This is a genomic window from Polaromonas sp. Polasp52 (assembly GCF_059491565.1).
Window position 1 is genome coordinate 2,786,769 of sequence record NZ_CP168513.1, and the last position, 221,793, is coordinate 3,008,561.

212 protein-coding genes and 1 tRNA gene (2 of these 213 running past the window's edge) are annotated in these 221,793 nt (G+C 64.7%); 112 read left to right on the top strand and 101 right to left on the bottom strand.

From position 1 onward, the window contains the following. Window positions 1-43: the start of a zinc-binding metallopeptidase family protein gene (locus ACEN9P_RS13010; protein ID WP_495619483.1), read on the bottom strand. It extends 1,295 nt beyond the left edge of the window; 43 of the gene's 1,338 nt are visible here — the first part of the coding sequence; the start codon lies at window positions 41-43; its stop codon lies off the left edge, out of view. A 260-nt stretch (window positions 44-303) separates the two neighbouring features. Here ACEN9P_RS13010 and ACEN9P_RS13015 point away from each other — a divergent pair, with 260 nt between their 5' ends. The 4 genes from ACEN9P_RS13015 (at window position 304) to ACEN9P_RS13030 (ending at window position 3,638) form a co-directional block, all read left to right on the top strand. Then, entirely contained in the window at window positions 304-942 is a 639-nt protein-coding gene (locus ACEN9P_RS13015; RefSeq protein ID WP_477662860.1) for a hypothetical protein, read from the top strand. Between the two features lie 212 nt (window positions 943-1,154). Further along, window positions 1,155-1,346 carry a 4-oxalocrotonate tautomerase gene (locus ACEN9P_RS13020; RefSeq protein ID WP_092132274.1) on the top strand — a complete coding sequence of 64 codons (192 nt, stop codon included), beginning with the start codon at window positions 1,155-1,157 and terminating at the stop codon, window positions 1,344-1,346. 16 nt (window positions 1,347-1,362) lie between these two features. Beyond that, complete coding sequence (locus tag ACEN9P_RS13025; RefSeq protein ID WP_495619484.1) at window positions 1,363-2,841, top strand: MFS transporter; 1,479 nt, start codon at window positions 1,363-1,365, stop codon at window positions 2,839-2,841. 2 nt (window positions 2,842-2,843) lie between these two features. After that, window positions 2,844-3,638 (top strand): class II glutamine amidotransferase, encoded by a 795-nt coding sequence (locus ACEN9P_RS13030; RefSeq protein WP_007872781.1) that lies wholly within the window; start codon window positions 2,844-2,846, stop codon window positions 3,636-3,638. Window positions 3,639-3,644: 6 nt separating this feature from the next. Here the strand turns inward: ACEN9P_RS13030 and ACEN9P_RS13035 are convergent, their stop codons facing one another. From ACEN9P_RS13035 to ACEN9P_RS13065, 7 genes are all read right to left on the bottom strand, one after another. Further along, complete coding sequence (locus ACEN9P_RS13035; RefSeq protein ID WP_495619485.1) at window positions 3,645-4,277, bottom strand: histidine phosphatase family protein; 633 nt, start codon at window positions 4,275-4,277, stop codon at window positions 3,645-3,647. Window positions 4,278-4,329: 52 nt separating this feature from the next. Then, window positions 4,330-5,286, bottom strand: coding sequence for a glutathione synthase (gene gshB / locus ACEN9P_RS13040; RefSeq protein WP_495619486.1), 957 nt, complete (start codon window positions 5,284-5,286; stop codon window positions 4,330-4,332). Further along, the gene (locus tag ACEN9P_RS13045; protein WP_495619487.1) at window positions 5,283-6,530 is read right to left on the bottom strand and encodes a benzoate/H(+) symporter BenE family transporter; all 1,248 of its coding nucleotides are present in this window, start codon (window positions 6,528-6,530) and stop codon (window positions 5,283-5,285) included. Before ACEN9P_RS13045 ends, gshB begins: the two co-directional genes overlap by 4 nt. A gap of 729 nt (window positions 6,531-7,259) precedes the next feature. Further along, window positions 7,260-7,625 (bottom strand): SPW repeat protein, encoded by a 366-nt coding sequence (locus ACEN9P_RS13050; protein ID WP_495619488.1) that lies wholly within the window; start codon window positions 7,623-7,625, stop codon window positions 7,260-7,262. A 112-nt stretch (window positions 7,626-7,737) separates the two neighbouring features. Next, on the bottom strand, window positions 7,738-9,846 hold the full coding sequence (gene fusA, locus ACEN9P_RS13055; protein ID WP_495619489.1) for an elongation factor G: 2,109 nt from the start codon (window positions 9,844-9,846) through the stop codon (window positions 7,738-7,740). Between the two features lie 130 nt (window positions 9,847-9,976). Further along, the gene (locus tag ACEN9P_RS13060; RefSeq protein ID WP_495619490.1) at window positions 9,977-10,687 is read right to left on the bottom strand and encodes a glutathione S-transferase family protein; all 711 of its coding nucleotides are present in this window, start codon (window positions 10,685-10,687) and stop codon (window positions 9,977-9,979) included. 32 nt (window positions 10,688-10,719) lie between these two features. Continuing rightward, a complete protein-coding gene (locus ACEN9P_RS13065) occupies window positions 10,720-11,310 on the bottom strand; it encodes a methylated-DNA--[protein]-cysteine S-methyltransferase (RefSeq protein ID WP_495619491.1) in 591 nt (196 codons plus the stop codon). Window positions 11,311-11,442: 132 nt separating this feature from the next. On the opposite strand from ACEN9P_RS13065, the gene ACEN9P_RS13070 reads away from it, so the two are divergent. Then, window positions 11,443-11,994 carry a bactofilin family protein gene (locus tag ACEN9P_RS13070; RefSeq protein ID WP_074579217.1) on the top strand — a complete coding sequence of 184 codons (552 nt, stop codon included), beginning with the start codon at window positions 11,443-11,445 and terminating at the stop codon, window positions 11,992-11,994. A 106-nt stretch (window positions 11,995-12,100) separates the two neighbouring features. Here the strand turns inward: ACEN9P_RS13070 and ACEN9P_RS13075 are convergent, their stop codons facing one another. From ACEN9P_RS13075 to purU, 8 genes are all read right to left on the bottom strand, one after another. After that, window positions 12,101-12,826: an LrgB family protein gene (locus tag ACEN9P_RS13075; RefSeq protein ID WP_495619492.1), complete on the bottom strand. Its 726-nt coding sequence runs from the start codon at window positions 12,824-12,826 to the stop codon at window positions 12,101-12,103. Beyond that, the gene (locus tag ACEN9P_RS13080) at window positions 12,819-13,190 is read right to left on the bottom strand and encodes a CidA/LrgA family protein (RefSeq protein WP_495619493.1); all 372 of its coding nucleotides are present in this window, start codon (window positions 13,188-13,190) and stop codon (window positions 12,819-12,821) included. Before ACEN9P_RS13080 ends, ACEN9P_RS13075 begins: the two co-directional genes overlap by 8 nt. Before the next feature lie 12 nt (window positions 13,191-13,202). Continuing rightward, window positions 13,203-14,366: a serine hydrolase domain-containing protein gene (locus tag ACEN9P_RS13085; RefSeq protein ID WP_495619494.1), complete on the bottom strand. Its 1,164-nt coding sequence runs from the start codon at window positions 14,364-14,366 to the stop codon at window positions 13,203-13,205. Between the two features lie 191 nt (window positions 14,367-14,557). Next, window positions 14,558-16,060 (bottom strand): FAD-linked oxidase C-terminal domain-containing protein, encoded by a 1,503-nt coding sequence (locus ACEN9P_RS13090; protein WP_495619495.1) that lies wholly within the window; start codon window positions 16,058-16,060, stop codon window positions 14,558-14,560. Between the two features lie 94 nt (window positions 16,061-16,154). Then, a complete protein-coding gene (locus ACEN9P_RS13095; protein ID WP_495619496.1) occupies window positions 16,155-16,937 on the bottom strand; it encodes a carbonic anhydrase family protein in 783 nt (260 codons plus the stop codon). Between the two features lie 282 nt (window positions 16,938-17,219). Further along, window positions 17,220-18,110 carry a LysR substrate-binding domain-containing protein gene (locus ACEN9P_RS13100; RefSeq protein ID WP_477661483.1) on the bottom strand — a complete coding sequence of 297 codons (891 nt, stop codon included), beginning with the start codon at window positions 18,108-18,110 and terminating at the stop codon, window positions 17,220-17,222. Window positions 18,111-18,121: 11 nt separating this feature from the next. Beyond that, entirely contained in the window at window positions 18,122-19,231 is a 1,110-nt protein-coding gene (locus ACEN9P_RS13105; protein WP_495619497.1) for a tetratricopeptide repeat protein, read from the bottom strand. An 18-nt stretch (window positions 19,232-19,249) separates the two neighbouring features. Next, window positions 19,250-20,098, bottom strand: coding sequence for a formyltetrahydrofolate deformylase (gene purU / locus ACEN9P_RS13110; RefSeq protein ID WP_477661485.1), 849 nt, complete (start codon window positions 20,096-20,098; stop codon window positions 19,250-19,252). 89 nt (window positions 20,099-20,187) lie between these two features. On the opposite strand from purU, the gene aptA reads away from it, so the two are divergent. Continuing rightward, entirely contained in the window at window positions 20,188-21,528 is a 1,341-nt protein-coding gene (gene aptA, locus ACEN9P_RS13115; protein ID WP_477661486.1) for an omega-aminotransferase AptA, read from the top strand. A gap of 9 nt (window positions 21,529-21,537) precedes the next feature. Here aptA and ACEN9P_RS13120 read toward each other — a convergent pair whose 3' ends face one another. Further along, window positions 21,538-22,401 carry a ChaN family lipoprotein gene (locus ACEN9P_RS13120; protein WP_495619498.1) on the bottom strand — a complete coding sequence of 288 codons (864 nt, stop codon included), beginning with the start codon at window positions 22,399-22,401 and terminating at the stop codon, window positions 21,538-21,540. 50 nt (window positions 22,402-22,451) lie between these two features. Here ACEN9P_RS13120 and ACEN9P_RS13125 point away from each other — a divergent pair, with 50 nt between their 5' ends. Next, entirely contained in the window at window positions 22,452-23,564 is a 1,113-nt protein-coding gene (locus tag ACEN9P_RS13125; RefSeq protein ID WP_477661488.1) for an AbrB family transcriptional regulator, read from the top strand. Window positions 23,565-23,576: 12 nt separating this feature from the next. Here ACEN9P_RS13125 and ACEN9P_RS13130 read toward each other — a convergent pair whose 3' ends face one another. The 3 genes from ACEN9P_RS13130 to ACEN9P_RS13140 all read right to left on the bottom strand — a co-directional run bounded on the left by ACEN9P_RS13130 (window position 23,577) and on the right by ACEN9P_RS13140 (window position 25,953). Then, the gene (locus tag ACEN9P_RS13130) at window positions 23,577-23,858 is read right to left on the bottom strand and encodes a BTH_I0359 family protein (protein ID WP_495619499.1); all 282 of its coding nucleotides are present in this window, start codon (window positions 23,856-23,858) and stop codon (window positions 23,577-23,579) included. A 179-nt stretch (window positions 23,859-24,037) separates the two neighbouring features. After that, on the bottom strand, window positions 24,038-25,105 hold the full coding sequence (locus tag ACEN9P_RS13135; RefSeq protein WP_495619500.1) for a DUF3108 domain-containing protein: 1,068 nt from the start codon (window positions 25,103-25,105) through the stop codon (window positions 24,038-24,040). Continuing rightward, entirely contained in the window at window positions 25,102-25,953 is an 852-nt protein-coding gene (locus tag ACEN9P_RS13140) for an IclR family transcriptional regulator (protein WP_477661491.1), read from the bottom strand. Before ACEN9P_RS13140 ends, ACEN9P_RS13135 begins: the two co-directional genes overlap by 4 nt. Before the next feature lie 141 nt (window positions 25,954-26,094). Between ACEN9P_RS13140 and ACEN9P_RS13145 the strand changes: the two genes are divergently transcribed. Then, the gene (locus ACEN9P_RS13145) at window positions 26,095-27,078 is read left to right on the top strand and encodes a fumarylacetoacetate hydrolase family protein (protein WP_477661492.1); all 984 of its coding nucleotides are present in this window, start codon (window positions 26,095-26,097) and stop codon (window positions 27,076-27,078) included. Window positions 27,079-27,095: 17 nt separating this feature from the next. Here the strand turns inward: ACEN9P_RS13145 and ACEN9P_RS13150 are convergent, their stop codons facing one another. Beyond that, the gene (locus ACEN9P_RS13150; RefSeq protein WP_495619501.1) at window positions 27,096-28,271 is read right to left on the bottom strand and encodes a toxin-antitoxin system YwqK family antitoxin; all 1,176 of its coding nucleotides are present in this window, start codon (window positions 28,269-28,271) and stop codon (window positions 27,096-27,098) included. After that, window positions 28,268-28,873: a MarC family protein gene (locus ACEN9P_RS13155; RefSeq protein WP_074579245.1), complete on the bottom strand. Its 606-nt coding sequence runs from the start codon at window positions 28,871-28,873 to the stop codon at window positions 28,268-28,270. Before ACEN9P_RS13155 ends, ACEN9P_RS13150 begins: the two co-directional genes overlap by 4 nt. A gap of 155 nt (window positions 28,874-29,028) precedes the next feature. Between ACEN9P_RS13155 and ACEN9P_RS13160 the strand changes: the two genes are divergently transcribed. After that, on the top strand, window positions 29,029-29,889 hold the full coding sequence (locus ACEN9P_RS13160; protein WP_495619502.1) for a PhaM family polyhydroxyalkanoate granule multifunctional regulatory protein: 861 nt from the start codon (window positions 29,029-29,031) through the stop codon (window positions 29,887-29,889). Between the two features lie 54 nt (window positions 29,890-29,943). After that, window positions 29,944-31,236, top strand: coding sequence for an FIST signal transduction protein (locus ACEN9P_RS13165; protein ID WP_477661495.1), 1,293 nt, complete (start codon window positions 29,944-29,946; stop codon window positions 31,234-31,236). On the opposite strand, the gene ACEN9P_RS13170 is transcribed toward ACEN9P_RS13165, so the two are convergent. After that, a complete protein-coding gene (locus ACEN9P_RS13170) occupies window positions 31,233-32,390 on the bottom strand; it encodes a hypothetical protein (RefSeq protein ID WP_477661496.1) in 1,158 nt (385 codons plus the stop codon). The genes ACEN9P_RS13165 and ACEN9P_RS13170 overlap by 4 nt on opposite strands. Before the next feature lie 223 nt (window positions 32,391-32,613). After that, on the bottom strand, window positions 32,614-33,345 hold the full coding sequence (locus ACEN9P_RS13175) for a helix-turn-helix domain-containing protein (protein ID WP_477700894.1): 732 nt from the start codon (window positions 33,343-33,345) through the stop codon (window positions 32,614-32,616). 120 nt (window positions 33,346-33,465) lie between these two features. Between ACEN9P_RS13175 and ACEN9P_RS13180 the strand changes: the two genes are divergently transcribed. The 7 genes from ACEN9P_RS13180 (at window position 33,466) to ACEN9P_RS13210 (ending at window position 40,786) form a co-directional block, all read left to right on the top strand. After that, window positions 33,466-34,377: a hypothetical protein gene (locus ACEN9P_RS13180; RefSeq protein WP_495619503.1), complete on the top strand. Its 912-nt coding sequence runs from the start codon at window positions 33,466-33,468 to the stop codon at window positions 34,375-34,377. Continuing rightward, on the top strand, window positions 34,374-36,323 hold the full coding sequence (locus ACEN9P_RS13185) for an MFS transporter (protein WP_495619504.1): 1,950 nt from the start codon (window positions 34,374-34,376) through the stop codon (window positions 36,321-36,323). Before ACEN9P_RS13180 ends, ACEN9P_RS13185 begins: the two co-directional genes overlap by 4 nt. A gap of 123 nt (window positions 36,324-36,446) precedes the next feature. Further along, entirely contained in the window at window positions 36,447-36,911 is a 465-nt protein-coding gene (locus ACEN9P_RS13190; protein WP_495619505.1) for a YiaA/YiaB family inner membrane protein, read from the top strand. Window positions 36,912-36,938: 27 nt separating this feature from the next. Continuing rightward, window positions 36,939-37,394: a hypothetical protein gene (locus ACEN9P_RS13195; protein WP_477700895.1), complete on the top strand. Its 456-nt coding sequence runs from the start codon at window positions 36,939-36,941 to the stop codon at window positions 37,392-37,394. A gap of 14 nt (window positions 37,395-37,408) precedes the next feature. After that, window positions 37,409-38,218 (top strand): DUF2145 domain-containing protein, encoded by an 810-nt coding sequence (locus ACEN9P_RS13200; RefSeq protein ID WP_495619506.1) that lies wholly within the window; start codon window positions 37,409-37,411, stop codon window positions 38,216-38,218. Window positions 38,219-38,255: 37 nt separating this feature from the next. After that, window positions 38,256-39,317 (top strand): serine endopeptidase, encoded by a 1,062-nt coding sequence (locus ACEN9P_RS13205; RefSeq protein ID WP_495619507.1) that lies wholly within the window; start codon window positions 38,256-38,258, stop codon window positions 39,315-39,317. Between the two features lie 122 nt (window positions 39,318-39,439). After that, window positions 39,440-40,786, top strand: a complete 1,347-nt coding sequence (locus tag ACEN9P_RS13210) for a hypothetical protein (RefSeq protein WP_495619508.1) — start codon at window positions 39,440-39,442, stop codon at window positions 40,784-40,786. A 94-nt stretch (window positions 40,787-40,880) separates the two neighbouring features. Here ACEN9P_RS13210 and ACEN9P_RS13215 read toward each other — a convergent pair whose 3' ends face one another. Next, window positions 40,881-41,882 (bottom strand): aldo/keto reductase, encoded by a 1,002-nt coding sequence (locus tag ACEN9P_RS13215; RefSeq protein WP_495619509.1) that lies wholly within the window; start codon window positions 41,880-41,882, stop codon window positions 40,881-40,883. Window positions 41,883-42,118: 236 nt separating this feature from the next. Here ACEN9P_RS13215 and ACEN9P_RS13220 point away from each other — a divergent pair, with 236 nt between their 5' ends. After that, window positions 42,119-42,610 carry a hypothetical protein gene (locus ACEN9P_RS13220; RefSeq protein ID WP_477661506.1) on the top strand — a complete coding sequence of 164 codons (492 nt, stop codon included), beginning with the start codon at window positions 42,119-42,121 and terminating at the stop codon, window positions 42,608-42,610. Between the two features lie 18 nt (window positions 42,611-42,628). Here ACEN9P_RS13220 and ACEN9P_RS13225 read toward each other — a convergent pair whose 3' ends face one another. Genes ACEN9P_RS13225 through queA form a run of 6 tightly spaced genes read right to left on the bottom strand, consistent with a single transcriptional unit; the run spans window position 42,629 to window position 49,278 of the window. Further along, window positions 42,629-43,417 (bottom strand): C40 family peptidase, encoded by a 789-nt coding sequence (locus ACEN9P_RS13225; RefSeq protein ID WP_477661507.1) that lies wholly within the window; start codon window positions 43,415-43,417, stop codon window positions 42,629-42,631. A gap of 47 nt (window positions 43,418-43,464) precedes the next feature. After that, window positions 43,465-45,228, bottom strand: a complete 1,764-nt coding sequence (locus ACEN9P_RS13230) for an ArnT family glycosyltransferase (RefSeq protein ID WP_495619510.1) — start codon at window positions 45,226-45,228, stop codon at window positions 43,465-43,467. Beyond that, the gene (locus tag ACEN9P_RS13235; RefSeq protein ID WP_477661509.1) at window positions 45,215-45,748 is read right to left on the bottom strand and encodes a GtrA family protein; all 534 of its coding nucleotides are present in this window, start codon (window positions 45,746-45,748) and stop codon (window positions 45,215-45,217) included. The genes ACEN9P_RS13230 and ACEN9P_RS13235 overlap by 14 nt, the downstream gene beginning before the upstream one ends. A 14-nt stretch (window positions 45,749-45,762) precedes the next feature. Further along, entirely contained in the window at window positions 45,763-47,001 is a 1,239-nt protein-coding gene (locus tag ACEN9P_RS13240) for a glycosyltransferase family 9 protein (protein ID WP_495619511.1), read from the bottom strand. Next, window positions 47,001-48,164 (bottom strand): tRNA guanosine(34) transglycosylase Tgt, encoded by a 1,164-nt coding sequence (gene tgt, locus ACEN9P_RS13245; protein WP_495619512.1) that lies wholly within the window; start codon window positions 48,162-48,164, stop codon window positions 47,001-47,003. The genes ACEN9P_RS13240 and tgt overlap by 1 nt, the downstream gene beginning before the upstream one ends. A gap of 52 nt (window positions 48,165-48,216) precedes the next feature. Continuing rightward, window positions 48,217-49,278 carry a tRNA preQ1(34) S-adenosylmethionine ribosyltransferase-isomerase QueA gene (gene queA, locus ACEN9P_RS13250; RefSeq protein WP_495619513.1) on the bottom strand — a complete coding sequence of 354 codons (1,062 nt, stop codon included), beginning with the start codon at window positions 49,276-49,278 and terminating at the stop codon, window positions 48,217-48,219. A 17-nt stretch (window positions 49,279-49,295) separates the two neighbouring features. On the opposite strand from queA, the gene recG reads away from it, so the two are divergent. The 4 genes from recG (at window position 49,296) to ubiA (ending at window position 53,937) form a co-directional block, all read left to right on the top strand. Next, the gene (gene recG / locus ACEN9P_RS13255) at window positions 49,296-51,440 is read left to right on the top strand and encodes an ATP-dependent DNA helicase RecG (protein WP_495619514.1); all 2,145 of its coding nucleotides are present in this window, start codon (window positions 49,296-49,298) and stop codon (window positions 51,438-51,440) included. A 42-nt stretch (window positions 51,441-51,482) separates the two neighbouring features. Further along, entirely contained in the window at window positions 51,483-52,481 is a 999-nt protein-coding gene (locus tag ACEN9P_RS13260; RefSeq protein WP_495619515.1) for a LysR substrate-binding domain-containing protein, read from the top strand. A gap of 93 nt (window positions 52,482-52,574) precedes the next feature. Further along, window positions 52,575-53,087: a Dps family protein gene (locus ACEN9P_RS13265; protein WP_074579285.1), complete on the top strand. Its 513-nt coding sequence runs from the start codon at window positions 52,575-52,577 to the stop codon at window positions 53,085-53,087. Then, a complete protein-coding gene (gene ubiA / locus ACEN9P_RS13270) occupies window positions 53,044-53,937 on the top strand; it encodes a 4-hydroxybenzoate octaprenyltransferase (protein ID WP_477661515.1) in 894 nt (297 codons plus the stop codon). Before ACEN9P_RS13265 ends, ubiA begins: the two co-directional genes overlap by 44 nt. A gap of 72 nt (window positions 53,938-54,009) precedes the next feature. Here the strand turns inward: ubiA and ACEN9P_RS13275 are convergent, their stop codons facing one another. From ACEN9P_RS13275 to ACEN9P_RS13295, 5 genes are all read right to left on the bottom strand, one after another. Then, window positions 54,010-54,228: a hypothetical protein gene (locus ACEN9P_RS13275; protein WP_477661516.1), complete on the bottom strand. Its 219-nt coding sequence runs from the start codon at window positions 54,226-54,228 to the stop codon at window positions 54,010-54,012. Window positions 54,229-54,358: 130 nt separating this feature from the next. Further along, the gene (gene proC / locus ACEN9P_RS13280; RefSeq protein WP_495619516.1) at window positions 54,359-55,195 is read right to left on the bottom strand and encodes a pyrroline-5-carboxylate reductase; all 837 of its coding nucleotides are present in this window, start codon (window positions 55,193-55,195) and stop codon (window positions 54,359-54,361) included. Window positions 55,196-55,201: 6 nt separating this feature from the next. Next, window positions 55,202-56,374, bottom strand: a complete 1,173-nt coding sequence (locus ACEN9P_RS13285) for an esterase-like activity of phytase family protein (RefSeq protein ID WP_495619517.1) — start codon at window positions 56,372-56,374, stop codon at window positions 55,202-55,204. A 55-nt stretch (window positions 56,375-56,429) separates the two neighbouring features. Beyond that, a complete protein-coding gene (glpK, locus tag ACEN9P_RS13290; RefSeq protein WP_495619518.1) occupies window positions 56,430-57,923 on the bottom strand; it encodes a glycerol kinase GlpK in 1,494 nt (497 codons plus the stop codon). 36 nt (window positions 57,924-57,959) lie between these two features. Continuing rightward, window positions 57,960-58,727, bottom strand: a complete 768-nt coding sequence (locus ACEN9P_RS13295; RefSeq protein WP_477661520.1) for a DeoR/GlpR family DNA-binding transcription regulator — start codon at window positions 58,725-58,727, stop codon at window positions 57,960-57,962. 300 nt (window positions 58,728-59,027) lie between these two features. On the opposite strand from ACEN9P_RS13295, the gene ACEN9P_RS13300 reads away from it, so the two are divergent. The 26 genes from ACEN9P_RS13300 (at window position 59,028) to ACEN9P_RS13425 (ending at window position 76,187) form a co-directional block, all read left to right on the top strand. After that, window positions 59,028-60,113 carry an ABC transporter ATP-binding protein gene (locus tag ACEN9P_RS13300; RefSeq protein ID WP_495619519.1) on the top strand — a complete coding sequence of 362 codons (1,086 nt, stop codon included), beginning with the start codon at window positions 59,028-59,030 and terminating at the stop codon, window positions 60,111-60,113. After that, entirely contained in the window at window positions 60,100-61,179 is a 1,080-nt protein-coding gene (locus tag ACEN9P_RS13305) for an ABC transporter ATP-binding protein (protein WP_495619520.1), read from the top strand. The genes ACEN9P_RS13300 and ACEN9P_RS13305 overlap by 14 nt, the downstream gene beginning before the upstream one ends. Continuing rightward, on the top strand, window positions 61,176-62,066 hold the full coding sequence (locus tag ACEN9P_RS13310) for a carbohydrate ABC transporter permease (protein ID WP_477661523.1): 891 nt from the start codon (window positions 61,176-61,178) through the stop codon (window positions 62,064-62,066). The genes ACEN9P_RS13305 and ACEN9P_RS13310 overlap by 4 nt, the downstream gene beginning before the upstream one ends. Continuing rightward, the gene (locus ACEN9P_RS13315) at window positions 62,063-62,875 is read left to right on the top strand and encodes a carbohydrate ABC transporter permease (protein WP_074579302.1); all 813 of its coding nucleotides are present in this window, start codon (window positions 62,063-62,065) and stop codon (window positions 62,873-62,875) included. The genes ACEN9P_RS13310 and ACEN9P_RS13315 overlap by 4 nt, the downstream gene beginning before the upstream one ends. Window positions 62,876-62,888: 13 nt before the next feature. Then, window positions 62,889-63,197 (top strand): DUF2160 domain-containing protein, encoded by a 309-nt coding sequence (locus ACEN9P_RS13320; RefSeq protein WP_477661524.1) that lies wholly within the window; start codon window positions 62,889-62,891, stop codon window positions 63,195-63,197. A gap of 108 nt (window positions 63,198-63,305) precedes the next feature. Next, on the top strand, window positions 63,306-65,036 hold the full coding sequence (locus ACEN9P_RS13325) for an ABC transporter substrate-binding protein (RefSeq protein ID WP_413326977.1): 1,731 nt from the start codon (window positions 63,306-63,308) through the stop codon (window positions 65,034-65,036). Window positions 65,037-65,172: 136 nt separating this feature from the next. Continuing rightward, window positions 65,173-66,762, top strand: a complete 1,590-nt coding sequence (locus tag ACEN9P_RS13330) for a glycerol-3-phosphate dehydrogenase/oxidase (protein ID WP_477661525.1) — start codon at window positions 65,173-65,175, stop codon at window positions 66,760-66,762. Window positions 66,763-67,114: 352 nt separating this feature from the next. Next, window positions 67,115-67,483 carry a 50S ribosomal protein L14 gene (rplN, locus tag ACEN9P_RS13335; RefSeq protein WP_007869247.1) on the top strand — a complete coding sequence of 123 codons (369 nt, stop codon included), beginning with the start codon at window positions 67,115-67,117 and terminating at the stop codon, window positions 67,481-67,483. A 9-nt stretch (window positions 67,484-67,492) separates the two neighbouring features. Continuing rightward, on the top strand, window positions 67,493-67,813 hold the full coding sequence (gene rplX / locus ACEN9P_RS13340; RefSeq protein ID WP_495619521.1) for a 50S ribosomal protein L24: 321 nt from the start codon (window positions 67,493-67,495) through the stop codon (window positions 67,811-67,813). A gap of 1 nt (window position 67,814) precedes the next feature. Beyond that, window positions 67,815-68,390: a 50S ribosomal protein L5 gene (rplE, locus tag ACEN9P_RS13345; RefSeq protein ID WP_413326983.1), complete on the top strand. Its 576-nt coding sequence runs from the start codon at window positions 67,815-67,817 to the stop codon at window positions 68,388-68,390. A gap of 8 nt (window positions 68,391-68,398) precedes the next feature. After that, the gene (gene rpsN / locus ACEN9P_RS13350) at window positions 68,399-68,704 is read left to right on the top strand and encodes a 30S ribosomal protein S14 (RefSeq protein ID WP_007869264.1); all 306 of its coding nucleotides are present in this window, start codon (window positions 68,399-68,401) and stop codon (window positions 68,702-68,704) included. 18 nt (window positions 68,705-68,722) lie between these two features. Continuing rightward, window positions 68,723-69,118 (top strand): 30S ribosomal protein S8, encoded by a 396-nt coding sequence (rpsH, locus tag ACEN9P_RS13355; RefSeq protein ID WP_477661526.1) that lies wholly within the window; start codon window positions 68,723-68,725, stop codon window positions 69,116-69,118. A gap of 24 nt (window positions 69,119-69,142) precedes the next feature. Beyond that, window positions 69,143-69,676 (top strand): 50S ribosomal protein L6, encoded by a 534-nt coding sequence (gene rplF, locus ACEN9P_RS13360; protein WP_007869269.1) that lies wholly within the window; start codon window positions 69,143-69,145, stop codon window positions 69,674-69,676. An 11-nt stretch (window positions 69,677-69,687) separates the two neighbouring features. Continuing rightward, window positions 69,688-70,053 carry a 50S ribosomal protein L18 gene (gene rplR, locus ACEN9P_RS13365; RefSeq protein WP_007869273.1) on the top strand — a complete coding sequence of 122 codons (366 nt, stop codon included), beginning with the start codon at window positions 69,688-69,690 and terminating at the stop codon, window positions 70,051-70,053. Window positions 70,054-70,070: 17 nt separating this feature from the next. Next, the gene (rpsE, locus tag ACEN9P_RS13370) at window positions 70,071-70,589 is read left to right on the top strand and encodes a 30S ribosomal protein S5 (RefSeq protein ID WP_036838811.1); all 519 of its coding nucleotides are present in this window, start codon (window positions 70,071-70,073) and stop codon (window positions 70,587-70,589) included. 12 nt (window positions 70,590-70,601) lie between these two features. Next, on the top strand, window positions 70,602-70,784 hold the full coding sequence (gene rpmD / locus ACEN9P_RS13375; RefSeq protein ID WP_007869277.1) for a 50S ribosomal protein L30: 183 nt from the start codon (window positions 70,602-70,604) through the stop codon (window positions 70,782-70,784). Between the two features lie 13 nt (window positions 70,785-70,797). Next, complete coding sequence (rplO, locus tag ACEN9P_RS13380; RefSeq protein ID WP_007869279.1) at window positions 70,798-71,229, top strand: 50S ribosomal protein L15; 432 nt, start codon at window positions 70,798-70,800, stop codon at window positions 71,227-71,229. 20 nt (window positions 71,230-71,249) lie between these two features. Continuing rightward, window positions 71,250-72,569: a preprotein translocase subunit SecY gene (gene secY / locus ACEN9P_RS13385; RefSeq protein WP_495619522.1), complete on the top strand. Its 1,320-nt coding sequence runs from the start codon at window positions 71,250-71,252 to the stop codon at window positions 72,567-72,569. Window positions 72,570-72,587: 18 nt separating this feature from the next. Then, window positions 72,588-72,806 carry a translation initiation factor IF-1 gene (infA, locus tag ACEN9P_RS13390; protein ID WP_007869286.1) on the top strand — a complete coding sequence of 73 codons (219 nt, stop codon included), beginning with the start codon at window positions 72,588-72,590 and terminating at the stop codon, window positions 72,804-72,806. Window positions 72,807-72,836: 30 nt separating this feature from the next. Further along, complete coding sequence (rpmJ, locus tag ACEN9P_RS13395; RefSeq protein WP_028820150.1) at window positions 72,837-72,950, top strand: 50S ribosomal protein L36; 114 nt, start codon at window positions 72,837-72,839, stop codon at window positions 72,948-72,950. 24 nt (window positions 72,951-72,974) lie between these two features. Further along, the gene (gene rpsM / locus ACEN9P_RS13400; RefSeq protein WP_074579313.1) at window positions 72,975-73,340 is read left to right on the top strand and encodes a 30S ribosomal protein S13; all 366 of its coding nucleotides are present in this window, start codon (window positions 72,975-72,977) and stop codon (window positions 73,338-73,340) included. A 13-nt stretch (window positions 73,341-73,353) separates the two neighbouring features. Next, a complete protein-coding gene (gene rpsK, locus ACEN9P_RS13405; RefSeq protein WP_007869288.1) occupies window positions 73,354-73,758 on the top strand; it encodes a 30S ribosomal protein S11 in 405 nt (134 codons plus the stop codon). Window positions 73,759-73,890: 132 nt separating this feature from the next. Then, window positions 73,891-74,514 carry a 30S ribosomal protein S4 gene (gene rpsD / locus ACEN9P_RS13410; protein ID WP_007869291.1) on the top strand — a complete coding sequence of 208 codons (624 nt, stop codon included), beginning with the start codon at window positions 73,891-73,893 and terminating at the stop codon, window positions 74,512-74,514. Between the two features lie 94 nt (window positions 74,515-74,608). Continuing rightward, a complete protein-coding gene (locus ACEN9P_RS13415) occupies window positions 74,609-75,598 on the top strand; it encodes a DNA-directed RNA polymerase subunit alpha (RefSeq protein ID WP_007869294.1) in 990 nt (329 codons plus the stop codon). A gap of 92 nt (window positions 75,599-75,690) precedes the next feature. Further along, entirely contained in the window at window positions 75,691-76,092 is a 402-nt protein-coding gene (gene rplQ, locus ACEN9P_RS13420) for a 50S ribosomal protein L17 (RefSeq protein ID WP_007869297.1), read from the top strand. Window positions 76,093-76,110: 18 nt separating this feature from the next. Next, window positions 76,111-76,187: transfer RNA gene (locus ACEN9P_RS13425), tRNA-Met, on the top strand. 80 nt (window positions 76,188-76,267) lie between these two features. Here the strand turns inward: ACEN9P_RS13425 and ACEN9P_RS13430 are convergent. From ACEN9P_RS13430 to ACEN9P_RS13465, 8 genes are all read right to left on the bottom strand, one after another. Beyond that, window positions 76,268-76,663, bottom strand: a complete 396-nt coding sequence (locus ACEN9P_RS13430; RefSeq protein WP_074579335.1) for a RidA family protein — start codon at window positions 76,661-76,663, stop codon at window positions 76,268-76,270. Then, window positions 76,638-77,087: an acyl-CoA thioesterase gene (locus ACEN9P_RS13435; RefSeq protein ID WP_495619523.1), complete on the bottom strand. Its 450-nt coding sequence runs from the start codon at window positions 77,085-77,087 to the stop codon at window positions 76,638-76,640. The genes ACEN9P_RS13430 and ACEN9P_RS13435 overlap by 26 nt, the downstream gene beginning before the upstream one ends. Beyond that, window positions 77,084-78,748 (bottom strand): benzoate-CoA ligase family protein, encoded by a 1,665-nt coding sequence (locus ACEN9P_RS13440; RefSeq protein WP_495619524.1) that lies wholly within the window; start codon window positions 78,746-78,748, stop codon window positions 77,084-77,086. The genes ACEN9P_RS13435 and ACEN9P_RS13440 overlap by 4 nt, the downstream gene beginning before the upstream one ends. Further along, complete coding sequence (locus ACEN9P_RS13445) at window positions 78,745-79,926, bottom strand: acyl-CoA dehydrogenase family protein (protein WP_495619525.1); 1,182 nt, start codon at window positions 79,924-79,926, stop codon at window positions 78,745-78,747. The genes ACEN9P_RS13440 and ACEN9P_RS13445 overlap by 4 nt, the downstream gene beginning before the upstream one ends. Before the next feature lie 24 nt (window positions 79,927-79,950). Further along, on the bottom strand, window positions 79,951-80,805 hold the full coding sequence (locus ACEN9P_RS13450; RefSeq protein WP_495619526.1) for an enoyl-CoA hydratase family protein: 855 nt from the start codon (window positions 80,803-80,805) through the stop codon (window positions 79,951-79,953). After that, window positions 80,802-81,287, bottom strand: a complete 486-nt coding sequence (locus ACEN9P_RS13455) for a MarR family winged helix-turn-helix transcriptional regulator (protein ID WP_495619527.1) — start codon at window positions 81,285-81,287, stop codon at window positions 80,802-80,804. Before ACEN9P_RS13455 ends, ACEN9P_RS13450 begins: the two co-directional genes overlap by 4 nt. Before the next feature lie 33 nt (window positions 81,288-81,320). Then, window positions 81,321-83,645, bottom strand: coding sequence for a bifunctional salicylyl-CoA 5-hydroxylase/oxidoreductase (locus ACEN9P_RS13460; RefSeq protein WP_495619528.1), 2,325 nt, complete (start codon window positions 83,643-83,645; stop codon window positions 81,321-81,323). A 126-nt stretch (window positions 83,646-83,771) separates the two neighbouring features. After that, window positions 83,772-84,518: a 2OG-Fe dioxygenase family protein gene (locus tag ACEN9P_RS13465; RefSeq protein ID WP_495619529.1), complete on the bottom strand. Its 747-nt coding sequence runs from the start codon at window positions 84,516-84,518 to the stop codon at window positions 83,772-83,774. A 145-nt stretch (window positions 84,519-84,663) separates the two neighbouring features. Between ACEN9P_RS13465 and ACEN9P_RS13470 the strand changes: the two genes are divergently transcribed. Then, window positions 84,664-84,966, top strand: coding sequence for a DUF1840 domain-containing protein (locus ACEN9P_RS13470; RefSeq protein WP_074579319.1), 303 nt, complete (start codon window positions 84,664-84,666; stop codon window positions 84,964-84,966). Window positions 84,967-85,185: 219 nt separating this feature from the next. Here ACEN9P_RS13470 and ACEN9P_RS13475 read toward each other — a convergent pair whose 3' ends face one another. From ACEN9P_RS13475 to ACEN9P_RS13540, 14 genes are all read right to left on the bottom strand, one after another. After that, entirely contained in the window at window positions 85,186-85,959 is a 774-nt protein-coding gene (locus ACEN9P_RS13475; RefSeq protein ID WP_495619530.1) for a hypothetical protein, read from the bottom strand. A 263-nt stretch (window positions 85,960-86,222) separates the two neighbouring features. Continuing rightward, complete coding sequence (locus ACEN9P_RS13480; RefSeq protein WP_495619531.1) at window positions 86,223-87,293, bottom strand: DUF262 domain-containing protein; 1,071 nt, start codon at window positions 87,291-87,293, stop codon at window positions 86,223-86,225. A gap of 2 nt (window positions 87,294-87,295) precedes the next feature. After that, window positions 87,296-88,111 (bottom strand): FRG domain-containing protein, encoded by an 816-nt coding sequence (locus tag ACEN9P_RS13485; RefSeq protein WP_495619532.1) that lies wholly within the window; start codon window positions 88,109-88,111, stop codon window positions 87,296-87,298. A gap of 360 nt (window positions 88,112-88,471) precedes the next feature. Further along, window positions 88,472-89,122, bottom strand: coding sequence for a DUF6988 family protein (locus tag ACEN9P_RS13490; protein ID WP_495619533.1), 651 nt, complete (start codon window positions 89,120-89,122; stop codon window positions 88,472-88,474). A 79-nt stretch (window positions 89,123-89,201) separates the two neighbouring features. Continuing rightward, window positions 89,202-90,155: a Bug family tripartite tricarboxylate transporter substrate binding protein gene (locus tag ACEN9P_RS13495; protein ID WP_495622177.1), complete on the bottom strand. Its 954-nt coding sequence runs from the start codon at window positions 90,153-90,155 to the stop codon at window positions 89,202-89,204. Between the two features lie 235 nt (window positions 90,156-90,390). Then, a complete protein-coding gene (locus ACEN9P_RS13500; RefSeq protein WP_477661540.1) occupies window positions 90,391-91,386 on the bottom strand; it encodes a tripartite tricarboxylate transporter substrate-binding protein in 996 nt (331 codons plus the stop codon). Window positions 91,387-91,780: 394 nt separating this feature from the next. Beyond that, window positions 91,781-93,034 (bottom strand): phenylacetate--CoA ligase family protein, encoded by a 1,254-nt coding sequence (locus tag ACEN9P_RS13505; protein WP_495619534.1) that lies wholly within the window; start codon window positions 93,032-93,034, stop codon window positions 91,781-91,783. Between the two features lie 10 nt (window positions 93,035-93,044). Continuing rightward, window positions 93,045-93,854, bottom strand: coding sequence for an ABC transporter ATP-binding protein (locus ACEN9P_RS13510; RefSeq protein ID WP_495619535.1), 810 nt, complete (start codon window positions 93,852-93,854; stop codon window positions 93,045-93,047). Between the two features lie 151 nt (window positions 93,855-94,005). Next, on the bottom strand, window positions 94,006-95,340 hold the full coding sequence (locus tag ACEN9P_RS13515) for an ABC transporter substrate-binding protein (protein WP_477712743.1): 1,335 nt from the start codon (window positions 95,338-95,340) through the stop codon (window positions 94,006-94,008). 126 nt (window positions 95,341-95,466) lie between these two features. After that, window positions 95,467-96,543: a branched-chain amino acid ABC transporter permease gene (locus ACEN9P_RS13520; RefSeq protein WP_495619536.1), complete on the bottom strand. Its 1,077-nt coding sequence runs from the start codon at window positions 96,541-96,543 to the stop codon at window positions 95,467-95,469. A gap of 25 nt (window positions 96,544-96,568) precedes the next feature. Continuing rightward, window positions 96,569-97,498, bottom strand: coding sequence for a branched-chain amino acid ABC transporter permease (locus tag ACEN9P_RS13525; RefSeq protein WP_007872990.1), 930 nt, complete (start codon window positions 97,496-97,498; stop codon window positions 96,569-96,571). A 148-nt stretch (window positions 97,499-97,646) separates the two neighbouring features. Beyond that, a complete protein-coding gene (locus ACEN9P_RS13530; RefSeq protein WP_477712741.1) occupies window positions 97,647-98,429 on the bottom strand; it encodes an ABC transporter ATP-binding protein in 783 nt (260 codons plus the stop codon). Continuing rightward, a complete protein-coding gene (locus ACEN9P_RS13535; RefSeq protein ID WP_495619537.1) occupies window positions 98,426-100,372 on the bottom strand; it encodes an AMP-dependent synthetase/ligase in 1,947 nt (648 codons plus the stop codon). The genes ACEN9P_RS13530 and ACEN9P_RS13535 overlap by 4 nt, the downstream gene beginning before the upstream one ends. Window positions 100,373-100,515: 143 nt before the next feature. Further along, window positions 100,516-101,700: an ABC transporter substrate-binding protein gene (locus ACEN9P_RS13540; protein WP_495619538.1), complete on the bottom strand. Its 1,185-nt coding sequence runs from the start codon at window positions 101,698-101,700 to the stop codon at window positions 100,516-100,518. A gap of 178 nt (window positions 101,701-101,878) precedes the next feature. Here ACEN9P_RS13540 and ACEN9P_RS13545 point away from each other — a divergent pair, with 178 nt between their 5' ends. Further along, window positions 101,879-102,631 (top strand): Crp/Fnr family transcriptional regulator, encoded by a 753-nt coding sequence (locus tag ACEN9P_RS13545; RefSeq protein ID WP_477661548.1) that lies wholly within the window; start codon window positions 101,879-101,881, stop codon window positions 102,629-102,631. 15 nt (window positions 102,632-102,646) lie between these two features. Here ACEN9P_RS13545 and ACEN9P_RS13550 read toward each other — a convergent pair whose 3' ends face one another. From ACEN9P_RS13550 to ACEN9P_RS13560, 3 genes are read right to left on the bottom strand one after another with little or no spacing between them, the layout of a single operon-like run. Next, entirely contained in the window at window positions 102,647-103,294 is a 648-nt protein-coding gene (locus tag ACEN9P_RS13550) for an HD domain-containing protein (protein ID WP_477661549.1), read from the bottom strand. After that, a complete protein-coding gene (locus tag ACEN9P_RS13555) occupies window positions 103,294-103,920 on the bottom strand; it encodes a pyridoxamine 5'-phosphate oxidase family protein (protein WP_495619539.1) in 627 nt (208 codons plus the stop codon). The genes ACEN9P_RS13550 and ACEN9P_RS13555 overlap by 1 nt, the downstream gene beginning before the upstream one ends. 9 nt (window positions 103,921-103,929) lie before the next feature. Next, on the bottom strand, window positions 103,930-104,829 hold the full coding sequence (locus ACEN9P_RS13560; protein WP_495622178.1) for a LysR substrate-binding domain-containing protein: 900 nt from the start codon (window positions 104,827-104,829) through the stop codon (window positions 103,930-103,932). A 110-nt stretch (window positions 104,830-104,939) separates the two neighbouring features. Between ACEN9P_RS13560 and ACEN9P_RS13565 the strand changes: the two genes are divergently transcribed. The 11 genes from ACEN9P_RS13565 (at window position 104,940) to ACEN9P_RS13615 (ending at window position 118,251) form a co-directional block, all read left to right on the top strand. Further along, a complete protein-coding gene (locus ACEN9P_RS13565; protein ID WP_495619540.1) occupies window positions 104,940-105,734 on the top strand; it encodes a sulfite exporter TauE/SafE family protein in 795 nt (264 codons plus the stop codon). Between the two features lie 238 nt (window positions 105,735-105,972). After that, window positions 105,973-106,071, top strand: a complete 99-nt coding sequence (locus ACEN9P_RS13570; protein WP_413329491.1) for a potassium-transporting ATPase subunit F — start codon at window positions 105,973-105,975, stop codon at window positions 106,069-106,071. Next, the gene (kdpA, locus tag ACEN9P_RS13575) at window positions 106,071-107,870 is read left to right on the top strand and encodes a potassium-transporting ATPase subunit KdpA (protein ID WP_495619541.1); all 1,800 of its coding nucleotides are present in this window, start codon (window positions 106,071-106,073) and stop codon (window positions 107,868-107,870) included. Before ACEN9P_RS13570 ends, kdpA begins: the two co-directional genes overlap by 1 nt. Before the next feature lie 23 nt (window positions 107,871-107,893). Next, a complete protein-coding gene (gene kdpB, locus ACEN9P_RS13580) occupies window positions 107,894-109,981 on the top strand; it encodes a potassium-transporting ATPase subunit KdpB (RefSeq protein ID WP_495619542.1) in 2,088 nt (695 codons plus the stop codon). A gap of 9 nt (window positions 109,982-109,990) precedes the next feature. Further along, on the top strand, window positions 109,991-110,563 hold the full coding sequence (kdpC, locus tag ACEN9P_RS13585) for a potassium-transporting ATPase subunit KdpC (RefSeq protein ID WP_477661554.1): 573 nt from the start codon (window positions 109,991-109,993) through the stop codon (window positions 110,561-110,563). Window positions 110,564-110,594: 31 nt separating this feature from the next. Continuing rightward, window positions 110,595-113,312 (top strand): DUF4118 domain-containing protein, encoded by a 2,718-nt coding sequence (locus tag ACEN9P_RS13590; RefSeq protein ID WP_495619543.1) that lies wholly within the window; start codon window positions 110,595-110,597, stop codon window positions 113,310-113,312. A 7-nt stretch (window positions 113,313-113,319) separates the two neighbouring features. Further along, window positions 113,320-114,024, top strand: a complete 705-nt coding sequence (kdpE, locus tag ACEN9P_RS13595) for a two-component system response regulator KdpE (protein WP_495619544.1) — start codon at window positions 113,320-113,322, stop codon at window positions 114,022-114,024. 63 nt (window positions 114,025-114,087) lie between these two features. Continuing rightward, the gene (locus ACEN9P_RS13600; protein ID WP_495619545.1) at window positions 114,088-114,933 is read left to right on the top strand and encodes a pseudouridine synthase; all 846 of its coding nucleotides are present in this window, start codon (window positions 114,088-114,090) and stop codon (window positions 114,931-114,933) included. A gap of 110 nt (window positions 114,934-115,043) precedes the next feature. Next, window positions 115,044-115,517: a response regulator gene (locus ACEN9P_RS13605; protein WP_495619546.1), complete on the top strand. Its 474-nt coding sequence runs from the start codon at window positions 115,044-115,046 to the stop codon at window positions 115,515-115,517. Window positions 115,518-115,613: 96 nt separating this feature from the next. Beyond that, window positions 115,614-116,852 carry a serine hydrolase domain-containing protein gene (locus tag ACEN9P_RS13610; protein WP_495619547.1) on the top strand — a complete coding sequence of 413 codons (1,239 nt, stop codon included), beginning with the start codon at window positions 115,614-115,616 and terminating at the stop codon, window positions 116,850-116,852. Window positions 116,853-116,904: 52 nt separating this feature from the next. Beyond that, the gene (locus tag ACEN9P_RS13615) at window positions 116,905-118,251 is read left to right on the top strand and encodes an esterase/lipase family protein (RefSeq protein ID WP_495619548.1); all 1,347 of its coding nucleotides are present in this window, start codon (window positions 116,905-116,907) and stop codon (window positions 118,249-118,251) included. Between the two features lie 48 nt (window positions 118,252-118,299). On the opposite strand, the gene ACEN9P_RS13620 is transcribed toward ACEN9P_RS13615, so the two are convergent. The 7 genes from ACEN9P_RS13620 to ACEN9P_RS13650 form a co-directional block, all read right to left on the bottom strand. Next, window positions 118,300-118,671, bottom strand: coding sequence for a hypothetical protein (locus ACEN9P_RS13620; RefSeq protein ID WP_495619549.1), 372 nt, complete (start codon window positions 118,669-118,671; stop codon window positions 118,300-118,302). A 277-nt stretch (window positions 118,672-118,948) separates the two neighbouring features. Beyond that, complete coding sequence (locus tag ACEN9P_RS13625; RefSeq protein ID WP_495619550.1) at window positions 118,949-119,848, bottom strand: spore coat protein U domain-containing protein; 900 nt, start codon at window positions 119,846-119,848, stop codon at window positions 118,949-118,951. Between the two features lie 205 nt (window positions 119,849-120,053). Continuing rightward, entirely contained in the window at window positions 120,054-120,920 is an 867-nt protein-coding gene (locus ACEN9P_RS13630) for a spore coat protein U domain-containing protein (protein WP_495622179.1), read from the bottom strand. Window positions 120,921-120,925: 5 nt separating this feature from the next. Beyond that, window positions 120,926-123,325 (bottom strand): fimbria/pilus outer membrane usher protein, encoded by a 2,400-nt coding sequence (locus ACEN9P_RS13635; RefSeq protein ID WP_495619551.1) that lies wholly within the window; start codon window positions 123,323-123,325, stop codon window positions 120,926-120,928. A gap of 15 nt (window positions 123,326-123,340) precedes the next feature. Then, window positions 123,341-123,955 (bottom strand): fimbrial biogenesis chaperone, encoded by a 615-nt coding sequence (locus ACEN9P_RS13640; protein ID WP_495619552.1) that lies wholly within the window; start codon window positions 123,953-123,955, stop codon window positions 123,341-123,343. Between the two features lie 119 nt (window positions 123,956-124,074). Next, complete coding sequence (locus ACEN9P_RS13645; RefSeq protein WP_495619553.1) at window positions 124,075-124,641, bottom strand: hypothetical protein; 567 nt, start codon at window positions 124,639-124,641, stop codon at window positions 124,075-124,077. Window positions 124,642-124,675: 34 nt separating this feature from the next. Next, window positions 124,676-125,128: a spore coat protein U domain-containing protein gene (locus ACEN9P_RS13650; protein WP_495619554.1), complete on the bottom strand. Its 453-nt coding sequence runs from the start codon at window positions 125,126-125,128 to the stop codon at window positions 124,676-124,678. Between the two features lie 274 nt (window positions 125,129-125,402). Here ACEN9P_RS13650 and htpG point away from each other — a divergent pair, with 274 nt between their 5' ends. Continuing rightward, complete coding sequence (gene htpG / locus ACEN9P_RS13655; RefSeq protein ID WP_495622180.1) at window positions 125,403-127,283, top strand: molecular chaperone HtpG; 1,881 nt, start codon at window positions 125,403-125,405, stop codon at window positions 127,281-127,283. Between the two features lie 22 nt (window positions 127,284-127,305). On the opposite strand, the gene ACEN9P_RS13660 is transcribed toward htpG, so the two are convergent. The 5 genes from ACEN9P_RS13660 to rbp form a co-directional block, all read right to left on the bottom strand. After that, entirely contained in the window at window positions 127,306-128,376 is a 1,071-nt protein-coding gene (locus ACEN9P_RS13660) for a serine/threonine protein kinase (RefSeq protein WP_477661567.1), read from the bottom strand. A gap of 73 nt (window positions 128,377-128,449) precedes the next feature. Then, window positions 128,450-129,547 carry a DUF2855 family protein gene (locus ACEN9P_RS13665; RefSeq protein WP_495619555.1) on the bottom strand — a complete coding sequence of 366 codons (1,098 nt, stop codon included), beginning with the start codon at window positions 129,545-129,547 and terminating at the stop codon, window positions 128,450-128,452. A 70-nt stretch (window positions 129,548-129,617) separates the two neighbouring features. Next, a complete protein-coding gene (locus ACEN9P_RS13670) occupies window positions 129,618-130,034 on the bottom strand; it encodes an organic hydroperoxide resistance protein (RefSeq protein WP_007865659.1) in 417 nt (138 codons plus the stop codon). Between the two features lie 65 nt (window positions 130,035-130,099). Beyond that, window positions 130,100-130,549 (bottom strand): MarR family winged helix-turn-helix transcriptional regulator, encoded by a 450-nt coding sequence (locus ACEN9P_RS13675; RefSeq protein WP_477661569.1) that lies wholly within the window; start codon window positions 130,547-130,549, stop codon window positions 130,100-130,102. 171 nt (window positions 130,550-130,720) lie between these two features. Next, entirely contained in the window at window positions 130,721-131,125 is a 405-nt protein-coding gene (rbp, locus tag ACEN9P_RS13680) for an RNA-binding regulator (protein WP_477661570.1), read from the bottom strand. A 276-nt stretch (window positions 131,126-131,401) separates the two neighbouring features. Here rbp and ACEN9P_RS13685 point away from each other — a divergent pair, with 276 nt between their 5' ends. Further along, window positions 131,402-132,331, top strand: a complete 930-nt coding sequence (locus tag ACEN9P_RS13685) for a class I SAM-dependent methyltransferase (protein ID WP_495619556.1) — start codon at window positions 131,402-131,404, stop codon at window positions 132,329-132,331. On the opposite strand, the gene pcaQ is transcribed toward ACEN9P_RS13685, so the two are convergent. Next, on the bottom strand, window positions 132,328-133,284 hold the full coding sequence (gene pcaQ, locus ACEN9P_RS13690) for a pca operon transcription factor PcaQ (protein WP_495619557.1): 957 nt from the start codon (window positions 133,282-133,284) through the stop codon (window positions 132,328-132,330). The two genes, ACEN9P_RS13685 and pcaQ, sit on opposite strands and share 4 nt — an antisense overlap. Before the next feature lie 154 nt (window positions 133,285-133,438). Between pcaQ and pcaH the strand changes: the two genes are divergently transcribed. From pcaH to ACEN9P_RS13705, 3 genes are all read left to right on the top strand, one after another. Beyond that, on the top strand, window positions 133,439-134,152 hold the full coding sequence (gene pcaH / locus ACEN9P_RS13695; protein ID WP_495619558.1) for a protocatechuate 3,4-dioxygenase subunit beta: 714 nt from the start codon (window positions 133,439-133,441) through the stop codon (window positions 134,150-134,152). Between the two features lie 18 nt (window positions 134,153-134,170). Beyond that, the gene (pcaG, locus tag ACEN9P_RS13700; protein ID WP_495619559.1) at window positions 134,171-134,761 is read left to right on the top strand and encodes a protocatechuate 3,4-dioxygenase subunit alpha; all 591 of its coding nucleotides are present in this window, start codon (window positions 134,171-134,173) and stop codon (window positions 134,759-134,761) included. A gap of 83 nt (window positions 134,762-134,844) precedes the next feature. Next, a complete protein-coding gene (locus ACEN9P_RS13705) occupies window positions 134,845-135,228 on the top strand; it encodes a VOC family protein (RefSeq protein WP_477661575.1) in 384 nt (127 codons plus the stop codon). Window positions 135,229-135,234: 6 nt separating this feature from the next. Here ACEN9P_RS13705 and ACEN9P_RS13710 read toward each other — a convergent pair whose 3' ends face one another. Next, the gene (locus ACEN9P_RS13710; RefSeq protein ID WP_495619560.1) at window positions 135,235-136,044 is read right to left on the bottom strand and encodes a siderophore-interacting protein; all 810 of its coding nucleotides are present in this window, start codon (window positions 136,042-136,044) and stop codon (window positions 135,235-135,237) included. Between the two features lie 228 nt (window positions 136,045-136,272). On the opposite strand from ACEN9P_RS13710, the gene purT reads away from it, so the two are divergent. Both purT and ACEN9P_RS13720 read left to right on the top strand, forming a co-directional pair. Further along, complete coding sequence (purT, locus tag ACEN9P_RS13715; protein WP_495619561.1) at window positions 136,273-137,478, top strand: formate-dependent phosphoribosylglycinamide formyltransferase; 1,206 nt, start codon at window positions 136,273-136,275, stop codon at window positions 137,476-137,478. 13 nt (window positions 137,479-137,491) lie between these two features. After that, a complete protein-coding gene (locus tag ACEN9P_RS13720) occupies window positions 137,492-138,595 on the top strand; it encodes a mechanosensitive ion channel family protein (RefSeq protein ID WP_495619562.1) in 1,104 nt (367 codons plus the stop codon). Between the two features lie 77 nt (window positions 138,596-138,672). Here the strand turns inward: ACEN9P_RS13720 and ACEN9P_RS13725 are convergent, their stop codons facing one another. Both ACEN9P_RS13725 and ddpX read right to left on the bottom strand, forming a co-directional pair. Beyond that, window positions 138,673-139,164, bottom strand: coding sequence for a hypothetical protein (locus ACEN9P_RS13725; protein ID WP_477661579.1), 492 nt, complete (start codon window positions 139,162-139,164; stop codon window positions 138,673-138,675). Between the two features lie 18 nt (window positions 139,165-139,182). Further along, window positions 139,183-139,755, bottom strand: a complete 573-nt coding sequence (gene ddpX / locus ACEN9P_RS13730; RefSeq protein WP_477661580.1) for a D-alanyl-D-alanine dipeptidase — start codon at window positions 139,753-139,755, stop codon at window positions 139,183-139,185. Window positions 139,756-139,919: 164 nt separating this feature from the next. Between ddpX and ACEN9P_RS13735 the strand changes: the two genes are divergently transcribed. Next, the gene (locus ACEN9P_RS13735; RefSeq protein ID WP_495619563.1) at window positions 139,920-140,801 is read left to right on the top strand and encodes a hypothetical protein; all 882 of its coding nucleotides are present in this window, start codon (window positions 139,920-139,922) and stop codon (window positions 140,799-140,801) included. Window positions 140,802-140,812: 11 nt separating this feature from the next. Continuing rightward, the gene (locus ACEN9P_RS13740) at window positions 140,813-141,472 is read left to right on the top strand and encodes a hypothetical protein (protein ID WP_495619564.1); all 660 of its coding nucleotides are present in this window, start codon (window positions 140,813-140,815) and stop codon (window positions 141,470-141,472) included. A 6-nt stretch (window positions 141,473-141,478) separates the two neighbouring features. Here ACEN9P_RS13740 and ACEN9P_RS13745 read toward each other — a convergent pair whose 3' ends face one another. Then, complete coding sequence (locus tag ACEN9P_RS13745; RefSeq protein WP_477661583.1) at window positions 141,479-142,978, bottom strand: AMP nucleosidase; 1,500 nt, start codon at window positions 142,976-142,978, stop codon at window positions 141,479-141,481. 177 nt (window positions 142,979-143,155) lie between these two features. Between ACEN9P_RS13745 and ACEN9P_RS13750 the strand changes: the two genes are divergently transcribed. Further along, entirely contained in the window at window positions 143,156-144,433 is a 1,278-nt protein-coding gene (locus ACEN9P_RS13750; protein WP_495619565.1) for a S1 family peptidase, read from the top strand. Then, the gene (locus tag ACEN9P_RS13755; RefSeq protein WP_477661585.1) at window positions 144,430-145,431 is read left to right on the top strand and encodes an FHA domain-containing protein; all 1,002 of its coding nucleotides are present in this window, start codon (window positions 144,430-144,432) and stop codon (window positions 145,429-145,431) included. The genes ACEN9P_RS13750 and ACEN9P_RS13755 overlap by 4 nt, the downstream gene beginning before the upstream one ends. On the opposite strand, the gene gorA is transcribed toward ACEN9P_RS13755, so the two are convergent. Together gorA and ACEN9P_RS13765 are read right to left on the bottom strand one after the other, a co-directional pair. Beyond that, on the bottom strand, window positions 145,428-146,798 hold the full coding sequence (gene gorA, locus ACEN9P_RS13760; protein WP_495619566.1) for a glutathione-disulfide reductase: 1,371 nt from the start codon (window positions 146,796-146,798) through the stop codon (window positions 145,428-145,430). The genes ACEN9P_RS13755 and gorA overlap by 4 nt on opposite strands. Before the next feature lie 53 nt (window positions 146,799-146,851). After that, window positions 146,852-147,742: a LysR family transcriptional regulator gene (locus ACEN9P_RS13765; RefSeq protein ID WP_495619567.1), complete on the bottom strand. Its 891-nt coding sequence runs from the start codon at window positions 147,740-147,742 to the stop codon at window positions 146,852-146,854. Window positions 147,743-147,881: 139 nt separating this feature from the next. On the opposite strand from ACEN9P_RS13765, the gene ACEN9P_RS13770 reads away from it, so the two are divergent. Both ACEN9P_RS13770 and ACEN9P_RS13775 read left to right on the top strand, forming a co-directional pair. After that, window positions 147,882-148,535, top strand: a complete 654-nt coding sequence (locus ACEN9P_RS13770; RefSeq protein WP_495619568.1) for a glutathione S-transferase family protein — start codon at window positions 147,882-147,884, stop codon at window positions 148,533-148,535. Further along, complete coding sequence (locus ACEN9P_RS13775; RefSeq protein ID WP_495619569.1) at window positions 148,532-149,500, top strand: pyridoxamine 5'-phosphate oxidase family protein; 969 nt, start codon at window positions 148,532-148,534, stop codon at window positions 149,498-149,500. The genes ACEN9P_RS13770 and ACEN9P_RS13775 overlap by 4 nt, the downstream gene beginning before the upstream one ends. On the opposite strand, the gene ACEN9P_RS13780 is transcribed toward ACEN9P_RS13775, so the two are convergent. Then, window positions 149,497-150,417: a LysR substrate-binding domain-containing protein gene (locus tag ACEN9P_RS13780; RefSeq protein WP_477661590.1), complete on the bottom strand. Its 921-nt coding sequence runs from the start codon at window positions 150,415-150,417 to the stop codon at window positions 149,497-149,499. The genes ACEN9P_RS13775 and ACEN9P_RS13780 overlap by 4 nt on opposite strands. A 104-nt stretch (window positions 150,418-150,521) precedes the next feature. On the opposite strand from ACEN9P_RS13780, the gene ACEN9P_RS13785 reads away from it, so the two are divergent. Together ACEN9P_RS13785 and ACEN9P_RS13790 are read left to right on the top strand one after the other, a co-directional pair. Next, window positions 150,522-150,794 carry a DUF2917 domain-containing protein gene (locus tag ACEN9P_RS13785; protein ID WP_495619570.1) on the top strand — a complete coding sequence of 91 codons (273 nt, stop codon included), beginning with the start codon at window positions 150,522-150,524 and terminating at the stop codon, window positions 150,792-150,794. Continuing rightward, window positions 150,788-151,573, top strand: a complete 786-nt coding sequence (locus ACEN9P_RS13790; RefSeq protein ID WP_477661592.1) for a crotonase/enoyl-CoA hydratase family protein — start codon at window positions 150,788-150,790, stop codon at window positions 151,571-151,573. The genes ACEN9P_RS13785 and ACEN9P_RS13790 overlap by 7 nt, the downstream gene beginning before the upstream one ends. Before the next feature lie 10 nt (window positions 151,574-151,583). Here the strand turns inward: ACEN9P_RS13790 and ACEN9P_RS13795 are convergent, their stop codons facing one another. Then, on the bottom strand, window positions 151,584-152,504 hold the full coding sequence (locus ACEN9P_RS13795; protein ID WP_477661593.1) for a LysR family transcriptional regulator: 921 nt from the start codon (window positions 152,502-152,504) through the stop codon (window positions 151,584-151,586). A gap of 187 nt (window positions 152,505-152,691) precedes the next feature. Here ACEN9P_RS13795 and ACEN9P_RS13800 point away from each other — a divergent pair, with 187 nt between their 5' ends. The 6 genes from ACEN9P_RS13800 (at window position 152,692) to ACEN9P_RS13825 (ending at window position 164,753) form a co-directional block, all read left to right on the top strand. Then, the gene (locus tag ACEN9P_RS13800) at window positions 152,692-153,699 is read left to right on the top strand and encodes a porin (RefSeq protein ID WP_477661594.1); all 1,008 of its coding nucleotides are present in this window, start codon (window positions 152,692-152,694) and stop codon (window positions 153,697-153,699) included. Window positions 153,700-153,767: 68 nt separating this feature from the next. Continuing rightward, on the top strand, window positions 153,768-154,739 hold the full coding sequence (locus ACEN9P_RS13805) for a Bug family tripartite tricarboxylate transporter substrate binding protein (protein WP_495619571.1): 972 nt from the start codon (window positions 153,768-153,770) through the stop codon (window positions 154,737-154,739). Between the two features lie 15 nt (window positions 154,740-154,754). Then, window positions 154,755-156,656 carry a CocE/NonD family hydrolase gene (locus tag ACEN9P_RS13810; RefSeq protein ID WP_495619572.1) on the top strand — a complete coding sequence of 634 codons (1,902 nt, stop codon included), beginning with the start codon at window positions 154,755-154,757 and terminating at the stop codon, window positions 156,654-156,656. Between the two features lie 34 nt (window positions 156,657-156,690). After that, on the top strand, window positions 156,691-158,121 hold the full coding sequence (dbpA, locus tag ACEN9P_RS13815; RefSeq protein ID WP_495619573.1) for an ATP-dependent RNA helicase DbpA: 1,431 nt from the start codon (window positions 156,691-156,693) through the stop codon (window positions 158,119-158,121). Between the two features lie 659 nt (window positions 158,122-158,780). Further along, window positions 158,781-158,963, top strand: a complete 183-nt coding sequence (locus tag ACEN9P_RS13820; RefSeq protein WP_495619574.1) for a hypothetical protein — start codon at window positions 158,781-158,783, stop codon at window positions 158,961-158,963. Window positions 158,964-159,767: 804 nt separating this feature from the next. Beyond that, window positions 159,768-164,753 (top strand): SPM autocatalytic domain-containing protein, encoded by a 4,986-nt coding sequence (locus ACEN9P_RS13825; RefSeq protein WP_495619575.1) that lies wholly within the window; start codon window positions 159,768-159,770, stop codon window positions 164,751-164,753. A 2-nt stretch (window positions 164,754-164,755) separates the two neighbouring features. On the opposite strand, the gene ACEN9P_RS13830 is transcribed toward ACEN9P_RS13825, so the two are convergent. Then, on the bottom strand, window positions 164,756-165,397 hold the full coding sequence (locus ACEN9P_RS13830) for a cysteine hydrolase family protein (protein ID WP_495619576.1): 642 nt from the start codon (window positions 165,395-165,397) through the stop codon (window positions 164,756-164,758). Between the two features lie 103 nt (window positions 165,398-165,500). On the opposite strand from ACEN9P_RS13830, the gene ACEN9P_RS13835 reads away from it, so the two are divergent. Next, complete coding sequence (locus ACEN9P_RS13835; RefSeq protein WP_495619577.1) at window positions 165,501-166,514, top strand: GlxA family transcriptional regulator; 1,014 nt, start codon at window positions 165,501-165,503, stop codon at window positions 166,512-166,514. A gap of 185 nt (window positions 166,515-166,699) precedes the next feature. After that, on the top strand, window positions 166,700-167,566 hold the full coding sequence (locus ACEN9P_RS13840) for a transglutaminase-like domain-containing protein (RefSeq protein WP_477661599.1): 867 nt from the start codon (window positions 166,700-166,702) through the stop codon (window positions 167,564-167,566). Window positions 167,567-167,639: 73 nt separating this feature from the next. Here the strand turns inward: ACEN9P_RS13840 and ACEN9P_RS13845 are convergent, their stop codons facing one another. From ACEN9P_RS13845 to ACEN9P_RS13870, 6 genes are all read right to left on the bottom strand, one after another. Next, window positions 167,640-168,620: a branched-chain amino acid ABC transporter permease gene (locus ACEN9P_RS13845; protein ID WP_477661600.1), complete on the bottom strand. Its 981-nt coding sequence runs from the start codon at window positions 168,618-168,620 to the stop codon at window positions 167,640-167,642. A gap of 2 nt (window positions 168,621-168,622) precedes the next feature. After that, window positions 168,623-169,507, bottom strand: a complete 885-nt coding sequence (locus ACEN9P_RS13850) for a branched-chain amino acid ABC transporter permease (protein WP_477661601.1) — start codon at window positions 169,505-169,507, stop codon at window positions 168,623-168,625. Window positions 169,508-169,661: 154 nt separating this feature from the next. Beyond that, window positions 169,662-170,855, bottom strand: a complete 1,194-nt coding sequence (locus ACEN9P_RS13855; RefSeq protein WP_477661602.1) for an ABC transporter substrate-binding protein — start codon at window positions 170,853-170,855, stop codon at window positions 169,662-169,664. Between the two features lie 68 nt (window positions 170,856-170,923). Continuing rightward, entirely contained in the window at window positions 170,924-171,628 is a 705-nt protein-coding gene (locus ACEN9P_RS13860) for an ABC transporter ATP-binding protein (RefSeq protein ID WP_477661603.1), read from the bottom strand. After that, entirely contained in the window at window positions 171,629-172,402 is a 774-nt protein-coding gene (locus ACEN9P_RS13865; protein WP_074575888.1) for an ABC transporter ATP-binding protein, read from the bottom strand. Between the two features lie 410 nt (window positions 172,403-172,812). Then, window positions 172,813-175,143, bottom strand: coding sequence for a DUF6600 domain-containing protein (locus ACEN9P_RS13870; RefSeq protein WP_495619578.1), 2,331 nt, complete (start codon window positions 175,141-175,143; stop codon window positions 172,813-172,815). A gap of 226 nt (window positions 175,144-175,369) precedes the next feature. Here ACEN9P_RS13870 and ACEN9P_RS13875 point away from each other — a divergent pair, with 226 nt between their 5' ends. Then, complete coding sequence (locus ACEN9P_RS13875; RefSeq protein ID WP_495622181.1) at window positions 175,370-176,452, top strand: DUF6352 family protein; 1,083 nt, start codon at window positions 175,370-175,372, stop codon at window positions 176,450-176,452. A 127-nt stretch (window positions 176,453-176,579) separates the two neighbouring features. Here the strand turns inward: ACEN9P_RS13875 and ACEN9P_RS13880 are convergent, their stop codons facing one another. After that, on the bottom strand, window positions 176,580-176,891 hold the full coding sequence (locus ACEN9P_RS13880; protein ID WP_074575890.1) for a cupin domain-containing protein: 312 nt from the start codon (window positions 176,889-176,891) through the stop codon (window positions 176,580-176,582). A gap of 144 nt (window positions 176,892-177,035) precedes the next feature. On the opposite strand from ACEN9P_RS13880, the gene ACEN9P_RS13885 reads away from it, so the two are divergent. Next, window positions 177,036-177,869: an aldo/keto reductase gene (locus ACEN9P_RS13885; protein ID WP_495619579.1), complete on the top strand. Its 834-nt coding sequence runs from the start codon at window positions 177,036-177,038 to the stop codon at window positions 177,867-177,869. Window positions 177,870-177,901: 32 nt separating this feature from the next. Here the strand turns inward: ACEN9P_RS13885 and ACEN9P_RS13890 are convergent, their stop codons facing one another. Next, complete coding sequence (locus tag ACEN9P_RS13890; protein ID WP_495619580.1) at window positions 177,902-178,411, bottom strand: DinB family protein; 510 nt, start codon at window positions 178,409-178,411, stop codon at window positions 177,902-177,904. A 102-nt stretch (window positions 178,412-178,513) separates the two neighbouring features. On the opposite strand from ACEN9P_RS13890, the gene ACEN9P_RS13895 reads away from it, so the two are divergent. The 8 genes from ACEN9P_RS13895 (at window position 178,514) to ACEN9P_RS13930 (ending at window position 185,496) form a co-directional block, all read left to right on the top strand. Further along, window positions 178,514-179,104, top strand: coding sequence for a TetR/AcrR family transcriptional regulator (locus ACEN9P_RS13895; protein WP_477661608.1), 591 nt, complete (start codon window positions 178,514-178,516; stop codon window positions 179,102-179,104). A gap of 193 nt (window positions 179,105-179,297) precedes the next feature. After that, window positions 179,298-180,260 (top strand): Bug family tripartite tricarboxylate transporter substrate binding protein, encoded by a 963-nt coding sequence (locus tag ACEN9P_RS13900; protein ID WP_477661609.1) that lies wholly within the window; start codon window positions 179,298-179,300, stop codon window positions 180,258-180,260. A gap of 152 nt (window positions 180,261-180,412) precedes the next feature. Continuing rightward, complete coding sequence (locus ACEN9P_RS13905; protein ID WP_477661610.1) at window positions 180,413-181,153, top strand: GntR family transcriptional regulator; 741 nt, start codon at window positions 180,413-180,415, stop codon at window positions 181,151-181,153. Between the two features lie 46 nt (window positions 181,154-181,199). Beyond that, complete coding sequence (locus tag ACEN9P_RS13910) at window positions 181,200-182,228, top strand: tripartite tricarboxylate transporter substrate binding protein (RefSeq protein WP_495619581.1); 1,029 nt, start codon at window positions 181,200-181,202, stop codon at window positions 182,226-182,228. Between the two features lie 3 nt (window positions 182,229-182,231). Further along, the gene (locus ACEN9P_RS13915; protein ID WP_495619582.1) at window positions 182,232-183,065 is read left to right on the top strand and encodes an amidohydrolase family protein; all 834 of its coding nucleotides are present in this window, start codon (window positions 182,232-182,234) and stop codon (window positions 183,063-183,065) included. A gap of 74 nt (window positions 183,066-183,139) precedes the next feature. After that, complete coding sequence (locus ACEN9P_RS13920; RefSeq protein ID WP_007863796.1) at window positions 183,140-183,301, top strand: hypothetical protein; 162 nt, start codon at window positions 183,140-183,142, stop codon at window positions 183,299-183,301. A gap of 180 nt (window positions 183,302-183,481) precedes the next feature. Further along, window positions 183,482-184,477 (top strand): hypothetical protein, encoded by a 996-nt coding sequence (locus ACEN9P_RS13925; protein ID WP_495619583.1) that lies wholly within the window; start codon window positions 183,482-183,484, stop codon window positions 184,475-184,477. Continuing rightward, complete coding sequence (locus tag ACEN9P_RS13930) at window positions 184,474-185,496, top strand: hypothetical protein (RefSeq protein ID WP_495619584.1); 1,023 nt, start codon at window positions 184,474-184,476, stop codon at window positions 185,494-185,496. The genes ACEN9P_RS13925 and ACEN9P_RS13930 overlap by 4 nt, the downstream gene beginning before the upstream one ends. A gap of 26 nt (window positions 185,497-185,522) precedes the next feature. Here ACEN9P_RS13930 and ACEN9P_RS13935 read toward each other — a convergent pair whose 3' ends face one another. Then, window positions 185,523-186,551 (bottom strand): LacI family DNA-binding transcriptional regulator, encoded by a 1,029-nt coding sequence (locus ACEN9P_RS13935; RefSeq protein WP_495619585.1) that lies wholly within the window; start codon window positions 186,549-186,551, stop codon window positions 185,523-185,525. A 397-nt stretch (window positions 186,552-186,948) separates the two neighbouring features. On the opposite strand from ACEN9P_RS13935, the gene ACEN9P_RS13940 reads away from it, so the two are divergent. From ACEN9P_RS13940 to ACEN9P_RS13960, 5 genes are all read left to right on the top strand, one after another. Continuing rightward, window positions 186,949-188,244 (top strand): ABC transporter substrate-binding protein, encoded by a 1,296-nt coding sequence (locus ACEN9P_RS13940; protein WP_477661616.1) that lies wholly within the window; start codon window positions 186,949-186,951, stop codon window positions 188,242-188,244. A 144-nt stretch (window positions 188,245-188,388) separates the two neighbouring features. After that, on the top strand, window positions 188,389-189,378 hold the full coding sequence (locus tag ACEN9P_RS13945; protein WP_477661617.1) for a carbohydrate ABC transporter permease: 990 nt from the start codon (window positions 188,389-188,391) through the stop codon (window positions 189,376-189,378). A gap of 21 nt (window positions 189,379-189,399) precedes the next feature. After that, window positions 189,400-190,455, top strand: coding sequence for a carbohydrate ABC transporter permease (locus tag ACEN9P_RS13950; protein WP_495619586.1), 1,056 nt, complete (start codon window positions 189,400-189,402; stop codon window positions 190,453-190,455). Window positions 190,456-190,470: 15 nt separating this feature from the next. Next, window positions 190,471-191,472, top strand: coding sequence for an ABC transporter ATP-binding protein (locus ACEN9P_RS13955; RefSeq protein ID WP_477664683.1), 1,002 nt, complete (start codon window positions 190,471-190,473; stop codon window positions 191,470-191,472). 32 nt (window positions 191,473-191,504) lie between these two features. Continuing rightward, entirely contained in the window at window positions 191,505-193,934 is a 2,430-nt protein-coding gene (locus ACEN9P_RS13960; protein WP_495622182.1) for a glycoside hydrolase family 31 protein, read from the top strand. Here ACEN9P_RS13960 and ACEN9P_RS13965 read toward each other — a convergent pair. The 3 genes from ACEN9P_RS13965 to ACEN9P_RS13975 all read right to left on the bottom strand — a co-directional run bounded on the left by ACEN9P_RS13965 (window position 193,931) and on the right by ACEN9P_RS13975 (window position 196,133). Then, on the bottom strand, window positions 193,931-194,665 hold the full coding sequence (locus tag ACEN9P_RS13965) for an ABC transporter substrate-binding protein (RefSeq protein ID WP_495619587.1): 735 nt from the start codon (window positions 194,663-194,665) through the stop codon (window positions 193,931-193,933). The two genes, ACEN9P_RS13960 and ACEN9P_RS13965, sit on opposite strands and share 4 nt — an antisense overlap. Window positions 194,666-194,777: 112 nt before the next feature. Further along, window positions 194,778-195,119 carry a hypothetical protein gene (locus ACEN9P_RS13970; RefSeq protein ID WP_477664685.1) on the bottom strand — a complete coding sequence of 114 codons (342 nt, stop codon included), beginning with the start codon at window positions 195,117-195,119 and terminating at the stop codon, window positions 194,778-194,780. A 135-nt stretch (window positions 195,120-195,254) separates the two neighbouring features. Continuing rightward, window positions 195,255-196,133: a LysR family transcriptional regulator gene (locus ACEN9P_RS13975; protein WP_477664686.1), complete on the bottom strand. Its 879-nt coding sequence runs from the start codon at window positions 196,131-196,133 to the stop codon at window positions 195,255-195,257. A 133-nt stretch (window positions 196,134-196,266) separates the two neighbouring features. Between ACEN9P_RS13975 and speB the strand changes: the two genes are divergently transcribed. The 7 genes from speB to ACEN9P_RS14010 all read left to right on the top strand — a co-directional run bounded on the left by speB (window position 196,267) and on the right by ACEN9P_RS14010 (window position 203,492). Then, window positions 196,267-197,220, top strand: a complete 954-nt coding sequence (speB, locus tag ACEN9P_RS13980) for an agmatinase (protein ID WP_477664687.1) — start codon at window positions 196,267-196,269, stop codon at window positions 197,218-197,220. Window positions 197,221-197,233: 13 nt separating this feature from the next. Further along, window positions 197,234-198,133 carry a sugar phosphate isomerase/epimerase family protein gene (locus tag ACEN9P_RS13985; RefSeq protein ID WP_495619588.1) on the top strand — a complete coding sequence of 300 codons (900 nt, stop codon included), beginning with the start codon at window positions 197,234-197,236 and terminating at the stop codon, window positions 198,131-198,133. Continuing rightward, a complete protein-coding gene (locus tag ACEN9P_RS13990; protein ID WP_477664689.1) occupies window positions 198,114-199,178 on the top strand; it encodes an isopenicillin N synthase family dioxygenase in 1,065 nt (354 codons plus the stop codon). The genes ACEN9P_RS13985 and ACEN9P_RS13990 overlap by 20 nt, the downstream gene beginning before the upstream one ends. Window positions 199,179-199,228: 50 nt before the next feature. Then, window positions 199,229-200,038 (top strand): transporter substrate-binding domain-containing protein, encoded by an 810-nt coding sequence (locus tag ACEN9P_RS13995; RefSeq protein ID WP_495619589.1) that lies wholly within the window; start codon window positions 199,229-199,231, stop codon window positions 200,036-200,038. 210 nt (window positions 200,039-200,248) lie between these two features. Then, window positions 200,249-201,778 (top strand): amino acid ABC transporter permease/ATP-binding protein, encoded by a 1,530-nt coding sequence (locus tag ACEN9P_RS14000; RefSeq protein ID WP_495619590.1) that lies wholly within the window; start codon window positions 200,249-200,251, stop codon window positions 201,776-201,778. Between the two features lies 1 nt (window position 201,779). Then, window positions 201,780-202,535 carry a class II aldolase/adducin family protein gene (locus ACEN9P_RS14005; protein WP_495619591.1) on the top strand — a complete coding sequence of 252 codons (756 nt, stop codon included), beginning with the start codon at window positions 201,780-201,782 and terminating at the stop codon, window positions 202,533-202,535. Between the two features lie 12 nt (window positions 202,536-202,547). Then, entirely contained in the window at window positions 202,548-203,492 is a 945-nt protein-coding gene (locus ACEN9P_RS14010) for a 2-hydroxyacid dehydrogenase (protein ID WP_495619592.1), read from the top strand. 91 nt (window positions 203,493-203,583) lie between these two features. On the opposite strand, the gene prpF is transcribed toward ACEN9P_RS14010, so the two are convergent. From prpF to acnA, 3 genes are read right to left on the bottom strand one after another with little or no spacing between them, the layout of a single operon-like run. Beyond that, entirely contained in the window at window positions 203,584-204,768 is a 1,185-nt protein-coding gene (gene prpF / locus ACEN9P_RS14015) for a 2-methylaconitate cis-trans isomerase PrpF (protein WP_495619593.1), read from the bottom strand. Then, window positions 204,765-205,838 carry a lactonase family protein gene (locus ACEN9P_RS14020; RefSeq protein WP_495619594.1) on the bottom strand — a complete coding sequence of 358 codons (1,074 nt, stop codon included), beginning with the start codon at window positions 205,836-205,838 and terminating at the stop codon, window positions 204,765-204,767. Before ACEN9P_RS14020 ends, prpF begins: the two co-directional genes overlap by 4 nt. Continuing rightward, window positions 205,838-208,453: an aconitate hydratase AcnA gene (acnA, locus tag ACEN9P_RS14025; RefSeq protein ID WP_495619595.1), complete on the bottom strand. Its 2,616-nt coding sequence runs from the start codon at window positions 208,451-208,453 to the stop codon at window positions 205,838-205,840. Before acnA ends, ACEN9P_RS14020 begins: the two co-directional genes overlap by 1 nt. A gap of 98 nt (window positions 208,454-208,551) precedes the next feature. On the opposite strand from acnA, the gene ACEN9P_RS14030 reads away from it, so the two are divergent. From ACEN9P_RS14030 to ACEN9P_RS14040, 3 genes are all read left to right on the top strand, one after another. Further along, window positions 208,552-209,547 carry a Bug family tripartite tricarboxylate transporter substrate binding protein gene (locus ACEN9P_RS14030; protein WP_495619596.1) on the top strand — a complete coding sequence of 332 codons (996 nt, stop codon included), beginning with the start codon at window positions 208,552-208,554 and terminating at the stop codon, window positions 209,545-209,547. 36 nt (window positions 209,548-209,583) lie between these two features. Further along, window positions 209,584-210,495: a GntR family transcriptional regulator gene (locus ACEN9P_RS14035; protein WP_495619597.1), complete on the top strand. Its 912-nt coding sequence runs from the start codon at window positions 209,584-209,586 to the stop codon at window positions 210,493-210,495. A gap of 128 nt (window positions 210,496-210,623) precedes the next feature. Continuing rightward, the gene (locus ACEN9P_RS14040) at window positions 210,624-211,691 is read left to right on the top strand and encodes a tripartite tricarboxylate transporter substrate binding protein (protein ID WP_495619598.1); all 1,068 of its coding nucleotides are present in this window, start codon (window positions 210,624-210,626) and stop codon (window positions 211,689-211,691) included. Window positions 211,692-211,837: 146 nt separating this feature from the next. On the opposite strand, the gene ACEN9P_RS14045 is transcribed toward ACEN9P_RS14040, so the two are convergent. Then, the gene (locus ACEN9P_RS14045) at window positions 211,838-212,743 is read right to left on the bottom strand and encodes a LysR substrate-binding domain-containing protein (RefSeq protein WP_495619599.1); all 906 of its coding nucleotides are present in this window, start codon (window positions 212,741-212,743) and stop codon (window positions 211,838-211,840) included. A gap of 175 nt (window positions 212,744-212,918) precedes the next feature. Here ACEN9P_RS14045 and ACEN9P_RS14050 point away from each other — a divergent pair, with 175 nt between their 5' ends. From ACEN9P_RS14050 to ACEN9P_RS14060, 3 genes are all read left to right on the top strand, one after another. Further along, window positions 212,919-213,893, top strand: coding sequence for a Bug family tripartite tricarboxylate transporter substrate binding protein (locus tag ACEN9P_RS14050; protein WP_495619600.1), 975 nt, complete (start codon window positions 212,919-212,921; stop codon window positions 213,891-213,893). A 107-nt stretch (window positions 213,894-214,000) separates the two neighbouring features. Next, window positions 214,001-215,428, top strand: coding sequence for an MmgE/PrpD family protein (locus ACEN9P_RS14055; RefSeq protein WP_495619601.1), 1,428 nt, complete (start codon window positions 214,001-214,003; stop codon window positions 215,426-215,428). 78 nt (window positions 215,429-215,506) lie between these two features. Beyond that, complete coding sequence (locus ACEN9P_RS14060; protein WP_495619602.1) at window positions 215,507-216,655, top strand: ABC transporter substrate-binding protein; 1,149 nt, start codon at window positions 215,507-215,509, stop codon at window positions 216,653-216,655. A 48-nt stretch (window positions 216,656-216,703) separates the two neighbouring features. Here ACEN9P_RS14060 and icmF read toward each other — a convergent pair whose 3' ends face one another. Together icmF and ACEN9P_RS14070 are read right to left on the bottom strand one after the other, a co-directional pair. Further along, window positions 216,704-220,027, bottom strand: a complete 3,324-nt coding sequence (gene icmF, locus ACEN9P_RS14065; RefSeq protein WP_495619603.1) for a fused isobutyryl-CoA mutase/GTPase IcmF — start codon at window positions 220,025-220,027, stop codon at window positions 216,704-216,706. A 149-nt stretch (window positions 220,028-220,176) separates the two neighbouring features. Beyond that, window positions 220,177-221,793, bottom strand: the 3' portion of a protein-coding gene (locus ACEN9P_RS14070) for a TRAP transporter large permease (protein ID WP_477700902.1). 327 nt of this gene lie beyond the right edge of the window; the window shows 1,617 of its 1,944 coding nt (coding positions 328-1,944); the start codon falls outside the window, past its right edge; it ends in the stop codon at window positions 220,177-220,179.

Consider the following 221,793-nt stretch of genomic DNA (forward strand, 5'->3'; position numbering starts at 1 on the left):
GAAGAGGGGGGTCGGTGGAAGGGGCGGAGGTGGTGAGAAACAAGTAGCTTGCCCGGATAGGTTATGGGCCTGCACAGCTGGAAAGCGCAAGCACTCGACGGGAAATCTAAGGCGAAGGTACAGGATATCGCCGGCAAGGCGTTCCGGGGCCCGGCGGCAACGCCTGTCATGCTGTCAGTGCAGGCCGACAAAACAACGCGGGCCGCTTGCTTTTATCATCGGGTGTCAGACGTGTGTGCGGGCCTGCCCGCCGAACACCCGTAGTGACTTAAATTACAGCGACACAATGGCCAGGGAGGCCCGATGAAGTTGAATTCGCGCGGAATACTCGTCGCGGCAATCGGTGCCGCTTGGTCTTTTTCAGTGATGGGCGCTGCACCGTACACCGTCACCGGCTCGCTCGATGCGCCTGGAAGCGCCGAATTGATCATGATCGACGGTCGCCCTCCCGCCGGCCAGTTGGCACGCAAGGTCGTCACGCCCCAAGGCGAAGCCGAGCGGCTGGAAGACAGCGCTTTTGAACAGATGCCGATCGAAGCACTCAGAGGTGCGTTGGCTGAACAACTGGACGAGCAATTGCGGGTAAAGCTCAGCGGGCAGTTGCGGTTGACCGCTCTGAACGTCGCAGTTGGCGAACGGCTGGGCCGACCCGCCACCCGTGCCGAATACGCGCCCTTTGCCATCGGCGGCTTGATTGGCGGTCTCATCGCTTCCCGAGCTGTGCCCGCCATGGTCAGTCACGACGGTCCTCTCCCGCTCTACGTCGATTTGACCCTGGACCACCAGGGTCGCCCCATCGCCTGCAAGGCGATGGCCACCTTCTACGGCGACAGTATCGGCAGCGCCTGGCAGGCGGCCCTTCGAGAGGCGGTCGTGCACTGCGCCCACCAGCTGGGCGTGCCCAAGATGCTCGAAGAGGCGGGGCCCAATCGGGTTCGATAACCTTGCCGTCGGGTCGGCGTTGTGCCAACCAGCCGGTCCGCAGGCCAAATGAAAGGTCATCGGCCCAGTCGACTCGGCAATCGACGTTACCGCCCGTACTTCATCGCCGTCCCCGCAGGCCGACAAAACCGCCCGCGGCGCTTGCTTTTATCATCGGGTATTCACACGCCCCGCGGCAATCCCGCCGCAGGCACTTCATTCCAGAGGAAACCATGCCCACTTACCACGTCGAAATGATGGAAGGCCGCACCATCGAGCAGAAGAAAAAGCTCGTTGAAGCCATTACCCGCGTCAGCGTTGAAATCCTGGGCGGCCAGCCCGAGTCGGTGGACATCCTGATCACCGACATCAAGCGCGAGAACTGGGCCACCGGCGGCAAGCTCTGGTCCGAACCCAGGGATTAAAGACCAGGCCAGCCGCATGTCCGCTTCACTCGCCGACCTGCAGGCGCGCCACGGCCCGCGTTACCGCTGGCTGCTCCTGCTGTCGGTCATGATAGGCACGATGGCCTCCATCATGTCGTCGACCATCGTCAACGTGGCGATCCCCGACATGAGCCAGCACTTCACGCTGGGGCAGGAGCGCGCGCAATGGGTCAGTTCGGGTTTTATGGTGGCCATGACGGTCTCCATGCTGACCACGCCCTGGCTGCTGGCGCGCTACGGCTACCGCCGCACTTATGCGGGCACCATGCTGCTGCTCATGGCCGGCGGCATCGTCGGCGGCCTGTCCAACCATTTCAGCCTGGTGCTGGGCGCGCGCGTGGCCGAGGGCCTGGCGGCCGGCGTGGTGCAGCCGATTCCCGCCATCATCATCATGCGCGCCTTCGGCCCGCACGAGCAGGGCCGTGCCAGCGGCCTCTTCGGCATGGGCGTGGTGCTGGCGCCGGCGGTCGGGCCCAGCATAGGCGGCGTGCTGGTGGATTTGTTCGGCTGGCGTTCGATTTTTTTCATGGTCATCCCGCTGTGCCTGGTCTCGCTGTGGATGGCCTACCGCTATGTGCCCGACACCGCGCCCGGCGGCGTGGCGGCCAATCGCAACACGGCCATGATCGACTGGCGCGGCCTGCTGCTGGGCGCGCTGGGCACGCTGTGCCTGCTCAACGGCATGGTCCAGCTGCATGGCGCGGGCGGCGGCGCTCAGGCTTTTGTGTTGCTCGGCGGCGCGGCGGCCGCGCTCGCGGCTTTTGTCTGGTGGCAGCGCCGCCTGGCCGCCAACGGCGGCGCACCGCTGATGAACCTGGCGCTTTTCGGCTACCGGCCTTTCGCCATGGGCAGCATCGTCGCCTTTATTTACGGCACGGCCCTGTTCGGCTCGACCTACCTGCTGCCGGTCTATTTGCAGCTGGGCCTGAAGCTCTCGGCCTCGCATGTGGGCACCATCCTGCTGCCGGCCGGGCTGGTGCTGGCCGCCACGATTGCCGGCGTGGGCCGCCTGGCCGACAAGCACCCGACCTGGCTGCTGGTCAGCACAGGCCTGGCGCTGCTGGCCGCCTCCTTCGCCTTGATGCTCACGGTGAGCCTGGCCTCCGGCCTGTGGATGCTGGTGGCCTGGGCCACGCTGGGCCGCATAGGCCTGGGCTTTATCCTGCCTTCGCTGAACCTCGGGTCGCTGCGGCCGCTGCACGAGCATTTGATCTCGCAGGGGGCGAGCGCGATCAACTTTTTGCGCATGCTGGGCGGCGCCATCGGCGTGAGCCTGTGCGGCATCGTGCTCGAATGGCGGCTGGCCGCCCATGGCGACTCTTTGGCCAACAGCACCAGCAGCCCGGCGCGCCTGGCCGCCTTCAACGAAGCGTTTTTGATGCTGGCCGCGCTGTGCCTGCTGGCCATGGTGGCGGCCTGGCAGCTCCGCGCGCCGGTGGCCGGCCTTCCCAACGACCCACAGAAAGCAGGCTGACCATGTGCCAACTCCTGGGCATGAACTGCAACGCCCCTACCGACGTGACCTTCAGCTTTCGCGGTTTCGCGCAGCGCGGCGGCCATACCGACCACCATGCCGACGGCTGGGGCATCGCATTTTTTGAAGGCGATGACAGCGTGGCCGGCGCCGGCGACAAGGGCCTGCGCCATTTCGTCGACCACCAGCCGGCCAGCAGTTCGCCGGTGGCCGAGCTGATCAGCCGCTACCCCATCAAAAGCCGCAACGTGATTTCGCACATCCGCAAGGCCACGCAAGGCCGCGTGGCGCTGGAGAACTGCCACCCCTTTGTGCGCGAGCTCTGGGGCCGCTACTGGGTGTTCGCGCACAACGGCGACCTGAAGGATTTTTCGCCGCGCCTGCACGGCAGCTTCCGGCCCGTGGGCAGCACCGACAGCGAGCGCGCCTTTTGCTGGATCATGCAGGAGATGGCCAAATCGCACGCCGGTGTGCCCAGCGTGCGGGAGCTCAGCATCACGCTGCGCGAACTCGCGGCGCAGATCGCCGGCCACGGCACCTTCAATTTTTTGCTCAGCAACGGCCAGGCGCTGTGGGCCCATGCCTCCACGAACCTGTATTACGTGGAGCGCAAGCATCCCTTTGCCCATGCCACGCTGAGCGATGAGGACGTGAGCGTGAACTTCGCCGAGCACACCCGGCCCACCGACAAGGTGGCCGTGGTCGTCACGGCGCCGCTGACCACCAACGAGCAGTGGACGGCCTTCGCGCCGGGCGAACTCAAGGTGTTTGAGGACGGCGCGCTGGCAGCCGCCTAGCTTTCCCTAAGGTTTGGGGCAGGCCGCGGCCTGCCCATCCAGCTGCTGCTGCTCATGGCGAAAGCTCGCGACGGTCTTGCCCCCGTCGCGCTGCACGGTCAGCACATAAATGCTGTCGAAGTCGCTGCCCTTCCAGTGCGGCACGGCGTCGGGCTGGCCGCCCATGCCCGCCAGCATGGCCTTGACCATGTCCTCGAGCTTTTTATGCTCCCAGGCGACCAGCACCACCGCGTTCTGGTAGCGCGGCGCCGCCAGCTCCCGCTGCAGTCCCTTGATGTCCTCGAAGCCGAAAGAGGTGTTGATCGGCAAGCCGGCCTGCACGGCCGTGGGCGCGACGGTCAGCAGCGGCCGCACATAGTTGTACAGCTGGCCGCCGTCGGGTTTTTTCTCGTGCGGGTCGGACGCGAACACAAAATCCGGTTTGCCGAATTTCGCCAGCAGCACGGCCGGCAGGGCCAGCGCGCGGTTCAGGCCCTGGCAGTTGAGCTGGCCCAGGCCCGGGTCGGGCTTTTCCGCGTGGCGGATGAAAATGATTTTTTGCTCGGCCGCCTGCGCCAGCAGCGGCAGTGCGGTGCAGGCGATCAGGGCAAGCGGGCGCAGCGCGCGGCGCAATGAAGGGAATCGGCGGGCGGGTTTCATGGCTTAGGCCTCGTGGACGGGGCCTGCCAGCTTAACCGGCGCGCCGGCGGCGTCAAGCCTTCAGCGCCGCCTCCAGCGCATCGATGAACATGGCCGCCACGTCAAAACCGGCCTGGTCGTGGATTTCCTGGAAACAGGTCGGGCTGGTGACGTTGATCTCGGTCACGTAGTCGCCGATCACGTCGACGCCGGCCAGCAGCAGGCCGCGCGCGGCCAGCACCGGGCCCAGCGCCTCGGCGATTTCAAAGTCGCGTTTGGACAGCGGCTGCGCCACGCCCAGGCCGCCGGCCGCCAGGTTGCCGCGCACCTCGCTGCCTTGGGGGATCCGCGCCAGGCTGAAAGGCACGGGTTTGCCGCCTATGACCAGCACGCGCTTGTCGCCCTTGGCGATCTCGGGCAGGAACTTCTGCACCATCACGCTTTGCGCGCCGTCACGGTTCAGCGTCTCGGTGATGCTGCCCAGGTTCAGGCCGTCTTCCTTCACGCGGAAGATGCCCATGCCGCCCATGCCGTCCAGCGGCTTGAGGATGATGTCCTTGTGCTCGGCATGGAAACGTTTGATGTCGGCCGCGCTGCGCGTGACCAGCGTCGGGCCGCTGAATTGCGCGAATTCGAGGATGGCGAGCTTTTCCGGGTGGTCGCGCAGCGCGCGCGGCTTGTTGAAGACCTTGGCGCCCTCGCGCTCGGCCTGCTCCAGCAGGTGGGTGCTGTAGAAATACTCGCTGTCGAAGGGCGGGTCCTTGCGCATCACCACCGCGTCAAAACCGGCGACGGTTTCGCGCGCATCGGGGCGTGAGGTGTCCGCCGTGAACCAGGTGTCGGCGTCACCCGTCAGCCGGATGTGGCGCACCTGGGCCGTGACTTTGGCGCCGGTCTGCCAGTTCATGTCGGCCGGCAGGCAGGCGCTGATGCGGTGGCCGCGCCTTTGCGCCTCGCGCATCATCGCGAAGGTGGTGTCCTTGTAGATCTTGAAGGATTCAAGCGGATCGGCGACAAAAAGAAGGTTCATGGTTTGGAAATGGTTCGGGCGTCCGGCGCCGGGGCGGACAGGGATTCACGGCCTTGCTGGCCGTATTGTTGTACAAACAGCGCCAGCGCGCCCGCGACCACTCCCCAAAAGGCCGAACCCACACCGGCTATTACCACGCCCGACAAGGTGACAAGAAACGTGATAAGTGCGGCTTCCCGGTGCGATTCGTCCTTCACCGCCGCCGCCAGCCCGCTGCCTATGGAGCCCAGCAGCGCCAGCCCCGCGATGGCCACCACCAGCTCCTTGGGGAAGGCCGTGAGCAGGCCGGTGATGGCCGCGCCGAAAATGCCGATCACGATGTACATTGCGCCGCAGGATACCGCCGCCGTGTAGCGCCTGGCCGGGTCCTCATGCGCTTCCCGGCCCATGCAGATGGCGGCCGTGATGGCGCCCAGGTTGAGCGCGAAGGCGCCGAAGGGCGCCAGCACCAGCGTGGCAATACCGCTCAGCGTGATGACTTTGGAGATCGGAATGCCGCCGTCCGCGCTGTCCGGCCCGTAGCCCGCCGCGTAAATGGCCGCCACACCCGGCAGGTTTTGCGAGGCCATGGTCACCACAAACAGCGGAATCGCCAGGCTCACGACGGCCGCGAAGCTGAACTTGGGCATCACGAACACCGGCATGGCGAAAGAAAACGCCATTTCCGACCAGGCCAGCTGCCCGCGCGCAGCCACAAACACCACTGCGCCGACCAGCGTCAGCACCACGGCATAACGTGGCAACAGGCGTTTGCCGAGCAGATAGATGGCCAGCATCAGCAGCACCAGCGGCAGGGCCGTCTGCGCCGCCGAAAAAGCCTGGATGCCGAAACGCGCCAGCACGCCGGCCAGCAGCGCCGACGCAATCGCCACGGGAATCCGGTTCATGGCTTTTTCAAACCAGCCGGTGATACCGAACAGCGTGATCAGTGCGGCGCTGACCATAAAAGCCGCCACCGCCTCCCCCATCGAAAACCCGCCGGCCAGCCCGGCCGTGGCCAGCACCGCGGCACCCGGCGTGGACCAGGCCACCATCACCGGCTTTTTGAGCCACAGCGAGGGAATCACCGAGCACAGCCCCATGCCCATGCCCAGCGCCCACATCCACGAGGCGATTTCAGCCGGCGTGGCATGGAAGGCCTGCGCGGCCTGGAACACGATGGCGACCGAACTGGTAAAGCCGACCAGTACGGCCACAAAGCCGGCGGTGAAGGCGGAGAGGTTAAGGTCTTTGAAGAATTGCATTTGGGGGATTTTGGCAGGGGTTGGAGGGCCGGGTCTTGCTCCGGCTGGGCGCGCTCTTCCCCTTCTCTCCGTCTCCTCTCTTCGTCTTTTTGCTTTCTCTGCTGAGGCTTGCTGGCCGGGGTTGCCCGGCGGCAACTCACTTTTCTTTGCTTCGCCAAAGAAAAGTAAGCAAAAGAAAGGCGACCCTGGTTGCTGCGTCCCTACGCTTCGCTACGGGCAACCTGCGGTGCTCGGTCCAGACGGGGTCAAAAACAACTCGCCTTCGGCTCAAACAAGTTTTTGCCCTGACCCGTCTGGCCCTGCGCTCCTCGGCGCATCCACAAGGGGGTGGGGACAGGAATACCAAACAGCCGAAGACAAAACCCGAATACCGAAAACCAAAAGGACACGCCAAGGCGTGTCCTTGTTTGTATTTGTCTTCCTGGTCTTCGGTATTTGGTTCCCGCTCCCGCTTGCCCCGTCCTGGCTGGGCCGAGGAGCGCAGAGACAAGCGGATCAGGGCCGGCGTTGTCTGAGCGAAGCGAGTTTAGCCGGACCCCGCTTGGCTCGAGCACCGCAGGTTGCCCGTAGCGAAGCGTAGGGACCCAGACTGCGGGTCGCCTTTCTTTTGCTTACTTTTCTTTGGCGAAGCAAAGAAAAGTAAGTCGCCCGCCGGGGCGAGACCCGGCCAGCAGCCCTCAGCAGAGAGAGCAGAAGAAGAGCCCGCGCCCGCCGGCGCAAGACCCGGCCTCAATGCGCGTGATGATGTTCTCTCCAGACCTTGAACTTGTCATAAAGCACCCGCTCCAGGGCCCAGCCCGAAGTCAGTGCCACCACCAAGCCCATGAGCAGCGCATTGAGCAGGGCGTTGTCGTGCCCGCTGTAGCCCCAGACCCAGGGCGAGATCATCAGGCCCACGCCCAGCAGGACATTGGCCCAGTCGTCCATGTGGTTGGGCAGGAAAAGGTCTTGTGATGCGAGGACGATGACTGAAACGCCCACGACCACCGAGCACCATGCGGCCGCCGCGGGCAGCGCCAGCGCCCATGGCGCGATGCACAGCCAGAGTCCCGCGAAAATCTCCAGCCTGTCTTGCCAACGATTGAGGGTATCCATGACAACCTCCGTGTATAGCCAAGGGAATTTCAGTGTAGAACTCCGGTGGAAATACGCAACGAAGGCCGGCAGACCCTGAGGGCGTAGATGTCTTTAGGCTTCGGGCGCTTCCTCAGCCGCCCTTGCCGCGCATGATGGCCGCGGCCACGTCGGACGTGGTCTCGGCATAACGCTTGAACTCCATGGTGTAGGTCGCGCGGCCCTGGGTCAGCGAGCGCAGGGTGGTGGAATAGCCGAACATCTCCGACAGCGGAACCTCGGCGCGCACCAGTTTGCCGCCGCCGCCCGCGATGTCCTCCATGCCCTGCACCATGCCGCGCCGCGACGAGAGGTCGCCCATCACATTGCCCATGAAGTCCTCGGGCGTTTCCACTTCCACCGCCATCACCGGCTCCAGCAGCACAGGCTTGGCGCGGCGCATGGCTTCCTTGAAGGCCAGCGAGCCGGCCATGCGGAAGGCGTTTTCGTTAGAGTCCACGTCATGGTAGGAGCCGAACACCAGCGTGGCCTTCACGTCGACCACCGGGTAGCCCGCGAGCACGCCGGCCTTGAGCGTCTCCAGGATGCCCTTGTTGACGGCGGGAATGTACTCGCGCGGGATCACGCCGCCCTTGATGGCGTCGACGAACTCATAGCCCTTGCCTGAAGGCTGCGGCTCCAGGTTGAGCACCGCGTGGCCGTACTGCCCGCGCCCGCCCGACTGCTTGATGAACTTGCCCTCGACGTCGTTCACCGCCTGCCTGATGGTTTCGCGGTAAGCCACCTGCGGCTTGCCGACATTGGCCTCGACACTGAACTCGCGCTTCATGCGGTCCACCAGGATTTCCAGGTGCAGCTCGCCCATGCCCGAGATGATGGTCTGGCCCGACTCCTCGTCCGTGTGCACACGGAAGGACGGGTCCTCCTGCGCGAGGCGGTTCAGCGCGATGCCCATTTTTTCCTGGTCGGCCTGGGTCTTGGGTTCCACCGCCTGCGAGATCACCGGTTCGGGGAACACCATCTTCTCAAGGATGATCACATGGGCCGGGTCGCACAGGGTGTCGCCGGTGGTCGCGTCTTTGAGGCCCACGGCCGCGGCGATGTCACCGGCGCGCACTTCCTTGACCTCGTTGCGTTCATTGGCGTGCATCTGCAGGATGCGGCCCAGCCGTTCGCGCTTGCCCTTGACGGGGTTGTAGACCGTATCGCCGGCTTTGACCACGCCCGAATACACGCGAAAGAAAATCAGCTGGCCGACGTAGGGGTCGGTCATGATCTTGAAGGCCAGCGCCGAGAAGGGCTCGTCGTCGTTCGGGTGGCGCTCGGCCTCGCCCACGTCATCCTCGGTGTGGCCCAGGATGGCGGGCACGTCGGCTGGCGAGGGCATGTAGTCGATCACCGCGTCCAGCATGGCCTGCACGCCCTTGTTCTTGAAGGCGCTGCCGCAGAGCATGGGCACGATCTCGTTGGCGATGGTGCGCTGGCGCAGGCCTTGTTTGATCTCGTCCTCGCTCAGGGGCTCGCCCGCCAGGTATTTGTTCAGGAGCTCGTCGTTGGCCTCGGCGGCCGCCTCAATCATTTTGGTACGCCATTCATTGGCGGTTTCCAGCAGCTCCGCCGGGATGTCGCCGTACTCGAAGTGCACGCCCTGGCTGGTGTCGTCCCAGATGATGGCTTTCATCTTGACGAGGTCCACCACGCCCTGGAAATGCTCTTCCGCGCCCACCGGAATCTGCACCGGCACGGCCACGCCCTTGAGGCGCTCGCTGATCTGGCGCTGCACACGGAAAAAGTCGGCGCCCACGCGGTCCATCTTGTTGACGAAGGCCAGGCGCGGCACCTTGTACTTGTTGGCCTGGCGCCAGACGGTCTCCGACTGCGGCTGCACGCCGCCCACGGCGTCGTACACCATCACGGCGCCGTCGAGCACGCGCATGGAGCGCTCCACCTCGATGGTGAAGTCCACGTGGCCGGGCGTGTCGATGATGTTGATGCGGTGCTCGGGGTAGTTGCCCGCCATGCCTTTCCAGAAGGCCGTGGTCGCGGCCGAGGTGATGGTGATGCCGCGCTCCTGCTCCTGCTCCATCCAGTCCATGGTGGCCGTGCCCTCATGGACCTCGCCGATCTTGTAGTTCACACCGGTGTAAAACAGGATGCGCTCGGTCGTGGTGGTCTTGCCGGCGTCGATGTGCGCGCTGATGCCGATATTGCGGTAGCGCTCTATGGGGGTATGGCGGGGCATGCTGAACTCCTTTATGACCCGGCCTGCGCTTCTTGGAGTTGTTGGCGTGGCCGGGCCCGCCAGTTTGCGCCAAAGCGGCGCTTTTTGCATGGCTCATTTGCAGCAGCCATGCTGGTGGCAGGCCTGAAACTCAGTCGCCTTGCAGCATTGCCGCCATAAAGGCAGGCAAAGGCCGGCCATGGCCGTCGTGCAGCAGGTATTCGGCCATGGGCCGCAGCACCTGCCGCACCGAGGCGCGCGCGCTCATCCTGCCCCGCCAGGCCAGCAGCCGCGGCGTTTCGGCGGTGAGAGGGGCGCTCATGCGCTCGCCGAACACCATGGCCATGTAGAGGGCGATGTCGGCATTGGAAAACTCCCCGAGCATGTAGTCCTGCGTGCCCAGCAGCGCTTCAAGGTAGCGGTAAAAATCCCGCGCGCCCTGCAGCGCCGCGACGGCCTGCGGGTCGTCCAGTCTGTCCTGCAGGCCCATGAGTTTGATGACGTGCGGAAAGTAGACCTCGTCCGAGCGGTGCTCCAGCTGGCGGGCCAGTGCGCGCTTGTGGATGCCGGTGAGCCACAGTGCCGGCTCGGGCTTGAGGTCTTCAAGGTATTCCAGGATCTGCGTCGAGTCGAAGACCTCCACGTCGCCGTGCACCAGCACCGGCACCTGCTTCTTGGGGTTGATGCGCACCACCTCGGGGTCTTTGGGCGAATAGCCTTGGGCCTGCGAGAAAGGCACCATGACGACCTCCAGGTTTATGCCTTTTTCGATGGCGGCGATCTGCACCTTGGCGCCGAACATGCTGAGGCGGGCCGAGTACAGGCGTAGGGATGGCGATGCGGAATTGGGTGTGGAGGCCATGGGTGTGGGTGTTTCGTATGAAGCCAAAAAATTCAATGTGAGGAAGGCGGCGGCTCACGGTCAAACAGGCCGGGCGCGCCGCCTATCTCGGCGCCCTCGATCAGCAGCATGCGCAGCTTGGTCGACACGCCGCCGGGCGCCGAAAAGCCGCCCGAGCGCGCGCCCGAAGCCAGCACGCGGTGGCAGGGCACGATGACCGGAAAAGGGTTGTGGCCCAGCGCCTGGCCCACGGCGCGCGACGCACCGGGCTCGCCCAGCAGGGTGGCGATCTCGCCATAGGTCTTGGTCTTGCCCGACGGGATGTCCTGCGCGGCCGCATAAACGCGCCGGTGGAAGGGCGTCTCGTGGCGCAGGTCCAGCGCGCAAAAGCGCAGGTCGCGGGCCTGGCCTTCGAACAGGGCCACCATGGCGTCTATGGCTTGCTGCATGGCGGGCGGCGGCGCGGCGGCCTCCAGCAGCGGGAATCGCCGGTGCAGTCGCGACAGCATGCGGCCTTCGGTTTGCTCGGGCAGGCGCACGGCGGCGATGCCGTGTTCGTTCCACACCAGCGCGCACTGCCCTATGGCGGTGGCAAAAAGCGTGAAGCCGTGAGGTTCGCTGTCGGCAATCATGGTGCGCCACATGCTACACGCGTAGGCTGTTCCCAGGACATCTGAGGGGGAATGTAAGAATTAATTTCGTTACCTCTCTTGCATGCTGCTCAAGCTTTTAATTTTTCGCAGACGTACCATGCCTTCTTTTTTGAAGGAACTCACATGGCAACACCGTTCTTTGGCAAGCGAGAAAACGAGACACCGACGGGCCTGCGCAACAGCCCCGGAAACGGCTACAGCAATACCGGCTCCGCCAGCACGCTGCATTCGGCCCCGCTGTCCGGCCAGCAGAACAATGCCGCCAAAGCCGTGAACGAAGCCTCGCCTTCCACCACCGCGACCAAGGAAGGCGGCAGCAAGCTCACGGTGGGGCCCAACATCAAGCTCAAGGGCGTGGAGATCACCGACTGCGACACCCTGGTCGTCGAAGGCCTGGTGGAAGCCACCATGGATTCGCGCGTGATCCAGATCTCCGAGCAGGGTGCCTTCAAGGGCTCGGCGGAAATCGACGTGGCGGAAATTCGCGGCGAGTTCAACGGCAACCTCACGGTGCGCCAGAAGCTGGTGATTTACTCGACCGGCAAGGTCACGGGCATCATCCGCTACGGCAAGCTGGTGATTGAAGAAGGCGGCCAGCTTTCGGGCGAGATCCTGTTTGGCGCGCTGGCCGCTGCCAAGCCGGCCGCTGTGAAACCAGGACTGCAGGCGGTGTAGGAGACTTAAAGCAAAAAAAGGGCGCGGTCCAGCCGCCCCAACGAACAAGCCACATCACTTCCCCGCCGTTCGTGGCAGGAAGGTGATGCGGCGTCTTCGCGTTTGCCTACAGGAAGCGAAAGACTAGCGGTATCAGCGCGGAGGCCAACACCACCTGAAGGCCCAGCGCGAGTCCGGCGTAGGCGCCCGCGTCGGCGTTGACCTGGAGCGCGCGCGCCGCGCCCAATCCGTGTGACACCGTGCCCAATGCGAAGCCGCGCGCGGCCCAACCAGAAGCGTCGCGCGGGATACGAAGGGCGTCAAACAGGTATTTGCCGCTGAGCGCACCCACCAGGCCGGTGATCACCGCGAACACCGCCGCCAGCGCGGGGATTCCGCCTATTTTTTCGGCAATGCCCATGGCCACGGGCGCGGTGACCGATTTGGGGGCCAGCGACAAAGTCACTTCCGAAGGCAGGCCCAGCGCCCAGCCCATCAGCAGCGCCGAGCCGCCGGCCGCGATGCCGCCGGCCAGCGCGGCCAGCAAGAGCCGGCCCCAGCGCCGCCGCAGTTCCTCGCGGCGCAGCCACAGCGGCCAGGCCAGCGCCACCACCGCGGGGCCCAGCAGGAAATGGATGAACTGCGCGCCCGCGAAGTAGGTGGGATAAGGCACGCCGGTGGCCAGCAGCGCGCCGGCCAGGCACACCACGGTCCAGAGCACCGGGTTGGCCCAGGGCGCCTGCCCCAGGCGGGCATACACCGCTTGCGCCAGCACATAAACCACCAGCGTGGCCGTCAGGCCGAACAGCGGCGTGGCCGACAGGTAGACCCAGAGTTCGACAAATTTAGGCATGCGGCGGCTCCTGCGGCTTCGCTTCGCCGCGGTCCCGCAGCAGGTGCAAGGTCAGCACGGTGACGAACAAACCCGCCAAGGTGGACACCACCACGGCCAGCAAAATGCGCGCGCCGTACTGGCTGACCAGCGAAAGATGGGTCATGACCCCCACGCCGACGGGTACAAAGAGTAACGAAAGGTGCGAGAGCAGAAAGTCTGCGCACACTGACACAGGGCTTCGCACCAGCTCTGAACGCAGGCCCATCAGCAGCAAAACCATGCCTATCACCGGCCCCGGAAACGGCAGGGAAAAGCCGCGCGAAAGCAGTTCCCCCATGGATTGAAAAACCAGTAACCAGGCCAATCCGCGCAGCGCTGTCATCGCGTCAAGCCTTTAGGGGTTGTTGGCAAACAGGTCTCCTTGCGGCCATTCCTTGACCGCATTGGCCGCGCCCCACAGCGCCTGGTCTATGTCCTTGAAGAAGGCGCGGCGCTCGGCATGCTCGGGCCTGGAATTGAAGGCCACCACCCAGGCATAACCCTGCCGGGTCCTGAGTGCCAGGGTTTGCAGGCCCGGCTGGCTGCCGGTGTGCCACCAGTTGTCGCCCTTGTCGCTTCTGACCACATGGATGCCCGCCCCGTAGAAGGCGCGCGGGTTGCCTTCTTTGGCCAGCACAGGCTCGCTGCGCATGGCCCGCAACGATTCCTCGTTGAGCAGGCGCTTTCCGCGGGTGCCGTCTATTGCCAGGAAAAATTTCAGGACCTCCGTCGGCGTCGCAATCCAGGCACCCAGCGCATCCATGTTTTCGACCGAATAGGAGCCATAGGGGCTGGGCACGTTCGCGTTCGAGACGCCGGGCGCGCCTCGCTGCAGCGGCTCGCCGGGAAATGGGTAGTACTTGGTTTCGCCGGGCCGGCTTTCGGTGCTGCTGGCGGCCTGAAAGCCTTTGCCGATGACGGGCTGCAGAAACTCCCGGCTGCTGAAGGCCCGGTAGGATTCGCCGCTGACGATCTCCACCACCCGCCCCAGCATGCAGTAGCCGGTGTTCGAATAGGCGAAACGCTCGCCGGGCGTGAAGTCCAGTTTCTCCTGCAGCGAATCGCGGATGATGGCGTCGCAGCTGACGGGCGACACGCCTTGCCGGCGGGCAACGTCCCTGAGCCGCGGCTGGAAGAAGGGGTCACCCGAACGCTCCCGGTCAAAGCCGCCCGAGTGCTGCAACAGGTGGCGTATGCGGATGTCCTTCGCGCGCGGGTCGGCGGGCGAAGCGGGGGCTATCCCGGCTTTCTCGAACAGGGGCAGCACCGGGTCGTCCAGTTTCAGTTTCCCGTCCTCCGCAAGCTTGAGCACCATGACCGCCGTCAAGGTCTTGTTGATGCTGCCCATGCGGGTGAGGGTTTGCGGCGTCATGGCCTCCTGTTTGTCCTTGTCGGCATAACCATAGCCCTTGGCAAGCAGCAGCCTGCCGTCCTTGGCCACGGCCAGGCTGGCGCCGGGGATGTCGTGTTTCTTCATGACCTCCAGCACGGCCTTGTCGAAGGGCTCGAGCTTGGGCAATGAAGAGCCTTGTTGGCAGAGCCCCGATTGCGGAAGCCATGCGAGCAAGACGCCTGCGAGGGCGCAAAGAAGCCGTCCAGGTGTGGTGAGGGAAGTGCTGGCGCCGCTGGACCGTGTTGTGTGCATGACCTTGCCTCGGGTTTTTTTGCGCAGTCTACGTGATCCCGATCCGGCCGTGCCCCGGCCTTTGTTTAGAACCGCGGCAAGTCAGGATGTTTGATCTGCCCGGCCCGCACCAGCATTTTTCCGTACTCGGCGCAGCGGTTCAAGGTGGGGATCACCTTGCCGGGGTTGAGCAGGCCCTTGCTGTCAAAGGCGCGTTTGACGCCGAACATCTGCTCGTTTTCCTCGGCCGAAAACTGCACGCACATGGAGTTGAGTTTTTCCACGCCCACACCGTGCTCGCCCGTCACCGTGCCGCCCATGGCGACGCTGGTCTCCAGGATGTCGGCGCCGAAGAGTTCGCAGCGGTGCAACTGGTCGGGGTCGTTGGCGTCGAACAAAATCAGCGGGTGCAGGTTGCCGTCGCCCGCGTGGAACACATTGGCGCAGCGCAACTGGTACTTCTTTTCCATCCCGGCGATCGCCAGCAGGATGTCGGCCAGGCGCTTGCGCGGGATCGTGGAGTCCATACACATGTAGTCGGGGCTGATGCGGCCCGAGGCCGGGAAGGCGTTCTTGCGGCCGCTCCAGAAGCGCAGGCGTTCGGCTTCGTCGCGGCTCACCGCGATGGCGGTCGCGCCGCAGCGGCGCAGCACTTCGCTCATGCGGCCGACTTCTTCTTCGACCTCCTCGGGCGTGCCGTCGCTTTCGCACAGCAAGATCGCTTCGGCGTTGAGGTCGTAGCCGGCATGCACAAAATCCTCCACGGCAGCCGTCATGGGCTTGTCCATCATTTCCAGCCCGGCCGGGATGATGCCGGCGGCGATCACCGCGGCCACGGCGTCGCCGGCCTTGCGCAGGTCGTCAAAGCTGGCCATGATGCAGCGCGCCAGCCGGGGTTTGGGCACCAGCTTCACGGTGACTTCGGTGGTCACGGCCAGCATGCCTTCGCTGCCGATGATGATGCTCAGCAGGTCGAAGCCGGGGGCGTCGAGCGCCTCGCCGCCGAACTCGACCTCCTCGCCTTCAATCGTGAAGCCCTTGACCTTGAGCACGTTGTGCACCGTCAGGCCGTACTTGAGGCAGTGCACGCCGCCCGAGTTCTCGGCGACGTTGCCGCCTATGGTGCAGGCGATCTGGCTGGAAGGGTCGGGCGCGTAATACAGGCCCAGCGGCGCGGCCGCCTCGGAGATTGCAAGGTTGCGCACGCCGCCCTGCACCACGGCCGTCCGGCTGGCGGCATCGAGTTTGAGGATTTTGTTGAATTTGGCCAGCGAGAGCGTGACACCCAGCTTGTGCGGCATGGCGCCGCCGGAAAGCCCGGTGCCGGCGCCGCGCGCGACCACCGGCACGTCCAGCGCATGGCAGGCCCTGAGCACGGCTTGCACCTGCGCATAGGTTTCAGGCAGGGCCACCACCAGCGGCCGCTGGCGGTAGGCGGTCAGGCCGTCGCATTCGTAAGGTGTGGTGTCTTCGTTGTTCCAGAGCAGGGCATGCGCGGGCAGCGCGGCCTGCAGCGCGCGCACCACCTGCGACTGCCGCTCTGATCTTTCAAGCAGGCTGTGTTGTTCAGGCGAGGCGGGGGCGTTCATGGTCTGGCTCCAAAGATGAAATCAGACTGTAGGCCAATCGGCCCCCGCCGGGTTGAAGAAATTTAAAGCCGTGCGTGAAATGCCACCCGGGGCTTCAGGACTTCGTGCCCGGTGCCTTGCTGGCGCCCGGCGTGTCGTAGAACTTCACCTTGCCGGTCTTCACGTCGTACATGGCGCCCACGATCATGATCTCGCCCTTTTGCTCCATCTCGCGCAGGATGGGGCTCTTTTCTCGGATGGTCTCGACCGTGAGGCGTACATTGCTCTCGGCCACCATCTCGACAAAGGCGTAGTTTTTGGAGGTGCGGTCCTTGATGTCGGCGGAGACCAGGTTGGCGGCCGGCTTGATCTTGCCGATCAGGCCGGTCAGGTTGCCCAGCTGGGCATCGTCACACGCGCCCTTGATGGCGCCGCAACTGGTGTGGCCCATCACCACCAGCAGTTTGGCGCCCACGACCTTGTGCGCGAATTCCAGGCTGCCCAGGATGTCTTCGTTGACGATGTTGCCGGCCACGCGCGCATTGAAAAGGTCGCCTATGCCCTGGTCGAACACGATTTCGGCCGGTGCGCGCGAGTCTATGCAGGACACCACGCTGGCCAGCGGGAACTGGCCGTCCGCCGTGGCCTTCATTTCCTTGAGGTAGTTCTGGTGGCGCGGCTTGCCCGAGACAAAGCGCGTATTGCCGGCCTTGAAGCGCGACAGGATTTGCGCGGGCGTGACCGCGTCCTGGCAGGCCTTGGCGTCCTGGATGGTGCAGAAGGTGCCGGGTTTGACGGATTTGCCGGCCGCTTTGCCCTCGGCGTGAGCCAGGGGTGAAATGGCCAGCATGGAGAGCAGGATGCCGGCCAGACCGGCGGCTAATTGATTTTTTCTCATGAGAATTCCCCTCGTTGAAGAAGTTGATTTTTTGACCATGCGCCGCTGGCCGGGTCCTCGTAGGGTGCCACGGCCAGCCCATCATAGGCATGATGGCGGTATGAGCGCAAAACCACTTGTCGGACGCATGGGATGCGTTAACGCTATCGGCGTACGCAAAATGCGCTACAAGTCAAAAAGGCCTTGAACAGGATGCAAAGCCCCGGCAGGGTGAGCGCTCGTTAAGGCTTTGCACGCCGGGTAGAGGCGTTCCCATTCACGCGCTTGGGGGCCCTAGTACTGCTAGCCCAGGCTTTTCCGCAGCCAGTCGGCAAAAGCGGCGCATTCCCAGCGGTCCATGGTGCCGGTGCGCCAGCACAGGTAGTGCGCATGCGGGCTGGGGACATTGCCGGCAAACACCGCGTTGCTGCCCAGGCGCACCAGCGAGCCGTTTTCCAGCCAGGGCGCGCCCAGCTTGAGGCGTATCAGCGCGATGCCCATGCCGGCCGCGGCGGCGTCGCACATCAGGCCTATGTCGTTGAACTGGGAGCCGTCGGCGGGCTCGGGCCAATCGAGTTTATGGGCGGCAAACCAGGTGCGCCAGGGCTCCAGCGGCGAACGCAGCAGGCTTTCGCCCTCCAGGTCTTCGGCCGCTTCAAAAGGGCCGTGCTCGCGCACAAAGGCGGGCGAGGCCAGCGGCGCGACTTCGTCCTTGCTCAGGCAGACGTGTTCGAGGTCCGCATAGCGGCCGGTGCCGAAGCGCACGATCAGGTCGGCATCCTCGGCCACCACGTCCAGCAGCGGAATCGACACCTGCAGGGTCAGGTCGATTTCGGGATAGGCGTCGGTGAACTGGCGCAGGCGCGGAATCAGGATGGAGCGCGCAAAGGTCGGCGTGACCGCCAGGCGCAGCTTGCGCTTGCCGGGCGCGCTGCTCTGGCCGGCCGCGCCCGGGAATTTCTGCAAGGTGGCCAGGCCTTCGCGCACATGGGCCAGGTATTCGCTGCCTTCGGTGGTCAGTGAAAAATCGGCGCGCCCGAAGAGCTTGGTGCCAATGATCTGCTCGAGCTGCTTGACCCGGTGGCTGACCGCGCTGGGCGTGACGCACAACTCCTCGGCCGCCTGCGTCACGCTGCGCAGGCGTGCCAGCGCTTCAAACGTCAGAAGGCATTGAATGGGCGGAATTCTGCTCATGATTCAGCCTCCTATTGCGACGGGGAGGTCTGGGCGATCTCCGGCTCAATGCGTGGGGGACACAGGGTGAGTTCAAGCCTGCGCAGCTCGGTTTTTTTCATGGTGCTGTACGACGGAGCCGCCCGGGTGTACCACGTACAGGCAGCTTGCGGGTCTCTCTCCACGCCTGTTCCGCGAGCCAGGGTCAGGCCCCACATGATCTGCGCAGGGGCATACCCTTGCTCAGCCGTTCGCTTGAACCATTGCGCGGCCAGGGACGTGTCTTTGGCAACGATGGTTCCCTGCAGGTAGGCCCGGCCGACAAAAAGGCCAATTTGCTGCCGGGCAGTGTCCATATGCGTGCCGCTGGCTTTGCCTGAGCGTTTGATGATGGTGGGGATGTCGCCTTGACCCGAGGCGAAGGCTTCCATTTCCTTGAAGATGGCGAGGGTAAAGGCCGCTGCCTTCTTTTGCGCGTCCTCTGGCGGCAGGCCGAGATCGGCTTGCCGCGCCACCGCTTCGCTGAGCACCGCCAATGCCTCAAAGGGAGTGGCCTCACGTGGCATTGCCGGGGAGTACCACGCGGCCAGCATCAGTTTGTCCAGATCCATCAAGGTGTCGCGGCGGTAGGGAAAATAGCTCAAGACGGTTTTGCCGGATGGATGGCCTGGTATGCCCATGGCATGCATGACTTCATGAAAGGTGCAGCCCCATGTGGACCGGGATCGCATTCTGATCTGCACTTTGCTGAAGATACGATTCGTCCACTGGAGAGGGCGCATAAAGCACGCTTGATGGTCCGGCAGGCCTGGGTCGTTGTCATCGGCCACTTCAATCTGCAATGCGGCGGTTTTTTCTCCATCGGCATCGTCCGAAACATTGATCATTCGCAAGCGCGTTGCCTGGCCGGCGGCTTCCAGGGCGCGAATGATGTGTTCCCGGTGTCGGGGCGCGTCGGCGCCAAAGATGCGATACCGGACCTGGTGCTCCCAGCGCATCAGCTGCCACGGCGTGCCTCGCTCGTCCCACAAGCTTTCCCAAACCGTTTGCAAGTCATCGTCGAGTTTGTCGGCGTGCGCCGTGCTCAGGCAAAGGCACAGCAGCACGCTGCTGAACACGAGACGCCGCAATCGCGTTGTCATGGGGCGTGAGCTGTGGGCTTACTTGAAGATGACGGTCTTGTGGCCGTTCAGCAGCACCCGGTGCTCGCTGTGCCATTTGACGGCGCGGGCCAGCACCTGGCTTTCGGTGTCGCGGCCCATGGCGGTGAGGTCTTCCACGGTCTTGCTGTGGTCGGCGCGCGCCACGTCTTGCTCGATGATGGGGCCTTCGTCGAGGTCGGCCGTCACATAGTGCGCTGTCGCGCCTATCAGCTTCACGCCGCGGTCATGCGCCTGGTAGTAGGGCTTGGCGCCCTTGAAGCTGGGCAGGAAGGAGTGGTGGATGTTGATGGCGCGGCCCGAGAGCTTCTGGCACAGCTCGTTGGAGAGCACCTGCATGTAGCGCGCCAGCACCACGAGTTCAGCGCCTTCGGACTCGATGATTTCCAGCTGCTTTGCCTCGGCCTGGGCCTTGGTGGCCGCCGTGACGGGGATGTGGTGAAAAGGAATGTTGTAGCTGGCCGCCAGCTGGTAGAACTCGCGGTGGTTGGAGACGATGGCGCGCACGTCGACCGGCAAGAGGCCCGACTTGCAGCGAAACAGCAGGTCGTTGAGGCAGTGGCCTTCCTTGCTGACCATGATGACGGTGCGCATGGGCTGGGTGGTGGCATGCAGCTTCCAGCTCATGCCGAAGGGCTGGGCAAAGGCCTTGAGCTGGCCGGAGAGCTCCTCATGGCTCAGCCTGTCGCAGGCGAACTGCACCCGCATGAAAAACAGGCCCGTGTCGTGGTCGTTGTACTGCGCGGCTTCTTCGATATTGCCGCCGTTGTCCAGCAGGAAGCCGGACACGGCATGAACAATGCCCATACGGTCCGGGCAGGACAGGGTGAGGATATAAGCGTGATTCATAGGGGATGAATTGTCGCAGGTGAGGCCGGTACCCGCCCGGAAGTGCCAGAATGCCGGAACACCCCCTTTTCAGACGCAGGAAACACGCCATGGCCTATCAGGACTTCAACATGGAGCACCACTGGCTCCCTTTCACGCCCAACCGCAGCTTCAAGAAGGACCCGCGTGTGTTCGTGGCCGCCGACGGCATGCACTTCACCACGCACGACGGCCGCCAGGTCATAGACGGGATCTCCAGCCTGTGGTGCGTCGGCGCCGGCCACAACCGCAAACCCATCAACGACGCCATCAAGAAGCAGCTGGACACGCTGGACTACGCGACCGCCTTCCAGGCCAGCAACGACCAGGCCTTCAAGGCTGCCGAAGTCATCGCGGGCATGGCGCCCGGCGACCTCAACAAGGTGCTGTTCTGCAACTCGGGCTCGGAGGCGGCCGACACCTCGCTCAAGGTCGCGCTGGCCTACCACCGCGCGCGCGGCGAAGGCCACCGCAACATCTTCATAGGCCGTGAAAAGGGCTACCACGGCGTCGGCTTTGGCGGCATGAGCGTGGGCGGCATTCCGGCCAACCGCAAGGTCTACGGCGCCGCCCTGCTGCCACGCGTGGACCACATGCGCTTCATCCACGACCCGGTCAAGCACGCCTATATCAACGGAGCCGAACCCGTGTGGGAAGAAGACCTGCTGCTGGAACTCGAAAACCGCATCCTGCCGCTGCACGACCCCAGCAATGTGGCCGCCGTCATCGTGGAGCCGGTGGCCGGCAGCGCCGGCTGGTATCTGCCGCCCAAGGGCTACCTCAAGCGCCTGCGCGAGATCTGCGACAAGCACGGCATCTTGCTGATTTTTGATGAGGTCATCACCGGCTTCGGCCGCCTGGGCACGGGCTTCGGTGCCGACTACTACGGCGTGGTGCCCGACATGCTGAATTTCGCCAAGTGCGTGACCAACGGCGTGATCCCGCTGGGCGGCGTGATCTGCTCGGACCGCATTTACGACGGCATGATGAACGCCAACAGCGGTGCGCCCGAGCATGCCATCGAGTTTTTCCACGGCTACACCTATTCGGGCCACCCGGTGGCCTGCGCGGCGGCGATCGCGACGCTCAACCTGTTCAAGGAAGAAAAGCTCTATGAGCGCGCCGGGCAAATGGGCAAGGTGCTGGGCGATGCCATGCACAGCGGCCTCAAGGGCCTGCCCAATGTGATCGGCATCCGCGCCCTGGGCCTGGCCGGCGCGGTGGAACTGGCGCCCGTGGCCGGCGCGCCCGGCAAGCGCGCTTATGACGTCTTCATGGAGTGCTTTCACCACGGCGTGCTGGTGCGGCCGGCGGCCGACAACATCGTGGTCTGCCCGCCCTATATCGTCGAGAAAGCGCACATAGACCGTATCGTCAACGTGGTGGCCGACGCGATCCGCAAACACGCCTGAGGCAGGTGCTCAGGGTTGCGGTACTAGCTGCTTGTCCAGTCCCGCGCAGTAGTCTTTTTCGGGCAGCGCGGGCGTTTCCCACACCGCATCGAAGGCCTCTGCCTTGTCACTGGCCGCGGCGCCGCCGGCGCGCAGGCGGACGGCTTTGGCCTTCACATCGGCAGGCAGGTGCTGCGGTACGCCCAGCTGGCGGTCCGCGTGGCCGCTGCCGGCCAGCAGCAGCACGGTTTTTCCCGGCAAGGCGGCCTGGGCCAGGGTGTTGGCCATGGTGACGTCCTTGGCGATCTGCAGGCGCGCCATGGGCGTGACCTGGCTCTCGGGCAGCAGGTTGCAGTGGCCGCTGCGCATCAATTGCTGCTGCGCCTTCAGGGCCGGGCCGGGCAGCTGCAGGTCGAGCCGGCTGTCGGCCATGCGGGCCGGCATCAGCGCACGCGGCAGGTTGGCGCCCAGCACCGGCACGCCGGCGCGCACGGCCGTCATCACGGCGGGGCCGTAGGCGGCCCAAGGCCAGCCCTTGTCGTTCCAGGCCAGGGCGTTGCGCACCTGCTGCTCGGTGGCGCTGGGCTTGAGCGCCGAGGTGCTGGCGCCGGTATCGGCCATTTCCAGCGCCAGCGCGGCCAATGTGCCGCGCGCCGCCAGCAGGGCGACGACCTGCTGCTGGATCTGCTGGTGTTCGGCCGCATCGTGCTGTTCGCCGAGGATAAGAATCTCCGCCGGAAGCACGGCTTCCAGGCGAGCCGAGGTTTGCGCGCTGTCGCCGCCGGGCGCCTGCAGCATGGGCGCCTCGGGCCGGCCCGCGCAGCCGGCGGCCAGGGCCATCGCGGCGGTGCACAGCAGCCATGCCAAAGGACGAGGGGCGGCAAAATAAGGCATCGATGGATACTACTGCCTCCAGCCGGTTTTTGTCGGCCACGCCCTAAGCCATGCCGTCCTTTTCGCTCCCTGCCCGCGCTTTTCCCGTGCGCGTTGTCCTGACGCTGCTCATGGCCTGGGCCGCCGCCTCCCTGTGCGTCTGGCTGCGCACGCCTTTACCGTGGATGATTGGCCCGCTGCTGGCGACCGCCGTGGCCTCCATGCTGGGCGGCCCGACGGCCAGCTGGACGCCGCTGCGCAACACCGGGCAATGGGTGATCGGCTGCGCGCTGGGGCTGTACTTCACGCCGCAGGTCGTCACCCTGCTCGCCGGCCTGTGGTGGGCGATTGCGCTGAACATTGTCTGGGCATTGGCCCTGGGGCTGGCTTTTGGGGCCTGGCTTTACCGGGTGCACCATGGGCCGGGGCCGCTGCAGGTCAAAGGGCTTTCTCGCATCACAACCTACTTTGCCGCGCCCATAGGCGCGGCCTCGGAAATGACGCTGATGGCCGAGCGCCACGGCGCGCAGACCGACCTGGTGGCCTCGGCGCACAGCCTGCGCGTGCTGCTGGTCACGCTGGTCATTCCCTTCGGTTTCCAGTGGGCGGGCCTGCACGGGCTGGACGCCACCCTGCCGGGCGCGCGCGTGGTGCAGTGGCCGGGCTTGGCCCTGCTGGCCGTGCTGACCGGCGCAGGCTGCTGGGTCATGCTCAAGCTGGAGCGCACCAACCCCTGGTTTATAGGTGCCTTGGTGGTGTCGCTGCTGCTGACGGCCTTTGGTTTCACGCTCTCAGCCCTGCCGCAGTGGATGACCAATGCCGCGCAGCTGGTCATAGGCATCAGCCTGGGTGTGCGTTTTACCAGCGGCTTTGTGCACATGGCACCGCGCTGGCTGGGTTCGGTGGCGCTGGCCACGGTGGGAATGATCGCGCTGTGCGCGGGGTTTGCGTGGTCGCTGGCGCAGTTCACCAGCCTGCACTGGGCCACGCTGCTGCTGGGCACCTCACCGGGCGGCATCGCCGAAATGGCCATCACGGCCAAGGTCCTGCAACTGGGGGTGCCGGTGGTCACGGCCTTTCACGTCACCAGGCTGGCGGCCGTGCTGCTGCTGGCCGAACCCATGTACCGGTGGATCTACGAGAAGCGCTCAGCAGCGCAAGCCGAAATCCCGCCGGCGGAATGAGCAACCGTGGGCTCAGTGCATCGACATGGGCGTGTTTGCCAGCCCGCTATAACCTTCCAGCGTGTCTTCGATTTCTTCCTGCGTGGGCGTGTTCTGTGCCCATGCGCTCAAACGTTGCTGGAACATTTCGGCCCAGGAGCCGTCCAGGTAGACCTCTTTGCCCGAGCGCTTGTCCACGATTTCAAAGCCGTGGCGGGCCAGCTGGGGAATGGCGGGAGCGGGCGCGGATTCTTCCGACGCGTTCGCGTGAATCTGCAGCACGGCAAAGGAGTCGGAGTCGTAAAGCATGTGCATGGTGAAGTCCTTTCTCGTCAGATAGCTACGATGAGGCCAAGTTCAAGAGTCCGCACCATCCGGTATGCAAGTGTTCGGTAAAGACGCGCGACATCGTGTGAAACCGCACATAAAGCGGGCGCCAGCGTGCGGCATTCGCAACGCGGCTTAGCGCGGCCCAGCGCGGGATAAAGGGGCCCTCAACCTTTGCTAAGGGCGCTAAGCTGCTGGTCGATGAAATCCCCATTGGACTGGGTGATCTTGTTGCGCACGGGCAGATAACCCAGCGAGGGCGCGTACCAGATCTCCACCTTCTGGTCGAATTCGCGCCGCGGCTGGCGCGTGAGCTTGACCGCGGCCAGTTCGCCGAAGGGCAGGGAGATTTTTTCCTCGGCTTCCACCAGGAAGGTCCAGGTTTCGGCATCGCGCGGGCCCACGGTATAGATCGAGATCGTCGACCCCGCCGGGAAGCCGGCCGGGTTGCCCGCCAGCATGCCGCCCAGCTGCATGAACACGCTGACCCGGTCCTGTGCGCCCTTGACCCAGGGCAGCGTGGGCGTGTTGGCGCTGAAGCTAATCTGGTTTTTCTCGGGCTCAAAATGCGCGGCCACTTCGGTTCGGGATTTGTCGGAAAAACGCGCGGGTGCCAGGCCCTCGGGGCTGAGCTGTCCGGTGCTGGCCATGCTGCGCGAACCGAGGAACAGGGCGCTGACGCGCATCAGGACGTCGTAGGCGTCGCCGCTGTTCTGCCAGCGCAGCTCGGCGTTCGCGTGGTAGTTCAAGCCCTTGGCGCTGCCAGTCATTTTGTAGTCGAGCACCATGCTGGCGGGCAAGGCGATGGCGGCCACCGGTGCCTCGACGGGGATGGCGGGCGCCGCTTCGGATGCGCTCGCGGCGGGGGCTTCGGCCCTGGCGGCTGCTTCCGCGAGCAGGTCTGAGGGCGTGGGCGCATCGGGCACGTAGTCGGCCGGCCGCTGCTTGGGCACCCGGACCGGCTCGGCCTCGTTGTCCTCCTGCGCGGGTTCTGCCCTGGCCGCCACCGGCGTTTTCCTCGCGGGCGCGGCCTCGGGCTGCGGGGCCGGTGGCGGCGGCGCAATGCTGCGCGTCTCAAAGGGCCGCGCGGGCAGCGGCGCGCTGTCCCGCCCCAGGCCGAAGTGCGCCGGCACAAAGGTCAGCACCAGCGTGTGCACGATCAGCACCAGCACGGCCAGCAAGGCCAGCGCGCGCCGGGGCGGCGCGGGATAGGAAGAGGCGGCCAGCGTGCTCATGCCGCTTTGAAGCCCAGGTCGCGGGAAAGTTGCCGGGCCGCCGCCGCCAGGGGCCGGGCCACTACGCCGTCCCAGTCGGCGTCAAAGGTGGCCAGCGAGCCCAGCGCCACCATGCCCAGGGCCAGGTGGCCGTCGGCGTCGAAGACCGGCGCGCAAAAGCCGGCCACGCCCGGCAGCAATGTATTGACGGCGCGCGCCATGCCGCGGCGGCGCACGTCCTCCAGCACCTCGGCCAGGCCGGCCATGGTGGTGGGGACGTCCTGGCGCGCCAGCTTCTGGTTGCGCGCCAGCTCCTCCTTGACCAGCAGCGCCAGCCGGCCCTGCGGCTTGCCGGCGGCCAGCAGGCGCGGCGATGAAAACGCGGTAAAGCACAGGCCGGTGGCCGAAGACAGCAGCGGCATCACGTCGCCCAGCCGCAGGTTGACCGTCACCGCCCGCGGCGATTCTTCCCAGTGCACCAGCGTGGGTCCCTGGTTGCCCCAGACGGCCAGGGCCAGGGTCTGGCCGGTCTGCGCCATCAGGGGCTGCAGGCGCTGCCGGGCCAGTTTCACGCTGTCCAGCCTGGAAAGGGAAGCCAGCCCCAGCTTGAGCGCCGCCGGGCCCAGGTCGTACAGCGTGGTGGCCGGGTCCTGGACCACCAGTCCCAGCCGCTGGAAGCTCACCAGGTAGCGGTGGGCCTTGGCTGCGCTCATGCCGGCCGCCGCCGCCAGGTCGCGCAGCATCAGGGCGCCGGGCGAGGTGGAGAGCACTTCCAGCAGGGCAAACCCGACCTCGAGCGACTGTATGCCCGCGCGCTGCGGCGCCGTGCTGCGGCGTGCGGGGGCGGTGGCGCCGGGGCTTGCTTTCATGGGCTTGACTAGAATTTCAGGTTGCCGTGGGGCTGTGGATGCATGGATCGTAACGCGGGTCCGGACCCCACCGCCGGCCGCGGCATACACGGCACAATCAAGGCCTGCGGCGAAAGCCGGCAGCCACCCACCAGGATATCGATGAAACTCGCCACTTACAAAGACTCTTCACGCGACGGCCAGCTCGTCGTGGTGTCGCGCGATCTCTCCACGGCCCATTATGCGACCGGCATTGCGGGCAAACTGCAGCAGGTGCTGGACGACTGGAACTTCATGTCGCCGCAGCTGCAGGACCTCTATGAAACGCTGAACAACGGCAAGGCGCGCCATGCCTTTCCCTTCGAACCCTCGCGCTGCATGGCGCCGCTGCCGCGCGCCTACCAGTGGGCCGACGGCTCGGCCTACATCAACCATGTGGAGCTGGTGCGCAAGGCCCGCAACGCCGAAGTGCCCGAAAGCTTTTACAGCGACCCGCTGATGTACCAGGGCGGCAGCGACGACTTCATAGGCCCCTGCGATGACGTGGTGGTGGCCAGCGAGGATTTCGGCATCGACTTCGAGGCCGAGGTCGCCGTGATCACGGGCGACGTGCCCATGGGCGCCACGCCGGCCCAGGCGCTCGAGGGCGTGCGCCTCCTGATGCTGGCCAATGACGTTTCGCTGCGCAACCTGATCCCCAACGAGCTGGCCAAGGGCTTTGGCTTCTTCCAGAGCAAGCCGGCCACGGCCTTCAGCCCGGTGGCGGTGACGCCCGACGAGGTGGGCGATGCCTGGGACAAGGGCCGTTTGCACCTGACCCTGCAAAGCACCTGGAACGGCCGCAAGGTCGGCATGTGCGAGGCCGGCCCCGAAATGACCTTCCACTTCGGCCAGCTGATTGCTCACATCTGCAAGACCCGCAATGTGCGCGCCGGCAGCATCGTGGGCTCGGGCACCGTCAGCAACAAGGACTGGAGCCACGGCTACAGCTGCATCGCCGAAAAACGCGCGATTGAGACCATAGAAGACGGCAAGCCCAAGACCGAGTTCATGAAATACGGCGACACGATTCGCATCGAGGCCAAAGGCAAGGATGGGCAATCGGTCTTCGGTGCCATCGACCAAAAAGTGGTCGAGGCTGTCTGAGCCACCCTGTGTGAGGGCTATTTAGCGTAAGTTTTCCGCGAGCCGTCTTCAAAGACCGCATCGTCGCTCAGCAATTTGCCTTCGTTGTCCCAGGTTTTTTCGCGCGTGATGCGGCCGCGGTCGTCGTAGCTTGATTCGGCCACCAGCTTTCCGGCCTCGTTGAAGCGCTGGTGTGTGCCCAGCGGCAATTGCCGGTAGCGGCTGGAATTGCTGTAGCGGCCTGTCCTGGCGATTTTCCCGTTGTCGAAAAAATCGGTGGCTTGCAGCCAGGCGCTGTCGCCATCGCCGCCGAATTCGGTTTTGCTGCGCGGCTGGCCGTTGAGGTAATAAGACTGGTCGCTCACCAGTTTGCCTTCGGACCATTTCCTGTCGCGTGTCAGGGTGCCGCTGTCGGCAAACTCTTGCTCCCGCTCCTTGAGCGAATTCCTGGGCGTTTCACTGTCCAGCTTCCACTGGATTTCGCGCCGCTTGACACCGGCGTTGTTGAAATGGCGCTCAATGCGGGTGCTGCCCGATACCTCGTCCAGGTAATCGGGCTTGCCGCCCTCGCCCAGTGTTTCATGGCGTATGCGTTTTCCGGCCAGGTAACTGCTGCTGCCGTTCAGCACGCCCTTGCTGCCGAACAGTTCGACCTTGGAGGCGCCGCCCGAAAAACCGCACCAGCGGGTGTCGTCGGCCGGCGCCGCCAGCAGCGGCTTGTCGCCGCAGCGCAAGGCCTGGAGCTGGCCGCGATCGTTGAATTCGGCATAGGCCTGCTCGACGCTGCCGCCCGCGCGCGGCCCGTAAAACACAATGCGCCGCAGTTGCCCATTGGCGTGAAAGCTGCGCGCCAGGCCGGCCTCGGTGCCGTTGTCGTACACGGCGTCGCGCAGCACCTGGCCGTCGGCTGCGAATTCGCGCGCGCGGCCGTGCCGGTTGCCGCGCTCGTTTTCGCTGTATTCGCGCTGCAGCTTGCCGTTCTGGTAGAAGCGCACCAGGCCCATGAACTTGCCGCCCTGCAGTTCCTGCTCACGCATCAGCTGGCCCGAGTCCCGGTCCTTGCAGCGCATGATGCCGGTCTTGCCGGCGGTGGTGTTTCCGTTGTTGGGGTTGACGCTTTCGCCGTTGATTTCACAGTCCTGCACGGCATGCGCCCAGGGCGAGGCCAGTGCGCACGCAGCAAGAAGGACCAGGCGTTGCAAGGATGTTTTCATGCGGCGGCCCCGGTCTGGGTGATGAACAGGCGTATGCCGCGCAGGAACATCTCGACCGAAATCGCCACCAGGATCAGGCCCATGAGCCGCTCGAACGCCATCATGACGCGGTCGCCGGCCACGCGCTGTATGCGCTCGGACAGCACCAGCACCACGGCGCAGACGGCCATGGTGACGCAGAGCGCGGCAACCCATTCAAGCCGGCGCTCCGGCGCCTGCGACACCAGCAGCATCACGGTGGCCAGCGCCGAGGGGCCGGCCAGCGCGGGAATGGCCAGCGGCACGATCAGCGGCTCGCCCAGCAGGGGCGCGGCCTCGGGCTGGTCCGAGGGGAAAATCATGCGCAGCGCGATCAAAAACATCACGACGGCGCCGGCGATCTGCAGCGACAGGTCGCTGAGGTTCATGAGGCGCAGAAAACCGTCGCCGACGAACATGAAGGCCAGCAGCAGCAAAAAGGCGATCAGCACCTCGCGCAGGATGACGAACATGCGCCGTTCCGGCGCCACGCCTTTGAGGGCATTGGCAAAAATCGGGATGTTGCCGAAAGGGTCGGTGATCAGCAGCAGGAGCACCGTGGCGGAGGCGAAGGTATAGGCCATGGCGCAAGCTTATCAGGCCGTGCCCGCGGGCGAGGGCCAAAAACCGGTTGACGTCCCGCCACGGCGCTGCACAATGAAGACAAGGGCGCGAGCCGGGATGCCCTGCCGCCCCGCCCTTCAATGCCATCATGCACAACATGCCAGGAGACACATTCATGAGTGACGCAGACAACCCTTCTTTCCCCGGTTTCGGCAAGCTGGTGCCCGGCTTTGATTTTCTGCAGAACCTGGCCAAACAGGCGGCCGGCAGCGCCACGCAAAGCATCCCGCAGCTGCCCAACCTCGGGAACTGGGTGGCGCCCACGCTCAACGTCGAGGAGCTCGACAAGCGCATCGAGGAGCTCAAGGCCGTGCAGTTCTGGCTGGACCAGAACGCCACGGCGCTCAAGGCCACCATCCAGGCGCTGGAAGTGCAGAAGATGACGCTGGCCACGCTCAAGGGCATGAACTTCAACATGGGCGATGTGGCGAACGCCTTCAAGCTCAAGGTCGCCGACAGCGTGGCCGGCGGCGTGCAGCGCGTGGCCGACAAGGCCAGGACGTTTTCGGGGCTGGAAGTGCCTCCCTCGAGTTTTGGGACGGGCAAGCCCGCCGCAAAGGCCAAAGCCCCTGCCGCGGGCAAGGCCGCCGCCGCGCCGGCCGGGGTGGTCGACCCCATGCAGTGGTGGGGCGCGCTGACCCAGCAGTTCCAGGCGATCGCGACCGACGCCATGAAGGATGCGGCCAAAAAAGCCGCGGTGGACACGACCAAGAACCTGGCCGCGGGCCTGGCCAAGGACGCGGTGAAAACCGCCACCGGCATGGCCACGGGCATGGCCCGCAACATGGCCGAAACGGCGGGCAAAACCATGGCGGGCGGCGCGCGCGCGGCCATGAACACCGCGCTGCGCAGCAGCCAGGGCTGGCCCACGCCGGCCGCCGGCAAGGCGCCTGCAAAAACTGCCGGGAACGCCGCCGCCAAAACCAGGGCCAAGGCGCCGGCGCGCAAGGCGGCTGCGCGCAAAACCGCACGCTGAACCGCGCCGGATTCACCCCCGACTTCCATCTCCACTGAATTTCACCAGGACCCCATGAAGCTTTTCCCCTACGGCCACGCCACCCATCCGCAATGGCAGATGGCGGCCGGCCTGGTGCTGGCGCAGCTGCGCGCCTACCAGGCGCTGCCCGGCTACGCCAAGTCGCCCACGCTGGCGTTGCTTTACATCACCGACCATTACGCGGCCCATGCGCAGGACATCCTCGACCACCTGAGCGCCGAGCTGCCCGACATCACCGACTGGAGCGGCACGGTGGGCGTGGGCATCGCCTCCAACAATGTCGAGTACTTCGACGAGCCGGCCCTCACGGTGATGCTGTGCGAGCTGCCGCACGACCAGTACCGGGTGTTTTCCGGCGTGTCGCCGCTGCCGCCGGCCAGCAGCGGCCGCTTCAAGGCGCATACCGCGCTGGTGCACGCCGATGCTGGCACGCCCGATGTGGCCGAACTGATCGCCGAAATGGCCGAGCGCACCGACAGCGGTTATGTGTTCGGCGGCCTGGCGTCCAGCCGCTCAGGCACGGTGCAGTTCGCGCTCAGCGGGCATGGCAACGTCAAGGGGCAGGGGGCCGCCGGCGGCGTGTTCAGCGGTGGCCTGAGCGGCGTGGCTTTCGGCCGGGGCGCGGCGCTGATGTCGCGCATCACCCAGGGCTGCCGGCCGGTGTCGGCCGACCATGAAATCACCGCCTGTGAGTCCAATGTGGTGACGGAGCTTGACGGCAAGCCCGCGCTGGACGTCATGCTGGCGGACCTGGCCGTGTCGCTGGACCAGCCGCGCGAGGCGCTGGCCAAGGTGCGCACCACCCTGGTCGGCCTGAGCCGGCCGGCCGACATTCCCGATGACGGCGCGGCCCATGCCGCGGGCCGGCGCGCGGGGCAGTTTGGTGCCGAGGTGCGGGTGCGCCACCTGATAGGGCTGGACCCGTCGCGCCGGGGCATCGCGATTGCCGAGGTGCCGGCCGTGGGCATGAAGCTGGCCTTTTGCGAACGCAATATGGAAGCCGCGCGCGCCGACCTGATCCGCGTTTGCGCTGAAATCCGCGAAGAGCTGGAGCCCGAGGAAGTCACGCTGGAAGTCGCCAGCGCCCTGAGCGCATCGGAAGCCGAATCGGCACCGCATGCCGCGCGGCGCATTGCCGGCGCGGTTTATGTGAGCTGCTCAGGCCGGGGCGGGCCGCACTTCGGCGCGCCCAGCGCCGAGATGCAGATCGTGCGGCGCGCGCTGGGCGATGTGCCGCTGGTGGGTTTTTTTGCCGGCGGCGAAATCGCTCGCCATCACCTCTACGGTTACACCGGCGTGCTGACCGTATTTACGGCGCCCGCTTAGAGCACCTGCGCTTCCAGCAACTCCACAGGGTCGCCGTAACGCGCGGCCAGCGCTACCACGGCCGGGTCGCGCAGTGCGCACAAAAAGCCGTCCTTGATCAAGGTGTTGCCGCCCGCGGTCACCGTCGCATCCAGCGTGATCAGGTCCATGTGCACCGGCGGCTCTTCCCAGTCGGGCATGACGCGGCGTATGTAGTCGCTGGGCTGGGCCAGGTCTATGCCGAAGTGCAGCGCGCCCGGCGCGTTGGAGCCGGCCGGGTAGACCGTGTGGCGCGGCGCCTTGGGGTTGAAGCCGCAGCCGCCGCCTTCGATCATGCGGCCGCCCACCAGCATTTCGCGCAGGATGACCGCCTCTTCCGAAATGCCCTCGACCGCGGCAATCGTGTCGCCCTCAAAATGCACGGCGATTTTTTCCTCAAAGGGTTTGGCAAAACCGACGGCCCACTGCGGGTACAGCACGCCGGCCATGGGCACCACGGCCTTGAAGTCGTTTTTGACCGAGTTGTGGTCCCAGAGGTTGGGGCCGTGCGTCGGCAGGTAGTGCACATAACAGCCGTCCTCCTCGGCCGTCATCTGGCCGCGCCAGCGGTTGGTGGCCAGCTGGTTGGCGCGCATTTCCTGCGTGAAGCTGATGCGGAAGTCGCTGCCGCGCGGGTCGGTAAAGCGCAGGTCGAAGCCGCCTTCGGTCGGATAGCGGGCGGCTGTGCCGCGGATGATCTCGCCGATCAGGTCGACCGGAAAGCGCGCCTGCGGCGTGTGCAGCAAATCGAGGTTGCGAAAGTAGGTGATCTTGACCCAGCGCTGGCCGGCGCGGCGCAGCTTGATGCAAAGCGGATCCAGGATGGAGCAGAACCAGGTCGACACCACAAAAGTGGCTTTCTGGAGCATGGCATGCACTTCTTCCGGCACCGCCGTCACCTGGGTGCTGGGCTCCATGTAGATGCGCACCTCGGCCCCGCGCGATTTGGCGATGCCGATCACCGCGTCGATCACCCGCGGATCCAGCAGCGGGTCGGCCAGCATCAACACCCTGTCCCCCGGGCGTATCGCCATCACGCGTGAAAAATTGTCCAGCGCCTGGAAAAAGTATTTGGTGTCGGTCAGGTTGGCCGCCACGGGGATGGGCAGGCCGACGTAGGTGGAGCTTGGGGTCATCGCGGTTCCGTTAAGAATTGCATGCACAAAATTCGTGTTTTCGGCTTAAAACGGCTGAATATTACCAGCAAGCGCGATATTTTATTAGTTGACTAATATAATTGCATGCAATTTACGTCACGCCTAACCAACCAGCGGGGGCCAAGGGTCCGGCTTCGCCGGCCCAAGGCGCCGCCCCCTTGAGGGGGGAACAGGCTACACGCAGTGAGCCTGGACGGGGGTGTTACCTCCTCAATGCGGCGAAAGCCTCAAACTCCCAGCTCCGCATGGCCAGCAGCAGCGTAAAACCCTCGCGGTCCTTGTCGCCCAGCTTCTGGTCCGTCTGGTGCTGCTGGGCAAAATCCTGGGCCACGCGCTGCATGCGCTCCAGGAAGGAGGGTGCCAGGCCGCGGCTGATGGCGCCGTGCACCAGCAGCAGGCCCTCGCCGTTGCCGTCGAAGCCGCCTGAAAAATAGTCGAGCAGGGCGTTTTCACGGAAGTAATCCATCACCGGCCCATGCGGGCGCCAGCGAAAGGTCTTGGCGAGTTTGAGCCGGTAGCGGTTCAGGGGCTTGAGTTCGATGATGCCTATGCGGTCCAGCTGCGCCAGGTATTTGATGCACTCGGCCTCCGAGAGCCGGTAGCTGCTGGTGATCTGCTCCAGTGTCCATTGCGAGAGCACACAAATCGCGGTCAGCAGCAGCTTTTTATCGGCGACCACGGCTTTCTCCTGCGCCTCGGTCAGTTCGGCCAGCAGCGGCTGGGTGTCGGCGATGCGCCTGGCGAGGTCGGCAAAGTCCAGCTTGAGCGCGCGGCAGATCGCATCTATGCGCGACAGCGGCATGTCCCCCTTGGCCAGCATGCGTTTGACGCTGGATTCGGCCATGCCCAGTTTGGCGGCCAGGTCCGCATAAGTCATGCGCGCGGCCTTGAGTTCTTTTTTGAGGACGGTGACGAGGTCGGCGGTGGTGCTCATGGGTATCGATTATCGGTACTTTGGGGTTGAAGAGGCTCCACCGCGCTGAATTTTGATGCTTGCGGTTCTTTCCGCCCCCACAGTGCGGCTCACTCACATATATAGACAGGAGCTTTCCGCATGCAGACCATCCCCTCCATTCTTCACCGCCGGGTTGAGCCGCTCCCCTGGCACGCGCGCCCGGCTGCCCTGGCCTGGCGCCGTGAATGCATCCTTGCTGCTGTCTTCTTGCTGTTGCTGGCGGCCGCGCTGCTGGGGCCTTCGGTGGCCCAGCCCGCCCACTACCATGACTTTGCCGACCAGCGCAGTTGGGGCTGGCTGCCGCACGCGATGGACGTCATCAGCAACCTGCCCTTCGCGCTATGGGGCATGGTGGGTATCTGGGCGCTGCTGCGGGCTGTCCGCGAGCGCGCCGTCAGCGCTGCGGCGGCGGCCATGGCCGGGCTTTTTTTCGGCGGCCTGTGGGCGACGGCGGCGGTGTCCGCGGCCTACCACCTGCAGCCCGGTGACGCCGGCCTGGCCTGGGACCGCGGCGGCATGGTGCTGGCCTTTGCCGGGCTGCTGGGCCTGGCGGCGATGCGGGCCGTCAGCACGCGCGCCGGCATGGCGCTTGCCACGGCCGTGCTGGTGCTGGGGCCGCTTTCCGTCTACGCCTGGTCGCTGGGCGGCAATGTGCTGCCCTGGGCGGTCTTGCAGGGAGGCGGCATGGCGCTGATCCTGGGCTTTGCCTGCCTGCGTCCAGCGCAGGCCTGGGAACTGCCGGTGCGCTGGGGTCTGGTGATCGCCATCTATGCACTGGCCAAGCTGCTGGAGCTGGGCGACCACGCGGTCTACGAATGGACCGGCCAGCTGGTATCGGGCCACAGCCTCAAACACATGGTGGCCGCCTGCGCCGCCTGGCCCGTGGTGTCGGCCCTGCTGGTCGCGCGAAAAATCAGTGCAGAATCCCATGCACCATTCAAAAACAGAGCCGGCCAGCCGCTTCGGCGCGAAGCCCGCCGCACAACAATCAAAACGAGGAGTCACGCATGAGTGTTGATAAGGCTACGCCGGTGTCGCCGCCGCCTGTCCAGGGGCACCCGAACCAGTTCGCGCTGCTCAAGCAGCGCCGCTTCGCGCCTTTTTTCTGGACGCAGTTTTCCGGCGCGGCCAACGACAACCTCTTCAAGTTCGCCTTCACCGTGATGGTGACCTACCAGCTCAGTGTGAGCTGGCTGCCTCCGGCGCTGGCCGGGCTGGCCATAGGCGCGCTGTTCATCCTGCCCTTCCTGCTGTTCTCGGCCACCAGTGGCCAGCTCACCGACAAGTTCGAAAAAACGCGCGTGATCCGTTTCGTCAAAAACCTCGAAGTCGTGATCATGCTGATCGCGGCCGTCGGTTTTATGAGCGGCAACGCCAACGTGCAGGTGCCAGTGCTGCTGGGCTGCACCTTTCTGATGGGGCTGCACTCCACGATCTTCGGCCCGGTCAAGTTCGCCTACCTGCCGCAGGCGCTCAACGAGCGTGAACTCACGGGCGGCAACGGCATGGTCGAGATGGGCACGTTTGTGGCCATCCTGCTGGGCCAGGTCGTAGGCGGGCTGATGGTGGCCGTGCCGCAGGTCGGGCCCGACTATGTGGCCATGGCCTGCGTGGGCCTGGCCCTGGTGGGCCGGCTGGTGTCGCAGTTCATTCCGCTCACGCCGGCGACCGACCCGGGCCTGAAGATCAACTGGAACCCGGTGACGGAAACCTGGCGCAACCTCAAACTTGCCAGCGACAACCTGGTGGTGTTCCGCTCCATGCTGGGCATCAGCTGGATGTGGTTTTTCGGCGCCGTGTTCCTGAGCCAGTTCCCGAGCTTTGCCAAGGAAGTGCTGCATGGCAACGAGCAGGTGGCGTCCCTGCTGCTGGTGGTGTTCTCCGTCGGCATCGCGACCGGCTCGCTGCTCTGCGAGGTGCTCAGCAAGCGCCACGTTGAAATCGGCCTGGTGCCGGTGGGTGCCATCGGCATGAGCGTGTTCGCGGTGGACCTGTATTTCGCCTCGCGCGGCCTGCCCGCCGTGCCCATCATGAGCGTGGGCGAATTCATGGCGCAGCATGCCCACTGGCGCGTGATGATTGACCTCGCGCTGCTGAGCCTGTTCGCGGGCCTGTACAGCGTGCCTATGTATGCCTTGATCCAGCTGCGCAGCCAGCCCACGCACCGGGCTCGCATCATCGCGGCCAACAACATTCTGAACGCCCTGTTCATGATCGTCAGCGCCGTCCTGGCCGGCGCCCTGCTCAAGTCCGGCTTCAGCATCCCGCAGATCTTCCTGTTCGTGGGCTTGGCCAATGCGGTGGTGGCCTTCTACATCTTCATGCTGGTGCCCGAGTACCTGCTGCGCTTCATCGCGCTGATTTCCTCGCGCCTGGTTTACCGCTTCAAGATCACCGGCGACGACAACATCCCGGCGCAGGGCGCGGCCGTGCTGACCTGCAACCACGTGAGTTTTGTCGACCCGGTGCTGTTGATGGCGGCCAGCCCGCGCCCCATTTACTTCGTGATGGACCACCGCATCTTCAAAATGCCGGTGCTGGGCTGGCTGTTCCGCCTGGCCAAGGCCATCCCCATCGCGCCGCGCACCGAAGACCCGGCGCTCTACGAAGCGGCCTTCGAAGCGGCTGCCAAGGTGCTGCGCGATGGCGACCTGCTGGCCATCTTCCCGGAGGGCGGCATCACCAAGAACGGCGAGCTCCAGGCTTTCAAGGGCGGCATCATGAAGATCCTGGAAAACGCCGAGCGCGACGGCCTGCAGGTGCCGGTCGTGCCCATGGCGCTGACCAACCTCTGGGGATCGTTCTTCAGCCGCGTGGAAAAAGGCACGGCCATGGTCAGGCCTTTCCGGCGAGGGGTTTTCAGCCGGGTGGGCTTGAACGCAGGGCCGGCGCTCACGCCGGCCGAAGTACAGCCCGAGGCCTTGCGCGCGCGGGTCGCCGCATTGTTGGAAGCCTGAAGCGCAAAAAGTATCGAAATTCGATGCTTGTCGGCCATTTCAAGGAAACTGTATCGCTATCTGCATGACTTTGGCGTGAGGCGGCCGCACATTAGCGGCACCTCAACAACCGCAAGGTTTTTTATGCAGACGCTGATACACCGTGACTCCAAACCCTGGCAACTGCAGGTCTGGGCTTCTTTCCTGATCGCTGTTTTCCTCTGCGCCGTGGGCTTGTCCTACCTGCCCGGCCGGGACCTGGACCGCGCTTTCATGATCATGGGTTATTTCTTCTGCCTGTCGGCGGCCTTTGTGCTGGCCAAGTATGTGCGCGACCAGCAGCAAAGCAGGGCCGAAGGCAAGCTGGCCGACACGCCCATGTTCAGGCTGGTGGTGTGGGGCGGCTTCTTCCTGGCCATGTCCCTGACCGGCTGGGGCCTGTGGCGCATGGAGATCAACGAAACCTACAAGGCTTTCCTGGGCGTGAGCTGGCTCTACCTGATCACCTGCAGCTTCACCTTGGCCAAGACCCTGCGCGACAGCCATGAAGCCGACCTCAGCGAAGCCCGCATGGGCCGCGCCGCCCGCAGCCATGCGGCCAACGAATAAACACCCCCACACGCACAAGGAGCCATCATGAAAAATCGACTTGCCACTTATCTGTCCGCTGTCTGCATCGCCCTGGCGGGAAGCGCCGCGTTCAACGCGCAAGCCCAGTCGGAAGCCTCGGCCCTGAGCGCCGTGTCGGCCCTGCCTGTGGCTTCCGTGGTGGTCGGCGCCAGTGCCGCCGCGGGTTCCGTCGTGGCCATTCCGGTGGTGTTGTCCACGGCGGGCACCGTGCTGGTGGTCAAGACCGTCGAGAGCACGGCCCGCGGAACTCTGTATGTGCTGGAGCGCGCCTCCGACGGCGCCCGCGCCAGCATAGAGGTGGTGGGCCGGGGTGTGGCCGGCGTGTCCGTGGTGGCCGGGACGGCCGTGGTCGTCAGCGTGGTGGGCGCGGGTGTGGTGCTGTCGGCGGCCGGGGAGGCGATTGCCTTTATCCCCAATGCGCTGGGGCGCGCCTTGCTGCACAACGAACGCCTGACCCAATAAGCCGGAGCCATCCCATGAAAATCTTCAAAGCCCTTTTGCCGCTGCTGCTGGCCGTCGCGTTAGGTGCGGCACCTGCCGCCCATGCCGGGCGCTCCTGCGAAGCGCGCAAGACCACCCCCCAGACCGTGGAGCGGGCCATGGTGCTCGCCGAAAAGACCCTGGCTTCGCTCAACGCCAGCGGCGAAAAAGTCGTGCTGCTGGCGCGGGCCGGCCAGGATCTCGGTAAATACGGGTTGCGCTATTCGCACCTCGGCCTGGCCTACCAGTTACCGGACGGGCAGGGTGGCATGACCTGGCGCGTGGTGCACAAGCTCAACAGCTGTGGCACCAGCGACTCGGCGATTTACCGCCAGGGGCTGGGCGAGTTCTTTCTTGACGACTTGTGGCGCTTCGAAGCGGCCTGGGTCGCGCCATCGCCGCAAGCCCAGGCGCAGCTGCTGGCGCTGTTGCAGGACCCGGCACGGATCACGGCCATGCACCACAAGCCCTACAGCATCGTCAGTTATGTCTGGGGCCGCAAATACCAGCAGTCCAACCAGTGGGCCATAGAAACCATGGCTGCCGCCGCGGAGCCCGGCGTGGCCACGCGCGAGCAGGCGCAGGCCTGGCTGCAGTTCAAGGGCTACGAGCCCACGGTGCTCAAGCTGGGCCCTTTGACCCGGCTGGGCGGCCGCATGACGGCCGCGAACGTCGCGTTCGACGACCACCCCAACGACAAGCGTTTTGCCGACCGCATTGAAACCGTCACGGTGGACTCGGTCTTCGCCTGGCTGCAACGGGCCCGCATGACGGACGGCAAGCCTGTGGTGGTGGTCGGGCTGTGAGTGATGCGTTTGTGATGTTCGGAAACTGGAGACAAGCATGGCCAATACCCTGCGATTGACGGAAAAATGGATGCACCGCGGCCTCTGGCTGGTGGCTTTTGTGTTCGCCGGCTTCCTGATAGGCTTGGGCGGCACCGTGGTGGGTGACCTCCCCAAGGTCGAGAAACAGCTCTCGCTCGACGATTACATGGATGCCAACGCCAGCACCGCGCTGCGCAATGCCATCAAGGCCGCCGAGCGCGCAGGGCAGGACGCCCAGGCCGCGCTGGAACAGGCGCAGCTCAAGCGCCGGGCGGCCCAGGCTGATTCGGCGGCCGCGCGCGAAACCTTTAACAACTGGCTGTCCACGCGGCACGCCACGCAACTGGCCGAGCAGGACCCGGAGCTGGTCTCGCGCACGCGGGCGCTGGATGCGCTCAAGGAGCGCGAGCGCGCGGCCGGTGCGGCCGTCGAGGCCCAGCAGCAGGCCGCGCTCGATGCGCGCCAGGGCGCCGCGCGCGAACGCCGCAAGCTCCGCGAGATGGAAGAAGCCGCGCAAGTGCAGCTCAACGCCGAATACCGGCGTGTGGAATTGCGCGTGTTTTTGTACCGCCTGGCCCTGACGCTTCCGCTGCTGGCGGCGGCCGGCTGGCTGTTCGCGAAAAAACGCAAAAGCACTTACTGGCCTTTTGTCTGGGGCTTTATCTTCTTTGCGCTGTTCGCCTTCTTCGTCGAGCTGGTGCCCTACCTGCCCAGCTACGGCGGTTATGTGCGCTACATCGTGGGCATCATCGTCACGGCGCTGGTGGGCCGGCAGGCCATCGTCGCGCTGAACCGCTACCTCGAAAAGCAGAAACTGGCCGAGCAGTTGCCCGACGCACAACGCCGCGAGGAACTGAGCTACGACACGGCACTCAAGCGCCTGTCAAAAAGCGTGTGCCCCGGCTGCGAGCGGGCCGTGGACCTCAAGAACACGGAGATCGATTTCTGCCCGCACTGCGGCATAGGCCTGTTTGACCATTGCCTCCAATGCGCCACGCGCAAGAGCGCTTTTGCGAAGTTTTGCCATGCCTGCGGTGCAACCGCAGCTGGTTCGCAGCAGGACGCCGCCATACCTTGAGTTTGGGCAGAACATGACTGGCGCAGGACGTTCTATGACTACTCGGGGCGCCTCCCTTTGCCTACAGACGAAGTCTGTGGATGCGCGCACATTCAGTCATCTAACTTACAAAAGGTTCCATCGTGAAAGCACATATTCGTCATCAGGTGGCATCGCTGTTTTTTCTCTTGCCGGTTGTTGCCGCTGTCGGCGCGCTGATGCCAGCCACGGTGATGGCCCAGGCTGCCATGCCCGAAGTCCGCTCCCTGCAGGTTAATTCCGATGGAGGTTTGAGCTCGGGTGCTGACCTTGAATTCACCGTTGAAGCGACACCGCGCGGACAAGCCAGCTTGCGTATTCGCGGGGTCCAGCGCAACATTCCGCTCAAGGAAGTTTCGCGGGGCGTTTACCGCGGCGAATACACCGTCAGGCGCCAGGACCGAATTGCCGAGACCAGCCTGATCCGTGCGACCATCAAAGTACGCAACCGTAGCGCTGCTGCCGACTACAGTTTTCCCGCCGGATTTTCGGGTAACCCGGTCGCTGCAGCACCGCCCGTGGTGGCAGGACCGCCACCCGCAGTGCTGAAAATTGATCGCTTTGCCGTGGCGCCTGTCGAGAAGATAGAGCCAGGCGCCGAACTACGATTTATGCTCAATGGCATGCCTGGCGCGACCGCTACTTTTGACATCCCCGGCGTCATGGACAACGTTGCCATGCGCGAAACCCGCCCCGGCGTCTATGAAGGCAACTACACCGTCCGGCGGCTCGACAACCTGGCGCCGTCCCGGCCTATCGTGGCCCGGCTGCGCATGGGCGACAAGGTTGTCACTTCCACCCTGGCCCAGCCCTTGACGATGGATGCCAAGGCACCCGTGCTGCGCAACCTGTCCCCTCGTGAAGGCGAAGTCGTGGCGAGCAACGCCGCCACTTCGGTGTCGGCATCTTTTGACGATGCGGGCGGTGTTGGTGTAGACCCGAAGAGTGTTCGCATCCTGCTGTCCGGCCGCAACGTGACTGCCGAGAGCAACATCACAGCGCAGTTCTTCAGCTACCGCGGCGACCTGCCGCCCGGACGCTATACGGTGGACGTGTCAGCCAAAGACCTGGTGGGCAATACGATGAACAAGGTCTGGGTCTTTGACGTGGGCGGGGCTGCTGCCGCCGTCCTCACCACGGTGCCGCTGCAGGTCACCAGCCATGCCAACAATACCGCTGTGGAGGGCAATTCCACCACAGTGCGCGGAAAGACTGCGCCAGGCGCCACGGTCGACGTCAAGGTCCATGCCATTGCACCGGTTGCCGGTCTGTTCGGTGTGGCGCAGGATGTGCTTTCCGAGCGGGTCCAGGCGGACGGCGCAGGAAACTTCTCCTTCAGTTTTTCACCGCGCCTGCCCCTGCCTGGTACTCGTTATGAAATTGCCATGACCGCGCGTAAAGCGGAGCTCGCCACCGAGTCTCGGCTGGAGCTGTTCCAGAAACAGAACTAGGCATTCCGGGCCTGTTGCGCGGGTTACCCTCGTCTCGCCGGCGCAAGTTGTTATTGATGACATACCGAAGGCCGTGGAAAGGGTATATCGCCAGTCAGACTGGACGGCCGAAGAAGGGATAGCCCGGGTCGTTATAGCCGTGGCTGGACGCGTGGCCTGGCACCACCAGCTCGTTGACAAAAGCTTCGTCGTCCTTGTCCAGCACCAGCTCCACCGCGCCGTACACGTCTTCCAGGTGCGGCAGGGTGCGTGGGCCCACGATGACCGAGCTGACCAGCGGGTTGGCCAGCACCCAGGCCGCGGCGAATTGGCCGGGCACCTGGCTTTTGCCTTCGCAGCGGGCCTTGATCTTCTGCGCGATCAGCAGTGACTCCTCGCGAAACTCGGTTTCCAGGATGCGTTTGTCGCCGCTGCCGGCGCGCGTGCCTTCGGCCGGCGGCTGGCCGGGCGGGTATTTGCCGGTGAGCACGCCGCGCGCCAGCGGGCTGTAGGGCACCACACCCAGGCCGTAGTGGCCGCAGGCCGGCAGGATTTCGACTTCCGGGCCGCGATTGAGCAGGTTGTAATAAGGCTGGCACACCGCGGGCTGCGGCACGCCCAGTTCCTTGCACAGGCGCACCACCTCGGCGATGCGCCAGCCGCGGAAGTTGGACAGGCCGAAGCTGCGCAGCTTGCCCGCGCGTATCAAATCGCCCAGCGCGCGCACCGCTTCCTCGAGGTTTTCCTCGTGGTAGTCGCGGTGCAGGTAGAGGATGTCCAGGTAGTCGGTCTGCAGCCGCGCGAGGATGGCGTCGGTCTGCTGCACCAGCCAGCGGCGCGAGTAATGGCTTTCATTGATGCTGTCGCTGACCGCATTGCCCAGCTTGCTGGCCAGCACCCAGTGCTGCCGCTGGCCGGCCAGCAGCTTGCCCACATCCTTTTCGGACTGGCCCTGGTTGTAGACGTCGGCGGTGTCTATGAAGTTGAGGCCGTGCTCGCGCGCCGAGGCCACGATGCGTGCCGCTTCTTCAAAAGGCGTCTGCTTGCCGAACATCATGGTGCCCAGGCACAGGACGGAGACTTTGAGGTTGCTGTTTCCAAGGCGGCGGTATTGCATGGTCATCTTTGCGGCAAAAAAACAATAAAGGGGAAGGGCCTGATGTTGCCTCAGCTTGTTGTCTTGCGCTGTGGGTCGGCTATTTCGCGGGTGGCCGGCGTCCGGAATTTCGGTGAAGTATCTGAATTTGATGCTTATCGTACAAATCAGATGATCTTGTATCTTTAAATGCAACCTTTTGAACGCCCCCCCGCACACTGCGCCCACAAGCATGTGCTTGGGCCTTCGGGTTATTTATGAAGATCGCTTCTTCCTTGTCTTCCCTGTTCCCCCTGTCACGCCTCTCACGGTTGTCGCGTCGCACGGCTCTGGCCGCCGCGGTGCTGGGCGCCACGGCCCTGACGGGCTGCTATGTTGTGCCGGTGCAGCCTGCACATCCGCCGGTCACTTCCACGGTCTACGTCACGCCGGCTGTCCCGGCCAGCACGACCTTTGCGGCGCGGCTCTACCCGGCCAACGACATGGCCCGTGCCTACGGCATGGTGGGGGCGGTGGTGACCAACGACATGAACGGGCGCGGGACGTTCACCACCAACATCAACGGCGAGAGCTTTACCGGAGAGGCCACGCGCATCGCGGGTTCATCGACGCGTGAAGGCGTGGCCAATGGTTCGGGCAGCCGGGGCAACTACATCAGCTGCCGCTATCAGATGAACTCGTCCACCCTGGGCACCGGGCAGTGCAGGCTGTCCAACGGCGCCGAGTTCACCATGCATGTGGGCGGCTGAACCTGGCGCGGAACGGGCTTACTGCCCGAACTGCTCGGCCGCCGCGACCTGCGGGGCCGCCTTGAGGTGGCCCACATACTGCAGCGGCTTGTGAATCCGGATGGAGGGCACGTCGCCCTCCCTCATGTGCAGCAGGTCGCCGGGGTTGATCAGGCGCGGATCGGCGTCGGTGAGCGGCAGGCCGGCGCTGCGGTAGGCCTCCAGGATGAACTGCGAGCAGAAGAACTGGTCGTTGCGTCCCAGGCCCAGCTGCACGGCCGCGATGCCGCGTATGCAGAAGTCGCGCACCATGGACGGCACCAGCGGCAATTCGCACATGCGCCGCTCCAGCGCGAACGGGGCCTGCAGCATCACACCGACGTAGTTGTATTTCTGGCCTTCGTGGCGGGCCACAAAGCTGTTGATCTTCACGGCCTGCCCAGCCGTGAGGTCGGGGTGGCGAAAGGCCACCACCGTCGCTTCGTCTTCCAGCATCGCGTCCACGCTGCGGATGCGTATGCCCGAACCCACGGCTTCGGCGATCTGCCGGTTGCCCATGTAGACCGCGGCATGGCTCACGGGCGACAGCGTGATCAGGCGTATGCCGACCGAGTTCAGCCCGTTTTCGGCGGTGAGGATGATGTCGCCCGGGCGCAGCGTGTCGGCGTTGACCAGTTCCCCCCCGTTGCCCGGGTTGAGCGCCATGTTCTGGAAGCCCAATGTAGGCGCGCCGCTGGTTTCATGCGGCTTGATGGCCGTGGCGCAGCCGCCCAGCCCCAGCATGGCCGCCAGGGCCAACATCCCTGCAAATCGGGTGAGTCGGAGCATGGTGTTTCCTCGTTGTTGTTTGTTTGCAGGGGTGGAGCCGCAAGGGATTACGGCGCGGCCCGCTCGACCAGGTACTCTTTGGCGTACCAGAAGGTTTCCGGCGACTTGAAGGCGCCCAGCGTACCTTCTTTTTCGTCCTGGCGCGAACGCAGGTCCCAGCGCTCGTCAATGACGCGGCATGGCTCGCAGGGCTTTTCCCCGGGGCGGCGCTGCACCAGGGCGTAGCGCGTGTTCTTGAAGAGCGCGTCCATGTCCTGGTAATCCACCGGTTGCGCGGCGAAGTAGGGCACGATTTTGGCGCCGGGGATGATGAACTCGTAGCGCTCGAAATGCCCATTGAAGTTGCTGGGCACCGATACCGCCTGGCCTTTGAGCAGCGCATTGGTTTCCGCGCGGAAGCGGCCCATGTCGCCGTTGAAGGGCGCAGTGACCCAGGCCAGCGCGAACAGCACCGCAAAACTGCTGAGCGCGGCGACGGGCCGGGTCCATCGGGGTTTGGCCATGCCCGCGATGCAGGCGGCGGCCAGCACGGCCAGGAAGATCCAGTACAGCGGCGAGAACAGCCAGGTGTCCTGCGTGGCGCGCACGCCGCCGTAGCCGATCAGGCCCATGGCCAGCGCGCCTATGAGGCAGATCACCAGGGTCAGGCTGAACCAGATCCGCGCGATGCGCTCCCAGTAGAGCGCGATCAGCACGGCCAGCGCCGGCATGGCGGGAATCAGGTAACGCGTGGAGCGCTGCGTGGGCACCATGAACACCAGTGCGAAGGCCAGCAGCCATATCCACAGCGCTTTTTCGGTATCGCTGATGGACTGGCCCGTGGCTTTGCGCTGGCGCCAGGCTTTCCATGCCGCCCAGGTACAGCCCACCGCGACAGGCAGCAGGAACAGCGCGTTGGAGTAATAGCCCGTCAGGATGGTCAGGATGCCGCTGCTGCCGCTAAAGGCAATGGCGAAGTAGCCTTTGGACGAGTTCATCTTGCCGGCGTTCTCGCCGACGACGAATTCGCGCCAGACCTCGCCCGGCTGCGGGTCTATGGCAAACCACAGGCCGAAAATCGCCAGGGCCAGCGCGCAGATGGCCGCCACCTTGAGGCCGTCGCCGACGATGCCGGGCCGGAAAATTTCCCAGGCCGGCTTGCGCGCACCCAGCAGCTGGTAGCACAGCGCCAGCGCAAAGCCCACCGGCACCACCATGACAAAAGACTTGTAAAGACAGCCTATGCCGATGGCGATGCCCGCCAGCAGCGGAAACTGCCAGCGCGAGGCCAGCAGCTTTGCGGGCGACCAGGCAATCGCAAACAACACGCCGAACAGCCAGAAGGTTTCGGGTGCGCTCGTCAGGTAGGGCCGGCCGTAGCGGTAGGTGCTGAAGAAGGACAGGTAGACGATGGCGGCGATGGCGCCCATGGCCAGCGCGTGGCGGCGGCGGTCGGCCGGCGCGGTTTCACCGTGGACGACCTTCCAGGCCAGCAGCGCTGTCATCAGGGCGATGGCCCAGGTATAGGCAATACTGGGCAGGCGCAGGTTGAGCAGCGTCCAGTGCTCACCCCAGCCGCCGGCCACCATGGCCTGCCAGAACAGCACCGGCGGCTTGGTGTTGCGCATGAAGTCGTAGGAACTCACCAGCGGCAGCCAGTGGCCGGTTTGCGCCGTGAGCCGCGCGATGTGAGCGTAGACCAGCTCGTCGCCGTTGCGCGGGATGTGGTCGCCGGCCAGGCCGAACAAATAGCCCAGGGCGACCAGCAGGGCCAGCCCTATCCAGATGCGGTGGGCGGGAAAGCGTGTTTTCAGGGACTCAGGGCTTGTCATGGACATCGGCGGGCGGTGGGTGCGCGGCGGCATCGGCTGCAATTTTGGCGCGGCGGCGGCGGAAAGTCATGCGGTCGTTGGCCACAAAATTGCAGACGCTGGACAGTACGATGGCCAGCACATTGGCCAGCAGGTAGTGCATATACAGGGCCAGCCATTTGGTCAGCAGCGACTGCAGCACGATGGCCAGGCCGGCGGCCATCACGTACTTGGAGAAGAGGAACAGCGCCGAATGGTGGACTTCGTGCTTGCGGTCGCGCCAGGTCAGGCGCCGGTTCCAGTAGAAGTTGCTGATGGTGGCGACGGTGATGGCCAGCGCGATGGAGTAGTTGAGCCGGTCATGGAAGTCCGCGATCCAGTTGAACAAAAACTCCTGCGCGAGGTAGAGCACCGCGAGGTTGACCACCGTACCGCTGGCACCCACCACGCCGAACTTGATGAAGCGCCAGCGCACCATGGGCTGCAGGCGCGCGGGCAGGCGCCGGATCACGGCCTCGGCAAAAGATCGGAGTGTGGACATCAGGGGGTATGGGTTCAGGGCGCCGCCAGGCACTCGCGCGCCTTGGCCAATACGGTGTCCGGTGCGATGACCTTCAGGCACTGGTTGTCGCCGTCGCAATAGGATGAGCGGTGGTTGTAGGCGGTCAGGCAGGGCGAGCAGGGCCACTGGCTGTAAAAGGAATGGCACTGCGGCGTCAGCGGCGCGTACAGGCCCGGGGTTTCGGGACCGAACAGCATCAGCGTCCAGATCGGCGTGAGCGCCGCGAACTGGCCCGGCCCGCCGTCGTTGGTGACCAGGAGGCGCGCCACATGGAACAGCGCCAGCAGCTCGGAGATAGAGCGCGTGTAGCCGGTGAGATCGATCACCGGGCTGGCTGGAAAGGCTGCCTGCACATTGGCCACCAGTTGCCGCGCCAGTGCCTGGTCGTCCTTCAGGCCTATCACGGCCACGGCGCAGCCGTCGGCCACCAGGCCCCGGCACAGCGCGGTGTAGGAATCCAGCGGCCAGGCGCGTATCGGCAGGATGCCGCCGCCCGGGTAGACCAGCACCAGCGGCTTGCCGGCGATCGCGGGGAAGTCCTGCGCGAGGCGGACCTGGATGCCCGGCACCAGCGCCGGGTCCAACTGCACGTGCGGCGGCGCTTTGCCGGTGCCCGCGGCCGCCAGGTTGGCCGGCAGTTTGGACTTGGGCACGGCCGTCGAATCAATCGCACGCGCCAGCGTCAGGAACTGCGCGCTGATGTGGTGGTAGGGGTTGTAGGGAACCGGCCGGTTGATGTGCGAGCCGCGGTACAGGCCTTCCTGCGTGTGGCGGTGAAAGCCCACGCGGATGCGCGCGCCGCTGGCGTACGACAGCAAGCTGCTGATGCGCGAGAACAGCTCGCAGTCAATCGCCACGTCGACATGCGCGCGGCGCAGCTCGCCGATCGCCTTCCACAGGCTGGACAGCAGGCCGCCCAGCGACTTGTCGTCCACCGTGTGCACGTTGGCCGGGTCCACCACCCGCATGAGGTCCAGGATTTCGCGGTTCTTGCCGAACAGCAGGGCATGCAGCGGCGCATCGGGGTAGCGCTGTTTGAGGCGCGCGAACATCTCGTGGGCCAGCACCAGGCTGCCCATTTCCGACAGCAAAATCACCACGATGGCGCGCGGCGCCGCGTCGGCACCCGAATCCTTGCGAAAGCGCCGCGCCACGGCGTCCACCGCGGAAACGGCCGCGCACAGCGGAATGCCGGCCCAGCGGTCTATCCAGCGTTGCAGCTTGATGTTCATTACACCCCCCGCTGCCGGTCGGCACGGAACCGCGCGCTGAATTCGCCGAAACGGCCGGCGTCCAGCGCGTCGCGCACTTCCTGCATGAGGTTCAGGTAGTAGTGCAGGTTGTGGATGCTGGACAGCATGGGGCCCAGCATTTCGCCGCAGCGATCCAGGTGGTGCATATAGGCACGCGAGAAGTTCTTGCAGGTGTAGCAGCTGCAGGTCGCGTCCACCGGCTGGTCTTCGGTCTTGTAGCGCGCGTTGCGTATCTTCAGGTCGCCGAAGCGGGTGAACATATGGCCGTTGCGGGCATTACGGGTCGGCATCACGCAGTCGAACATGTCGACGCCGGCGGCCACGCCCTCGACCAGGTCTTCGGGTGTGCCCACGCCCATCAGGTAGCGCGGCTTGTGCGCCGGCAGGCGGTGCGGCGTGTGCGCCATGATGCGCTGCATCTCTTCCTTGGGCTCGCCCACGCTGACGCCGCCCACGGCATAGCCCGGCAGGTCCAGCTGGACCAGCGCGTCCAGCGATTCCTGGCGCAGGTTTTCAAACATGCCGCCCTGCACGATGCCGAACAGCGCGTTGGGGTTCTCCAGCTTGTTGAATTCGGCGACGCAGCGGCCGGCCCAGCGCAGGCTCAGCTCCATGGAATGGCGCGCTTCGCTTTCGGTGGTGATGTGGCCCTTGGTGTCGTAAGGCGTGCATTCGTCGAACTGCATCACGATGTCGCTGTTGAGCACGGTCTGGATCTGCATGGAGATTTCGGGTGTCAGGAACAGCTTGTCGCCGTTGACGGGCGAGGCGAACTTCACGCCCTCTTCGGAAATCTTGCGCATCTCGCCCAGCGACCAGACCTGGAAGCCGCCGCTGTCGGTCAGTATCGGCTTGTTCCAGCTTTCAAACTTGTGCAGGCCGCCGAATTGCTGCATCACGTCCAGGCCGGGCCGCATCCAGAGGTGGAAGGTGTTGCCCAGGATGATTTGCGCACCCATATCGTGCAGCGATTGCGGCATCACGCCCTTGACCGTGCCGTAGGTGCCGACCGGCATGAAGATGGGGGTTTGCACCACGCCGTGGTTGAGCGTCAGCTTGCCGCGGCGGGCGTAGCTGCCGAGATAGGCGCCGGCGCCTTCGCCGGCCGGCGCGTCGGTCTTCAGAACTTCAAATTCGAGCATCTTGGGATTGTCGCAGGTGTACGCGGGGAGATTCAGGCGCCCTCAGGCCCCGTCAGTTGCGGGCCAGAGGGGTTTTGCGCGCCAGCAGCATGGCGTCGCCATAGCTGAAAAAGCGGTAACGCTGGGCGATCGCATGCCGGTACAGCGCCATGATGTGCTCATAGCCCGAAAACGCGCTGACCAGCATCATCAAGGTGCTTTTGGGCAGGTGGAAGTTGGTCAGCAACAGGTCGACCACGGCGAACTCGAAGCCCGGCGTGATGAAGATGTTGGTGTCATTGCACTCGGGGCCGAACTTGGCGTGCGACTCCAGCGCGCGCACCGTGGTCGTGCCCACGGCCACCACGCGGCCGCCGCGCGCCTTGCAGGCGGCGACGGCCTCGCGCGTGGCCGGGGGCACCTCAAAGCGCTCAAAGTGCATGGTGTGTTCGGCGATGTTTTCGGCCTTGACGGGCTGGAAGGTGCCCGCGCCCACATGCAGGGTCACGCTGGCCCGCCCGATGCCGCGCGCCTCCAGCTCGGCCAGCACAGCCTCGTCAAAATGCAGTGCGGCCGTGGGCGCCGCCACGGCGCCCGGGTTTTTGGCGAACACCGTCTGGTAGCGCTGCTCGTCCTCGGCGGAATCGGTGTGGGTGATGTAGGGCGGCAGCGGCACATGGCCGTGCTGCGCCATCAGCGCGTAGGGGTCGCTGCTCAGGCGAAAGCGGTACAGCGGCCCGCTTTCCTCGGGCCAGCGGCCCAGCAAGGTGGCGGTGAAGCCGCCGTCCATTTGCAGCACCGCGCCCGGCAGCGGTTTTTTGCTGACCTTCATGTGGGCGGCGACTTCGTGGCCCTGGTCCGCATGGGGCGACAGCACCCGCTCTATCAGCAGCTCCAGCTTGCCGCCGCTGGCTTTCTGGCCGAAGAGGCGGGCCTTGACCACCTTGGTGTCGTTAAAGACCAGCAGGTCGCCGGGCTGCAGCAGGCCGGGGAGTTCGGTGAAACGCCGGTCCACCGGCGGGCTGCCCTGCCCGTCAAGCAGGCGCGAGGCGCTGCGCTGGGCGGCGGGGTGCTGGGCTATGAGTTCTTCGGGCAGCGTGAAATCAAAATCGCTGAGGGTGAAATGGGTGCTCATGAAGGCACAATTGTCCCATGTCGCCACCTGGTGCTCCTGCCCGCAAACCCGCCCCGCCCGAGGCCGGAGAACTGGCTGCGGCCCAGGCCAGGCCTGAAAAAGCCCCGGCCAAGTCGCCGGCGCAAAAAGCCCTGGAAAAACTGGGCCTGCGCCGCGACATCGACCTGGCCTTGCATTTACCCCTGCGCTACGAGGACGAAACCCGCATCGTGCGCCTGGCCGACGCCCGCGACGGCGACCTGGTGCAGATCGAGGGCGTGGTGACGCACAGCGACGTCGCCTTCCGCCCGCGCCGGCAGCTGCGCGTGACGGTGGACGACGGCAGCGACACCTGCGTGCTGCGCTTCATCAATTTTTACCCGGCCCACCAGAAGACGCTGAGCGTGGGCGCGCGCGTGCGCGTGCGCGGCGAGCTACGCAGCGGTTTTGTGGGCCGCGAGATGATCCACCCCAGTTTCAGGCTGGCCGAAGGCGAGCTGCCGGGCGCGTTGACGCCGGTCTATCCCACGGTGGCCGGCCTGCCGCAGAACTATTTGCGCAAGGCGGTGCTCAGCGGGCTGTTCCGCGCCGACCTGCGCGAGACACTTCCCCAGGAAGTGCTGGGCAAGGGCTTGCCGCAAGCCCTGTGGAGCCTGCGCGAGGCGCTGCAGTTCCTGCACCACCCGACGCCCGACGTGTCGCTGGCCACGCTGGAAGACCGCAGCCACCCGGCCTGGCAGCGCCTGAAAGCCGAGGAGCTGCTGGCCCAGCAGCTGTCGCAGCTGCAGGCCAGGCGCATACGCGCGGCCATGCGCGCGCCGGCGCTCACGGGCCCGGCCATGCGCGGCCCGCAATGCACGCTGGAAGAACAATTGCTGGAACGCCTGCCCTTCCGGCTCACCGCGGCCCAGCAGCGCGTGTGCGGCGAAATCGAGGCGGACCTGAAGAAAAACATCCCCATGCACCGCCTGCTGCAGGGCGACGTGGGCGCCGGCAAGACCGTGGTGGCGGCGCTGGCCGCGGCCCGCTGCATGGACGCGGGCTGGCAATGCGCGCTGATGGCACCCACCGAAATCCTGGCCGAGCAGCATTTCCGCAAGCTCATTGGCTGGCTGGAGCCCCTGGGCATCAAGACCGCCTGGCTGACCGGCAGCCAGAAGGCCAAGGAGCGGCGTGAGATGCTGGCGATGATAGAAAGCGGCGACGCCGGCCTGGTGGTGGGCACGCATGCGGTGATCCAGGACAAGGTGAAGTTCAAGAACCTGGCGCTGGCCATCATCGACGAGCAGCACCGCTTCGGCGTGGCGCAGCGCCTGGCCCTGCGCAGCAAGATGACTGAAGGCGGCGAAGAACCTCATTTGCTCATGATGACCGCCACCCCGATCCCTCGCACCCTGGCCATGAGTTATTACGCCGACCTCGACGTCTCCACCATCGACGAGCTGCCGCCCGGCCGCACGCCCATCGTGACCAAGGTGGTCAGCGACGCGCGGCGCGACGAGGTGATCACTCGCATACGCGGCCAGCTCGCCGAGGGGCGGCAGATTTACTGGGTCTGCCCGCTGATCGAGGAAAGCGAGTCCATCGACCTCGTCAACGCGACCCAGACCCATGAAGCCCTGAGCGCCGCCTTGCCCGGCGTGATGGTCGGTTTGCTGCATTCGCGCATGCCGCTGGCGGAAAAAAAGGCGGTGATGGCGCTGTTCACCGGTGGGCAGATGGGCGTGCTGGTCAGCACCACGGTGATAGAGGTGGGCGTGGACGTGCCCAATGCCTCGCTGATGGTGATAGAGCACGCCGAGCGTTTCGGCCTGAGCCAGCTGCACCAGCTACGCGGCCGGGTCGGGCGCGGGGCGGCGGCTTCGGCCTGCGTGCTGCTGTATTCCACCGGCGATGCGTCCCGGCTCGGTGAAATGGCGCGCGAGCGTCTCAAGGCCATGGCGCAGACCAACGACGGCTTCGAAATCGCCCGGCGCGACCTGGAAATCCGCGGGCCGGGCGAATTTCTGGGCGCGCGGCAGTCGGGGGCGCCGCTGCTGCGTTTTGCCGACCTGGCCACCGACACGGAATTGCTGGCCTGGGCGCGCGGCCTGGCGCCCACCATGCTGGACCGGCATGCGGAACTCGCGCACCGGCACATCCTGCGCTGGCTGGGCGGCAAGGCGGAGTACCTCAAGGCCTGAACACCGCGATACGGCAGGCGAGAAAAGCAGGACAATAAGCCCATGACGCTGACCGAACTCAAATACATCGTTGCCGTTGCCCGGGAAAAGCATTTCGGCAAGGGCGCCGATGCCTGCCACGTTTCCCAGCCCACGCTCAGCGTGGCCATCAAGAAGCTGGAAGAGGAGTTGCAGGTCAAGCTGTTTGAGCGCAATGCCAATGAAATCACGGTCACCCCGCTGGGCGAGGAGATCGTGCGCCAGGCCCAGAGCGTGCTCGAGCAGGCCGACAACATCCGTGAAATCGCCAAGCGCGGCAAGGACCCGCTGTCCGGCCCGCTGCGCCTGGGCGTCATTTACACCATAGGCCCTTACCTGCTGCCCGACCTGGTGCGCCAGGCCATCGCGATGACGCCGCAGATGCCGCTGATGCTGCAGGAGAATTTCACCGTCAAGCTGCTCGAGGAACTGCGCACCGGCGAAATCGACTGCGCCATCCTGGCCGAGCCCTTCCCGGACGCCAACCTGGCGATCGCGCCGCTCTATGACGAGCCCTTCATGGCGGCCGTGCCCAGCGCGCATGCGCTGGCCGCGCGCGGCGGCGTGACGGCCGAGGAGCTCAAGAAGGAAACCATGCTGCTGCTGGGTACCGGCCACTGCTTTCGCGACCATGTGCTGGAGGTCTGCCCCGAGTTCGCGCGCTTTTCCAGCAGCGCCGAAGGTATCAGCAAAAGCTTTGAGGGCTCGTCGCTGGAGACCATCAAGCACATGGTGGCGGCCGGCATGGGCATTACGCTGGTACCCCGTTTGGGCGTGCCCAAGGAAGCGCTGGCCGAGCAGGCCGCCGCCAAAAAGGCGGGGAAAGGAAAAACCGCCCCGGGCCGCGGCAAGGTGGCCGCAGAGCAACCTTCGTTCATCAAATACCTGCCCTTCGAGGGCGACGTGCCGAGCCGGCGCGTGGTACTGGCCTGGCGGCGCAGCTTCACGCGTTATGAAGCGATCGCCGCGCTGCGCAACGCCATCTACGCCTGCGAGCTGCCCGGCGTCATCCGCCTGTCTTGAATCCCGCCTATGGCGCGCATTGACGGCGGCTGTTGCGGCCGCCATCCCGATTTCGTTAAAGTTGCCCCTGAATTTTCAAAAAAAGGAAACCCAATGGCCAAGCCTTCCGCCAAACCCAATGGAAAAGCCGCACCCTCCATCAACATCGGCATCAGCGAAAAAGACCGCGCGGCCATCGCCAAGGGCCTGAGCCGCCTGCTGGCCGACACCTACACGCTCTACCTCACCACCCACAACTTCCACTGGAATGTGACGGGCCCCATGTTCAATACACTGCACCTGATGTTCATGACGCAGTACACCGAACTCTGGGCCGCGGTCGACCCCGTCGCCGAACGCATACGCTCGCTGGGCCATCCCGCGCCGGGCTCTTATGCGCAGTTCAGCAAGCTGGCTTCGATTCCCGATGTGCCGGTGCTGCCGCCCAAGGCGCTCGAGATGGTGCGCATCCTGGTGCAGGGCCATGAAGCCGTGGCGCGCACCGCGCGCGAGCTGTTCCCGCTGGCCGACAAGGCCCATGACGAACCGACGGCCGATTTGCTGACCCAGCGCCTGACGGTGCATGAGCAGACCGCGTGGATGCTGCGCTCGCTGCTTGAAGAATAAGCTCGCCCTCTATCTTCAGCTGATCCGCTGGAACCGCCCGGCGGGCTGGCTGCTGCTGCTGTGGCCCACGCTGTCGGCGCTGTGGGTGGCTTCGCACGGCTTTCCGGGCTGGCACCTGGTGGCGGTGTTCACGCTGGGAACCATATTGATGCGCAGCGCGGGTTGCTGCGTCAACGACGTGGCCGACCGGGACTTTGACCGCCACGTCAAACGCACGGCCCAGCGGCCGGTCACCAGCGGCGCGCTGTCGGTGCGCGAAGCGCTCATCGTCGGCGCGGTGCTCGCGCTGCTGGCCTTCGGCCTGGTGCTCACCACCAATACCGCCACCATCGCCTGGTCGTTCGCGGCGCTGGCGATCGCGCTGGCCTACCCTTTTGCCAAGCGTTATGTGTCCATGCCGCAGGCCGTGCTGGGCGTGGCCTTCAGCTTCGGCATTCCCATGGCTTTTGCCGCCGTGCAGTCGCGCGTGCCGCTGCTGGCCTGGGTGCTGCTGCTGGGCAACCTGTTCTGGGTGGTGGCTTACGACACCGAATACGCCATGGTGGACCGCGACGACGACCTCAAGATAGGCATGAAAACCTCGGCCATCACGCTGGGCCGTTTTGACGTGGCGGCGGTGATGGTGTGCTACGCCGCCTACCTGGTGGTCTGGGCCTGGGTCCTGCCGGACATGGTGCGCCAATCGCCCGTTTTTTGGGTCGCCATGGGCGTAGCCCTGCTGCAGGCCTTGTGGCATGGCTGGCTGATTCGCAAGCGCGGGCGCGAGGACTGCTTCAAGGCCTTTCGCCTCAACCACTGGCTGGGTTTTGCGGTTTTTGCGGGCATCGCCCTGTCTTACCTGGGCCGCTGACCGCGCAAGGCCCGGAAGGCGCCCATAAAAAAGCCCGCGTGAAGCGGGCTTTTTTGCGTCAGCCTGAGCTGGTCAGACGGCGGCCTTCTTGGCCTTTGCCTTGCGCTTGGCTTTCTTGGCCTTTGCCTTGGTGGCGGGGGCTGCTTTTTGGGCGGGTGCTGCGGCAGGCGCGGCAGCGGGGGCTGCTGCAGGTGCTGCGGCGGGAGCCTGGGCCGATGCGGACGTGGAAATCACGGCCAGGGGCATGGCGAGGACGGCTGCGCTGATGAGGGTGGACAGAAGTTTGTTCATGTGAAGCTCCGGATGTTGGGAAAAGTTGTAACGCGGATGCTGCCGGGGTGTCCCACAGGGTGTGGATCAAGACAAGCTGCACGTACGCTCCTGTTCAACGTTTGCCGCCGCCGGGCGGTTGACGCGTCTTTCAGGCGCCGCCGAACTCGTCGCCCAGCTCGGCGGCGCGTTGCCGGGCGGCGTGGATGGCGCGCATGAACTGCATCTTGACGCGGTCCTGCTCCATCGATGTCAGCGCAGCGTAAGTCGTGCCGCCTTTGGAGGTGACCCGCGCGCGCAGCTCCTGCGGCGGCTCATCGGAGGCCTGTGCCAGCGCGGAGGCGCCCACAAAGGTGCCGATCGCGAGCTGGCGCGCCTGCGCCAGGGGCAGGCCCATGTCAGTGCCGGCCTCGATCATGGCCTCGATGAAATAAAACACATAGGCCGGGCCTGAGCCGGACAGCGCGGTCACCGCGTCCAGCTGGGCTTCCTCGGCCAGCCACAGGTAGTCGCCCGTGGGCTTGAGTACTTTTTCGATCGCCTGCCTGTCGGCGCCGGTGGCGGCCTCGCGGGCGAACAGCGCCGTCATGCCCTTGCCGACCAGCGCCGGCGTGTTGGGCATGGCGCGCACCACGCGCTCGGTGCCCAGCCAGTGCGCAATGCTGCCGGAGCGCACGCCGGCCGCCACGCTCAGGTGCAGGGCGGTTTTGGTGTGAAAGCGCGTTTGCAGGGCCGCATCCTTGAAGACCTGCGGCTTGACCGCCCAGACGACCAGGCCGGCGGCGGCCAGCCAGGCGCCCGGGCCTTCGTGGAGCTCAATACCGAATTGCTGCGCGAGCTTGGCGCGCTGCTCGGCGAAAGGCTCGACCACCTGGATCTGGCCGGCCGGCAGGCCCTGCTTGAGCAGGCCGCCGATGATGGCGCTGGCCATGTTGCCGCCGCCTATGAAGGCGATGTGCTCGTTGTTTGCGCGGGAGGTGGAAGTCATGCGTTGTCAGTCCAAAAATTCAAAGGCCAGCCACTGGCTGATTTGCCGGGGGCTGAAGTTGTCGTCGCTGATGAACATCAGGCTGCGGCGCCCGTTGGGAAGCACCGGGCCCCAGCTCATGCCTTCGCTATTGTCCAGCTGTTTGAGCCGCGGGCCGGCGCCAGGGCCGGTAAAGGCCGAAAAATCCGCCAGCAGGGTTTTGCCGGCCGGCCGGTAAGCGCCCGGCCGCAGGGTGGGAAGCTCCAGCGTGTCGCCGGCCTGGCGGGTATCGATCAGGTAAAGGCGCAGCGAATTGCCCGAACCCGTCACGTAGGCCCGCTCCAGCACCAGCATGCGCTCGGCGTCCAGCATCAGGATTTCCGCCACGCCGTTGTCGGCAAAGGCGGTGGGCGGCACGGGCGCGCGCGGGATGGCGTCGGGTACATAGGCAATCTGCCGCAGGGCCTTGCCGCTGGCCAGGTCTATCTGGGTGAAGCGGCAGGGGCCGCCCGGCGCCTCTACGCTGGGCACGGGGCCGTCCTGCAGCAAGGCGTTTTCCATGGCGATCCAGGCCGTGCGGCCGTCGGGCGCCAGCGCCAGGCCTTCGAGCGTCAGGTTGCCGCGCGGCCCCGCGCCGGCCTGGAAATTGAACATCGCCGGCAGGGCGAATTCGCGCACAAAGCCGCCGTCGGGACGCGCTTCGCGCAGCCAGGGCGCGGTGCCGCTGGGCGCATGGCCTTCGCTGGTCCACAGCAGGGTGTTGCTGGCCGCGCGCCAGCGAATCGCTTCCGGGTCGGGCACCGGCCCGCCCCGCAGCGCCGGAGGATAGGGGCTACCGTCAGCCTGGCGCAGCGTGGCCACGCCCAGCAGCTCGGGCGCGCCCAGGCTGTCCATGCCCAGCGCGATGCGCGCGGTGTAAAAGCGCGCCGGGTTGATGCTGGAGCTGTCGTCGCTGATCAGGTAATAGAGGTCGCCGGCCGGGTCGTAGTCCATGCCCGACAGCCCGCCCACGGTGCTGCCCTGGAATTGCAGGCGGTGCGCAAAACGGGATTCGCCGATCAGGCGCAGGCGTGCGCGGGGCGGCTGGCCCGCCGCGGGCGGCAACGGCGGTGCCGCGCAGCCGGCCAGGCCCAGCACGGCGGCCGCGCCGGCGCCGAGGATGAGCCGGCGCTTCGAAAGAGGCGTGGCGGGGGTGTTCATGCGGCCAGTCTAGCGGCCGCCCCTGTGGGAAATGTGACAGCGGCGCAGGCAGCGTTCACTGCAGCACGGTCTGCCGCACCGCCTGCTCCCAGCGCGCCATCAGCTCGGCCGCCCGGTCCGCGCCCAGGGTGGGCAAAAACTTGCGCTCGGCGCGCCACATGCCCGAGAGTTCTTCGGTGCTGCGGTACACGCCGCTGGAAAGCCCCGCCAGGTAGGCGGCGCCCAGCGCGGTGGTTTCAATCACGGCCGGGCGTATCACCGGGATGCCCAGCAGGTCGGCCTGGAACTGCATCAGCAGGTCGTTGACGCAGGCGCCGCCGTCCACGCGCAGCTCGGCCACGGGTGCGGCACCGGCGCCGACCGCGTCGCGGCTCATGGCCTGCAGCAGGGCCGCACTCTGGTAGGCGATGCTTTCCAGCGCGGCGCGCGCGATGTGGGCGACGGTGGTGCCGCGCGTGAGCCCGGTGATGGTGCCGCGCGCGTCGGGTTTCCAGTAGGGCGCGCCCAGGCCGGTAAAGGCCGGCACCATCATCACGCCGCCCGAGTCGGGCACGCTTTCGGCCAGCGCCTGCACTTCGGCGCTGCCCTTGATGGCATGCAGGCCGTCGCGCAGCCACTGCACCACGGCGCCGCCCACAAACACGCTGCCCTCGATGGCGAACTGGGTTTGCGGGGTCGCTTGTGCTGCACTGGTGGTCAGCAGGCCGTTGTGGGAAGTCTGGAACTGCCCGCCCGTGTGCATCAGCATGAAGCAGCCCGTGCCGTAGGTGTTTTTCGCCATGCCGGCCTTGAAGCAGGCCTGCCCGAAGAGGGCGCTTTGCTGGTCGCCGGCGACGCCGCCGATGGCAATCGCATGGCCCAGCAGCTCGGGCCGCACCTCGCCGTAATGCGCGCTGGAGGGCAGCACCTGGGGCATCAGCGAGGCCGGGATGCCCAGCAGGTCCAGCAGTTCCGTGTCCCACTGGTTGTTGTGCACATTGAACAGCATGGTGCGCGAGGCGTTGCTGACGTCGGTGGCATGCAGCGCGCCGCCCGTGAGCTGCCACATCAGCCAGCTGTCTATGGTGCCGAAAGCCAGTTCGCCGCGCTCGGCCTGCGCGCGCGCGCCGGGCACGTTGTCGAGCAGCCACTTGAGCTTGGTGCCTGAAAAATAGGCATCAACCAGCAGGCCGGTTTTGGACTGGATCAGTTTTTCCTTGCCCTGCTCGCGCAGTTCGGCGCAGGTGGCTTCGGCGCGCCTGTCCTGCCAGACGATGGCGTGGTGCACCGGCTGGCCGGTCTTGCGGTTCCAGAGGGCGGTGGTTTCGCGCTGGTTGGTGATGCCCAGCGCGCGTATGTCGCCGGCCTTGATGTTCGCTTTGGCCAGCACCTCGCGCGCCGTGGCCAGCTGGGTGCGCCAGATTTCATTCAAGTCGTGCTCGACCCAGCCGGGCCGGGGGTAGATCTGCGGCAGCTCCTGCTGCGCCAGGGCCACGATGTGGCCGTGTTCGTCAAACACGATGCTGCGGGAACTCGAGGTTCCCTGGTCGAGGGCAAGGAGGTAGGTCATGCGCTGGAGTGTATGAAAACCGCTGTTGCCCGGCGCTCAGGAATGGGCCACTTCGCAGCTCACGTCCGCTTCCTCCAGCAGGGCCGGGAAGGGCTCGGGCGGCGGCATGTCGGTGAACAGCCGGTCGATCTGTGAAAGCCTGGCCAGCTCGACCATGGCCGGGCGGTTGAATTTGCTGCTGTCGGCGGCCAGCCAGACCTCGCGGGCGTGCTCGATGATGGTCTGCGCGACCTTGACCTCGCGGTAGTCGAAGTCGCGCAGCGAGCCGTCGGGCTCTATGCCGGAAATGCCGATGACGGCGATGTCGACGCGGAACTGGCGCATGAAGTCCACCGCCGCCTCGCCCACGATGCCGCGGTCGCGCGCGCGCACCACGCCGCCGGCCACGATGACCTCGCAGTCGGTGTTGCCGCACAGGATGGCCGCCACATTGAGGTTGTTGGTGATGACGCGCAGTCCCTTGTGGTTCAGCAAGGCCTTGGCGACGGCTTCGGTGGTGGTGCCTATGTTCAGGATCAGCGAGCAGTCGTTGGGGATGCGCCTGGCAACCGCCTCGGCGATACGCGCCTTGCCTTCGGCATTCAGGCTTTCGCGTTGGCGGTGCGCGATGTTTTCAATGGTCGACGTGGGCACCCGCACGCCGCCGTGAAAGCGCGTCAGCAAGCCGGCTTCGGACAGGCGCTGCACGTCCCGCCTGACGGTCTGCAGGGTGACGTTGAGCTTGTCGGCAAGCTGCTCGACGGAGGCCGAGCCGTGGGCGCGGACCACGTCAAGAAGCTTGATTTGCCTGGGATTGGAGTTCACGCGGGTCCAAGTCTGGGGGGATCTAAGGGGAAATCGGGGAATTAAAAGGACCTAAGAATGACAGCTGTATGGCCTTGGGGAAACTTTATATCGAAACAAAAGGAAACAGATAAGGGAAAACAATTAGATAAAACAATCAGAAAGGAAGAAAAATAGAAAAAAACCGAACTTATCAAGTTCTGTCTACAAATCCTCGGGAGACGCTTTCTTGTTGACTGTTTCAAATTTCTTGCCTGCCCTGGCCCCGTCCGGGGTGCCCGGCGGCCTGTTCCGGCCCCAGCGGGGCGGGGGAGCGGCGTGATGCAGCTGTCCCTGGACCAGATCAGCAAAAAGGTCGGCGCCGAGCAATGGCTGTACGACATGAGCCTGGCGCCGCGCAGCGGCGAAGTCACGGTCTTGCTGGGCGCCACGCAGGCCGGCAAGACCAGCCTGATGCGCATCATGGCCGGCCTGGACGTCCCCACGCACGGCAAGGTCCTGGTCAACCAGGCCGACGTGACCGGCATGCCGGTGCGCGAGCGCAACGTTGCCATGGTCTACCAGCAGTTCATCAACTACCCCTCGCTGCGCGTGGCCGACAACATCGCCTCGCCGCTCAAGCTGCGCGGCGAAAAAGACATAGAGCGCAAGGTGCGCGGCCTGGCCGAGCGCCTGCACATCGACATGTTTCTGGACCGCTACCCGGCTGAACTCTCGGGCGGGCAGCAGCAGCGCGTGGCCCTGGCGCGTGCGCTGGCCAAGGGCGCGCCGCTGATGCTGCTGGACGAGCCGCTGGTCAACCTCGACTACAAGCTGCGCGAGGAATTGCGCGAGGAACTGACCCAGCTCTTCGCCGCGGGCGACTCCACGGTCATTTACGCCACCACCGAGCCCGGCGAAGCCCTGCTGCTGGGGGGCTACACCGCCGTGATGGACGGCGGTGAGCTGCTGCAGTATGGCCCGACGGCCGAGGTTTTCCACGCGCCGCAGTCGCTGCGTGTGGCGCGGGCCTTCAGCGACCCGCCCATGAATCTGGTCGCGGCGCTGCCCGCCGCCCAGGGCCTGCAGCTGGCGGGCGGCCCGGCGCTGGCGCTGAAGCTGCCGGACGCACCGGCGCAGCGCCTGGCCTCTTTCACGGCAGGGGTTCGCGGAAGCGCCCTGCGCGTCACGGCCCGCGAAGGCGACGTGGCACTGCCCGGCAAGGTCGAGCTGGCCGAGATCTCGGGCTCCGACACCTTTGTCCACGTGGCAACGGCCGTGGGCGAACTGGTGGCGCAGCTCACGGGTGTGCACTACTTTGACCTGGGCGCGCCCGTCACCCTGTACCTGGACCCGGCGCAGGTTTATGTTTTCGACGCCGAAGGCGCGTTGCTTTTGGCTCCACGGAGGTCTCATGGCGCGCATTGACCTGGACCTGGCCCATGCCTACCGGCCCAACCCGCGCGAGGACAGCGACTACGCGCTGCTGCCGCTGACCATGAGCTTTCGCGACGGCGGCGCCTACGCGCTGCTGGGCCCCTCGGGCTGCGGTAAAACCACCATGCTCAACATCATGTCCGGCCTGCTGGTGCCCTCGCAGGGCAGCGTCAAGTTCGACGGCGTGGACGTGACGCGCGCGACGCCGCAGCAGCGCAACATCGCGCAGGTTTTCCAGTTCCCGGTGATCTACGACACCATGACGGTGGCCGAGAACCTGGCCTTTCCGCTGCGCAACCGCAAGGTGCCCGAAGAGCAGATCAAAAAACGCGTGGGCGAAATCGCCGAGATGCTGGACATGAGCGGCCAGCTCAACCAGCGCGCGGCCGGGCTGGCGGCGGACGCCAAGCAGAAGATCTCGCTGGGCCGCGGCCTGGTGCGGCCCGACGTGTCGGCCGTGCTGTTCGACGAGCCGCTCACCGTGATCGACCCGCACCTCAAATGGCAGCTGCGGCGCAAGCTCAAGCAGATCCACCACGAGCTCAAGCTCACGCTGATCTACGTCACGCACGACCAGGTCGAGGCGCTGACCTTTGCCGAAGAGGTGGTGGTGATGACGCGCGGCCGCGCGGTGCAGACCGGCTCGGCCGACGCGCTGTTCGAGCGGCCCCGCCATACCTTTGTCGGCCACTTCATCGGCTCGCCCGGCATGAACTTCCTGCCGGCCACGGTGTCCGGCGGTGCGCTGCGCGTCGCGGACCGGCCGCTGGCACTGCCGCCCGGGCGCGCCATGCCCGACGGCGAGCTCAAGCTGGGCGTGCGCCCCGAGTATGTGGTGAAGACCGCGCCCGGCGACCCGGCGGCGCTGCCCTTCACCGTCACGCTGGTGCAGGACATAGGCACGCACTGGATGCTGACGGCGCGCATCGGCGAGCACACCCTGAAAGCCCGCCTGAACCCCGCCTCACGCGCACCGCAGGTCGGCGAAGAGATCTGGCTGCAGGTCATGGGCACGCACACCTGCCTGTACCTCAACGATGAACTGGTGGAAGCATGAGCACGACGACGAAGCCTGTTAACCAGAAGGCCTGGCTGCTGGTGCTGCCGGTCATCATCTGCGTGGCCTTTTCCGCCATCCTGCCGCTGATGACGGTGGTCAACTATTCGGTGCAGGACATCATCTCGCCCGAGCGCCGCGTGTTTGTCGGCACCGAGTGGTTTGCGTCCGTCATGCGTGACGAGGATTTGCATGCGGCGCTGTGGCGGCAGCTCACGTTCTCGCTGGCGGTGCTGGCGGTCGAGATCCCGCTGGGCATCGCGCTGGCGCTGTCCATGCCGGCGCAGGGCTGGAAAGCCTCGCTGGTGCTGGTGCTGGTCGCCCTGTCGCTGCTGATCCCCTGGAATGTGGTCGGCACCATCTGGCAGATCTACGGCCGGGCCGACATAGGCCTGCTGGGCGCGATGCTGCAGAAGGTGGGCTTTGACTACAGCTACACCGGCAATGCCACGCACGCCTGGATCACGGTGCTGATGATGGATGTCTGGCACTGGACGCCGCTGGTGGCCTTGCTGGGTTACGCCGGCCTGCGCTCGATTCCCGACGCCTACTACCAGGCCGCGCGCATAGACGGCGCCAGCAAGTTCGCGGTGTTCCGCTACATCCAGCTGCCGAAAATGCGCGGTGTGCTGATGATCGCCGTGCTGCTGCGCTTCATGGACAGCTTCATGATCTACACCGAGCCTTTTGTGCTCACGGGCGGCGGGCCGGGCAATGCCACGACCTTCCTGTCGCAATACCTCACGCAAAAAGCCGTCGGCCAGTTCGACCTGGGCCCGGCGGCGGCTTTCTCGCTGATTTACTTTTTGATCATCCTGCTGCTGTGCTTCATCCTCTATAACTGGATGCAGCGGGTGGGTACGCAGGAGAAGGAGGGCGTGGAATGAACACACCGAAATTCCAGGCTCGCACGCTGTTCCTCATCGCCTACATCCTGTTCGCGCTGCTGCCCATCTACTGGATGGTCAACATGAGCTTCAAGACCAACAGCGAGATCCTGTCGAGCTTTTCCTTCTTTCCCCAGCAATTCACCTGGGACAACTACAAGACCATCTTCACCGATCCGTCCTGGTATTCGGGCTACATCAACAGCCTGATCTACGTCGCCATCAACACGGTGATCTCCATCACCGTGGCCTTGCCGGCCGCCTATGCGTTCTCGCGCTACAGCTTCCTGGGCGACAAGCATGTGTTCTTCTGGCTGCTGACCAACCGCATGACCCCGCCCGCGGTGTTTTTGCTGCCCTTCTTCCAGCTCTACACCACGGTGGGCCTGATGGACACCCACATCGCGGTGGCGCTGGCCCACCTGCTGTTCAACGTGCCGCTGGCGGTGTGGATCCTGGAAGGCTTCATGAGCGGCATTCCGCGCGAGATCGACGAGACCGCCTACATCGACGGTTATTCCTTCCCGCGCTTTTTCACGCGCATCTTCCTGCCGCTGATCAAGGCCGGCGTGGGCGTGGCGGCTTTTTTCTGCTTCATGTTCAGCTGGGTGGAGCTGCTGCTGGCGCGCACGCTGACCAGCGTCAACGCCAAGCCCATCGTCGCGACCATGACGCGCACGGTGTCGGCCTCGGGCATGGACTGGGCCACGCTGGCGGCGGCCGGCGTGCTGACCATAGTCCCGGGCGCGATCGTGATCTGGTTTGTGCGCAATTACATCGCGAAGGGTTTCGCGATGGGCAGGGTCTAGAAGGAGATGACAGATGTTTGAGTGGATGGCCTGGACGACGCCGGTGGCGGTTTTTTTCAGCTGCATCGTGCTGATGCTGGTGGGCATGACGGTGTGGGAGATCAAGTCGCCGACGACGATGCGGCGCGGCTTCCTGCCGCTGGAAACCACGCGCGGCGACCGATTGTTCATAGGCCTGCTCAGCGCGGCCTATGTGAACCTGATTTTTGTCGGCATCAGCGGCAAGCTGGCCGGCTGGCTGGGGCTGGAGGCGGACCCCTCCATCTGGATCAGTTTTGTGCTGTCCATGGTCTTGCTCGCATGGATCATGCGCAAGGGCTAGGCAGGACGTGAGGAAGAAAGAAGTGCGCAGAAAAAGGAACCCGGCTCATATTCCCCGGAGCCGAACAAGCCTTCAACCACGGGGAGTGAACCAATGAGGAGACAAGTCATGAAGATGCGTTATACGGCACTGGCAGTGGCCGCGGTGTGTGCCATGGCCAGCCCCGGCTGGGCCGGCGAGGCCGAAGCGAAGAAATGGATCGACAGCGAATTCCAGCCTTCCACGCTGTCCAAGGACAAGCAGCAGGCGGAGATGAAGTGGTTCATCGACGCGGCCAAGAAGCTGCAGGCCAAGGGCGTGAAGGAAATCTCGGTGGTGTCCGAGACCATCACCACCCACGAGTACGAATCCAAGACGCTGGCCAAGGCCTTTGAGGAAATCACCGGTATCAAGGTCAAGCACGACATCATCCAGGAAGGCGACGTGGTTGAAAAACTGCAGACCTCCATGCAATCGGGCAAGTCGATTTACGACGGCTGGATCTCCGACTCCGACCTGATAGGCACCCACTACCGCTACGGCAAGATCCTGGCGCTGTCCGACTATATGGCCGGCGCGGGCAAGGAATACACCAACCCGGGCCTGGACCTCAAGGACTTCATCGGCACCAGCTTCACGACGGCGCCCGATGGCAAGCTCTACCAGCTGCCCGACCAGCAGTTCGCCAACCTTTACTGGTTCCGCGCCGACCTGTTCGCGCGCAAGGACCTGCAGGACAAGTTCAAGGCCAAATACGGCTACGACTTGGGCGTGCCGCTGAACTGGAGCGCCTATGAAGACATCGCCGAGTTCTTCACCAACGACGTGAAGACCATAGACGGCAAGCCCATTTACGGCCACATGGACTACGGCAAAAAGGATCCGTCGCTGGGCTGGCGCTTTACCGACGCCTGGCTGTCCATGGCCGGGACCGCCGACAAGGGCATTCCCAACGGCATGCCGGTGGACGAGTGGGGTATCCGCGTGGCGGCCGACAAGTGCACGCCGGTGGGCGCCTCGGTGGCGCGCGGCGGCGCCACCAATTCGCCGGCCGCGGTGTACGCGCTGACCAAGTATGTGGACTGGATGAAGAAGTACGCACCCAAGGAAGCTAGCGGCATGACCTTCGGCGAGGCCGGCCCGGTGCCGGCCCAGGGTCAGATCGCCCAGCAGATCTTCTGGTACACGGCCTTTACCGCCGACATGACCAAGAAGGGCCTGCCGGTCGTGAACGCCGACGGCACGCCGAAGTGGCGCATGGCGCCCGGCCCCAACGGCCCCTACTGGAAGCAGGGCATGCAAAACGGCTACCAGGACGTGGGCTCCTGGACCTTCTTCAAGGACCATGATGCCAACAAGGTCGCCGCCGCCTGGCTGTATGCGCAGTTCATCACCTCCAAGACCGTTTCGGCCAAAAAATCGGTGGTGGGCCTGACCTTCATCCGCGACAGCGACATCCACCACGAGTACTTCACCAAGAACGCCGCCAACTACGGCGGCCTGATCGAGTTCTACCGCAGCCCGGCCCGCGTGGCCTGGACGCCGACCGGCAACAACGTGCCCGACTACCCCAAGCTGGCGCAGCTCTGGTGGAAGAACGTGGCGCAGGCTGTGACGGGTGAAAAAACGCCGCAAGGCGCGATGGACAACCTGGCCGACGAGATGGACCAGGTGATGGGACGCCTGGAGCGCGCCGGCATGGCCCACTGCGCGCCCAAGCTCAACCCCAAGAGCGACCCGGCCAAATGGCTGAGCGACAAGGGCGCGCCATGGGCCAAGCTGGCCAATGAAAAGCCCAAGGGCGAAACCATCAACTACGACAAGTTGCTGCAGGCCTGGAAAGACGGCAAGGTGCGTTAAACCGCGGGGCCGTGCGGCGCTTGGGTGCCGCACGGCCCTTTTTTGCGGATGAGGGCGGCGCTTGCCGCCACGGCGCTGGGGTAAGCTCGTCGCCACTTTAAAAAAATGGGTTTGTATGGAACGGGAATCAAAGCCCATGTCGACTGAATTCGCACCTGCTGCCGCCACGCGGCGCCAGGACTTGATGGACAGCCTGGCCGCGCCTCGCCACTACGACATCGCCATCATCGGCGGCGGCGCCACCGGCCTGGGCGTGGCGCTTGACGCCGCCGCGCGCGGGTTTTCCGTGGTGCTGGTGGAGTCGCACGACTTTGCCAAGGGCACCTCCTCGCGCGCCACCAAGCTGGTGCACGGCGGCGTGCGCTACCTCGCGCAGGGCAATATTTCACTGGTGCGCGAGGCCTTGCTGGAGCGCACCACCTTGCTGGCCAATGCACCGCATCTGGCGCAGCCGCTGCCTTTTGTCATGCCTTCCTACAAATTCTGGGAGGCGCCGTTCTACGGCATAGGGCTCAAGATGTACGACGCGCTGGCCGGCAAGGCCGGCCTGGGCGCGACCGAATTCCTCAATCGCCAGGAAACCCTGGCGTATTTGCCGACGGTGCAGCCGCGCGACCTCAAGGGCGGCGTCAAGTACTGGGACGGCCAGTTCGACGACGCGCGGCTGGCGCTGGCGCTGGCCCGCACAGCCGCGCGCCAGGGAGCGCTGCTGGTCAATTACTGTGAGGCCACCGGCCTGATCCATGAAGGCGGCAAGCTGGCCGGCCTGCATGCGCGCGACCAGGAAACCGGCCGCACATTTGAGATCCGCGCGAGCTGCGTGGTGAACGCCGCCGGCGTCTGGGTGGACCAGCTGCGCCTGCAGGACGGCCAGGCCATAGGCCGCGACACCAAGCCCATGGTTGCGCCCAGCCAGGGTGTCCATATCGTGGTGGACCGCTCGTTTTTGCCCACCGACCATGCCCTGCTGGTGCCCAAGACGGCCGACGGCCGGGTGCTGTTTGCCGTGCCCTGGCTGGGCAAAACCATTTTGGGCACCACCGACACGCCGCGCCACGACCTGGCCCGCGAGCCGCTGCCTTTCCGGGAAGAGGTCGATTTCATCCTGCGCGAGTCGGCGCGTTACCTGAGCCGCGCCCCGGGCCCGGCTGACATCAAAAGCATTTGGGTGGGCCTGCGGCCGCTGGTCAAGCCGCCGGACGAGGATGCCGGCAGCACCCAGGCCCTGTCGCGCGAGCACACGGTGCTGGTCAGCAAAAGCGGCCTGGTCACGGTGACCGGCGGCAAATGGACCACTTACCGCGCCATGGCGGAGGACGTGCTGGACAAATGTTTTGGCGCGGCCCTGCTGCCCGCGCGGGCCGCCAGCACCACCGCGCATTTGAAGTTAGTTGGCGCTCACAACTCGGGTCATAAGATCAGCGAGGCCCCCGGCCCTCATCTATATGGCAGCGAGGCGGCTTCCCTGGACAGCCTGCCGGGCGCCGGCCACGAGCTGGGCGGCGGCCTGACCGAGGCCATGGTGCGCTTTGCCGCCCGCCATGAATATGCGCGCACGGTGGAAGACGTGCTGGCGCGGCGTTCGCGGCTGCTGTTCCTGGACGCCGCGCTGGCCCGGACCCTGGGGCCGGAAGTGGCGGCCCTGCTGCAGCAGGAAAACGGGGTGGATCCGCAGCTCGACGCATTTTTGGCGCTCTGCGGCCAATACCTGAGCCTGCCCGACTGAGTACTGCCCTGAATCGCTCCGCTTTTTATAGCGGACTTTTCTTTCTGGTATTGATGCCAGGCTAGATTTCATCCCTGAAATTCACTCCCTCGGGGGCACCGGTTCCAGCCGCGGCTTTGCGGTTCCTGGGCCGCCAGGCCCGCATGCAAAAGCGCTGTTGGGATATTTTCACACCAGCCGGTTGACACTGCCAGGCGATTCAGTGATAATCGTGGGCTTCGCTCTAAAAAGGCGAGGAATTCTGCCTAACGGAAGCATCACAAGTGGTTTGTGGTGTGGACGACAGGCCCAAGACTGATTGGCTGGCGATCTCAAGGGGTTGTCTTCCGGTGCAAGTTGGGAACACATTTAAATGATTCAAACGCAATCCAAGCTCGATGTTGCTGACAACACGGGTGCCAAGTCCGTGATGTGCATCAAGGTTCTGGGCGGCTCCAAGCGCCGGTACGCCAGCGTTGGTGACGTCATCAAGGTGAGCATCAAAGAAGCCGCTCCGCGTGGCCGCGTCAAAAAAGGCGAGGTTTACAGCGCTGTGGTCGTTCGCACCGCCAAGGGCATCCGCCGCGGTGACGGCTCCCTCGTCAAATTCGATGGCAACGCAGCCGTGTTGCTTAACGCCAAGCTGGAGCCTATCGGCACCCGCATCTTCGGACCAGTGACGCGCGAACTGCGCACTGAAAAGTTCATGAAGATCGTGTCCCTGGCTCCTGAAGTTCTGTAAGGACGCGCCATGAACAAGATTCGTAAGGGCGACGAGATCATCGTGATCGCCGGTCGCGACAAAGGCAAGCGCGGCAAGATTTCGCTGCGCAAAGACGACGGCCATGTCGTGGTTGAGGGCATTAACCTGGTGAAAAAACACACCAAGCCCAACCCTCTGAAGGGCACCACCGGCGGCATCGTCGAAAAAAGCATGCCGATTCACCAGTCGAACGTGGCAATCTTCAATGCCGCAACCGGCAAGGCGGATCGCGTTGGCATCAAGCTCCTGGCTGACGGCAAGAAAGTGCGCGTCTTCAAGTCCAGCGGCGAAGAAATCAAGGTTGCATAACATGGCAAAGACCGCACCCGCAGCACAAGCTGCTTTGCAGGCCCGCCTGCAAACCCAGTACCGCGAAAAAATCGCCCCCAGCCTGGTTGAAAAATTCGGCTACACCTCGCCGATGCAGGTTCCCCGCATCACCAAGATCACGCTCAACATGGGTGTGAGCGAGGCTGTCGCCGACAAGAAGGTCATGGACAACGCCGTCGGCGACATGACCAAGATCGCCGGCCAGAAGCCCGTCGTGACCAAGGCCAAGAAGGCTATCGCCGGTTTCAAGATCCGCGAAGACCTGCCCATCGGCTGCATGGTGACCCTGCGCGGCGTGAAGATGTATGAGTTCCTCGATCGTTTCGTCACCGTGGCTCTGCCTCGCGTGCGCGACTTCCGCGGTATTTCCGGCCGGGCCTTCGACGGCCGCGGAAACTACAACATCGGCGTGAAAGAGCAGATCATTTTCCCTGAGATCGAGTACGACAAGGTTGACGCCCTGCGCGGTCTCAATATCAGCATCACCACCACGGCAAAGACCGATGAAGAGTGCAAGGCGCTCCTCACCGCTTTCCGTTTTCCGTTCAAGAACTGAGGCGGGACATGGCAAAACAAGCTTTACTGCAACGTGAACTGAAGCGCGAGAAACTCGCCGCCAAGTTCGCCAAAAAATACGCTGAACTCAAGGCTGCGTCCAACGACGCCAAGCGCTCCGATGAAGAGCGCGCCCTGGCTCGCCTTGAGCTGCAAAAGTTGCCCCGCAACGCCAACCCGACTCGCCAGCGCAACCGCTGCGAGATCACGGGTCGCCCGCGCGGTACGTTCCGTCAATTCGGCCTGGCTCGCGCCAAGATTCGCGAGTTGGCTTTTGCTGGTGATATCCCTGGTATCACCAAGGCAAGCTGGTAAGCATAGGAGAACCGCAAAATGAGCATGAGTGATCCTATCGCCGACATGTTGACCCGCATCCGCAATGCACAAATGGTTGAAAAAGCCGTTGTGCTGGTGCCGTCGTCGAAAGTCAAAGTTGCCATCGCGCAGGTGCTGAAGGATGAGGGCTACATCGATGGCTTCTCCGTCAAGACCGACGACGGCAAGTCCCAGCTGGAAATCGCCCTGAAGTATTACGCAGGCCGCCCCGTGATTGAGCGCATCGAGCGCGTCAGCCGCCCCGGTCTCCGCGTCTACAAAGGCCATGGCGCCATCCCCCAGGTCATGAACGGCCTTGGTGTGGCAATTGTCACGACCCCGAAAGGCGTCATGACCGATCGTAAAGCCCGCGCTACCGGTATCGGTGGTGAAGTGCTTTGCTACGTGGCCTAACGGCGGCATTGAGGAGAAACTGAAATGTCTCGTGTAGGAAAAATGCCGGTCTCCGTCCCCCAGGGCGTGGACGTGGCCATGAAAGACGACCAGATCAACGTCAAGGGCGCCCTCGGCACCCTGGCGCTGGCCCAGAACGCGCTTGTCACCATCAAGAACGATGCCGGCAAGCTGACCTTTGCGCCGGCCAACGACTCGCGTGAAGCCAACGCCATGAGCGGCACGATGCGCCAGCTCGTGAACAACATGGTGACGGGCGTGACCAAGGGCTTCGAGAAGAAGCTCAGCCTGATCGGCGTGGGTTACAAAGCCCAGGCCCAAGGCGCCAAGCTGAACCTGACGGTGGGTTACTCCCATCCGGTGGTGATGGACATGCCGGCCGGTATCAAGGTCGAAACGCCCACCCCGACCGAAGTCGTGATCAAGGGTTCCGATCGCCAGCGTGTGGGACAGATCGCCGCCGAAGTGCGCGCCGTCCGTCCTCCCGAGCCTTACAAGGGCAAGGGCATCCGTTATGCGGATGAGAAAATCACGATCAAAGAAACCAAGAAGAAATAAGGAGCTGCATCATGTTGACCAAAAAAGAGCAGCGCCTTCGTCGTTCACGCCAGACCCGCATCCGCATTGCCACGCAAGGCGTTGCCCGTCTGACCGTCAACCGCACCAATCTGCACATCTACGCCAGCGTTATCTCTGGCGACGGCACCAAGGTTCTGGCTGCCGCTTCCACCGCGGAAGTCGAAGTGCGCAAGGAAATCGGCGCCTCGGGTAAAGGCGGAAACGTTGCTGCCGCGCAAGCCATTGGCAAGCGCATTGCCGAGAAGGCAAAAGCAGCAGGTGTAGAAAAAGTGGCGTTTGATCGCGCCGGTTTTGCGTACCACGGCCGCGTCAAAGCGCTGGCTGATGCGGCTCGCGAAGCTGGTTTGCAGTTCTAAGCAGACTGGAATTAAGTATGGCTAAGTTTCAAGCAAAATCGAACAACGACGCTCCAGACGATGGTCTGAAGGAAAAAATGATCGCGGTTAACCGCGTGACCAAAGTCGTGAAGGGCGGCCGTATCCTCGGTTTCGCCGCACTCACGGTGGTTGGTGACGGTGACGGCCGCGTCGGCATGGGCAAGGGCAAGTCGAAAGAAGTGCCAGCAGCCGTGCAAAAGGCCATGGAAGAAGCGCGCCGCAACATGACCAAGGTCTCGTTGAAGAACGGTACCCTTCACCACAATGTGTTCGGCCACCACGGTGCGGCCAGCGTCATGATGGCGCCGGCTCCCAAGGGTACCGGCATCATTGCCGGCGGCCCGATGCGCGCTGTTTTTGAAGTCATGGGCATTACCGACATCGTGGCCAAGAGCCATGGTTCGAGCAATCCCTACAACATGGTGCGTGCCACCATGGATGCACTGAACAACTCCACGACCGCCTCGGAAATCGCGGCCAAGCGTGGCAAGTCTGTCGAAGAAATCTTCGGTTAAGGCGGCATTGAAATGACCAAAGAAACCAAACTCAAAGTCCAGCTGGTTCGCAGCCCGATTGGCACCAAGGAATCGCATCGCGCCACCGTGCGCGGTCTGGGCCTGCGTGGCGTCAATAGCGTCAGCGAACTGCAGGACACGCCCGCAGTGCGCGGCATGATCAACAAGATCAGCTATCTGGTCAAGATTGTCTGAGCGGAGACTCATCATGGAATTGAACGGAATCAAGCCTGGCCAAGGCGCCAAACATGCCAAGCGCCGTGTCGGCCGCGGCATCGGCTCCGGCCTGGGCAAAACGTCGGGTCGCGGCCACAAGGGCCAGAAGTCCCGTGCGGGCGGCTACCACAAGGTGGGCTTCGAGGGCGGTCAAATGCCCATGCAGCGTCGCCTGCCCAAGCGCGGCTTCAAGTCGCACCTGCTGAAGTTCAACGCAGAGGTCACCCTCGGCGCGCTGGAGCAGCTCGGCCTGGCCGAAGTGGATCTGCTGGCGCTGAAGACGGCCGGCCTGGTGGGCCAGCTGGCCAAGAACGTCAAGGTCATCAAGACCGGCGAACTGACCAAGGCTGTGAAGCTGAACGGCATTTCCGCCACGGCGGCTGCCAAGGCCGTGATCGAAGCCGCCGGCGGCTCCATCGCTTAAATACCTGACTGGACAAATCAGTGGCAACCAACTCGGCTCAAATTGCGAAAACCGGCAAGTACGGTGACCTGCGCAACAGGCTTGTGTTTTTGCTGCTGGCCCTGGTGGTGTACCGCATTGGCGCGCACATCCCGGTGCCTGGGATAGACCCTGGCCAGCTGAAAGAGCTTTTCAAGGGCCAGCAAGGCGGCATATTGAACCTGTTCAATATGTTCTCGGGTGGTGCCCTGTCGCGATTCACCGTGTTTGCCCTGGGCATCATGCCCTACATCTCGGCCTCGATCATCATGCAACTGATGACCTACGTCGTTCCGACGTTCGAGCAGATGAAAAAAGAGGGTGAAAGCGGCCGCCGCAAGATTACCCAGTACACGCGCTACGGCACGCTGGCCCTGGCTTTGTTCCAGTCCATGGGCATTGCCGTGGCACTGGAAAGCTCGCCGGGTCTGGTGCTGGCGCCTGGTTTCGGGTTCCGCATGACGGCGGTTTTCAGCCTGACGGCCGGCACCATGTTCCTGATGTGGCTGGGTGAGCAGATCACCGAGCGCGGCCTGGGCAACGGTATCTCGATCCTGATCTTTGCGGGTATCGCGGCCGGTTTGCCGAACGCGATGGGCGGTTTGCTGGAGCTGGTGCGTACCGGCGCCATGAGCATTATTGTGGCGATCATCATTGTCCTGGTCGTCGTGCTGGTGACCTATTTCGTGGTGTTCGTTGAACGCGGGCAGCGCAAGATTCTCGTGAATTACGCGCGGCGCCAGGTGGGCAACAAGGTCTACGGCGGCCAGTCGTCGCACTTGCCGCTGAAGCTGAACATGGCGGGCGTGATCCCTCCGATCTTCGCCTCGTCGATCATCCTGTTGCCGGCGACGGTGGTGGGCTGGTTCAGCGCCGGTGACAGCATGCGTTGGCTGAAAGACATCGCCAGCACGCTGACACCCGGCCAGCCGATCTACGTGATGCTGTATGCCAGCGCGATTGTGTTTTTCTGCTTCTTCTACACGGCCCTGGTGTTCAACAGCCGTGAAACGGCGGACAACCTGAAAAAGAGCGGCGCCTTCATTCCCGGCATCCGGCCTGGTGACCAGACGGCGCGCTACATTGACAAAATCCTGGTGCGCTTGACGCTGGCAGGTGCGGTGTACATCACATTCGTGTGTCTGCTGCCGGAGTTTCTGATTTTGAAATACAACGTGCCTTTCTATTTCGGCGGCACGTCGTTGATGATTATTGTCGTGGTGACCATGGATTTCATGGCCCAGGTGCAGAACTACATGATGTCGCAACAGTATGAGTCGTTGCTTAAAAAGGCGAACTTCAAGACGTCACTGGGCGGTTAACTGGGTATTTGATGGGATATGTCTAAAGACGATGTGATCCAGATGCAAGGCGAGGTTGTGGAAAACCTCCCCAATGCAACTTTCAGGGTGAAGCTTGAAAATGGACATGTAGTACTGGGGCACATCTCGGGAAAAATGCGTATGCACTACATCCGCATCCTTCCCGGTGACAAGGTGACGGTTGAATTGACGCCTTACGATTTATCGCGGGCACGCATTGTTTTCCGTGCCAAGTAGGCACAGAGTGAAAGTTTAGGAGTAATAGAAATGAGAGTTTCAGCTTCGGTCAAGAAGATTTGCCGCAACTGCAAGGTTATCCGTCGCAAGGGCGTTGTCCGTGTGATCTGCACGGACCCGCGCCACAAACAGCGTCAAGGCTGATTTCAAGAGTTTTAGAGGACGAACATGGCTCGTATCGCTGGTATCAATATTCCGCCGCAGCAGCACGCCGAAATCGGCTTGACTGCTATCTTTGGCATCGGTCGCACGCGCGCTCGCAAGATTTGCGAAGCATGCGACATCGCCTACGCCAAGAAGGTCAAAGACCTGACCGACGGCGACCTGGAAAAAATCCGTGAGCAGATCGCCCTGTTCACCATCGAAGGTGACTTGCGTCGTGAAACCACGATGAACATCAAGCGCCTGATGGACATCGGCTGCTACCGCGGCTTCCGCCACCGTCGTGGCCTGCCCATGCGCGGCCAGCGCACCCGGACCAACGCCCGCACCCGCAAGGGTCCGCGCAAGGCCGCTGCAGCTTTGAAGAAATAATTGAGAGGTCGTCATGGCAAAATCACCAAGCAATAACGCCGCACAGCGCGTTCGCAAGAAAGTTCGCAAGAACGTGGCCGATGGCATCGCCCACGTGCACGCTTCTTTCAACAACACGATCATCACCATCACGGATCGCCAGGGCAATGCCTTGTCCTGGGCTTCCTCCGGTGGCCAGGGCTTCAAGGGCTCGCGCAAATCCACGCCTTTCGCAGCGCAGGTCGCTTCGGAAGTCGCCGGCCGCGCCGCCATTGAGCAGGGCATCAAGAACCTTGACGTCGAAATCAAGGGTCCTGGTCCCGGCCGTGAATCGTCTGTTCGCGCATTGGGCGCACTGGGCATCCGGATCAATTCCATTGCCGACGTGACCCCGGTTCCGCACAACGGCTGCCGCCCGCAAAAGCGCCGCCGCATTTAATCCCCCGTGCCTGGCTGTCCGGCGGGCGTTATAGCCCGTCAGATACCAGGCATTTTTACCAAGCCCACCGCCGGCAGGTCACGACCTCCGGCTCCTGCATGTAAATGCAGCAGATGAAAAAAGGACACTCAAGTGGCACGTTATCTCGGCCCCAAGGCCAAACTATCCCGCCGTGAAGGCACCGACCTGTTCCTGAAGAGCGCCCGCCGCGCCATCAGCGACAAGGCCAAATTCGACTCCAAGCCGGGCCAGCACGGCCGTACCTCCGGTACCCGTACTTCCGACTTCGGCCTGCAACTGCGCGAAAAGCAAAAAGTCAAGCGCATGTACGGCGTGCTCGAGAAGCAATTCCGCCGCTACTTCGAAGAAGCCGATCGCCGCAAGGGCAACACCGGCGCCAACCTGTTGTTCATCCTGGAATGCCGCCTGGACAACGTGGTGTACCGCATGGGCTTCGGCTCGACCCGCGCTGAAGCACGCCAGCTGGTGTCGCACAAGGCCATCACGGTCAACGGCGGCACGGTCAACATTCCTTCGTACATGGTCAAGACCGGCGACGTTATCGCCGTGCGCGAGAAGTCGAAGAAGCAGACCCGCATCACCGAAGCCCTCGAGCTCGCAAAACAGGTCGGCCTGCCCGCCTGGGTCGATGTGAACGCCGACAAGGGCGAAGGCACCTTCAAGAAGGTTCCTGACCGCGATGAGTTCGCCGCCGACATCAACGAATCGTTGATCGTCGAGTTGTACTCACGCTAATTTTCGTTCCTGCGGCACGGGGCACCGTGCCGCCAGGGTGTGCTTCGCCGGCCTTATCGGTGTAACGAACCGAGGGTATTGAGAGGAAGACTGCATGCAGACCAATTTGTTGAAACCAAAAACCATCAATGTTGAGCAGCTTGGCGCCAACCGCGCCAAGGTGACTCTGGAGCCCTTCGAGCGCGGCTACGGCCACACGCTGGGCAACGCACTGCGCCGCGTACTGTTGTCGTCCATGGTCGGCCACGCCGCCACCGAAGTCACCATCGCGGGTGTCCTGCACGAGTACTCGTCCATCGACGGTGTGCAGGAAGACGTCGTCAACATCCTGTTGAACCTCAAGGGTGTGGTGTTCAAGCTCCACAACCGCGATGAAGTCACGCTGAGCCTGCGCAAGGACGGCGAAGGCCCCGTCACCGCCGCCGACATCCAGACGCCGCACGACGTGGAAATCATCAACCCTGAGCACGTCATCGTGAACCTGTCGCACGGCGGCAAGATCGACATGCAGATCAAGGTTGAAAACGGCCGCGGCTATGTGCCCGGCAACCAGCGCCGCTACGGCGACGAGTCGCCGAAATCCATCGGCCGCATCGTGCTGGACGCCTCGTTCTCGCCCGTCAAGCGCGTGAGCTACACCGTCGAAAGCGCCCGCGTCGAGCAGCGCACCGACCTCGACAAGCTCGTGCTGGAAATCGAAACCAACGGCGCCGTAACTGCTGAAGACGCAGTCCGTGCCTCGGCCAAGATCCTGGTTGAGCAGCTCGCGGTGTTCGCGCAGCTCGAAGGCAATGAACTGGCCGCGTTCGACGCGCCCGTTCAGCGCAGCTCGCAGCAGTTCGACCCCATCCTGCTGCGCCCCGTCGACGAGCTCGAACTCACCGTGCGCTCGGCCAACTGCCTCAAGGCCGAAAACATTTACTACATTGGCGATCTGATCCAGCGCACTGAAAACGAGCTGCTCAAGACCCCCAATCTGGGACGTAAATCCCTCAATGAAATCAAGGAAGTGCTGGCCTCCCGCGGCCTCACCCTCGGCATGCGCCTGGAAAGCTGGCCTCCCGCCGGCCTGGACAAGCGTTAATTAGTTGTTGAACCCACAAGACCCGCCTCAAAGGGGTCTCGCACGGGCAGTACCTGATACGGCTGCCCGGATTTTAAAAAAGGAAATTGATCATGCGCCACGGACACGGACTACGTAAACTCAACCGCACCAGCGAGCACCGCCTCGCCATGCTGCGCAACATGATGAACTCGCTGCTGCAGCACGAAGTCATCAAGACCACTCTGCCCAAGGCCAAGGAATTGCGCCGCGTGGTCGAGCCCATGATCACCCTGGGCAAGGAACCCACCCTGGCCAACAAGCGCCTGGCATTCGACCGCCTGCGCGACCGTGACATGGTCGTCAAGCTGTTCGCTGAAATCGGCCCTCGCTACAAGGCCCGTCCCGGCGGCTACACCCGCATCCTGAAGATGGGTTTCCGCGTTGGCGACAATGCGCCCATGGCCCTGGTCGAACTGGTGGACCGCCCTGAAGTGTCGGAAGACACTACCGCTGACGCGGCCAAGGCAGAGTAAGCTACAATACAGATATACCGCGCGGTGGAGCAGCCTGGTAGCTCGTTGGGCTCATAACCCAAAGGTCGTAAGTTCAAATCTTGCCCGCGCAACCAAACCCAAAACGCCTGCATCATGCAGGCGTTTTGCTTTCCGGCTTGCATTCATCATGCGCGCCGCGACAGGGTCTTCAGCTTTAGTCCGGCACCACCGCCGTAACCTCAATCTCCACCTGCGCGCGGTCCTCGACCAGGCCCGCCACTTCAACGCAGGTCATGGCCGGGAAGTTTTTTCCCATGACTTCTCGGTAGGCGGCGCCCAGTTCCTTGAGCCTGGCCACGTACTCGACGCGGTCCACCACATACCAGGTCATGCGCACCATGTGTTCGGGCCCAGCGCCGCCGGCTTTCAGCACGGCCGCGATGTTTTGCAGCGCCTGTTTGGTCTGCGCGACGAAGTCGTCGCTCTCGAATTCCTGCTTTGCGTTCCAGCCGATCTGGCCGCCGACAAAAAGCAGCGCGCCGCGCGCGAGCATGCCGTTGGCGTAACCCTTGGGTTCGGCCCAGTCAGGGGGTTGAATTTTTTTGATCATGGGGCGGGTCTCCAGGGGATGTTTTTAAATAGGGCAGCAAAGCCTCGCGCAGCGCGTCGGGAATGCGCATGGGCTTGCCGTTGGGAACTTCGGAATACACGATCACGCCGTGGGCCTTGAGCCGGGTGTCGCCGGCCTCGCCGTGGATCTCGTACTGCATGCCTATGCTGGAGCCGCCTATGCGCGTGAGCTCCAGCGTGATGGTGAGCGCGTCGCCGTTGCGGCACATGCCCAGGAATTCGGTCTTGAGGTCCACGATGGGCACACCGACGCCGCTGGCGATCAGCCGGTGCTCGGGAAAGCCGATGTGTTCCAGGAAGTCCTCCTGCACCTCATGCAGCAGGTAAAAAAATTGCGGGTAAAAAACAATGCCGGCCGGGTCGCAGTGGTGAAAGCGCACGCGCTTGGGAACGCTGAATTTCATGGCTGGCGCAGCTTGAAGCGTTGCAGCTTGCCGGTTTCGGTGCGCGGCAGCTTGTCGACGAACTCGACCTGGCGCGGATATTTAAAGGGCGCCAGCGTCGCTTTCACATGGTCCTGCAAGGCCTTGGCCGTGGCGTCACCGGCCGCTTCGCCAGGCTTGAGCACGATAAAGGCCTTCACGATCATGCCGCGCTCCTCGTCGGGCAGGCCCACCACACCGCACTCGGCCACGGCCGGGTGCTTGAGCAGCGCGTCTTCCACCTCGGGGCCGGCCACGTTGTAGCCGGCGGTGATGATCATGTCGTCGGCGCGCGCCTGGTAGAAGAAATAACCGTCGGCGTCCTGCATGAAGGCGTCGCCCGGGTAGTTCCAGCCGTTCTTCACATAGTTGCCCTGGCGCACGTCCTCGAGGTAGCGGCAGCCCGTGGGCCCGACCACGGCCAGCTTGCCTATGGTGCCGCGCGGCACCTCGGCGCCGCTGTCATCCACCACCTTGGCGGTATAACCAGGCACGACCTTGCCGATGGCGCCGCGGCGCACGTCGGCGCCGGCCGCCGAGATAAAGATGTGGAACATCTCGGTCGCGCCTATGCCGTCAATCATTTCGATGCCGGTGGCGTCCTTCCACAGCTGGCGCGTGGCGTCCGGCAGGCTTTCGCCGGCGCTCACGCACAGGCGCAGGCCGGGCACGCCGTGCTGTCTGGCAAAGGGTGCCATCTGCCGGTAAAACGTGGGCGCGGTGTAGCAGACCGTCGCGCCCACCTGTTTGATCAGCTTGACCATGGCCTCCGGCGTGTAGCCTATGGAGGGGTAATACACCGAGGCGCCGGCCCACATCGGGAAAATCAGCATGCCGCCCAGGCCGAAGGTGAAAGCCAGCGGTGGCGAACCGACCACGATGTCGTCGGGCCTGGCCTTGAGCACGTGGCGCGGCCAGGCTTCGCAGGCGGCCAGCACGTCGCGGTGCGTGTGCACCGCGGCCTTGGGCTTGCCCGTGGTGCCCGAGGTAAAAGCCATCAGCGCGATGTCGTCGGCCGATACCGGGCAGGGCTTGAACCGGCCGTCCTTCTGCGCAGACAGCACGGCCAGCGAGCCCGGCGCATCCATCACATTAAAAGGCACGATGGTGGGCAGCGCGGCGCTGGGCGCCTGGGCCGCCTGCAGCTCATCGAGCAGGGTCGCGTCGCACAGGGCCAGCGCGGGCCGGGCTTTTTCGACGATCTCGCCGAGCTCCTTGGCGCGCAGCAGCGGCATGGTCGCCACCGCCACCAGCCCGGCCTGCACCACACCCAGCCAGGCCAGTGCCATGCCTATGGAATTGCCGCCGCGCAGCAGCACGCGGTTGCCGGGCTTGAGGCCGAAGTCCTCGGTCAGCACCTGCGCGATGCGGTTCACGCGCTCCAGGGCTTCGGTATATGTCAGCGTGATCTTGTCCGAGCGCAGCAGCGGCTTGTCGCCGCGGCCCTCGCGAATCGCCTTGTCGAACAGAGACTGCACCAGGTTGGCCTGCGCCGGGATGCGCAGCTCGGGCAGCGCGTATTCCATGCGCGGCAACTGCTCGGGCGCCGGCAGGCGCTCGTGCACAAAACGGTCCGGCTGCGCGGAAGGGGCGGAGGGCGCCGCGGCAAGGCTTTCGAGAGTGTCGGAGACGGAGGTGCTCATGATTGCAATTGGGCCTTTCCAATAATGAGTTGCTGCACTTCGGTCGCGCCTTCATAAATGCGCAGCGAGCGTATGTCGCGGTACAGGCTTTCCACCTTGGTGCCCACCTTCACGCCCAGGCCGCCGTGCATTTGCAGCGCCATGTCGATGACTTTCTGCGCGTTTTCGGTGGCCGCCATCTTGGCCATGGCGGCCTCGGCGGTGATGCGCGCGCCGCTGCCCAGGCGTTCGCTTTCGTCGCGCATCCAGGCGGCGCGGTAGGTCAGCAGCGCGGCCGCGTCGACCAAGGCCGCCATTTCACCGAGCTTGGCCTGGGTCAGCTGGAAGTCGGCCAGGGTCTGGCCGAACATTTTTCGTTCTTTCGAAAAGCGCACCGCCTCGGCCAGCGCGCGGCGCGCCATGCCCAGCGCGGCGGCCGCCACCGAGGCGCGGAAGATGTCCAGCGTCTGCATGGCCAGCTTGAAGCCGCCATGCAGCGCGCCCAGTTGCGCGTCTTTGGGCAGCTTGCAGTGCGCGAACTTCAGCGTGGCCAGCGGGTGCGGCGCCATCACGGCGATGTGCTCGCTGCTGTCCAGGCCCGTGCTGTCCGCATCGACGATAAAGGCCGTGATGCCGCGCGTGCCGGCCTGCGGGTCGGTCTTGGCAAAGGTCACATAAAAATCCGCGATGCCGCCGTTGCTGATCCAGGTCTTGCTGCCGTTCAATGTCCAGCCTTCGCCCGTGTCGGTGGCCGAGGTCGCCATGGCGCCGGCGTCCGAGCCCGCGTCGGGCTCGCTCAGGGCAAAGGCCGCGATTTTTTTGCCGCTGGCCACCAGCGGCAGGTAGGCCGCCTGCTGCGCCGGCGTGCCCGCCAGCGTGATGGCGCCGCTGCCCAGGCCCTGCATCGCGAACGCAAAATCTGCCAAAGGCGAATGAAAGGCCAGGGTCTCGCGCAGGATCACCAGCGCACGCGAGTCCAGTTTCTCCAGCGCGCCGCCCAGCGCGCCATCCCTGCCGGCCGGCACGCAGTAGCGCAGCCAGCCCTGCTGGCCCAACAGGGCCACCCATTCCTTGCAGGCCCTGCGGTCGTCGCTCTCGTCGACCTGCTGCTGAGGCGCCCAGTCGGCCAGGCGCCGGCCCAGCTCGCGGTGAACCTCGTCAAAAAAAGGCAAAGCCAGGTGGGCGGTGCTCGATTTCATGCCTGAATCCTTGTTGTGCTGTGCTCAGTCGCCGCGAAACACCGGTTTTTGTCTGGCCGCGAAGGCCTCGTAGGCGCGCGTGAAGTCCTTGGTCTGCATGCAGATGGCCTGGGCCTGCGCCTCGGCCTCTATGGCCTGGTCCAGCGTCATGGCCCATTCCTGGTGCAGCATGGTCTTGGTCATGCCGTGCGCGAAGGTCGGGCCCTCGGCCAGTTCGCGCGCGAGTTTTTGCGCCTGCGCCAGCAGCTCTTGCGGCTCATGCAGCGCGTTGAAGAAACCCCACTGCAGGCCTTCCTGCGCGCTCATGGCGCGGCCGGTGAACAGCAGCTCCGACGCGCGGCCCTGGCCTATCAGGCGCGGCAGCAGCGCGCAGGCGCCCATGTCGGCGCCGGCCAGGCCCACGCGCGTGAACAAAAACGCCGTCTTGGCCTGGGCCGTGCCCAGGCGCATGTCGGCCGCCAGCGCCATCATGGCGCCCGCGCCGGCGCAGATGCCGTCGATGGCCGCGATGATGGGCTGCGGGCACAGGCGCATGGCCTTGATCAGGTCACCCGTCATGCGCGTGAACTCCAGCAGCTCGGGCATGCTCATCTTGGTGAGCGGCCCGATGATTTCGTGCACGTCGCCGCCCGAGCAGAAATTGCCGCCCGCGCCGGTGATGACCACGGTCTTCACGTCGGTCGCGCTGTTCAGCGTGCGGAACAAATCGCGCAGCTCCGCGTAGGAGTCAAAGGTCAGCGGGTTTTTGCGTTCGGGGCGGTTCAGGGTCAGCGTCGCGACGCCGTCCTCGAACGAATACGCGAAATGCTCCGCCTGGTAGTGAGCCATCGCATCAAAATGCGCGTGCATGGGGTTGGCCAGGCCTATGTAGTGTTTCATGGGGTTTCCAGTTTTGCGTCGGCGAGTTGGTTGTGGTGCTGCTTGACCTTGCCCAGCAGCTTGTGCAGCGATTCGACTTCGCGCGGTGACAAGGCCTCAAAGGCCGAGACGATCCAGGCCTCGTGCTCGGTCGCCATTTCGTCAAAAAGCTTGCGTCCGCGCGATGTCAGGCGCACGCGGTAGGCGCGCCGGTCGCCCTCCACGTCCACGCGCTCGACCAGGCCTTCGGCCACCAGCTGGTCGGTGATGCCGGTGACGTTGCCGCCCGTCACCATCATGCGGCGCGACAGCTCGTTCATCTTCAGGCCCTCGGGGCTGCGCTCGAGCTGCGCCATCAGGTCGAAGCGCGGCAGCGTGGTGTCGAACTGCTCGCGCAGCTGGGTGCGCACCTGTTTTTCCACCAGCTGCGTGCAGGTCAGCATGCGCAGCCAGAGGCGCAATGCCTCGGGGTGTTCGCTGTGGCCTCGTGCTTCCATGTCCATGCGGGTCTCCTTGGTGTATTGGCTTTTGCTTTTTTATTTGCCGGCCGCGGGCTGCGCCGCGAGTGCCTGCTGCTTGGCGATTTCGCGGTACAGCTGGTCGCGCCCGCTCAGGTAGGGCTTGGGCCAGTTCACATGGCGGCTTTGCAGCTTGGCGGCTTCGTGCAGCGTCCAGGCCGGGTCGGCCAGGTGCGGGCGGGCAATCGCGCACAGGTCGGCGCGGCCGGCCGCGATGATGCTGTTGACGTGGTCGACTTCCGAGATCGCGCCCACGGCAATGGTCTGTATGCCCACCTCGTTGCGTATGCGGTCGGCAAACGGCGTCTGGTACATGCGGCCGTACACCGGCTTGGCCGCGCGCGTGGTCTGGCCCGATGACACGTCGATGAAGTCAGCGCCCGCGGCCTTGAACAGGCGCGCGATCGCCACCGCATCGTCGGCCGTATTGCCGCCCGGCGCCCAGTCGTGCGCCGAGATGCGCACACTCATGGGCAGGTGGGCCGGCCACACGGCACGCATGGCGGCAAACACTTCGAGCGGGAAGCGGCAGCGGTTTTCCAGGCTGCCGCCGTATTCGTCGCTGCGCTGGTTGGTCAGCGGCGTGATAAAGCTCGACAGCAAATAGCCGTGCGCGCAATGCAGCTCCAGCCAGTCAAAGCCGGCCTCGGCCGCGTAACGCGTGGACTGCACAAACTCAGCTTTCACGCGGTCCATGTCGGTGCGCGTCATGGCCTGGGGCAGCTGGTTGGTGGGGCCGTAGGCCACGGCACTGGCTGCCAGCAGCGGCCAGTTGCCAGCCGGCAGCGGCTCGTCGGGCGCTTCCCAGCCCACTTGGGTCGAGCCCTTGGGCCCGCTGTGGCCCAGCTGCATGCCGATCTTGGCGCCCGCGCCCGAGGCATGCACAAAATCCACAATGCGCTTGAAGCCCTTGGCCTGCGCCTCGTTCCACAAACCCGGGCAACCCGGCGTGATGCGGCCTTCGGGGCAGGGCGAGGTCATTTCCACAAACACCAGGCCGGCGCCGCCCAGGGCGCGCGCGCCCAGGTGCACCAGGTGAAAGTCCTGCGGCATGCCGTCCACCGCGCTGTAGGTCGCCATGGGCGACACGACGATGCGGTTCTTCAGTGAAAGCTCGCGTACCTTGAGCGGCAGCAGCATGGGCGGCGGCGCATGCGGCGCATTGCTTTTGGCCAGCCACTGCTCATAGCCTTGCAGCCAGGCGGCGTCACGCACGCGCAGGTTTTCATGGCTGATGCGCTGCGAGCGGGTCAGCAGCGAATAAAAGAATTGTTCAGCCTCCATGCCGCTGTATCGGTCCACGTTCTCGAACCACTCGGTGGAGTTGCGCGCCGCGTTCTGGATCTTCAGCACCTCGACGGAACGCAGCGCTTCATAAGCCTGCAGCGCCGCCGTGGCATCGCCGTGCTGGGCGAAGCAGTGGCTCAGCTCAATCGCGTCTTCCAGCGCCAGCTTGGTGCCGCTGCCGATGGAGAAATGCGCGGTATGCGCCGCATCGCCCATCAGCACGATGGGCACCTGCTTGCCGTTGATGGCGGCTTCATGCACCCAGCGCTCGCAGACCACACGCGGGAAACGTATCCAGATCGCCGAGCCGCGCACATGGGTGGCGTTGTTCATCAGCGCGTTGCCGTCCAGGTATTTGGCGAACAGGCGCTCGCAGAAGGCGATGCCGTCCTCCTGGCTCATCTGGTCCAGGCCGTGCGCCTTCCATACCGCCTCGGGCGTCTCGACGATAAAGGTCGAGGTGTTCTCGTCAAACTTGTAGGCATGCGCGGCAAACCAGCCGTGCTCAGTCTGCTCAAACGCGAAGGTGAAGGCGTCAAAGGTCTTGCGTGTGCCCAGCCAGACAAAACGGCAGGCGCGCAGCTCCACGTCGGGCTTGAAGGTGTCCGCGTAGCGGTTGCGGATGCGGCTGTTCAGGCCGTCGCTGGCGACCACCAGGTCGGCGCCGTACTGCGCCGCAATGGCCTGGTCGTCCTGGACGTCGGTTTCAAACACCAGCGACACGCCCAGCGCCATGCAGCGCTCCTGCAGGATGTTGAGCAGGCGCTTGCGGCCTATGCCGCAAAAGCCGTGGCCGCCCGAGCGCACCGAGCGTCCCTTGAAGAAGACCTCCACGTCATCCCAGTGGTTGAAGGCATCGCCTATCAGCTGCGCGCTGACCGGGTCGGCCGCGCGCAGGTTGCCCAGGGTCTGGTCCGACAGCACCACGCCCCAGCCGAAGGTGTCGAAAGGCCGGTTGCGCTCGACCACCGTCACCTGGTGGGCCGGGTTCTGCAGCTTCATCAGCAGGGCGAAATACAAACCTGCGGGACCACCGCCCAGGCAAAGAATGTGCATGAAAGCGTACTCTCTGGATTAATCTTGCCTTAATTGTTTAGGTTTAAAGTAAATCCGTCAAGCAGGGTTTTCCGCCGGTTGGAAAGCAGATGTTTGCCGGGGCGCCTGGCCCCGGCGCGCCAGCCCTCAGGGAGACTGGAAGGCCGCTGCGCGGTAAGTGAGCACCAGCGTGTCGCGGAATCCGGGGCCGGGCTGGTCGTCGGCCGGCAGGATGGGCGTGGTCTCGTGAATCACCCGGGCGTCGTCCAGCAGTAGCGCCGTGAGCGGCTCCCGCATCACAAAACGCACGCCGTGCGGGCCGTTGGCGTCAAACACCCGGGTTTCGCCGCCCTTCACGCCGTGGCGGCCCACCATCATCACCACCACAAAGTCCACGCCGTCGCGGTGTGCGCCCTCGGGCGTGGGGCGGCCCACGCCGCCGGCCGTGTCGATGCGGAACTGGTGCGCCTCGACGTGCCAGCGCTGGGCCGGCTGCACCTGGGCAAACAGCCGGCCCAGGCCGGCGATCAAGTTTGTCCAGGCCGCGGCCGTGGCCCCGGCCGGCTCCACCGGCTCGAACCAGCGCTCAAAGCCGCCGTGCAGCGCGTTGTAGTCCGTCGGCTGCCAGTGGGCGCGGTGCGGCGTTTGCACCAGCGTGCCCGTGGCAAGCTCCTGCACAAAACACGAGTGCCGGCGCTTGCGGTAATGCCCGCCGTCCTTCAGGTGGGCGTCGGGCGGCAGCCGGTCCCAGGAGGGCACCAGGGCATTCCAGGCCGGCGCCCAGGCATCGCCCAGCTCCAGCGTGGCCGTCAGTTCGGCCGGGTTCAGCAGGCTCAGGCCGTCCTGGCTGAGCGCCTGGCGGGCCGACTTGGGGACAGTGGCGATATTGAACATAGGCTGCTATTTTGCTTGAGCCCGGCGGGCTGCCCGGCCCCCGCCGGCGGAAACCCCTTGGCGGCTAAAAAGGTGAAACTTACCTACACGCAGGCCGCTCAAACCTTTCCATAATGGTCTGTCTGCACAACCTGAGGAGCCATCCATGCTTTACAAATTCAAATCCAAAGACGCCGGCGATGTGATCATGCTCGAAGCCAACGGCCGCAAGGTCCTCGAAATCATCGGCAAGGACCCCGCCCCCAAAGGCATCATCCTGCCCGAGCAGATGCCCGCCGCCATCGCCGCCCTGAAGGAAGCCATCGCGCACGAGGAAGCCCACGACGCCAATGCCGAAGACGGCGTGGTCCCCGGCGACGGCCTGGGCCTGCGCCAGCGCGCCGTGCCCTTTATTGACATGCTGCAGCGCAACCTCAAGGCGGGGCATGAGGTGGTTTGGGGGGTGTAGGCGCTCCCGGCCGCTGGGGCGGCCTGACTCTCTTTATATAGGTAGGAATAAAAAAAGCCCTGGTGACAGGGCTTTTTTAATGGGGCGCCTTAGGACTTAGAAATCGCTCACGCCCAGCCGCTTCAAGGCATCCTTGGCAGGCTCCAGGCCCTGCAGCGCCGCTTTTTTGTGCCACTCGATTGAGGCTGATTTTTGAGACTTAGAGCAGATGGCAGAAGCTTATAAAGGCTCCCATTTGATACCGCGTAAAGATACTATGCGGTCTCGGATGAAGTCCTCATACAGAGTACCCACCTTTTCTTTCGCAATAGTCTCGGCTATCTTCCGGCGAGCAACCATGTCTGGAGTTCCCCCGCGTAGCTGTTCGATCAGCTCCTGTGCACGAACTCGAAACGAATCGCGCGGTAGTTTGGCTATGTCTGCAGCAGTGACTCGTTGAGGTGCATGCTCATAATCGACCATTGATTGCTTTCGCTGTGTCGCGATCTCCTGAGTAATCTTGAGCAGCGCGGCGTCAAAGATCTTCCGATCATCAGCTTTAAGATCTTTTAGGGCACTTACTTTATTCGCAAGCGCTAGTAGGCAGCTCGAGACGTCAATCTGAAAAATTAGCTCGGCTCGTGTTTTCTTCGGAGTTTCGTCTAAATTCATTCCCCGCTCGACAAACAATCCTCCGCATGAAGGCATCGCCGCTATGTGGAACTCCCTAATCGCATATGCACGCAGTTTTGCATACGACGTTTCTAGCGATTTGTTAAGAGTGCCAAGTTCAATCTCCTTCTTGGCAATCGCCTCCTCAAGCACAGCCTTTTGATAAAGAGGCAGCACCGTGAAATAGGAAATGCCGAGCGTGAATAGGAACAGGCCAAATTGTGCAACGTGGCTAAGTCGTTGCAGCCACACGTCCGCCCAATGCTTCTCCAGTCTGGCCGCGTGTAGGCTATGTTGATTTAAGCGAACCTGCGCTGCGCGCCTGATTTTGGATCTAAGCATTTCGCTCCTCATCCGTACGCGGGTTGTGAAACGTCTTGACGCTGAGTTATGGCGATTAGTTTATATCGCCCAATGTCGTTGACATTCTCATCGCCAACAATAGAGCCCCAATCTGAGCGCGGCCCTTGATTGGCTCGCCCCCACTGAACAACGGCAAACGCTGGTGGCTGCAAGCGGTAAGCTTGATTAGTGACTAGCGTGTGATGAAAAGGTTGATGCCGGATTCCCCGCGATTTCAGAGCTGCTCTTCGAGTAAGTCCTGTTTAGGAGTAAGACTGAAAGCTCTTGGAGAGTATTTGAAACCGTCCAATATGACTGGTTTCATCGTTGGTACTACGGTTTAGGTTGTCATACGTAGTTAAATCTGCATTGACTTTGGCGGCAGATCCTCCAATCGCAGCTGTCTGCCGATTCATTTTTCGTGACTCTTCGAACCAGTTAAGAAATGGGCGCACTGTGGCGTGCTGTTTTGGTTGAAGTGACCTAACAAACCAGTAGTAAACCGGAACCGTACCTGCGGACCCTAGTAGCCGGTCCCTCGGTAAGAATATCTCTGTCATCAGCTCTAAAGTATCCATCACACGCCTGGCTGACAACTCTAACTTGGCTCTGTTCTTTGCCGCGGTCTTGACAAACTGATCCATATTCGTTTTCTTGGTGCTTGTAAGTCCTTCAAGGAATTCAAACATAACCAGTTTTGCTGCGGTGTTTAAATCCTGGCCCCGTTGCACTGCAAATGCAGCATAGTCTGTAAAGAACTCATGTCCAGCGATGCGTCGGAACATTGCAGGTGCCGGGCCGCTCATGGCATTCCGAATCTCTGCACCAGTGAGCGGTTTGTTCCGATTGAGTCGAACAAATAGTTCATTTATCGGTTCCTCCGATGTCGCAACCACGCTCATTACAGACAAGTTGTATGTGTCAAATATTTCGGCAATTTCGCCAAAATTCTGAACTAAATCCTTGTATCCCAATCCCGCAAGTTTGAGCGACGGGTCGGGTCTGTAAACGAAATCTTCGTTCAGTGTGATGGTTCCGTCGTAGAAGTCAAAAAGCGCTTCGAGCCGTTGTTTGCCGTCGATGATTGCATAAGGTAATTTTTTCTTATTCAGCGTTGAGTCGCCCCAGCTGAAATCGGCCATATATAGCTTTGGAACATCAAACCCATTGATGATTGAATCAATCAAGTACGCCTTGTCAGTCGAGGACCACAGTCGCCCCCTCCGTTGATAAGGCGGTGACATATCAATCTTTGATCTACGCGCCTTCCACCAAGACAGAGTCTTCGCTTCAAATGGAGCAACCTTAAATACATCCTTGAGTTTCGTTGCCATACTCAACCTTCAAAATCAAAAATTCGTTTTGTCTCTCTCGCCAATCCTTCTAGATCGGGAAAGACGACGGACTCAGTCATGCCATGGCTGAGCATGGCTTTTTTCATCCCGGGAATAGCACTTCTAGAAAACACAACTTTAGTAAGACAAGATTTGGGGAAAATATCCTTTGCAAAGGCATCCTCCATCGCCGAAGCTTCTCGCCCAAACACGGTAAAAACACCCTGCTGTGCCACAATTCGCGCGCTGTTGTGAGCGCCATAGATTGCTACGGGAAGATTCTGCATGCCACTAAAGCCAGGCGTCGGTCGATAACTTTTAAGGGCATCATCGTCTGGTGTGAGCACTCCGCCAGAATAGCTGATGTGTCGTAGTGCATGCCTGTTCCAGACAATTGGGTCCAGAATCCAAAGTGCCGCTTCGCTGGAAAATGTTGCCTTTCCACTAGGTGTCACATTGCTTCTCGCACTCATCAGCGCGAAATGAAGTGCAACAAACGGGTTCTCGGTCCAATCAAGTAGTCGGGTTGGCACGCCGTAGTGCTGCATAAAGAATAGTGCGTCCCAGTCATCCCCTAGCGATCTGTCGTGGTAAGGCAGACTTCGTTGACGGAACCGCGTCATGATTTGACGTTCTAGTGTCGCCAGACCATCGACACCTTTGGTTTTTTTATGTCGATATAGCGCGGGAACCAGCTTGTAAGTGGCGTTGCCCACGCCGCGGTACCACAGAGAGTTTGAGGTACTTCTTTGAATCCCCTCCACTGCCGCCAAAAACTCTGAAAGAGTGCGGACAGCTATCTCCTTAGCCTTCGCCATATGAAGTCCTTAGTTCTTATTGATCGCTTGCGTATTAACGCCTTCTATCCCCGGCAAGTTCATTATGCATATTGTCGGTAACTCTCCAAGCGTTCGGTGCTCACGGCACGCGTGAGTTGAAGCGCGCCCCGTCGACGTACCGTCTGCGATCTAAAGCGATGGCTAGGGCTCAATCACTAGCGCTGAACCCTCAATCCATTTTCGCCCCGAAGCCTTCACCACCTTCGCCTATTTCTTGTGCTCAGCACTGATAAAGGTGGTGAACTGCGCTGGCGTGTTCCCGCTAGCTCCTCTAATTGGAGGAGGGTGGAAACCCGGGGGCAACATATTGATGAGGGCGTATTGTCAGAATTGGATGTATCAGGTGCCTGCATATGGCGGCAGCAGATTGAAGCAGTCGACAAACTCTTCGTGCATGTGCCGCACCGGCTCCATGTTGCGGATGTCTCCACTCAGGATCGATAGCAGCTGCAGCGTTAGCGCCACTACAGCATTGGAATTTCGCAGTGCGCTGTATGTCAACTCAGGCGGGTAGCCACTCAGAAACCGGTTCAATGGGTGGATACCGCCGTGCGTGTAGCTATTGAGCGCTTTCCAGGTCGCCTCCTTGAATTCGCGTAGCTGCATCACGATGTGATCTGGCGACGTTGAACTCGATTCAAGCTCCTTGAGCATGTCGGCGAACCCGGGCGCTGCATTGGCCTGCTTGGCGCTTTCTTCCGTGAGTGGTTGGCCGAGCTTTTCAATCCATGTGTCGTTCGCAGCATGAAGCAGCCATATGCCGCGGACTAAGCTTTCAAACTGGGGGCGAAACAGAGCAAATGCTGAAGGAAGATGATCATCGGCGATAAGGGAGCGTATCGCGAGTGAGTGCCCTAGTGCCACGCCCCCTGCTTGAAATGCGACTAGGTGGCGCAGATCACGTACAGGTCGTAGCCGACGCGCGTGTGCCATGGCCGCATTGTGGAAAGCTTGCGTTCGCACCAACAGTTCGTTGAGTTTCGCTTCCATGGCGTCTGTCAAATGGTTGTGCGCGAGGCCTGGTGTTCTGCGTTGAGTGCTTCTCTATCGCAAGATTTTCGGCAGTTGTTCAGTCCACCTTCGCCCCCGAAGCCTTCACCACCTGCGCCCACTTCTTGTGCTCGGCGTTGATAAACGCCGTGAACTGGGCCGGCGTATTGCCCGAAGGAATCGCGCCCTGCGCGAGCAACTTCTCTTTCATCGCCGGCGTGCCCAATGCCTTCGATGCTTCCTGCTGGATACGGTTGACGATGTCGGGGGGCGTGCCGGCGGGGGCCAGCAGGCCGAACCAGGAGCTCGCGTCGTAGCCTTTCAGGGCCGGGCCGCCGGCCTGTTCTAGGGTGGGAATGTCCGGCAGGGCGGCTGAGCGTTCTGAGCTGGTTACTGCTAATGCCTTGAGCTTGCCGGACTTGATGAGGGCCATGGAAGAGGGCAGGTTGTCGAACATGACGTCCATGTCGCCGCCCACCAGCGCGAGCAGCGCAGGGCCGGAGCCGCTGTAGGGGAAGTGGGTCATATAGGTGCCGCTCATGGTCTTGAACAGCTCGCCGGCCAGGTGGATGGAGGTGCCGTTGCCGCTGGAGGCCATGTTGAAGGTGCCGGGCTTGGCCTTGGCCGCGCGTATGAAGTCGGTCACATTGTTGATGCCGGCGGCCTTGGCTTTTTCGGTGTTGACGACCATGACGTTGGGAACGCCCGCGACCAGGGTGATGGGCGCGAAGTCTTTTTGCGGGTCGAAGGCCATCTTTGTGTAGAGGGACTTGTTGATACCGTGGGTGCCCACGGTGCCCATGAGCAGGGTGTAGCCGTCGGGCGCGGATTTGGCGACGATGTCGGCGCCTATGTTGCCGCCGGCGCCGGCGCGGTTCTCGACGACAAAGGGCTGGCCGAAAGCCTTGGAGAGTTCAGGCGCCATGGCGCGGGCCAGGATGTCGGTGGTGCCGCCGGGCGCGAAGGGCACGACGATCTTCACGGGCTTGGCGGGCCAGTTCGCGGTTTGCGCCCAGGCCGAGGGCGTGGCCATAAAGGTGCTGAGGGCGGCGATCGCGGTGGCCACCAGGCCTGTATAGCGGTGCGAAAGAAAAGGTGGTTTGTAATTCAAGAGGCTCTCCAGGGGATGGCCGGCACGTGGCCGGGGACCACACGAACATAACGTCCGTGGGCAGGCGCTTCAAGGGGGTTAAACCCGGGCGCCTGAAAAAGAAAAAGCCGCCCGGCGTTCACCGGGCGGCTTGGCAATCAGGTCAGCGTGGAATCAATCAGTCGGCAAACTTGCCGGCGGCTTCGATCACGGGCTTGAGCTTGGCGATCTGGCCGACCACAAACGCCCGGTGGGCGGCGGGTTCGACGCGGTTGTCGGTGACCACCACGGCGCCCAGGCCTTCCTGCTTCTTGATGAAGTCGGGGTCTTTGAGTGCGACCTTCAGGGCGTTGTTGAGCTGGGTCAGCACGGCCGGGGGCGTGCCCTTGGGTGCGTAGATGCCGTGCCAGACGGTCAGGTCAAAGCCTTTGAGGCCCATTTCCTGCAGCGTGGGGTAGTCCTTGAGCAGCTTGTTGCTGCTCAGCGGCTTGGCGGTGGTCACGGCAAAAGCCTTGACGCGGCCGGCTTCGATCTGGCCGGTGGTGTTGGTGGTCTGGTCGCACATCATGTCGACCTGGCCGCCGACCAGCGCATTCATGGCCGGCGCGGTGCCGCCGAAGGGGATGGTGGTCATCGCGTCCTTGGCGTTGATGGCCGCTTGCCACATCAGGCCGCACAGGTGCGAGGCCGAACCCAGGCCGGCGTGGGCGATGTTGAGCTTGCCGGAATTGGCGCGTATGTAGTTCTCGAAGTCGCGGTAGTTGTTGGCGGGCAGCTGCGGCTTGCCGATGATGGTCATGGGCACTTCATTGATCATGCCCAGGAACTCAAAATCTTCAGGCACTTTGTAAGGCAGCTTGCGGTACAGGCCCGTTGCCGCGGCCATGCCGATGTGGTGGACCAGCAGGGTGTGGCCGTCGGGCGTGGCGCGTGCCACCTTGGCTGCGCCGATGGTGCCGCCGGCACCGTTGACGTTCTCCACGACGAAGTTGGCGCTGCCGCCCATGGCCTTGCGCATGGCTTCGGCCAGGTCGCGCGCGACGCGGTCGGTCGGGCCGCCGGCGGCGAAAGGCACCACCAGGCTGATGGGCTTGGAGCCGGGGAAGGCGGGGGCTTGCGCATGGGCGGCAAACATGGCCGTTGCGGCGGCGGCGAGGACTAACAGGCGTTTCATGAGCGTCTCCTTGTATCTGAAGGCGCCAAGTTTACGGTCCCCTTACCGCCCCAACATCGCGGGAACTACGTAAGGGCTAGCCCCCGGTCACCCCTGTACAGGCTCACTGCGTGTAGCCTGCTCCCCCTCAAGGGGGCGGCGCCTGGGGCCGGCAAAGCCGGACCCGCGGCCCCCACTGGTGAATACCCACCCTTCGCACGCACAGGATTCTTCAACCCAGCATGAGCCGCGGGACTGGCTTTGCCAGACCGCAGGCGCAGCGCCCCGGAGGGGCTGGAGCCCGCGGCTCCAAGCCTGCCTGCGCAGGCTTGGACGGGCGACAGAGGCGAAGCGTCCCGCGAGCCGCGGCCTGCAAGGCCTCGGGAGCTACACGCAGTGAGCGACCGTGGGGGCTCTACTTGTAACTTCGTGCGTCCTCAATAACCTTGCCGTCGTTGGGGAGACTGCCGGGCGCCAGCAGCTGCACGGTACCGCGCAGCTTGGTGACGTCGCGTATCGCTTCGCTGATGCGCTGGTCCAGCCCCTCGGGCATGGAGGCGGCCTCGGCCTGGAAGTGCATGCTGTCGTTGGCCATCTCGCCGCTGACCACCAGCCTGGCCTTGAGCACTTCGGGAAAACGACGGGCGATGTCGGCGACCTGGCCCGGGTGCACAAACATGCCGCGCACCTTGACGGTCTGGTCGGCCCGGCCCATCCAGCCCTTGATGCGCGTGTTGCTGCGGCCGGTGGGGCAACTGCCGGGCAGCACGGCTGAGAGGTCGCCCGTGCCGAAACGGACCAGTGGGTAGTCGGGGTTCAGCGTGGTGACCACCAGTTCGCCGACCTCGCCCTCGGCGACCGGGTCGCCGGTGCCGGGGCGCACGATTTCCACAATCACGCCTTCGTCCAGCACCAGGCCTTCGCGGGCCTCGGTTTCATAGGCGATCAGTCCCAGGTCGGCCGAGGCATAACACTGGTAGGCGGCGATGCCGCGTTCAGCGAACCAGTCGCGCAGGCTGGGCGGGCAGGCCTCGCCCGAGACCATGGCGCGCGTCACGCTGGGCAGCCCGATCTTCATTTCGGCGGCCTTGTCGACAATGATCTTGAGGAAGCTGGGCGTGCCGACATAACCGGCGGGCTTGAGCTCGGCCATGGCCTGTACCTGCTGCTCGGTCTGCCCGGTGCCGCCCGGGAAGACGGTGCAGCCCAGCGCATGGGCGCCGCTTTCCATCATGGTGCCGGCCGGCACGAAGTGGTAGCTGAAGCAGTTGTGCACCAGCTGCCCGGGCCGAAAGCCCGCGGCGTGCAGGGCCCGTGCCATGCGCCAGTAGTCCTTGCGTGTGCTGTCGGGCTCGTAAATCGTGCCGGGGCTGGCGAACACGCGCGGCATGGCGGCGCCATAACGCAGCGCGCTGAAGCCGCCGAAAGGATCGCCGCCCGCTTCGCGCGAGGCTTGCTGGAGTGCCAGCAGCTCGTACTTGCGCGTGACCGGCAGGCGCGCCAGCGCGGCGCGCGACGTGACGGCCGAGGCGTCCACGTCCTTGAGGATGTCGGTGAAAGCCGGGGCATGCGCTTTTGCATGCGCGAGCTGTTGCGGCAGCGCGGCGAGCTGGGCGGCTTCGCGTTCTGCGTGCGGCCGGTGTTCGAGGGTGTCGAAAAAATTGCTCATGTTCGTACCCTCAGGCCAGCCAACGCTTGCGGCGTTTGTAGCTTTTGACATCCTTGAAACTCTTGCGTTCGCCGCCGCCCACGCCGAGGTAAAACTCTTTCACGTCCTCGTTGTTGGCCAGGTCGGCGGCCGCGCCGTCCATCACCACGCGGCCGCTTTCCATGATGTAGCCGTAGTCGGCGTACTTGAGCGCCATATTGGTGTTCTGCTCGGCCAGCAAAAAAGTGACCTTCTCTTTCTGGTTCAGGTCCTGCACGATGTTGAAGACCTCCTCGACGATTTGCGGCGCCAGGCCCATGGAGGGCTCGTCCAGCAGCACCATGGAGGGGTTGGCCATCAGCGCGCGGCCTATGGCGCACATCTGCTGCTCGCCGCCCGAGGTGTAGGCCGCCTGCGAGGTGCGCCGGGTTTTGAGGCGCGGAAAGTAGTTGTAGACCTTTTCGAGGTTGGCCGCGACTTCGGCCTTGCTGCTGCGCGTGTAGGCGCCGGTCAGCAGGTTTTCTTCGATGGTCAGGTGGGCAAAGCAGTGCCGCCCTTCCATGACCTGCACCACGCCGCGCTTGACCAGGTCGGCCGGCGAGAGGTTTTCGATGCGCTCGCCGCGCAGCTCGATGGAGCCCTTGGTGACCTCGCCGCGCTCGCCCTTGAGCAGGTTGGAGATCGCGCGCAGCGTGGTGGTCTTGCCCGCGCCGTTGCCGCCCAGGATGGCCACGATGCGGCCCTGCGGCACCTGCAGCGAGACGCCCTTGAGCACCAGGATCACGTGGTTGTAGATAACCTCGATGCCGTTGACGTTGAGAACGATGTTAGGTGTGTCCATATTTTTTCCTGACCAATCTTGAGAGCTGCCGGAAAGGCGATCAGCCCTCAAGGCTGGCGGCTCGCGAGAGCCGCGCCCCTCCCGCCTGGCGGGAGGGGTTGGGGTGGGTGCCGTCAGTACATGGCAAAGCCAGCTTGAGCGGCTACGCCGCTCAAGACTGGCAGTCGGCCGGTGTGCGCGCCGTCAGTTTTTTCTCGGTCGCGTACTTGGCGGCCGTGGCCTTGACCAGGGGCTTGATCACCTGTTCGTCGGCCTGCAGCCAGTCGGAGGTGAACTTCCACTCCTTGCCGTCCCAGGTGTGTATGCGCGCCCAGGCCGAACCCATGTGGTCGGTGCAGGAGGTGCTGATGGGCCGCATCACGCCGGCAAAACCCAGCGCGTCCAGCTTGGCCTGGGTCAGGTTCAGGTTCTCCAGGCCCCAGCGGACCTGCTCGCCCGTCATGATTTTTCCCTTGCCGAAGCGGTCCTGCGCGGCGCGCAGGCCTTCCACGCCCAGCATGGCACTCATGGCGCCGCGCATGTAGAGCACCTGGCCGACTTCTTCCTTGGGGCCCGTGCCCTGGCCTTTGCCGTGGACCAGCGTCATGACGTCCTTGACCAGCTTGGAGTTGGGTTCGGCGCCGTGCTGCATGGTCACGGCGTTGTAGCCCTTGGCGCCCTCGGCCACGTCTTTCACGTCAGGCTCGGCGCCGGCCCACCACACGCCGTACATCTTCTCGCGCGGGTAGCCGGTAGCTTGCGCTTCCTTGATGGCGGTGGTGTTCATGATGCCCCAGCCCCACAGCGCCACGTAGTCGGGGCGCGACTGGCGAATCTGCAGCCAGGTGGCTTTCTGCTCGACACCGGGCGCGGTCACGGGCAGCAGCTGCAGCGTGAAGCCGTGCATGGCGGCGCGCTCCTGCATCAGTGGGATGGGCTCCTTGCCGAAGGGCGAGTCGTGGTAGACCAGCGCGATGCGTTTGCCCTTGAGCTTGTCGAAGCCGCCTTCCTTCTTGGCGATGGCCTGGAGGATGGCGTCGGCGGCGACCCAGTAGGTGCCGGCGATGGGGAAGTTCCACTTGAAGATGGAGCCGTCCGCGCTTTCGCTGCGGCCGTAGCCCACGGTCACCACCGGGATCTTGTCGACCGGGGCTTTTTCGGTGATGGCGAAGGTGGCGCCGGTGGACAGCGGCTGCACCAGGGTGGCGCCGCCGTTCTTGCCCTTCAGGCGTTCATAACATTCCACGCTGCGCGCGGTGTCGTAGCCGGTTTCGCATTCCTCGAACGAGATCTTCACGCCGTTGATGCCGCCGCGCGCGTTGACCAGCTTGAGGTAGTCCACATAGCCGTTGGCCCAGGGCACGCCGTTGGGCGCGTAAGGCCCGGTGCGGTAGGACAGCACCGGGAAGAACTGCTCCTTGGCCTGGGCGAATGCGCTGGTCGTCACAAGGGACGAAGCGCCGGTGGCGAGGATTGCCACCGCCAACATCACATTACGAATCTTCATTGTTGTCTCCTGGAAAATTTATAAACACCGCGAAAAAAAGGGCACTTCAGTAAACGACCTAACCATCCACCGCGCATCGGTGATTTCGAGTAATCCTTAACCCTAGGGCCGGCGCACCGGAATGCCTTAATGGGGAAATGGCCAAAGCCTGAGCTTCTGTTTGCCCACGGCCCACAGCTTGGCCAGCCCATGCGGCTCCACAATCAAAAACCACACAATCAGCCCGCCGAAAATCATCAGCTCCGCGTGCGAGACACCCGCGGTGGAAATCGAAATGCCCAGCCAGCCGGCCAGCACCGGCAGCAGCTGGCTCAGCACAATCGGCAGCACCACGATAAAGGCGGCGCCGAAGAAGCTGCCCATGATGGCCCCCATGCCGCCGATGATCACCATGAACAGCAGACGGAAGGAGTAGTCCACCGAGAAGGCGGCAGGCTCCCAGGCGCCCAGGTAGATAAAGGCCCAGAGGCCGCCGGCGATGCCGATGATGAAGGAGCTGACCGCGAAGGCGCTGAGCTTGGCGTACATGGGGCGTATGCCGATTACCGCGGCGGCCACGTCCATGTCGCGAATCGCCATCCACTCGCGGCCTATGGCGCTGCGCACCAGGTTTTTGGCCAGCAGGGTGATCACCACCACGATGACCAGGCAGAACAGGTATTTGCTGACGGCGCTTTCAATCGGCAGGCCGAAGACCTGCAGATTGGACACCGACACCGAGCCCGAGGGCGTGTCCATGGTGAACCACTTGATGCGCAGGAACATCCAGTCGCTGAAGAACTGCGCGGCCAGCGTGGTCACCGCCAGGTACAGGCCCTTGACGCGCAGGCTGGGCAGGCCGAACAAAATGCCGAACAGCATGGCGCACAGGCCGCCCAGGATCAGCGCGGGGATCAGCGGCATGCCGGGAATGCGCACAAAGAAGTTGTAGGCGCCATAAGCGCCCACCGCCATAAAGGCGCCCGAGCCCAGCGAGATCTGCCCGCAGTAGCCGACCAGGATGTTGACCCCGACAGCCGCGAGCGAAAAGATCAGGAAAGGGATCAGGATGGCGCGGAACAAATAGTCGCTGGCCAGCAGGGGCACGGCGACAAAGGCAAAGGCCAGCAGCAGGCCTATGGCGATGCGGTCCTGCAGGATGGGAAAGATCTGCTGGTCGGACCGGTAGCTGGTTTTGAATTGGCCGTTTTCTCTGTAGAACATGATTTTTCTTTAGGTAGAAGCGGCTTTAAACACGATCAATAATTTTCTCGCCAAACAATCCTTGCGGCCGGACCAGAAGGACACACAGTGCGAGGACATAGGCAAACCAGATTTCAATACCGCCGCCCACATACGGCCCGATAAACACTTCGGCGAGTTTTTCGCCTACCCCCAGGATCAGGCCGCCCACGATGGCGCCGGGCACCGAGGTCAGGCCGCCCAGGATCACCAGCGGCAGCGCCTTGAGCGCCAGCACCGACAGCGAAAACTGCACGCCCAGCTTGCTGCCCCAGATCACGCCGGACACCAGGGCCACAAAACCCGCGACGCTCCAGACGATGACCCAGATGCGGTTCAGCGGTATGCCTATGGACTGCGCGGCCTGGTGGTCGTCGGCCACGGCCCGCAGTGCGCGGCCGGTACCGGTGTACTGGAAGAAGGCGGCCAGCGCCGCCACCAGGGCGGTGGCGATCAGCGCGGCGACCAGGTCTTCCTGGTTCACCAGCAGGCCGCCCTGGAACACGCTTTCGAGCAGGAAGATGGGGTCCTTGGGCATGCCCACGTCGATCTTGTAGATGCTGGAGCCGAAGATGGTCTGGCCGAAACCGTCCAGGAAATACGAGATGCCCAGGGTCGCCATCAGCAGCGCGACGCCTTCCTGGTTCACCAGTTTGCCGAGCACCAGTTTTTCGATCAGCCAGGCGACCACCACCATGATGGCCAGCGCGGCCGCGAAGGCCAGCGCGTTGTTGATGAATTTGCTGTCCAGGCCGGTCCACTGCGGGATCCATTCGGAAAAGCGCGCCATGGCCAGCGCCGCGAACAGCACCATGGCGCCCTGCGCGAAATTAAAGACGCCCGAGGCCTTGTAGATCAGGACAAAGCCCAGCGCGACCAGCGAATACAGCATGCCCGACATCAGGCCGCCGATGATGGTTTCCAGGAACGAACCCATCACGAGTTCCCCCCTGTTGCGGGCTCACTTCGTGTAGCCGCCTCTCCCCCTCCGGGGGACGCCGCCAGCGGCCCGGCAAAGCCGGTTCCGCGGCGGCCGCTGGCGAAGGCGGGGCGATTCAAAGTGGTGTGAGTGTTGTTGTACATAGTCAGTGGCTGGTGCCGAGGTAGGCCCGGATCACGTCTTCGTTGTTGCGGACTTCGTCGGGGGTGCCGTCGCCGATTTTTTTGCCGTAGTCGAGAACGACCACGCGGTCGGAGATGTCCATGACTACGCCCATGTCATGCTCGATCAGGACCACGGTGGTGCCGAACTCGTCGTTGACGTCGAGCACAAAGCGGCACATGTCCTGTTTTTCCTCGACGTTCATGCCGGCCATGGGTTCGTCGAGCAACAGCACCTGCGGCTCCATGGCCAGGGCGCGGCCCAGGTCCACGCGTTTTTGCAGGCCGTAGGGCAGCTGCCCTACGGGCGTTTTGCGGTAGGCCTGGATCTCCAGGAAGTCGATGATTTTTTCGACCGCCTCGCGGTGCCTGATTTCTTCTTTTTCGGCCGGGCCTATGCGCAGCGCCTGCAGCAGCAGGTTGCTTTTGATTTTCAGGTTGCGGCCCGACATGATGTTGTCGAGCACGCTCATGCCCTTGAACAGCGCCAGGTTCTGGAAGGTGCGCGCCACGCCCATCACGGCCACCTGGTGGCTGTTCATGTGCTTGAAGGTCTGGCCGCGAAAGGTGATGGAGCCTTGCTGCGGCGCATAGACGCCGTTGATGCAGTTGAGCATGGAGCTTTTGCCGGCGCCGTTGGGGCCGATGATGGCGCGTATCTCGTGCTCCTTCACATTGAAGGAAATATCCGACAGCGCCTTCACACCGCCGAAGCTCAGGGAGATATTTTTGACGTCGAGAATGACGTCACCGATTTTTTTGCTCATGCTGCGACCTTCACGGGGGCAAAGGTCTGGGTGTCGCTGATCTTGAGCGTCGCGCTCACGCTGCCGCTGCGGCCGTCTTCAAACTTCACCACGGTTTCAATGAACTGCTCGGCCTTGCCGCCGTAAAGCGCGTCGATCAGCGGCTGGTATTTCTCGGCGATAAACCCGCGCCTGACCTTGTTGGTGCGCGTGAGTTCGCCGTCGTCGGCGTCCAGCTCCTTGTGCAGCACCAGGAAGCGGCTGATCTGCGAGCCGGCCAGCAGGGCGTCCACGCTGAGGTCGGCGTTGACCTTTTCCACGCATTCCTTGATGAGCTGGTAGACCTCGGGTTTTTGCGCCAGGTCGGTGTAGCCGGCATAGGGCAGGTTGCGGCGCTCGGCCCAGTTGCCCACGGCGTCGAAGTCGATGTTGAGCATCACGCAGCATTTCTCGCGGCCGTCGCCGTAGGCCACGGCTTCCTTGATGTGCGGGAAGAACTTGAGCTTGTTTTCCACATACTTGGGCGCGAACATGGCGCCGTCGTTGGCGCCGCCCTTGATGCGGCCCACGTCCTTCACGCGGTCGATGATCTTGAGGTGGCCGCTGGCGTCGATAAAGCCCGCGTCGCTGGTGTGGTACCAGCCGTCGGCGTTCAGCACCTCGGCGGTGGCGGTGGGGTTTTTGTAGTATTCCTTGAGCAGGCCGGCCGACTTCACCAGGATCTCGCCGTTCTCGGCCACCTTGATCTGCACGCCCTGGATGGGCACGCCCACGGTGTCGGCGCGCGCCTGGTTGTCGGGCTGCAGGCAGACGAACACGGCGGTCTCGGTCGAGCCGTAAAGCTGCTTGAGGTTGATGCCGATGGAGCGGTAAAAGGTAAAGAGGTCGGGGCCGATTGCCTCGCCGGCGGTGTAGGCCACGCGTACGCGCGAAAAGCCCAGGGTGTTGCGCAGCGGGCCGTAGACCAGCAGGCCGCCCAGCGCGTACAGCACGCGGTCCAGCGCGCCCACGGGCTTGCCGTCCATCAGCGCGGGGCCGGCGCGCTTGGCCACGCCCATGAAGTAATGGAACATGCCGCGCTTGATACGGCCCGCGTCCTCCATGCGGATCATCACCGTGGTCAGCAGGCCTTCAAAAATGCGCGGCGGCGCGAAGTAATAGGTCGGGCCGACTTCTTTCAGGTCAATCGTCACCGTGCTCGCGCTTTCGGGGCAGTTGACCACATAACCGCAGGCCAGCCACTGGGCGTAGCTGAAGATGTTCTGGCCTATCCAGGCCGGCGGCAAATAGGCCAGCACTTCCTCGCTCGACGTCAGCCTGTCGAAATCGGCGCCGGCCTTGGCGCGGTCCAGCAAGGTGTTGTGGGTGTGGACCACGCCCTTGGGGTTGCCCGTGGTGCCCGAGGTGAAAAACATCGCGGCCACGTCGTCGGGGAGGGCTTTTTCGACCTCGGCCCGGAAGAAGCCCGGCTGGCCGGTGGCAAAACCGCGGCCCGCGTCCAGCAACGCGTCCAGCGACTGCAGGCCGTCCTCTACATAGTTGCGCAGGCCGCGCGGGTCGTCGTAAACAATGTGCGCCAGCTGCGGGCACTGGCCGCGTATTTCCAGCAGCTTGTCGACCTGCTCCTGGTCTTCCACCAGTGCGAAACGCACGTCGGCGTTGTTGACCGGGAAAATACATTCGGCGCCCACCGCGTCCTGGTACAGCGGAATCGGTATGGCGCCCAGCGCCTGCGCGGCCAGCATGGTGGCATAGAGGCGCGGCCGGTTGGCGCCGATGATGACCATGTGCTCGCCGCGCTGCAGGCCCAGCAGGTGCAGGCCGCAGGCGATGTGCTCCACGAGCTGCGCCATGCCGGCCCAGCTGTGCGCCTGCCAGATGCCGTACTCTTTCTCCCGCATGGCCGGGGCGCCGGGGCGTTCGGCCGCATGTTTGAGCAGCAATCGTGGGAACGTGGTCTGCATTCGCTTCTTGTCTCCGTTGTGCGCGGTTTTTCAGGAAAACCGCTGGTATGGGCGAATAGTAGGACCGGCTTTGACGCTATGGTGTCATTACGACGACAATTTCCGGGTAAGTCCTACTGGGGTGTCCCCGGGGTCCGGCCGGTTTATCGGATAAAGCGCCCGTCGCGCGAAACCATGGTCAGTTCCACGAAACGCGAGGCGTTGCGGGCCGAATCGCTGAAGCTCACTTCAAAGCCGCCCAGGTCGTAGCGCTTTAAATTCCAGGTGCTGTCGATGAAGGCTGCGCGCGTCGGGTTTTTGCCGGCGCGGCGCAGCGCCTCGGCGAACACGCGGGCATTGATATAGCCTTCCAGCGCCAGGTGCGAAGGCTCCAGCGCCACGCCGGCGGCCTTCCAGGCCTGCTGGAATTCACGCACCATGGGCACCACGGTGTTGCCCGGCAGCGGCACCACCTGCGAGACCGCGATGCCGGTGGCGTCCTCGCCCATGGCCTTGAGCGTGGCGGCCGCGCCCATGATGGACAGCGCATACAGCGACAGCCCCTTGCGCTGCGCGCGTATGGCTTTCACGAAATCGATGGTCGGCTTGCCGGCCAGGCCCACCAGCACGGCTTCGGGGTTGGAGGCCGCGATTTTTTCGGCTGCCGGACCGGCGTCCGAGGCGTTGTTTTCCACGGTGACCGTCACGGTCGCCTCCAGCTTGTGTTTGGCCATGGAGCGCTGGGTGGCGTCGAAGACTTCCTTGCCGAAGGAGTTGTTCTGGTAGACGATGGCGATGCGCCGTATGCCTATGGTCGCCAGGTGCTGCACCAGCTGCTCGGCCTCGTCGGCGTAGCTGGCGCGTATGTTGAAGACATTGCGCGCGTTGGCCGGCCGCGCCGACAGCGCGCCCGAAAACGGCGCGAAAAACGGCATGCCCGAGTCGATCACCTGCGGCAGCATGGCTTCTATCATGGGCGTGCCCATGCAGTTGAAGAGCGCGAATGTGCTTTTGTCGTCGATAAAGCCCTTGACGTTGCCCAGCGCGCGTTTGACGTCGTAGCCGTCGTCGGCCACCGTGAGCTCTATGGGCCGGCCGTTCACGCCGCCCCTGGCGTTGATGCCGGCAAAGCAGGCCTTGGCGCCTTGGTGCATGGCCTGGCCCAGCTCGCCCAGCGGCCCGCTCAGTGCGATGGATTGCGCGATGCGCACCGGGCTGCTGTCTTGCGCGTGCGCGGGACCGTACAGGGCGGCTGGAATGGCCGCGAGGGCGCCCAGCATGCGGCGGCGTGTCAGGTGATCAGCGGGCGGCGGTAAACCGGCTTTTGAGGCGGTGAAAAGGCTTGTCATGGCGGGTGTCTCCTGGTCGTGAGGGGATTGCGGTGGGCTCTTGACGGCCTGTCTACGCGAGGCCGATGCTATGCTTTGGAGGCGCGGCCAACTGTCTGCCCAACGACAATCCAAGGGTTGCGCCCGCCCGGGCTTTCCCTGATCTACCCACCCGCTTTCTTGCTTGAACATTGCGAGCATGGCCACTGAGTCACCCCTTCACCTGCGCCGCAGGGCGCCCACGCCGGACGAGCTGCGCGGCATTCCCTGGCTGCCCCTGCTGCTGCCGGATGAGCGCGCACGCGCGGTCGCGGTGCTGCAGGTCGGTGACGCCGCGCCGGGCGACTATGTCTGCCGTGTCAGCAGGCCGGTGACTTACTGGTTCGGCGTGGTGGAAGGCCTGCTCAAGATGAGCAGCGACAACGCCCAGGGCATGACCATGACATTTGCCGGCCTGCCGCCCGGTGGCTGGTTCGGCGAAGGCACGGCGCTCAAGCGCGAGCCCTACCGCTACAACATTCAGGCGCTGCGCAAAAGTGTGGTGGCCGGTTTGCCGATAGACACCTTCCACTGGCTGCTGGACCACTCCATCGGTTTCAACCGCTTTGTGATGAACCAGCTCAACGAGCGCCTGGGCCAGTTCATCGCCGCGCGCGAAATCGACCGCATGAACAACCCCGACATCCGCGTGGCGCGTAGCCTGGCCGCGCTGTTCAACCCGGTGCTGTACCCGGGCGTGGGCCAGATGCTGCGCATCACGCAGCAGGAGATGGCCTACCTGGTGGGCCTGTCGCGCCAGCGCGTGAACGAGGCGCTCAGCGCCCTGCAGGACCAGGGTTTTATCCGCATCGAATACGGCGGCCTGCGCGTGCTGGACCTGGAGGCGCTGCGCTCCAGCGTGTTCGCGGCCAAAGATGAGGGCCTGGCCGCGCGCACCAACCCTGGCCGCTAAGGCCTGGCCGGTGACCTAGCCGCCGAGGCCGGCGATGGCCAGGCGCAGGTTGCCCCGGGCGCGGGCTTCCAGCGCGGCCTGGAAATGCGGTGTGCTGTAAATCGCTGGCCGGGCGAGGAAGGCGCGCAGAATCTCGCCGCGTTTCTGGCGAAAGAGGTCCTCGGGCACAAAGGCATATTCCTGCCGTATCTGCTCCTCATATTCGGCAAAACGCGCGGGCAAGGCGCCCAGAATGGACAGGTCCACATCCACCAGCAGCTGCGCGTCGGGCGTTACCGGCAGCGCGCTGTGGCAGGTGGCCATGATGAGTTCGTCCACCCGCTGCACGGCGGCCGGCACCGCACCATGGCCCTGCAATACGGCGCGTGCCCAGTCGGCGCTTTGGCGCTCGTTGTCATGGCGCTGTGTGTCGTAAATGCCGTCATGGAACCACAGCGCGAACTCGACTTCGCCCGGTTGTTCGGCCAGGTGGCGGACGGCCTCGACATGTGCAAGGCATTCCGCAAGGTGCTGCAGCGTGTGGTACTGGCGGTGCGGCTCCGAATAGCGCGCCAGCAATTCGTCAAACACGCTGCCGGTGATGGTCCTCGGCACGAGCGCGCTGGTACAGCGCCGCCAGGAGCGGGCCAGCAGGTCCATGGATTCGGGCGTGGGATGTGCCATCAGTAGAGTGTGGACTTTTGCCGCGCGGGCAGTTCGCGGTCGTATGTTTCGCCGTCGATGGCCGCCGCCGTCAGCGCCTGCAGCATGGCGCCCGGCGTGGGCACATCGGGCCGGCTTGGCGGCGCGGCCTGCCAGAGCTTGGAGCGCTGCAAGGCCCGCGCGCACTGGAAGAACACCGATTCCACGCTGATCACCAGCACGCAGTGCGGCGGCTTTCCCTCCATGGAAAAGCGCTGCAGCATCTCGGGCGCGACCGTGATGCGGGCACGGCCGTTCACGCGCAGCGTCTCGCCGACGCCGGGCACCAGGAACAGCAGCGCCACGCGCGGGTCGACCAGCAGGTTGCGCAGGCTGTCGATGCGGTTGTTGCCGCGGCGCTCGGGCAGCAGCAGGGTTTTTTCGTCCTGGATGGCGACAAAGCCCGGCGGGTCTCCGCGCGGCGAGGCATCGAGCCCGCCCGGCCCCGCGGTGGCCAGCACAGCGAAAGGCGAGGCCTGGATCAGCGCCTGGTAGGCCGGGTGCAAATAGTCCACCTCTTTTTTAAGGGAGGCTTCGCCGACGGCGCCGAACAGCGCCTCGAGCTGCGGCAGGCTGGTGATGGCGTGGGGGTCGGCTTGTGCGTTCATGGCATGACTTTATCGCTTTGGTGTTTGGGACGCGCATAGCGCATCCACCAGCCTGAGGGCGGGCACCGACAGCTGCTCGAAGCTGCGCGCGCAAATCAGCAGCTGCCGATCGGCCCAGGCGTCGGAGAGCTTGAGCACGCGCAGCTTGCCCGCGCCCGCATGGCCTTCGGCCGCGACGGCCGGAACCACGGCCACGCCGACGCCGGCCTCCACCATGCGGCAGACGGCCTCAAAACTGCGCAGCCGTATGCGTGTGCGCATGCGCAGCCCCAGGCGCTCGGCCTGCAGGGCCAGGTGCTGCTGCAGCGCGCTGTCCTCGCCCAAGCCGACAAAGTCATGGGCCAGGGCTTGTTCAAAGAGGACCTGCCGCCGGCGGCCGAAATCACTGCGCGTGGGCACCACCAGCACCAGCCGGTCGCGCCGGAAAGGCCTGGATTCCAGGCTGGAAACATCCGCGGAGTCGGCCACGATGCCGAGCTCGGCCGCCTGGGCCAGCAGCTGCGAGACGATCAGGTGGCTGGGGCGCTCTTCGAGGTCCACGTCTATGGCCGGATGGGTGTTGAGGAAGGCCGCAAGCGCCTGCGGCAGGTAGTCGGTGATGGCGGCGGTGTTGGACAGCAGGCGCACCCGGCCGGCCAGCCCGCCCGCGTAGTCGGCGATTTCGCCCTGCATGCGCTCTACCTGCTGCAGCACCAGGCGCGCATGGTGGGCCACGGCGAGGCCGGCCTTGGTCGGCTTGACGCCGCCGCGCAGGCGATCCAGCAGCGGCACGCCCAGGGCGTCCTCCATGCCGCGTATGCGCGCGCTGGCCGAAGCCAGCGCCAGGTGCGAAAGCCTGCTGCCGGCCGTGATGCTGCCGGTGTCGACCACATGCAGAAACAGCCGGAGGTCGACCAAGTCAAAGCGGATGTTGGCGGGCATGGCAGTGAGGGAGCCTGTTGAGCCTTCGGAAATGGCTAAGGCTGCCAGCGCATATTACCGCTTGAGCGCGGGGCGCGTCGCTGCGCAGAATCGGCCTCATGAACTTGCACAATTTCGCGGGCATGGGGCACGATACCCTGCTGGTCGCCATCGTCGCTGCCGTATTTTTGCTGGCCGGCCTGGTCAAGGGCGTGGTCGGCCTGGGCTTGCCGACGCTGTCCATGGGCCTGCTGGCCGGCGTGATGCCGCCCGCGCAGGCGGCGGTGATTTTGATACTGCCTTCGTTTTTGACGAATGCCTGGCAGATGTGGGACGGGGCCGCGCTGGGCCGGCTGCTCAGGCGCCTCTGGCCGCTGCAACTGGGCGTGGTCGCCGGAACGCTGTGGGCGCCGGTGAGCCTGGTCACCCTCAATGCCAATGCGGCATCGGCGGGTCTTGGGGCGGCATTGATGGCCTATGCCGTGCTGGGGCTGGTGGCCGTTCCGCTGGCCGTGCCTCGTCGCGGCGAGCGGGTCTCTTCGTTGGCCATTGGACTGATCACCGGCGCCATCACTTCGGCCACCGGTGTGTTTGTGTTTCCGGCGGTGCCTTACCTGCAGGCCCTGGCTTTCAGGAAGGATGAACTCGTGCAGGCGCTGGGCCTGTCCTTCACCGTTTCCACGGTCGCGCTTTTTGGGCGCCTGGTGCTTGAAGGGTCGTTCTCGGCGGCTGCCTTGCCCGGCGGCTGGGGCTGGCTGGTGGCCTTGCCCGCGGCCTTGCTGGGAATGGCGGCGGGCCAGGTGCTGCGCGGCCGGCTGGATGAAAAAACCTTCAAGCGCCTGTTTTTTGCGGGCTTGCTGGCCATAGGCCTTTATATGGTGATTGGCAGCGCCATACGCTGGCTTGCAGGCTAAAGGCCTGCAGACCCAGGCGCTGGCGCGGTTTTGGGGCCGGTTTTTACGCTTTCTTTATACCCGCCGCCCGTCTTTCATCCCCGTTTTTACACGCCGGCTCCGACACTTTCTCCATCGTTGTTGTTTGGAGAAAGATCATGGATCTTGCGTTTATGGTTGGCGCCGCCGCCCTTTGGGGTGTGACGGTCCTGCTGGTCTGGGGCTTTGAGAAGCTCGAAAAACCCGAAGGGGGCCGCTCATGATCCCCCTTGACGTTTTGTACGGCTTTGGCGGCGTCTGCGCCATCCTGCTGCTGACCTACCTCGTGTATGCGCTGATCTGCGCCGAGGAGTTTTGATGAACGCCTCAAGCTGGGGCCTGCTGGCCCTTTTCCTGGCCGCGCTGCTGGCCACCGCCTGGCCGCTGGGCCTGTGGCTGGCGCGCCTGTATGCGGGCCGGCTGCCCGGCTGGATGCACAGGGTGGAAGCGCCGTTGTACCGCCTGGCCGGCACCTCGGCCGATACCAACATGAAATGGTCGCAGTACGCGCTGGCGCTGCTGGCCTTTAATGCGCTGGGCGTGGTCGCTGTCTATGCCCTGCAGCGCCTGCAGGCCGGGCTGCCGCTGAACCCGGCCGGCATGGCCGCCATCTCGCCCGACTCGGCCTTTAACACCGCCATCAGCTTTGTCTCCAACACCAACTGGCAGGGTTATGCCGGTGAGTCGACCATGAGCTACCTCACGCAGATGCTGGTGCTGGCCGTGCAGAATTTTTTCTCGGCCGCCACCGGTATTGCCGTGGTCTTTGCGCTGTTTCGCGGTTTTGCCGCGCGCGCCACCGGCGCCATCGGCAATTTCTGGGTGGACATCACACGCGTCACGGCCTGGCTGCTGCTGCCGCTGTCGCTGGTGTTCGCGATTTTCCTGGTAGGGCAGGGGGTGATCCAGAACTTTGACGCTTACAAGGACGTGAGCACGCTCGAAGTCACCAGCTACCAGCAGCCCAAAAACGGCCCTGACGGCCAGGCGCTGAAAGACGACAAGGGCAATCCCGTCATGGAAGACGCCAGGACCGACAAGCAGACCCTGACCATGGGCCCTGTCGCCTCGCAGGAGGCCATCAAGATGCTGGGCACCAACGGCGGCGGCTTCTTCAACGCCAACTCGGCCCATCCCTATGAAAACCCGACGGCGCTGAGCAACTTCTTCCAGATGCTGTCCATCTTCCTGATTCCCGCGGCCCTGTGTTTTGCCTTTGGCCGCGCGGTGGGCGATACGCGCCAGGGCTGGGCCGTGCTGGCCGCGATGACGCTGATCTTTGTGGTCGCGGTGGCGGCAATCACCCCGGCTGAACAGGCCGGCAACCCGCTGCTGCCGCCCCTGGGCGTGGACCAGGCGGCCAGCGCGCTGCAGGCCGGCGGCAATATGGAAGGCAAGGAAACCCGCTTCGGCATCAATGCCTCCAGCCTGTTTGCGGTCATCACCACGGCGGCCTCGTGCGGCGCGGTCAATGCCATGCACGACTCCTTCACGCCGCTGGGCGGCATGGTGCCCATGGTGATGATGCAGCTGGGCGAGGTGGTGTTTGGCGGTGTCGGCACCGGGCTTTACGGCATGCTGATTTTTGCCATCCTCGCGGTGTTCATCGCCGGCCTCATGATTGGCCGCACGCCCGAATACCTGGGCAAGAAGATCGAGTCGCACGAGATGAAGCTGACTTCCATCGTCATCCTGGTCACGCCCATCCTGGTGTTGGCCGGCACGGCGGTGGCGGTGCTGGCCGGCGCCGGCAAGGCCGGTATCGCGAATCCCGGCGCGCATGGTTTTTCGGAAATCCTTTACGCGCTGACTTCGGCCGGCAACAACAACGGCAGCGCCTTCGCGGGCCTGTCGGCCAACACGCCCTTCTACAACACGCTGCTGGGCGTGGTGATGTGGCTGGGCCGCTTCGGCGTCATCGTGCCGGTGCTGGCGATTGCCGGCGCGCTGGCCGCCAAGAAGCGCCTGCCGGTCACGGCCGGCACCATGCCCACGCACGGCCCGTTGTTTGTGCTGCTGCTGATAGGCACCGTGTTGCTGGTGGGCCTGCTCAATTACGTGCCGGCCCTGGCGCTGGGCCCCGTGGTCGAGCATTTGATGCTCTGGCCCGCCCATTGAACCGCCGCGAAAGACACACCGATATGACTACCCAAAAACCTTTTGTGCTGCTGGACCCCGCGCTGCTCAAACCCGCCATCGCGGCCTCCTTCACCAAGCTGAGCCCGCGCGTGCAATGGCGCAACCCCGTGATGTTTGTCGTCTACATCGGCAGCATTCTGACCACCTTGCTGGGCCTGCAGGCCTTGCAGGGGCAGGGCGAGGCGCCGGCCGGTTTTATCTTTGCCGTGGCGATCTGGCTGTGGTTCACCGTGCTGTTCGCCAACTTCGCCGAGGCGCTGGCTGAAGGCCGCAGCAAGGCGCAGGCCGCCTCTTTGCGCAGTCTCAAGAAAAGCACCTGGGCCAAGAAGTTCAAGGAAACCAGCAGCAAGGTTTTCCACGGCACGGCCTGGCTGCCCGAGCAGGCCGAAAACCTGCGCAAGGGCGCGGTGGTGCTGGTCGAAGCCGGCGACATGATTCCGCTGGACGGCGAGGTCATCGAAGGCGTGGCCTCGGTCGATGAAAGCGCCATCACCGGCGAATCGGCGCCGGTGGTGCGCGAGTCGGGCGGCGACTTCTCGGCCGTGACCGGCGGCACCCGTGTGCTGTCCGACTGGCTGGTGGTGCGCATTGTGGTCAACCCCGGCGAGTCCTTCCTGGACCGCATGATCAGCATGGTCGAGGGTGCCAAACGCCAGAAGACGCCCAATGAGATCGCACTGACGATTCTGCTGGTGGCGCTGACCATCGTCTTCCTGGTGGTCACGGTCACGCTGCTGCCTTATTCGGTGTTCAGCGTGCAGGCCGCGGGCTCGGGCACGGTGGTCAGCATCACCGCGCTGGTGGCCTTGCTGGTCTGCCTGATCCCCACCACCATAGGCGGCCTGCTGTCGGCCGTGGGCGTGGCCGGCATGAGCCGCATGATGCAGGCCAATGTGATCGCCACCTCGGGCCGCGCGGTGGAGGCCGCCGGCGACGTGGATGTGCTGCTGCTGGACAAGACCGGCACCATCACCCACGGCAACCGCCAGGCATCGAGTTTTTTGCCGGCGCCCGGCATGACCGGCGCCAAACTGGCCACCGCCGCGATGCAGGCCTCCATGGCCGACGAAACACCCGAGGGCCGCAGCATTGTGGCGCTGGCGCAGCGCATGGGCGCCAGCGAAGCCCTGGTAGGCAACAGCCACGAGGTGCCCTTCACGGCGCAGACCCGCATGAGCGGCATGGATGTGCAGCGCCCCGACGGCAGCACACGCCAGCTGCGCAAGGGCGCGGTCGATGCGGTGCGCAAGCATGTGGAGGCGCTGGGCGGCAGCGTGCCGGCCGAGGTGATGCGCGCGTCGGATGAAGTCTCGCGCCGCGGCAGCACGCCGCTGGCGGTGGCTGACGGCGCCATGGTGCTGGGCATTGTGGAGCTCAAGGACATCGTCAAGGCCGGCATCAAGGAGCGTTTCGGCGAGCTGCGCCGCATGGGCATCAAGACGGTGATGATCACCGGCGACAACAAGCTCACGGCAGCCGCGATCGCCGCCGAGGCCGGTGTCGACGATTTCCTGGCCGAGGCCACACCCGAAGACAAGCTGAAACTGATACGCGGGTACCAGGCCGAAGGCCGCCTGGTGGCGATGACCGGCGACGGCACCAACGACGCGCCGGCCCTGGCCCAGGCCGACGTGGCGGTGGCCATGAACAGCGGCACCCAGGCCGCCAAGGAGGCCGGCAACATGGTGGACCTGGACTCCAACCCCACCAAGCTGCTGGAGATCGTGGAAACCGGCAAGGCCTTGCTGATGACGCGCGGCTCGCTGACCACGTTTTCGATTGCCAACGACGTGGCCAAGTATTTCGCCATCATCCCGGCGATTTTTGTGAGCACCTACCCGCAGCTGGCCGCGCTCAATGTGATGCGCCTGGGCAGCCCTTCGACGGCGATCCTGTCGGCGGTGATCTTCAACGCGCTGGTCATCATGTTTTTGATCCCGTTGGCGCTCAAGGGCGTGAAGTACCGCGCTGTGGGCGCCGCCACGCTGTTGCGCCGCAACCTGTTGATTTACGGATTGGGCGGCCTGGTTGTGCCTTTTATCGGCATCAAGGCGATTGACTTGCTGCTGGTGGCCATGAATCTTGTTTAAGGAAAACCCATGAAAAACATTCTTCGTCCCGCACTCGTGCTGTTTGCCGTGCTGACCCTGGCCACCGGCGTGGCCTACCCGCTGGTGGTGACTGGCACGGCCCAGACCCTGTTTCCGAAACAGGCCGGCGGCAGCCTTGTCATTCGTGATGGCAAGCCGGTGGGTTCCGCGCTGATAGGCCAGAACTTCAGCGACCCCGGCCACTTCTGGGGCCGACCCTCGGCCACGGGCCCCATGCCCTACAACGCCGCAGCCTCCAGCGGCGCCAACCAGGGACCGCTCAATCCCGCGCTGGTCGATGCCGTCAAGGGCCGCATCGCAGCGCTCAAGGCGGCCGATCCCGGCAACAGCGCCCCTGTGCCGGTGGACCTGGTCACGGCCTCGGCCAGCGGGCTGGACCCGCACATCAGCCCGGCCGCGGCGCTTTACCAGGCGGCCCGCGTGGCCAAGGCGCGCAATCTGCCGCTGGAAAAAGTGCGGGCCCTGGTCGGGCAGCACACCGAGCAGCCTTTGCTGGGCTTTCTGGGCGAGCCCCAGGTCCATGTGCTGCGGCTTAACCTGGCGCTGGAGGCTTTGCGTTAAGCCGATACCATGAGGCACGTTTAGAAAATCCATGGCCAGCTTTCCCGATTCCCGCCCCGACCCCGACGAGCTCCTGGACCGCCTGCGCGGCGAGGAGGAGAAAGCGCGCCGGGGCCGTTTGCGCATTTATTTCGGCGCCAGCGCCGGCGTGGGCAAGACCTACGCCATGCTGAGCGCCGCGCAGCGCGAGCGCAAGGCCGGCCGCGATGTGCTGGTCGGTGTGGTGGAAACCCATGGCCGCAGCGAAACCCTGGAGCTGCTGGCCGGGCTGGCGCAACTGCCCTTGCGCGAGGTGGCCTACCGCGGGCGCACGCTCAAGGAGTTCGACCTGGACGCGGCGCTGGCGCGCAAGCCGGCGGTGCTGCTGGTCGACGAGCTCGCGCACAGCAATGTAGAGGGCTCGCGCCACGCCAAGCGCTGGCAGGATGTGCATGAGCTGCTGGAGGCCGGCATCGACGTCTGGTCGGCCGTCAATGTGCAGCACCTGGAGAGCCTGAACGGCACGGTGGGCGCCATCACCGGCATACGTGTGCATGAAACCGTGCCGGACACGGTGCTGGACGGCGCCGATGAAATCATCCTGGTCGACGTCACGCCCGACGAGCTGATGGCGCGGCTCAAGGCCGGCAAGGTCTACATGCCCCAGCAGGCCGAGCGCGCGGCGCAGAATTTTTTCCGCAAGGGCAATTTGATCGCGCTGCGCGAGATCGCGCTCAGGCGCACGGCCGAGCATGTGGAAGACGACGTGCGCAGCTACCGCGTCGAAAAATCCATCACCCCGGTCTGGAACACCGAAGGCGCCATCCTGGCCTGCATAGGCCCGCGCGAGGGTGCCGAGCAGACGGTGCGCACGGCCGCGCGCCTGGCCGGCCAGCTCAATGTGCGCTGGCATGCGGCGTATGTGGAAACGCCGCGCCTGCAGCTGCTGGAGGTCGCCAGCCGCGACCGCATCCTGGCGGTGATCCAGCTGGCCGAAGAGCTGGGCGCGGCCACGGCGGTGCTGACGGGCGGCGATGCCGCCGCGGCGCTGGTGGCGCAGGCCCAGCAGCTCAATTGCGCCACGCTGGTGGTGGGGCGGCCGCAGCTGCCGGGCTGGCGCGCCCTCTGGCGCGGCCCCAGCATGACGCGCCGGCTGGCCATGCTGGCGCCCACCCTGGACATTGTGGAGGTGGGCCACGCCGACAGCGCGCGGCGGCTGGCGCGCGCGGTGCAGCGCTCGGCCGAGGATGAGGAAGCCGCGGCCTGGCGCGGCAAGCTGGCCGGTTATGCCTGGGCCGCGGCCGCCAGCGCGGCCATCACCGTTCTGGCCCACCCCTTGCTGAATTTTTTTGACCTGGCCAACATCGTGATGCTGTTCCTGCTGGGCACGGTGCTGGTGGCGCTGAAGTTCGGGCGCGGGCCGGCGGCGCTGGCGGCCTTTCTCAACGTCGCGGCCTTTGATTACTTCTTTGTGGCGCCGCGACTGTCCTTCGCCGTCAGCGACGTGCAATACCTGGTGACCTTCGGCGTGATGCTGGTGGTGGGCTTGCTGACCGGCCAGCTCACGGCGGGCCTGCGTTTCCAGGCGCGCATCGCGGCCAGCCGCGAGCGCCGCGCGCAGTCGCTGTTCGAGCTCACGCGCGACCTGTCGGCGGCCTTGCTGAGCGAGCAGGTTGTGGAACTCGGCGAAGCGGCCGCGCAGCGCAACTTCGGCGGGCAGGCGCTGGTGCTGGCGACCGACGGCCACGACCAGCTGCTGCCGCCGGCGAAGCCGCCCGCGGATTTTGACGCCAGCGTGGCCGATTGGGTGTTTCGCAATGAACAGCCGGCCGGGCTGGCCACCGCCACGCTGTCGGCCCAGGCCTGGCATTACCTGCCGCTGAAGGCGCCGATGCGTGTGCGCGGCGTGCTGGCCGTCAAGCCCGCGCAGGCGCGCTGGCTGCTGATTCCCGAGCAGGTGCAGCAGCTCGAGACCCTGGCGCGCCAGGTCGCGATCGCGCTGGAGCGTGTGCATTACGTGGACGTGGCCCAGCAGGCGGTGGTGCAGATGGAGTCCGAAAAACTGCGCAACATGCTGCTCGCGGCGATCTCGCATGACGTGCGCACACCGCTCACCGCGCTGATAGGCCTGGCCGATTCGCTGCAGCGCACGGCACCGCCGCTCAGTGAAGAACAGTCGCAGGCGGCGCGCGCCATTGCCGGCGAGGCGCGCCACCTGAGCGCGCTGGTCAACAACCTGCTGGACATGGCGCGGCTGCAAAGCGGCGCGGTGAACCTGCGCAGCGACTGGCAGTCGGTCGAGGAAATCGTCGGCTCGGCGATACGCCAGGCGCAGCATGCGCTGGCCGGCCGGGCCGTGGTGACTGCATTGCCGGCCGACCTGCCGCTGGTGGAGTTTGACGCGGCGCTGATGGAGCGTGTGCTGGTCAACCTGCTGGAAAATGCCGCCAAGTACGGCCAGCCGCCCATAGAGGTCCGTGCCGAGGTGACGGACACGGCCTTGCTGCTGGCGGTGCGCGACCATGGGCCCGGCCTGCCGACCGCGCTCAAGGGCCGCGAGCAGGAGCTGTTTGAAAAATTCACGCGCGGCGAGGCCGAGTCGGCGACGCCGGGTGTGGGCCTGGGCCTGGCCATTTGCCAGGCGGTGGTGCAGGCGCACCGCGGGCAGATCACGGCCGCGAGCCTGCCGCAGGCGGCCGGCGGTGGTGCAGAATTCAGCATCACCCTGCCGCGGCGCCCGCCGCCCCAGGGCCTGCCCGAAACCGCCTGATCACACCATGTCGCATCCCGCACCCGTTGCCATCGTCATTGAAGACGAGCCGCAGATACGCCGTTTTGTGCGCGCGGCGCTGGAGGCCGAAGGCTGGCAGGTCTTTGAGGCCGACACCGCCCAGCGCGGGCTGACCGAGGCCGGCACGCGCAAGCCCGACCTGCTGGTGCTGGACCTGGGCCTGCCCGACGGCGACGGCCTGGAGGTGATTCGCGACGTGCGCGGCTGGTCGGCCGTGCCCATCGTGGTGCTCTCGGCGCGCACCGACGAGGCCGACAAGATCGCCGCGCTGGATGCCGGCGCCGACGACTACCTGACCAAGCCCTTTGGCGTGGGCGAGTTGCTGGCCCGGGTGCGCGCCAACCTGCGCCGCCCGCGCGGGGCCGGCACCGACGGCACGCCCGAGGAGCCGCTGTTCAGCTTCGGCGAGGTGGAGGTGGACCGCCAGGCGCGCCTGGTGCGGCGCGCCGGCGTGGAAGTGCACCTCACGCCCATCGAATACCGCCTGCTCACGGTGCTGGTCGGCCATGCCGGCCGGGTGCTGACGCACCGGCAGCTGCTGCGCGAGGTCTGGGGCCCCTCGCATGCGGGGCAAAACCACTATTTGCGCATCTATATGGGCCATTTGCGCCAGAAGCTCGAAGCCGACCCGGCCCAGCCCAAACACCTGCTGACGGAAACCGCGGTGGGTTACCGGCTTTGGGTGGGCTGATGGGCTGAGTGGGACAATAAGCGGCGATCCGGCCGCCCAGGCCGCTTTAAAAGTACCCAGCAAATGCAAAACCCCCTCAAACCCGGCGCCGGCCCCAAACCCGTGGGCGCCGCTGTTCGCATCCCCAAACAAGCCGCCGCGCCGGGCGTGCCCGCGGCCACCGTGCGGCTGAACAAGCGCATGGCCGAACTGGGCCTGTGCTCGCGCCGCGAGGCCGACGACTGGATCGCGCGCGGCTGGGTGCGCGTGAACGGCGCGCCCGCCGTGATGGGCCAGCCCGTGGCCGTGGACGCGCGCATCGAGGTCGACCGCCAGGCCGAGCAACAGCAGCGCCTGCAGGTCACCATCCTGATCAACAAGCCGGTGGGCTATGTCAGCGGCCAGGCCGAGGACGGCCATGAGCCGGCCGTGGCGCTGGTGCAGCCGCAAAACCGCTGGCGCGAATGCAACAGCCGCATGCGCTGGGGCCATGAACAACTGCGCGGCCTGGCGCCGGCCGGCCGGCTGGACATCGACTCCATAGGCCTGCTGGTGCTGACGCAGGACGGCCGCGTGGCGCGCCAGCTGATAGGCGAAGACTCCGAGATTGAAAAAGAGTACCTGGTACGGGTCAGCTACGGGCCGGAAACCGTCAATGTGCAGGCCTTGTTCCCGCCCGAGAAACTGGCGCTGCTGAACCACGGCCTGAGCCTGGACGGCCAGGCGCTGCGGCCGGCCCAGGTCTCCTGGCAAAACCCCGAGCAGCTGCGTTTTGTGCTCAAGGAGGGCAAAAAACGCCAGATACGCCGCATGTGCGAGCAGGTGGGGCTGCTTGTGACCGGGCTCAAGCGCGTGCGCATAGGCCGGGTCAACCTGGGGCATTTGCCGGTGGGCCAGTGGCGTTATCTGGCGCCGCACGAGCACTTCTAGGGGCCTCTTAAACCTTGCGCGGCGCAGGGTCGGCAGGTACTGCCCTGTCCTACCTGCATGCAGGCCAACGGATGGCAGCACCCGCCCGGCAGCGGCCTAAAGTGGGCTTCATGGCACTGATTACTTACCTGGTCGAAGACAACGAGATCGTCCTGGAAAACCTGATGGAGGCGCTCCAGGAAATCGCCGCTGTCCAGGTCACGGGCCATGGGGCCACCCAGGCCGAGGCCAGCCAGTGGCTGAGTTCGCACAACGGCGAGTGGCACCTGGCCATCGTCGACCTGTTCCTCAAGGAAGGCAACGGCCTGGGTGTGCTGGCGGGCTGCCGCAAGCGCGAGCCCTACCAGAAGGTGGTGGTGCTCACCAACTACGCCACGGAAGAAATCCGCCGCCGTGCCGCGGATCTGGGCGCCGACGCGGTGTTCGACAAATCCAGCGAACTGGAGGACTTGTTCGCCTACTGCGCGGAACAGACCTCCCATGAAGCGGAGCCGGAAAACCGGCAGGCCCAGCTCCTGGCGGTGTCGCGCCTGCGCGCGGCGGTCGCCGCCCCGGCGCCGCACAGGACGCCGTCACGGGGTTGAGCGGCAGGCCTGGCGGGCGGCGCGGCGCCCCGCAGCTGTTGCGGAACCGGCTGCAAAGACAGTAAGCTCGCGCCCACAACCATGGAGGGATCACCGATGCGCGCTTACCATCCTGCCGAGGGGAGCTTCACTTACTCGCTGGCCCGCGTGGCGGCGGCCTGCAGTCTGGCGCTGGCGGCCGGCGCCGTGCAGGCCCAGGCCGAAGCGCCGCCTCCGATCACGCCGGCCGTGGCCGCGCAGATCGACGCGCTGGTTGCCGAATATGTGCCCGGCGCCTTGCCGGGCCTGCAGCTCGCGGTCGGCAGGGGCGGCGCCGTGCTGTACACGCGCGGCTATGGCGCGGCCGATGTGCGCGCCGGTGTGCCCATGACGCCCAGCACGCCGGTGAAGATAGGCTCGGTCACCAAGCAGCTCACGGCGGCCGCGCTGCTCAAGCTGCAGGAGCTGGGCAAGCTCTCGCTGGCGGACCCGCTGTCGCGCTGGATACCCGAACTGCGTTACCAGCCGGACCCGACGATTGCCCAGGTCATGGGCATGGTGGCGGGCATTCCCGGCGCCGAGAAAGACCCCGACGACCTGCTGCTGGACGGCATGCCGGCCGTGCTGCAGGAGCCGCCCCTCAGCCGGGCGAGGCTGTTCGCCAACATGCAGGCGACGGGCCTGTTCGCCGCGCCGGGCACGGCCTATGACTATTCGAATGCCGGCTACATCGTGCTGGGCCGCGTGATCGAACGCGCCGGCGGGCAACCGCTGGAGGCGGCTTACGCGCAGCTGCTGTTCAAGCCCGCGGGCATGGCGGCCTCCTACCTGATGGGCCCGCAGCCGCGGCCCGGCGTCGCCATCGGCCACTACCGCGTCAAGCCCGGCGACGCCTGGCGCGTCTGCCCCGACCTCAATTCGGGTTTTGACGCGACCGGGGGTGTGGTCTCCACCGCCTCGGACATGGTGCGCTGGAACGGCGCGCTCAAGAGCGGCGCCGTGGTCTCGGCGGCCAGCCTGGCGCGCATGCGCACGCCGGCCGCGCTGGGCGGCGGCAAGTTCGCGCCCATAGGCATGGGGCTGGCGGCGCTGGGCGGGCCGGGCAGCTACGGCGCGGCCGGGCAGACGGTCAGCTTCGCCGCGGCCAACGCGAGCTACGGCAGCGGCTATGACGTGGTGTTGCTGGCCAACGGCAGCAACACCATTGGCGACGCGGCCTACCCGCGTTTTGTGCTGGCCGCGCGCATCCACAATGTGCTCAACCCGGGCGCGCCCGAACCGGTGCCGGCGCTGCCGCCCGGCGGCGGTATCGTCGAGCCGGTTGCGCCGGCGGAGCTGTTCAGCCTCTGCAAATAAGCGCGCCGCAACATTCGCTGGCGCGTGCGGGGCCCTGCCCCCACAATCGGGCATGTCTACACCCGAGCAGCCCGGCAGCGCGCCGGCTTCCGCGCCACCTTCTTTCCCCGGCGGGTTGCTGCCCACCTGGCTGCATGTCTCCGACATCCAGGGACTGGCGCAGCTCGCCACCCAGGCCACCCTGGGCGTCACGGGCCTGGCCGAAAGCGTGCAGGGCAATGTCTACAAAGCTGTCGCCAAGCCCTTCGGCCCGCTGGGCGCGAAGTTCATAGACCGCATGCCGGGCGGCAGCGGCGTGCGTGCGCGGGGCATCACCGGCCTGGTCTACGGCGGCATCAAGGGCGTGACGCGGCTGGCCGGCGGCGCGGCCAACGCGCTGCTGTCGCGCGCCGCGGTGCCGGCGGACCAGCGCCCCTCGACGCCGCAGCGCGAGGCCATGCTGTCGGCGCTCAATGGTGTGCTCGGCGACCGTCTGCTGGAGACGGCCAACCCGCTCGTGATTCCCATGCGTTTGCGCTCAGCGGGCCAGCCGCTGCTGCTGGAGCCGCAGGCGCTGGCCGGGCGCTTGCCGGGCGCGGGCGGCAAGCTGCTGGTGATGCTGCACGGGCTGTGCATGAACGACCTGCAGTGGAACAGCGATGCGCCTGCCGGTGGCCACGGGGAACAGCTGGCGCGCGAGCTGGGCTACACCCCGCTTTATTTGCACTACAACACCGGCCTGCACACCTCGGACAATGGCGAGCAACTGGCCGGCCTGCTGCAGCAACTGGCCAAAGCCTGGCCGCGGCCGGTGGAGGAGATCACGCTGCTGGCGCACAGCATGGGCGGCCTGGTCGCGCGCAGCGCCTGCCACCAGGCGGCTGCGGCCGGCTACAGCTGGCTGGCGCAGCTCAAGGCCCTGGTGTTCCTGGGAACGCCCCACCACGGCGCGCCGCTGGAGCGCCTGGGTAGCTGGGTGGATGGCGTGCTGGGCGGCAACATCGTGACCAAACCCTTCGCGAAGATCGGCCAGTTGCGCAGCGCCGGCATCACCGACCTGCGCCACGGCAATCTGCTGCGTGCCGACTGGCACGATGCGGCGCGCTTCGAGCGCAGGCCGGACACGCGCCAGCCCGTGCCTTTGCCGGCCGGCGTGGCCTGCTACACCGTGGCGGCCACCACGCTGGCGCCCGGCAAGGGCGCCATGGTGGCGGTGCGGGAGGCGCTGGCGCGCAAGATGGTGGGTGACGGCCTGGTGTCGCTGGACAGCGCGCTGGGCCTGCATGCGGAGCCGGGCCGCTGCCTGGCCTTTCCGCCCGAGAACCAGTGGATTGCGCAGGGCATGAACCACCTGGAGCTGCTGAGGCGGCCGGAGGTGACGCGGCAGCTGGTGTCCTGGCTGGGTGGCCGGCCCTCCTAGCCTTTGTTGCGGACGAATGCAGGGCAACTGGGTGCCGCTAGCGAGTGCTCACCACGAAATCGTCAATTCCACCGGTTCCAGGGAATGCATGGGCTTGCCCGCCACCACGGCCAGGCGGTTGCCGGCGGAATCGGGCAGGGTGTTCATGCGCTGCGTTTGGCCGCTTCTGCTGGCTGAAGCGCTGGCAATGGCCTTGACGTCCACCGTGGCCGGGCAACTGATACGCAGGGTTCCTGCATTGCCGTCGGGCTGTCCGCGGTGGGTGCAGCGATGGTCAGCCGTCACGGCTTCACTGAAAGTGCGCAGCACGATGGTCACGTCAAAGGAGCCGGAAGCCGTCTGCGCCTGCGCCGCGCCGTGAAGCCCCAGCAGGGACTGGATGGACAAGGCAAGGACAAAGGCAAATTTGACGGTCTTCATGGCGCAACTCCTTCAAGAGGATGAGCTGTTGCGGTCCATGCTAGCGAATCTGATAATTTGAAGCAATTGGTAAAATTAACAATAAAACTGTTAATTGGTGATTTTTCACACAAATCACCGGCTTAATTTGATTTCTTCTTCAAATTAATAGTTTTTGCAGGGATTTTTGGCAATAAAACAGGCGTTTTATCAATTTTGCGGCAGCGAAAGGCGGCAAAAATGCCGCGTCTGGGCGGCGGCCGGTGGGCTTGATGGATGCCCGGGCGGGCGCCCCACCCTAGTAAGTGATGGTGACCGTGACCCCGGTCTGGGTGGCGGTGCAAGTGCCTGTTGAACAGGTGCCCGCCTGGTTGGCCGCGATGCTGCCCGTGACCGTATACGGCTGGGCGAAGCCGGTCCCTGTTGTGCCCGTGCTGCTGAGCGCCAGGGTGTAGTTGAGGCCCAGCAGCGTGCCGGAGGTCGGCAAAAGCGCCAGGGTATAGGGGGTGCCGCGCGTGCAGTCCACCGTGAAATTCATGGTGGCGGTCTGCGGTGTGGCTACAAAAGAGGTGTAGTTCAAGGTCAGCGTGGAAGGTGAAATCGCGCCGGGCGCCGCGTTGCCGGAAGCGACCTGGCCCACGAAGCACTGGGCGGTGATGCTGACCGTCGGCGTGAAGCTGGCGGTTGCGACAACGGCCCCGGCGGTGGTGAGCTGAAGGCTGGTGATGAAGGTCTCGTCAAAGATCCCTGCGTTGTTGCCGGTTTGCCCCGCACCCACCCGGAAGTCGTAAGTCAGTGGCACGCTGGCGCTCAGCGCGGCGCCGAAATTCAATGTCCCGTTCACGCGCCCGGTGCCGGTATTGATCCAGTCGGTCGTGGTCCCACTCTTGTAGACGCTGACATCGAGCCGGTCGATGTTGGTGGTTCCTCCCCCATGGCGGAAAACCCGGCGGGTGAGGCCTGTTCGGCTGCCGTAGTCGATGCTGACCCAGTAGGTCGTGCTGGTGGGGTCCGTCGACAGCCGTGTGCAGTTCACGGTGATGGTGCCGCTGGCATTGGCGTTGGTCCCCTGCCCGTTGGTGTAATTGAGGTTGACCGACGTGGTGGTGAGCGTGCAGGTGATGGCAGCCTCGGCCTGCAGCGCACAGGTGCACAGCAGGGCGGCCAGGGCGAGGCGCAATACATAAGAGACACTCATCGATGACTCCGTGACATCGCCCAGGCCTTTGCGAGTGCGACGACTGTTATCCGGTGATAGTAACGTCTTGTAGCAGTATCGTGAATGGTGTCGTTTTGCGCCGTTTTCGAAGACCCAGGCACCGCAAATTCGTGACAAAAGTCACACTGTACGGGCCGATGGGCTGCCAGGATGCCGGCGTGCGAGGCCCTGGGGTGAAAGCGGCTCAATAGCTGATGGTCAGGGTCCGCGTCTGCGGCGCGCTGGTGCAGCTGCCCATGCCGCAGGTGCCGGACTGGCCGCCCGGGATGCTGCCGTTGATCGTGAAATTCTGCGGAAAGCCCGTGCCGGTCTGCCCGGCCAGGGTGCTCAAGGACAGGGTGTAAGTGAGCGTGAGCAGGGTTCCCGTCGTTGCGTCCAGGGCCATGGTGTAGGTTTCGCCCTGGGTACAGCGCACGGCATAAGCCGTGCTGGCCGTGGCCGCGGCCGCCTGGAACGAGGTGTAGTTGAACTGGATGTTGCCGGGCGGCGTGCTGAGCAGGCAGACGGACTGGTTGTTGATGCTCACGGGGAAAGTCGGAAAGACGTCCGTATTGCCGGGGCCATTGTCATAGCGCAGGCGCATGGTCACGGTGTCGGTGAAGATCTTGGCGTTCTTGTTGAGCCCGGCCGCGATGCGGCTGTAGAAGACATGCGTGGCGCTGGCCGTCAGGGCCGTGCCGAAGTTGATGGTGCCTGCGAAATCCGTGGCATTGGTATAGCCCCATTCCCCGATACCCGGCGCCGTTCGGAACAGGTCATAGGCGATCTGGTTGGCCGTGCCGGTGCCGTTCACCGCCTGGTTGCTGCTGCCTGCGCCCGGGTTGAAGCCGTCGTCGGCCCGCAGGGTGTAGGCCGAGGTGGTCGGGTCCGCGGGGCCGCGTGTGCAATTGATGGTCACGGTCCAGGCGCCGTCGGTGGGGTTGGGGTCGTTCTCAAAGTACACCATCTGCACGGGTGTCGCGGTGGCGTTGCAGACCAGCGCGGCCATGGCCGGCGCCGCGCCCAGCAGGGACAGGCCTGCCGCCGCGGCGCCAATGCGCCAGGTTTTCATGAGATTCAAGGTTTGACTCCTGGGCAGTGGACCGGGCCCACGCGGGTGATGTCTTCGAGGCTGCCGGGCGGCAGCTCGACGCTAAAGGTGCAGCTCGCGCCATTCCATTTCAGGCGCAGGCTGTTGGTGGTTTGCAGGCCGGTGACGAAGGCTTCGCCGCGCCGGGCGACAAAAAACTCCTTCTTGTCCCCGACCAGCTCGATTTCGGCGCCGGCCGGCGCGGGCTCGCCATTGTCAAGCACGATGCGTATCAGGGCGCCGCGGCCCGAGCGCACGGGGAAGCTGATCTTGACCGCGCCGCGCAGGGCCGGCACGGCCTCACGCTCGATGGAGTCGAGCTCGGCGCTGATGGGCAGCTCGGTCGGGTCCAGCCGCACGCTGTTGCGCTGGAAGGGCAGCAAGCGCGGCAGCAGCGCGATGCCCTTCTCGTCGGTGCGGGTCAGCGTGCTGCCCTGAAAGCCCACGCCGACATTGGCGTAGCCCGGCACTTCGACAATGGCGAAACTGTCCTGTACCCGGCGTGTGGCGAACGCCTGGCCTTCGGCCATCACCAATCCCCCAATCAGGCCCAGGCGCAGGTTCTGCTGGGTCTGCCCCGCGCTGACGTCGGCTGAAAACAGGCCTTTGCTGCCCTGGTAGTAGGCGCCGCCCTCGGTGTAGCCGCCGTCGGCGCGCGAACCCAGCGCCGTGCGCCAGCCCCAGCCGGTCTCTGCGCTCAGGGCCCGGCTGGCATTCACGTAACTTTCGGTGGTGCCGCTGCGGCGGGTGACGCCTGAGGCAATCGTGACGCGGTTTTCCAGCGGCACGATCAGGGTTGCGCCCACCGAGGTGCCGGTGGAGATTCCGCTGAGCCGTGTGGCGCTGAGCGTTAGCGCGCTGTGCGGCCCGAGCCGCATGGTGTAGTTGACGCTGAGGGTGTCGAGTTTGCCCAGGTCATAGTTGTCAAAGCCCGCATAGCTGATGTTGAAGGCCCCGAACTTGTCGGTGCTGTAACTGTAGCTGGCGGTGGTCTGCAGCCGCGGCATCGGGTTTGCCGTGTCTATGCCCAGTTGCCGGTAGCCGCGCGAGGCGCCTTCGGCGCTCAGCGAGACGCCGTGGCGCAAGCCGGTGCGCTCTATGCCGACCAGCCAGTTGTGGCCGCGGCCGGCGGTGTCGCTGCGGCTGAAGGAGACCGCGGTCTGGCCCAGCATCTGGAAGGGCAGCTCATAGCTGGCGCCCGCGCCCACGCGCGCCAGCGGCCGGGACCATTCGCCGTTGGCCTCGACGGTGATGCTTTTGGTCAGGCCCTGGCGCCACAGGCCCGACACAAAGCGCGGGCCGTAGTCGGCGTTCTCGATGCCCAGCTGGTTGCGTATGGCGCCCAGCTCGAAGCTCCAGTCGCTGAGGTTTTCCTCCAGCAGGTTGGCATTGCTGAAAAAGGACTGGGTGATGACGGTCTCGCGGCCCAGGATGTCGCGCACCACCACCCGCGCCTCGCCGGCGCCCGTCAGCGCGGGGAAGTTGTCTATGCTGAAAGGACCCGAGGGCACCTTGGAGGTCTGCCGCAACGCGTCGTTGACGTAGAGCTCCACGGTGCTGGGCGCGGCCGACAGCCCGGTGACGGTCGGGATGGGCTGGGTGACGAAGCCGGGCTGCAGGGAGAAATTTTTCGCAAACTGCACACCACCGAAGTAGACCGACCGCCCAGAGATGCCGGTGCGCGTGCTGCTGTCGCCCAGGCGCAGGGTGCTGTTGGACTCCAGGAAATTGCGCGTATAGGTGGTTTCCAGCCGCCGCCAGGAGGCCTTGAGCGTCGGGTCCTGGCTCACGAGGTTGCGGCCCACATAGCTGCTGGTCAACAGCCCCCACTGCCCTGAGAACCCGAATTCGGTCAGGGCGCCCAGGTCGCGGGCCACGGTGTTGCCGCCGATAGAGTCGCGGTTGCGGCTGGTGAGGTAGTTGAGGTCGTAGTTGGCAAAGAACGCCGGGATCGACGGCGACAGCGGAGGCCGCATGGCCGACTCCTGCGTCAGGCGCACGGCATTGAAGGCCGAGGGGGAAAACACCAGGTCGACCGACTGCTCGGCAAAATTCAGGCGCGCCTCGAAGCCCGGGATGGATGAGAGGGCATACCAGCGCTGGCCCTGGAAATCAATGTCCTGCGCGCTGGGGCGGCGGTTCAGCCGCCATTCCTCGAAAGCGTCCTCGGGCGCATACAGAATGCCGTTGCGCTCCAGCAGCGTCCAGACGCCGCCCTTGGTGCTGTTGATGAAGACTTCCAGCGGAAGCAGGCGGTCATTGGCGGCGCGGGCAGCGGGCGGCGCATTGGAGGAAGCCGCCACCTGCGCCTGGGCCACAAGGCCGTAACAAAGGACGGCGATGCCTATGGCTACGGGGTGTTTGCGCAGAGCCCATCTACACCTCATGGGATAGGGTGCCCGTCAGGGCAGCGCGATACTGGTCGTCAGGCTTTGTCCGTCGTCAAAGGTCACCACCAGCTGGGCCTGGCCTGCGGTCAAGGCTTGCTCGCCTTTGAGGCTGACGGTTTTACGGGCGCCCGGGAGGATGTAGCTGCCGCCTTCAAAGCGGGCCAGCGTCTGTGGGCCCCGCGTCACGACGGCTTCCCGTATTTGCGCGTAAGCCGAGCCGGTATTGCTGCACTGCAGGGTGAGGGTCTTGGCGTCTGCCGCCTGGTTGGTGCAACTGACCTCGCGCTTGGCCGCCGGCGGGGTGATGAACACCGGCATGCTCAGGGCCAGCGCGATGGGAACCTGAATGCCGGACGCGGGCAGGGCTTCCGGCACCTCGCGGATGATCATGCGGTAGGTCAGCTGCCGGCTTGCATCGGCGGGTTTGAGCAAGGCCAGGCGGACCACCTGCCGTGCCTTGGGCGCCAGCTTGATGATGGGCGGCGCCAGGATCAGGTCTTCCGTCAGCACCAGCTCGTCGGTGCCGTCCGGCTTCTGGCTCCAGGTGTTGATGTCGGCTTGCAGGACGACTTCGGTGTCCGCTTCGTTGGTCAGGGTGACGGCGATGGCGCGATCGCGCGGGGTCATGTAGAGGCGCACGGGTGTCACGGAAAACACGCCGGCCGTGGCGGGGCCCCAGGACGCAAGCAGACTCAGCAGGAGAGCATAGGTGACGAGGCTGCTTCGGCGCTTTGGGACGTTCATCCCTAGAAGGATACCAGCATCTCGATAGATTTCGGCTGATTACCAGCGTGGGCCAGGCGCACGGCCGTGAGCGTTCCGCGGATGTCCTGAAAGCGCAAGCGGGCCTGTTTTTCGATCTCGGCGGCTTCCGGGCCCATGGCATAGCGCCGGCTTTCAAATTCCCAGCCATCGTCGGCTTCATCACCGGCCGAGGCCTGGCGCTGGTCATCCAGCCGGCAGGCCATGCGGGGGGCCGGGTCGTTGCGGGATGCTTCGCTGCGGCAGTAATCGGGCAGCAGGGAGTCGCGGGTGGGGCGGTAGCCTGGCATGAACCGGGAATTCCCCAGGGCGCTGACGTTGCGGACCTGCGCGATATTGACAAAGACGTTGGAGTTGCAGCTGACCTGTATCGAGGTCCCGCCGCTCACCGAGCCCGTGGCGCTGGTGCAGACGTTCGCGGGGTCGCCGCCGTTCAGGTTAATCTGTACCCCGAACTGCCCACCGGCGGTACCGGAGAAACTGCAGACGCCCGCCAGAAGCAGGGAAACACCGAGAGCCAGCTTTGCAAGCGAGCGCATCGGTGTTTTCATGGTCAAGGTCCGCAAGCTCAAGAGCCGGCCGGTATCAGTACGTGATCGTCAGGGTGCGGGTTTTGTTGGTCGCTGCGCTGTTCGAGCAGGCGCCGCCGGCGGTGGCGCACTTGCCGGCCTGGTTGGCGGCAATCGAACCGGTCACCGAGTAAGCCTGGGTGTTACCGTTGCCGGTGCCGCTGGTTGCGCTCAGTGCCAGCGTGTAGTCCAGGTCAACCGCGTCATCGGTCACGGCGGTGGAATCAAGCGCCAGGGTGTAAGGCAGGGTTTTGGTGCACTGGACCGTGAAACCACCAGCGGTGGTTTGAGCTTGGGCCGATGCCTGGAACGAGGTGTAGTTGAACACCACGTCCGAGGTCTTGACGTATTTGCAGGTGCTGGTCAGGTTGATGGTGACATCGAACTGTCCAGTGGCCGTGGCTGCCTGGGCAGGTACGGCGGCGATAGCGGCAAGGCCGAGGGCGATTACTAAAATAAGCTTTTTCATGACTGTTCTCCGGTTGAGTGAGCGAGTGGACGGGGGACAAAATGTGAAGGTGAGTGAACTGTAACTAGGTATTTCATAAAAACGCACATTTGTAACCGTAACAGAGCACCGGAGTGGGGAATTTATCACGTCAGATCGTTGAAAAGATTGGATTTATTCGTAAATGAATCCAAAAGAATTACACGTAACAAAGGTAAATACAACCAATAAAGGCAGTTATTTCCCGTCCAAATAGCGAGCTAGTAACAGATTTGAAACAACCATGACCCAGACCATGCAAAAACAAACCCTTTCCTTCCAGGCCGAGGTGGCGCAGCTGCTCAAGCTGGTCACCCACTCCCTGTATTCGAACCCCGAGATCTTTCTGCGCGAGCTGATTTCCAATGCGTCGGATGCCTGCGACAAGCTGCGCTTCGAGGCGCTCAACGACGCTTCGCTCTACGAGAACGACGCCGAACTCAAGGTGCGCGTGAGCTTCGACAAGGCCGCGAGCACACTGACCATCACCGACAACGGCATAGGCCTGTCACAGCAGGAAGCCATCGACAACCTGGGCACCATCGCCAAGAGCGGCACGCGCGATTTCATGGCCAAACTCTCGGGCGACCAGAAGAACGACGCGCAGCTGATAGGCCAGTTCGGCGTGGGCTTTTATTCGGGCTTTATCGTGGCGGACAAGATCACGGTGGAAAGCCGCCGCGCGGGCCTGCCGGCGGGCCAGGGCGTGCGCTGGGCCAGCGACGGCACCGGCGAGTTCGAGGTCAGCGATATCGAGCGCGCCGAGCGCGGCACCAGCATCATCCTGCACCTCAAGGAGGACTCGCTCGACTACCTCAACGCCTGGAAGCTCAAGGGCATCATCAACAAATACTCCGACCACATCTCGCTGCCCATCCTGATGCAGAAAGAGGAATGGAAAGAGGGCGAAAACGACCAGCCCGGCGAGATGGTGACGACCGGCGAGTGGGAAACCGTGAACCAGGCCGCGGCCCTGTGGACGCGCGCCAAGAAGGACATCACCCAGGACCAGTACGACGAGTTCTACCGGCAACTGAGCTACGACAGCGAGGCGCCGCTGGCCACCACGCACAACCGCGTGGAGGGCGCGACCGAGTACACGCAGCTGCTGTTCATCCCGGCCAAGGCGCCCATGGACATGTTCAACCGCGACAAGGCCGCGGGCGTGAAGCTGTATGTCAAGCGCGTCTTCATCATGGACGACGCCCAGGCGCTGATGCCGACCTATTTGCGTTTCGTCAAGGGCGTGGTGGACTCGTCCGACCTGCCGCTCAATGTCTCGCGTGAACTGCTGCAGGAAAGCCGCGCCGTCAAGGCCATACGCGAAGGCTGCACCAAGCGCGTGCTGGGCATGATCGAAGACCTGGCCGCCAACGATGCCGAAAAGTTCAAGACCTTTTACGCCGAGTTCGGCGCCGTGCTCAAGGAAGGCCTGGGCGAGGATTTCGCGAATCGCGAGCGCCTGGCCAAACTGCTGCGCTTCGCTTCTTCGACCACCGACACGGTGAGCGTGGGTTTTGCCGACTACAAGGCGCGCATGAAGGAAGGCCAGGACGCGATCTACTACATCACCGCCGACACGCTGGCCGCCGCGAAGAACAGCCCGCAGCTCGAGATCTTCCGCAAGAAGGGCATAGAAGTGCTGCTGATGGCCGACCGCGTCGACGAATGGGCGCTGAACTACCTGCACGACTTCGACGGCACGCCGCTGCAGTCGGTCGCCAAGGGCGCGGTGGACCTGGGCAAGCTGCAGGACGAGGACGAGAAAAAGGCCGCTGAAGAGGCGCAGACCCAGTTCAAGCCCGTCCTCGACAAGCTCAAGGAAGCCCTCAAGGACAAGGCCAAGGACGTGCGCGCCACCACGCGTCTGGTCGACTCACCGGCCTGCCTGGTGGTGCAGGACGGTGACATGTCGACCCAGCTGGCCCGCATGCTCAAGCAGGCCGGCCAGGCCGTGCCCGAGGTCAAGCCCATCCTGGAAGTCAACGCCCAGCATCCGCTGGTCAAAAAGCTCGAAAGCGGCGAACACTTCGACGACCTCGCCCACATCCTGTTCGACCAGGCCCTGCTGGCCGAAGGCGGCATGCCGAACGACCCGGCAGCCTATGTGCGGCGGGTCAATGCCCTGCTAGCCTGAGCGTCGCCGCGCCGTCTCCCGGCTAGACGACCAGCGGCGCTTCCTGCATGGCCTCGGTCTGCTCTTCGAGCATGTCGACCTGGCCCTTCCAGTAGTCGCTGGAGCCGAACCACGGGAAATTGATGGGGAAAATCGGGTCGTGCCAGCGCTGCGCCAGCCAGGCGCTGTAGTGCACCAGGCGCAGGGTGCGCAGCGGCTCGATCAGCGCGAGCTCGCGCCGGTCGAATTCGCGGAACTCCTCGTAGCCGTCGACCAGCGCGCCCAGCTGCCGGGTGCTCTGGGCCCGGTCGCCGGAGACCAGCATCCACAAATCCTGCACGGCCGGGCCGCTGCGGGCGTCGTCGAGGTCGACAAAATGCGGCCCCGCCAGCGGCAGGCCTTCGGGCGTCCACAAGATATTGCCGGGGTGGCAGTCGCCGTGCAGGCGCAGGGTGCGCACGTCGCCCACGCTCTCGAACACGGTTTGCGCCACCAGCATGGCTTCGTCAAAGGCCTTGCGCCAGCGCGACTCCATGTCCAGCGGGATGTAGCCGTGGGCGCCTTTCGCACCATGATCGCCGCCCAGCAGGATGTCGCGCGGGGCAAAGCCGAAGGTCTGCAGGTTGAGCGCGGGGCGATGGACAAAGGGTTTTGCGCTGCCCACGGTGTGGATGCGCGCCAGGAAGCGGCCTATCCATTCCAGCACCTCGAGGTTGTCGAGCTCGGGCCGGCGCCCGCCGCGGCTGGGCGAGACGCTGAAGCTGAAGCCGCCGAAGTGGTGCAGCGTGGCGCCTTCCAGCAGCAGCGGGCCGACCACCGGGATCTCGGCGGCCATCAGCTCGGCGGCGAAGGCGTGCTCTTCGATGATTTGCGCGTCGCTCCAGCGGTCCGGCCGGTAGAACTTGGCGACCACCACATCGCCCGCCAGCTCGGCTTCGCCGACCGGGCTTTCGAGATGCACCTGGTAGACCCGGTTTTCGTAGCTGGACAGCGCCATCAGGCGGCCGTCGCCCAGCAGGCCCACGCTGGCCAGCGCGTCCAGCACGCGGTCAGGGGTCAGCGTCTCGTACGCATGCAGCGCGGCGCTGGCGGGGGCTTGGCTTTTCTCGGTCATGCACCGATTGTCGGCGCAGTTGCCGGGCCCAGCCAGCGGGGGCGTGTAAATGGCTGTTCCCGTGAACAGCTTCTCAGGGCCGCAGGATGTGGCCGGTGCGCGGGTCGCCTTTGCCGGCGAGCACCTCCTGGTACACCGCCTGCACGGCCGCCCGGCCGGCATGCCGCTGGGGGCTGAGCCAGGGCGGCTGGGCGCTGCCCACCTGCCCGGTGAAGTCCTGCCAGGCTTGCGCGAGCTTGCGGCCGAAGGCTTCCGCGCCCCAATCGGCGACGCGTTTTTTGACCTGGGCCGGCGCGAAAAACAGCACCGGCCTGGGACCCGGCAAATCCCGGCTGCCGCCCTTGGCCGCGAGCTCGTCGACATGGGTGCCGCCTATGGAGCAGTTGTAGCGCAGCTGGCCGAAGCGGCCGTGGATGCGCTGGCGCAAGGGGGCGCTGCCCGCGAAATCGACATAAATGCAGGGCGTATCGGCGGCCAGGCTGTCCAGCTGTTCGTAGCCCAGCACGCGGCTGTAGCAGCCCAGGCTTTCACAAAAAGCCGTGTTGCCCGGCGAGGTCAGGCCCACGACCTGCAGGCCGGCGCGCCTGGCGAGCTGGAAGGCCGTGCCGTAAGCGGTCTTGCTCGATGCGCTGGACAGCAGCAGGGTGGTGCCTCCGCCGAAAAAATCGTTGTCGGCCAGGAAATCGTCGATCAGGAAGGAGGTGATGAACAGCGGTCGCAGCAGCGACTGCACATCCTCGGTGGCGGCGTCGTAAAACGGGTCGGTGGCGCAGCGCATGTACTGGTTGTAGACCACCGGCAGCGCCTGCCGGTGAGCAGCGCCGTCAAAAAAGCCCGCGGATGTCACGCGCGCGGGCTGCGCCACCAGCTCGCTGCCCATGGGGTAGTAGCCGTAAAACTTCTCGCCCACGGCGACACCCTCGCACTGCGATTGCGTCACCACGGCGAAACCCCAGACCGGGATGCAGCCCCATGCGTCGTCGCCGGTCGGGAAGAACTGCCAGTAATTCATGGCCTCGCCAAAGGCCGCGTAGGTGATGTTGTTGGACGTGAGTGCGAAGGACTCGATGGCCAGCCGCACCTGGCCGGGGGCCAGCGCAAGCGGGGCTGCGGTTTGCCAGCGGGTTTCGGTAAGGGAGTCCTTGCGGACCTGGAAGGTGGCGATGTTCATCACCGCACCGTAAATGAAACGGCCCGCCGGTTCAACACCGGCGGGCCGCATTAGTGACACTGAGGCCTGATTACTTCAGGGTAATCGTCACGTCGATATTGCCGCGGGTTGCGTTGGAGTACGGGCAAACCTGGTGGGCTGCGTCGACCAGGGCCTGGGCGGCGGCGCGGTCCATGCCGGGCAGGGTCACGTCCAGGCGCACGGCGATGCCGTAGCCGTTGGGGATCTTGCCCAGGTCGACGCTGGAGTCAATCGACACGTCGGCGGGGACGTCGATCTTCTTCATGCCGCCCACGGCCTTCATGGCGCCGATGAAGCAGGCTGCGTAGCCGGCCGCGAACAGCTGCTCAGGGTTGGTGCCGGTGCCCGAGGTGCCGGGCGAGCTCAGGGTGACGTCCAGGCGGCCGTCGTCGGTCTTGGACTTGCCGTCACGGCCGCCGGTGGTGTGGGCGTGGGCGGTGTAGAGAACTTTTTCGAGCGTGGTCATGGTGGCTTCCTTTGAAAAATACCCCGGTCAGGGGCGGGTTAAAAATCGGTGAAAAGTAAAAGGGGTCAAGCCGTGAGGCGCTTGCGGAAAGACTGGACTTGCTGCGTCAGCGACACCAGTTCGGGAATCGAGCACTGCGTGGCGCTCAGGATGCAGCCCGGGATCTTCGCGGCCTTGTCCTTGAGCTTGCGGCCAGCGGCCGTCAATGTGATGTGCACGCGGCGCTCATCCTGCACGGCGCGCAGGCGCGAGACCAGCCCGGCCGTTTCCATGCGCTTGAGCAAAGGCGTCAGCGTGCCCGAATCGAGGTACAGCCGCTCGCCGAGCTCGGACACCGTGAGGCCGTCCTGCTCCCACAGCACCAGCATCGCGAGGTATTGCGGGTAGGTCAGGCCCAGATCCTCGAGCAGGGGCTTGTAGAGCTTGGTCATGGCCAGCGAGGTGGAATACAGCGCAAAACACAGCTGGTTGTCCAGCTGCAGCATGGCGTCCACGGAGTCGGTTTTGTTGGGCATGGAGTGGATTGTAGCTCACAATTAAATTGTGTGCAAGTTAATTGGTTGAGAGATGTTTCCAGGCTTCCGAGCTACCGGGGCATGCGCCAAAAGAAAAAGGCTTCAAAACCGAAGTTTTGAAGCCTTTCAGGCTTTGCTCAGCGCGGGGCTGAGTCAGCGGGTTCGCAGGGCTTAGTAGCCGCCGCGGCCGCCACCACCACCGCCGTAGCCGCCGCCACCGGAGCGGCCGCCACCGCCGCCGCCGTAGCCGCCACCGCCGGAGCGATCGCCGCCACCACCGTAACCGCCACCACCGCCGCCGAAGCCGCCGGTACGGGGAGGACGTGCCTCCATCGGACGGGCTTCGTTCACGGTGATGCTACGGCCGCCCAGGGACTGGCCGTTCATGCCGGCGATTGCGGCTTGTGCTTCGGCATCGCTGCCCATTTCGACGAAACCAAAACCCTTGGAGCGGCCGGTGTCGCGCTCCATCATGACTTTGGCGCTGGTAATGGAGCCGAAGGCGCCGAAAGATTGTTGCAGGTCTTCGTCGCGGACCGTGTATGGCAGATTGCCGACGTAAAGTTTATTGCCCATGGGGACTCCTAAAAACACATAAAAACAAAGCGATGGGGTCCCGAAAGCACAACAAACTCAAAAGTAACGCCGTAGCGCGCGAAACTGACCGATCACCAACTTGTGCGGGTGTTTTGCAACCCGTACTGCTCGATTATGCGCCCATAAGTGCCAAAAGCCCTCTTTTAGTTTTTCTTTCGCTGGTTCTGCTCCCTTTCCCCCTGGAAGAGAGCGTGACGAAAAGGGCTTTGCACCGGCTGGGGCCAGGCTCCAGGCCCTCCCACTAAACTCGGGGCCATGCAAACCCCCAGCAGCGCGCGCGCCGCAAAACCACACAAGGGCAATACCAGGCCCGCGCCCGCCGCGCAGGTCATTGAAGAGCTGCGCCCCGGGCAGTCGATTGAGCTGCTCAAGGAACTGCACATCCTCACGCGCGAGGGCAAGCTCAACCAGGACACGCGGCGCAAGCTCAAGCAGGTTTACCACCTCTACCAGTTCATAGAGCCTTTGCTCAAGGATGCCGCTGCGCAGAAAGCCGGCTTCACCCTGGCCGACCACGGCGCCGGCAAGTCCTACCTGGGTTTCATCCTGTACGACCTGTTCTTCAACGTGGCGCATGCGGGCGAGCCCGTGGCCGGCCATGTCTACGGCATAGAAACGCGCGCCGAACTCGTCGAAAAATCCCGCAGCCTGGCCGCGCGACTGGGCTTTGCGCGCATGTCCTTCCTGAATCTGACGGTGCAGGAGGCCACCATCTCGGACCAGCTGCCGCCCGCCGTCGACATCGTCACCGCGCTGCATGCCTGCGACACCGCCACCGACGACGCGATTGCTTTCGGCCTGGCCAAAGGCGCGAGCCACATGGTGCTGGTGCCCTGCTGCCAGGCCGAGGTGGCCGGCGTGCTCAAGAAAAGCCGGGCCCTGTCACTGGCCAAAACCCCGCTGGCCGAACTCTGGCGCCACCCGCTGCACACGCGCGAATTCGGCAGCCAGATCACCAATGTGCTGCGCTGCCTGCAGCTCGAAGCCAACGGCTACCAGGTCACCGTGACCGAACTCGTGGGCTGGGAGCACTCGATGAAGAACGAGTTGATTCTGGCCAGCCGCCCGGCCCAGCCCCAGGCCGGCAAGACCCGCGCGGCGCAAGCGCGCTTGCGCGAGGTGCTCGATGAGCTGGGCCTGGGCGAGTTGACGGCGCGTTTCGGCGTCCAGGCCGAGCCGGCCTAAGCCTGGGGCGTAGCCTGGCCGCGGCGGTCCGCGGCCAGTTGCCGGATATTCGCAATCAGCGCCTGCTGAGCCGGCGTGGGCGCCATGTCGGCGCGCAGCGTGAGCCCCACCAGTTCCTCGGTGCCCGCCATGCTGACGGGCAACTGCAGCAGTGCACCGCTGTCCAGCTCGGGCCGCACCGCGCCCAGCGGCGAGACCCAGACCGCATCGCTTTGCAGCGTGTAGCCGCGCGCAATCGACACCGACAGCGTTTCAATCGTGCGCGCCGGCAGAGCCAGGCCGCGCGAGAGGAAAAAGCCGTCCGCCGTGTGGCGGATCGCCGTGCCCTGGGTGGGCAGTACCACCGTGAAGGCCTGCAGGCCGGCCAGCACGTCGGCCTTCAGCGCGGCGTGTTCCAGCAGCGGGTGGCCGGGCCGCACCGCCAGCACCAGCGGGTCGGCATACAGGTGCTCAAAACTCAGGCCCAGCATATGGGCCGGCTCGGCAAAGCGGCCTATGACCAGGTCCAGCTCGCGCTGCCGCAGGCGCGCCAGCAATTCGGGGTTGGCGCCTGTGTGTATGCGCAGGCTGGTGTGCGCGCCTTCCCCGGCTTCGGCATCCTGGCGCAGCAGCAGTTGCGGCAGCAGCCAGGGCGCCACCGTGGGCAGCACGCCGATCGCGACCACGGCATTGCCCTGGCGCCGCGTCTGCGCCACGCTGGCCACGGCCTCGCGCAGCGCGCTCACGCTGGCGCCGGCATGGCGCAAAAAAGCCTCGCCCTCACGCGTGGGCACCGCGCCCCGGCGTCCGCGCTCAAACAGGCGCACGGCCAGCAGGTCTTCGAGCTCTTTCAGGGTTTTGGAAACGGCCGGCTGGGTGACGGCCAGCACGTCGGCCGCTTTTTGCAGGCTGCCGTGCTGCGCCACCGCCAGGAAGCACTGCAAATGCCGGTACTTGATACGTTCATCGACCATGGCGTGATTTAACCATCATCGGCCTATTTGGTTATGGATAAAGCGAAAAAATCTCAATATACATAACCATTCAGTGCGATTAAAGTCATTCCAGCGCCGGAATTCGCCTCAAAAAGCGTCCAGGCTGCCCATCTGACCCACGGAGACACCCAGCATGAAACCCGACCTGAACAACAGCTTTCTCGCCCCGCGCGACTGGACCAGCCATTCGCCGCATATCTACCCCGGCTACAAATCCACACTGCTGCGCGGCCCCAAGCAGCCCCTGGTGCCTATCAAGCAGGCGCTGGCCCAGCTCAACGCGCCGGTCTACGGCATAGAACAGTTCGGCCCGCTGGACAACGACCTCACCAAAAACGCCGTCATGAACGGCGACCCGCTCGGCGAACGCATCATCGTCACCGGCCGCGTGATGGACGAAGACGGCCGGCCCGTGCGCAACACCCTGGTCGAAGTCTGGCAGGCCAACGCCGCCGGCCGTTATGTGCACAAGGTCGACCAGCACGACGCGCCGCTGGACCCCAACTTCCTGGGTGCCGGCCGCTGCATGACCGACGACCAGGGCCGCTACAGCTTCAAGACCATCAAGCCAGGCGCCTATCCCTGGGGCAACCACCCCAACGCCTGGCGGCCGCAGCATATCCACTTCTCGCTGTTCGGCGACTACTTCGCGAGCCGCCTGGTCACGCAGATGTATTTCCCCGGCGACCCGCTGCTGAGCTACGACCCCATGTACATGGGCGCGCCCGACAGCGTGCGTGAGCTGATGGTCTCCAAATTCAGCCTGGACGTGACCCAGCCCGACTACGCGCTCGGTTATGTGTTCGACATCGTGCTGCGCGGCCCCAAGGCCACGCGTTTTGAATAAGCGGCGGAAAGACACCCCATGAGCCAGCTCAAACAAACCCCTTCCCAGACCGTCGGCCCCTTCTTCGCCTACGGCCTCACGCCCACGCAGTACGGCTACGACCTCAAAAGCCTGTTCACGCCCGTGCTGGCCCAGCCGAATGCCCAAGGCGAACACATACGCATCACCGGCCAGGTCTTTGACGGCGCCGGCAACGCCATCATGGACGCCATGGTCGAGATCGCCCAGCCCGACGGCAGCGGTCAGCCCATCACCTCGGTGGAGGATGCCGAAGCGCGCGGCTTCACCGGCTTCGGCCGCTGCGGCACCGGCACCCTGCCGCAAAGCCACTACGAGTTCTTCACCGTCAAGCCCGGCGTGGCCGCGGCGGGGCAGGCGCCCTTTATCAACGTCTGCGTGACCATGCGCGGCTTGCTGGTGCACACCTTTACGCGCATCTACTTTGAGGATGAAGCCGAGGCGAATGCCAAGGACGCGGTGCTGGCCAGCGTGCCGGCCGCGCGGCGCGCCACCCTGGTCGCCAAGCGCGAGATGACGGGCGCCGGGCCGCAGTACCGCTTTGACATCCATATGCAGGGTGACAAGGAAACGGTGTTTTTCGACCTGTGAACGCGTGGGGGCTTGTGACGCCCGCGTGTGACGGGCCGGGTGTTAAAGGTCTATAAAAGCAGTTTCCCCAACGGGAGGCCTGCATGACCATTGAACTCGACCATTCCATCGTTTCGGCCCGCGACAAGGTGGCCGCGGCCCGGCAGCTCGCGGAGTTGCTGGGCGTGCCCTGGGCGCCCACGGCGCTGGGGCCTTTCTCCGCCGTCTATGTCAATGAAGGCCTGACGCTGGATTTCATTGACACGGACGAGGACTTCCCCGTCCAGCACTTCTGTTTTCGGGTGAGCCCGCAGGAGTTCGACGCCATCCTGGCGCGCATCCAGGCGGCCGGCATTCCTTACCGCAGCACGGTGCGCGGCCCCATGGACCATCAGGTCGACACGCAGTTTGGTGGCAAGGGTGTTTACTGGAACGAGCCTGAGGGGCACCAGTGGGAGATGCTGACGGTCAGCTACGCACGGCAATGAGGGGGCTTAATCCTCGCCGTAATCGTGGTCCGGGTGATTGACGGTGCCAAGCTTCCAGTAGCCCCGACCCACAATGCGGCTGCGCTCCACACCGAGCTCCTCTATCAGCAACTGGCGTAGGCGCCGCATAGCCGCAGCTTCGCAGGCCAGGTAAATGCGGGCGTCGGCCGCGGGCGCGCCGGCCTGGCGCAAGGCGGCTTCCAGCGCGGTGCCGGCCTTGCTGTTGTCGGCGCCGCGCGCCACCCAGCGGGCCTGCACTTTTGCAGCGCTGTGCAGCGGGCGTTCTTCGCCAGCGTCCACCACTTCGACCAGCACCTGCGCCTGTGTGCTCGCGGGCAGGGCGGCCAGAATGGTTTCAAACGCGGGCAGGGCGCTGTCGTCGCCTATCAGCAGGTGGACCGGCGCGTCCAGCGCGAGTTTGTAGCCCGGGCCGGGCCCCATCAAGAACAGCACCTGGCCAGCTTGTGCCTGCGCGGCCCAGGTGGATGCAGGGCCGTCGCCGTGCAGCACAAAGTCGACGTCGACTTCGTGCACATCCGCGCGCACGGCCAGCGGCGTGTAAGTGCGCATGGACTTGGGCCTGGGGCCATCGGGCAGCGGGCGCTCCGGCTCGGCCTGGCCGGGCTCGGGAAAAATCAGCTTCATATAACTGGCCGGGTCGTTGACCTCAAAGCCTTCAAGCTCCGCACCCTGCAGGGTGATGCGGCGCATCAGCGGGCTCAAGGTCTGCACGCGGGTGACTTGCACGCGGCGCGGCGGACGGCGTTTGCGCGGTGCGGCCTCGGGTGCGGAGGGGGAAGCGGCTAGGGTGGACATGGTGTCTTTCAAAAGGGCTGCGCTTTATGCGCAAGCTGGGTGAAGTGTTCTAGTTGAGAATAATTATCATCTTGGGCAATATCCGGTGCTTTGCAAGGGCTAAGCAAGAAAGTGTCCTACCCAGGGGCGCGCGCCCCGTGCAGTAAAGTAAGCCCAGGCGGCGCCCCCCGGCTTTACCCGCCCTCTCTTTCCCCACGTCCCCTTCAGCGCTTACCTATACCTATATCTATGACAACTTTCGGAACCCCCTTGTCCCCCCACGCCACCAAAGTCATGCTGCTCGGCTCCGGCGAGCTGGGCAAGGAGGTGCTGATCGCGCTGCAGCGCCTGGGCGTGGAGACGATTGCCACCGACCGTTATGAAAACGCGCCCGGCCAGCAGGTGGCCCACCATGCGCGCACCATCACCATGAGCGACCCGGCCCAGCTCAAGGCCCTGATTGAAAAAGAAAAACCCGACCTGGTCGTGCCCGAGATCGAAGCCATTGCCACGCCCATGCTCGAAGAGCTCGAGGCCGCCGGCACGGTGCGCGTGATCCCCACGGCCCGCGCCGCGCGCCTGACCATGGACCGCGAAGGCATACGCCGCCTGGCCGCCGAAACCCTGGGCCTGCCGACCAGCCCCTACGTGTTCTGCGATTCGCTGGAAGAGCTGCAGGCCGCGATTGATTCGACCACCGGCTACCCCTGCGTCGTCAAGCCGGTGATGAGTTCCTCAGGCAAGGGCCAGAGCAAGATTTCCGGGCCCGCCGACGTGAAAAAAGCCTGGGACTACGCCATGGCCGGCGGCCGCGTGAGCCACGGCCGCGTGATCGTCGAGGGTTTTATCGACTTCGACTACGAGATCACCCAGCTCACCGTGCGCGCCCTGGGCGCCGACGGCAAGGTGGAAACCCACTTTTGTGAGCCCATAGGCCATGTGCAGGTCAGCGGCGACTATGTGGAAAGCTGGCAGCCGCACCCCATGCGCCCGGCCGCGCTGCAAAAATGCCGCGAGATCTGCAAGGCCGTGACCGACAACCTGGGCGGCCAGGGCCTGTTCGGCGTCGAGCTGTTCGTCAAGGGCGAGGACGTCTGGTTCAGCGAAGTGAGCCCGCGCCCGCACGACACCGGCATGGTGACGATGTGCACGCAGTGGCAGAACGAATTCGAACTCCATGCGCGCGCCATCCTGGGCCTGCCGGTCAACACCGCGCTCAAGAGCCCGGGCGCCAGCGCCGTGATTTACGGCGGCGTCGATGCCCAGGGCATCGTCTTCGACGGCGTGGCCGAGGCGCTGCGCGTGCCCAATTCCGATATCCGCCTCTTCGGCAAGCCCGAGAGTTTTGTGAAACGCCGCATGGGCGTGGCACTGGCCTTCGATGCCGACGTCGAAACCGCGCGCATCAACGCCAAGACGGCGGCCGCGCTGGTGCGCCCGCGCAAGGCCGGATGAGAAGCTCTTCGCGATGAATTTCGCCGATCTTCACCTGCTGGAGGATTCCGCCTGGCGGGTGTTGATCTCGGCCGTCGTGGCCGTGGTGCTGGCCCTGGTGGTGCACCGCGTGGGCGCCGCGGTGATCTGGCGCCTCACCCGTAACCTGCCCATCTCCAGCGCGGTGGCGCGCCGCAGCTGGCGGCCCACACGCTTCGCCCTGCCCCTGGTCGCGCTGCAGGCCGTCTGGCAGGCCGCGCCCGATGCGCTGCCGCTGATCTCCCAGGTGCGCCACGGTAATGCCCTGCTGCTGCTGGCCACCCTGACCTGGCTGGCATTGCGCGCCATCGACGGCGTGGCCCAGGGCGTGATCGGCCAGCATTCGGTCGAGGTCGAAGACAACCTCAATGCGCGCCGCATCCATACCCAGACGCGGCTGCTCGCGCGCACCGCCGGCTTCATGGTGCTGGTGGCGGGACTGTCGCTGATGCTGATGACCTTCCCGGGCGCGCGCCAGCTGGGCGCCAGCCTGCTGGCCTCGGCCGGCGTGATCGGCATCGTCGCCGGTATCGCGGCCCGGCCGGTGTTCAGCAACCTGATCGCCGGCCTGCAGCTGGCGCTGGCCCAGCCGCTGCGCATCGACGACGTGCTTATCGTGCAGGGCGAGTGGGGCCGCGTCGAGGAAATCACCGGCACCTATGTGGTGCTCAAGATCTGGGACGAGCGGCGCATGATCATCCCGCTGCAGTGGTTCATCGAAAACCCCTTCCAGAACTGGACGCGCAACAGCGCGCAGATCATAGGCACGGTCTTCCTGTGGGTGGACTACCGCATGCCGCTGGAGCCGCTGCGCCAGGCCGCGCGCCGCGCCTGTGAGGCCGCGCCTGAATGGGACAAGCGTTTGTGCCTGCTGCAGGTGGTGGAAGCCGGCGAGCGCAGCATGCAGCTGCGTGTGCTGGTGACCTCGGGCAACTCGGGCCTGAACTGGGATTTGCGCTGCAAGGTGCGCGAGGCGCTGGTGGATTTTTTGCAGCGCGAGTACCCGCAGTTCCTGCCTATGATGCGCGCCGAGGTCACCGGCGGCGTTGAAGGCCCCCAGGGCGCGGAGCCGACCGGGCAGCTGCCGCCGCAGGTTTAAGGCCCCGGGCTTCCACGATGCCGGATTCGCAGGCCATCCGTACGACCTGAGTGCGGGCCGCTGGGGTGCCAATGGTGCTAGTGGCGAAGGAGTATCCAGATCAGCGTGGCAAAAAATCCAGCCAGCACCATGACAACTGCCCATCCCGGCACCTCCGAGTCCCTTGACCTCGCGGGCGGTCGCCCCAGTTCCTCCAGAAGAATGTCGCGTTCGACTGCCGGGCGGAAGGGAAGAGATACCAGCGCGAACAGTCCCGCCAACGCGGCGACGGCGCCCCCCACCATGGCACCCCATGTGTAGAGATAAAAATCCAGTTCGTGAAGGCCGTGCTCCTTTGCCGCATAGGAAGCTTGCCCTTTCATCTGAATCCTGACTTCGCCGCTGGTCCAGCCTATCCAGCCAGCGCCCAGGAAGAAAAGCCCGACCAATACCAGCGCGGTGCAGCCAATCACCAGCCAGACGAACCCTCGGCGACGCAGCTTTTTACGCTCGCCAGGCTGCCGTGGATACCGGTCCTGCTCCGCAGAGATATCCTGCTGCTCTTTTGCCTGTTGCCCCAGAAAGCCCATCCGGCGTTCCTCCGTCCGTCAGGCCGCGGCGTCCAGGCAGCCGGCAAACACCGCGCTGCTGACCAGCTCAAACTCCTTGGCCTCGGGCAGCTGGTAGTGCCACCACTCCATGGGGTGGTGCACAAAGCCGGCCTCCAGCATGATGGTCAGCAGCTTCATGCGGTTGAGCTGCACGGCGGCCGGCAGGTCGGGGTAAAAGTGGTGCGAGGCCGCCGTCATGGTGTCCACCGGCGTGCCCATGTCCAGCTCATGGCCCTGCTCGTCCAGCAGGGTCAGGTCCACCGCCACGCCGCGCGTGTGGTTGGAGCCCTTGGCCGGGTCGGCCACATAACCGGGCACGGGCAGCACCGCCCAGAGCGCTTCCTGCGCCTCATGCGGGCGGAAGGCGTCAAAAATCTTCAGCTTGAAACCAAAGGCGCGCGCGCCCGCCACCGCGCGCCGCAGGCAGGCCTCGGCCTCGGGGTGCAGAAAGCAGAGTGTGTGGCCGTAGATCACCTGGCCGGTGAAGTTGTCGGGCCGTGCATACATCATGTCGATCACGACATCGTGCGTGGCTTCCCGGATCTGGACGAGGGGACTGGAAGGCGGCATGGTGCGGCGCAATCGTGACAGGGAAGGACTTGTGGTGGGCTTGCTACAAAAGTGCTACAAGATTGTTGGCCCTGGGACAGTTTAGCCGGGGTGCCAACTTATACTGCCCCGAAATCCATAACAACCGACCCCCGCGGGGGGGCACTATCGAGGAGCCGTCCCCCATGAGTCCATCCTTGTCGGCGCTGCTGCGCCCGTGCCTGCTGCTGGCTTTTTGCGGCGTGTTGCAGGGCTGCGCGCCCATGTTCAACAAGGCGCTGACCACCGAAAACCGCAACCGTGTGCGCGATGTCGACGTGCAGGTGCTGATGCCGCAGGAAACCGTGATCTTCAGCGCCGATTCGCCCAACGTCTCCGCGGCCCTGGGCGGCGGCCTGATAGGCGCGCTCATTGACGCGTCGGTGCAGAAGTCCCGCCAGGAGGCAATGAGCGGCGAAATGGGCGTTTTCCTGGACCGCCTGGCCGACATCGACTTTCGCGGCGAGAGCAAGGCGGCGCTGGCCGACGGCACGTCCGGCTTCGCGCTCAAGGTGAGCAACGCCGAAGTGCTGGCCCGCATCCCGACCAAGAGCGCCCTTGACGCGCGCATCGCCAAAACAAAAGGCGGCAGCGCTTTCATGCGCCTGTTGGTCTATTACACGCTGGACCCGAAATCCCTCACCCTGACCACCCGCAGCCATGCGCAGATGTGGCAGGACGGCGCGGCGGAGCGCAGCTACGCCGGCAGCTTTATTTACCAGGAGGCGGCACCGGCCGCGCTGGCAGGCGCCGCGCCCGGCGCGGAAGCCGCCGCGGTGCGCGAGATGATGCGGCGCGCCGTGCTGCAGACCCTGCGCATGGCCAGCCTGGATATCAACCAGCCGGCGCCAGCCACGTCCGCTACGTCCGCTACGTCTGCCGCGCCCCGCAAGGCCGATGCCAAGCCCCAGTACACGTTTGCCATGGGCGGCACGCGTGTGCCCCTGGCCGGCGACCTCGTCGCCAGGGAGGGCGACCGCGTGGTCCTGCGCGACAAGGGCGGCATCCTGTTCTCGGTGCAGAAGTAAAAGGATTTCCCATGAACGCACATCACCTTCTCCGCGCCATCCCCGCCCTGGTGGCCCTTGCCTGCGGCCTGCCGCCGGCGGCCCATGCGCTGACCGACACCGAAGCCCTCAGCATGGTGTTTGAAGAGCCGGCCCCCAACAGCTTCGGCAGGCCGACCCAGGCAGCCCCCGCGCCGGTTCAATATCCGCGCGGCTGCCGCATCCATGTTCGCAAGGTGGAGGATTTGCGCCTGAACACCGAAACCGTGGGGAGCTCGATTTTCATGATGCCCGGCGCGACCGGAGTGCCGCTGGGCGGTGCGTCGCTGCTCAGCGGCGACGGCCTGAAGTGGACCACCAGCGCGCTTCCCTCGCTCAAGGCCTCCGGCGTGCAGACCGAGGCGAGCGAGGCGGCGGCCGGGAACCGTTCGGCGGAAGTCGCCCTGCGCCTGGCGCAGGCCTGGACTTCAGGCCTGAACATGCATTCCTACGTGATGCTGCAGGCCACCGTGCCCACGCCCGCGGGCGAGGTCAAAAAGCGCTACCACGGCTTCGGCACCAAGATGAACTTCGCCAACGGCAACGCCGAGTACATGGCGACCCTGAACCTCGGCATGGCCGAGGCGCTGAAGGCCTATGCCGCCGACCTGCGCAGCGCCTGCGAGGGCAAGTCCGTCGCCGCCTCGCCCTGAGCCGGCTTACTGGAAAGCCACTTCCGAAAAACTGCGCAGCTTGCGGCTGTGCAGCTGCGTGATGCCCTCGGCGCGCAGCAGCTCGATGGCGCGTATGCCTATGCGCAGGTGCTGGTCCACGCGCTCGCGGTAGAAATGGTTGGCCATGCCCGGCAGCTTGATCTCGCCGTGCAGCGGCTTGTCGCTCACGCACAGCAGGGTGCCGTAGGGCACGCGAAAGCGAAAACCGTTGGCTGCGATGGTCGCGCTTTCCATGTCCAGCGCCACCGCGCGGCTCTGGCTGAAGCGGCGCTGCGGCTGGTTGCCGGGCAGCAGTTCCCAGTTGCGGTTGTCGGTGGAGGCCACGGTGCCGGTGCGCATGATGCGCTTGAGGTCGGGCCCGACCGCATGGGTCACGTCGGCCACGGCTTTTTCCAGCGCGACCTGGATTTCGGCCAGCGCCGGGATAGGCACCCACAAAGGCAGCTCCTCGTCCAGCACGTGGTCTTCGCGCACATAACCGTGGGCCAGCACGTAGTCGCCCAGCTGCTGGCTGTTGCGCAGGCCCGCGCAGTGGCCCAGCATGACCCAGGCGTGCGGGCGCAGCACCGCGATGTGGTCGGTGATGTTCTTGGCATTGGCAGGGCCCACACCGATGTTGACCATGGTGATGCCGCTGTGGTCGGCGCGCAGCAGGTGGTAGCCCGGCATCTGCGGCAGGCGCGGCGGCGGCACGCCGAGATCGTCGCCCTCGGCGGCGGGCAGGCCGGTGCGCCGGGTCACCACGTTGCCGGGCTCGATGAAGGCGATGTACTCGCTGTCCGGGTCGGCCATGGCTTCATGGCCCAGGCGCACGAACTCGTCGATATAGAACTGGTAGTTGGTGAACAGCACGAAGTTCTGGAACCAGTGCGGCGAGGTGCCGGTGTAGTGGCGCAGGCGCTGCAGCGAATAATCGACGCGCGCCGCGGTGAACAGCGCCAGCGGTTGCGGTTCGCCGGGCAGGGGCTCGTAAGTGCCGTTGGCGATGCCGTCGTCCATGGCGCTCAGGTCGGGTAAGTCGAAGACATCGCGCATCAGCATGCGGCGCGCCGCCGTCATACTGCCTTCGATGTGGTCGTTCTCCGCGAAGGAGAAGTGGATGGGTATCGGTTGCGCGCTGGTGCCGACTTCCAGCTCCACGTCGTGGTTCTGCATCAAGAGGCGGAACTGCTCAAGGTAGTAGTTGCCGAAGAGGTCGGGCCGCGTCAGCGTGGTTTCAAAGCGGCCGGGGCCGGCGACAAAACCGAAGCTCAACTGCGCGATGTCGGGCGTCTCCAGGATGGCGCGCGCCACCGTGTCGGTGTGTATGCGCACAAAGGGGTAGCAGGCGCGCACATGGCCGGGAAGGGTTTCGCCGGCCACGTAACGCTGCATCGCGTCGCGCAAATGGGCGATCTGCTGGTCGTAAATCGCGCGGACCTGGGCCAGCGCGGCGGCCGGGTCGCTGTAACGGGTGGGGGCGATAAAGGGAGGGAGATAGGGCATGAAGGGCGGGCCTGTCTTTCTGCTGTGTACTGTGTATGTTGCCATTGTGCGGCAACTCCCCGGAAGCCGTGCTTCATCTTCAGACCCTAGAATGCGTCGATGAATCCATCCAGGCCCTTTGGGCAACTCTTTGGGCTGTTGCGCGCGATGCGGGGCGCCCTCGTTCTTCTGGGGGCCTTGTGCCTTCAGGCCGCCCATGCCCAGGCCCCCGCGCCGGCCGCGGCGCCGGCCCAGATTTCCCGCGACGCCCAGCGCGCCTATGAAACCACGCGCGACAAGCTGGTGCAGATTCGCACCCTGCTGCGCAACTCCAACACCCAGGCCAGCGTGGGCTCGGGCTTTTTTGTCTCGGCCAACGGCCTGATCATCACCAACTTCCACGTGGCCAGCCAGCTCGCGCTGGAGCCAGAGCGCTACCGCGGCGTCTATGTACCGGTGGACGGCAAGGAGGCCGAGGTCGAACTGCTGGCCTTTGACGTGCGCAACGACCTGGCCCTGCTGCGCGTGAAGGCGCCGGCCGCGGGCGCGACGCCGCAGCTGGCCTTTCGCGGCGCCGATCGCCCGCTGGCGCGCGGCGAACGCATCTATTCGCTGGGCAACCCGCTGGATATAGGCTTTGCCGTCACCGAAGGCACGTACAACGGCCTGGTGCAGCGCAGTTTTTACCCGCGCATCTTTTTCGGCGGCGCGCTCAATCCCGGCATGAGCGGCGGCCCCGCGCTTGACGACGCGGGCCAGGTGGTCGGCGTCAACGTCTCCAAGCGGCTGGACGGCGATCTGCTGAGCTTTTTGATTCCCGCCGAATTCGCCCAGGCCCTGCTGGCGAGGGCGGCCACGGCCCAGCCCATCACCAAACCCGCGCATGCCGAGGTCGCGCGCCAGCTCGGCGAGCACCAGGCCCTGTTGACCAAGCGCTTCACCGCCCAGCCGCTGACCGCGCAAAAGCACGGCGGCTACAGCGTGCCCGTGCCCGACGACGCGCTGGCCCGCTGCTGGGGCCGCGGGCGCGAACCCGACTTCAAGGCTTTTGACCTGGAGCGCACCGACTGCCAGATCGACAGCCACGTGTTCGCCGGCGACTTCAACACCGGCTACATACGCCTGCGCTACGAGGCCTACAACGCGCCCAAGCTCGGGCCCCTGCGCTTTTCCGCGATGTACTCGCAAAGCTTTGCCAATGAATTTTTCGCCACGCGCGGCTCGCGCAAGGCCACGCCGGCCGAATGCTCGGAACGCTTTATCGAGACCGGCGGCATGCCCATGCGCGCCGTGGTCTGCATGAGCGCCTACCGCAAGCTGGCCGGCCTTTACGACGTGTCGGTGCTGACCATGTCGGTCAACCAGTCCACACGCGGCGTGCAGGGCCGCATGGATGCGCAGGGCGTGAGTTTCGAGAACGGCCTCAAGCTGGTCGCGCATTACCTCGCCGGCTTCAAGTGGGAGGCCGCCAAATGAGCGCCACCCCTATCCTGGGCCTGCTGCAGGCCACCGACCGAACCGGCGCCCTGGTCGCCCGCCTCGAGGTGCGGCACTGGCCTGTCACCGTGGGGCGCGCGCTCACGGCCGACCTGGTGCTGGACGACAGCCACGTGGCCGGCGAGCATTTGCGCATAGACCGCAGGCCCGAGGGCGGCGTCAGCGTGCAGGTGCTGGACAGCGTCAACGGCGTGACCCTGGGCCGCGCCCGGCATGGCCAGGGTGCGCAGTTCGACTGGCCGGCCGGCGAGGCGCTGGCCCTGGGCCGCCTCAAGCTGGGCCTGCGCCTGGCCGAGGCGCCGGTGGCGGCCGAGGAGCTGTTGCCGCATTTCCCCTGGCGCACCACCGGCTGGACCTTGCTGGCCCTGGCCGGCATGCTGGCCCTGGTGCTGGGCCAGTCCTGGCTCACGCTGACCGAGCCCTCGCAGCTCGCGCGGCAATTGCCCGGCGTGCTGGGCGGGGTGGTCCTGGCGGTCAGCGTCTGGGCCGGGCTGTGGGCCCTGGCCACCAAGCTGTTCACCGGCCACCTGCAGTTCTGGCGCCATGTGCGCATCGCCTGCTTCAGCTCGCTCGCGGTACAGGCGGTGTCCACCCTGGCCGGCCTGCTGGCCTTTATGTTCTCGCTCGAAAGCCTGGCGCGCTTTGAGGGCCTGATGCTGCTGCTGGGCGCCGCGGCCGGCATCTATGTGCATCTCACCGTCATCGCGCCGCAGCGCCGCCGCGGCCTGGCCGCGCTGGTGGCCGGCATCGCCGTGCTGGCCACGGTGGCCTTGCTGGGCAGCAACTGGCTGCAGAACAAGCGCCTGTCCAACAAGCTTTACCTGTCCACGCTGTACCCGCCCTCATTGCGCATGGCACCTGCCGTGCCGGTGGCGCAGTTTCTGGATGAGGCCGGCTCGATTCGCAAGCGGCTGGATGAGCGCCTCAAGGATCGTGAGCCGGATGCCGACACGCCAGAAGATCCGGATGCTGACTAGGATTTCATCGGCTCTCGCATGGTGACGAATTCCTCCGCCACCGTCGGATGTATTCCGATGGTGCTGTCAAAAACCGCCTTGGTCGCGCCGGCCTTCATGGCCACGGCAAAACCCTGGACGATCTCGCCGGCGTCCGGGCCCACCATGTGCAGGCCCACCACGCGGTCGCTGGCGTCCTCGACCAGCAGCTTCATCAGCGTGCGCTCGGTGCTGCCGCTCAGCGTGTGCTTGAGCGCCTTGAAGTCGGCGCGGAACACCGTGACCTTGCCGAATTTGGCGCGCGCGTCGGCTTCTGAATAACCGACGGTGCCGATGTTGGGGTGGGTGAAGACGGCGGTCGGCACGAACTCATAACTCATGTTGCGCGGCTTCTTGCCCGCGGCCGGCCCGAAAAGCTGGTCCACCACCACCATGGCCTCGCCCAGTGCCACCGGCGTGAGCTGCAGGCGCGCCGTCACGTCGCCCAGCGCGTAGATCGAGGGCACGGAGGTCTGGTAGTGCTCGTTGACCTGGATCGCGCCGGCCGCGTTGACCGCCACGCCCGCGGTTTCCAGGCCTATGCCGCTCGCATTCGGCACGCGGCCCGTGGCGTAAAGCACCGCGTCCACTTCCAGGCCCGCGCCGCCGCCCTTGAACTCGACCTGCAGGCCGGTGTCGGTTTTCGTGATGGCGCTCACTTCGGTGCCCAGCCGCAGCGTGATGCCGGTCTTGCCCATCTCGGCGGCGATAAAGCGGCGCACATCCTCGTCAAAACCCGTGAGCAGCATGTCGCGGCGGTGCACCTGCGTCACTTCCGAGCCCAGGCCGTTGAAGATGGAAGCGAACTCGCAGGCGATGTAGCCGCCGCCCACCACCATCAGGCGTTTGGGAAAAGGGCTGAGGTCGAACATATGGTCCGAGGTCAGCACATGCTCGCGGCCCGGCAGCGCCGGCACGGTGGCGGTGCCGCCGGTGGAGACCAGGATGTGTTTGGCGGTGAATTTCTGGTCGTCGACTTCTATGGTGTGTTCATCGAGCAGCCGCGCCCAGCCCTTGATGATCTTCACGCCCGCGCTTTCGAGCAACTGCACATACACGCCATTGAGCCGCGAGATTTCGCGCGCGCGGTTGGCCTTGAGGATGTCCCAGTCGAACACCGGCTTCTCGCCGACCCAGCCGAAGCCGTGCGACTCCTCAAAGCTGTCGCCGTAGTGCGCGGCGTAGCTGTAGAGTTTTTTCGGGATGCAGCCCACGTTCACGCAGGTGCCGCCCATGGCCGCGACTTCGGCCAGGCCCACGCGTGCGCCGCGCTGGGCCGACATGCGCGCGGCGCGCACGCCGCCGCTGCCGCCGCCGATCACAAAGAGGTCAAAGTCAAATGTCTGCATGCGCTGTGTTCCTTCTTATCGTCTTCTCTTATCTGGTGCCTGAATGCCGGCCCTCAAGGCTGGAACTCCTTGAGTTCCTGTTTCATCCACTCAATAAACACCCGGGTGCGCATGGGCAGCAGCCGGGCGTGCGGGTAAACAATGTTGATGGGCCGGGGCGGCGGCTCGAACTCCTCCAGCACGGTGCGCAGCTGCTTTGTTTGCAGGAACGGCGCCACCTGGTAAGAGAAGAACGAGCCGAAACCCGCACCCGCCGCGCAGGCCGCCACGGCCGGCGCGATCTGGTTGAACTCCAGATTACCACTGACCGCCAGGCGAAGCGGCTTGCCCTGGTCCATGAACGGGCCCCATGTGGGGGAATGGTCGGTCACGCGCACGCAGTTGGCCTTGAACAGGTCTTTCGGGTGTTTGGGCACGCCGTGGCGGCGCAGCCAGGCCGGGCTGGCCACCACCAGGCGGCGTATCTGGCCCACCTTCTGCGCCACCAGGCTGGAGTCCTCGGGTTCGCCTATGCGTATGCCCACGTCTATGCCTTCTTCCAGCAGGTTGACCACGCGGTCCAGCAGCACCATGGAGCAGCGCATCTTCTCGTGCTGCTGCACAAAACGCGTGACGGCGGGCGCCACATGCATTTGCCCGAACAGCATGGGCGCGGTAATGGTCAGCTGGCCCGCGGGTTCGGCCGCGTCGGCCGAAAGCGCCGACTCGGCATCGGCCAGCGCGGCCAGCAGCTGGCGGCAGCTCTCCAGGTGGCGCCGGCCTTCCTCGGTCAGCGAGATGCGCCGTGTCGTGCGGTTGAAAAGCCGCACGCCCAGCTGCGCCTCAAAACCCGCCAGCGTGCGCACCATGGCCGGCAAGGAGGACTCCATGACCTGGGCCGCGGCCGTGAGGCTGCCTTGCTCGGCAATGTGGATAAAGGCCTGCATGGCTTTGAGTTTGTCCATGGCCGGAATGCTACGCCTGTGGCGGCAATTAATCCAGTTAGTGGATTAGTTAAATGCAGGTCGAACCATTTATTCAGGATATCGGTTCAAACAGAATCCATCACAGAGATTCTTCATTGCAACCCACCGAAAGTCCGCCATGAGCACACCCGCCGCCAAAGCCCAGCCTGCCCAGCCCATACGCTTTTACCGTTTCGCCATTTCCGGCCATTCACACCGGGTGGAGCTGTTCCTCTCGCTGCTGGGCCTGCCTTTTGAGCGCATCGAAATCGACCTGGCCGCCAAGGCGCACAAGACGCCGGCCTTCCTGGCCATGAATGCCTTCGGCCAGGTGCCGGTGATCCAGGACGGCGACGTCACGCTGGCCGACTCCAACGCCATCCTGGTCTACCTCAATGCGCGCTACGCGCCGGATGCCGAGCAGTGGCTGCCGCGCGACCCGCTGGCCGCCGCGGCGGTGCAGCGCTGGTTCTCGGTGGCGGCCGGCCAGCTGGCTTTCGGCCCGGCGGCCGCGCGCGTCGTGCAATTGTTCAAGCGCCCGGACAACCCCGAAGCCATTGAGCGCGCGCACGCGCTGTTCGCGGTGATGGAGCAGCAGCTGGGCCAGACCGCGTTCCTCGCGGGCAGCACGCCCACGCTGGCCGACATCGCCAACTACAGCTACGCGGCCCATGCGCCCGAGGGCAATGTCTCGCTTGAGGCCTATCCGCGCCTGCGCGCCTGGCTGGCCCGCATAGAAGCCTTGCCGCGTTTTGTGCCCATGGTGCGCACGCCCATAGGACTGGCCGCATGAACGCCCCGGCTTTTCATGAAGGCGAGCGCGCGGCGCAAGCGCGCGTCGGTGCGGCCGTGCGCGAGCGCATGGAAGAAATCGGTCCGCGCGTGATACGCGACTTCATGCCCGACCAGCACCGCGAGTTTTTTGAGCAACTGCCTTTTGTCATTGCCGGCACGGTGGACGCTGGCGGCCAGCCCTGGGCCTCGGTGCTGGCCCAGCCTCCGGGTTTTATCCATTCGCCTGATGCCCGCCACCTGACTGTGCGGGCCCGGCCGCTGGCCGGCGACCCTCTGCAAGCCACGCTGGCCGACGGCGCCGCGATAGGCCTGCTGGGGATAGAGCCGCACACACGCAGGCGCAACCGCATGAACGGCATAGTCCGCGGCCTCCATGCCGAGGGCTTTGCGGTGGAGCTGAGCCAGAGTTTCGGGAATTGCCCCAAATACATCCAGGCGCGCGAGCCGGTCTATGCGGACCGGCCCGCCTCAACGGCCGGGCCGGTGGTGCACGAGTCGGCGCAACTCCATGATGCAGCGCGCCGCATGATGGAGCAGGCCGACACCCTGTTTATCGCCACGGCCTACGCGGGCGACGAAACGCGGGCCGGCCGCGCCGGCGGCGTGGACGTCTCGCACCGCGGCGGCAAGCCCGGCTTTGTGCGCGTGGAAGCCGACGGCACGCTGACCGTGCCGGACTTTGTCGGCAACTACTTTTTCAACACCCTGGGCAACCTGGTGGTGAACCCGCGCGCCGGCCTGCTGTTCATCGATTTCGACACCGGCGATTTGCTCTACCTGGCCGTCACGGCCGACATCGTCTGGGACGGCCCTGAGGTGGATGCTTTTGCCGGCGCGCAGCGCCTGATGCGTTTCAAGGTGCAGTCCATGCGCCTGGTGGAGTCTTCCTTGCCGCTGCGCTGGGGCGAGGCGGAACTGTCGCCGGTGCTGGAAGCCACAGGTACCTGGACCAGGCAACCTTAGCCTATCGCTTCGAGCGCCAGTTCGCGCTCCAGCCAGGCTCGGAATTTCTGCACCGCCGGCCTGTCCGCGCTGTGGGCCGAGGTGATGATGCGGTAGCCCAGGCCGTCCACCGTCTGGCCCGGCAGGACCACCGTGAGCTGGCCGCCGCGCAGCAGCGGCAGCACCAGCGGTGTGCGGCCTATGGCAATGCCGCCGCCCTGCACGGCTGCGTTCAGCACATGCTCGTACTGCGAAAAATACAAACAGGGCTGCTGCGCAGATTGTTTTAAGCCCAGGCGCTCATACCAGTCCGGCCACGACATCCAGGGGAAACGTGTGGCTGGGTCGTAATACACCAGCAGCGGCATGTGCGCGATATCGGCCGCCGAATGGATGCGCGCCGCGACGGCCGGCGCCGCCACCAGCAAGGCCTGCTCCTGCAACAGCGGCGGGCTCTCGTCGCCAGGCTGCACCGGATAGAGCCGCACGGCCAGGTCCATGCCTTCACGCTCGAGGTTGACACGCGCTTCCGAAGCGTCGACCCGCACGTCGATGGCCGGCTCCCGCTGCTGGAATTTCGCCAGCTTGGGCGCCAGCCACAGCGCGGCGAAAGAGGGCGTGGTGGTGACCGCCACCGAGGCCCTGTCCACCGCCAGCAGGCGGTCCACGGCCGAGGCCAGTTGCGACAGCGCGGCGCGCGCCGCCTCATAGAGCTCCCGGCCCTGGGGCGTGAGGCTCAGCCCTTTGCCGCCGCGCAGGAACAGCGGCGCGCCCAGCGCGTCCTCCAGGCTTTTGACCTGCTTGCTGACCGCCGACTGCGTGATGCACAGCTCCTCGGCCGCGGCGGTGAAGCTCAGGTGCCGTGCCGCCGATTCAAAACCGCGTATCGCGTCCAGCGACATGGCGCGCAGCGCGTGGGAGGAAGAAGGGTTCAGCATGGCATGAGCGGTATGAGCAGGAGGAATACCCCGGATGACAAACCATCCGGCCGCTGGGGCCGGTTCCAAAGAAGAATCAAACCACACTTTCCAAGGAGTCCGCCATGCATGCCTCACAAATCCCGCAAACCCCGCTCAAGCTCGGGCCTATCCCGGAACGCTTTCGCCTGCCGCGCGGCGAAGTCCTGACCTGCACCGGCGGCTGCCTCTGGATCACCAGCGATGCGCTGGCAGGCCGCCGCGACAGCGACATCGTGCTGGAAAGCGGCCAGTCCTTTGTCACGCCGCAAGCCGCCACCTATTTTGTGGGCGCGCCGCGCGGTTGCGGCGTGCTGGATTTTTCACCCGCCCCCCAAGGCACGGAGACCGCATGCTGATAGAAACCGAACGTCGCGGCCAGCATGTGGTGCTCACCTTGAACCGGCCCGAAAAACTCAACGCGCTGAGCTATGCCTTGATCGACGAACTCATGGACAGGCTTAACGCCCTGGAGCGCGACGACAGCGTGCGCTGCCTGGTGCTGACGGGGCAGGGCGACAAGGCTTTTAGTGCCGGCGCTGATATTGCGGGCTTTGCACCTGATATTGCTGCGTCACCCGAAACCGCGTACCGGAATTTCGTCATGCGCGGCCAGGCCATGACACGGCGTGTCGAAAACTACCCCAAGCCCATCATCGCGGCCGTCAACGGCATCGCCTTCGGCGGCGGCTGCGAAACCATGGAGGCCTGCAGCATCGCCATCGCGGCCGAGCACGCCAGCTTTGCCAAACCCGAGATACGCCTGGGCTTTCCGCCGCCCTTTGGCGGCACGCAGCGCCTGCCGCGCCACATAGGCCGCAAACGCGCCAATGAAATGATCCTCACCGGCGACGCCATCAGCGCCGAAGAGGCGCTGCTCATAGGCCTCATCAACCATGTGGTCCCGGCCCATGAGCTGCTGCCGGCCTGTTTGCGCATGGCCGACCGCATCGCCGAGAACTCCGCCGTCGCCGTGGCGGCTTCGCTGCGCGCCGTCACGCGCGGGCTCAATGTCCCCATCGACGAAGGCCTGGCGATGGAGGCCACGCAGTTCATGGTTGCAGCGGCCTCGCGGGATGCGCGCGAGGGAACGGCTGCGTTCGTGGAGAAGCGGCCGGCGGTGTTTTGCCACCGCTGAAGCCCTTTTTTCAGATCCGGCGCGTGCAGTCTTCAGGCCGCACCGCCGCCATGATGGCGTCGACCAGGTGCCGCGAGAACGCCTCCCCCAGCGCGGACAGCGGTGACTTTTCCAGCGAGGCGATACCCAGCTGGTAGGCAATGCGGGGGCGAAACGGGCGGCTGCTGAAATTCATGTCGCGGCAATAGCTGGCCAACAGCGCGTTGACGATGGACACCCCCAGGCCCTGCGCCACGAAAGCGCAGGCCACGCCCACGGAGTGCACTTCGGCGCCTATGCGCGGCATCACACGAGCCTGCCGGAACGCCATGTCGATCTCGTGGCGGATCAGCCGCTGGCGGCCCAGCAGGACCAGCGACACATCGGCCAGGTCCAGCACGCCGACGGTTTCCAGTTTCTCCAAAGGGTGGCCCCGGGGCATGATGCAGACGGCCTCCGCCTCGAGGCAGGCCTTTGCCTGGAGGCCGGCGATTTCCACCGGCAGCCTGACCAGCCCCATATCGGCCTCGCGGCTCAACACGGCCCGTTCGGCGTCCGAATAGGAACCGGACAGCACCTCAAGCACCACGCCCGGATGCAGCCGCACAAAGCTGTCCACCACGGACGGCATGAGCTGCTGGGACAGGGTGCCGGGCACCGCGACCTTTAGCAGCTGGCGATTGAACCCGCCCAGGCGCAGCTGTTCGGTATGGCGGCGAAAGCATTGTGCGGCGTCGACCAGCCCCTGGGTGTCCTGCAGCAGGGCCTGGGCTTCGCGCGTGGGAAGCAGCCGTCCCTTTTCACGCACAAAAAGGCGCAGGCCCAGGTCTTCCTCAAACTGGGCCAGCAGGCGGCTGACTGCCGACTGCGACAAGTCCAGCCGCTGCGCCGCGCCCGTGGTCGAGCCCGAGGCCATGACCGCCTGGAAAACTTCGAGTTGCTTGAAATTCATGTCGCCCGCCGTCCGTTCGTGCTGTCCGGGCCATGCTATTGCAGCTGCGGGCGCACCGCCACTTGTTTGCGAATCGCATAGCCCAATGCGGATTCATCATAGCGTTGCGGGCCCCGAACCCGCGCACCAGAATCCCGTCGCAGCAGCCCTCTGCCATCCATCCAACCAACGACGGGAGACCTTTTTCATGAACCTTCATGCGTGCGCAATCCTTCTCGGCGGCCTCCTGCTCGCCGCGGCCGCTGTGCCGGCGGCCGGCCAGAACGTCATTTATGGGCAGATACGCCTGACGCTCAACAGCACCAAGGCTGCTCCCGCGGGAGAAATGACGGAAATGCGCGACAACGCGTCGCGCCTGGGGATTCGCGGCAGCGAAGACCTGGGCGGGGGCCTGGCGGCCTTGTTCGGGATGGAGATGGGCATCGACGCGGATACCGGGGCCGCCACCGTTCCGGCCTATCGCAACAGCTATGTCGGGCTGCGCGGCGACTGGGGCGCCCTGGCGCTGGGACGCCTGGATTCCGCCAACCCCACCGGCTCGCCCCTTTATTCGCAGGTGACCGCCATCACCAGTTTCGCCGCGAACGATGCCGGCGCCACCGCCATCGGCACGTCCATGCTGAACGCGCGCAACCGCACCTCCAATGCCGTGGGATACGCGAGTCCCACTCTGTCGGGCTTTGACGTCCGGGCCCGTTATTACCTGCGCGGCGCGGTCGCCACGCCCGATGTCGAGGATGGCTCCAAATCGCTGGACCTGGGGCTCAACTACGCCGCCGGGCCGATCAAGGCCGGGATCGGGTTCGGGAAAGACACGCGTCCGTCCGGCTTGCTGGCCAACGAGTTTTCGGGCAAGTGGCAGGCCGGTGTGCGCTACGCCTTCGGCGCGGTGGAGCCCTATGTGCTGGCCGGGCAGGACAAATACCAGAACACCGCGCTCACACGCCGCTATGTGAATTACTGGATCGCGGGCGCCAAATACAGCCAGGGTGCCCATGCCCTCGTGCTGAACCTGTTGCGCAGGGATGTGCAGGCTTCACCGAACGGCATTCGCAGGCGCCAGCAACTGGCCTACACCTACGCGCTGTCCAAGCGCACCGAACTGCAGGCCTTTTATGACCGCGACGGTGTGGACTCAAGCAAGGCCGGCGCCGCCATCCGCTCGGTGGGCGCCGGCATCCGCCACGATTTTTGATGCCGGGGCTTGATGAGCACCGACATCCCCGACAGCACCATACATCCCTTCTCCCGGAGAATACTTCCATGCGCAGACGCCTCTTCCTGCTGACCGCCGCTTTCTGCACCTTCGCCGGACTGGCCGCGGCCGGTGCCGCCCGGGCCGCCGGCTACCCCGACAAGCCCGTGCGCATCATCATCCCGTTTCCACCGGGGGCCGCGGCGGACAACGCCATGCGTGTGGTCACGCGCAAGCTCTCGGAGTACTGGGGCCAGCCCGTCATTGTCGACAACCGCCCCGGCGTTCCGGGCATGCAGGCCGCGGCGGCGGCGCCTGCCGACGGCTACACCTTGTTGCTGGGCGCCGGCTCCGGCATCGTGACCACGCCGCTCCTGAACAGCAAACTGCCCTACAACCCCTCCCGCGATTTCACACCCGTGGGCAAGGTGCTGACCAACACCCCGGTGCTGACCACCCATCCTTCGGTCGGCGTGAAAACCGTCAAGGAACTCATCGCGCTGGCAAAAAGCAGGCCGGGGCAACTGAATTACAGCTCCAGCGGCACGGGCGGCCCCAACCACCTGGCCATGGAAATGTTCCTGGCGATGACGGGGACCGAGATGGTCCACGTGCCCTACAAAGGCGCTGCGCCTTCCGTCAATGAGCTGGTAGGCGGGCATGTGCAACTGGGCATCAATGCGGTGCCCAGCGTGGCCCACCAGATCAGTGCCGGCAAGCTCACGGCCCTGGCTGTGGCCAGCGCCAGGCGCTCCCCCTTGCTGCCGCGGCTTCCCACCATGGCTGAAGCGGGCGTGCCGGGTTTTGAGTACGACATCTGGTATGGCCTGTTTGCGCCGGCCCGCACGCCGGCCGCGCTGGTGGACAAGGTCAGCGCGGACTTGCAGCGGGCACTGCGCGACCCCGAGGTGGCCAGGCAACTGGTGGCGCAGGGTAGCGAGCCGGCACCCGGCAGCGTGCAGGACCTGGCCCGTTACATCCGGGAAGACACGGCGCGCTGGACCCAGCTGATCGCCGAGCGCAAGCTCAAGATCGATTGACCGGGGATGCGTGGTATGAACGATCTGAAGCAAGGGCCGCAAACGGCCCCGGCGCATGAGGTGGCAAGCCAAAGCGATGTCATGGTGGTGATGCGCGACGGCATACAGCTGGCGACCGACGTGTACCTGCCGGCTTGCGATGGCCGGGCCCTGCCGGGGCCGTTCCCGGTGCTGGTGGAGCGCACGCCCTACGGCAAAACCAACGAAACCGTCCGCGAGCGCACGGCGCGCGATCCGCGCCCCGTCTCCCGCGCCGAGGTGGCGGCGAGGTTCGCGCGCCGCGGCTATGCCGTGGTCTTGCAGGACTGCCGGGGGCGCTTCGCGTCGGAAGGGGTCTTCACCAAATACCTGGGAGAGGCCAACGACGGCCATGACACGCTGGCCTGGGTTGCCGCGCAGCCCTGGTGCAACGGCCGCATCGGCACACTGGGCTTGTCCTATGCGGCGCACACACAGACCGCGCTGGTGAGCCAGCGCCCGGCCGGCCTTGCGGCGATGTTCCTGGAGGCCGGCGGCTTTGCCAACGCCTATCGCGGCGGCATCCGCCACGGCGGCGCCTTTGAACTCAAGCAGGCGACCTGGGCCTATACCAATGCCCAGCGGACCGGCCCCGCGCTGCGCGACCCCGTCATCCGGGCGGCACTGGCTGCCGAGGACATCGCCGCCTGGTTCGCCGCCATGCCCTGGAAGCGCGGGCATTCACCGCTGAAATGGGTGCCCGAATATGAGAACTACCTGTTCGAGCAATGGGAGCACGGCCGCTTCGACGTCTACTGGCGCCAGCCGGAGCTATACGCCGCGGGGCACTACGACAGCTTTGACGGCATCCCCACCCTGCTGATGTGCGGCTGGTGGGACCCCTACGCGCAGACCACCACGGACAACTACCTCGGCATTTCGCGCCGCGCCAAGGGCATGGCGCGCCTGATGCTCGGGCCGTGGACCCACGGCGAGCGCAGCGTCACCTTCGCCGGGGACGTCGACTTTGGCCCGCAAGCCACGCTCGATGGAAACCTCGCCCGGGACCACCTGGCTTTTCGGCTGGCCTGGTTTGACCGCTGGCTCAAGGGCGATGCGCCGGAGGGCGCCGATCACGTCGCGGATGATCCGGCAGTGCGCTATTTCCGCATGGGCGGCGGCTCGGGGCGCCGCACCGCGAGCGGACGGCTGGACCACGGCGGCCGCTGGTGCACGGCCGGTGATTGGCCGGTTCCCGGCACCGAGTTCCGGTCTTATTACCTGCAGCAAGACGGCAGCTTGCAAGCCCAGCTCCCGCTGCGGGACGCCGCGATGGCGTTTGAGTTCGATCCGGCCTGCCCGGTCCCGACCATAGGCGGCTCCATCACCTCGGGCGAGCCTCTGATGACCGCCGGTGCCTACGACCAGCGCACGCACAGCGGGATTTTCGGCGCGAAGCCGCCTTACCTGCCGCTCGCGGCAAGGCCGGATATTCTGGTGTTTGAGACCCCCGTGCTCGAGGACGACCTCGAAGTGACGGGGCCCGTTGTCATCAGGCTGTGGGTTTCCTCGAGCGCGCCCGATACCGACTTCACCGCCAAGCTGATCGATGTGCACCCGCCCAATGCCGACTACCCGCAGGGTTATGCCATGAACCTCACCGACGGCATCCTGCGCTGCCGTTACCGGCGGTCCTGGGAAAACCCCGAACTGCTGGCACCCGGTGAGGTGGCCGAGATCACCATCGAGCCCATGCCCACCTCCAACCTGTTCAAAAAAGGGCATCGCATCCGCCTCGACATCTCCAGCAGCAACTTCCCGCGCTTTGATGTGAACCCCAACTCAGGCGAGCCCGAAGGCCAGGCGCAGCACAGGCAGTCAGCCGTCAACCGGGTGCATCTGTCGGCGAAATACCCCTCGCAGCTGCTCCTGCCCATCGTGGCGCAAACCGGCGCCTGAAGGCCCTGGATACCCATGCGCCGATAATCGGTGCATGAGCATTCCTTCCAAGACACCCGCATCCGGCGCGGCAAACACCGATTTCGCGAGCCTTTCGCTGAACCCCGCCATGCTGGCCAACCTGCAGCAGCTGGGCTACCTCAGCATGACACCTATCCAGGCGGCCAGCCTGCCGGTGGCGCTGCTCGGCAAGGACCTGATCGCCCAGGCCAAGACCGGCAGCGGCAAGACCGCCGCTTTTGCGATTCCGCTGCTGGCCAACCTCAATGCGCGCCGCTTCGCGGTGCAGGCCATGGTGCTGTGCCCCACGCGCGAACTGGCCGACCAGGTGGCCACCGAAATCCGGCGCCTGGCGCGCGCCGAAGAAAACACCAAAGTCGTGGTGCTGTGCGGCGGTGTGCCGCTGCGCAACCAGACAGCCAGCCTGGAAAACGGCGCCCACATCGTGGTCGGCACGCCCGGCCGCATCATGGACCACCTGGCGCGCGGCAACCTCACGCTCGAGGCGCTCAACACCCTGGTGCTCGACGAAGCCGACCGCATGCTGGACATGGGTTTCTTTGAGGACATCGTCACCGTCGCCAAACAATGCCCCAAGGAGCGGCAGACCCTGCTGTTCTCGGCCACCTATCCCGAAGGCATCGCCAAGCTCAGCCAGCAGTTCATGAAGGCGCCGCAAACCATCACGGTCCAGGCCCAGCATGAAAAAACCAAGATACAGCAGCGCTGGTACCAGGTGCCCGACAGCGACCATGACGAAGCCCGCCTGGGCGCCGTCGCGCAGGTGCTGCGGCACTTCCGCCCGGCCAGCACGCTGGCCTTTTGCAACACCAAGTCGCAGTGCCGCGCCCTGGTGGCCTATCTGAAAGACCAGGGTTTCAGTGCGCTGGCCCTGTTCGGTGAACTCGAGCAGCGCGAGCGCGACCAGGTGCTGGTGCAGTTCGCCAACCGCAGCTGCTCGGTGCTGGTCGCCACCGACGTCGCCGCGCGCGGCCTGGACATCGCGCAACTCGCGATGGTCATCAACGTCGACGTCACACCCGACGCCGAGGTGCACATCCACCGCATAGGCCGCACCGGCCGCGCCGACGAAGAAGGCTGGGCCATCAGCCTGGCCAGCATGGACGAGATGGGCCACGTCGGAAAAATCGAAGTGCTGCAGAAAGCCGAATCAGAATGGCACAAGCTGGCCGAACTGACGCCCGCCAGCAATGAGCCGCTGCTGCCGCCCATGGTGACCCTGCAGATCGTCGGCGGCCGAAAAGAAAAAATCCGCGCCGGCGACGTGCTGGGCGCGCTGACCGGCGAGGCGGGTTTTACGCGCGAGCAGGTCGGCAAGATCAATGTCAATGAGTTCTCGACCTATGTCGCGGTGGACCGCCGCATTGCGAATGAAGCGCTGAACAAGCTCTCGACCGGCAAGGTTAAAGGCAAGAGCGTGAAGGTGCGGCTACTGGAAGATTGAGACCTGGGGCGTTCACCGGCTCGCGTGACACGCCCTTTCTCCTGAGTCCGTTCGAATGCCGGCATCCTGCCGCGCCTCTGCTGCGAGCTTTCGCTTCGCCTGATTTTCGCTAACGAAAAATCTCCGAGGGACATCCGCGCCCTCCGTATTCAGTCCTGTTTTTTCACTTGCATGCATGAGCTGCGCAGGCAGGCGCGCGCCCGTCTGGGTCTGTGTCCACGCCGCAGTTTGTGTCCATTCTCTCTATGAGGGAAGCGTATGCGCGGATGTTTAAACACTATTGGCGTGTTTGGCAGCATGTCTTTACAGTCCAGCGACTGATGGATTGCAAAGAAAGATGACATTGAAAAATTCCTCCCTGCCCAGTCGATGGAATTTCAAACTGGGCGACAGCGAAAGAGCGCAAATAGCGATAGGCGCTCTTGCGATCTGCATGGGCTGGATGGAATACCTGGAGCCTTTGTCATGGGTGTCGGCCAAGTGGGAATGGCTCAGGCGTCTGGCGATTCGGCTTGTCGGTGCAAACGGATATCCCGATTGCTTGTGCTGATTGGTTTGCTCTTCATTGCATGGGCGGTCACCTGGCTGGCGGTGCTGAGGCAAAAGCGAAATAAGGGCGCCAGATAAGAGGGGCTTCCATAGAAGGAGCAGCGACCAGTATGGAGTGGGATATTTTGGAATTTCTTTGCTGCTGCTTGGGTCGAACAGTTTGGCGCGCCTTGCCTTTTGAATTTACGCGCAAAAGAAATCTGAGTGATGGGGCTTACGAGCTGATCGGTATTTTGCTGGCGGCGCTGGCTGCTGTTTTCACATTCGTGGTGTGGGTCGTTGCAAGTGCCTAGATGCTCAAGGAAGGAATGTGGGGCTGATGGATTGGGTCTTTGATGGGGTAGGACGGCTTGCGCAAATGACCTTCAATCGGCTCGATATGTCTATCAGCGATATGGCCGATGGAGATGAGTCGTACTTGGCCCTTTTTGTTGTTGGGCGAGGAGTCGCGCTATTGCTGCAAACATGGAAAGTTATCTCACAGTGCTTTTATACAAACTGGCCTATTTCACTCTCTCCGGAATTCTCTTTCTGGCTGCGAGCTTCCCGTTTCTCAATGAGATGAGGAATGGAGAGTCTTTTTATTCGAATTTGAAAAGAGTTCTAAAAAGTAAAAAACCGGGAGCACGTCTGCTCGCGCTGGCATTCCTGAATATGTATGTTGCGGCGAGTTTGTTTATTTTTTTTGATAAAAACTAATTGGAGTAAGAATGGCTTCAACCATCGATATCGTTGCGATAGTCCCAACCGTTCTAGACAACGGTTCGTCAATTTCAGATGCATTCTCCGGTCAAACTTCTGGCAGTATTGGTGGAGTTGGCATCGCGGGGGGGAACATATTTGCCTCTTTCGCCGGGCCATTTACAACCCTGGCTGTTAATGGACAAATTCAAGCCGTGCTTGGTGGCTTTACCCTTGTCAAGATTGCTGCGGAATTGAACCATGATGTCTCGCCAAGTGACATCAGCCTTGGCGACGTTATTCAAGTCGTTGCTGGGGCCGCTACGGTTGTAGCGGCAGTTGTAGCCGTGACAACCGGTGCAACTGTCGCGGCACCTTTGATTGGGGTTTTAGGGCTTACAGCTGCAGCTACCCAATTGGTTTCCAATCGGAATGGATACACCGTCGGCGATGTAGGCGCGGCTATTAAGAACCTCATCACCTCCCTTCAAACCCAGTTCGGCCAAGCCGAAAAAACCCGTAGTCCCCTGATCCTCGACCTTGATGGCCAGAACGGCGCGGAAACCCTCGGCAAATCCGCCGACATTCACTTCGACCACGACGGCAACAACTTTGCCGAGCTGACCGGCTGGGTCGGTAAGAACGACGGCCTGTTGGTCTGGGACAAAAACGGCAACAACCAGATCGACAATGGCGCCGAGCTGTTCGGCAATAACACGGTTCTCAACAGCGGGGACAAAGCCGCCAATGGTTTTGCCGTGCTGGCCGAACTCGATTCCAACAAGGATGGCAAGGTGGATGCAAGCGATGCCACCTCCAGCCAGCTGCGTGTTTTTAAAGATGCGAACAGCAACGGCGTCGTCGATGCCGGCGAATTACTCACCTTGGCTGAAGCCGGCGTGCAAAGCCTGAATACCGGTTACACCAACCAGACAAGTACCGACGCCAACGGCAACCAGCACCTGCAAGCCGGCAGCTTCACCACCACGGCCGGGCAGACCCGCGCCATGGACGACGTCTGGTTTGCCGTGGACACGGCCCGCACCATCGATACCGAGCTGGTGGCCGTCAACGACGCCATTGCCGCTTTGCCGGACATGGCAGGTTTTGGCAATGTGCACAGTCTGCACCAGGCCATGGCGCGCGACGGCAGCGGCAGGCTGCAAGCTTTGATGCAGCAGTATGCCGGTGCCAGCGATGCGGCCGTGCGCGCCAGCATCCTCAACGACATCATCTACCGCTGGGCCGGTGTGCAGGACATAGACCCCGCCAGCCGGGCCGCCACGCAGATCTACGGCAACATTATTGGCGACGCGCGCAAGCTCGCCACGCTGGAGGCTTTTCTCGGTGAGGACTATCTGGGCACCTGGTGCGGGGGTGAGAGGGACCCCAACCCGCACGGCCGGGCCGCACCACTCCTGCTCGATGCTTACGATCAGTTAGCCCAGTGGGTGGACCACCAACTGCTGGCGCAAATCCTGACCAAGCCGCTGTATGAAAGCATAGGCCTGAGCTGGGATGCAGCCAGCCAAAGCCTTGACTGGAGCGTCGACGCCGCGGTGGCGACGCTGAGGGCCCAATACGACGCCGATGCGGTGCAGGGCCTGGCCATGATTGCCAGTTTTGCAGACACCCTTAAAGCCATGGAGGAGGCAGGTGCCCAGATTCGCACCAAGCTGCAACAGCAGGGCGACCGTCAGGGCCAGGGATTTGATCTGTACTTAGCCACCTTGGGCGGCAATCCGATTGTGGGCACGATAGGTGAGGATATTCTGAATGGCATGGCTGGCGTGGACAACTTCTTCATCGCCGGCAAAGGTGCCGACACCCTCAACGGCAGCGATGGCTCCGATACCTATTCCTGGGCCAAAGGCGACGGCAACGACACCATCAACGACCTGGGTGTTCAGGGCGCTGCAGTGGTGGACACTTTGGCGTTTCTGGACGTCAGTGCCGCTGAAGTCCAACTCAGCCGTGATCCGGCGCACCTGTATGTCACCATCTTGCCCACCGGTGAGAGGATCCGAGTCGTGGACCATTTCGGCGGCTATGGCGCCGACCTGGAGCGCATTGAGTTCTCCATGGGTGATCCGCTGCTACTGGCTGACCTGAATGCCGCGCCCTATCGCGGCGGCGATGGCAGAGACAGCCTGTCGGGGACCGATAGCGGCGAAACCTTTGTTGGCGGCAAAGGCGCGGACGAACTCCGGGGAGGATCCGGTAGCGATTCCTACGTCTGGGTCAAGGGGGACGGCAATGACACCATTTGGGAATACGACAGCGAAGGCAACAACACCGACACGCTGAGGCTCGCCGACGTGGCGCGCGAAGGCGTCCAGCTCAGCCGTGATCCGGCACACCTGTATGTGACCATCTTGTCCACCGGTGAAAGGATCCAAGTCACGGACCATTTCAGCGGTTATGGTTCCAGCCTGGAGCGCATCGAATTTTCCAGTGGTGATCCGCTGCTGCTGGCCGACCTGAATGCGGCCCCCTTTCGCGGTACTACGGACGCAGACACGATCTGCGGCACCTATGCCAACGATGTATTCGCGGGAGGCCTTGGGGCCGATGTTCTTTACGGCGACTATGGCGCCGATACTTATCTCTGGTCTAAGGGCGACGGCAACGACAGCATCAACGAAGGGGGCGACACCGGCGCCGTGGCGGCGGACACCTTCAAGCTGCTGGACGTGCAGGCAGCTGAAGTCCGCCTTAGCCGCGACGCCGCCAATCTATACGTCAATATCGGCGCCGAGCAGATCACCGTCACCAACCACTTCACCGATCCCAGCGCCACGCTGGAACGCATCGAATTCTCCGATGGTACGGGATGGGATGCCGCTGGCATGGCCGCGGCGGCCGCGCTGGCTACCGAAGGCGACGACCAGCTGTTCGCCTTCAGCAACCAAAACACCACCTTGTCGGCCCTGGCCGGCAATGACAGCCTGAGCAGCTTTGCCGGCAACGACACGCTGGACGGCGGCGCAGGCGCTGACACCATGGCGGGTGATTCTGGTAACGATGCCTACGTCGTCGATAACGCGGGCGATATGGTGCTTGAAACGGTGGGTGCCGGCACGGACACGGTGCTGAGCGGCATCAACTACACCCTGGGCGCCAATGTCGAAAACCTGACCCTGACCGGCACTGCAGCCCTCAATGGCACCGGCAACGCCCTGAACAACACCCTGGCCGGCAATGCGGCCAGCAATGTGCTCGATGGCGGCACAGGCGATGACCGCTACCTCTTTGGCCTGGGCGGCGGGCAGGACACGATTGTGGACGCCGGTGGCAATGACCGCATTGTTTTTGGCGCTGGCATCACGGCCGCGCAAGTCACGGCCGGCCTGGCGAACGGCCAGGTCACGCTGTCGGTGGCACCCGGCGACAGCATCCGCTTTGCCGCGCCCACCCTGGGCGGCTATGCGATTGAGCAGTTCCAGTTCGCCGACGGCAGCGTCAAAGACGTCGCCTGGCTTAACGCTTTGGCCAACCTCGCCCCCCGCGGCTCCGGCAAAATCTTGACGCTCAATGAAGACGGCAGCTGCAAAATCAGCGCTGCCGACCTGGGGTTCCTGGACGCCAATGCCGGCGACAGCCTGAGCGCCGTGCGTATCGACAGCCCGCCCCTGGCCGGCAGCCTCAAGCTCAATGGGGTCGGCGTGGTGAAGGCGCAAGTCATCAGCGCCGCCGACCTGGCCGCCGGCCGCCTGGTGTTCAGCCCGGCCGCCAATGCGAATGGCAATGGTTATGCCGGCCTGAGTTTCTCGGTCAAGGACCAGTACGGCGCGTTTGACTCTTCACCCAAAACCCTGGCTTTCAACGTCACGCCGGTCAATGACGCACCCACAGGTGCGGTCAGCATCAGTGGCAGCGCCGCGCAGAACAGTGTCTTGACCGCCAACAGCACATTGGCTGATGTCGATGGGCTGGGTGCGCTGGGCTACCAGTGGCTGGCCGGCGGCGCGGTGATCGCCGGCGCTGTCGGTAAAACCTTTACGCTGGGCCAGGCCCAGGTCGGCCAGGCCATGAGTGTCAGGGTTAGCTATATCGACGGCTTTGGCACGGCCGAAAGTGTGCTCAGCGCGGCCACGGCCAAGGTCGCCAATGTCAACGATGCGCCGACAGGCGTGGTCACGATCAGCGGTACGGCCGCACAAAACCAGGTCTTAAGCGCGGCCCATACCCTGGCAGACACGGACGGCCTGGGGACGGTGAGCTACCAGTGGCTGGCCAATGGCGCGGCGGTCAGCGGGGCCACCGGCGCCACGCTTACTTTGGCCCAGGCCCAGGTGGGCAAGGCCATCAGCGTCAAGGCTTCTTACACGGACGGCTTTGGGAAGCTTGAAAGCGTTGCCAGCACGGCCACGGCGGCGGTGGCCAATGTCAATGACGCGCCCACGGGCGGTGTCAGCCTGCTGCGTAGCGGCGTGGCGGTGACGGCCACCACCACGGTGCAGCAGGGAAACATCCTGTCGATTGCCAGCACGCTGGCCGATGCCGACGGGCTCGGGAGCCTCAAGTACCAGTGGCAAAGCGCGCTGAATGGTGGTGCGAGTTGGAGCGATATCGCGGGCGCCACGGCGGCCACCTTCACGCTCACGCCGGGGCTGGCCGGGCAGAACGTGCGTGTGGCCGTCAGTTATACCGATGGCGGCGGCACGCTTGAAAGTACGGTGAGTGCGGCAACCGCGGCGGTCAACCGTATGGTGGGCAGCGCGGGCGCCGAGGCGCTGGCCGGCACGGTGGGTGCCGACCGGCTCGAGGGCCTGGCCGGCAATGACAGCTACACGGTGAATGACGCGGGTGATGTGGTGGTCGAAAACCTCAACGAAGGCCTGGACGGCGTCAGCAGCTCCATCAGCTACACACTCACGGCCAATGTCGAGAATCTCACGCTGGCGGGGACTGCCGCCCTCAGCGGCACGGGCAATGCCTTGGCCAACACGCTGACGGGCAATGGCGCGGCCAATGTGCTGGACGGCGGCCTGGGCAATGACATCATGGCCGGCGGTGCGGGCAATGACCGTTACCAGATGGACCGGGGTTATGGAAGCGACACCGTCCAGGAGAGCGACGCCACGGCCGGCAATACCGATGTGCTGCAGTTCATGGCCGGCACCAGCGCGGACCAGCTGTGGTTCCGCAAGGCGAGCAACAACCTGGAGGTCAGCATCATAGGCACGGCCGACAAGGCCGTTGTGCAGAACTGGTACCTGGGCAACGCCTACCACGTGGAACAGATCAAGGCCGGCGACGGCAAGCTGCTGCTGGACACGCAGGTGCAAGCCCTGGTGCAGGCCATGGCCGCCTTCACGCCGCCGGCCATGGGCCAGACCAGCTTGACGGCCGCACAGCAGACGGCGCTGGCGCCTGTGCTGGCCGCCAGCTGGCACTGAGCTCAGCGCGCGGCCAGCGCCGCGCGGTTGGACGCCAGGATATTGCCTTTCTCAAGCCGGCCACCGGCTTCTATGGCCTTGATCCAGGCATCGGTGGACCCGGCCGCGGCAAAGCGCGAATGGAAGACGACGCTGAACACGCGGTGGATTTCCTCGGCGCTGGCGCTGCCGGCTTCGTTGGCATAGGGCAGGGCGCCGGTGGCGTCGCTCAAAAACTCGACGTGCAGGCCGCGGTGCGTGGCTTCAAAGATGGTCGAGGCGTCGCAGTTGTGCGTCATGTAGCCGACCACCGTCAGGGTGTCTATGCCGTGTTGTTCCAGCCAGGCGGCAAAGTCGGTGCCGGTGTAGACGCTGGGCCAGGCTTTTTCAATGTAGTGGTCGCGCGGGCGGCTGGCCACGGCTTCGTGCAGTGCCCAGGTGGCGGAGCCCTTGGCGAAGACCGGCGCGGCGGCGGACTCGCTGTGCTGCACCACGACGACCGGAATGCCGGCCGCGCGGGCGGCGTCCATGGCGCGGCCTATGTTGGGTAATGTCTGGGCCACGGGCGGGTACTCGATCAGCAGGCCGCCGTTGAAGTACTCCATTTGCACGTCAATGACAACGAGGGCGCGGCGTGGGGCTTTGGGGGTGTTGCTTGCGGTCATGAAAAGTTTCCTGTGTTGAAAGCGGTGGTTGATGGAGGGATTGTTGGCCGGCGCCCGTTTTGTTGACAGTGGCCCAAATGCCAATACTCGATAGAATCGGGCCATGTCGCCACGCACCCTGAAACCACGCCAAAAAGCCGCCAAGCCTGCCAGGCCCGCAAAACAGGACGGCAGTGTGGCCGTGGTCGCGTTCGACGGCATCAGCCCTTTTCATCTGTCGGTGCCCTGCATGGTGTTCGGCAACGATTTTTCGGGGGCCGACCTGCCGCGCTTCAAGCTGGTGGTCTGCGCTGAAGAGCCGGGCACCCTGAGCACCACCTCGGGCTTCGGCATCAGCGTGCAAAAAGGCCTGGCTGCGCTCGCGAAGGCGCAGACCATCGTGGTGCCCTCCTGGCGCGACCCGATGGAGCGCCCGCCCGAGGCCTTGCTCAAGGCTTTGCAGGCCGCGCACCAACGCGGCGCGCGCATTGTGGGCCTGTGCCTGGGCGCGTTTGTGCTGGCCGAGGCCGGCCTGCTCGATGGCCGGCCGGCGACCACGCACTGGGCGCTGGCTGGTGAATTTGCCGCGCGCTATCCGCAGGTGCGGCTGCAGCCCGATGTGCTGTATGTGGACGACGGTGACGTGCTGACCTCGGCCGGCACGGCGGCGGGCATAGACTGCTGCCTGCATGTGTTGCGCCTGGACTATGGCGCCGAGGTGGCGAACCGCGTGGCGCGCCGCATGGTGGTGGCGCCGCAGCGCCAGGGCGGGCAGGCGCAGTATGTGGAGCAGCCCTTGCCGGCCACGGGCGCGGGCCATCGGCTGTCGGCCATCCTGGCCTGGGTGCAGAAAAACCTGGACCAGCCGCACAGCCTGGATGCCCTGGCGTCGCGTGCGCTGATGAGCCGGCGCAGCTTCACGCGGCATTTCCGGCAGGTCACGGGCACCACGGTGGGCCAGTGGCTCACCAGCCAGCGCCTGGGCCTGGCGCAGCGCCAGCTTGAATCGACGGACCGCTCCATGGAGCAGATCGCGCTCGATGCGGGTTTTGGCTCGGCGGTGTCGCTGCGCCAGCATTTCGCGGCAACGCTGGGGACTTCGCCCTCGGCCTACCGGCGCGAGTTTCGCTCCGCCTGATGTGTTGTAGGCGCGGGCGACGCCGCGGTGTCGGCCTTGGCGGCCAGGGTTTCCCGGCAAATATCGCCAGGCGCGAATAGCGGCCTTTTTTGCGCGCCTAATGGGTAGCGATGGTGGCGGGTTCCCGTTGCTGCGCAACTACCGGCTCCTTTTGCGGAGCCAATCTCCAAGGCACAAGACACCCTATGGTCAGGCTTGAATTTTCCGCCGTGCTGGATTACGAGGTGATGGCACCCGGCTGCGATTTCATCTTCAACATCCAGGCCGCCTACACACCGCGGCAGCTGGTGATGCATGAATCGCTGGGCCTGAGCCAGCCGGTGGCCACCAGCAGCTATACCGACCCCGCCACGCAAAGCCGCTTTCTGCGCCTGCACGCCGAACCCGGCCACTTCACGCTGAGCTATACGGCGGTGGTGGACTTGGTTCACTACGAGGCGCAGCCGGGCTCGCTGCCCGAGCTGAGCCCGCTGGCCCTGCCCGGCGAGGTGCTGCCTTATCTGTATCCCAGCCGCTATTGCCAGTCGGACCGCCTGCTGACCCTGGCCAACAGCCAGTTCGGCCACCTGCCGCTGGGCTACGGCCGGGCGCGGGCGATCTGCGACTGGGTGCAGCAGCATGTGAGTTTCCAGGGCAATACCAGCAACAGCACGACCTCGGCCATAGACACCCTGATAGAGCGGGTGGGCGTGTGCCGCGACTTCGCGCATTTGATGATCGCGCTGTGCCGCGCGGCCAGCCTGCCGGCGCGCATGGCCAGCGGCATGGACTACGGGGCCGACCCCGCGCTGGGCCCGCCGGATTTCCATGCCTATGTGGAGGTCTACCTGGGCGACCGCTGGTACCTCTTCGATCCCTCGGGCACGGCGATTCCCATGGGTTTTGTGCGCTTTGCCACGGGGCGTGACGCGGCCGACATCGCCTTTGCCACGATTTTCGGCAGCGTGCGCGCGGCGCAGCCGCAGGTCCGCATCGAGGCCGTGCCCAACAGCTTGGGCCAGCTGGTGCTGCCCCAGCATGTGAACTACGCGCTGTCGACCGACGGGCCCTGATCGCCTGAAGCGGGCTGCCCAATTAAAAAAGCGCGCAGGCATTGCGCGCTTTTGTGGGTGGGTCGTGTGCCGCTCAGGTGTGCTGCGATGCCGCCTTGGCGGCGTTGCGGCGGCGTTCCAGAAAGGCCTGCAGCTCGCCGATCACGCCCTTGCGGAAGGCCAGCACGCAGATCACAAAGATCACGCCGATGATGACGGTGACCCAGGAGCCGACCTTGTCGGCCAGCAGGTTTTGCAGCGCGATCACGATGCCCGAGCCCATGACCGGGCCGAAGAAGGTGCCGACACCGCCCAGCAGCGTCATCAGGATGACCTCGCCCGACATGGACCAGTGCACGTCGGACAGCGTGGCAAAACCCATGACCAGGGTTTTCATCGAGCCGGCCAAACCGGCCAGCGCGGCCGACAGCACAAAGGCTAGCAGCTTGTAGCGGTCCACGTTGTAGCCCAGCGAGATGGCGCGTGGCTCGTTCTCGCGGATCATCTTGAGCACCTGGCCGAAAGGCGAATGCACGATGCGCGAGATGAACAGAAAGCAGGCCACAAAAATCGCCACCACCACGTAATAGAGGTTGATGTCGGATTCGAGCGGCAACAGGCCGAAGAGCTTGCCGCGCGGCACGCCCTGCAGGCCGTCTTCGCCGCCGGTAAAACTCGCCTGCAGGCAGACGAAATAAACCATCTGCGCAATCGCCAGCGTGATCATCGCGAAATAAATGCCCTGGCGGCGTATGGCCACCAGGCCGACCAGCAGGCCTATCAGCCCGGCCGCCACCGCGCCGGCCAGCAGGGCCAGCTCGGGCGTCCAGTTTTGCGACTTGATGAACCAGCCGGTGACATAAGCGGCCGAACCGAAGAAGGCCGCATGGCCGAAAGACAGCAGGCCGGTAAAACCCAGCAGCAGGTTGAAGGCGCAGGCGAACAGCGCGAAGCACAGCAGCTTCATCACAAACACCGGATACAGGCCCAGGGAAGGCGCGGCCAGTGCAAGCGCCAGCAGGACGAGGTAGGTGATGCGCAGCATGTTGGTGGCTTTGGTGGAGAGGGCGCTCATGCTCAGACTTCTTTCCCGAAGAGGCCGGCGGGCCGGAACATCAGCACGATGACCATGATGACGAACACCACGATGTTGGAGGCTTCGGGGTAAAACACGCGGGTCAGTCCTTCGACAATGCCCAGGCCCAGGCCGGTGATGACCGAGCCCAGTATGGAGCCCATGCCGCCAATCACGACGACGGCGAAGACCACGATGATCAGGTTGGAGCCCATCAGCGGGTTGACCTGGATGATGGGCGCGGCCAGCACGCCGGCCAGGGCCGCCAGCCCGGCGCCCGCGCCGTAGGTCAGCATCACCATCATGGGCACGTTGACGCCGAAGGCCTGCACCAGCGGCGCGTTTTCGGTGCCGGCGCGCAGGTAGGCGCCCAGCCGGGTGCGCTCGATCAGGAACCAGGTGCCCAGGCAGACCACCAGCGAGACCGCCACCACCCAGGCGCGGTAAATCGGCAGGCGCATAAAGCCCAGGTCCATCGCGCCGGCCAGCAGGTCGGGCACGTTGTAGTTCTGGCCCGACACGCCGTAGATTTCACGGAACACGCCTTCAAACACCAGGGCCAGGCCGAAGGTCAGCAGCAGGCCGTAGAGCGGGTCCAGCTTGTACAGATGTTTGAGGAAAAGCCGTTCGATAACCACGCCGAGGATGCCGACCACCAGCGGCGCCAGCACCAGCGCGAACCAGTAATTCATGCCGAACTGGTCCAGCATGATCCAGGCGGCGAAGGCGCCCAGCATGTAAAGCGCGCCGTGCGCGAAGTTGACGATGCCCAGCAGCCCGAAAATCACCGCGAGCCCCAGGCTCAGCATGGCGTAGAAGGCGCCATTGACCAGGCCCAGCATCAGCTGGCCCATAAATGCTTGCAGGGGAATACCGAAAATTTCCATGGGAACCTGTCAGGACACCGATTGCCGTTAGTCGTGGCGAAAGCCGTAGGGGCTTTGAAGGAAGCAGCCGGTCATTTCTGCGAAATGACCGGCTGGACCAAACCCCTCGTTCTTCTCCGTTTTCTCTTTTCTTGTCAGTTCAAGGCTTGCGCCATTACTTCTTCACGGCCGCGCACTTGGATTCGGCCACCGTGGTGAAGGCCTGCTCGCCCGGCACCTTGGCCACGGTCTTGTAGTAGTCCCAGGGCGTGGTGGACTCCTTGGAGCCCTTGACCTGGAACAAATACATGTCGTGGATCATGCGGCCGTCGGCGCGGATCTGGCCCTTGTTGTAGAAGTCATCGATCTTCATGCCCTTGAGCGTGCTCATGACCTTGTCGGAGTCGGTGGTGCCGGCGGCCTGCACGGCCTTCAGGTAGCTCATGGTGGCCGAGTAGTCGGCGGCCTGCAGGCTCGAAGGCATGCGTTTGTATTTGTCGAAGAAGCGCTTGGCGAACTTGCGCGAGGCGTCGTCCTGGTTCCAGTACCAGCTGTCGGCCAGCTGCAGGCCTTCGGTGTTGGCCAGGCCCAGGGAGTGCACGTCGTTGATGAACACCAGCAGGCCGGCCACCTTCATGGTCTTGCCGATGCCGAATTCCTTGGCGGCCTTCATGGCGTTGGTGAAGTCACCGCCGGCATTGGCCAGGGCCAGGATCTGCGCCTTGGAAGACTGCGCCTGCAGCAGGAAGGACGAGAAGTCGGAAGCGTTCAGCGGGTGGCGCACGGTGCCGGCGACGGTGCCGCCGTTGGCCTTGACCACATTGGAGGCGTCGCCTTCGAGCGAGTAGCCGAAGGCATAGTCGGCGGTCAGGAAGTACCAGCTCTTGTTGCCGGCCTTGACCAGGGCGGAGCCGGCCACCTTGGCCAGCGAGACCGTGTCGTAGGCGTAGTGGACGGTGTAGGGCGAGCAGTCCTCATTGGTCAGGCGGGCCGAGCCGGCGCCGATGACGAGGAAGGGCTTTTTCTTTTCGGTGGTGACCTTGGACATGGCCAGCGCCGTGCCGGAATTGGTGCCGCCTATCAGCATCTGCAGGCCGTCCTTGTCTATCCACTCACGCGCCTTGGACGAGGCGACGTCGGCCTTGTTCTGGTGGTCGGCGCTCAGCACCTCGATGGGGCGGTTCAGCACCTTGCCGCCGAAATCCTGCGCTGCCCACCTGAGCATTTCGGCGCCGGCGGGGCCGTCGATGTCGGCGTACAGGCTGGACATGTCGGTGATGATGCCGATCTTGATCGGGCCGGTGTTTTGCGCAAAGGCGGCGCCGGTCAGGCCCAGGGCGAGCGCGGCAGCAAGTGTTTTGAGTTTCATGGTGTCTCCTGTGATGGATGGGGTGAACGGGGGATCGAAAGGATTTAACAAGGGCAGGCGTGGCGGCCTCAGACGCCGAGGTATTCCTGCAGCATGCCCATGTTGCCGGCCAGCTCGGCCTGGGCGAACTGCTTGACGATGCGGCCGTGCTCCATGACGTAGAAGCGGTCGGCCAGGGGCGCGGCGAAACGGAAGTTCTGCTCCACCAGCACGATGGTGTAGCCCTTGGCCTTGAGCGTGAGGATCATCTCGGCGAGTTTTTGCACGATGACGGGCGCCAGGCCTTCGGAGATTTCATCAAGCAGCAGGAGGCGGGCGCCGGTGCGCAGGATGCGCGCGACGGCCAGCATCTGCTGCTCACCGCCCGACAGCCGCGTGCCGGGGCTGCCCGCGCGCTCCTTGAGGTTGGGGAACATCGTGTAGATCTCATCCAGGCTCATGCCGCCCGGGCCTATGGTGGGCGGCAGCATCAGGTTTTCCTCGGCCGTGAGGCTGGCAAAAATGCCGCGCTCTTCGGGGCAGTAGCCCACGCCCAGCCGGGCCACCTTGTGCGGCGCGAGCTTGATGGCTTCCTCGCCGTTGATCCTGATGGAACCCTTGCGCGCGCCGGTCATGCCGACGATGGCGCGCATGGTGGTGGTGCGCCCGGCGCCGTTGCGGCCCAGCAGGGTCACCACTTCGCCTTCGTTGACCGTGAGGTTCACGCCGTGCAGGATGTGCGATTCGCCGTACCAGGCGTGCAGGTCTTCTATCTTGAGGAGCTCTTTGGTCATCTAGTGGGCTCCCTGCAGTTCGGTGTTCGCCGTGCCCATATAGGCTTCGATCACCAGCGGGTTTTTGGCCACTTCGGCATAGGGGCCGTCGGCGATGATGGCGCCGCGCTGCAGCACGGTGATGCGGTCGGCAATCGAGGACACCACGTTCATGTTGTGCTCCACCATCAGGATGGTGCGGCCGGCCGAGACTTTTTTGATCAGCTGCGTCACGCGGTCCACGTCTTCGTGGCCCATGCCCTGGGTGGGTTCATCCAGCAGCATCAGCTCGGGCTCCAGCGCCAGCGTGGTGGCGAGTTCCAGCGCGCGCTTGCGGCCATAGGGCAGGTTCACGGTCAGCTCGTCGGCGAAAGCGCTGAGGTCGACCTCGGCCAGCAGCTCGCGGGCGCGGCCGTGCAGGTGGAACAGGCTGTCCTCGGCTTTCCAGAAATGGAAGGAGGTACCCAGGTTGCGCTGCAGCGCCGCGCGCACGTTTTCCAGCACCGTCATGTGCGGGAACACGGCCGAAATCTGGAAGGAGCGCACGATGCCGCGCCGCGCGGTCTGCGCGGGCTGCTCGAAGGTGATGTCGCTGCCGTTGTAGACGATGCTGCCGCGCGTGGGCGTGAGGAACTTGGTGAGCAGGTTGAAGAAGGTGGTCTTGCCGGCGCCGTTGGGCCCGATCAGCGCGTGGATATGCCCGCGCTGGACCTTGAGGTCCACGTTGTTGACGGCCACGAATCCCTTGAATTCCTTGGTCAGCCCTCGTGTTTCGAGAATGAACTCCACGGACAAATCGCTCTCCGGCAGGTAAGGGGTTGGACATCACGGGGCGCCAGGGCGGCCGCGGCGGGTATGCAGCCGCGGGCATAGGCCCGTGAAACACAGCTGGTCATCCTAGCCACCCACCTCCGCAGGCGGTACCCGGTCAGACCCTTAGGTAGTTTTGCGTGATCTAAAGCCCCCACGCTTTTCACTTCGCCTTCGGCTTCGTGTAATGCGCGAGGCCTTGCAGGCCGCGGCTCGCGAGACGCTTCGCCTCTGTCGCCTGTCCAAAGCTGCTCAAGCAGCTTTAGAGCCGCAGGCTCCAGCCCCTCGGCGGCGCTGCGCCTGCGGCCCGGCAAAGCCGGTTCCGCGGCCCCTGCTTGAGGAAGAGTGCCGCATCCCGGTAAAAACCGTTGCCTGCCACTGGCCTTTTGCGTTTTTTATTGCTCGCGGTTTCGGTTGGGGTTTCCTTCGCCGCGCGCCTGGCGGGTGGGTTTGTCGGCGGTGGCCTCCCTGGCCTGGGCGGCTTCGCGCTGCGCCTGTTGCTGTTGCAATTGCTGTTGCCGCCGCTGTTGCTGTTCCTGGGCTTGAGCCTGCGCTTGGGCCTGGTGCTGGCGTTGCTGCTCCTGCTGGGCGCGCAGCTGTTGTTGCTGTTGCTGCTGTTGTTGCAGGTGCTGCTGTTGTTGCAGATGTTGTTGCTGTTGCTGCCGTTGCGCGGCCTGCTGCTGGCGCGCGTTTTCCTGGTCGCGCTGGGCCTGTTCGCGCAGGGCGCGCTGGCCTATGGCTTCTTCACCCGAGCGGCGCTGTTGTTCCAGCTGGGGGGCTTGCAGCTTTTCCCTTTGTTCCCGCTGTTCTCTCTGCTGCCGCTGCTGTTCGCGCTGGGCTTGCTGCTGGCTGCGCTGGGCCTGTTCGGCGGCATGGCGCTCGGCCTCGGCGCGGGCTTGCGCGCCGGCATTGGCTGCCTGGGCGCGTTCCTGCGCCTCGTTGCGGGCCCGCGCGTCGCGCTGGGCCTGCTCGCGCAGTGCGCGCTGGCCTATGGGCTCTTCACCCGAGCGGCGCTGCTGCTCCAGCTGGGGGGCCTGCAGCTGTTCCTTCTGCTCTCGTTGCTGGCGTTGCAGTTCGCGCTGCGCGTGCTGGCTGGCTTCGGGGGCGCTGCGTTCCGGTGCGGGCGCGGGACGTGCGGCTCCCGCGGCAACGGGTGCGGCGGGGCCGGCGCGCCGCTCATCGCGGTTGCTGTCATCGCGGCGGCCGTCACGGCCATCACGGCGCTCATCGCGCCTGTCGTCCCGGCTGCTGACCACGGGCACGGGCCGTGCGGCCACCGCCGGTGGCGGCAAGGCGGCAGCGGGGCGCTGCCGTTCACGAAGCTCCGCGGGGTTGGGGCGTTGCGGCAGTGCGCCGCGGTCCGCCACGAGTTGCGCGCGGCCCAGGTCGGCACGGCTCAGCGCCTGCTGCACGCGTACCGGCCGGCCGCGCTCGAAGTCTTCGCGGCTGACAGCCGTCACGGCGGCGGGCAGGCGCTGGTAGCGGTACACATTGGTGACGTTGTTGGTCACGTTGACGGTCTTGTTGACCACGATGTTGTTGTTCACCTGCGTGACGTAGCGTGGGCTCACGCGGTAGGCCGGGCGGAAGGCCTCGCCGGGCGCCAGCGGGAACCAGCCCACGCCGGGGCGCGGCGCGCCGCCTACTGAGATGTTCCAGCTCACGCCACCGCTGCTGCCGCCCACAAAAGCGACCAGCGCGGGCGCGTACACCGGCCGCGGTGCGAGCCGCCCGGGCACCCAGGCCCAGCGCGGGCCTATCTGCGCCCAGCGGCCGTAGTGAAAGGGCGCGAAGCCCCAGGGCGCGTCGTCCACCCAGGTCCAGCCCCAGGGCGAGACCCAGGCCCAGTGGCCCATGCGGTAGGGCGCCCAGTTGACGGGCACGGCGCGCGGTATCCAGATGGCGCCGTAGCTGGGGTCCTGGCTCCAGCTGCCGTAGCTGTCAAGCTGCTGGTAGCCCACGGTTTCGCGCGGCACATAACGCGCGGACACCGACTGGTCCTCGAGCCGGTCGCGGTTCGCGGCCCATTGGTCGAAGTCATCCTGGCGCGAGGCGCCCGGCCCGGCCGGCACCAGCTGCGTGCCGCTGAAGTTGGCCTGCTGGCCGGCACCCAGGTTGACCGAGGCCGAGTTGTCGCCGTAAATCACGCCGCCGCCCGTTTGCGCGATGACGCGCGTGGTGTTGCCGGCCGGGTCCACGTCGAGGCGGTAGTCGCCGGGCTGCGAGACCACAAAAGCCAGGTTGGGTGTGTCGATTTCCAGGCGCTGGCCGTCAAACAGCTGGCGCACGCGCAGCTTGAGCGTGCCCTGGGCCAGGCGCAGCTGGGTGCTGTTGTCGTCCAGCGCGAGCAGGTCCAGGCTGGTCTGGCCGTTCATGCGCACGGCGGTGGAGCCGGCATGGAGTTCGGCGCGGGCCTGCGGGCCCGTCCACAGCCTGTCGCCGGCGGTCAGCGGGCGGTTCAGCGCGGCGGGTGTCCAGGCATCGCTGGCGTCGGCGGGCGCAAAACTCACGGCGCCTTCGGCCAGGTTGAGCCGGGCCACGCGGCCGGGCGGGTCCAGCGCATCGGCCTGCGGCGCGGGCTGCTGGGCCCAGGCCACGGGCTGCAGCAGCGCCAGCACAAAGGCAACCGCCAGCAGCACGAGGTACCAGTAGAGGTCGGAAAAGCGAAAGCCCCGGAAATCATGGCCGGTGTCGTCGCGCAATGGTTCGATGTCGGTGCGGGTCATGGTGCACGCTCTCTTCCTGTCGTTGCGGGCTCATCGCGGATGAGGCCGATGGATAGTCCGTATGGAGGCTGTGGCCCTATGAGGACCACCATACCCATGACAACGCGCCTGAAGATGGATGGAGTGCTAACAAGCGGTAAAGATTGCGCCATTCGCGGGGGCGATGAAACAGGATGTAAGGCACGGGCACCGAAACACACCTAAACGATGTGCGACGATGTCGTCCATGCAAGATTTCTGGCCTTCCAGCGGCTTCAAACAATTGCGCCGCAGCCCGCGCGGCTGGCTGCAGCCCACCGACGATTACCTGCGGCTGTTCCTCGCGCGGCCCGAACTGGCCCTGGTGCCGGAGTCCTGCGAAGCCGAGCGTGCCCTGCATGCCGCGCTGGCGGCTGCGCCCTCAAAGCCGGTGGCGCCAGCCGAACTGCAAGCGCTGGAGGACGCCGACGCGCGGGACAACTATGCGCATTTCCTGCGCTTTCGCGACGGCCTGCTGGCCGCGGGCACGCTGGAGGCCTACTACCTGGGCCTGTTTCCGCGCGACGGCACGGGCCGCGTGGACGTTCCGCCGCTCTTTATCGACCTGATGGTGCAGGCCATGCTGCGCAGCCTGCTGGACGATTGCACCGATGCCTATGAAGTGCGCGCGGCCGAAATGCTGTTTCGCCCGCAGCGCATCAGCACCGAAGGCGGGCGGGTGCTCAGCGGCGACCTGGCGGTGCTGGACATGCTCCATGACACCGGCGGCGTGGGTGACTTCGGCCGCTTCCTGGCCGAGGCCGGCGCGCCTGTGCCCGCCATTGAACTGCGGGTGCTGGCTGAGGACAATGCGGCCGCCTATTGGCAAGAGACCGAAGGGGCGGGCGGCCACCGTTTTCTGCTGGACCTCACGCATGAGCTCAACAATGAGCTGGGCCACGGCCTGGTGCTGACCGTGGTGCGCGCGCACTCGGGCCTGAAAGCGCTGGCCGCCGTGCTGCAGAAATGGATTGCCCATTTGCTGGGCGTGGCCGTCACCATTCGGCCAGTGCAAAAGGTGGACGATGAAGCCTGGCGCTGGCATGTGGGCCTGGACGCCGGGGCCACGGCGCTGCTCAATGATTTGTATGAAGGCCGCGAGGTGGAGCCGGCGCGCCTGCAGCGGCTGGTCAGCCTGTTCCGGCTGGAGTTTGCCGACCCGCGCGAGATGCGCGCCGACGTGGCGGGCAAGCCGGTCTACCTGGGAATGACGATGGACGCCGGCGGCGTGCTCAGGCTCAAGCCGCAAAACCTGCTGGTCAACCTGCCGCTGCCGGACGCGGCCTCCTGATCGCGTGCTGGGGTAAGAGCCGTTCAGAAAATCCAGCGAAGCGGTCCTGGCTAGGCGCGTCGCCGCAGACAGTGCACCAGCACGGCAAGGCGGCGCAACAACGCCAGGAGGGTTTTGTGAACGGCTCTCAGTCGCTGCCCTCCACCTCCACCACCAATACGCGGGCCTCGCCCACCGGCGAGGCGACATGCTCGGTGCCGGCGCTCGCGAAAAAGATGTCGCCGGTTTCCAGCATCACCGAGCATTGGCCGCAGTTGTCGCGGTAGCGCATCTCGACGCGGCCATCGAGCACGGCAAACACTTCCTCGCCTTCGTTGATGTGCCACTTGTAGGGCTTGTCGGTCCAGTGCAGCCGGGTGGTGATGCCCTGCATATTGGCCACCGTCATCGCGCCCCAGGCGCGTGTCGCGGTGAAATCCTTGCTTCGAATGATCTTCATGTGGGTCTCCAACAGGTGAGCGCGTGGCGCAATGAAAGCCACGCCATGCTACGTCGCGGGGCCGCCGCAAACATGAATTCTTCGGTGTGGATTGATTCCGTATCCGCATCACTGACATGAGCGGCCGAGGGCTAAGATGACCGCATGAAAACCGTATTGCTGCCCGGTGGCGAAGCCGTTCCCGCCCTCGGCATGGGCACCTGGAACATGGGCGATGCGCGCTCGCGGCGCGCCGATGAACTTGCGACCTTGCGGCTGGGCCTGGACCTGGGCTGCACGATGGTCGATACCGCGGAAATGTATGGCGAAGGCCTGTCCGAGGAACTGGTCGGCGAAGCGCTGCAAGGCCGGCGCGATGAGGCCTTTGTCGTGAGCAAGGTCTATCCGCACAATGCGTCGAAGGCCGGCATGGTGGCGGCCTGCGAGCGCAGCCTGCGCCGCTTGCGCACCGACCGCCTTGACCTCTATTTGTTGCATTGGCGCGGTTCGGTGCCGCTGGCCGAAACCCTGCAGGCTTTCATGGCGCTGCAAAAGGCCGGCAAGATCAGGCACTACGGCATCAGCAACCTGGACATCGCCGATATGAAAGAACTGTGGGCTTTGCCGGGTGGGCAGGGCGTGCAGGCCAACCAGCTGCTCTACAACCTCACGCGGCGCGGCATCGAGTGGGACTTGCTGCCTTGGCTGCGCGAGCGCCGCGTGCCGGTAATGGCCTATTCACCGATTGAGCAGGCGCGCCTCTTGCGCCATGCGGGCCTGGCCCGCTTCGCCAAAAACCACGGCATGACGCCTTCCCAGGCTGCGCTGGCCTGGCTGCTGGCGCAGCAAGGCGTGATCGCGATCCCCAAGACCAGCCACCCGGACCGCTTGCGTGAGAACGTCGCGGCGGCCGGCATTGAGCTCTGTGCCGGTCAGCTGGCTGAACTGGACGCGCTGTTCCTGCCGCCGACAAAACCGGTTCCGCTGGAGATGATCTAGCCCAGTGCGCTGCGCCGCTTGATCGGCTCGTCTTACGCCTTCAACCGGCGCGACGGGTCGGTCTGGTGCAGGTATACCGCGAAGGTGTCCCATGGGATGCTGATTGCGAGCCGCGACATGATGCGTCCGATCTCGCCGCGATGGTAGCCACTATGGATGACAAGGTGGGTCAGAATTTCCTCGCGTGACATGCACCCTTGGTCCCCGTCGGTGAACACAAAGGGCACGGATTCGGACAACAGTTCAGGCGTGGCGGTTTCCAGGTAGTTCAGGTACCAGCGGTCGGAAGCCGTCAGCGCCTGGCGCAGGTCTTCGAGTGTGGGTGTGTCCGGCGTGTTGTCTGCGGCAAAGTTGTGCGGAGCACCGACGAGATGCGCCGCGAATATCCGGTCAACGATGTAGTTGTGGTTGAGCAGCCGCAGGGCGGCCTGCTGGTCTTCGGCATGCAGCTTGGCATCGAAGCCCTTCATCTTGTCCAGGAACTCGGCATTGGCCCAGGCGCGGTAGCTAAAAAGGGTCCGCAGCAATGCGATAGCGCTCATGTTGAAGGTGTCCTTTGTCGTTCGAGAAATGTGAGTACCATGTACACATATTCATGGGAATGGGGTCACGTGTCTACTCGCATTTCAGCGGCACGGTCATCGATGCGCAAAGAGCCGCGCCAAGCGCGTTCCCGGGCTACGGTGGAGGTCATCGTTCGGGCCGGGGCTCGCGTTCTGGCCGACCGGGGCTGGGCCGGCTTCACGACGAACGAGGTGGCCGAGGTCGCCGGCGTCAGCATTGGCTCCATTTACCAATATTTCCCCGACAAACTGGTGTTGGTAGATGCCATCCGGCGCCATCACCTGGACGACGTGCTGGGGGTGCTGCGAAAGGCCGGGCAGGGCGTGTCGCTGGACCAGCTGATTGATGATCTTGTGGACGGCATGGTTGCGGCGCACAGTCTTCATCCGGCGCTCCATCGGGTGTTGCTGGACGAGGTGCCCGGCGACGCCGGAGGAGCCGCGCATCGCGCGTTCGAGTCCGAGTACCTGGAGCGCTATCGAGCGATTGTTGCCATGTCCGGCCGCGGGGAGGGCTTGGTGACCGAGGTCATGGTGCAGGTGCTTTCCTCGGCGGTGGAAGGCGTGATCCACAACGCTGCCCGCAGGGGGGCATTGAAATCACCGGAGCTGAAGCGCGAAATCGTGGCCATGATTCGCTCATACCTGATCCCGCAAGGTCATGTGACATAGGCCGCTGTTGCACTGGAAACGGCGAATTGCCACGGGCCCATCGCCGGCCGCGAGGCCGGCCCCCGCGGATCACGGCCCATCCAGGCCTTGTATAGACAGGTCGGCGAATAAAATCGAGGGTCAAAAACCGGCTGCACGCGGGGCGCCCATCATTGGCCTTATGCTTGCAAGCCCCATCTGGAGACCTTCCCCCATGCTTCGCAAAATCCTGTCCTTTCTTGCCCTCGCGTTCGTGCTCTGTGCCGCGCAGGCCCAGAGTTATCCCACCAAGCCCATCCGCCTGATCGTGCCTTTCCCGCCCGGCGGCGGCACCGACATCCTGTCGCGCCTGGTGGCCACCAAACTCACGGAGGCCAGCAAGTGGACGGTGATTCCCGACAACCGCGGCGGCGCGGGCGGCACCATAGGCATTGCCGAAGCCGTGCGCGCCGCGCCCACGGGCTACGACATGGTCATGGGCCAGAAGGACAACCTGGTCGTCGCGCCCTGGCTCTACAAAAACCTGAGCTACGACCCGACCAAGGACCTCGTGGCCGTGGCCCACGTGGCCTACACGCCGGTGGTCATCGTCACGGGCGTGCAGTCGCGCTTCAAGACCCTGGCCGACGTGGTGGCTGCCGCCAAGGCCGCGCCCGACAGCGTCACCTACGGCTCGCCCGGCAACGGCACCACCATCCACCTGGCCGGCGAAATTTTCAACAGCGCCGCCAACATCAAGCTGCGCCACGTGCCCTACAAGGGCTCCAACCCGGCCATGATGGACGTGCTGGCTGGCAATGTGGACCTGATGGTGTCCTCGCTGCCCTCGGCCATCGCCCAGATCAAGTCGGGCAAGCTGCGCCCGCTGGCCGTCACCTCGGCGCGCCGCAGCACCTCGCTGCCCGAGGTGCCCACCGTGGCCGAGCTGGGCTACAAGGACTTTGACGTCAGCACCTGGTACGGCCTCTTCATGCCGGCCGGCACGCCCAAGGACATCGTGGCCACCGTCAATGCCGAGGTCAACAAGCTGCTGGCCACGGCCGACATGAAGGCCGCCATCCACGCCCAGGGCGCCGAGGTGCAGAACATGACGCCCGAGCAGTTCTCCAGCCTGCTCAAGACCGACTATGTGAAATGGAAGAGCATCGTGCAGGCTTCCGGCGCGACCATCGAATAAGCGCTTTTTTCAAGGCTTGCTTCCTGCATAAGGCGGCGTCCATCAGGGCGCCGCTTTTTTTTCGGGCAGGCTCCAATCGCTACGTGAAAACCCTAGGAGGCGAAAGCCAAGGCGCATGACATGATCTAGTCATCTATAGGACTAGATCAATCATGAGCGCACCTCTCCTGACCGTGGTGCCCGCCGAGCCGGGCCAAAGCCGCTATGCCGCGCTGGCCGCCGCCTTGCGAGCGCGCGTGGTGGCGGGCGAATGGCCGCCGGGCAGCGCGCTGCCGGCCGAGCAGACCCTGGCCGCCGAGCACGGCGTGGCGCTGGGCACACTGCGCCGCGCGCTGGAACTGCTGGCCGGCCAGGGCCTGATTGAACGCATCCACGGCCGCGGCACTTTTGTGCGCGCCGGCTTGACGGGCGGCACCATGATGCGTTTCTTTCGCTTCGGCGAGGGCACGGGCGAGGTGCCGGTCTCGCGCATCGTGTCGCGCCAGCTGCTGCTCGCGCCCGCCGAGGTGGCGCGCCGCCTGGGCCTGGCGCGCGGCGACACCGCGCTGCGCCTGCAGCGTGTGCGTTCGCTGTCGGGCCAGCCCTGTGTTTATGAGGAAATCTGGCTGCCGCTGGCCTTGTTCGCCGGGCTCGCCGAGGGCGATACCGCCGCCTGGGGCGATTTGCTCTACCCGATGTTCGCCGAGCGCTGCGGCGTGCACGTGGCCCGTGCGGTCGATGAAATTGCCTTCGGCGTGCTGACCGCGGCGCAGGCCAGGCACCTGGCCCTGTCGGCCGGCCACCCCTGCGCGCTGGTCACGCGCAGCGCCTACGACCTGGCCGGCCGCTGCGTGGAAGTGCGCCACACGCGCGGCGACGCCCATGCCTTTCACTACACCGTCACCATCACCTGAACACGTTCTTGCACGTCCCTGAACCATCCCTGACACCGGAGAAACCATGCCAGCCAAACCCCATCACCCCGCAACCGCGGCCCGGCCGTTGAACCGCTCGCGCCGCCTCATGCTGCAGGCCACCGGCGCGGCCGTCGCCGCACCCTGGGCTTTTGCCGCCAGCGCGGCCGGCCAGATCGCCGGCGGCAAGCCGATCACGCTGGTCGTGTCTTATGCCGCGGGCGGCGGCGCCGACCTGATGGCGCGCCTGATCGCGCCGCGCCTGGCGGAGTTCCTGGGCCAGCCCGTGCTGGTGGACAACAAACCCGGCGCCGGCGGCCAGATCGCCGCCACCCAGGTGGCGCGCGCCACGCCCGACGGCACGCAACTGCTGGTCGATGCCTCGTCCTTCGCGGTCAATCCCGCGCTGTATCCCAAGCTGCCTTACGACGTCGACACGGCCTTCGCGCCGCTGGCCGTGCTGGCGCAGTTTCCCAATGTGCTGGTCTGCACGCCCGGCTTTGAAGCCAAAAGCGTCAAGGACCTGATACGCCTGGCCAAGGCCAAACCCGGGCAGATCGCCTATGCCTCCTCGGGCAACGGCTCGGCCCAGCATTTGGCCGGCGCGCTGTTCGAGGACCTGGCCGGCGTCAAGCTGGTGCACGTGCCGTACCGCGGCGGCGGCCCGGCCATGAACGATGTGATGGCCGGCCAGGTGCCACTGTTCTTCGCCAACGTGGCCTCGTCGCTGGGGCAGATCCAGTCGGGCCGGCTGCGCCCGCTGGCGGTGACCAGCCGACGCCGCACGCGCTCGCTGCCCGACATGCCGACCATGGAAGAAGCCGGCGTGCCGGCCTACGAGGTGCTCGAGTGGAACCCGGTGCTGGCCCCCGCCGGCATAGACGCCAAATCGAAGGCCGCGCTGGTCGCGGCCATCCGTAAGACCATGGCCGACCCCGAGGTGCTGGGCCGTATTCGCAGCCTGAGCGGCGAAGTCTTCCCCGACGGCCCCGAAGCGCTGACCGTGGCCTTCCTCAAGGCCCAGCAGCTCAAGTGGGGCCGCATCATCAAAGACCGCAAGATCACCGCAGGCTAAGACATGCGGCATGCAGCGATAGCACCGGTGGCGCCCGGCTGGGACAGCCATGTCCATGTGTTCGATGCGCAAGCGCCCGTGGCCGCGGGCCATTACCGTCCTGTGCACCGGCCGCTGGCCGACATTGAGCAACTGGCCCAGGCCTACGGCTTCGGCCACCTGGTGCTGGTGCAGCCCAGCGTCTACGGCACCGACAACAGCGTGCTGCTCGACGCGCTGCGCGCCGGCCGGGGGCGGCACCGCGGCGTGGTGGTGCTGCCGCCCTCGGTGGACGACGCGGCGCTGGCCGCCATGCATGCGCTGGGGGTGCGCGGTGTGCGCTTTAACCTGGTATCGCCCGTCGGCGACAGCCTGAAAGCGGCGCAGAGCGGCGCGATGGAGCGTTTCCAGGCCCTGGCGCCGCGCCTGCGCGCGCTGGGCTGGCATGTGCAGTGGTATGCCTCGCCCGAGGACCTGCCGGCGATCGCCGCCCTGCATGCCGCCCACCCGGTGCCCGCGGTGCTGGACCACCTGGCGGGCATGCACGCGGGGATAGCGCCCGGCCACCCGGCCTGGCGCGCGCTGGAGCAGCTCACCGCCCAGGACGCCTGGGTCAAGCTTTCGGGCTGGTACCGCCTGGGCGCGCAGGCGCCGTATGAGGCGCTTTATGACGTGATCCGGCGAATGGCGGCGCTGTTCGGCCGTCGCCTGGTCTGGGGCTCCGACTGGCCGCATACCGCCTTCGCGCCCGACGCGCTGCCGGCCTATGCCAGTACCTGGGAGCCCGTGTCGCGCGCGCTGACGGCGGTCCAGAAGCAATGTGCCAGGGAGCTGGCGCCGGCCGCCCTGTACGGCTGATCGCCCCCTGCAGCGGCCCGGAGCCCGGAGTGGCTTAAAATCACGGGCTACGCCATTTTTAACCGGAGTTCTCCATGCCCAAGAAAATCAGAGTCGAAGCCGACATCTGCGCCCCAAAGCCAGTCCCTCCCAAGGGCTACACCATCACCACCGGCCGCGGCCAGAAGATCAGCCTGGAGCGCGGTTCGCACACCCGCAGCAAAAAGAACCCAGGCAAGCGTCCTCACCAGGGTTGAGCCGGTTCTGTTGATGCGGCCCAGGTCGCATCCATGAAAAAAGCGCCTTTTCAGGCGCTTTTTTCATGCCCAATAGGTGAGAAATTTAGAAAAAAGCCTGGACTCATCGTAAAAACGCCCCTTGACGGCAGCCCGGCTTGATTTCTAATCACTCCATACGTCATCGGGGGGAATTCAAGAATGTTGTCCAGAATTGCGGTGCTCCTGGTCCTGGGGTGCGGATGGTTTTCCATTTCAAGCGGCCAGCCGGTGACAAACCGCATGGCAGCGGTAGAGACAAGAACCACACATACATTTCCCGTGGCGATCTACCGGAACATCAGCGTGAAGGATTTGAACCAGATACTGGTCGCTTCATTCTCGGGGTTCAACTTTTCCCCGCTGGGCGCCAGAAAAGACGCCGACGGCGCCACGGCCTTTGAGTTCTCCTATCCCATCGATAAGAACGGCAAATCCGACACCGTGATTTTTGAATTCAAAGTCGACGGCACCGTTGTCAATAACAAATGCATGAACTGCTTTTTGCGGTGGGGCGGGATACGGAACGAGGGCAACATAGCGAAACTGCCGTGGATGGCCCAGTACGATCTGACCAGCCGGCTTTACCAGGACATCGATCAAGCGTATGCGTCCATTAAAAACAAGTCGCTGAACTACCTGGATCCTCAACACGGGTTTGATTACAAAAACATGTGGAGCGGGGAGCGAAATCGCCCGGGTTACGACAACTCCTACGTCAAGGTCAAATTGCCGGATTTGAAGCGTGAATTGGTTCGTTCCTTCACGGATTCCGGGTTCATTCTGCTGCGCGACAGCAATCCTGCCGCTGATGCTTCTGACTCCGTCTTGGCATTCTCATTCCCGATTGACAGCGATAAACCCGATGGGGTGGCCTACGCCATTCGAATTTCGAGCCAGTTTGATGCCGACGGCCTTTGCTACCCTTGCGAAACTAAGCCGGTGTATAACCCTTACCAAACATTGCCGCCCGCTGGTCTGTCTGCAATGTCCGGCAGGCTGACGCTGGCTTCGCGGTTTGAGTCTGGCCTCAACAGCGCATACGATCGAACCGAGGCGGCTACGCTGCGCTATCTTCGGCCAAGAACACAGTTCACACGGCAAGCAAAACTTGTTCCACCGGGCTCACCGCTGCCGCCTCCTCTTCCTCCGACATGAGTCTGCGCTTGCTGGTTGGCCCGGCCAATCACGGCCCGCTTCTCTACGGACCGTGGTTTGACGGGCTGTTCCTCTTCGGCACAGTAGGCATCGCGCTGGTCCTGGGCGCTTTGGCCATGATCTCACCGGCGATGTTTGTGGCGGTGGTGTTGGTGGATGTCTGGTTGTTCGCCAGCCCTCACGTCATTGCCACCTATACCCGGATCGGGTTTGACAAAGCCCGCGTCAAAAAGCACTGGTTCCTGGTTTTTGCTTTGCCGCCCATCGTGCTGGTTCTGGTCACGATGGTCGCGCTGGCCTATGAGCTGGGTGGCCTGTTCACCCTGTATTTCATTGCCCAGACCTACCATGTCACCCGGCAGTCCTTCGGTATTTCAAGGGCGTACAGAAGGGCCGACCCGCAAGCGGCGGGCCCTGATCGTTTGTCGGAAAGCCTGATCTATCTCTTTCCCCTGTGGGGTTTGATGCATCGGTGTGCAGCGGCCCCCGACTTTTTCTATGGATATCCCATCTATCTTCCGCCTGTTAACGCTGCGTTGGCCGACGCAACAGGCATAGTCGCCATCCTTGCCGGCGCATGGTGGGCATATCGGCAGATACGCCTTGCGCTGGCGGGGCGGCTTAACGTGGGACACAGCCTGTTTGTGGCATCGCACCTGCTTGTCATCAGCGTGGCCTACCTGTGGGTCACGGACATCACGTCAGGGTGGCTGGTGGTCAATATCTGGCACAACCTGCAATACCTGCTGTTTGTCTGGCTGCAAAATGTCCGGCGTAATGCGCAGGGGCCTATCGATACCCAGGATCTTCAGCGCCTGGTGAAGCCCTTGAAAAACGCGGGCAAATACCTGGCCGTATGCCTGGTGCTGGGTGCAGTGATGTACCAGGCGCTGTCGGTGGCCGGCCAGCAATTGGTCTGGCTGGGCCTGCCCACCGTGTTCATCCTGCATTTCACCGTGAATTTCCATCACTACCTGGTGGACGGCGTGATCTGGAAAAGACCTAAACCCGGCGCGTGACGCAGCCGGCGCGGGCCTGGCCGGTTTCAGCGCTCGAGCGCAGCCGCCATGCGGTGCGGCATGAGGCGTTCGCGTGGCGCTGCGCCGCCCCAGAGGCTTAGCATCAGGTCGACGATGACCGGTCCGAAATCCTGGTGCGGAATTTCGACCGAGGTGAGCCACGGGGCGAGCCAGGCATTGATCGGGTTGCCGTCGATGCCGACCAGCTCGCAGTCGCCGGGCACCCGGATTCCGCTCTCGCGGGCCACGCGGTGCAGCCCATAGGCGACCTGGTCGCTGATGCACATCGCGCCGCGCGGCCAGCCACCGGGCGCCGCGAACTGGGCCGCGGCGGCGTAGCCGATTTCCAGGTGCGAGATGCCGGGGGCCTCCACCCGGCGGATCCGGTCGGCCGACAAGCCCCTGGCGACGGCCCGCTCGCAGAAGCCCTGCACGCGTTCCCGGGTCGTGGACGATCCGCGCGACGGAAATACCACGGCCGGCGCATCGATGCCGCGGTCGAGCAGGTAGTCCGCGGCGGCGCCGCCGGCCGCCAGGTTGTCCGGCCCCACGAAGGCGCAGGTGCCGAACGGGCTGCGCCGGCTCACGAAGACCATGGGCGCACCGCGCTCCACGAAGTCGCGCAGGCCGTCACTGGGCTGCGCCGCGACCATCACGTAGCCCTGCACGACCTGCGAACGCATGGCGTTGAGATAGTCGTCCTGCAGCTCCGGCCGGTCGTGCGTGTCGCACAGGATCATCGTGTAGCCGGCCTGGCGCAGCGCGGCCTCGGTGGAGGCGGCCAGCGTGGCCATCACCGGGTTGTCGAGGTTGGCGGCCAGCATCGCGACCAGGCGGCTCTCACGGCTGCGTAGCGCGCGCCCCAGCTGGTTCGGGTGGTAGCCCACGGTCTTGATCGCCTCGCGCACGCGCGCCAGCGTCTCCGGCGAAGCCCGCCGGGTCTCGCCGTTCACGATGCGCGAGACGGTGGAGATGGAGACGCCGGCCTGCACGGCGACTTCGCTCAGCGAAACCGGGCCGACGCCCTTGCGCCTGCGCGGGGTGTCGTCGGTCATCGCTGCGGGCGGCAGGCCTGCCGGGTCTGGACGCCGCAGCGAATGTCAGGTTGGCGCGAAGGCCGGACAGGCGGATGGCGAGGCGGGAGTCCGGCGAGTGGAAAGCGAAGCATCGATGGGGCGTATTGTGTGAAAACAAGGGGCGACGGCGGGTGGCCGACCGGCGGCGCGATCGGTGCGTGCCATCAACAACATATAACCGAGAAAACCGCGACTGACAAGTATGGCAAACGATTGCCAAGCGTTGGCAAACGTTTGCCATAATACTCCAAAGCTCCCAATAATCGCAAACCCACGGCACAGGACGACATGGTTTTCACATCGCCGGCAGCCGACGCGCATTCCTGAAGCCGACGACCGATCGGCCCACCTTCTTTTTTTCCAGAAAGAGACAACCATGACCATGAACTTCCAGCTCCGTTCCCTCGCCAGGCACGCCATGCGCGCCGGCCTCCTGGGCGCCGCCGTTGCCACGCTGGCCACCAGCGCTTTCGCCGACATCCGTGTCATGTGCTACCAGGACGGCAATGAATGTGATGTCACGGCCGACCTCATCAAGCGTTATGAAGCCCAGAACGCCGGCGCCAAGGTGATCCTCGACGTGGTGCCCTACAAGACCGTGGTTGAGCAGTTGCCCGTGCAGCTCGCGGCCGGCCAGGGGCCCGACATCGCGCGTGTCGCCGAGATCGGCGGCCTGTCGAAGAACTACATCGACATCAGTGCCTATGTGAAGGACCGCAAGTACTGGGAAGACAACTTCGGCAGCACCCTGCCCTGGATGCGCAACAAGGCGGGCGACAAGGGCATTTACGGTTTCCTGTCGCAAATGACCATGACCGGCCCCTTCGTCAACAAGACCTTGTTCGAGCAGGCCAAGGTGCCCATGCCCGGCCCCAAGGCCACCTGGGAAGAGTGGGCCGATGCGGCGCGCAAGGTGGCCAAGGCCACGCAGACCCCGGCCGCCATGGCCTGGGACCGCTCGGGCCACCGCTTCGCGGGCCCCGCCGTCAGCTACGGCGCGAAGATCTTCGACGCCAAGGGCAACCTCACGGTTGACGCGGGCTACAAGACCGCCGTGGGCAAGTTCGTCGGCTGGCACAAGGACGGCACCATGCTCAAGGACGTCTGGGGCGGCTCGGGCGGCTCCAGCTATGCCGATGCGGTGGGTGAATTCAAAAACGGCCGTGTGGTGATGATCCTGTCGGGTTCCTGGCAGATCAACCGCATGCAAAAGGAAATCGGCAATGCCTTCGACTGGGTCGCCGTGCCCAACCCTTGCGGTCCCGCCGCCTGCTCGGGCATGCCCGGCGGCGCGGCCTGGGTGGCGCTGAAAACCACCAAGTCCCCGAAAGAGGTGGGCCGTTTCCTGGACTTCATGGCGCAGGAGGCCAACGTCGCTGAATTCGCATCGCGCACCAATACCATTCCAGCCCACACCGGGGTGGCCAAGCGAGGCCTGGCGTACACCAGTGCGGGCCCGGCCGCCAAGGCGGCGCTCACCGTCTTTACCAACGGCACCGGCACCATCGCGGCCCCGGCCTACGCGCTGCAAGGCTACAAGTACAACCGCGCCCTGATGCTGCCGACCGTGACCCGCGTCACCCAGGCCATCGTGGGGGAGATCAGCGTGGACGAAGCCGTGACCAAGATCGGCACCGACATGGCCGAGGCGGTCAAACAAGCCGAGAAGTAGAGCACACCCCCGTGGCGCGCACTGCGTGCGCGCCTCCCCCTTGCAGGGGGCGACAGCTGCGGCCCGGCAAAGCCGGTTCCGCGCTGTCACTGGCATAAGGCCGGGGCGTAGCGAGTGCCCTTGGGACAGTAGATCGGAGTCGGTATGTCAATCTTCTCGGCCTTTCTGGGCTTTTTGTTCAACCTGTTCGAGCCGGTCTTCCGGCTGGGCCAGAAATGGCTGGGCGCATCGCGCATAGGCTGGCTTTTTGTCGGGCCCAACCTGGTGATCATCAGCATCTTCACCTTTTTGCCGATTGTGGTGAACCTGGTGTATGCGGTGACCGGCGGGGTGAACCTGCTGCCCACGCAGCGGCCCTTCACCGGGCTGGAGAATTTCGCCATCCTGCTGGAATGCCGCGACTATGCGGACCTGCAGACCTGCCGCACCGACATCTTCTGGCGATCCATTGCCAACACGGTCAAGTTCAGCCTGATCCAGGTGGCCTTGATGGTGTTCTTTTCGCTGGCCACGGCCCTGGTGCTGAACCGAAAAATCATAGGCCGCGGTTTCTGGCGTGGCGTGTTCTTCTACCCGGTGTTGTTGTCGCCGGTGGTGGTGGCGCTGATCTGGAAATGGCTGCTGCAAAGCCAGGGCGTGTTCAATGCGGGCCTGGTGGCCATGGGCGGCTCGCCCATGGACTGGCTGCTGGACAGGCACTGGGCCTTCTTCTGGGTGGTGGTGGTGTCGATCTGGGCCCACATGGGTTTTTACACGCTGATCCTGCTGGCCGGTCTGCAGGCCATTCCGAAGGATGTCTATGAAGCCGCCGAGATGGACGCCGCGCCGCCCTGGCGCGTGCTCAGGCGCATCACGCTGCCGCTGCTCATGCCCAACCTGATCGTGGTGCTGGTGCTGGTGATGATCCGCGCGGTGCAAAGCTTTGACGAGGTCTTTGTGCTCACCGGCGGCGGCCCGGGCTCGGCCACCACCTTCATCGTGCAGTACATCTACCAGACCGGCTTTGCCGAGCAGATCCACCTCTACGGCCTGGCGGCAGCAGCCTCGCTGATCCTGGCCGCCGGCCTGATGGCCCTGACGCTTGCGCAGCTGCGGCTGTCCAAGGCCAGCGAAGCCGGCAAGACAAAGAAATAAGCAGAGAACAGGACAAGGGTCATGGCAAATTTCTTTACCCGCACCAAGGGCCATAAATACGGTGGCACCAGCCTGCATTGGACCGACTGGGTTTCCTACGCCTACCTGCTGGCCGGCCTGATCGTGATGTTCGGCCCGGTGCTCTGGCTGGTGATGTCGTCCTTCAAGACCGAAAGCGCGCTGAGCCAGTTCCCGCCCACCTTTTTGCCCTACACCCAGAAGGAAGTGGTGGTGGCCGGCTACGACAAACCGCTGCCGTTGTATCAGGCTAAGGATGAGCAGGGCAAGACCCGCGAGCTGGCCCAGGTGCGGCGCATAGGCTTGGTCGCCACCATGGTCGACCCCGCGGCGCCGCAGACCGAGTTGCGCGTCAACATCAACGACCGCAAGCCGGTCAACGAACTCAAATTCGCCGGCAGCAACTACACCGAAATCTTCGGCAAGTTCGCCTTCGGCACCTATTTGTGGAACAGCGTGTTCATCACCGTGGTGGCCACCCTGCTCACGCTGCTGTTCAACTCCATGGCGGCCTTTGCGCTGTCCAAGTACCAGTTCACCGGGCAGAAAACGGTGTTCGTGCTGATCATCGCCACGCTGATGATTCCGCCCACCATCATCCTGGTGCCGGCCTTCCTGGTGATCTCGGAGCTCAACCTGCTCAACAACCTCTGGGGCGTGATCCTGCCCGCGGTGGCCACGCCCACCGGCGTGTTCCTGCTGCGCCAGTACATGCTGACCATTCCCGACGAGCTGCTGGAGGCCGCGCGCATGGACAACGCCAGCGAATGGCGCATCTATTGGAAGATCATCCTGCCGCTGGCCGCGCCGGCCATGGCAGTGCTGGCCATCTTCTCCTTCATGTGGCGCTGGAACGATTTCCTCTGGCCGCTGATCGTGCTGTCCAAATCGGAGCACTTCACCCTGCAGCTCGCGCTCAACGCCTTCCAGGGCGAACTCAACACGCAGTGGCACTACCTGCTGGCGATGACCGTGATCACGCTGATTCCGATCACCCTGGTCTTTGCCTTCCTGCAGAAATACATCGCGACCGGCATTGCCAGCGCCGGCGTCAAATAAACCGAGGACTCTCCCGTGGCCACTCTTGAACTCGCCAACGTCGTCAAAACCTTCGACAAAGCCACCATCATCCATGGTGTGGACCTGGCCGTCTCCGACGGTGAATTTGTGGTCTTCGTCGGCCCCTCGGGCTGCGGCAAATCCACGCTGCTGCGCATCATCTCGGGGCTGGAGCCGGCCAGCAGCGGCGACATCCGCATAGACGGCCAGCGCGTCAACGAGGTCAGCGCCGCCCACCGCGGCTGCTCCATGGTGTTCCAGTCCTATGCGCTATATCCGCACATGAGCGTTTACGACAACATGGCCTTCGGCCTGGAGAACCTGGGCGTGGCCAAGCCAGTCATCGAAAGCAAGGTCAGCGCTGCCGCCGCCCTGCTGCAGCTCACGCCGCTGCTGCAGCGCAAGCCGACCCAGCTTTCCGGCGGCCAGCGCCAGCGCGTGGCCATAGGCCGCTCCATCGTGCGCGAGCCCAAGCTGTTTTTGTTTGACGAGCCGCTGTCCAACCTTGATGCCGAGCTGCGCGTCTCCATGCGCGCCGAAATCCGCGACCTGCACGCCCGCCTGGGCGCGACCATGATTTATGTGACCCACGACCAGGTCGAGGCCATGACCATGGCCGACAAGATCGTGGTGCTGCGCGCCGGCCGCATCGAGCAGGTCGGCTCGCCGCTGGAACTGTACAACCGGCCCTGCAACCAGTTTGTGGCCGGCTTTATCGGCAGCCCGCGCATGAACTTCGTGCCGGCGGCCGAAATGCCCGGCGCCAAGGCCGGCGCCCAGACCGTGGGCATCAGGCCCGAGCACGCGCGACTGGCGGACGACGGCCCGCTGCAACTGGCGGTGTCGCAGGTCGAGCAACTGGGCAGCACCAGCATCCTGCACGGCACGGTGGTGGACGGCGCGCCTTTCGAGCTGATCCTGAGCGGCCAGACAAGCATCAAGCGCGGCGACACCGTGCGCGTGAGCGCACCCGCGGAGCAGCTGCATTATTTCGACCAGAACGGCCTGCGCCTGTGAGCGCCATGCCCATCCCACACGACACGCCCGCCATGCGCCTGGACCATCCCCCCGTATTCGCCCTGCAATCCCGCAGCGGTAACCACCTTGTGCTGGGCAGCGACGGCGCCGCCGTGGCCCACATCTGGGTGCTTGAAGAAGACATCGTGCGCGTGATGCTGCTGCCGCAAGGCCAACTGCAAATGCCGCGCAGCTGGACGGTGGCGCCCGGCCTGGAGAACCTGCCCGCCGAAGGCCGCGACCGGTTTGACGTGAGCGGCTTTTCGTTGCCCGCCTTTGAGTGCGAGCTTGAGCAGGACGGCACGCAGCTGCGCATCAGCACCGCCGCCGTGCGCCTGAGCATCACGCTCAAGGGCTTCTTCTGCAATTGGGAAAGCCGGCACCAGGGCCGCTGGCAGGCCAGCGCCGCCGACCGCCCGACCCAGAGCTACAACTTCGGCTGGTGGGACGAGAAGGTCTACCACTATTTGCAGCGCGAGCGCGGCGAGGCCTACTTCGGCCTGGGCGAGCGCGCCGGCGACGCCAACCGCGCCGGCCAGCGCTACCGCATGTGCAACCTGGACCCCATGGGCTACAGCGCGCGCAGCACCGACCCGCTGTACAAACACATCCCCTTCTACATCACGCGAAAACCAGGTGATGGCGGCGAGAAGGATGCGGGCCTTTGCTACGGCCTGTTTTACGACACCTTGTCCGACTGCAGCTTCGACATGGGCCGCGAGATGGACAACTACCACGGCCACTACCGCTACTTCGTGGCCGACCACGGCGACCTCGACCTGTATTACATCGCCGGCGACGGCCCGGCCGCCATCACGCGCCGCTACACCTGGCTCACCGGCCGGCCCATCTTCCCGCCGCGCTACGCGCTGGGTTATTCGGGCTCGACCATGAGCTACACCGACGCGCCCAATGCGCAGGAGCGCATGGGCGAATTCCTCGAGCGTTGCGAGGAACACGACATTCCCTGCGACTCCTTTCACCTGTCCTCGGGCTATACCTCCATAGGCGGGGGGCGCTATGTGTTCCACTGGAACCGCGACAAATTCCCCGACCCCGCGCGCTTTGTGCAGAGCTACCTCGACCGCGGCGTGCGCCTGGTGCCCAACATCAAGCCCGCGCTGCTCGGCAACCACCCGCGCTTCGAGGAAGCCCGGCAGGCCGGCCTGCTGGTGCAGGACCCGGACGGCCAGCCCACCGCCATCCAGTTCTGGGACGGCACCGGCGCCTACCTCGACTTCACCAATCCCAAGACGATTGCCTGGTGGAAGAAACAGGTCACCGAACAGCTGCTGCAATACGGCATTCCGGCCACCTGGAACGACAACAACGAATACGAGATCTGGAGCGACAAGGCGCTGGCCCACGGCTTTGGCGCGCCGCGGCCCGCGCGCGAGGTGCGCCCGCTGCAGACCCTGCTGATGATGCAGGCCTCGCACGCCGCGCAGTCCGAGTTCGCGCCCGCCGAGCGGCCCTACCTGGTGTCGCGCTCAGGCGCCGCCGGCATGCAGCGTTATGTGCAGACCTGGTCGGGCGACAACTACACGGCCTGGGAGACGCTGCGCTACAACATCCGCATGGGCCTGGGTCTCGCGATGTCGGGCGTGTCCAACACCGGGCATGACATAGGCGGCTTCTCCGGACCCGCGCCCGGGCCCGAGCTGCTGCTGCGCTGGGTGCAGCACGGCATCTTTTTGCCGCGCTTCAGCATCCACTCCTGGAACGACGACAAGACCGTCAACGAACCCTGGATGTACCCCGAGGCCACGCCCCAGGTGCGCGCGCTGATAGGCCTGCGCTACCGGCTCATGCCCTACCTTTACGACCTGGTGTGGCGTTACCACAGCGCCTACGAGCCCATCATCCGCCCGACCTACCACGACTTCCCCGAAGACGCGCGCTGCCTGGAAGAAAACGACGACATGCTGCTGGGCGCCAACTTGCTGGTGGCCTCGGTGGTCGAGCCCGGCCAGACGCGGCGCCCCGTGTGGCTGCCAGGCACCGGGGGCTGGTACGAAGTGCACACGGCGCGGCGCTTTGATGCCGGCCAATCGATCACGCTGGAGGCGCCGCTGGACGGTCCACCCCCCTTGCTCGCGCGCGAAGGCTGCGCCATACCGCTCAACCTTGGCGAGGTCCATTTCGCGAACGCGCAGGATGTGCGCGGCTTCCAGGTCTTTCCGCAGCGAGGCGAGGGCAGTTTTGAGGCCAGCTGTTTTGAAGACGACGGCCATAGCCAGGCCTGGCGCAGCGGGGCTTATGGGCAGTGGCGCTTGCGTGTTGAGTCCGGCTCGCAAAGCCTGCACGTCACGGTCTCTCGCGAAGGCCAACGGCCGCCGGCTCAGGACACCCTGGTCTTGTTGCTGCCCGCCGCCGAGCAACGCAAGCTCAGCTTTGCCGGTGGGGTACTCGCACAGGACCAGCAGGAAGGCGCCTGGCGGCGGCTGACGCTAAAGCTCTAGCCCGGTGGCGCGACCGCGGCGCCCTCTATGCCGTGGCGCGCCAGGGCCTCGGCCACAAAACCGCTGGCTTTCATTTGCTCGACAAAAGCGCGCAGCGCATCGGCGGCCGCTTCGCCGCGCGTCTTGGGCACGCCCATGGCCTGCCGTATCACCATGAAGTGGCCCGGCAGCAAACGCAATCCACCCCTCTGCCGGGCATCGGCTTCCAGCTGTTGCTTGACGCCGGCCGCGACATCCAGGTTCTGCTCCACAAAAGTGGCCACTGTGGTCGGTGAGCTTGGCGCCCTGACGATTTCGGCGTGCTTGAGTTCCCGGGTCAGGAACAGGTCGTAAGCGCTGCCCAGGCCCACCGCGACGCGGCGGCCGGCTTTGTCCACCTCTTCGTTTGCGCTTAACGGAGAGTCTTCGCGCACCAGGTAGCAGCCCTCGATCAGCACATAGGGCGCGGTGAAGGCGATCTCCTTGCCGCGCACCGGGTCGATCGCAAAAAAACCGAAATCGGCACGCTCCTCGTTCACCGCCTGCACGGACTTGGCCGCGGTATCCAGCACCACCAGCTCCAGGGGCACGCCCAGCCGCTGCGCAAAGGCTTTCGCCAGGTCTATGGACACACCGAAAGGCGCGCCCGTGGCCGGGTCGGCATTGGCCAGGATGGGGTTGCCCAGGTTGATGGAGGCGCGCAGCGTTCCGGTTGGCGCGAACAGCTTGGCAAGCGAGGCGTTGGTGGCCATCGAGGTTTCCTTTTTCAGGTGGCGAGGATGTTGGTGATTTTCTTCGGATTGTGCCGTGTGCTGGAGGAGTGTCCGCACGCCAGCAGGTCGACTGGATTAAAAGGCACAGGCCCTAGCCCGCATGGCTCTGAACCTTGTAGACCTGCCAGGCCCCTGAGCTCTGCTTGCGCAGGTAGAAGCGAACCGAGCAATCAAAAAAATCCACGGTGACTTCTGGCGGGTCCGGGTCCTGCTTGCCCGCCAGGCGGCGAAGGCGGTTGCCATAGGTCTGGAAGGGTGTGAACGAGCTCGGGTTGATACAGCCGCGCAGCCGGGCTTTCCAGCCGGGGGCGGTGTCCACGCCTTCGATGTAGGCTCGGGTCGCGGCGATGGCCTCTTCCGGCTTGTGCTCGCGCTTGATCCAGAAAGCCAGGAGCGCCGCAGCGGCGATGGACGCGGCGATCATGGAAATCATGGTTTTGTGCATAGGTGTTGATTCGCGCTGAAGTCTGTCCCCATCTTTGCATCAAAAGCGCGCCAGGGGTCTTGCATCGAGGCCTTGAGCCCGGCGAAGCCGTGTCCAATCGGGCCGATATACCGCTGCAGGCAGCTAAAGCTTTTGCAGCAGCTCGCGCATGGCCTGCAGCGGCAGTTCGCGGCTGCGGCCCCGGCGCAAGGCCAGAGAGAACTGCGACTGGTAGCCAAACTCGGCGGGCAGCAGCACCTTCAGCCGGCCCTGCTCGACCCAGGACTGGGCATAGTGCTCCGGCAGATAGCCGATGTAACCGCCCGACAGTATCAGGATCAGCTGGGCTTCCATGCTCTCCACCGTGGCCACGCTGCGCTTGAAGCCATGCCGGCCCAGCTCGGTCTGGCTCCAGTAGCTGCGGCTCACCACGTTGAGTTCGGAAACCACCGCGGGCAGCAGTTTCTTCTGTGTAAAGCAGGGATGCCGGTCGCTGCAGTACAGCCATTGCTGCTCGCGGTAGAGCGGCTGATAGACGAGGCCATTGGCTTTGGCGGGGAAGAAGCCCACGGCGATGTCGAGTTCGTTGTCGAGGAGGCCCTTCTGCAGCTCATAGGGGCTGCGGATCATCAGGCTCAGGTGCATGCCCGGGTACTTGCCGGAAAACACCCCTATCGCCTGGGCCAGCGGCAGCGAGGCATCGGTCACCGTGGTGTCGAGCACGCCCATCTTCAGCGTACCGCCGAGCTCGCCCTTGAGCGACCGGGTGTAGAGCTCAAAGCTGTCCAGTTCGCCCAGCACGCGCAGGGTTTCCGACAGCAGCAGCTCACCCTTGGCCGTCAGCGCAAAGCCGCCACGGCCGCGCCGGCACAGCGAGAAGCCGACATCACTTTCCAGCTGGGCCATATAGGTGCTGATGGCCGAGGTGGTGAGGTTCAACTCCTGCTGCGCCCGGGCAAAACCCTGGTGGCGGGCCACGGCCGCAAAAATCCGCAACAGCTTGAGGTCAGCGCTTTGTGCCATGGGACAACCTTGTATTTAGTTATGAAATTCTAAAACTGATTATTTGGTTACTGCTATTTTTTCATAACCCAGACTGGCTAAAGTTCGACCCATCGCAGCACGCAGGCGAGCTGCCACATGAAAAGGCCGATGCATGGTGTCCAAAGTTCTGTACCAACCCCAAAGCGGCAACGAGATGCCCCGGTTTGCCGGCCGCGCCACCATGATGCGGCTGCCCGCCATGGAGACGGCCGAGGGCCTGGATGCGGCCTTTATCGGCGTGCCCCTGGACATTGGTACCTCGCTGCGCGCCGGCACCCGCTTCGGGCCGCGCCAGATCCGGGCCGAGTCCGTGATGATCCGGCCCTACAACATGGCCACGGGCGCCGCCCCCTTCGATTCCCTGGCCGTGGCGGACATCGGCGACGTGGCCATCAATACCTACAACCTGCTGGAGTCGGTGCGCATCATCGAGGACAGCTATACCCGGCTGATGCAGTACCCGGTGGTGCCCATGACCCTGGGCGGCGACCACACCATCACCCTGCCGATTCTGCGGGCCATCGCGCGCAAGCACGGCCCCGTGGCCCTGGTGCATGTGGACGCCCATACCGACACCAACGACGACATGTTCGGTGAAAAAATCGCCCACGGCACCACCTTCCGGCGTGCGGTGGAAGAGGGCTTGCTGGACTGCGGCCGCGTGGTCCAGATCGGCCAGCGCGCGCAAGGCTATGCGAGCGGCGACTTCCAGTGGGGCGTGGACCAGGGCTTTCGCCTGGTGCAGGCCGAGCAATGCTGGTACCAGTCGCTGGCGCCGCTGATGGCCGAGGCGCGGGCCCAGATCGGCGACAGGCCGGTGTACCTCACATTTGACATCGACGGCATAGACCCCGCCTGGGCACCCGGCACCGGTACACCCGAGGTCGGCGGCCTGACCGCCATCCAGGCGCTGGAAATCGTGCGCGGCTGCCGTGGCATGAACATCGTCGGCTGTGACCTGGTCGAGGTGTCGCCGCCGTATGACCTCAGCGGCAATACCTCCCAGCTGGCAGCGAACTTGCTTTACGAAATGCTGTGTGTACTGCCCGGCGTGGCGTACCGCTAACAGCTCTTTGTCCATGGAACTCAAGATATTCCGCTCTACCTGGGGTGCGCAAGGCGATATGGCCGCGTGCGTGGCCCAGCTGCGCGAAGCCGGTTGCGCCGGCCTGGAAGCCCGCCTGCCGATGGATGCACCGGCGCGGCGCGCGCTGCGTGGCAGCCTGCAGGCCGAAGCGCTGGACTACATCGCCACCGTGTTCAGCGGCGCCGATGTGATTCCGCGCCAGCAAGACGGGCCGCAGGTGCATTTACGGCACCTGGCACGGGCCTTCGATGCCGCGGCGGAACTGGCTCCCCGTTTCGTCAACCTGCTGGCCGGCAACGACCGCTGGCCGCTGGCGGCGCAGGTGGAATTTCTGGGCCGGACCCAGGCCCTGGCCGATGCCGCGGGCATCGCCTGCACTTTTGAAACCCACCGCGCAAGCTCGCTGTACAGCCCCTGGGTCACGCTGGACATCGTTCGCCAGCTGCCGCAGCTGCAGTACACGGCCGACATCAGCCACTGGGTGGTGGTGTGCGAGCGCCTGCTGGACGACCCGCTGGACGACCTGACGCCGTTCCTGGAGCGCGTGCACCATGTTCAGGCCCGCGTGGCCTACGCCCAGGGCCCGCAGGTGCCCGATCCGGCCGCGCCCGAATACGCCGCCGAGCTGGCGTTCCACCAACGCATCTGGGAGTCGGTCTGGGCGCTGCAGCTGCGCAAGGGCTACGCCACCACCACGCTGACCCCCGAGTTCGGCCCCGACGGCTACATGCATCTGCTGCCCTACACCCGCAGCCCGGTGGCGGACCTGTGGCAGGTGAATCGCTGGATGGCGCTGGAAGAACGGCGGCATTTCGAACGCTGGTCGCAACACCACCTCTGTCTCAACCTCACACCACGGCAGGACCCTGACCATGCAACCCGGACAACGTAATTTCACGGCCTTGCCCGTGATCAACATCCGCGGCCTCTTTAGCGACAGCCTGGCGCAACGCCAGGCGGTGGCCGACGCACTCGGTGCGGCAGCCCGCGATGTGGGCTTTTTCTACGTCGTCGGCCACGGCATCGATGCCGGGCTGATCGCCGGCCTGCGCCAGGCCAGCCGCACCCTGTTCGCGCAGCGGATGGAGTGGAAGATGCGCTACTACATCGGTGAATCCTGGGGCCATAAAGGCTATGTGCCCGAGGGCGAAGAGGTGTATTCCAAAGGCCGGCCCGACCACAAGGAGGCGTTTGACATCGGCTTCGAGGCGCCGGATGACCACCCGCTGGTACTGGCCGGCACACCGCTGATCGGCAACAACAAGTGGCCGGATCTGCCCGGATTCAAAGCCGCCGTGGCCGGCTACTACGCGGCCGTGTTCGCGCTCGGCCGCCAGCTGTTCCGTGGTTTTGCCTTGTCGCTGGGCCAGCCCGAAGACGCGTTCGAGGCCCTGGTGACCTGCCCGCCGTCCAAGTTGCGGCTGATCCACTACCCGGTGGACACCGAGGCCGTCGACGCCCCCGGCATAGGCGCGCATACCGACTACGAGTGCTTCACCCTGCTGCTGGCCGACCAGCCGGGCCTGGAGGTGCTGAACGACCAGGGCGCATGGATCGATGCGCCGCCGTATGCCGAAGCCGGCCCAAACGGTGAAGAGGCTTTCGTGATCAACATCGGCGACATGCTGGAAGTGATGACCGCCGGCGCGTTCCCCGCCACCTCGCACCGTGTCCGCAAGGTGCAGCATGAGCGCTATTCCTTCCCGCTGTTCTTCGCCTGCGATTACCACACCCGCATCCGGCCGCTGCCGCAGTTTGCGAATGGCGCCGCGACCACCCGTTACAGCGAGCTGTCGATCGGCGAGCACATGTATTCGCAAGCCCAGCAGACCTACACCTACCTCAAACGCAAGCTGCAGGCCGGTGAGATTGCGTTGCCCGACGGCGCGCTGAAGCCGAACAGCTTCGGCCACCTGAAGTCCCAGGCCGGCGCCTGAACCCTTTTTCGTTCCCCTTGTTCGTCCACCCACCCCAGGAGTTAGCTACCATGATGAAAACCATCCGTACCGCGTCCCTCAACCGCAGCCTGCTGGCTGTCGCACTGGCGGCCTTGCTGCCGGCAGCCGCGTTCGCCCAAACCATCGTGCCCGGCCAGATCAAGGTCGGCATGGAGATCACCTATCCTCCATTTGAATCCTGGCAAGGCGACAAGGTGGTGGGCTTCGACCCCGATATGGCCGAAATGCTGGGCCGCGAGATGAAGACCAAGCCCGCCTTCGTGGACACCAAGTTTCCCAGCCTGATTCTCGGCCTGGGCAGCGGCCAGTTCGACACGGTGATCTCCGGCATGTACATCACCCCGGAGCGCACCGCCCAGGCCGATGCCATCGCCTATGCCCGCACCGGCGCGTCCATCATGGTGGCCAAGGACGGCGGCGTCGCACCCAAGACCGAGCAGGAGTTGTGCGGCCTCAAAGTGGGCCTGCAGCAGGGCACCAGCTGGGTTGCCGCGCTGAAAAAGCTGTCCGCCGAATACTGCGTGCCGAACGGCAAGCCCGCCGTGGCGGTGAGCGAGTTCCCCACCGCGCCCGAGGTGTCGCAAGCCCTGCTGTCCAAGAACGTCCAGGCGCAGCTGGAAATCGCCGGTGCCGCGAAGATGCTTGCAGAGCGCAGCAAGGGCCGCATCGCCATCAGCTCGACGGGCCTGGTGTATCCGCAAACCCTGGGCATCTACGTGAAGAAAGGCAACACGGCCCTGTACCAGGCGTTTGAGAAAGCTCTGGCCGCCGTGAAAGCCAGCGGCGAGTACGCGGCCCTGGTCAAGAAGTACGACCTTGAGCCGATCGCGGCAAAGTAAGGTCTCACCCCCAGGCTGCAGTGCTGCGCATCTTTCGCCTGCCCTCTTGCACGGAGCGATACCCGTGGCCCGGCGAAGCCGGTTCCACGGCTTCTGCGGGAGGGGGCATCCTGCCTGCCCGCGCCTGGGGAGCCGTTGTCAAGCAAGTCAACACGCGAGGGCGTGGCGCTGCCGCGCCTTTTCGATAGTTTTGCCTCCTGGAGCGTCCGCATGGATCTAGATTGGTCGTATTTTTGGTCCTTGTTCTCCATGGGGATTTTCTGGCGGGCGTGCGTGACCGTGGTGCAACTGGGCTCACTGGCCTGGACGCTGGGCCTGGTGCTGGGTTTCTTCCTGGCCTGCGCCCGCATTTCCACCACGCGCTGGATCCGTGCATTGGCGGGGGTTTATATCTGGCTGTTCCGCAGCGTGCCGCTGCTGGTGGTGGTGGTGGTGGTGTTCAACCTGCCGCAGATCTTTCCGGCAAGCCGCAGCGTGATAGGCGAACCCTTCTTTGCCGGCCTGGTTGCCATGGTGCTGACCGAGGCCGCCTACATGGCGGAAATTCACCGCGGCGGCCTGCTGTCGGTGGCGCGCGGCCAGCGCGAGGCAGGCCGGGCGCTGGCCTTGGGCCGCTTTGGCGCGATGCGGCTGATCGTGGTGCCGCAGGCGTTTCGCATTGCGCTGCCCACGCTGATCAACGAATTCGTCACCATCATCAAGCTGACCTCGCTGGTCTCGGTGATTTCGTTGCCCGAGCTCCTGATGACCGGCTTGCGGCTGTATTCGCAAAATTTCCTGGTGATGGAAACCCTGCTGGGCGTGGCGGTGTATTACGTGATGCTGGTCACCGTATTCAGCACGCTACTGGGCTGGCTGGAAAAGCGCCTGGACCTGCAGCTGCGCCGCCCCACCACTTTGGACGATGCGACCTGCGCCAGCCTGCGCAGCCGTCTCGGCGGCCCGGCGGCGATACGCCCGGTGGTTGCGGCGCCCGGCCAGCCGGCCGCGCTGGAGCTGCGCAACATCCACAAGGCCTACGGTGCGCACCAGGTGCTCAAGGGCGTCAGTTTGCAGGTTGGCGCAGGCCAGGTGATCTCCATCATCGGCCCGTCCGGCTCGGGGAAAACCTCGCTGATCCGCACCATCAACGCGCTGGAGAAGATCGACCAGGGCGAGATCATCCTGTTCGGCGAAAGCCACATCCACGCCCACGAGTCCCTGGACAGCAGCCGGGTGCGCAAGGGCATCCGCCGCATCGGCATGGCCTTCCAGAGCTTCAACCTGTTCCCGCACCTGAGCGTGCTGGGCAACGTGCTGCTGGCGCCGTGCTACCACGGCCAGCCCGCGGATGCCGGGCAGCGCCAGGCCCGGGCCCAGCAGCTGCTTGACAAGGTGGGCCTGCTGGCGCACCAGCACAAATACCCGCACCAGCTGTCCGGCGGCCAGCAGCAGCGCGTGGCGATTGCCCGTGCGCTGGCCATGTCGCCCGACGTGATGCTGTTCGACGAGCCGACCTCGGCCCTCGACCCCGAACTGGTCGGCGAGGTGCTGAAGGTGATCCAGGACCTGGCGCAAGAGGGCATGACCATGGTCATCGTGACCCACGAAATGGACTTCGCGCTGGCGATCTCCGACCGTGTGCTGTTCATGGAGAACGGCCTGATCCAGCTCGACGCCGCGCCGCGGCAGATACAACAACCCGACGCGCCGGATGGTACAACGCAGCGCGTGCGTCGATTCATGGGATTGGAATCCTGACATGAGCCCTAGCTCTGATGAAGCCACTCTGCGCCGCGACCTGGCGGCCGCTTATCGCCTGGCCGCACTGTTCGGCTGGGACGACACGCTGTACACCCACTTCTCGGTGCGGCTGCCGCGCGCGGACGGCGCGGCGCCGCAAGACGACCGCTTCCTGATCAACCCCTTCGGCCTGCTGTTTGAGGAAGTGCGCGCCAGCGACCTGCTGGTGGTGGACATGCGCGGCCGCGTGGTGTCGGGTGGCTCCGATTACAACGTGGCCGGCTTCACCATCCACAGCGCCGTGCACATGGCGCGCGACGACGCGCACTGCGTGCTGCACACCCACACCCTGGCCGGCATGGCGGTGGCGGCCTGCCAGGGCGGGTTGCTGCAGCTGAACCAGATCAGCGCCGAGTTCTACCAGCGTGTGGGCGTGCATGCCTACGAGGGCGTGGCGTTTGACCTGGGCGAGCGCGAGCGCATCCAGCAGTCGCTGGGCGCGAACATCGCCTTGCTGCTGCGGCACCATGGCCTGTTGTCGGTGGGTAGTACCGTGGCCGACGCGTTCTGCATCATGTTCTACCTGAACCGCGCCTGCGAGATCCAGATGGCGGCCAGCCAGATGGCCGCCACCGCCGGCCCGGTCACCGAAATCCCCGCGCACCTGAGCCAGCACGCCTGCGAGCAGCTGCAGAGCGTGGAGCACGAGCGCCAGGTCCTCTGGCAGGCCTGGCTGCGCCGGCTGGACCGCATCGATCCCTCTTACCGCGATTGACCCTGTACCTGCATGCCGACCCTGCTGCTCTGTAGTGCCACCGATGACCTGAGCGACCTGCACACGCTCTTCCAGCACGAGGCCGCGCGCTGCGTGCCCGGCCTGCAGGTACGCCTGTGGCCCGACATGCCCGATCCCGTCGATGTCGAGGCCGTGGCCGGCTGGTATCCGCCCGCCGGTTTGATGCGCAGCCTGCCGAATCTGCGCCTGGCCTCGTCGATTGCCGCCGGGGTTGACCATGTTCTAGGCCCGGCCCAGCCGCGTCCCGAGGTGCCGGTCTGCCGCATCGTGGACCCCGGCCTGGCCGCCGGCATGGCCGAGTACGTGCTGTGGGCCGTGCTGTACTACCACCGTGCGCTGGACCAGGCGCAGCAGCAGCAGGCGCAGCGCCTGTGGAAGATGCCGGCACAAAAAGCCGCCGGCCAAACCCATGTAGGGCTGCTGGGCCTGGGTGTACTGGGCAGCCACGTGGCCCGGGTGCTGCGGGCCCAGGGTTTTGCCGTCAGCGGCTGGTCGCGCTCGGCGCACGCCATCGACGGTGTCACTGCTTATGCGGGACCGCAGACGCTGAAGGCTTTCCTGCGCGAGCCCGATGTGCTGGTCTGCCTGCTGCCGCTGACCGACGCCACCCGCGGGCTGTTGAACCGCGAGTTCTTGCAGGCCATGAAACCCGGTGCGGCGCTGGTGCATTGCGGCCGGGGCGAGCATTTGGTGGTCGAGGACCTGCTGCAGGCGCTGGACCAAGGCCATCTGCGCGGTGCGGTGCTCGATGTATTTGCCCAGGAACCGTTGCCGGCATCGAACCCGCTATGGAAGCACCCACGGGTGGTGGTCACGCCGCACATGGCTTCGGCCGCGCAGCCGGCGGCCATCGTTGGCCAGATCCTGGACAACCTGCAGCGCGTGCGCAGCGGCCGGCCGGTGCTAAATGCCGTGGACCGTAGCGTGGGTTATTAGCAGCGAGTAATCTGTAAAAGCGAGTTTGGGAGAACCGCAATGACAATGATGGCTTTACTCTGATGCTAACCGGCGCCATCGAAGTGCCGTGCTACGCCTGGGGCGGGGGAATGAGCACTTCTCCCATCATCAGACGGCGCGCACTCCGGCTCATCACAGCCTGGGTCACCACCCAGCCATCAGGTGTCTCCTGAGCCAGCGCACCGACACTGAGCGCACCCGAGGGGTGGCCGAAACGTACGGCCGCGCTGGAACCTGAAGGAAGAAGACGGCTCACAAGTGTTCCGGGAATGGCACCGGCCACAGCAATCGCTACGGCACCTGTTCCCGTCATTGCATGGTGCAGCTTGCCCATGGACATGATGCGTACCAGGAGGTCGATGTCCGCCGCGGCAACAAACTTTCCATTCGATGATGTGTAGTCCAACGGCTTGGCCGCAAAAGCGAGTTTGGGTGTATGGAAGCGCTTTTCGGTCGCTTCTGCTGCGGTGCTTGCCAGCCCCATGAGAACCGCACAATGAGCACGGATGGCCTCGCAGCGGGCCAGGAATTCCGCGTTCGAATTGACTGCATCCTGCAACTCATTGCCTTTTAAACCCACTGTCGCGGCATCAATGAAGATGGTGGGGTTGCCGGCATTGATCAGGGTTGCCTCTACAGTGCCGACACCGGGAATGTCTATCCGGTCAATCATGTTGCCTGTCGGGAACATGGCGCCGCCTTCGCTGTCCTCGTCGGCGCCGGGATCGAGAAACTCCAGCTTGATCTCAGCGGCTGGAAAGGTCACCCCGTCGAGTTCAAAGTCGCCCAGTTCCTGGACCTGGCCTCCGGCCATTGGCACGTGGGCCACGATTTTTTTGCCGATATTGGCCTGCCAGATTCGAACCACGGCCATACCCTCTGAAGGCGCTTTGACCAGGCCGCGAGCGATCGCAAAAGGACCTACAGCCGCGGTCAGGTTGCCACAATTCCCGCTCCAATCCACCACGGCTGTGTCGATGGACACGGCGCCAAAAGAGTAATCCACGTCGCAGTCCGGCCGGGAGCTGGGGCCAACCAGAACCACTTTGCTGGTGCTGGATGTTGCGCCACCCATGCCGTCGATGTGTTTGCCATAAGGGTCCGGGCTTCCGACGACACGCAGCATGATGGCGTCGCGCAGCGCTGAATCCCTTTGAGCCGGGGCGGGCAGGTCCTCGGGTGTGAAGAAGACGCCCTTGCTGGTGCCTCCCCGCATATAGGTGGCTTTGATTCCGATCTGTTGTTGTGAGCTCATGGCTGTGCTTTCCTGAAGATAACGCAAACCGGGCTTTCGGTCTGAAGGAGTGGTTGAAATTTCAAAGCTTCGTGGCGGGTGGCGTTCAATGCCGCAGCCGTCAAGCTGTCGGTGTCTTCGTTGGCGGCCAGAAGCAGATCGCCATCGGGCATGCAACTGATAAAGCGAGGGGTCGCGCCACCTGTCGATGCCCATGTCGGGTCGGTCAAAGCCCCTGTATCGCCACTGATTCGGAAGGACGCAACACTGTCCTGTCCTCGATTGGAAACATGCAAGGACCGGCTCGCGCTTGCGATGACGATGCCCGCGGCGGAGCCGGAATCGGCGCCGGCGGGTACGGTGGATACCGTATCCAGCAAGTCAAGCACCCCGGTTGCGGGGTTGACTCGGCAGGCGGAAACCGTTCGATCCAGTTCGCCGACGACATAAGCCCTGGGCAAGCTTGGGTGCATGGCCATATGGCGTGGGCCGGTGCCGGATGGAAATTCCAGTGTGCCGGCAAGTTTGAGCTCACCGCTTGCTTCATGCAAAGACAAGCTGAATACCTTGTCCAGGCCTTTGTCGGGGACATACAGCCACCGGCCCATGGAGTCCATGCAGATCTGGTGCGGATGCGATCCCTTCTGCTGGGAGTGTGGGCCGTGGGCGCCCGGCAGGCTCAGCGAACTGGCCATCTGCCCCAAGGAACCGTCAGGCCGCACTGGAAGTGACACCACATTTCCGGTCGCGTAGTTGGCGACCAGAAGCCAGCGCTGCGAACGGGAAAGCACCAAGTGAACCGGATTTTTCCCGCCCGCGTCTTGCTCTCCGGTCTGCTCCACCATGCCGCTACGCGGGTCGATGCTGAAAGAGCTGACATGGCTGTGATCCCCATGCACGGTATAGAGCGCGGCCCCGGAGAACGCCAGGCACAGAAATGAAGGATTGACGAGGCCTGTGATCTGTTGCACCAGCTCCCACGGGCCGCTTGCGGGAACTCCATAGACAGACAGCCCTTTTCCGCGGGCGTTGCGCTCGCGGGTGGTTCTGGAGCCGACGTAGGCAAACCAGCGATAGGCAGAAGCTGGCATCAAGCGGCCGCTTTCATGAACTCCGTTTCAATGCGCTGCAACAGGCCTCCAGCGGCAAAGATCTGCCGCTCCTCTTCGGTATCTATCCTGCACACCACGGGAACGCGCGCGACGGATCCTCCCAGGCGATGAATGACCAGCGTCAACTCTGAGCCAGGGCCTGGAGACGCCTCTTCAATTCCCTCGATGTCGAATGTTTCGGTTCCGTTAATCTCCAGGGTTTTTCTCGTCACACCAGTGCGAAATTCAAGCGGCAGTACGCCCATGCCCACAAGATTTGTGCGGTGTATGCGTTCGAAGTTCTCGCAAACCACAACCTTGACGCCGATCAGTCGAACGCCCTTGGCGGCCCAGTCCCGTGACGATCCCGACCCGTAGTTTTTACCGGCAACGATGATGAGCGGCTGGCCCCGCTGCATATAGGTCTCGGCGGCGTCGAAAAGCCTCATCACGACACTGTCGGGCTGCAGGCGTGTGAGCGATCCTTCCCGGCCGGCCATTTCATTCTTCAGGCGGTGGTTGGCGAAGGTAGCGCGAATTGCCGCTATATGGTTGCCACGGCGGGTACCGTATGAGTTGAAGTCCGCTGGTGCAACGCCGTGCGATTGCAGGAATTCTCCAGCGGCGCTGTCCGCGAGAATGGCGCCCGATGGCGACAGGTGGTCGGTGGTCACGTTGTCGCCCAGAACCGCGAGCGGGCGCAGGCCCGTGAACTTGCCCACTGTGGTGAATTCGTCCTCCCAGTAAGGCGGGCGGCGGATGTAGGTGCTGGACGCGCGCCAGGCAAACCGCACCGGTACTTCTTCCTCGGTTCCTGATGCCTGGCCTGAACCGCGGTTGAACATGGGGTCATAGACGCTGGTGAACTGTTCGGGCTTGACGCTGGCTTGCAGCGCCTCGTCAATCTCGGCATCCGAGGGCCAGAGCTGCGACAGCAGAACGTCCGCGCCGTCGGCATCCTTGATCAGGACGCCCGACTCCATGTCGACGCGGATGGAGCCCGTGATGGCATAGGCCACGACCAGCGCAGGCGATGCCAGGAAAGCCTCCTTCACATGGGGGTGCACCCGGCCGTCGAAGTTTCTGTTGCCGGACAGCACGGCGGTGGTATGCACCTTGCGGGAAAGAACTTCACTTTCAATGGCCGGTGCCAGCGGGCCCGACATGCCATTGCACGATGTACACCCGAAACCGATGATGCCGAAGCCCAGTTGTTGGAGGGGCTCCAACAGTCCGGCCGATGCAAGGTACAGCTCAACGGCTTTGGAGCCGGGCGCAAGTGATGTTTTTACCCAGGGTTTGCGCGTCAATCCCCGTTCGACGGCCTTGCGGGCCAACAGTCCCGCGGCGATCATGCTGCGTGGATTGGAGGTGTTGGTGCAACTGGTGATGGCCGCGATCAGCACCGCTCCATCGGGTATCGGGCCGCTTGTCGGTACGTTTGGGGATTCCTGGGCAATGCCTTTGGTCCTGAGGCTTGCCAGAGAAATCCGCTGATGTGGGTCGCTGGGTCCCGCCAACGACCGGACGACGGTTCCCAGGTCAAACGACAGCGTTCGGTCGAACTCCGCTTCGGAGAACTGGTCGGCCCACAGTCCTTGTGCCTTGGCATAAGCACGGGTCAGGTCGACCTGGGCCCCGGTGCGCCCCGTCAGCAACATGTAGTCGAGCGTGCGTTCGTCGATGGCAAACATTGCCGCCGTGGCGCCGAACTCCGGTGCCATGTTCGAGATGGTGGCTCTGTCGGCCAGTGGAAGTGCCGCGGCACCGGATCCGTGAAACTCAAGAATCGCGCCTACGACATTTTGCCCACGCAGGAACTCGGTCAAGGCCAGTACCACATCGGTTGCGAGTACGCCAGGACGGACGGCCCCTTCTAGCTGCATCTTGACGAGTTGAGGCAGGCGCATCCAGATCGCACGGCCGAGCATTACTGACTCAGCCTCCAATCCGCCGACGCCCCATCCCACGACACCCAAAGCATCGATCATCGTGGTGTGGCTGTCCGTGCCGACCAGCGTATCCGGGTAAGCGACGCCCTTGTCCACCTGGATGACCGGCGACATGCGTTCGATGTTGATCTGGTGGAGGATGCCGCTGCCTGGCATCAGGACATCCAGGTTGGTGAAAGCCTTCTTGCACCAGGCCAGGAATTCGAAGCGCTCGGCGTTCTTGCGCTGTTCGCTTTCCATGTTCCTGCTCATGGCATCTGCTTCCGAGCCTGCCACTTCAACGTTGAGCGAATGGTCAACGACCAGCTGCGTTGGAACAACCGGATTCACCCGGCGCGGGTCGCCGCCAGCTTCCGCGACCGCATCGCGCATTCCCGCCAGGTCAACCAGCGCCGGCGTACCCAGCAGGTCCTGCAGTACGACACGCGCCGGATAGAACGGGAAATCCTTGTCGTGGCTGCGCACGGCGAGCGCACTCAGGAGGGCGGGCAAGCCTCCTGTCAGGGTTTGCGCCGTGCTTTTCCTCAAAAGGTTCTCCGCGAACACGCGGGACGTATAGGGCAACTTTACAAACGCGCCCGGGGCCGCGGCCTCGATCGCGGATCGGACATCGTAGTAAGTGAGCTTGGTGCCAGGCAGGGGAATGGGGGCGATGGAGGTCATGGTTTGTCCGGATAAGCGGCAGGTTGATTCTTTGTTGATTGTATTTTATGATCACATTCAACAATCGTCAATCGACGTACTTATTGATAGGAGACGCCATGAACACCATTGACCGCAGAGCCCTTCTCAAAGCCATGTCCGGTGCGGCACTGCCCACGCTTGGCGGATTCCTTCCCCAGGCAGCCGGTGCCCAGGGCCGCTACCCCAGCAAGCCCATTACCCTGATCGTTCCGCAGCCCGCCGGCGGCGATGCGGATGCGGTATGCCGGACTCTCCAGGCCAAGATGCAGGAATTGCTCGGGCAACCGGTCATCATCGATAACCGTGGCGGCGCTGCCGGGAACATTGGAACGGCGCTCGGGGCCAAGGCCGCGCCTGATGGCTACACCGTGACCTTTGTCAACCAGGGCACGATGGTTTTCAATCCGCACCTGTATCTCAATCCGGGTTTCAAGCTGGACCAGTTCGAGCCGGTCACCCAGCTTGCTTCAATCGACCTGGTGATCTGCGCGAATCCCGGGGTTCCCGCGAATACATTGAAGGAGTTGCTGGAGCTGGCGCGCAAGGAGCCGGGCCGGTTTACCTATGGCACGGCCGGCAGCGGCAGCGCAAACCATATGGCCGGCGAGATGCTCAAGGCCATGGCCAAGGTCGACCTGACCCACGTTCCCTACCGGGGTGGCGGCCCCGCCATCGTCGGCACATTGGGCGGCGAGACCAATCTGGTACTGGCTTTCCCGCTGGGTGCGCTCCCCCACATCAGGGCCGGAAAACTCAAGGCTTTGGCCGTGACGGGCAGCAAGCGCTCCAAAGCGCTCCCCAATGTGCCGACGGTGGCAGAAAGCGGGGTAAAGGGTTATGAGTTTGCCTCCTGGTTTGGCCTGGTTGTCCCCAAGAGAACGCCACAAGAAGTGATTTCGCGGCTCAACTTCGCCGCGGCCGGGGCGCTCAAGACGCCTGAGATCAGCGAGCGGCTGCAATCCGGTATGACCGAGCCTGTCGGTTCCAGTCCGCAGGATTTTGGACGGCTGATTGCGCAGGAAAGCGCTCGCTGGGCCAAGCTGATCAAGCAGTTCAACATGAAGATCGACTGACTCAGCGGAATCCAGGCGACGGGCTAGACTATGCTGATGAGTACTTCATCATCCCGCGAACTCACCCCCCTGCAAACCAAGGTTGCCAGGGAAATCGTCGCGCTTGTACGCCGGGAAGGCCGGCGCGCCGGTGAGCACTTGCCGGAGGTGCACCTGTCCGAGCAGATTGGAACCTCCCGATCCCCCGTGCAGGCCGCACTGCGGCACTTGTCAAAACTTGGAGTCCTGCAGCAGGATCTCAACCGCGGCTATTTTCTGGTGCAGGACGCCAAGGCCTGGGACGCAGTCGCCGCCAGGTTCTCGAGCCAGCCCGACGACCCGTTGTATCTCGCCATCGCCGAGGAGCGCCAGGCGGGCAAGCTATCCGACGAGGTGACTGAAGCCGAGCTGATGCGCCGTTTTAATGTCGCGCGCAGCACTTTGCGCAAGGTGTTGGCGCGCATCAGCGAGGAGGGCTGGATCGAGCAGCGCGTGGGACACGGATGGTGCTTCAGTTCGATGATCGATTCGCCCGAGGCCTATGAAGAGAGCTATCTATTCCGGCAGGCCGTGGAGCCAACCGGCCTGCTGGGCCCGTCGTTCCGGTTCGACGCCGGCCAGTTGAAGGAGCTTCGCCGCGAGCAGCAGCTTATCGTCGACGGCGGCTTCAAGACCATGACCGCCATCGAGCTGTTCGAAGCCAACAGCCGCTTTCACGAGACCTTGGCGCAGTGGTCAAACAACCGCTTTGTCCTGCAATCCGTCAGGCGAATCAACCAGCTTCGCCGCCTGGTGGAGTATCGGCAAGCTTCGAAGCGGGGGGCGCGTCAAACGCAGGCACAGGAACACCTGGGCATCCTCGACGCCATCAATCAGCACGAGTTCCTGCAGGCCGCCTCCCTGATGCGGGCACACCTCGATGGCGCCCGTCGCGGAAAAGTCCACGGCAAGGACGTCTTCACTCGCTAGATCTTTGTTCAACCTCGAATCTTTAAGCACGCCTGTTAATGTTTAAAGTGATCACTTAATACAAATTGGCGGATTCTTGTTTTGACACCTCGGTTCATTTTTTTCATCAAAACCTACAGGAGACAGATATGTACCCCACGATAAAAACCTTGGCCGGCAGGCTTGCAGGGCCGCGGCTGCTGCGGGCCGTTTCATGGTGGTCCATCAAGCGATGGACCTGTCAGCGAGGCCGCCGGATCTTGACGGCCGGCATGGTGGCGGCCACCTCCTTCGGACTTGGCTCAATGGCCGTTGCACAACCCAGCTACCCATCCAAACCCGTCAAGATCGTCGTGGCCTTTGCGCCGGGCGGCGGCTCGGATTTCATTGCACGCCTTCTGGCAGTCAGGCTGGGCGAAAAGCTCGGGCAACCCGTCATCGTGGAGAACAGGCCCGGGGCCGGCGGCAATCTGGGCGCCGAGCTGGCGCTGAAGGCGCCCGCTGACGGCTACACGCTGTTTCTTGCGGCCGCGAGCTACACAGTCAACCCCAGCCTTTACAAGCTGTCCTTCGATTCGCTCAACGACATCACGCCCATCGCGCAGTTGGCCCGTGGCCCCTTCATCGTTGCCGTCAATCCGAAGGTTCCGGCCAGGAACTTGCAGGAACTGGTGGATTTGGCAAGAAAGCAGCCAGGAAAATTGACCTATGGCTCAGCGGGCAACGGAAGCATCGTCCACATGGTTTCCGAATACTTCCTGGACACCGCGGGCATCGAGGTTGTTCACGCCCCTTATAAGGGCACCTCGCCGGCCCTCACCGATGCGATCGCCGGCCACATCCAGCTGGTCTTCGGAACCGTGGCCTCCACAATGCCCTTCGTGAAGTCCGGGCAGCTACGGGCGTTGGCCGTCACCACCCCCAAGCGCTTGCCCGCGCTCCCGGATGTGCCGACGGTGATGGAAGCGGGCTTTCCTGGCTACCAGGTCACCAACTGGCACGGCGTGGTGGCCCCAAAGGGGCTTCCAAAAGAAATTCAGGCCAAGCTCAATCGGGCGATCAACGACGCACTGACGGCACCGGGCATGGAGGCGGGAATGGCACAGGACGGCCTGTCCGTGGCGGGTGGGAAGCCAGAGGAGTTCAGCGCACTGCTCGCCAGCGAAATGACGCGGTGGGGCGCACTGGCCCGCAAACGCGGCATCAAGGCTGAATAAGTATGGGCATTGCACCTCTTATGGGTCTTCAGGGTGCTCCTTCGGGCTGGCCCACCGGGGGGCAGCCTACTTATTCCGCCGGCACTGCCCGCCCACCTCACACCGCGTATTGGTGATCTTCCCGCATCTGCGCAGCCGCCGCAGCGTCAGGGGCCAGGCGGCGACTGGCCTGTCAACCACTGGCGCAGCGATTGGATGACGGGCGCCTTGGCGCGCTCGTTCGTCGTCACCAGAAAGTAACTGCGCGGCGAAATGAAGGGCTTGTCATTGAGCTTGACCAGGCGCCCGGCTTGCAGCGCTGAGGCGCTCGCATAGTCCGGCGCCAGTGCGACGCCCAGGCCGGCCTCTGCCGCCATCAATCCAAGCGACAGCAGACCGTAGTGGGCGCCCGGCATCGGGACCTCTACAGACGCGCCCAGCTGCCGCAGGTAGGCCGGCCATGAGTTGGGCGCCATGCTCTGGTGCAGCAAGGGCAGTGCTGCCATTTGCGCGCCCGTCAGCGGCGCCGCCAGCCGGCTCAGCGTGGGCGCCGCAAGAGGAAAAGAGTGCAGAGGGTGCAGCAGGTCGGCCACGCAGCCAGGCTCCGGCCCTTCGCAGTGGACGATGGCCGCGTCCAGCCCCGAGTCGCGCATGCTGATGGGCCCGGTATGCGTGGCCACGTCCAGCTGGATCTGCCGGTGCGCGGTGGCGAAGGCGCACAGCCGTGGCATGGCCCACAGCGTGCCAAAGGTGGTGGGCACAGACAGCCGCAGTATCTTGCCCGGCATGGAGCCCATGGACGCGGCGATGGTCGCCGACTCCAGCTCGTCCAGCAGAGTTCTCACCCGCCGCAGGTAGCTGGCACCGTCAACCGTCAGCTCCATCCCGCTGGTTGTGCGCCGGCACAGCGCAACGCCGACAAAGCCCTCCAGGTCCGACAGCTGGCGGCTCACCGCGCTTTGCGTCAGGCCCAGTTCATCGGCTGCGGCCGTGATGCTCAGGCGCCGTGCAATCACCTCGAAGGTGTTGAGGTTGACGATGGAGGGCAGGTGGCGCTGCGTCGGATATTTCATGGCGGTTACGGCCATTATTGGCGTGGCATCCATTCGTCCGCAATGAAAAAGGCTGTGTGGCCATGAAATAAATGCAGGGGGGTATGCGCTTATTCCGTTGGACAGGCCATCGCGCATGTCGGATATTCAGGGCGCCCGGTAAGGCGCCCCTCAAGAACAGAAGTTGGAGTCATAGATGTCGAAATTTCAAGCACGCCTTGTACTGCTGCTGGCGGCGGCCACGCTGGCTGGCACCGTCCTGGCGGCGGATTGGCCCGCCACCCAGCCTATCAAACTGATCGTGCCCTCGTCCGCCGGCGGTACGCCCGACCTGACCAGCCGCAAGCTGGCCTACTACCTGCAGGACAAGCTCAAGCAATCGGTGATCGTCGAGAATCGCCCGGGCGCGGCAGGCACCATCGCCATGCAGGCGGTGGCTACCGCGAAGCCCGACGGTTACACGCTGGGCTTCGGCAATATCGTGACCATGGCCATCAACCGCGGCCTGATCGCCAAGATGCCCTACAACCCCGACAAGGACTTGGCACCGGTGGCCGTGCTCTCGCAGGTCCCCAACGTCCTGGTGGTTCGCCAGGGTTTGCCCATCACCTCGGTGCGCGAATTGGTCATCTATGCCAAGAGCCACCCGGGCCGCCTGGCCATGGGCTCGGGCGGCAACGGCACCACCAGCCACCTCAGCGGCGAAATCCTCAAGGAAAAAGCCGGCATCAGCTTCAGCCACATTCCCTACCGTGGGGCCCCGCAGGCGCAGACGGACCTGATCGGCGGGCAAATCGATTTCATGTTCGACAACCTGCCGTCCATGGTGGGCGCCATCCAGTCGGGCAAGGTGCGTCCGCTCGCGGTTACCAGCAAACGTCGCTCGGCGTTGCTGCCCGACGTGCCGACCATGGAAGAGGCGGGCATTGCAGGCTTCGAGGTAGTCGCCTGGGGCGGCATTGTGGCGCCGTCCGGCACGCCCCGGCCGGTGATCTTGCGCCTGAACCGCGAGATCAACAACTGGCTGCAGGCGCCTGCGACAAAGGCCGAATTCGCGCAAACAGGGCAGGTCGCACTCGGGGGAAGCCCTGAGTTCTTTAAGACGCATATCGATAGCGAGGCGAAAAAATGGGGTGACGTCATCCGTACCGCCGGAGTAAAGCTTGACTGATGTTGCCTGGCCTTTCGCGTAGGCCTGCAGTTGCGTTTCGGCTACTCGCTTCACACAAGGATGCGCTGACAGGCGCACCCCATACCAAACACACCTCAAAGACAAGCATGCCCAGTTCCTCCGTTCCCGCTACTCGTGTTCTCGCGCACTGGGCCGCCACGGTCCCCAATCATTGGGGCGAATCCACCCTGCGCACGGCAGAGCACTCCCTGGAGGACACCATCGCCGCCATGGTGGCGGGTGCGGGGGACCCGGTTTGCGCCTCGGTGCGGGCGGGATTGCGTGTCGCGGGACCGGTCCCGGTGGTGGGCAGCAACACCGGGACTTGTGCCGCCTTCAGTGCGCTGGCCAACGGCACGGCCGCCCATGCGCGGGAGCTGGATGAGATGTTTTTCGTCGCCGGTGGCCATTTTGGCTGCGCTGTGATCCCAGCCATCCTCGCGCAAGCCCACGAGATGGACGCCACGCTGGACGCCGTGCTGGACGCGTTGATCGTCGGGAGCGAGGTGATGGCCCGCGTCGGGATGGCGATGGACCGGTCTCATGCCGAAAAAGGCTGGCACGGCACTCAAACCATTGGCGTGATCGCTGCCGCAGTGGCTTGCGGCAGACTGCTTGGGCTGGACGCGGCCAGGATGACGCATGCCCTGAGCCTGGCCGTTTCCATGGCAGCTGGACCCAAGGTCCAGTTCGGCACCGACATGAAACCCGTACATGCCGGATTGGCGGCGCAAGGCGGTGTCCTGGCCGCATCGCTTGCAGCGTCGGGTGTCACGGGCAGCGAGAAAGCCCTGGAAGGCCCGCACGGGTTTGGCGCGCTCTACGCCGGGGGCTCTGCGGCCGACTGGCAGTCCGTGGCTGCGGTCGGTGATGGCCCGCTGGCGATCGACAGCCACGGCCTGGCGTTCAAGCTGTATCCCAACTGTGCGTCCACACACCGCTGTCTGGACGCGTTACAAGCCCTCGCCACCGAAAACCGGTTCGGCATGGAGGACGTTGAGCGTGTCGAAACATGGGTAGGGCGCGTCAACCTGGTGAACCTCAAATACCCGGAGCCCGAGAATCCCCGCGAAGCCATGTTCTCCATGCCTTACGCGGTGGCCACGATGCTCCGTTACCGCACGGTCACCTTGGCCGATTTCACGCCGCAAGCGGTGCATGACGATATGACCCGGCGGCTCATGCCACGCGTCGAATTGCGCTTGAACCCGGCACGTACAGAAACCGCGACGCAGCTGCTTCCCCACACCACAGCCGTGACCTTGAAGGACGGACGACGCCTGGAACGCGTCGTTCAACACGCCAAAGGGTCATTCCTGAATCCGTTTTCGGCCTTGGAGCGGCAAGTCAAATTCGAACAATGCACAGCGGGCATCCTTCCGGAGGAGCGCCTGGCACCGCTTCGCGACAGCCTTGCCAGACCGCAAGGCGTCAAGGTTCGCCAACTGCTGGCGCAGCTGCAGTTCGAGGCCGAGGTCGATGACGGCACGCGTTTCGGCCGCCCACGAAGAGGCGGGCCGGGGCCCCTTCCTTGATCCATGGAATACAGCCTTGCTGACCACTGATCGATACCCAGGTCCGTCGGATTCGCAGCACAAAAGGAAGCTCTCATCATGCGCAACCGTTGTTTATCGTCGGCTTTCGTCAAGGCCCTGACGGCACTGGCCGTGGCTGCCCTTGTGACGGGAACGGGTCCGATACTCGCCGCCGAGATCGTGGTGGGCCAGGTCGGCCCCATGTCAGGGCCGGAGGCCGGCCAGGGCCGCGCTTACGCCGCCGGCATGCAATTGCATTTCACCGCCCTGAACAAGGCCGGCGGTATCAACGGCCATAAGTTCACACTCTTGCGCAAGGACGACGGGGGAGCACCCGAGGACACAGTCACCTTGACAAAGCAGATGATTGCCGAGGACAACCCGATGGTCCTGGCCGGCTACTTTGGCGGCAGGAATGTGGCCGGTCTGGTGTCTGCGGGCATTTTGGCAAAAGAGAAGATTGCCCTGGTGGGCTACCGCACTTCGGAGATCCAGCCGGACGTTCCCTACCTGTATAGCGTGCGGGCAGGCCTGCGCGACGAGATTTCCAGACTCATTGAGCATTTGGCCACCATCGGGATCAAGCGCCTGGGGTTTTTCCATGAGGCTGGGCCGGGTTCGACTTCGGTCATCGCCGCGGCCGAGGATGCGGCCAGGAAAGCCGGGGCAACTATTGAGGGCCGCGGCTCCTACGTCGCAAACACGGTCAACGTCACTGACGCCGTGGACACTTTCATGAACATGCAGCCGCAAGCGATCATCATGGTTTCCAGCGGGGCTGCCGCGGCCGGCTTTATTGAGAAGTACCGTATCGCTGGCGGCGCGGCTCAACTGCTTGCGCATTCGGGCGCCGACATCGAGCAACTCTCCAAACGGCTGTCTCCGGAGCAAATGCAAGGTGTGGCTATCGCCCAAGTGACGCCAAGTCCGTACAAAGTCTCCAACCCGCTCGTCAAGGAATTTGCCGACATTGCAGCCAAGGCGCGTAACCTGGAAGTGCCTGTGAGCTACGCCATGATGGAGGGCTACATCGCCGCTCGTGTCATTTCCGAGGCGATACGCCGCCAAGGCAGCAGGCCCAACCGAGAAGGGACCGTTCTAGCCTTGGACGGCATGAGTCATTTTGACCTTGGTGGTTACTTGATCAGCTTTAAACCTGGACAGCACTCCGGCTCCAGCTTCGTCGAGTTATCCATCGTCACCAGTGCTGGAAGGATTCGTCAATAGCTCCAATAATTTGCCATTGATCAGTGGGTCATAGCAGCCCCCGGCGATTTACATATTCCGCCGGTACTGCCCACCCACCTCAAACAGCGCATTGGTGATCTGCCCCAGGGAGCAGACGCGCACGGCGTCCATCAGTACCTCGAAGACATTGAGATTTTCAATCACGGCCTGCTGCAGGCGCTTGAGCATGGCCGGTGATTCGGCGGCGTGGCGGCGGTGGAAGTCGTCCAGGCGCTTGAGCTGGCTTTGTTTTTCTTCCTCGGTGGAGCGGGCCAGTTCGAGCTTGTCCTGTACCGCATCGCCGTGCGGGTTGCGGAAGGTGTTGACGCCGATGATGGGCAGCTCGCCGGTGTGCTTGAGCATCTCGTAGTGCATGGACTCGTCCTGGATGCGGCCGCGCTGGTAGCCGGTTTCCATGGCGCCCAGCACGCCGCCGCGCTCGGCGATGCGCTCGAACTCGCTGAGTACCGCTTCCTCGAGCAGCTCGGTGAGCTCCTCGATGATGAACGCGCCCTGCGAGGGGTTTTCGTTCTTGGCCAGGCCCCATTCGCGGTTGATGATGAGCTGGATGGCCATGGCGCGGCGCACCGATTCCTCGGTGGGTGTGGTGATGGCTTCGTCGAACGCGTTGGTGTGCAGCGAGTTGCAGTTGTCATAAATCGCGATCAGCGCCTGCAGCGTGGTGCGTATGTCGTTGAACTGGATTTCCTGCGCGTGCAGGCTGCGGCCCGAGGTCTGGATGTGGTATTTGAGTTTCTGGCTGCGTTCGTTGGCGCCGTATTTTTCCTTCATGGCCACGGCCCAGATGCGGCGCGCGACGCGGCCCATCACGGTGTACTCCGGGTCCATGCCGTTGCTGAAGAAAAAGCTCAGGTTGGGCGCGAAGTCGTCGATGTGCATGCCGCGCGCGAGATACGCTTCGACAAAGGTGAAGCCGTTGGACAGCGTGAAAGCCAGCTGGCTGATGGGATTCGCGCCGGCTTCGGCGATGTGGTAGCCGCTGATGGAGACGCTGTAGAAGTTGCGCACCCGGTTGTGCACAAAATACTGGGCGATGTCGCCCATGACTTTGAGGCTGAACTCGGTGGAGAAGATGCAGGTGTTCTGGCCCTGGTCTTCTTTCAGGATGTCGGCCTGCACCGTGCCGCGCACATTCTCCTGCACCCATTCGCGTATCTTGGCGGCTTCGGTGGCCGTCGGGTCGCGGCCGTTGTCATTCTTGAACTTGGCCAGATTCTGGTCTATCGCCGTGTTCATGAACATCGCCAGGATGGTGGGCGCCGGGCCGTTGATGGTCATGGAGACCGAGGTCGAGGGGTTGCACAGGTCAAAGCCGTCGTACAGCACCTTCATGTCGTCGAGTGTGGCGATCGACACGCCCGAGTTGCCGACTTTGCCGTAGATGTCGGGACGCAGGGCCGGGTCGTTGCCGTAAAGCGTGACCGAGTCGAAGGCGGTGGACAGGCGTTTGGCGGCCATGCCTTCGCTGAGCAGCTTGAAGCGGGTGTTGGTGCGGAAGGGGTCGCCCTCGCCGGCGAACATGCGGGTCGGGTCCTCGCCCTCGCGCTTGAAGGCGAAGGTGCCGGCGGTATAGGGATAGCTGCCGGGCACGTTGTCCAGCATCAGCCATTTGAGGATTTCGCCGTGGTCTTCGTACTGCGGCAGGGCCACCTTGCGTATGGTGGTGCCCGAGAGTGACTTGGTGGTCAGCGCGGTGCGGATTTCCTTGTCGCGGATTTTCACGACATATTCGTCGCCGGCATAGGCGGCCTGCATGTCGGGCCACTGGGCCAGCAGGGCGCGGGCGTCGGCGTCCATGCGGGCCTTGCGGTGGCCTGCCAGGTCCAGCGCGGCCTCGGCGGCGGGTGCGCGGTCGGGCTTGTCGATTTTCAGCATGGCGGCGGCCGCCTTGAGCTGCTGCACCTCGCGCGCCAGCTGGGCCTGGGCGCGCGCGCGCTTTTTGTAGCCGCGCACCGTGTCGCTGATCTCGGCCAGGTAGCGCGTGCGCGCGGCCGGCACCACCGGTGTCTGGTTGGTGCTGTGGCGCACGCCGGCCGCGGGCAGCACGCCGCCCTCGAGCGCCAGGCCCAGCGCGGCCAGGCGCGGCTTGAGCGCCTGGTACAGCGCGGTCACGCCGTCGTCGTTAAAGCGCGCGGCCATGGTGCCGAAGACCGGCATCTTGTCGGCCGGCGTGCCCCAGGCTTCCTTGTTGCGCTGCACCTGCTTGGAGACATCGCGCAAGGCATCGAGCGAGCCCTTGCGGTCGAACTTGTTGATGGCGATGAACTCGGCGAAGTCCAGCATGTCGATTTTTTCGAGCTGGCTGGCCGCGCCGAACTCGGGCGTCATCACATACATGGGCACATCCACATGCGGCACGATGGCGGCATCGCCCTGGCCTATGCCCGAGGTCTCGACGACGATCAAATCAAAGCCCGCGCATTTGCAGGCGGCGATCACGTCGGGCAAGGCCTGGCTGATTTCGGAGCCGAAGTCGCGTGTGGCCAGGGAGCGCATGAAGACGCGCTGGCCGCTGTCGGTGTTTTTCTGGCCGGCCGCAGGAACCGTCCAGGGGTTGATGGCGTTCATGCGGATGCGGTCGCCGAGCAGCGCGCCGCCGCTTTTGCGGCGTGAGGGGTCAATGCTGATGACGGCCACACGCAGCTTGTCGTTCTGGTCCAGGCGCAGGCGGCGTATGAGTTCGTCGGTCAGCGAGGACTTGCCGGCGCCGCCGGTGCCGGTGATGCCGAGCACGGGGATCTTGCTGGCGGCGGCTTGCGTGCGTACCTTATCGACCAGCGCCGCATCGGCCTTTCCATTCTCAAGCGCAGTGATCAGCTGGGCCAGGGCCCGCCAGTTCATCTCGCCATGGCCTTCAATGGCCTTGACGTTTTTGGGCGCAAAGCCGGTCAGGTCCTTGTCGCAGCGCATGACCATCTCGCCGATCATGCCGGCCAGGCCCATCTTCTGGCCGTCTTCGGGGCTGTAGATGCGGGTGACGCCGTAGGCATGCAGCTCGCGGATCTCGGGCGGCACGATCACGCCGCCGCCGCCGCCGAAAACCTGGATGTGCTCGCCGCCGCGGCTTTTGAGCAGGTCGACCATGTACTTGAAGTACTCGACATGCCCGCCCTGGTAGGAGCTGATGGCGATGCCCTGGGCGTCTTCCTGCAGGGCCGCCGTCACGACCTCGTCGACGCTGCGGTTGTGGCCCAGGTGGATGACCTCGGCGCCCATGCTTTGCAGGATGCGCCGCATGATGTTGATGGCCGCGTCATGCCCGTCGAACAGGCTGGCCGCCGTGATGAAGCGCACCTTGTGCGTGGGGCGATAGCTGGCGAGCGCTTTGTATTCAGCGGACATGTCGGTCATGGTTGTCTCCGGGCGGTGGCATATTGGTGCCCTGCCCACTGTAGTTGACGTTTACGTAAACGTCAATCTTACTCCGTAAGCGGGGGCTCTTCAAGCGCCCGCCCCGGGGCGGGGAATTGGGGGCCCCCCCCAGGGCCGGAACCGGCCGTTCAGCCGCCGCCGTACAGGAATTTGGGCAGCCAGAGCGTCATGCCCGGCCAGATGTACATGAAGACCATGCACAGGATCACGATCAGCATGTAGGGCATCATGCCGGCGAAGATCTGGTTCAGGGTCACGTGCGAAGGCGAAACGCCTTTGAGGTAGAAGGCGCTCATCGCGACGGGTGGCGACAGGAAGGCCGCCTGCAGGTTGACGAAGACCAGCACGCCCCAGAGGATGGGGTCGATCTGGAAATGCTGCAGCAGCGGCAGGAAGATGGGCACAAAGATCACGATGATCTCGGTCCACTCGAGCGGCCAGCCGAGGATGAAGATGATGGCCTGCGACACCAGCAGGAACTGCAGCGGCGTGAGCTCCATCGACAGCACCCATCTCTCGATCACGGCCTGCCCGCCCAGCAAGGCGAACACGGCCGAAAACAGCGCCGAGCCGACAAACAGCCAGCACACCATGGAGGTGGTCTTGGCGGTCAGGAAAACCGCCTCCTTGATGCGCTGGAAGTTCAGGGTCTTGGCGTGCCAGGCCATCAGGAAGGCGCCTGCCGCGCCGACCGCCGCGGATTCGGTGGCCGTCGTGATGCCGAACAGGATCACCGCCAGCACGACGAAGGTGAGTATGGCCAGCGGCATGACGGAAGAGACCAGCAGGCGCAGGATCTCGAACTGCTCCGCGTCGAACTTCCAGTAGTACCAGGCCAGCAGCAGCAAGGTGATGGCGCAGGCGATCCAGAAGCCGGTGAAGAACAGCTCGGGAACGGCGGCGGTGCGCGGCCCTTCGGCCGCCGGGTCGCCGAACTGCTGCATGGGCTCGTCCTTGGCGGGGCTGGCGGCCGGTTCGCCGACGGCGCCGGGCGGGGCCGACAGCTCCTGCAGGCCGCTGGTTTCGGCCGGCGGTTCCTGCACGCCGCTGGCGGACGGCGGCGCGGGGACCGCCTCGGCGCCGGGGGCTTCCTGCAGGCCGGTGCCGGCGCCCGCCGCCGCGGGCGCCTGGGCCCGCTGGGTGACTTGCGCCGCGGCGCTGGCGACGTTGTCTTCCTGGGAGTGGATCACCACATACCACCAGACGGCGCCCAGGGTGACGGCGGCCAGCGCCAGCGGTACCAGCGCCAGGCCCAGGCTGCGCGCCAGCAGGCCGCGCGTGATCTTCACGCCGTCCACGCCGGCCTTCAGGGCGCGGCCGGGTGAGGCGGTGGCGGCCAGCAGCGCGGGCAGCATGCGGCGCGAGTAGGCGCCGGCAACGGCGTGTAGCCAGGGCGGCACCGGCACCTGCTGCTGCTCGGGCGGCAGCTTGGGCGCGATCTTCGGATTGATCAACACCCAGACGATGATGTAGACGAGGTAGAGCAGGGCCAGGAAGAAGCCGGGAAACATGGCGGCGGCGTACAGCTTGACCACCGACTGGCCGGCGACGGCGGCGTAGACGATGATCATCACCGAGGGCGGGATCAGGATGCCCAGTGTGCCGCCGGCGGTGATCACGCCGGCCGCCAGCCGGGTGTCGTAGCCGGCGTTGAGCATGGGCCGCATGGCGATCACGCCCATCAGCACCACGACCGCGCCCACCAGGCCGCTGGCGATGCCCCAGAAGGTGCAGATGATCAGCGT

Coding starts and splice junctions, on each gene's coding strand:
- ddpX (WP_477661580.1), bottom strand. CDS start 139,755: ATGCCGCCTTCCAGTCCCCTCGTCCAGATCCGGGAAGCCACGCACGAT.
- ACEN9P_RS13860 (WP_477661603.1), bottom strand. CDS start 171,628: ATGACCAAAGAGCTCCTCAAGATAGAAGACCTGCACGCCTGGTACGGC.
- rpmD (WP_007869277.1), top strand. CDS start 70,602: ATGACCAAAGAAACCAAACTCAAAGTCCAGCTGGTTCGCAGCCCGATT.
- ACEN9P_RS13840 (WP_477661599.1), top strand. CDS start 166,700: ATGGTCAGGCTTGAATTTTCCGCCGTGCTGGATTACGAGGTGATGGCA.
- ACEN9P_RS13765 (WP_495619567.1), bottom strand. CDS start 147,742: ATGGACAAACTCAAAGCCATGCAGGCCTTTATCCACATTGCCGAGCAA.
- ACEN9P_RS13660 (WP_477661567.1), bottom strand. CDS start 128,376: ATGACCGAGAAAAGCCAAGCCCCCGCCAGCGCCGCGCTGCATGCGTAC.
- ACEN9P_RS13775 (WP_495619569.1), top strand. CDS start 148,532: ATGAACGCCCCGGCTTTTCATGAAGGCGAGCGCGCGGCGCAAGCGCGC.
- ACEN9P_RS14040 (WP_495619598.1), top strand. CDS start 210,624: ATGTACCCCACGATAAAAACCTTGGCCGGCAGGCTTGCAGGGCCGCGG.
- ACEN9P_RS13525 (WP_007872990.1), bottom strand. CDS start 97,498: ATGGGTTCGTTCCTGGAAACCATCATCGGCGGCCTGATGTCGGGCATG.
- ACEN9P_RS13570 (WP_413329491.1), top strand. CDS start 105,973: ATGATCCCCCTTGACGTTTTGTACGGCTTTGGCGGCGTCTGCGCCATC.
- icmF (WP_495619603.1), bottom strand. CDS start 220,027: ATGACCGACATGTCCGCTGAATACAAAGCGCTCGCCAGCTATCGCCCC.
- recG (WP_495619514.1), top strand. CDS start 49,296: ATGTCGCCACCTGGTGCTCCTGCCCGCAAACCCGCCCCGCCCGAGGCC.
- ACEN9P_RS13835 (WP_495619577.1), top strand. CDS start 165,501: ATGTCGCCACGCACCCTGAAACCACGCCAAAAAGCCGCCAAGCCTGCC.
- ACEN9P_RS13630 (WP_495622179.1), bottom strand. CDS start 120,920: ATGAAAACCTGGCGCATTGGCGCCGCGGCGGCAGGCCTGTCCCTGCTG.
- glpK (WP_495619518.1), bottom strand. CDS start 57,923: ATGACCTACCTCCTTGCCCTCGACCAGGGAACCTCGAGTTCCCGCAGC.
- ACEN9P_RS13045 (WP_495619487.1), bottom strand. CDS start 6,530: ATGCAATTCTTCAAAGACCTTAACCTCTCCGCCTTCACCGCCGGCTTT.
- ACEN9P_RS13530 (WP_477712741.1), bottom strand. CDS start 98,429: ATGAGCAAAAAAATCGGTGACGTCATTCTCGACGTCAAAAATATCTCC.
- ACEN9P_RS13830 (WP_495619576.1), bottom strand. CDS start 165,397: ATGACCGCAAGCAACACCCCCAAAGCCCCACGCCGCGCCCTCGTTGTC.
- ACEN9P_RS13995 (WP_495619589.1), top strand. CDS start 199,229: ATGATGAAAACCATCCGTACCGCGTCCCTCAACCGCAGCCTGCTGGCT.
- ACEN9P_RS13605 (WP_495619546.1), top strand. CDS start 115,044: ATGGCACTGATTACTTACCTGGTCGAAGACAACGAGATCGTCCTGGAA.
- ACEN9P_RS13170 (WP_477661496.1), bottom strand. CDS start 32,390: ATGACCCCAAGCTCCACCTACGTCGGCCTGCCCATCCCCGTGGCGGCC.
- ACEN9P_RS13450 (WP_495619526.1), bottom strand. CDS start 80,805: ATGAAACACTACATAGGCCTGGCCAACCCCATGCACGCGCATTTTGAT.
- ACEN9P_RS13670 (WP_007865659.1), bottom strand. CDS start 130,034: ATGACCACGCTCGAAAAAGTTCTCTACACCGCCCACGCCCACACCACC.
- rpsM (WP_074579313.1), top strand. CDS start 72,975: ATGGCTCGTATCGCTGGTATCAATATTCCGCCGCAGCAGCACGCCGAA.
- ACEN9P_RS13890 (WP_495619580.1), bottom strand. CDS start 178,411: ATGAGCGCTATCGCATTGCTGCGGACCCTTTTTAGCTACCGCGCCTGG.
- ACEN9P_RS13320 (WP_477661524.1), top strand. CDS start 62,889: ATGTTTGAGTGGATGGCCTGGACGACGCCGGTGGCGGTTTTTTTCAGC.
- ACEN9P_RS14020 (WP_495619594.1), bottom strand. CDS start 205,838: ATGCCAGCTTCTGCCTATCGCTGGTTTGCCTACGTCGGCTCCAGAACC.
- prpF (WP_495619593.1), bottom strand. CDS start 204,768: ATGAGCTCACAACAACAGATCGGAATCAAAGCCACCTATATGCGGGGA.
- rplE (WP_413326983.1), top strand. CDS start 67,815: ATGGCAAAGACCGCACCCGCAGCACAAGCTGCTTTGCAGGCCCGCCTG.
- ACEN9P_RS13205 (WP_495619507.1), top strand. CDS start 38,256: ATGGCCAATACCCTGCGATTGACGGAAAAATGGATGCACCGCGGCCTC.
- ACEN9P_RS13990 (WP_477664689.1), top strand. CDS start 198,114: ATGCAACCCGGACAACGTAATTTCACGGCCTTGCCCGTGATCAACATC.
- acnA (WP_495619595.1), bottom strand. CDS start 208,453: ATGACCTCCATCGCCCCCATTCCCCTGCCTGGCACCAAGCTCACTTAC.
- pcaG (WP_495619559.1), top strand. CDS start 134,171: ATGAGCCAGCTCAAACAAACCCCTTCCCAGACCGTCGGCCCCTTCTTC.
- ACEN9P_RS13160 (WP_495619502.1), top strand. CDS start 29,029: ATGAGTGACGCAGACAACCCTTCTTTCCCCGGTTTCGGCAAGCTGGTG.
- ACEN9P_RS13490 (WP_495619533.1), bottom strand. CDS start 89,122: ATGGAAGCGAAACTCAACGAACTGTTGGTGCGAACGCAAGCTTTCCAC.
- ACEN9P_RS13015 (WP_477662860.1), top strand. CDS start 304: ATGAAGTTGAATTCGCGCGGAATACTCGTCGCGGCAATCGGTGCCGCT.
- gshB (WP_495619486.1), bottom strand. CDS start 5,286: ATGAACCTTCTTTTTGTCGCCGATCCGCTTGAATCCTTCAAGATCTAC.
- ACEN9P_RS13430 (WP_074579335.1), bottom strand. CDS start 76,663: ATGATCAAAAAAATTCAACCCCCTGACTGGGCCGAACCCAAGGGTTAC.
- ACEN9P_RS13650 (WP_495619554.1), bottom strand. CDS start 125,128: ATGAAAAAGCTTATTTTAGTAATCGCCCTCGGCCTTGCCGCTATCGCC.
- ACEN9P_RS13960 (WP_495622182.1), top strand. CDS start 191,505: ATGCGCCTGGACCATCCCCCCGTATTCGCCCTGCAATCCCGCAGCGGT.
- ACEN9P_RS13470 (WP_074579319.1), top strand. CDS start 84,664: ATGCTTTACAAATTCAAATCCAAAGACGCCGGCGATGTGATCATGCTC.
- rpmJ (WP_028820150.1), top strand. CDS start 72,837: ATGAGAGTTTCAGCTTCGGTCAAGAAGATTTGCCGCAACTGCAAGGTT.
- ACEN9P_RS13855 (WP_477661602.1), bottom strand. CDS start 170,855: ATGAAACTCAAAACACTTGCTGCCGCGCTCGCCCTGGGCCTGACCGGC.
- ACEN9P_RS13300 (WP_495619519.1), top strand. CDS start 59,028: ATGCAGCTGTCCCTGGACCAGATCAGCAAAAAGGTCGGCGCCGAGCAA.
- ACEN9P_RS13215 (WP_495619509.1), bottom strand. CDS start 41,882: ATGCAATACCGCCGCCTTGGAAACAGCAACCTCAAAGTCTCCGTCCTG.
- ACEN9P_RS13100 (WP_477661483.1), bottom strand. CDS start 18,110: ATGAGCAGAATTCCGCCCATTCAATGCCTTCTGACGTTTGAAGCGCTG.
- rpsE (WP_036838811.1), top strand. CDS start 70,071: ATGGCTAAGTTTCAAGCAAAATCGAACAACGACGCTCCAGACGATGGT.
- ACEN9P_RS13260 (WP_495619515.1), top strand. CDS start 51,483: ATGACGCTGACCGAACTCAAATACATCGTTGCCGTTGCCCGGGAAAAG.
- ACEN9P_RS14050 (WP_495619600.1), top strand. CDS start 212,919: ATGTCGAAATTTCAAGCACGCCTTGTACTGCTGCTGGCGGCGGCCACG.
- queA (WP_495619513.1), bottom strand. CDS start 49,278: ATGAGCACCCATTTCACCCTCAGCGATTTTGATTTCACGCTGCCCGAA.
- ACEN9P_RS13545 (WP_477661548.1), top strand. CDS start 101,879: ATGGCCACTGAGTCACCCCTTCACCTGCGCCGCAGGGCGCCCACGCCG.
- ACEN9P_RS13550 (WP_477661549.1), bottom strand. CDS start 103,294: ATGGCACATCCCACGCCCGAATCCATGGACCTGCTGGCCCGCTCCTGG.
- ACEN9P_RS13540 (WP_495619538.1), bottom strand. CDS start 101,700: ATGACAAGCCTTTTCACCGCCTCAAAAGCCGGTTTACCGCCGCCCGCT.
- ACEN9P_RS13665 (WP_495619555.1), bottom strand. CDS start 129,547: ATGAACATCGCCACCTTCCAGGTCCGCAAGGACTCCCTTACCGAAACC.
- ACEN9P_RS13845 (WP_477661600.1), bottom strand. CDS start 168,620: ATGAGCGCCCTCTCCACCAAAGCCACCAACATGCTGCGCATCACCTAC.
- ACEN9P_RS13315 (WP_074579302.1), top strand. CDS start 62,063: ATGAACACACCGAAATTCCAGGCTCGCACGCTGTTCCTCATCGCCTAC.
- ACEN9P_RS13500 (WP_477661540.1), bottom strand. CDS start 91,386: ATGAAACGCCTGTTAGTCCTCGCCGCCGCCGCAACGGCCATGTTTGCC.
- ACEN9P_RS13555 (WP_495619539.1), bottom strand. CDS start 103,920: ATGAACGCACAAGCCGACCCCCACGCCATCACCAGCCTGCCGCAGCTC.
- ACEN9P_RS13935 (WP_495619585.1), bottom strand. CDS start 186,551: ATGACCGACGACACCCCGCGCAGGCGCAAGGGCGTCGGCCCGGTTTCG.
- ACEN9P_RS13950 (WP_495619586.1), top strand. CDS start 189,400: ATGGCAAATTTCTTTACCCGCACCAAGGGCCATAAATACGGTGGCACC.
- ACEN9P_RS13195 (WP_477700895.1), top strand. CDS start 36,939: ATGAAAAATCGACTTGCCACTTATCTGTCCGCTGTCTGCATCGCCCTG.
- ACEN9P_RS13735 (WP_495619563.1), top strand. CDS start 139,920: ATGAGTCCATCCTTGTCGGCGCTGCTGCGCCCGTGCCTGCTGCTGGCT.
- ACEN9P_RS13325 (WP_413326977.1), top strand. CDS start 63,306: ATGAAGATGCGTTATACGGCACTGGCAGTGGCCGCGGTGTGTGCCATG.
- ACEN9P_RS13240 (WP_495619511.1), bottom strand. CDS start 47,001: ATGAACATCAAGCTGCAACGCTGGATAGACCGCTGGGCCGGCATTCCG.
- purU (WP_477661485.1), bottom strand. CDS start 20,098: ATGAATCACGCTTATATCCTCACCCTGTCCTGCCCGGACCGTATGGGC.
- ACEN9P_RS13705 (WP_477661575.1), top strand. CDS start 134,845: ATGACCATTGAACTCGACCATTCCATCGTTTCGGCCCGCGACAAGGTG.
- ACEN9P_RS14005 (WP_495619591.1), top strand. CDS start 201,780: ATGAGCCCTAGCTCTGATGAAGCCACTCTGCGCCGCGACCTGGCGGCC.
- ACEN9P_RS13870 (WP_495619578.1), bottom strand. CDS start 175,143: ATGACCCGCACCGACATCGAACCATTGCGCGACGACACCGGCCATGAT.
- ACEN9P_RS13035 (WP_495619485.1), bottom strand. CDS start 4,277: ATGAAACCCGCCCGCCGATTCCCTTCATTGCGCCGCGCGCTGCGCCCG.
- ACEN9P_RS13075 (WP_495619492.1), bottom strand. CDS start 12,826: ATGCCTAAATTTGTCGAACTCTGGGTCTACCTGTCGGCCACGCCGCTG.
- ACEN9P_RS14010 (WP_495619592.1), top strand. CDS start 202,548: ATGCCGACCCTGCTGCTCTGTAGTGCCACCGATGACCTGAGCGACCTG.
- kdpC (WP_477661554.1), top strand. CDS start 109,991: ATGAAAAACATTCTTCGTCCCGCACTCGTGCTGTTTGCCGTGCTGACC.
- ACEN9P_RS13455 (WP_495619527.1), bottom strand. CDS start 81,287: ATGGACATGGAAGCACGAGGCCACAGCGAACACCCCGAGGCATTGCGC.
- kdpE (WP_495619544.1), top strand. CDS start 113,320: ATGTCGCATCCCGCACCCGTTGCCATCGTCATTGAAGACGAGCCGCAG.
- ACEN9P_RS13095 (WP_495619496.1), bottom strand. CDS start 16,937: ATGAGAAAAAATCAATTAGCCGCCGGTCTGGCCGGCATCCTGCTCTCC.
- ACEN9P_RS13235 (WP_477661509.1), bottom strand. CDS start 45,748: ATGTCCACACTCCGATCTTTTGCCGAGGCCGTGATCCGGCGCCTGCCC.
- rplN (WP_007869247.1), top strand. CDS start 67,115: ATGATTCAAACGCAATCCAAGCTCGATGTTGCTGACAACACGGGTGCC.
- aptA (WP_477661486.1), top strand. CDS start 20,188: ATGGCCTATCAGGACTTCAACATGGAGCACCACTGGCTCCCTTTCACG.
- ACEN9P_RS13155 (WP_074579245.1), bottom strand. CDS start 28,873: ATGGCCTATACCTTCGCCTCCGCCACGGTGCTCCTGCTGCTGATCACC.
- ACEN9P_RS13745 (WP_477661583.1), bottom strand. CDS start 142,978: ATGCCCTATCTCCCTCCCTTTATCGCCCCCACCCGTTACAGCGACCCG.
- ACEN9P_RS13225 (WP_477661507.1), bottom strand. CDS start 43,417: ATGCTCCGACTCACCCGATTTGCAGGGATGTTGGCCCTGGCGGCCATG.
- ACEN9P_RS13710 (WP_495619560.1), bottom strand. CDS start 136,044: ATGTCCACCCTAGCCGCTTCCCCCTCCGCACCCGAGGCCGCACCGCGC.
- pcaH (WP_495619558.1), top strand. CDS start 133,439: ATGAAACCCGACCTGAACAACAGCTTTCTCGCCCCGCGCGACTGGACC.
- ACEN9P_RS13310 (WP_477661523.1), top strand. CDS start 61,176: ATGAGCACGACGACGAAGCCTGTTAACCAGAAGGCCTGGCTGCTGGTG.
- ACEN9P_RS13140 (WP_477661491.1), bottom strand. CDS start 25,953: ATGAAAGCAAGCCCCGGCGCCACCGCCCCCGCACGCCGCAGCACGGCG.
- ACEN9P_RS13940 (WP_477661616.1), top strand. CDS start 186,949: ATGACCATGAACTTCCAGCTCCGTTCCCTCGCCAGGCACGCCATGCGC.
- ACEN9P_RS13265 (WP_074579285.1), top strand. CDS start 52,575: ATGGCCAAGCCTTCCGCCAAACCCAATGGAAAAGCCGCACCCTCCATC.
- ACEN9P_RS13895 (WP_477661608.1), top strand. CDS start 178,514: ATGCGCAAAGAGCCGCGCCAAGCGCGTTCCCGGGCTACGGTGGAGGTC.
- ACEN9P_RS13925 (WP_495619583.1), top strand. CDS start 183,482: ATGTTGTCCAGAATTGCGGTGCTCCTGGTCCTGGGGTGCGGATGGTTT.
- tgt (WP_495619512.1), bottom strand. CDS start 48,164: ATGCTCGAATTTGAAGTTCTGAAGACCGACGCGCCGGCCGGCGAAGGC.
- ACEN9P_RS13465 (WP_495619529.1), bottom strand. CDS start 84,518: ATGTTCAATATCGCCACTGTCCCCAAGTCGGCCCGCCAGGCGCTCAGC.
- ACEN9P_RS13130 (WP_495619499.1), bottom strand. CDS start 23,858: ATGCACATGCTTTACGACTCCGACTCCTTTGCCGTGCTGCAGATTCAC.
- ACEN9P_RS13970 (WP_477664685.1), bottom strand. CDS start 195,119: ATGATTTCCATGATCGCCGCGTCCATCGCCGCTGCGGCGCTCCTGGCT.
- ACEN9P_RS13495 (WP_495622177.1), bottom strand. CDS start 90,155: ATGGCCACGCCCTCGGCCTGGGCGCAAACCGCGAACTGGCCCGCCAAG.
- rplX (WP_495619521.1), top strand. CDS start 67,493: ATGAACAAGATTCGTAAGGGCGACGAGATCATCGTGATCGCCGGTCGC.
- rplO (WP_007869279.1), top strand. CDS start 70,798: ATGGAATTGAACGGAATCAAGCCTGGCCAAGGCGCCAAACATGCCAAG.
- htpG (WP_495622180.1), top strand. CDS start 125,403: ATGCAAAAACAAACCCTTTCCTTCCAGGCCGAGGTGGCGCAGCTGCTC.
- ACEN9P_RS13930 (WP_495619584.1), top strand. CDS start 184,474: ATGAGTCTGCGCTTGCTGGTTGGCCCGGCCAATCACGGCCCGCTTCTC.
- ACEN9P_RS13330 (WP_477661525.1), top strand. CDS start 65,173: ATGTCGACTGAATTCGCACCTGCTGCCGCCACGCGGCGCCAGGACTTG.
- kdpA (WP_495619541.1), top strand. CDS start 106,071: ATGAACGCCTCAAGCTGGGGCCTGCTGGCCCTTTTCCTGGCCGCGCTG.
- ACEN9P_RS14000 (WP_495619590.1), top strand. CDS start 200,249: ATGGATCTAGATTGGTCGTATTTTTGGTCCTTGTTCTCCATGGGGATT.
- speB (WP_477664687.1), top strand. CDS start 196,267: ATGGTGTCCAAAGTTCTGTACCAACCCCAAAGCGGCAACGAGATGCCC.
- ACEN9P_RS13785 (WP_495619570.1), top strand. CDS start 150,522: ATGCATGCCTCACAAATCCCGCAAACCCCGCTCAAGCTCGGGCCTATC.
- ACEN9P_RS13275 (WP_477661516.1), bottom strand. CDS start 54,228: ATGAACAAACTTCTGTCCACCCTCATCAGCGCAGCCGTCCTCGCCATG.
- ACEN9P_RS13820 (WP_495619574.1), top strand. CDS start 158,781: ATGGAGTGGGATATTTTGGAATTTCTTTGCTGCTGCTTGGGTCGAACA.
- ACEN9P_RS13220 (WP_477661506.1), top strand. CDS start 42,119: ATGAAGATCGCTTCTTCCTTGTCTTCCCTGTTCCCCCTGTCACGCCTC.
- ACEN9P_RS13675 (WP_477661569.1), bottom strand. CDS start 130,549: ATGCCCAACAAAACCGACTCCGTGGACGCCATGCTGCAGCTGGACAAC.
- ACEN9P_RS13305 (WP_495619520.1), top strand. CDS start 60,100: ATGGCGCGCATTGACCTGGACCTGGCCCATGCCTACCGGCCCAACCCG.
- ACEN9P_RS13025 (WP_495619484.1), top strand. CDS start 1,363: ATGTCCGCTTCACTCGCCGACCTGCAGGCGCGCCACGGCCCGCGTTAC.
- ACEN9P_RS13755 (WP_477661585.1), top strand. CDS start 144,430: ATGAGCGCCACCCCTATCCTGGGCCTGCTGCAGGCCACCGACCGAACC.
- ACEN9P_RS13050 (WP_495619488.1), bottom strand. CDS start 7,625: ATGGATACCCTCAATCGTTGGCAAGACAGGCTGGAGATTTTCGCGGGA.
- ACEN9P_RS13875 (WP_495622181.1), top strand. CDS start 175,370: ATGCAAGATTTCTGGCCTTCCAGCGGCTTCAAACAATTGCGCCGCAGC.
- ACEN9P_RS13090 (WP_495619495.1), bottom strand. CDS start 16,060: ATGAACGCCCCCGCCTCGCCTGAACAACACAGCCTGCTTGAAAGATCA.
- ACEN9P_RS13460 (WP_495619528.1), bottom strand. CDS start 83,645: ATGCACATTCTTTGCCTGGGCGGTGGTCCCGCAGGTTTGTATTTCGCC.
- infA (WP_007869286.1), top strand. CDS start 72,588: ATGTCTAAAGACGATGTGATCCAGATGCAAGGCGAGGTTGTGGAAAAC.
- ACEN9P_RS13795 (WP_477661593.1), bottom strand. CDS start 152,504: ATGAATTTCAAGCAACTCGAAGTTTTCCAGGCGGTCATGGCCTCGGGC.
- ACEN9P_RS13185 (WP_495619504.1), top strand. CDS start 34,374: ATGAGTGTTGATAAGGCTACGCCGGTGTCGCCGCCGCCTGTCCAGGGG.
- ACEN9P_RS13060 (WP_495619490.1), bottom strand. CDS start 10,687: ATGGCCTCCACACCCAATTCCGCATCGCCATCCCTACGCCTGTACTCG.
- ACEN9P_RS13565 (WP_495619540.1), top strand. CDS start 104,940: ATGAACTTGCACAATTTCGCGGGCATGGGGCACGATACCCTGCTGGTC.
- ACEN9P_RS13920 (WP_007863796.1), top strand. CDS start 183,140: ATGCCCAAGAAAATCAGAGTCGAAGCCGACATCTGCGCCCCAAAGCCA.
- kdpB (WP_495619542.1), top strand. CDS start 107,894: ATGACTACCCAAAAACCTTTTGTGCTGCTGGACCCCGCGCTGCTCAAA.
- proC (WP_495619516.1), bottom strand. CDS start 55,195: ATGACTTCCACCTCCCGCGCAAACAACGAGCACATCGCCTTCATAGGC.
- ACEN9P_RS14060 (WP_495619602.1), top strand. CDS start 215,507: ATGCGCAACCGTTGTTTATCGTCGGCTTTCGTCAAGGCCCTGACGGCA.
- fusA (WP_495619489.1), bottom strand. CDS start 9,846: ATGCCCCGCCATACCCCCATAGAGCGCTACCGCAATATCGGCATCAGC.
- ACEN9P_RS13620 (WP_495619549.1), bottom strand. CDS start 118,671: ATGAAGACCGTCAAATTTGCCTTTGTCCTTGCCTTGTCCATCCAGTCC.
- rplQ (WP_007869297.1), top strand. CDS start 75,691: ATGCGCCACGGACACGGACTACGTAAACTCAACCGCACCAGCGAGCAC.
- ACEN9P_RS13120 (WP_495619498.1), bottom strand. CDS start 22,401: ATGCCTTATTTTGCCGCCCCTCGTCCTTTGGCATGGCTGCTGTGCACC.
- ACEN9P_RS13070 (WP_074579217.1), top strand. CDS start 11,443: ATGGCAACACCGTTCTTTGGCAAGCGAGAAAACGAGACACCGACGGGC.
- ACEN9P_RS13065 (WP_495619491.1), bottom strand. CDS start 11,310: ATGTGGCGCACCATGATTGCCGACAGCGAACCTCACGGCTTCACGCTT.
- ACEN9P_RS13105 (WP_495619497.1), bottom strand. CDS start 19,231: ATGACAACGCGATTGCGGCGTCTCGTGTTCAGCAGCGTGCTGCTGTGC.
- ACEN9P_RS13485 (WP_495619532.1), bottom strand. CDS start 88,111: ATGGCGAAGGCTAAGGAGATAGCTGTCCGCACTCTTTCAGAGTTTTTG.
- ACEN9P_RS13510 (WP_495619535.1), bottom strand. CDS start 93,854: ATGGACACACCTAACATCGTTCTCAACGTCAACGGCATCGAGGTTATC.
- ACEN9P_RS13230 (WP_495619510.1), bottom strand. CDS start 45,228: ATGACAAGCCCTGAGTCCCTGAAAACACGCTTTCCCGCCCACCGCATC.
- ACEN9P_RS13880 (WP_074575890.1), bottom strand. CDS start 176,891: ATGAAGATCATTCGAAGCAAGGATTTCACCGCGACACGCGCCTGGGGC.
- ACEN9P_RS13200 (WP_495619506.1), top strand. CDS start 37,409: ATGAAAATCTTCAAAGCCCTTTTGCCGCTGCTGCTGGCCGTCGCGTTA.
- ACEN9P_RS13520 (WP_495619536.1), bottom strand. CDS start 96,543: ATGTTCTACAGAGAAAACGGCCAATTCAAAACCAGCTACCGGTCCGAC.
- pcaQ (WP_495619557.1), bottom strand. CDS start 133,284: ATGGTCGATGAACGTATCAAGTACCGGCATTTGCAGTGCTTCCTGGCG.
- ACEN9P_RS13910 (WP_495619581.1), top strand. CDS start 181,200: ATGCCAGCCAAACCCCATCACCCCGCAACCGCGGCCCGGCCGTTGAAC.
- ACEN9P_RS14030 (WP_495619596.1), top strand. CDS start 208,552: ATGAACACCATTGACCGCAGAGCCCTTCTCAAAGCCATGTCCGGTGCG.
- ACEN9P_RS13685 (WP_495619556.1), top strand. CDS start 131,402: ATGCAAACCCCCAGCAGCGCGCGCGCCGCAAAACCACACAAGGGCAAT.
- ACEN9P_RS13905 (WP_477661610.1), top strand. CDS start 180,413: ATGAGCGCACCTCTCCTGACCGTGGTGCCCGCCGAGCCGGGCCAAAGC.
- ACEN9P_RS13915 (WP_495619582.1), top strand. CDS start 182,232: ATGCGGCATGCAGCGATAGCACCGGTGGCGCCCGGCTGGGACAGCCAT.
- ACEN9P_RS13810 (WP_495619572.1), top strand. CDS start 154,755: ATGAACGATCTGAAGCAAGGGCCGCAAACGGCCCCGGCGCATGAGGTG.
- ACEN9P_RS13975 (WP_477664686.1), bottom strand. CDS start 196,133: ATGGCACAAAGCGCTGACCTCAAGCTGTTGCGGATTTTTGCGGCCGTG.
- ACEN9P_RS13770 (WP_495619568.1), top strand. CDS start 147,882: ATGAGCACACCCGCCGCCAAAGCCCAGCCTGCCCAGCCCATACGCTTT.
- ACEN9P_RS13445 (WP_495619525.1), bottom strand. CDS start 79,926: ATGAAATCGAGCACCGCCCACCTGGCTTTGCCTTTTTTTGACGAGGTT.
- ACEN9P_RS13740 (WP_495619564.1), top strand. CDS start 140,813: ATGAACGCACATCACCTTCTCCGCGCCATCCCCGCCCTGGTGGCCCTT.
- ACEN9P_RS13885 (WP_495619579.1), top strand. CDS start 177,036: ATGAAAACCGTATTGCTGCCCGGTGGCGAAGCCGTTCCCGCCCTCGGC.
- ACEN9P_RS13480 (WP_495619531.1), bottom strand. CDS start 87,293: ATGGCAACGAAACTCAAGGATGTATTTAAGGTTGCTCCATTTGAAGCG.
- ACEN9P_RS13945 (WP_477661617.1), top strand. CDS start 188,389: ATGTCAATCTTCTCGGCCTTTCTGGGCTTTTTGTTCAACCTGTTCGAG.
- ACEN9P_RS13800 (WP_477661594.1), top strand. CDS start 152,692: ATGAACCTTCATGCGTGCGCAATCCTTCTCGGCGGCCTCCTGCTCGCC.
- rpsK (WP_007869288.1), top strand. CDS start 73,354: ATGGCAAAATCACCAAGCAATAACGCCGCACAGCGCGTTCGCAAGAAA.
- ACEN9P_RS13635 (WP_495619551.1), bottom strand. CDS start 123,325: ATGAGGTGTAGATGGGCTCTGCGCAAACACCCCGTAGCCATAGGCATC.
- ACEN9P_RS13615 (WP_495619548.1), top strand. CDS start 116,905: ATGTCTACACCCGAGCAGCCCGGCAGCGCGCCGGCTTCCGCGCCACCT.
- ACEN9P_RS13610 (WP_495619547.1), top strand. CDS start 115,614: ATGCGCGCTTACCATCCTGCCGAGGGGAGCTTCACTTACTCGCTGGCC.
- ACEN9P_RS13475 (WP_495619530.1), bottom strand. CDS start 85,959: ATGCTTAGATCCAAAATCAGGCGCGCAGCGCAGGTTCGCTTAAATCAA.
- rpsH (WP_477661526.1), top strand. CDS start 68,723: ATGAGCATGAGTGATCCTATCGCCGACATGTTGACCCGCATCCGCAAT.
- ACEN9P_RS13590 (WP_495619543.1), top strand. CDS start 110,595: ATGGCCAGCTTTCCCGATTCCCGCCCCGACCCCGACGAGCTCCTGGAC.
- rbp (WP_477661570.1), bottom strand. CDS start 131,125: ATGGGCAATAAACTTTACGTCGGCAATCTGCCATACACGGTCCGCGAC.
- ACEN9P_RS13135 (WP_495619500.1), bottom strand. CDS start 25,105: ATGAGCACGCTGGCCGCCTCTTCCTATCCCGCGCCGCCCCGGCGCGCG.
- rplF (WP_007869269.1), top strand. CDS start 69,143: ATGTCTCGTGTAGGAAAAATGCCGGTCTCCGTCCCCCAGGGCGTGGAC.
- ACEN9P_RS13965 (WP_495619587.1), bottom strand. CDS start 194,665: ATGGCCACCAACGCCTCGCTTGCCAAGCTGTTCGCGCCAACCGGAACG.
- ACEN9P_RS13780 (WP_477661590.1), bottom strand. CDS start 150,417: ATGCTGAACCCTTCTTCCTCCCACGCGCTGCGCGCCATGTCGCTGGAC.
- ACEN9P_RS13640 (WP_495619552.1), bottom strand. CDS start 123,955: ATGACCCCGCGCGATCGCGCCATCGCCGTCACCCTGACCAACGAAGCG.
- ACEN9P_RS13030 (WP_007872781.1), top strand. CDS start 2,844: ATGTGCCAACTCCTGGGCATGAACTGCAACGCCCCTACCGACGTGACC.
- ACEN9P_RS13175 (WP_477700894.1), bottom strand. CDS start 33,345: ATGAGCACCACCGCCGACCTCGTCACCGTCCTCAAAAAAGAACTCAAG.
- ACEN9P_RS13435 (WP_495619523.1), bottom strand. CDS start 77,087: ATGAAATTCAGCGTTCCCAAGCGCGTGCGCTTTCACCACTGCGACCCG.
- ACEN9P_RS13165 (WP_477661495.1), top strand. CDS start 29,944: ATGAAGCTTTTCCCCTACGGCCACGCCACCCATCCGCAATGGCAGATG.
- purT (WP_495619561.1), top strand. CDS start 136,273: ATGACAACTTTCGGAACCCCCTTGTCCCCCCACGCCACCAAAGTCATG.
- ACEN9P_RS13180 (WP_495619503.1), top strand. CDS start 33,466: ATGCAGACCATCCCCTCCATTCTTCACCGCCGGGTTGAGCCGCTCCCC.
- ACEN9P_RS13625 (WP_495619550.1), bottom strand. CDS start 119,848: ATGAGTGTCTCTTATGTATTGCGCCTCGCCCTGGCCGCCCTGCTGTGC.
- ACEN9P_RS13790 (WP_477661592.1), top strand. CDS start 150,788: ATGCTGATAGAAACCGAACGTCGCGGCCAGCATGTGGTGCTCACCTTG.
- ACEN9P_RS13145 (WP_477661492.1), top strand. CDS start 26,095: ATGAAACTCGCCACTTACAAAGACTCTTCACGCGACGGCCAGCTCGTC.
- ACEN9P_RS13850 (WP_477661601.1), bottom strand. CDS start 169,507: ATGGAAATTTTCGGTATTCCCCTGCAAGCATTTATGGGCCAGCTGATG.
- ACEN9P_RS13190 (WP_495619505.1), top strand. CDS start 36,447: ATGCAGACGCTGATACACCGTGACTCCAAACCCTGGCAACTGCAGGTC.
- gorA (WP_495619566.1), bottom strand. CDS start 146,798: ATGCAGACATTTGACTTTGACCTCTTTGTGATCGGCGGCGGCAGCGGC.
- rpsN (WP_007869264.1), top strand. CDS start 68,399: ATGGCAAAACAAGCTTTACTGCAACGTGAACTGAAGCGCGAGAAACTC.
- ACEN9P_RS13600 (WP_495619545.1), top strand. CDS start 114,088: ATGCAAAACCCCCTCAAACCCGGCGCCGGCCCCAAACCCGTGGGCGCC.
- ACEN9P_RS14035 (WP_495619597.1), top strand. CDS start 209,584: ATGAGTACTTCATCATCCCGCGAACTCACCCCCCTGCAAACCAAGGTT.
- ACEN9P_RS13985 (WP_495619588.1), top strand. CDS start 197,234: ATGGAACTCAAGATATTCCGCTCTACCTGGGGTGCGCAAGGCGATATG.
- ubiA (WP_477661515.1), top strand. CDS start 53,044: ATGAGCAGACCGCGTGGATGCTGCGCTCGCTGCTTGAAGAATAAGCTC.
- ACEN9P_RS13645 (WP_495619553.1), bottom strand. CDS start 124,641: ATGAAAACACCGATGCGCTCGCTTGCAAAGCTGGCTCTCGGTGTTTCC.
- ACEN9P_RS13515 (WP_477712743.1), bottom strand. CDS start 95,340: ATGAAGATTCGTAATGTGATGTTGGCGGTGGCAATCCTCGCCACCGGC.
- ACEN9P_RS13900 (WP_477661609.1), top strand. CDS start 179,298: ATGCTTCGCAAAATCCTGTCCTTTCTTGCCCTCGCGTTCGTGCTCTGT.
- ACEN9P_RS14045 (WP_495619599.1), bottom strand. CDS start 212,743: ATGAAATATCCGACGCAGCGCCACCTGCCCTCCATCGTCAACCTCAAC.
- ACEN9P_RS13725 (WP_477661579.1), bottom strand. CDS start 139,164: ATGGGCTTTCTGGGGCAACAGGCAAAAGAGCAGCAGGATATCTCTGCG.
- ACEN9P_RS13505 (WP_495619534.1), bottom strand. CDS start 93,034: ATGAGCAATTTTTTCGACACCCTCGAACACCGGCCGCACGCAGAACGC.
- ACEN9P_RS13415 (WP_007869294.1), top strand. CDS start 74,609: ATGCAGACCAATTTGTTGAAACCAAAAACCATCAATGTTGAGCAGCTT.
- dbpA (WP_495619573.1), top strand. CDS start 156,691: ATGAGCATTCCTTCCAAGACACCCGCATCCGGCGCGGCAAACACCGAT.
- ACEN9P_RS13150 (WP_495619501.1), bottom strand. CDS start 28,271: ATGAAAACATCCTTGCAACGCCTGGTCCTTCTTGCTGCGTGCGCACTG.
- ACEN9P_RS13720 (WP_495619562.1), top strand. CDS start 137,492: ATGAATTTCGCCGATCTTCACCTGCTGGAGGATTCCGCCTGGCGGGTG.
- ACEN9P_RS13020 (WP_092132274.1), top strand. CDS start 1,155: ATGCCCACTTACCACGTCGAAATGATGGAAGGCCGCACCATCGAGCAG.
- ACEN9P_RS13285 (WP_495619517.1), bottom strand. CDS start 56,374: ATGAACACCCCCGCCACGCCTCTTTCGAAGCGCCGGCTCATCCTCGGC.
- ACEN9P_RS13125 (WP_477661488.1), top strand. CDS start 22,452: ATGCCGTCCTTTTCGCTCCCTGCCCGCGCTTTTCCCGTGCGCGTTGTC.
- ACEN9P_RS14055 (WP_495619601.1), top strand. CDS start 214,001: ATGCCCAGTTCCTCCGTTCCCGCTACTCGTGTTCTCGCGCACTGGGCC.
- ACEN9P_RS13440 (WP_495619524.1), bottom strand. CDS start 78,748: ATGAGCACCTCCGTCTCCGACACTCTCGAAAGCCTTGCCGCGGCGCCC.
- rplR (WP_007869273.1), top strand. CDS start 69,688: ATGTTGACCAAAAAAGAGCAGCGCCTTCGTCGTTCACGCCAGACCCGC.
- ACEN9P_RS13535 (WP_495619537.1), bottom strand. CDS start 100,372: ATGCAGACCACGTTCCCACGATTGCTGCTCAAACATGCGGCCGAACGC.
- ACEN9P_RS13805 (WP_495619571.1), top strand. CDS start 153,768: ATGCGCAGACGCCTCTTCCTGCTGACCGCCGCTTTCTGCACCTTCGCC.
- ACEN9P_RS13080 (WP_495619493.1), bottom strand. CDS start 13,190: ATGACAGCGCTGCGCGGATTGGCCTGGTTACTGGTTTTTCAATCCATG.